Source organism: Christiangramia oceanisediminis (assembly GCF_022570735.2).
Lineage (GTDB): Bacteria > Bacteroidota > Bacteroidia > Flavobacteriales > Flavobacteriaceae > Christiangramia > Christiangramia oceanisediminis.
The window spans coordinates 748,818-979,503 of record NZ_JANCNS010000001.1; the positions used below are offsets into that span (position 1 = coordinate 748,818).

Here is a 230,686-nt window from a genome sequence, read left to right on the forward strand (position 1 = left end):
CCATAGAGTGCATGAAATCATCACCGTATTTTATAATTCCAGATTCCAACATCTCTCTAAGAAGGTCATTCCCTTCACGAGTACGTTCACCAACTCCAGCAAATACTGAAAGTCCACCGTGACCTTTTGCAATGTTGTTAATCAATTCCTGGATAAGTACTGTTTTTCCAACTCCGGCACCTCCAAAAAGACCAATCTTACCCCCTTTTGCATAAGGTTCGATAAGGTCGATCACTTTAATACCGGTAAAAAGTACTTCTGTAGACACAGATAGATCCTCAAATTTTGGTGCTTCACGGTGAATTGGAAGTCCGTCTTTCCCTTTTTTAGGAAGGTTTCCTAATCCATCAATTGCATCTCCAACAACGTTGAACAATCTCCCGTATACATCTTTACCTACTGGCATCTGTATAGGGTTTCCGGTAGCTACAACTTCAACCCCACGGCTAAGACCGTCGGTAGAATCCATAGAGATCGTTCTAACGACATCTTCTCCAATGTGAGACTGAACCTCAAGCACTAAAGTAGAACCATCTTTTCTGGTAATTTCCAATGAATCATAAATCTTTGGAAGTTCAGCGTTTTCTGAGTCGAACACAACGTCAACTACAGGACCAATAATCTGGGCAACTTTACCTGTGACTTTAGACATTTATCTAATTCTTTAATTTTTAATAGTAAAATTCAAAGACCTATTTTCCTGATTTAAAATATGCTAATTAAGAAACAGGTCATTTTCAGGCTGCAAAGATAAATTTTTCTTGCAAAAAACATATTGAATTTTTCAGAAGTTTTTAATGTTTGACGAATGCTTTAAAATACTGATTTAAAACACCCAATATTGCCTGAGACTGAAAAACAAAAAGGCCTTTCCGATTAATTCGAAAAGGCCTTTAATTATGCTAATTGATTAAAATTTTATTCTACCGTAACCGATTTTGCCAGATTACGAGGCTGATCTACATTCTTACCAAGCATCACTGCTATATGATAAGAAAGCAATTGCAACGGAATGGTAGTAAGAAGCGGTGTTAGCGATTCGATGGTTTCTGGAACCTCGATCACATAATCTGCCAGCTCTCTAACTTCCTGGTCACCTTCGGTCACTACCGCGATGATCTTTCCTTTTCTGGATTTGATCTCCTGGATATTGCTCACCACCTTCTCGTAATGACCTTTTTTGGTAGCGATTACCACTACCGGCATTTGCTCATCGATCAATGCGATAGGCCCGTGCTTCATTTCAGCAGCAGGATAGCCTTCAGCATGTATATAAGATATCTCCTTTAATTTCAAGGCACCTTCCAAGGCAACAGGGAAATTATAACCCCTACCTAGATAAAGGCAGTTTGGAGCATACCTGTATTTATATGCGATCTCCTGGATCAAAGTATCGGTTTTCAAGGCCTTTTTTACCTTATCAGGGATTCTCTCCATTTCCTGAAGGTGAAACTGGAAATCACTATGGGAAATAGTTCCCTTGAATTTTCCAAGTTTCAAAGCCATTAAGGTAAGAACCGTGATCTGAGTAGTAAAAGCCTTGGTTGAAGCCACCCCGATCTCGGGACCAGCATGCGTATAGGCTCCGGCATGTGTTTCACGTGAAATGGAAGAACCAACCACATTACAAACCCCAAATGCAAAAGCACCCTTTTCCTTAGCAAGCTTGATAGCGGCCATGGTATCGGCAGTTTCACCACTCTGAGAAATAGCGATCACCACGTCATTTTCGGTAATAATCGGGTTTCTATACCTGAATTCTGAAGCGTATTCAACTTCAACAGGGATTCGGGCAATATCTTCAAATATATATTCGGCAACAAGTCCTGCGTGCCATGAAGTACCACAGGCCACAATAACGATACGTTTCGCATTCGCGATACGCTCCATATTATCATCTACCCCGGCCATTCTAATGATACCTTTATCGGCAAGCATCCTACCTCTATAGGTATCACTAATCGCGCTAGGCTGCTCATGGATCTCTTTCAGCATGAAATGATCATAGCCTCCTTTTTCGATCTGCTCAAGGTTAAGCTGAAGTTCAGTTACATAAGGATCAACCAGGGAGTCATCCTTGATCTTTCTTACCTTCACTTCTTTGTGTCTTCTAACCACAGCCATCTCCCCATCTTCGAGGTAGATCGCGTTATTGGTAAATTCGATGAACGGAGAGGCATCTGAAGCGACGAAAAACTCATCGTCACCTACACCAATCGCCAATGGGCTACCCAATCTGGCAACCACGATCTCATCTGGCTTTTTCTTATCAAAAACTGCAATAGCGTATGCACCTACGGTTTGGTTCAAAGCTATCTGCACAGCTTTTCCCAGCTTTACCCCTTCCTGCTGAATAACATCTTCAATAAGATTTACGAGTACTTCTGTATCGGTATCACTTTTAAATGTATATCCTCTTTTCTTTAATTCCTTTTTAAGGGAGTCGTAATTTTCGATGATCCCATTGTGAATGATCACCAGGTCACCAGAATTTGAGTAATGAGGATGTGAATTCACATCATTTGGCTCCCCGTGGGTGGCCCATCTTGTATGCCCGATCCCAACCGTACCATTGGTGGTTATCTCGCTCTCCAGCTTCTCCTTTAGATCGGCAACCTTTCCCTTGGTTTTGCTCATTTTGAGCTCTTCACCATCGTAAATGGCAATTCCAGCACTGTCATATCCACGATATTCCAGTCTTTTTAAACCTTTCAATACAATGGGATAGGCTTCTCTATGCCCAATATATCCAACAATTCCACACATAGTTCTTAGTCAATTTAATAGTCTGTGTAATAGATCCTCAATTTAAGCCTTTTTTCCTCATCTGCAGATTCATCTCCGTGGAGAACCGTTCCGTAGGGAATAGAAAGAGTGGAGAGTGGTACTCTTTCAACCTCTTCGATTCCTCTAACGGCAGAGAAGTTAGGAGTATTAATATTACCCGGGATCACTACACCAAGTTTTACATTTTCGGTATCACCTCGCAAAATGCTTGCCACGTGTGAGGTGACCCTTAATTTATAAAGGATCCCGTTTTCATCTTCATCCCTTTCCAGTGGAACTGAAAATGTAGTTTTGGATTGCGATGGATCTGATTCATTGAGAGAAGGATCCAACTGATAATCGGCAATCACGGTATTATTTTCAACATTATATAGATAAAGTCTCTCTGGCTCTTCAGCACCGTTTAGCTCGTCCCGAGCTACATAAAAAGTAAGATTAGCCTCGTTAATCAGCCAGTTGTTACCCCTTAACTGCTCAAGAACCGTTTCGTCTGGAAAAATATCAACAATAACCATACTACCTTCCTGGGATTTGAGATAGAGATTTTCGGAACCTGATCCCGGATCCTGGTCTTCAATTTCAGCAAGTAAATCACCAGGAAATTCCCCTGTATAGGTATTAAACCTATTGGCATTGAATAAGTTCAGATCATATTTCCCCCTTAAGCTTACTGTTTCCATATTGCCTTCATCATTTTCCCTTTCTTCCTCATATGTATAATAAAGACTGATCATGGAATTTTCATTGGCATAGTCCAGCAGTATTTGTTGACCCTCTGTTGAATTTTGCTCTGCCTTAATAAAGAAGCTTCGCAGGTACTGGGTAAAGTTGCCGTTATTCAATAAAACATCGGTTCCTTGCTGGTCTATGATCTTTTGTTGAAAATAATCAGTTGGAAGCTTCAGCCTAAAGGCTGGTTCATAAGCTACAGTATCATTTACCTCACCATCGCCTGGCTCAAAATTAACATACCTGGCCGCAGAAGCCTTGAAATTTTCATTTACAAAAATGGGGCTACCCAAGATATTCTGCTCAATTTGAGGCTGCTGGTCTGAATAATATCTCTGGGCATTCTCGAAATTAGAGTCAGGATCTAAAGTATTCAGAAAAAATCCGGTTTCGTAGATGGATAACCTGAATGATCCCTCACCAAAAACAGAATCCAGTTTATATTCGATCTCACCCTCTTCGGAGGTAGATTCAATTTCGGTAGAAAAATAAGGGATGGTCATCACCACACTGTCCAGCACTGGGTTATCACCAAAATCAGGATCTGCTTGACTCAAAACCAGCTGGGTAACTATACTGGCAGTATTACTTCCGTAGATCGGGTGTTGATTTACACCAAGAAAGTAATTATTAAGATTATTGGTTTGAATGGAATTTATTTTCTGGGAGTAAGCATTCACCTCTACTTCGGTTAACTCTACATCTGTTGGGTTATTTATGATTTCTCCTCCAATATCTGTGTAATCCTCATCACATCCCACAAAAGCGAAAACAGCAACCAGGGCGGTTGCCATCTGTAACAATCTGTTTAATTTCATCTAATACGTTTACTTCTAATCAGTAATCACTTTGGTTTCGTAAAATTCCTGATATGCCTGAGAGAAAGCTTCTTTTTCGGTATAGGGAAGCACGGGTTTATCCAGTTTGTCTATATACTTTTTAAGATCTTCCGGCACATCATCACCACCAATCACAACAGCATCCGAATTGTCTACCGCCGTTTTCAGCAGGTTGACAAAAGTAGGCTTTTTCAGGTGTTTTACATTTTCATTTTCCAATCCGTCGAACAAAACTTTATCTCGCATCTCTTCATCTAACGTCCCATCGAAACTTTGATTGTAAACCGAGGTGATAATTTTAGATTCACGGAATAAAGGTTCGTTCCCGTAATAATTTCGAAGATATAATGGAAGCAGGGAAGAAAGCCAGCCGTGAACATGAATGATATCTGGAGACCAGTTCAATTTTTTAACGGTTTCGATCACTCCTTTTGCAAAGAAAATGGCGCGCTCGTCGTTATCTGGAAAAAGATTCCCGTCTTCATCGGTGAGAGTAGCCTTTCGTTTGAAGTAGTCCTCATTATCTATAAAATAAACCTGCATCCGCTCCTTTGGGATCGAGGCTACTTTTATGATTAATGGCATATCCAGGTCGTTGATCACAAGATTCATACCTGATAGCCTGATCACCTCATGCAACTGATGCCTTCTTTCATTGATATTCCCAAATCTAGGCATGAAAATCCGAATTTGGCCACCAAGATTATTGACCATTTTCGCGGCTTCAAATGATGTTGAGGAAATGTCGGTTTCAGGTAAGTAGGGTATAACTTCAGACGAGACGTATAACACTCTCTTATCTTTCATAAACTATATGCTTTAGTTGCGTTTCCGAATAAAAAACACGCAAAATTACAAAAATTTATGCAGATTGCCAGAGAAATATTAAGTTTGCACGCTGTTAATTTTCTAATAAAATGCAGGTTTTTAGGGAGAAGGATGCGCTAAAACAGGCCATTCGAAAGGTGAAATCAGAAGGAAAGACGCTTGGATTAGTTCCTACCATGGGAGCCCTGCATGAGGGACATATTTCTCTTGTAAGAAATGCCCTTAAGGAAACCGACCAGGTGGTAGTGAGCATATTCGTAAATCCCACCCAGTTCGACAATCCGGAAGATCTTAAGAAATATCCACGCACACCCGAAAAGGATCTTGACCTTTTGGTAAAGGAGGCAAAAGATCTCTGGGTTTTTATTCCTTCAGCCTACGATTTGTATGGGGACAAAATACTTTCAGAAAGATTCGATTTCGAAGGCCTGGAACAGGTCATGGAAGGAAAGTTCAGAAACGGCCATTTTGACGGGGTAGGTACGGTTGTGAAACGACTTTTCGAAACAATCGAACCCAATAAGGCATTTTTTGGCGAGAAGGATTACCAGCAATTGCAGATAATAAGAAAACTTACCCGCATAAAAGGCCTGGATGTGGAGATTATTGGCTGCCCTATTTTACGGGAAGACTCGGGCCTTGCAAGGTCTTCAAGGAATGAACGTCTAAGCAAAGAAAATCGAAAGGAAGCAGCTTTTATCTATCATACCCTCCTGAAAGCCAGGGATCTATTTGGCACGAAAAGTGTTAAAGAAATAACCGATTGGGTCAAAAAAAGCTTTGAAAACCATCCAACTCTGGAATTGGAATATTTTGAGATCGCCGATTCCGAAACTTTAAAGAAAACAGATCAAAAAATTAATGGGAATCAATACAGAGCATTTATAGCCGCCTATATCGATGGTATTCGGCTAATAGATAATATTGCTCTTGATAACTAAAACAAATGATGCAGGTTCACGTAGTAAAGTCTAAAATTCACAGGGTTAAAGTAACAGGTGCCGACCTTAACTATATTGGAAGTATTACCATAGACGAAGATCTTATGGAAGCAGCCAATATTATTGAAGGGGAAAAGGTACAGATCGTAAACAATAATAATGGGGAACGCCTTGAAACTTACGTGATCCCCGGGCCTAGAAATTCCGGAGAGATCACCCTCAACGGGGCCGCAGCAAGAAAGGTTGCCAAAGGTGACATTCTTATCATCATCTCCTACGGAATTATGGAGATCGAGGAGGCCAAAAAATTCAAACCTTCACTGGTATTCCCGAACGAGAAAACCAATCTTCTTAATTAAATAAAGTTTGAAGCGGAAACTAACCCGTATTCTTAAAATAGGAATACCCCTTTTTCTGGGAGTATTCCTGGTTTGGTATTCGCTTGGAAATTCGAGTCCGGAAGAACGGCAACGACTATGGGAAAGCATTGTTGAAGCTAAAACTTTCTGGATCGCCGTTTCATTTATTTTAGGCACCCTGTCTCACCTATCCCGGGCACACCGCTGGAAATATATGCTGGAACCAATGGGCTACCAGTCGTCTTTACCCAACAGGTTTATGGCCGTTATGGCCGCCTATCTTGCAAATTTCGGCATCCCGAGATCTGGAGAAGTGCTTCGTGCTGTTACCATGAGCACTTATGAAGAGGTTCCTTTTGAAAAAGGTTTCGGGACGATTATATCCGAAAGAGTTGCAGATCTTCTAATACTTATGCTCATTATTGGAGGTGTTATTTTATTGCAAACCGATGAACTCCTGCTATACCTGGACCAACAGAACATCAATCCCTTCTATACCTTCCTTTTTGCAATAGGAATAGTTGCCTGTATCCTGCTAGGGATCAGTATCGTAAGGCGCTCTTCATGGCTTCCGTTCAGGAAGATCAGGGAAATCGCCAAAGGCCTGCTTGAGGGTATGAAAAGTATACTGAGAATGGAGCAGAAATGGGCCTTTATCTTTCATACGATACTCATCTGGACCCTCTATGTCCTTATGTTTTACGTGATTAAACTAAGCCTTCCCGAAACTTCAGATACCGCTTTTAATATCATTATGGCCGGGTTCGTGGTAGGTTCGTTCGCCGTCTCTGCCACAAATGGCGGAATTGGCGTTTATCCCCTTGCAGTGGGCGGGATTCTTATCTTTTTCGGGGTTGAAAAGAATGGAGCAGAAGCTTTCGGCTGGATCTCCTGGGCGACACAAACCGCTGTAGTTCTGCTTTTTGGAGGTCTTTCCTTTATTTTATTACCACTTTTAAACAATAAGAAATAATAAGTACCTTGTAGGTCCGAATCAATACTAGACCTATGAAACCTTTATTAATTGTGCTTATGGCATTTCTAATGCCAATAAGCCACTTCGCGCAGATCAAATATGAGAGTCTGCCTTCCCAGAAATTAGGGGAAACCAGGCAGATCAAAATTCAACTGCCCAGGAATTACGAAAAGAATACTGAAAAAAGATATCCCGTCATGGTAGTACTCGATGGTGACTATCTCTTCGAACCCGTAGCCGGGATGGTTGATTATTATTCCTACTGGGAAGACGCTCCAGAAATGATCGTTGTTGGCATCAACCAGGATGGATTGAGAACTGAGGACACCCAGTACAGCGAAACCAATTTTCTTCCAGTAGACAAAGGCGCCAAATTTTTCGAATTCATCGGAATGGAGTTACTGGCACAATTAGACCAGAAATACCGAACTGCCAATTTCAGGATCATAGTAGGCCATGATTTTACGGCTAATTTCATCAATTATTACCTGATGAAATCCAATCCTATCTTCCAGGGCTATATCAACCTTAGCCCAGACCTGGCACCTGAAATGGCCGACCGGATAAGCCAGTCACTTAATAAAGCTGAAACCGGAAAATGGTATTACCTGGCAACATCGAGCGAGGACATCCCGGCCTTAAAGGATGAAATCAAAGAACTGGATAACCTTCTTAAGAACGTTGATAATAAGCAGATAAACTATAAGTTCGACAATTTTGAGGGCGCCAGTCATTATTCGCTTGTTGGAAAGGCAATCCCATCGGCTATCGAAAGTATGTTCGAGATCTACCGGCCTATTTCCAGAAAGGACTATAACGAGATTCTCTTACAAACTTCGGTTTCACCTTCAGAATACCTGGAGGAGAAATATAATACCATTACCGAGCTCTACGGAATTCAAAAACAAATTAGTGTAAACGACTTTATGGCGGTATATAATGCCATAGAAAAGACCCGAAACTGGGAGGAATATAAAGATCTTTATAAAATGGCCCATGAGCATTATCCCGGTACCATGCTGGGTACTTTTTTCGAAGCCCGCTATGAAGAAGAGACTGGGAATCCTAAAAAGGCCATGAGGATCTATCAGAATGCATACGGGCAGGAGAATATCGCCTTCCTGGATGCCGATTTTATGCTGGAAAAAGCCGAGGCAATAAAAAAAGATTTCGGTTATTAGCATAAATTTAATCGATTAATGGCGAAAGTAAAGACCACTTTTTATTGTCAGAAATGCGGCGCGCAACATGCCAAATGGCAGGGAAAATGCAATTCCTGCGGCGACTGGAATACCATCGTTGAAGAACTGGTAGAAAAACCAGATCCTAAGGACTGGAAGACTTCGGCCAAGAAAGAGGCAAAAAAAGCTTCAAAGCCATTGCTCATCGCAGAGATCGAGAATGCGCCTCAAAACCGTATGGATACGGGAAATAACGAGTTAGACCGGGTGCTCGGTGGTGGCCTCGTTCCTGGTTCTCTCACTTTACTTGGCGGTGAACCCGGAATTGGGAAAAGCACCCTGCTACTTCAGATCTCCTTAGGTCTTAAATATCGGGTTCTGTATGTTTCCGGAGAAGAAAGTCAGCAGCAAATTAAAATGCGGGCTGAACGCATAGACCCCAATCCCGCCAATTGTTATATCCTAACCGAAACCAAAACCCAGAACATATTCCGGCAGGTAGAAGAGATCCAGCCGGAAGTGCTGATCATAGATTCGATTCAAACCCTGCACAGCGACTATATTGAAAGTTCCCCCGGGAGTATCTCCCAGATTCGGGAATGCACGGCAGAACTCATCAAATTTGCCAAAGAAAGCAATACGCCTGTTCTTCTTATCGGCCATATTACCAAGGAAGGCAGTATCGCCGGGCCCAAAGTACTTGAACATATGGTAGATACGGTCCTTCAATTTGAAGGAGACCGCAATCATGTCTATCGTATTCTTCGAGCCCACAAGAACCGGTTTGGTTCTACCCATGAACTGGGAATCTATGAAATGCATGGCAGCGGACTAAGGGAAGTCATCAATCCATCAGAGATCCTGATCTCCAAGAACGATCAAGACCTAAGCGGTACGGCCATCGCCTCCACTCTCGAGGGCATGCGGCCATTGATGATCGAGATACAGGCACTGGTGAGCACAGCTGTTTATGGCACCCCGCAGCGCTCCACCACAGGTTACAATTCCAAAAGGCTGAACATGTTGCTGGCAGTTTTAGAAAAAAGAGCTGGGTTCAGGCTGGGTGCAAAAGATGTATTTCTAAACGTAACCGGAGGGATAAGTGTAGACGATCCGGCCATAGATCTCGCGGTAATCGCCGCCATCCTGTCTTCAAATGAAGATATCGCCCTCGAAAAAGACACCTGCTTTGCGGCCGAAGTTGGCCTCGCAGGTGAGATAAGACCCGTAACAAAGATAGAACAGCGTATCCTGGAAGCAGAAAAACTGGGGTTCGCCTCTATTATGATATCAAAGCAAAGCAAGATCCCAAAGGCGAGTTTCCAGATCAGGATCATTAAAGTGTCTAAGATCGAAGACGTGGTAAGTCATCTATTTGGCTAATACTGGCATAATTGCTGCATAAAAATACCCGGTATGAAAAAGTTGCTACACCTACGAATTTCCGGGATTATTCTGTTAGTCTTACTTTCTTCCTGTTCACAGCTGGAGAAAGCTGAAAAACTGATTTCAGGACTTTCTGAAAAGGAGCGCTATCAAAAGGAAAACGATATACCTGATGAGATCTTTCAGTTATGGGAAAACAGGACAGAGCAGGCTTTAAATGACAGCCTGGAGATCGAAATCCCCTATACCGAAACCGGTTCTTTCAAACCCAGGAATTTTGCGATCTATTCCTACCAGGCCGTAATGATGCCGGGAGAAGTTCTTAATGTTGAAACAAAAACAGACAGCACATCTACCCTGGTTTTTTCGGAATTATACCGAAAAGTGAATCCAGGCGGAAAATTTGAAAAGATCGCATCGGGAAAGGCCAGTATGAAAAGCCTGAACTTTGAAATTCAGGAAAGTGGTATTTATAAGATCGTCATTCAGCCAGAGATCGAAGCCAACTCCCCATTCAGAATACAGGTTGAAAAATCACCGGCCTATCTTTTTCCGGTTATGGATGGAGAAAACCAGGATATTGGTAGCTACTGGGGTGACATTCGTGATGGTGGCAAACGAAACCATGAGGGGATCGATATTTTCGCCAGCCGCGGAACGCCAGTGCTGGCAGCAACCCAGGGCCGTATTGGCTTCTCCGGAGAAAAGGGATTAGGAGGAAAACAGGTTTGGCTCAGGGATCAGCAACGAAACCAGTCTTTATATTATGCTCACCTGGATAGTATAGTTCCCGGTTTAAGCAGGGTACAGCAAGGTGACACGTTAGGATTCGTTGGAAATACGGGAAACGCCAGGACCACACCTCCTCATTTACATTTTGGAATTTACAAATCTGGACGGGGTGCGCTCAATCCTTTAGGATTCGTGTACAGAACAGAGAATCCTGAACCTAATTTAGATTTTCAGCAAGACATTGCCACCCGATTAAAGATAAGCTCCAGCCTTGCCAACCTTAGGGACAGGCCTGCCGCCTACAACTCCCAGGTACTTAAAAAAGGAAAATTAGGAGATACCTTATTCGTCCAGGGAAAAGCTGAGGACTGGTTCCATGTGAGGGACATCCAGGATCGCTCGATGTATATTCACGAAAGCCTGGTTGAACCTGCGTTCTAAGGCGCCGGATTCGGAATCTCCCGGTGAATCTCTTCGATGCCTTCCAGGATCTCTTTTGTTAACTCCACATTTATACTATCGATATTCTCCTTAAGCTGTTCCAGGCTGGTCGCACCAATGATGTTGCTGGTCACGAAAGGCTGCTGATTAACAAAAGCCAGTGCCAGTTGAGTCAGGCTCATATTATACTCGTCGGCAAGTTCCTTATATTTCCTGGTCGCTGCCACTGCCCGGTCGTTAGAATATCTTGAATACTGCGGAAAAAGACTCAGCCTGGTATTTTCCTTAATTCCATCCAGGTGCTTTCCGCTTAGTGTTCCCATACCCAGTGGCGAATAAGGGAATAAACCAACATTTTCGCGGTGCAGGATTTCAGTCAAACCTATCTCGTCCTTACGATTGAGAAGGTTATACGGGTTCTGAACGGTTGCAATCTTTGGAAGTTCACTTTTTCTACTTTCTTCCAGGAATCGCATCAATCCGTAAGGCGTTTCATTAGAAAGGCCAATATGCCTGATCTTTCCCTGTTTGATAAAATGGTTTAGGTTTTCCAGAACTTCCCTGAAGTTATCTTCCCATTCCTCATCGCTGTCATGATCATAACCCAGCTTACCAAAGAAATTGGCATTCCGTTCCGGCCAGTGCAACTGGTAGAGATCGATATAATCGGTTTGGAGTCGTTTCAGGCTTTTGTATAGGGCGTCTTCCATCGCCTCTTTATGAAAACCAAGATTTGGGCGAATGTGAGAAACCATCTCACCGGGCCCTGCAACCTTAGATGCGATCACAACATCATCCCTTCTACCTGTCTTTTTGATCCAGCTGCCGATAATTTCCTCGGTACTACCCTGGGTTTCGGGTCGTGCCGGCACCGAATACATCTCGGCAGTGTCGATGAAATTAACACCCTGGTCCAGGGCATAATCGATCTGTGCATGCCCTTCAGCTTCGGTATTTTGCTGGCCCCAGGTCATGGAGCCCAGGCAGATCTTACTAACTTTTAAATCGGTATTCGGAAGTTTGGTATACTTCATTTACTATTCTATTTCATTAAGCATTTTAGTGATCTCATCCAGTTTAGGAGTAAGGATCACCTCGATTCTCCTGTTTTTTGAACGCCCGGCTTCGGTATCGTTAGAAGCTACCGGGGCATATTCTCCCCTACCAGCTGCGGTAAGGTTTTCAGGATCTATATTTTTATTTTCTCTCAGGATCTGAACTATCGAAGTCGCTCGTTTTGTGGAAAGGTCCCAGTTATCTTTAAGCTGACCGCTTCCTCCATAAGGCACATTATCGGTATGCCCCTCTATTAGAACTGCGATATCAGGATTATTCGCGAGAACCGCTCCTAATTGCTGAACGGCCTTTCTTCCTTCTGAATTCACCGCCCAGCTTCCGGAGTCAAAAAGCAGTTTATTTTCCATAGAAACATATACCTTCCCATCTCTTTGTTCCACGCTAAGGCCCTTACCTTCAAAATTGGTAAGCGCATTAGAAACGGCCTCTTTAAGAGCGTTCATTTTCGCATCCTTTGCAGCGATAACCGCTTCCAGTTCATCAATGCGCTGCGACCTTAGAGCCAGGTCCCGTTCCAGTTTCTCCAGCCTCGCCTTTTCCTGGATCAAAACCGATTCCTTTTCATCCAGTTCGGCTAGCAGCGCCCTGTTTTGTCTTGAATTCTCAGCAATGGCTGCAGAACTGTTCTTCTCAAGGGCGTCGTAGGAGGCTTCCAGGCTTTCGTAGTTCTTTCTTACCGCGTTGAGTTCTTCCATGAGTTCATTACGCTCGATGCTAAGATTATCATAGTCACTTCGAAGTGCCGCGAAATCCTCTTTCATAGCTTTTTCAGATCTTCTGAAGTTCTCAAGATCTTCATTCATGCTCCTGTTTTCGCGCTGAAGTGCTGCTGTCCTGCTCTCCAGGTCACCATACTTTTTCTTAGAAACACAGGAATTCAGGCTTAAAAGTATAGCCAGAAATAATAGGGGGTAAATTTTCATAATTTAAGTTTATTCGATTTCTACTAGAACGGGGCAATGATCGCTATGGTATGCTTCTGGCAAAATAACCGCTCGTTTTAAACGGTCTTTTAAAGGTTCTGCCACCAGGTTATAGTCGATCCTCCATCCTTTATTATTGTTTCGGGCATTCGCCCGGTAACTCCACCATGAATACTGATGGGGTTCATCGTTGAAATGACGGAAAGAGTCAATGAATCCGCTTTTCATGAACGAGTCTATCCATGCTCTTTCTTCAGGTAAAAAGCCTGAAACGGTCTTAAGTCTCACAGGATCATGAATATCGATTGCTTCATGACAAATATTGTAATCTCCGCAAATGATAAGGTTAGGGATGTCTTCCTTCAGCTCATCAATATATTCCTGGAAATCATCCATAAACCTGAATTTATGGTCGAGTCGGGCCGAATTGGTTCCTGAAGGCAGGTAGAGGCTCATTACCGAAAAATCATCGAAATCGGCCCGCAGGTTCCTTCCTTCAAAATCCATATGCTCGATACCGGTCCCGTAAGCCACATTTTTAGGTTCGGTCTTACTCAGGATCGCAACCCCTGAATATCCCTTTTTTTGTGCAGAATGCCAGTAATGATAAGGGTATCCGGCCTTTTCAAATTCTTCCAGGTCCAGTTGATCTGGATGGGCCTTTGTTTCCTGGATACAAACTATATCGGGATCTGCCTGTTGCAACCATTCCAGAAAACCTTTACGGATGGCCGCTCTAATACCATTAACATTATAGGAAATTATCGTCATTTATTTCAAATTTCCTCAAAAATAAGGCTATCTGGCCTAAAAGCAAATATGGCGGAAGTTAGATTGACCTCTTTAGATCAAAAAGTTTAGCGCACTATAAACCGAGTGACCTTTCCTACGTTTCGGGTTCCAACCCTAACGAGGTAAACTCCTTTAGCTGCATAAGACATATCCAATTCGTATACATAGCCATCGCCCTGGTTAACCATTTGGTTCTCCACCATTTTCTGGCCAAGCACATTATGAACGGTGATCCTTAGTGGCTCGTTAAAACTGGTCTCCATGATCACCCTGTAAACACCATTTTCTTCGGTAACCACTGCAAGTTCGGCTTCGTTCAGGATAAAATCTTCAATATCCAGGCTGCTGTCTAAAATATTCACCGAGTAGTCATGAGTAGTTCCATATTGCATCACATCACAGGGATCGTTCAGGTCTCCGTCATACCTGGTATCACCGGCACGTATCCTTAAAAGATGCTGCCCAAGTGCGGCATTGGCTGGCAGGCTGAAATCGTATTCGAACCAGGTGTTGGCTTCAGGGATCACTTCTGAAGTGATCAGGCGTTCGCTATCTTCAAAAACTGCATTATCATTAAGGTCGATCCACATCGAAAATTGCTCAAAATCTTCCTGTGCAAAATAAGATTGAACGCGCAGGGTAAAATCACCTTCGTTTCGATCCAGTTCAGTAGAAGAACTTATAAAATCGATATACCCATCACCACAGGGAATACGTTCGTTCAGGATATCTCCCAGTTCAAAATAGGAGATCCCGTCGCCAAAGCTACAATCGGCTCCTTCAGGAATACAATCCAGGTTCGCAACCGATTTGGTTTCGGAGTCATTGGTTGGGTCAAAATCGTCTTCCAGTCGGGTCCTGGCGGTTATATTATACCTGCCTGAAGATCCCAGGTTTGCGTCCTGGCTAAAAGTATAGATCAGGTTTTCGCCTACCGGAAGCAACTCGGTTACGGTCTCGTTAACCGGCGAATTATTCCCAACCTGGTATTGTACCGGAAAACCCTGTTGCGACTCTCCTCCAAAATTCTCAATGGTCACGGTAACCTGCTCACTGCTCCCTAGCCCTTCACCGGTTATGGGCGCATCTATGGAGGTTACCCCAATATCGTTAGGAGGAAGGTTGCTTACCTCGACTTCGATCCCGTCATTTTCTAGATCAGAATCATTGGTAAGACTCGTAAATATATTGAGGGTATAGGTTTCCCCAATTTCAGAAAGGTCTGCTGTTTCTTCAAATGTGAACTGAGCTGCAGTAGCAGAAGGCAGGGTTTCCTCAAAGATCTCGGTAACCTCAGGCCCACCGTTAAGGCTATAGGTGACTTCAAAACCAGACTGTGCATTAGTCCCGAAATTTCGAATATTCACCGTAATTTCTTCCGAAGTGCCAAGGGTAGCATCAACAGGTCTTACCAGTGAAGTAACCCCGATATCATTTGGCTCACTGGCCGCTATCCTGAAAACTCCAACCCTGTTCACTCTTTCCACTCCCCTGAAAACCTCTCCATTATGCCAGAAGGTAATGCCATCTGCCGCATCAACACTCAGGTGCGCATAATCTCCATATCGCGTATTGGGATTAGGACTTTCACCTTCGATAATAGACTGCTCTTCAATGGTCATCACTCCCCGTTCATCATTTACAAATCTTCCCGTATATCTCAAGGAAGGGAAAACAGGATTTGAAGGATTATCATCCAGGACGGTATAGGCCAGGCCGATATTCCCTCTTACATCAATACCAATACTTCCGCTAAAACGATCCCGACTATCTGGTGCAAAGGTACCTTCCTGGTAAACGCTCCAGGCGCCACCATCAGACTGCTGTCGCAATTCATACCATCTAATCCCGGCATGTTCAGCAGCAGTAGGATCTATATCCACTACAAAATTCAGCACCACCGAATTATGAGAATCAAATCTTCGGTACTGGGTCATATACATCATCGTCGCCTGCAGGGCATCGACATCTGGTGCATCACCAGGTTGAGCAAGATTGCTGAAAGATCCACCATCAAAACTGGCACTAAATGGCGACACGCCGGCGGCTGAATTCAATTCCTGGCTTTCAGAAATCGTGGAAGCCGAAAGATTATTCCAGTCAACATTCACCAGCCAGATCTTTAAATGATCTTCTGAAACGCCTGCCCAGGCATCATCCTGCATATATATGATTGGTGAATTTCCTCGCGGTGCCAATTCATTCCCTATAGAATTGAAACCAGCAGGACTATAGAATCCATTGGTCTCAATACCAGGCAGCGGAAATGCGACCACTCGTGCCGATTCCCCTTCCAGCATTCGGTCTCTTTCCATCACGTAGATAACCGGGCTTTCGTCTGCAGTTCTTGAATTTTTATTGGTGGTAAAATAATAGCCATCGCCCCAAACCGACATTTTTGGATAATCGGGCAAAACCCCGTCTGTTGGAAAACGATAGGTAAACCAGCCATCATTCACAGGGTCTGGACCTCTGGATACGGCGATCAAAAAACTTTCGGGAGTATCGCTGAACTGGCTTATGATATACCTGTTCGCAGCTTCATCATAGACCACGATAGGATCTCCAAGAGTTTCATTAGAGAATTCTCCGCCTATACTGGCAAGGGAAGCAGGCGGAACGATCTGGTTCCCTTCTTTATCCCAGATCGAGAATGCCGAATTCCAGGCATTTAGATAATGATCGGGTCCTGCGACTCCTGTTGGATCGGTTGGAGTAGCCCTTGATACAACCGCATCAAAATTTAGAATAGGACTCCTTCCCTGTATGTCTCCCATCTTTTTCTGAAGTGCAGGATCTTCGGTTTTTGGCAGGCCTTTTCCCGGAACGATCCTGTTGATTCCCCTGTTTCGCGGATTATATAGCTTAAATGCGGTAGAAGGTGGAACCAGCTTGCTTTTAGAAAGGGAATTCGATGGTACGGCCATAGCCGAATCTATAAAAACAGGGCCTGCTTTCTCCTTGTTCTGTGCGAAAACATTCAGATGAAAAATTAAGCTGAAAATATAGAGAAGTAAAATTCTTTTCATCAAATCAAGGTCTTTCGATAATTCTTTAAAAATAGACAATATGCAGGTAACCTGAATAAAAAAAGGCAATGAATACTTCAATTGCCTTTCTTAAATAATTCTTAACAGGTTTGGTTTTTTTGCTACACATAATCCTTCATCCAGGTTCTAAAATCGGTTTCCTTTTTGATAAGACCGGCAAGTTCATCTACATGCACTCTTTTCTGTTCCATGGTATCGCGGAATCTAACGGTAACCGACTGGTCTTCCAGTGAATCATGATCTACCGTGATACATAATGGGGTTCCTGCGGCATCCTGCCTTCTGTAGCGTCTTCCAATAGCATCCTTTTCGTCATACTGCACCCTGAAATCCCATTTAAGATCGTCAACGATCTTTTGGGCCATTTCCGGCAGGCCATCTTTTTTCACCAGCGGAAGTATCGCCGCTTTGGTTGGTGCGAGCACGGCTGGTAATTTCAATACGGTTCTTGAGCTGCCATCTTCCAATTGTTCATCTTTCAGGGAAGCCGAAAGTACGGCCAGGAACATACGATCCAGACCAATAGAGGTTTCGATCACATAAGGCACGTAATTTTCCTTCATTTCAGGATCATAGAACCTCAGCTTTTTACCTGAATGTTCTTCGTGAGCCTTCAGGTCAAAATCGGTTCTGGAATGAATACCTTCCAGTTCCTTGAATCCGAATGGAAAATCGAATTCGATATCGGCTGCTGCGTTGGCATAATGGGCCAGTTTTTCATGGTCATGGAAACGATAATTTTCTTCTCCAAGCCCTAAAGAACGATGCCAGTTAAGCCTGGCTTCCTTCCATTTCTCATACCATTCGAGCTCCTGCCCTGGTCTAACGAAGAATTGCATTTCCATCTGCTCAAATTCACGCATCCTGAAAATGAACTGTCTCGCCACGATCTCATTTCTGAAGGCTTTCCCAATTTGGGCAATTCCGAATGGAATTTTCATCCTTCCGGTTTTCTGAACGTTCAGGAAATTTACGAAGATTCCCTGGGCTGTTTCCGGACGCAGGTATAATTGCTGGGCAGATTCGGCTGAAGCTCCCAGTTTGGTTCCAAACATCAGGTTGAATTGCCTTACCTCGGTCCAGTTCTTTGAACCGGTTTCAGGATCTGCGATCTCCAACTCTTCGATCAAAGCCTTTACATCGGCCAGGTTTTCTTCAGTAAGCGACTTGGCCAGTCTTTCGAGGATCTCTTTTCGTTCTCCCAGGTATCTCTTAACCCGCGGATTCGTCTCCTTGTACATTTCCTCGTCAAAGTCATCTCCAAAGCGTTTTTTAGCCTTGGCGATCTCCTTTTCGGCTTTTTGCAAAAGCTTTTCGGCATGATCTTCAACCAGCACATCAGCACGATAGCGCTTCTTGGAATCCTTGTTATCTATCAACGGATCGTTGAAAGCATCAACGTGTCCTGAAGCTTTCCAGGTGGTTGGATGCATCAGGATGGCTGCATCGATTCCCACTATGTTCTGGTGTAACTGAGTCATGCTCCTCCACCAGTATTCCTTGATATTGTTCTTTAATTCGGCTCCATTCTGTCCATAATCATAAACGGCGCTTAATCCGTCATAGATTTCACTGGATGCGAAAATATACCCATACTCCTTAGCATGGGAGATTACGTTCTTAAAAAGATCTTCTTGTTTTGCCATGGCGCAAAAATAAAAAAACCGCCCTGAATTATCCCCAGGGCGGTGCTTAAATTAAATTTTTCGAATTTATTTTAAACTAAAACTTGCAGTTCCCAGTAACAAGGCATCGTTATACACATAAACCTTATAATTACCTTCTAACAATTTCGCTTCCTCTGCATTGGAAAGGATACACACATCAAGTTCCTCGTTCTCATAATAAACTTTCGAGCTGGAACTGTAAACCATGGTCCCACCCTCATGCTGCACAACGATCTGGTCTCCTACCAGTTCATTATCCGGGTTATAAACCTGGACATACATATTCTTTTCTCCAGCTTCAGCCAGATCGTTCGCGGTTAACGTAAAGCAGGTACGAATCTGGTCTACCCTTCTATTGTTATCATTCTCCACGATCTTACCGCTATTTCTTACGATCACTCCTTCACCTGAAAGACTGGTCACCTTTAACCGGGCAGCCTTATCTACCTTGGTAGCCAGGTTCTGGTTAGTATTCCTTAAAGAATCTGAAACCCTGGTTCTTTCTTCCAGAGCAACACTGGTGCTGTCTAAAGAAGTTACCAAACGCTCATTCTGGGCGCTAAGGCTATCCACTACTCTAAAAAGCCTGTCTTTTTCCTGTTTCAGGTCACCAATTTCACGACGGTATCTTGAAATCAATACAAGGTTAGCTTCATTATCCTTAACTGAATCCAGGAGTCTCGCAATTCGGTCACGGGCATTTACCAGATCCTGGTCCATGACCTCATTTTCCTCAATTGCTTCATCATATTTGATGATCAGGTCGTTAAGCTCGTCTTCGATCACGGCTTTCTCCTTTTGAAGTATTTCCTTGTTTTCCTTCTCTTCGTTATAGAATTTAATGGTATATATACTAAGCGCAACAAGGGCTACAGCAAGAATACCTGTAAGAACTTTCAATGCAGTATTGTTTTTCTTTTCTGTCATCATAAGTATAATTTAGTTTGTAAATTTATAAGAATTAAAAAAGTATGCCAGAGTTACTTAACAAATGTTTCACGATTTCCTTAATTTATTATATCCTCCCGCCTGTCATATTTGTGAAGCAGAGCTATTAAAGAACGAGCACATCCTGTGTACCACCTGTTTGCATGACCTTCCGGTAACTAAATATCACCTTGATAACGAGAACCCTGTGAAAAAAGTATTTTACGGCAGGGTTAAGATCCAAAATGCCACTGCCCTTTTACATTTTCGGAAAAAGGCTGGCGTTCAGCAGCTTATTCATGACCTCAAATACAGGGGCCACCGTGAGATAGGTATTTACCTGGGAAAATGGCTTGGCGAAGAACTTAAGGAAGCCAGTACATTTCGAGGTATCGACGCGGTGATCCCGGTTCCGCTTCATAGAAAAAAACTAAAGCAGAGAGGTTTTAACCAGGTTGAGGATTTTGGAAAAGAGATCGCCGGGGCGTTAAATGCCGAATATCTGGATACAATTCTGTTAAAAGTTAGCGCCTCTCAAACACAAACATTGAAAGGCCGAATCTCTCGCTGGGGTAAACTTGAAGAAACCCTGAGCATCGAAAATGCTGAAAACATCCAAAATAAACACCTGCTGCTGGTCGATGATCTTGTAACTACCGGCGCCACGCTGGAAGCCTGCTCCCACAAGTTACTCGAGGTCCCCGGAGTAAAATTGAGCATCGCCACAATGGCAATTACCGATTAGGCTTATGTACTAATTTAAAATAATCGTTTCTTTGCTAAAAGATTTTAATTTTCATGGCCAGGAAGATACCCGGATATATTTTAGTTCTAATCAGCCTATTTAGCCTAATCCAGTGTGCCAAAAGAGGAATGCCCGAAGGAGGACCAATAGACGAGGAACCGCCGAAGTTCATCAAGGCAAACCCAGAAAATTACACCACTAATTTCGATAAAAAGGAAATCAGGATCTTTTTTGATGAATATATCAAGCTGGACAAACCCCAGCAGCAGATCATCATTTCCCCTCCCATGGATCCAAAGCCGAATATCATGCCTTTAGGTCTGGCCAGGAAAGACATCAAGATCGAAATTTTCGACACCCTGGAAGAGAACACTACTTACGCCATTAACTTCGGAAAAAGCATTGTAGACAATAACGAGGGCAACCCGTATGATTATTTCAAATATGTATTTTCTACAGGCAGTTATATAGATTCCCTGATAGTTACGGGTACGGTCAAGGATGCAAGTTTGAAGGAACCTTCAGGAGCCATTTCGATCATGCTTTACGAGGTCGATTCAACTTATACCGATTCGATCGTATTTAAAGACACACCAAGATATATCACCTACTCCCAGGACAGCACCTTTACTTTTTCCCTCGAAAACCTGAAAGAAGGAAGCTACAAGATGGTGGGATTGCTGGATAAAAATTCCAATTATCTCTACAATCCAAAAAGTGAAAAGATCGGGTTTGTGGAAAGAACCATCACTTTGCCTACAGATAGCGTCTTCCAAATTACGGTTTTTAAGGAGGAACTGGAATTCGCACCAAAAAGACCGTCCATTCTAAAAGGTAACCAGATCCTGTTTGGCTACGAGGGTAGTCCAGACCTGGACAGCCTTTCCATCAATTTGCTGAATCCAAAACCGGAAGGATATATTTCCCGGGTTGTTAAGGATGCTGAAAAGGATAGCTTGTATTACTGGTATAATATAAGGCCGGAATCAGACAGCCTTACTTTTGAAGTGGTTACTCCTACAACAAGAGATACCCTGCTTGCCAGGCTTGGTAAGCTGGAACGCGATTCTCTTAAAGTCACTACCCAAACCGGTAGCCTGACTGACGATTTCAAATTCAAGGCAAATACTCCTATTATTGAATATAACGAGGAACTGGTTAGTATCATGGACCAGGATTCTGTACAGGTTCCTTTTAATACCGCATTTGATCCGCTGAAAAATGAGCTGGTTCTGAAATTCGAAAAAGCACCGGCTAGTAATTACCAGGTTTCGGCGCTGCCTGGTGCGATAACCGATCTTTTTATGGCTACCAACGATACCATCGTTCAGAGCATGAGAACCAAAGCCTTAACCGATTACGGTACCGTTATTCTGAATTTCCAGGATCTTGACAGCTTCCCGGTGATCGTTCAGCTTACAGACACCCGGGGAAAAGTGCTCGCCGAGCAGTATTCAGAATCTACCAGCAATTTTACATTCAGGTATTTGAACCCAGGCGATTACCTGGTTAAGGTGATCTTTGATTCCAATGAGAATCGAAAATGGGACACCGGGAATTACCTGAAAAAGGTACAGCCTGAAGTGATCAAGTATTTTACCGATACGCTCGAGGTTCGTGCAAACTGGGACACCAATCAGCCTATAGATCTAAACTAAAACGGTCCCTGTCCTGGAGAAATTTCAGGTTTTTTCGAGTATCCAGCATGTCCGTTTTATCCAGGCTTAGTTCAAGCACATACTCATCTTCGCGATTGGTTTGGTTCATTTCATTACCCAGCACATCGTAAACCCCCGAATGTCCATTATAGACATAGCCGTCTCCATCTGTTCCCGTGCGGTTCAATCCAACACAGTAACACATATTTTCAATCGCTCTTGCTTTTAAAAGTGCATCCCATGCGTTGATGCGCTTTTCGGGCCAGTTGGCTACATAGATCAGGAGATCATAATCTACCGTATTCCTTGCCCAAACCGGGAACCGCAGATCGTAACAGATAAGCGGGCAGATCTTCCAGCCCTTGAAATCAACTATAAGTCGTTCTTTCCCGCCGGTATAGGTTTGATCTTCCTTCGCCAGGGTGAACGTGTGTCGTTTATCGTAAAGTTTATAGGTACCGTCTGGAAAGACGAAAAAGAGTCGGTTATAATAATTGGAGTTTTCGGTAATGATCACACTGCCGGTGATTGCAGCGTCCTTTCTTTTAGCCTGCGAGCGCATCCATTCGAGCGTCTCGGCTTCGGTCTCTTCGGCCAAGTTTTCGGCATTCATACTAAACCCAGTAGTGAACATTTCAGGTAAAATGATCAGGTCTACCTGGTTTGAAACTTCACCGATGCGTTCCTCGAATAATTTACGGTTCGCTTCAGCATTTTCCCATTGTAAATTGGCCTGTATATAGGCTATGTTTAGTTTCTCACTCATACTCAAAAATATTAATTTTTAAAGATCCTATGTCAAATCCTTGTTAAATGATTGGAGAAAAACACCTGATTGGATAGTTTTAGTTCTGAAACGAAAAAGCATATGAGTATGAGCAACTTTCTAACCAGTGACAGTTATATGTCTAAAACTAGCCGCAGTTTGATCACCGGATTTGTTGGTGGACTCGCCGGTACCGCTGTGAAATCTCTTATCGAGCAATTTCTACCCGTTAGGAAAGTTGAACAACGCTCTGCCCAGATCAAGATCGTTGATGATCTTTCAACCAAAATTACCGGAACACCCATCAGTACCCAGAATGAAGCCATGGCTGAACAACTGGTAAACCTTCCTGTGGGAGGATCACTTGGTGCTGCTTACGGCTACGGAAAAAAGGATCGCTTAGGCCTTCGACCAATGGACGGGGTCATATTTGGAGCAACCACCTGGGCTTCCACCCATGAAACTTCTTTACCTATATTAGGCCTGGAACCCAAACCAACCGATGTACCTATCAGGATGCAAATGAACGAGCTTTTTGCTCATGTGGCATTTGGTGTAACTACTGAACTGGTGCGGCACTACCTGGAAAAGCAATTCAGAGATTAATCATTTTTCCAGTGATTTAAGCATTCTTCGAATTCGGTCTTCCAGCTTTTCTGAAGACAATTTTTCCCGAAGCCTGTCGGTAATGATCGGGAATGAAAATGGAGTAGGTTTTTCGCATTGCTTCCAAACGATCTTTTGATTACCAATACGCTCCAGGGACATTCGCAACCTGCCTTCTTCCAGTTGATGTTCAAAGGTTTCCCGAAAGGCCTGTTGATACAATAAATTATCTTTTTCATAATCCCTGAATACACTGAACAGCAACTGAGAATTAGACTGCAGGTGTTTGCTTTTAACCAGTTTATTAGGGTAGCCGGTAAAGACCAGTCCAGTGATAACCGCAATATCCCGGAACTTCCTTCGGGCCATTTCGGTAGCGTTCAAACTTTTATAGAGATCGTCCATTAAAAAATCGGCGCTAAAGAGATTATTATCGATCACCTGCTGCATATCGATCTCCTGGTCTGAAAGCAATTCAAAACCATAATCGTTAAAAGCGATGGAAAAGCTGATGGGGCTTAAAAGACTTATGCGGTAAGCCAGTAAACTTCCCAGGGCCTCATGAACAAAACGCCCCTCAAAGGGATAGAAAATTGCATGATAACCCTCCCTGGTTTTAAAGGTTTCGATAAGGAACTCATCATTGCCGGGGATAATCGATTCTCTTTTCTGTCTTTTGAAGATCCCGGCCAGCGCATCCAGTTCCCTGGTTCGCCCCTGACCGTTATTTAAAGCTGAAGCCGTATACATTTCTTCGCGCAGCAATTCACTCATTTGTGCTGAAAAAGTCATTCTTCCGCCCATCCAGCTGGGGATCTTGGAAGTTTTCTTTTTCGATTTTCGAACCAGCACCTGCATATTCTTTATACGCACCAGCTCCAGGTTTCTTCCGGCGAAAGTAAATACATCTCCAGGTTTCAGTTTGGAAATAAACCATTCCTCGATGGTCCCAATATACCCGCCTTTCATATATTTCACGCTCAGCATCGCATCGCTTACGATAGTGCCAATTTGTAAACGGTGCCTCATCGCCACTCCGCGATTAGTGATCTTGAATTTACCGTCCTCCAGGATTTCCACCTTCTTGTACTCATCATAGGCTTGAAGGCTTTGACTGCCTTTGGTGATGAAATTGAGGATCCACAGCCATTCCTCTTCTGTAATTCCCTGGAAACAGAAGGTTGAGGATATTTCAGGAAAAATATCCTTCGGATAAAAACCATCTGAAACCGCAAGTGTATTCAGGTATTGAACCAACACATCAAAGCTCATCAGGTAAGGAATACGGTCTTCAACAGCCTTTTTCTCAACCGCCTTCTGAAGTGCTGAAGCCTCAATAAGCTCGATCGCATGAGTAGGAAGAAAATATATGACACTGGTCTTACCTGGCTGGTGACCGCTTCGCCCTGCTCTTTGAAGAAATCTTGCCACTCCCTTTGGCCCACCTATCTGTATTATCGTTTCAACCGGGGCGAAATCCACACCCAGGTCGAGGCTGGATGTGCAAACCACAGCTTTTAGACTCTCATTCCTGATGGCTTCCTCTACCCATAGCCTGGTTTCCTTATTAATACTGCCATGATGCATGGCCACCTCACCGGCAAATTCAGGATGTTTGCTCAATAACTTCTGAAACCAGATCTCGCACTGGGAGCGAGTATTGGTAAAAAGCAGGGTAGTTCTTGAATTATTGATAATGGGCACCACCTCCTCTAAAAGGTGAATTCCGAGATGACCACGCCAGGGAAAATTTTCCATTTTCTGCGGAATGATGGATCTCACCTCGATCTTCTTCGCGATATCAGCCCGAATCATCACCGAATTTTCCAGGGCTTGCGATTCCGGTCCCAACAATACTTCCCGAGCCTGTTGCAGGTTCCCAATGGTCGCGGAAATTCCCCAGATACGCAGATTTTTTGATATAGTTTTTAATCTTGACAGGGCTAATTCTACCTGAACACCTCTTTTACTTCCCAGCAGTTCGTGCCATTCGTCGATCACGATCGCATCCAGGTTTTTGAACATTTTACCATAGTTCTTAGACGATAACAGTAAATGCAAGCTCTCCGGGGTAGTGATCAGCAGGTCTGGCATCGATCTTTTCTGGGCAGAACGTTCTTTCTGTGGTGTATCTCCCGTCCTGATGCCTACTGTAAAACCTGTTCCCATTTCCTCAGCAAATCGGGAAGCGGCTTGTTGAATTTCTACGGAAAGTGCTCTGAGCGGCGTGATCCAGATGGCTTTTAAACCTTTTTTATGCTTCTCCTTATAATCGGGATTTTTCCTGATATACTCGAGCACAATGGGCACCCAAAGCGCATAGGTTTTCCCGCTTCCGGTAGGGGCGTTCAATAAGCCATTCTTTTTTTGCAGGTAGGCCTTCCAGGTATCTTTCTGAAATTTAAATGGCTTCCAGTCCTGGTTGGCGAACCAATCATCAGCCAGTTTAATAAGTTCTTTTCTTTGCATACCTGTAAGCCTGTTTCGTATAAAAAAACAACCTTCGGAAGATCGCCCGAAGGTTGAAGGTCTCTCTGGTCTTTTTAATTAAATCGTTCCATTTTCAGTTGTTGTCTTTTCTCTGGGAATGATCTTTTTTTGATCTTCAAAATAGATTCCCGGATAATGCTGTTTCAAAAACTGGTTCCTGATGGAATCCATCATTCTTACCTGTTCCCGAAAATGTTCAGACATCATTCGGTCACTAAAAAAATCCTTTTCAAAAAAATCCCTGTTCCCACGGATACTGTCATTTAAAAATGATCCCATAAAAGCCGAAGGTCCCATCTGGTATTCATTTTTAAAGAACCTGCTGAAATCCTTAAAGATCTCATCCATATCCTGCGGCTGAACAGTGTCACCATTGATCGTGCTATAGGAATACACATAGGTGGAATCATAACTGATCAGGTTCCCGTTTTCGTCATATTCCCTGTTCACTTTCCAGTTCCCTTTAGGGATATTTTCTTTTTCTACCTGGTCCTGAACAGCTGCAGTTCCTTTCGTTTCCTGGGCATCACATCCCGTAATCCCCATCATGATAAGCATCAAAACTAGAATGTTCGTTCTCATGATAATACCTATTTAAATTTCGACAGAAATTAGAAATACACTCAAAAAAAATTACAATTCAGATACCAAATTTATTCATCAGAATCTTAAATTTTTCTAAAAATCAGAGCCCTTGTTCTAGACCTCAAATGTTTTAAAAACCTGTGAGGTCTACAGCTCACGGAATAAGAGCTTTCAGATCATCCAGCGTGTTTGCTTCGTCTATCTTCTTATCAGTACGCCAGCGCATGATCCTGGGGAACCGGGTTGCCACCCCGCTCTTATGCCTTTTTGATTCGGCTATCCCTTCAAAGGCGATCTCAAAAACATGGTGTGGCGTCACACTTCTTACCGGACCAAAACGTTCCAGGGTATTCTTTTTGATCCAGGCATCAAGCTTTCTGAATTCCTTATCGGTTAAACCCGAATAGGCCTTGGCAAAAGTCACCAGCTCCTCCTTCTCTTCATCCCAAAGTCCGAAGGTATAATCGGTAAACAAATTACTTCGGCGTCCATGCCCTCGCATAGCGTAAGTAAGCACCGCATCTATGGTTAGCGGATCTACCTTCCACTTCCACCAGTCTCCTTTTTTCCTGCCAACAAGATAGGGTGAATCCAGCCTCTTTAGCATTAAGCCTTCCGATTTTACTTCCCTCGAATTCCCCCTTTCTTTGGCAGCTTCTTCCCAGTTCTCAAATCGAATGCTATGCGACAAATGCAGCGGAATTTCTTCGGTCTTTAAATCATCGTATAATTGCTCCAAGATCTGCCTTCTATCTTGAAAGGCCCTGTTCCGGATATCTTCTCCTTCCCATTCCAGGATATCATAAGCCTTTAAAATGACAGGTGTTTTAGCCAGAAGTTTTTTGGTGATATTCTTTCTTCCAATACGTGTTTGCAGGTCTTTAAAAGTTCCTATTTCACCTTTCGGAAAAGGCAAAATTTCGCCATCTATCACAGTCCCGTTTGGAACGGATTCAACAAATGCCTGGAATTCGGGATATTTATCGGTTACCAGTTCTTCACCGCGACTCCAAACGAACAGCTCATCATTCCTGATGATCACCTGGGAGCGAATTCCATCCCATTTATGCTCGGCGCTCCAATCGCTCACATCACCCAGTTCTTCCGGTTCATCTTCAATAGCATAGGCAAGATAGAACGGGTAAGGTTTCGAAAGATAATCTTCTTCATTTTCCTGCAGGATCAGCTTTTCAAAACTGATGCTGGCCGGGTCCCAGTTCCCCATCAGTTTATAAGCCAGGATATCCTCATCGATCTCGGTAGCTTTAGACAGGGCCCGGGTCATTAATTTCTGACTGACTCCAATTCGGAAGCTTCCGGTGATAAGTTTAGTGAAAACAAAGCGCTCGTAATAATTAAGATTTTGCCAGTTTTCGACCAGGTATTCCTTCTTTTTTTCTTCAGATTTAGCCTTTAATTCAATGATCTCATCAAGAAATTGGTTCAGGCTTTTTTCACTGGAGTCTTCAGAAGCCGGAATAATTAAAGCAATGGTCTCTGCCAGGTCGCCAACGATATGATAGGATTCCTCGAAAAGCCATAAGGGAATATTTGCCAGTTCTGAAGCCCATTCCCTCATCAGAGTCGTGTTCACCGGCCGCGGTGGTCTTCTATGGCTGAGAATGGCGATCGTCCATACCTTATCTTTAGGAGTAGCTTCCCTGAAATACCCGGTAAGCGCCTCCACTTTTAAGGTGGTCTTATTGGTACTGTCCAGTGTCCTAATTAATTCTGCAAAACGCTTCATGCCGATTCCTTTTCGTTTTCAGATTCCAGCTGACCGGTTTCGCCTTCGTATTGTGTTTCCTCAGTTCTTGCATCATAGCCTTGTTCCCTGAGATACCTGGAAAAAATATCGGTGTAGCCATGGGTGCAGATCACCTTCTCGCAACCCGTTTCTTTGATCGAAGTTAGCAGCCCCTGCCAGTCGCAATGATCACTCAATACGAATCCTTTATCGATCGCCCTTCTTCTACGGGCACCTCTAAAGGTCATCCATCCACTTGCCGAAGCTGTCACATAAGGCACCATTTTCCTGATCCAGGGGGATCCATGCGCACTTGGAGGCGCCAGAACTATATTCCCTCTTATCTCCTCTTTTTTGGTTTCGCGGGTGATCAGGGTGGTTTCAGGAAAATCTATAAGCTGCCTGGTAACAGCCGTCATATTTTCAATAGCACCATGAGTGTATATTTTTCCGATACTGCTATCAAGATGCTTTAAAAGACGCTGTGCTTTCCCGAGGGAATACCCGAATAAGATCGAGGTTCTATCATCTTCTCTATTTTGTTGCCACCAGGAATTGATATCATCAAAAACCTGGTTTTGCGGCATCCACTTAAAAGCGGGCAATCCAAATGTACATTCGGTAATAAACGTATCGCATTTTACCGGTTCATAAGGTACCGCCACGCCATCATCCTCGGTTTTATAATCCCCCGTAAAGACCCACACCTCTCCTTTATATTCGGCCCTTATCTGTGAGGAACCAAGAATATGACCTGCCGGGTGGAGACTGAATTTCACGCCGTTCACCAGGAAAGTTTCGTTCCACTCCTTTCCAGTAGCATTAATTTCGCCAAGCCTGTGTTTGATGATAGGAATATTGGAATGATGAGTGATATATTTTGAGTGTCCCCAGCGGGAATGATCGGCATGTCCATGGGAAATAATTGCCTTTTTTACCGGCTTCCATGGATCGAGATATACATCGGCCTGGGCACAGTAGATCCCTTTGTCATTAAATGCTAACAGCGGTTGTTCCATAATTCATTCAGAAGAATTCTGAATTTAAAGAATTGCGTTGGCCGGAAGAAAGGATTAAGAAAAGATTAGCGAATGCCTAAGCTTAATTATTTTAGAGATGCTTTGGCAGAAAAAACCTGCCTGTTTCTTTATATTTGTATAACAAACCAAATTATTAGAATGTCTTTTTCAGATTTATTCGGCTCGGGAGAGCATGTTAGAAACCTTAGTCATTTTGCTTCCATCGTGAATCTAGCCGCTGTGGATGGTGAAATAAACGAACATGAAGAAAAATTACTGAACCGCTTTGCCAGAAAACTGGATATTAGCGAAGAAGAGTATGAAAAGGTGATCGAGAACCCAAAGCTGTTCCCGCTTTCTTCCTACAACAGCATTGAAAGAAGACTGGAACGCCTTCATGACCTGTTCAGGATCATTTTCGCCGATCATGAAATCGATGATGAAGAGACCGAGCTCATTAAGCGCTACGCCATTGGCCTTGGATTTTCCAGCCAGGCTTCTGAAGGCATCATCAATAGATCTATCCAGATCTTTACCGGACAGATCAATTTTGAGGACTATCGTTATTTACTGGAAAAAGACTCTGATAAGGTCTGAGAGGTCTTCTCATTGGCATTTTTCATAAACTCTTCAGCTTTTTCAACCATTTTTCGGCTTCCGCAGAAGAATGGCACTCGCTGGTGGAGTTCAGTGGGCTTGATATCCAGAATACGGGTAAAACCATCACTGGCCTTTCCTCCCGCCTGTTCGGTCAAATAAGCCATAGGATTGCATTCATATAGCAGCCTTAATTTACCGCTATTGTTCCTGGATGATTTTGGGTAAATAAAGATACCTCCCTTGATCATATTTCGGTGAATGTCTGACACCATCGAGCCTATATATCGTGAAGTATAGGGTCTGTCACCTTCCTCTTCCTGGCAGTATTTGATATAATCCTTCACGCCCTGCGGAAAATGGATATAATTCCCTTCGTTGATCGAGTAAATTCTGCCTTCCTCAGGAAACTTCATATCTGGATGTGATAAATACCAGGAACCCAGAGCAGGGTTGAGCGTAAAACCGTTAACACCATAGCCAGTGGTGTACACAAGCATGGTAGAGGTACCGTAAATAATATACCCCGCCGCTACCTGGTTATTTCCCGGTTGCAGAAAATCTTCCAGTTGCACCGGAGTTCCAATTGGCGTTACCCTTTTATAAACCGAAAATATGGTTCCTACCGATACATTCACGTCGATATTTGAACTTCCATCCAACGGATCCATCAACACCACATATTTATTCTGGTGATCGCCTTTATGCCCCTTGATTTGTATGAAATCATCGTTTTCTTCTGAAGCAATTCCGCAAACGATCTCCCTGTTGGTTAGGGTTTGAATGAATTTGTTGTTGGCATATACATCCAGCTTCTGCTGATCTTCCCCCTGAACGTTGGTTTCGCCATAGGCCCCAATGATATCTACGAGACCCGCCTTGTTCACTTCGTGATTTACCACTTTCGCGGCAAGTCTAATAGAATTGATCAATCTTGACAGCTCTCCTGAAGATCCTGGAAAGTGGGCCTGGTTTTCGATAATGAATTCTCCAAGAGTTTGGTTTGGCTTAGGCATGGGTAAAATTTGTTTTTAGGCTGGCTAAAATATTAAAATTCTCACTTACTACAACGTTTTCGTATATAAAGTAAATCATTGTTTAGATTTGTGAAGGTAAATCAACAGCCTCAGAGAGCTTATGAACTGGATCTTACTCATCATCGCAGGATTATTCGAAGTAGCCTTTGCGGCCTGCCTGGGAAAAGCAAAAAGCGCGACAGGAAATGAAGCGATCCTGTGGTATGCAGGCTTCCTTGTTTGCCTGGCCATAAGCATGATCCTGCTCGTAAAAGTAACCAGGGAATTGCCCATTGGCACAGCCTATGCAGTTTGGACCGGGATAGGTGCGGTAGGAACTGCTTTGATAGGCATCCTGGTTTTCAATGAACCAACAGGTTTCTGGAGGTTGTTCTTTATAGGCACTTTGATCGCCTCGATCGTTGGCCTTAAATTCGTATCAAACTAGATTAATTAAAAAGCATACATGAAGATCTCAATTAGAAAAGCCCACAAAGATGATATGGGTGAAGTCCTGGAGCTTATTAATGAGCTGGCAGTTTTTGAAAAAGAACCGGATGCGGTGATCATCGATGAAAATGATCTAATTCGCGACGGATTTGGTGAGCATCCTTCTTTCCAGTGTTTTGTTGGTGAGATCGATGGAAAAATTGAAGGAATGGCGCTGGTCTATTTCAGGTATTCTACCTGGAAAGGAAAGACCGTTCACCTGGAAGACCTCATCGTTCGGGAGGCATATAGAGGCAAAGGTCTGGGTTCAGCACTATATACCGAGGTCATCAAATATGCTCACGAGGAACAGGTCAAACGCGTGGAATGGGTTGTTCTTAACTGGAATAAGGATGCCGCCGATTTTTACAGGCGCAGCGGGGCCGATGTGATGGAAGTCTGGGATACCGTACAAATGGACGAACAGGCCATGCAGCATTATCTTAAGAATAAAGGAATCCTTTAAGACCGAATTAATAGCCTTAAAAAAAGCAATCCGTATTTTTGTTAAAAATCTGAATTATGGAATATACGATCCGAGAAGCCAGAAGAGAAGACATGAGCGAGGTACTTGAGCTCATAAAAGAACTCGCTGAACACGAAAACCACCTGGAGGATGTTGAAGTTAGCATCGCCGATCTCGAAAAGGAGGGTTTCGACCATGGAAATTTTAAGTGTTTCGTTGCTGATGTGGATGGGAAGATCGAAGGTATGGCTCTGGTATATTTCCGATTCTCTACCTGGAAAGGACGAACCGTTCACCTGGAAGACCTAATTGTACGCGAAAGCATGCGCGGAACCGGATTAGGTGGAGCATTATACAAACAGGTGGTGAAATATGGTCATGATCATGGTGTTAAACGAATAGAATGGGTGGTTTCTGAAGGGAATCGAAATGCGATCGAATTCTATGAAAATACCGGTGCCGAAATAAAAGAAAGCTGGAAAACCGTTCACATGGAAGAAAGTGGCATTCAGAAAAATGTAAAGAAAAAGTGATCAAGGTATATAAGTTCGGGGGAGCATCGGTCAAAGATGCCAATGGCGTAAAAAATCTTATTAAGGTACTGAAGGAAACCGGTAGCGATAACAAACTTATCGTGGTTTCTGCCATGGGGAAAACCACCAATGCACTGGAAGTGGTCGTAAAGGATTACCTTAATTTTTCCCAGATCCCGCAAAGCCTGAACGAGGTGCGCGATTTTCACCTGGCCATCACCAGGGAACTTTTTCCTGACTCCAGTGCACCTGTTTTCAATAAACTAAACGCTCTTTTTACCGAACTGGAGAACTTCCTCGATCATAATAAATCCAACCAGTACGATTTCGTATACGACCAGATCGTTAGCTACGGCGAATTGATCTCCACCACGATCGTTAGTGAATACCTTAATTCTCTCCATTTCAATTCTACCTGGCTGGATGCGCGGGAACTTATCAAAACCGATAGCACTTATCGCGATGCCCAGGTGAACTGGCCCAAAACCCTGGACTTGATACAGGAAAAAACAGATCCGAAAAAGCTTAATATCACACAGGGATTCATCGCTTCAGACCCTAATAATTTCACCACCACACTTGGCAGGGAAGGTTCAGATTATTCGGCGGCTATACTTGCGTATTGCCTGAATGCCGAAAGTGTTACTATTTGGAAAGATGTGCCCGGTGTCCTGAACGCTGATCCGCGTTACTTCAGCAAAACCGAACTACTGAACCAGATCTCTTATGAGGAAGCGATTGAACTGGCATTTTACGGAGCTTCGGTAATTCATCCAAAAACATTACAACCGCTACAGCGAAAGGAAATTCCGTTATTCGTTCGGTCTTTTATAGACCTGGAAGGAAATGGTACCGCGGTAAGCAAGGGAAAAACCATAATTCCCGAGGTACCCTGTTTTATTGTCAAAAAAGACCAGGTTTTGATTTCCCTTTCATCCCTGGATTTCTCCTTTATGGTTGAGGAAAACATTTCAGAAATATTCAAATTGTTCCACCAGTATCAGATGAAAGTAGATCTTATTCAGAATTCTGCGATCAGCTTCCGGGTTTGTGTGGACAATAAGTTCAACCAGCTTGAAAAGCTCATTCAGCATCTAAAGGCCAGGTTCAAAGTATCCTACAAAACAGGCGTATCGCTATACACGATTCGGCACTTTAACGAACAGGCAATTAACGAACTGGAGAGAGATAAAAAGGTGCTTTTAAAACAGCTCACCCAAAATACTGTACAGCTGGTTACCGAAAACTAATTTTTGATTTCTTATTTTTGATTGAACCAAACCAATCAAAATCATGGGAATCGTTAGTGCCAGGGAAGTTGCCAATGTGATGAATCTGAAGAAATTTGGCTTCCTGGGTACCGGGATTGGATGGCTCATCCTCAAAACAACCAAGCTTTCCAGGATCAACAAGGAATACGATAAACGAAAAAACCTGAAAGGGACCGAATTTATCGAATCTATTCTCGAGGAATTCGAGATCGATTACGAGATCCCGGAAAAAGATCTCAAGAGAATCCCAAAAGAAGGACCATTTATAACGATCTCCAATCATCCGCTTGGTGGAATTGACGGGATGATCCTGATGAAAACGGTGCTTGAAAAAAGACCCGATTACAAGGTGATCGCGAACTTTCTTCTACATCGCCTGGAACCATTGAAACCCTTTATTTTACCGGTCAACCCGTTTGAAGAACACAAAGAGGCCCAATCCAGCCTTGGCGGAATGAAAAAGGCCATTGCACATCTTAAGGAAGGGAATGCCCTTGGGATCTTTCCGGCAGGCGAAGTCTCTACTTACCGTGAGCATAACCAGATCGTGGATAAACCCTGGGAAGCTTCTGCCATGAAACTGATCCAAAAATCGAAGGTTCCCGTGGTGCCAATTTATTTTCACGCCAAGAACAGCCTGTTCTTTTACCGGCTTGCCTCGATGAGCGATGTGCTTAGAACGGCAAAATTACCCAGTGAAATGCTGTCTCAAAAAAGACGCAAGATTATGGTGAGAATTGGTCATCCTATTACGGTAGAAGATCAGCAGGAACACACCAACCTGGAGGCGTATACCGCATTCTTACGTAGAAAAACCTATATGCTGGCGAACGTTTTCGAGAAGAAGAACCTGCTCGCCAAACTTCCGAGGAGGATCAAGATACCAAGGTCGCCAAAAGAGATCGCAGAAGAGACTAACCTGGAGCTTATGAAGATCGAGGTAGATAATTGCCGAAAAATGGATAAAAGGCTTCTTTTCAGTAAAAATTACGAAGTATTCCTGGCTAAAAGAGAAGTGATCCCTAACATCCTGAACGAAATTGGACGACTCCGGGAGATCACTTTTCGCGAGGTAGGTGAAGGCACGAACAAAAGCGTTGACCTGGATGCTTTTGACGAATATTACCATCACCTGTTCCTTTGGGACAGCGAAGCAGAAAAAATCGCCGGTGCCTATAGAATGGGAATGGGCAATGAGATCTTCGCCAACCATGGGATTGATGGCTTCTACCTCCAGGATCTTTTCAGGTTTGAACCGGAACTCCACAAAATGATGAGCCAGTCCATTGAGATGGGCCGGGCATTTATCATAAAGGAATACCAGCAAAAACCAATGCCACTTTTCCTTCTCTGGAAGGGAATCGTGCATTGTACGCTCAGGTTCCCAGAACATAAATTCCTTATTGGCGGGGTGACCATCAGCGATAAGTTCAGTGATTTTTCAAAATCCCTGATGATCGAATTCATGAAATCCAATTATTACGATCCATACGTCGCGCAATATGTAAGGCCGAAAAAAGAGTTCAAGGTCAAACTGGAAGATGCCGATAAGGACCTGGTTTTCGACGAAAGCGAAGCCGACCTCAACAAGTTTGATAGGATCATAGATGAACTGGAAACCGAAAATCTCCGGCTTCCCGTACTGATCAAAAAATACATCAAACAAAACGCGAAAGTGGTAGCCTTTAATGTGGACCCGCTCTTCAACGATGCGGTGGATGGATTGATGTACATCAGAATTGCAGACCTACCGGAAAGTACGGTAAAACCAGTGATGGAGGAGTTTCAAAAAGAGCTTGAAGAAAGAGCCGCTGCCAACGGAAAATAGTTTGGAGTCAGAAAGATTCAAAATTCCAGGTTTAAAATTTACGATTGTAATTATCATCCAAAGCGAGGCCATCATAATAATTCAATATTCGATGTGTCACCCTATTTGACTTCGAAGCACGACTATAACCTAGTCATGTTTTCGACATTTCAACCTCTCAGAGAACCTCAATAAGTGAATTGATTTCTCAGTCCTTCCAAAACCGAGCGTCTACCTGCCATAATTGTCTGGTCGAGCGGAGTCGAGACCTATTGAATTATGGAAGAATAATACTTAAAAGATTTCTCAGTCGTCCCGAAACTTCGGCCCTCCTTCGAAATGACATCATTTAGATCGGAGTCAGAAAATTCAAAATTCCAGATTCAATGTTCAGGATTTCAATTATCATCCAAAGCGAGGCCATCATAATAATTCGATATTCGATGTGTCACCCTATATGACTTCGAAGAACAGTTATAACCTAGTCATGTTTTCGTATTTTCGACCTCTGGGAGAAATCTCCATAAGTGAATTGATTTCTCAGTCCTTCCAAAACCGAGCATCTGCCTGCCATAATTGTCTGGTCGAGCGGAGTCGAGACCTATTAAATTACGGAAGAATAAAAGATTTCTCAATCGTCCCCTAACTTTGGCCCTCCTTCGAAATGACATGGAACAATCATTTAGATCGGAGTCGAAAAAATTCAAAATTCCAGGTTTAAAATTCAAGACTGCAATTATCATCCTGAGCGGAGTCGAAGGCTATCATTGAATCTTCATACAACCTCGTGTTAACTTATTGTTATTACACAGATCTTTCTGGAAATTCTTTTAAATCCTTTTTATCTTGTTCGGTATTAAATTTTAAAAGTATTATGGAAAATATATTGATAGCCGGTGCTACCGGACATACAGGGAAACGAGTAATCGAGATCCTGAACAACTCAGAAAGTTTTAATCCATTGGCGCTGATCAGAAAAGAAGAGCAAAGACAGCAATTTGAAGATATGGAGGTTGAGGCCGTCATGGGTGACCTGGAAGGTGATGTAAGCCATACCATGAAGGGAATAGACAAAGTGATCTTCGCGGCAGGATCTGGCAGCAGCACCGGAAAGGATAAAACCGATGCGGTAGACAGGGAAGGCGCCAAAAAACTGATAGACGCTGCCAAAAAAGCAAAGGTCAAAAAATTTGTAATGCTAAGCTCCATGGGTGCCGATGATCCTTCTAAACATGAAGACCTTCAACATTACCTTGAGGCTAAAAAAGATGCCGACGAATACCTAAGGGAGAGCGGTTTGAACTATACCATCGTTCGTCCTGGGGCGCTTACAGACGATCTTGGCCTTGCCAAGGTGAAGGTCGCCAAAGGAAGTCTGAATGAAAGAGGAGAGATCTCCAGGGATGATGTTGCCTTTATTTTGGTCATGTCACTGGCAGATCCACTGGTTAAGAATGTGACTTTTGAGGCCATTGAAGGGGAAGAATCCATTAAATCTGCCCTTATCGAAATTAGCGGATTAGGATAAAACCAAACGGAAATAATTATAAAAAAAGCCATGCAGTTCGCATGGCTTTTTTAATATTTCATCATCCTTAAAAATTTCAACTTCTAAATTTAAGATCAATAAACAAGTTCAGAATGACATTTATTGTGATCTGATTAAATTGACCTATTTATTTTGATCCAGGAATACCTGGTCCACCGGCTCCCAAAGTTCGATCTTATTGCCTTCCGGATCCATGATCCAGCCAAATTTGCCATAATCGTAGGTTTCCATTTCTCCAACAACCTGAACCCCTTCTTCCTTTAGAGTTTTCAGCAATTCTTCCAGGTTTTCAACCCTGAAGTTCATCATGAACGGCTTTTCTGAAGGTTTATAATAATCGGTATCCTCGCTCATAGGGCTCCATTGGGTGGAACAGTCGTTTCCTTCTTTATCTTTCCACCAGAAGGTACAACCATACTGATCTGTATTCAATCCTAAATGTTTATTGTACCAGTTTTTCACCTGGTCAGGATTCTTTGCCTTAAAGAAAAATCCGCCTAAACCCGTAACCCTTTTTTTCATGATCTTTTATTTTTGGTCGCCCTTGCCAAATTCGGCGATGATCTTATCGGCGATCACCGTGGCAAGGCCTCTATGGGATTCCACCGTCCATCCTGCCACGTGCGGACTTAACAGCGTATGCGGCATAAACATCAACTCTCTCAAAGCTTCCGGGATAGTATCGGCTGCGCTGATAGAGACATTCTTTTTATTCGAAAACAGGCTTTCAAACGAAGCTTTTTCGTATTCCAGTACATCCAGTCCGGCTCCAAGGATCTTTTCTTCCTTAAGTGCCTGAACCAGGTCTGCTGTTACCACGATCTTCCCTCGAGCAGTATTGATCAACCAGAATGGCTTTTTGAATTTTGAAATGAATTCGGCATTCACCATCTGGTTGGTTTCTTCGGTCCACGGAGTATGCAGGCTTACTACATCTGCCTTTTCAAAGAATTCGTCATAATCTACCTGGCGTGCATTTTCATCTCCAATTCCTTCCTGGATATCATAGAAGATCACATCTACATCAAATCCACGTAGTTTTTTTGCGAAGGCCTTACCCATATTTCCGTAGCCAATGATCCCAACGGTTTTTCCGTCAAGTTCCACTCCTCGATTCTCTTCGCGATGCCAGAGGCCTTCGCGAACTTCCTTGTCGGCCTTATTTAAGCGGTTAAACAGCGAAAGCAGCATTCCAAGGGAATGTTCACCTACGGCATTCCGGTTTCCTTCCGGGGCTGAAAAAAGCTTGATTCCCCTTTCCCGGGCATAATCCACATCAATGCTTTCTAGACCTGCTCCAACGCGGGCGATAAATTTAAGGTTGGGAGCGGCATCGATGAACTCGCGATCTATCTTATACCTGCTTCTTATGACGATCCCATCATAGAGATGCTGGTTTTGCAGGGTTTCTTCCCTGCTTTGTTCAAATCCTTCAATATTATGATGCCCTGCCTCATTCAGTTTTCTCATCAGGTCTGGATGATTCGTATCGGCATGCAGAATGATCATTTCTTTAATTTTTTGGAATTAGTATTCTATTAGTCGCTCAAATGCTTTTCATAAATCAAAAAGCAGGACCTACAAATTTAAAGAATGATTTGCAGCGAGCGAAGGAATACGGCCAGCTTTCTAAAAACCGAGGATGGTTTTGGAGAGATAAAAGAAGATGAAAATTCCACAAATATCGTTGCTGGTCGTGATAAACGGGCCTGTTGCGATCGCAGGATCAATGCCCTGTTTATCGAGAATTATCGGAACAAAAGTTCCGATAAGCGCAGCAATGATAATTACCAGCATCAGGGAAAGTGCGATGGTAAAACTTACCAATTGAGGCATCCCCACGATCAATCCGAAGATGACGACCAAAGCCCCCAAAGCAAGACCATTGATAAGGGTTAATCCAATTTCTTTAAGTAACCTGTTGAACAAACTGCCTCTCAGGTTATCGTTGGCAAGTCCCTGTACGATGATCGCACTGGACTGTACGCCCACATTTCCGGCCATCGCGGCAATAAGTGGTGTAAAAAAGAACAATTCCACATATTCTGAAAGGGCCTCATCAAAACCTTTCATCACGTAAACGGCACCAAGCCCACCAAAAAGCCCCAAAATGAGCCAGGGTAAACGGGCACGGGTAAGTTTCCAGATGCTGGCATCGGCCTCTACATCTTCAGAAATACCGGCTGCCATCTGGTAATCTTTTTCAGCCTCTTCCTTAATGAAATCTACGATATCATCAATGGTAATTCTTCCAACCAAACGGTTCATTTCGTCAACCACGGGAATGGCTTCCAGGTCATATTTCTGCATGATACGGGCGACTTCCTCCCCATCGGTATGCACGTTCACATAATCCACGCTGGGAATATAGATATCACTGATATTTGCATGACTGGGAGCCGTCAAAAGGTCTTTTAGAGAAAGTCTCCCTTTAAGTTTGTTCTTATCGTCTACCACGTAAATGGAATGAACACGAGTCACGTTTTCGGCCTGTTTGCGCATCTCGGTCATACAACCGGTTACGCTCCAGTTCTCTTTCACCCTAACCAGCTCCTTCGCCATCAAACCACCGGCAGAGTTCTCATCGTACCTGAGCAGTTCCACGATATCGTCAGCGTGCTGCTCGTCGGTCATTTCAGAGATCACATCCTGCTGAAGCTCCAGGGAAAGTTCCGAAATGATATCTGCCGCGTCATCGGTATCCATTTCGTTAAGCTCCTCGGCGATCTCCTTTGGCGAAAGGTTTTCAAGAATGCGTTCCCGCCTGTCGGCTTCCAACTCCATAAGGGCCTCGGCCGTTTGCTGACTATTCAGCAGCTTTACGATATAGGTGGCATCGTCGAGATCGAGTTCGGTTAGGATTTCGGCAATATCAGCGTGGTGCACCTCTTCAAGGTGCAGCAAAAGCTCCTCGTCGTTGCGTTGCTCAACGAGGTACTTTATTTTTTCGATTAATTCTTCACTTATCTGAAACTGCATACGGCTCAATTTTTTGTGTCAGTTCTATGAACTGCTGGAAACTGAGTTGTTCCGGCCGACTGCCAAAGATAGCATCTTCCCTCAAATTATCGGGAAGATTAAGATTTTTTAAACTATTCCGAAGGGTTTTACGTCGCTGATTAAAGCCCATTTTTACTATTCGGAAGAAAAGCTTTTCATCACAGGGAAGGCTATAATTTTCCTTCCGCGTAAGCTTAAGCACTCCCGAATCTACCTTTGGCGGCGGATTAAACACCGAAGGTGGAACGGTAAACAGGTATTCAGCTTCATAGAAGGCCTGAACCAAAACGCTTAGAATTCCGTAGGTTTTGCTACCTTCCTTTTCGCAGATTCGTTTGGCTACTTCTTTCTGGAACATCCCCGAAAATTCAGGAATTTGATCTCTTAATTCCAGAACCTTGAATACGATCTGGCTGGAAATATTATATGGAAAATTCCCGATGATGGCATATTGCTCATCACCAAAGACCTGGCTGAGATCGTATTTTAGAAAGTCCTTTTCGTGAATTCGTCCCCTTAAATGCAGGTAATTGTTTTCGAGATATGCCACGCTTTCGGTATCGATCTCGATCACATGCACTTCGGTATCCTTTTCCAGCAGGTATTTGGTAAGCACGCCCATCCCGGGGCCAATTTCAAGCACTTTATCATATCCCTGGTAAGAAAGCGTATCGGCGATCTTTTTAGCGACATTCTCATCTTTCAGGAAATGCTGACCAAGATGTTTTTTAGCCCTAACCTGTGATGGATCCTGAGCCGGATCGCTTTTTTTCTTTTTCATATACTGAAATTTTGAAGGCTTATTGTTCGGTGATCACCTCTAGCTCGGTCCTGAAGGCTACGAATTTACCCTCAAAGGATTTTGATTTAGACCTCATCTCGCCGGCATTCTCCTCGTAATAATTCTCCAGAATCTTTTTATTTTTCGCGGTATACTGAACCGAATAGGTAATCCCACCCATTGGCTCCTGGACGAGCACTTTGGTCATTAGCGCCTTGGTGAATTTCCCAGTATCCAGCATATCCGGGATATGCTCCTCCTTCATCCACTTCAGCCAGTCATCGTGAATATCTTCCTGTACGTTTATGGTAACGTTATATATGATCATGCTAAGATTTTAGATTTTTAACTATTCGATACTATCCCCGCGGAGCATCCTGTATTTTTTACGGGCTTCCACGAAATAGATACTGTCTGCAAAGTTAAAGATAATTTGCTCGTAGTAGTTTTTAGCCTTTTCAGGATCCTGAAGCTGGTTGGCATAGAGTTCAGCAAGAAAGTAAGTAGCATTATCGGCAAGGATGTCATCTCCGTAAACATTGATGATCTCCAGGTAATTTCCCTCGGCTTTTTTGAAATTCTGCTCTTCTTCATACAATTTCGCCTGGCTTAAGAGGGCTTCATCCTCGATCTTTTCGCCCTTATGATCGACCAGGATAGAGTCCAGCGCACTTATGGCTTCTGAATTTTTCTTCTGAAAGGCCAGCAGATCGGCTCTGGCATATTTCTTCAGCGCTGTTTGCGTGGAATCCTCCAGCGAATTATCGCTGATGAGCAGGCTCAGTTCCAGCGCATCGTTGGCGATTAACTGGGAAGTGGATTTTTTCAAAATATCGAGCTGGGTTTTCGCCCAATCGAAATCACCTTTAAAATAGCTCGTCTTGGCAACCTTAAAGCGGGCGTCCTGTGCGATCTCGTCGTTCTTGACCAGGTTCTGCACCTGTGAATAATAAATAAGTGCTTCATTGAATTTTTCTTCAACCACCAGCACGTCGGCCAATGCCATTTTAACCTTTGCCAGCTCGAACTGGGAAGAAGTTATTTCGGTTACTTTTTTCAACATTTCAATAGCTCCCTCGCGGTTCCCGAGTTCAAAAGCCATAAAATTAGCATAGTCGATCTGTAGCTGAAGGGTTTCAGGAGTATATCCAAACTCCTGGAGCAGATTCCTGAATTCGGTTTCGATCTCGGCATACGAATCGGGAGTACTGGTTTCCAGCTTCAGATTCAGCAAAAAATGCCTTGCCTGTAGATTGAAGGTCCGGGATGGAGATTCCTCGATCGCGTAGTCCATGATCTCCCTGGCCGCATCATAAGCCTTAGCTTCACGGGCCATCACCGCAAGGTTAAGCAAACCCTGCAGGGAGGAATTATCCCCTCTCCTGTAAATGGCGCGCTCCTGGGCGAAAGCCTTGTCATATTCATTCTGTTGAACGAACAACCAGCTAAGCATCTCGTTATATAATAAAACGGGATTTTCCTGCAGTCGCTTCAGTAACAATTTTCGGAAAATGATATTGGCTTCGGCCTGTGGATCATCGGTGATATAACGATTAAATTCCCGGTTGGCCAATCCATAAAATTTCATATCGCCTTCAATAAGATCAAGATAATTACTAAACATCTCCTCGATCTTTCCCTGTTCTCCATAGATCCTTGCAAGCTGAAGATTATAATTCCTGTCGGTATTCAGATCCATAGCCCTTTCATAAGCCTTCACAGCGTAATCCAGCAGGTTATATTGTTCAAAACTTCGGGCGATGATATAGGCATAATTTGGCCTACCTTCAATGGAGAGCAGGGCCTCATCGTATAATTGGTTAGCCCTTTCTTCATTATCCTGAAGTTCATAATTATGACCAAGTTCAACCAGCAAAGACGGGTTATTAGCTGAAGAATTCAGCCTTGAAACGATCATTTCATGGGCTTTTTCAAACTCTTCCATTTGCTGGTAAGAAGCGACCACACCATTAAAATATGCAGTATTCGAAGGATTCTCTTTATAAAGCCTTTCGTAGACCTTCAGTGCCTTCTCAAATTCGCCCTGGTCAAAGAAATTACGCGCCAGTTGCTCGGATTGAGCAAACAGCCCGCAAGTAGCTCCAATAAAGAGGATTATAAAAAGAAAACAGCGCATATGTAAATATAAACATTTGCGCTGTTTAAAATAATGATTGGCACTAAATATAGACCTCACAGGTTTGATGTAAACCTCACAGGTTAAATATAGACCTCACAGGTTTTCAAAACCTGTGAGGTCTTTTTATTAGTTTATCATGTCGAAGCCACAGTAAGGCACTAATACCTCAGGTACTTTGATCCCTTCGGGAGTCTGGTAATTTTCAAGGATCCCAGCTAATACTCTTGGTAATGCCAGCGCACTTCCGTTAAGGGTATGAACTAGGGTTTTCTTTTTATCCTTATCCTTATATCTCAGCTTAAGCCTGTTCGCCTGGAAATCTTCAAAATTCGAAACCGAACTGATCTCCAGCCAGCGATCCTGGGCTGTTGAAAACACTTCAAAATCATAGGTAAGCGCCGAAGTGAATCCGAGATCCCCGCCGCAAAGTCTTAAGATCCGGTAAGGAAGTTTAAGCTCTTTCAGCAGGCCTTTAATATGTTCCACCATATCATCCAGTGCCGCATAGGATTTATCAGGTGTCTCCAACCTTACGATCTCAACTTTATCAAACTGGTGCAAACGGTTGAGCCCGCGAACGTGGGCGCCATAAGAACCTGCTTCCCTTCTGAAACAAGGTGTATAGCCCGTACAAAGCACCGGGAAGTCCTTTTCGTTCATCAGGTTGTCACGGAACATGTTGGTAATTGGCACTTCAGCCGTAGGTATCATATAAAGATCATCTTCAGTAATATGATACATCTGGCCTTCTTTATCGGGTAACTGCCCGGTTCCAAAACCTGAAGCTTCATTCACCATCAAAGGCATCTGGAATTCGGTATATCCAGCCTCAACGGCTTTATCTAAGAACCAGGTAATAAGGGCTCTCTGAAGTCGTGCTCCCTTACCTTTATAGACAGGAAATCCTGCGCCAGTGATCTTATTCCCGAGATCAAAATCTATGATATCATATTTTTTTGCAAGTTCCCAGTGGGGCATTGAACCTTCCTCCAGAGTTGGAACATCGCCCTCCTTGTAAACTTCCTCGTTATCTTCCTCACTAACACCGGCTGGAACCGATTCATGTGGAATATTTGGGATGGTATACAATATCTTCTGAAGCTCGGCGATAGTCTCGCTTAGTTTTTCTGAAAGTTCCTTGGATTCTTCCTTTAGACGGCTGGTCTTTTCCTTAAGCATATTCGCCTTCTGGTGCTCGCCATTTTTGAAAAGCAGGCCTATCTCTTTAGACATCTTGTTGGAACTGGCCAGCACATCATCCAGCTTTGCCTGGGTTGCTCTCCTGGTCTCATCCAGATTCAAGACCTCCTCAAAGATCTCTTCAGCATCAAAATTCCTTTTTTTAAGGGCTTTTATATACGCTTCCTTATGTTCTGCGATATTGGAAACCTGTAACATAATCTAATTTTGCCGTTAAGTTTAATAAGCAGCAAATGTAACAAAAGCAGGGAAGAAAATTAGTCTGATTGAGAAGGTAAAATCCAGTCGTGGTGCTTAAAATGCTGCCATTTTTCAGCGGCGAGGTCTACATTAGGATCAATAAGTGCTTTATAGGGACCTCCATTCACGCTAACCTTGCCTTCCACATAAACTTCCACCTGTTTTCCTTTTTCTGCATAATCTTGCTCAAGGCGCTGCGCAAATTGCCAGATCATATCAGGCTTTGAAACGATGGCCCGGCGTTGCTTGGGAGAAAGGTATTCGTCATTCTCGATATAAATGGTATCCTGGGTGCCTTTTTCAACCACTTTGAATGCCACCCTTCCGGTTTTGCCTCTTAACATCATTCGCCAGCTTAGCCTATGACCTTCTTCGGTCCATAGTACATCATCCTTATAGAACCAGTGCCTGAGCGGCAGGGCGATCTGAATACTAAACCAAACAGCCATACTTATAAGTAATACATTTCGCCAGGAGGGCACGATGATTTCTCCGCCAGTATAAATAGGCTTTTTGCCACGCAGGAAAATGCGATTGACGGTTTCCGCAGAAAAGAAGAAAATACAAAAGGCCAGCGACATATACGGGAAAATACCAATATGAAAAATAAAGCTATTGAACAGGTGGAAAAAGATGGCGGCGATAAAAATGAACAACCTGGTTCTTTTCCAGAGCAGCAAAGGAATGATCAAAAGGTCAAAAATCAATCCGAAATAAGCGATCGCATAGCGTATCCATCCCTGCTGAAGAAATTCACCTACCAGCCAGTAATCTTTCTTACCTCTCATTAACAGGGCCGGGAAACTCCCATCCAGCCAGTCTGGATAAAGCTTGGCAACAGAAGCATAGGTATAAACTATCCAGAGTTGCAGCACTATCACAACCCAAACCCAGCGTGGCATAGAAATGCTCCTTATTTCCGGATTCATCCTGGCATCGATAGACAGCCACCGGTGGGCCGGCAAAAAGCACATGATAAAACAAATTAACATGAGCAGGTAATAATGATTATTATAGGATGACTTTTGCATTAAGTAAACACTGCTCCACATAATGGTATAGGCGATCATGCTAAGCCGATATTTAAAACCAAGCATCACGAACATCCCAAAAATCCCCATGATCGCATAATACCACAACATTCCGTTGCCGGGTAAAGGCTGGAGAAATTCAAAACCTATAAAGTTAAAGGTGAATTCTGGCTCGATAAGCGTTCTGCGTACCCAGCCCGTGAAGATTCCACCAATGGCTTCAATAGCGATCAACAAACCGAACATCACTCTCCAGACCACCAGGGCCGAATTATCGATTTGTTTAAAAAGCCACCGGTTAAGCATAATTGTCCTTGATGTACTGTGTAGAAAAGGCCTGGTCCTGCTTCATGGCGATCTTAAGATCCTCAACCGACTCAAATTTCTTTTCATCTCGGATCCTAACCAGTAATTCAATTTGAAGATATTTACCATAGAGGTCCTCATCGAGATCAAAAAAATGGGCCTCGATGGTCTTTTCCTTACCTCCAACGGTTGGATTGGTGCCAATATTCATCATTCCAAAGACTTTATTCCCATTGATCCTGGTTTGCACCACATATACCCCGTTCTTGGGAATTAATTTATAATCTTCCTTTACATCAAGGTTCGCAGTTGGATAGCCAAGGTCTTTACCTATTCCACGACCTTTGACGATCTCCCCAGATAAGGTGAAGGGATGCTGAAGGTACATATTGGCTCTTTCTACCCTTCCTTCCTGAAGGGCTTTCCTGATCTTGGTAGAACTCACCGCGACCTGTTCCACATCCTGCTGACTGATCTCCTCTACTTCAAAACCAAATTCCTCCCCGAATTTTCTGAGATCGTTGATATCTGCGGTTCGGTTTCGGCCAAAGCGGTGATCATAACCAATAATGATCTTTTTTGCCTTAAGCCTGTTCACCAGGATATCGCGCACGAACTCAAGAGCGGTAAGCCTTGAAAAATTATGGGTGAATGGATGAATTACCAGGTGGTCTATCCCGGTTTGCTCCAGCAACTGTTTTCTTTCTTCAATAGTATTGATGAGCTCGATACCGCTTTCTTTTTGCAACACCATTCTTGGGTGCGGAAAAAAGGTGAGGACTACCGAGTCCAGGTTGTTGGCACTGGCAGAATTTACAAGGCGTTCGATGATCGTTCGGTGACCGGCGTGAACCCCGTCAAAAGTTCCAATGGTCACAACGGTTTGACGATCACTAATAAATGAGTTGGCTCCTTTATGCTGTTTCAAATTCTGCTATTTTCCGTTAAATGCGTTCATGGTATTGGATACTCCGGCGGTTCCGAAAGACAGGATCAATTCGGCAGATTTCTTTAAACGTTCCGGCAGTTTTTCCTGTTCGCGTTCGTCCCATTCTCCCAGGACATAATCTACCTGCTGCCCTTTGGAAAACTCATCGCTGATGCCAAACCTGAATCGGTTATATTTCGTGGTATTCAATTGTGCCTGCACGTCCTTCAGCCCGTTATGACCACCATCGCTACCCTTGGTTTTCAACCTCAGGGTTCCGAAAGGCAGGTTAAGGTCATCGGTAACGACCAGAAGATTGTCGTGCTGAATCTTTTCCTTCTGCATCCAGTAATTCACGGCCTTGCCGCTAAGATTCATATAGGTGCTGGGCTTCAGAAGAATAAATGTTCGGCCTTTGTGTTTAAAACTAGCGACATCGCCCAGTTTCTGGGTTTCGAAGTTTACCTCTTTTTCAGCAGCCAGTTCATCGAGGATCTTAAACCCGATATTGTGCCTGGTATTTTCATATTTCGGCCCGATATTCCCAAGGCCTACGATCAAAAATTTCTTCATGGGATCTATTTTCTCCCCGGTCTCTTTTTTTCCTAAAATCCTTCCAAAGAAAGAAAGCATCCAAATTCGTTTTGGTAAAGATAAAATTAATCAGATACTTTAAATGAGAAAAATATTACGGGATTCATAAATCGATACAAACAAAAAAGCATTCCCAAAAGGAATGCTTTTCTTTATTTATCAAAGATGGATACTAGTTATCTTCTCCTTCTTTTACTGCAGCCTGGTCATCAACCTCGGTTGCTGGTACCTCATCTGCTGCTACTTCATCTTCATCCTCATCGTCTTCTAGATCTTCAACGATATTACGTGAAGTTCTAACCTGACAAATTACAGTGTTATCTGGATGCTGAATTTTGTAATCTTCGCTAGCTACTGCAGTTACGTATAACTTCTGACCAATTTTAAGCTTGGTTACATTAGCTACGATATAATCTGGAAGATCTCCTGGTAAACCTCTTACCTTAAGACGACGAAGGTTGTAACGAAGTACACCACCGTTCTTAACCCCTCTTGCAACACCTTCAGTGTGGATTGGGATTTCCATGGTAATTGGTCTGTCCTCGAAGATCTGGTAGAAGTCTATGTGCATGATCGCATCACTTACAGGATGGAACTGGATATCCTGAAGGATCGCGTCGTAAGACTCACCACTACCTAATTTGATTTTTACAGTATGTACGTCTGCTGTGTACACAAGATTCTGGAATGCGATTTCCTCAGCTGCAAAGTGTAGTGGATCACCTTCTACCCCGTACAATACGCAAGGAACCTGTCCAGCATTACGTAGAGCCTTCGTTGCCTTCTTGCCTACGCTTTCTCTTTTAGATCCGTTGATCGTAATTGATTTCATTTGTAATAGATATTAAATTGAACAAATGTCGTCAAGTTCTTCGTGAACCGCCTTCATTTGCTTAAAAATTTTGTGGCTGCAAAAGTAAGCCTTTTTATTAATCTTTAAAACACTGAAGTTGAAAAAGTTCGGTGATTTCCAGGATTTAGCTGAAAGTAAAGCCGTTTTTGTATTTTGATGACTTCTGAAGCAGAAAAATAAACCAAAAGCCTGTTCCGAAAAAAAGCTATAAATCACTATTTAGCAGTTGATTAAAATATTTTGACCTGAAAAATGCGTAAATTGAAAAGAAATGAAAGGGGGAACATCAGGAACCAACTAAAATGACTAACTATCCAGACAACACCACTCCAACCAAACGAATTGCTGCCATAGACCTTGGTACTAATTCTTTCCATGCGGTTCTCGTAGACATCTATGCCGATGGCAGTTTTCGCACCATAGACAAACTCAAGGAAATGGTGATACTTGCTGAAAAAGGCATGGATCATCAACTTAGCGAAGATGCTATGCAACGGGGAATAGATGCCCTAAAACGCATTAAATTCCTATGTGACAGCCAGGGAGTTGAGGAAATTCTTGCTTATGCCACCAGTGCCATCAGGGAAGCAAAAAATGGGGGTGATTTCATTCAGCGGGCCATTGATGAAACCGGGATCAAGGCCAGGGCGATACCGGGTAAAAAGGAAGCCGAATTGATTGGTTATGCTGTAAGACATTCGGTTCACTTGGAAGATGAACGTGTTTTAATGGTTGATATTGGTGGGGGAAGCGTGGAATTCATCCTGGGAAACAAAACGAAATTCGATTTTCTCGATAGCTTTAAAATAGGAGTGGCCAGGATGGCGGCCCAGTTCGTAGATAACGACCCGATCACGAAAACCGAAATTCAGGAACTGGAAGAGCACTTCGGCAAAACTCTTAGAGACCTGAGCAAACTAATGAAGGATCACTCAGTAAAAACCATTATAGGCTCATCTGGAACCATGGAAAATATCGCGGCAATGATCGCCAACCGGAATTCGATTAGTTCTTCTCTTACCCTCAACGAACTCGTATTCCATGATGATGAATTCATGCCCTTTTATGAATATTTCATAAAGCTCGACAGCAAAAAACGTTTAAAGGAAAAAGGCCTGGAGGAAAAACGGGTAGATATCATCAACCCGGGGATGGTTCTGTTGAAATTCCTGATAGATAATTATAATATCCAGAACGTGAAGATCTCTGAAGGTGCTTTAAGAGATGGGATGATCCTGGATTATATAAACAAACAAAAATCAAATCTTTCTTCGGCGGCCAGTTTCCCGGAACCACGGAAACGAAGCATTTATGAATTGCTGAGAAAATGCAACTGGCTCGAAGATCATTCCAGGCATGTGGCACAACTGGCGCTTCAGATCTTCGACGAATTTAAAAAAGACCTGAAATTGCTGAACGAAGACCGGGAATTGCTGGAATACGCCACGCTTTTACACGATATTGGCTATTATATCTCCCATCGAAAACACCATAAACATGCCCTTTACCTCATCAGGCATGCCGACCTAAAAGGCTTTAATGGAGATGAGATCGATATCATGGCAAATGTTGCCAGGTATCACCGCAGATCGACCCCGAAAAAAAGACATAAGCGATATCGAAAACTCAGCAAGGCTTTAAAGAACCGGGTAAAAAAACTATCAGCCATTTTAAGAGTGGCAGACGGATTGGATCGCAGTCATTACCAAAATGTTCGCGAGCTTGAGATCGAAAAGAGTTCAGAAAACATCAATTTTTATATTACCTGCATAGGAGAACCAGAACTTGAAATTTGGGGTGCCATGCGAAAAAAGGAACTTTTTGAGGAAGTTACAGGCAAAAAACTTGAGGTTTATGCCGTTGCCCAAAATGAACCAGTTGAACCGAATTCCGAATAAAAAAATCCCGCCGGTTGGCGGGATTATAATTTTTTACATGATGAATTTTGAACTGATCGAACGATTTTCATGAACGCTTTTCATAACGTCTGAAAAAAGCTCGGCACAGCTAACCACTCTTATCTTTCTGCTTTCCTGTTTCAATGGAATCGAATCGGTTACGATCAATTCCTGAAGTTTGGAATTATTGATTCGGTCGTAAGCAGCTCCAGAAAGCACCGGATGTGTACAAATTGCTCGAACGCTTATAGCTCCGCGATCCATCATAACATCGGCTGCCTTGGTTAAGGTTCCGGCAGTATCTACCATATCGTCTACCAGCACCACATTTTTCCCGGTAACATCTCCAATTAGTTCCATATGTGAGATCACATTAGCTTTCGCACGCTGCTTGTAACAGATCACCACATCGCTTTCCAGTGCCTTGGAATATGCATAGGCTCTTTTAGATCCACCCATATCTGGAGAGGCAACGGTAAGGTTATCCAGCCCAAGACTTTTCAAATAAGGAAGAAAAACCGTACTGGCATACAGATGATCTACTGGTTTCTCAAAGAATCCCTGGATCTGGTCTGCATGCAGGTCCATCGTAATGATCCTGGTTGCACCGGCAGTTTCGAGGATACTGGCGATCATTTTTGCGGCGATAGGCACACGAGGCTTGTCTTTTCTATCCTGTCTTGCCCAGCCAAAATATGGCATTACCGCGGTAATATGTCTTGCAGAAGCTCGTTTAGCCGCATCAAGCATGAGCAACATCTCCATAAGGTGATCGCTTCCAGGATGGGTAGAACCAATGATAAATACCCGTGAACCACGAACCGATTCTTCAAATGATGGTTGAAATTCTCCATCGCTATAGGTCGAGGTGATCACGTTACCGAGTTTGGTTCCAAATTTTTCGGCGATCTTTTCGGCTAGCTCCCTGCTTTGAGTACAGGTAAAGATCTTTGCTTCTGTAGTAGCGGACATGTTGTGTTGTGTTGTTTATTGTTGTGCTGCAAATTTAGGAATTTATTGATGGTAAAAAAGTATTTCAATTTGGTACTGGAAAATAATTATAGCCTCTGCACAGGATGCTGGCAAAGTATTGAATCATTTCCTAGAAATCGAGGCAAAGAAATACGCTATTTCATATTTCCCTTGAAACTGAAGAATTACTACAAGGTTGAACCGGAAACAAAAACTATTATTTGCTTAGCAGCACCTCTTTTTCACCCGCCAGAACTGCAAAATCCAGCCAGTTTTCTTCCGAAGGATAGGCACAGGTGGTGAATCCGCTATAACTGCAGGGCGGATTGTAAGCCTTATTGAAATCCAGGATGGCATATCCATTTTCATCTGTTTCAAATTCAAGATACCGGCCGGCTCCATAGGTTTCAGTTTTCGATGTCTCGTCACCGAACATGATGAAATTACCTTCCATAAAATCCAGGGTATAGATCTGGCCTTTATGTTCAAAAATAAGCTCGCCAATAAATTCGGCATTCATGCTTTGGTTCCCAACCATTCTCACATTAACGATCTTTGGGGTCTCATACCGGTTGATCCTGGCTTTAAAAATAAATTGAGGATCGAGATCATAGGTTTGGAAACCAGGAAATTTTTCAATCTCGGGATTTAACGAATCAAGGATTCGCAAAAGTTTTACTTTTTCGTGCGAGTTTATGTACCAGCTATAGTTCTGATAAGACAACACTTCTGAATGTCCGCGGTCATTAAGGGAAGCGAGCCTGAAGCGATCTATAACAGAATCGTTCTTAAGTTTTACCTCCAGTCCAGGTGAAGCAACAAACACCAATGAATCTTTTTCAAATTGCAGCTGGCCTATATGGGAAGGTGCCAGGCTGTCCCTAAGCTGAAAAACATTTTCAGCCGAAGACCCGAAACTATTGATGCCAAGCGGATCTAATTCAAATACGTCTGATATGCTCAAATAATAATCCTGTTCTTCCCTGTGTGCCTTCTGAAACTCCTGATGCTTTTCCAGGTATTCTTTGGTTATTATCAATTGTCTTTCCTGCTGGCACGAGCTCAGAAACAGCAAGGATACTATCAAAAGAATGTTGTTTTTCATTCCCGGGAATCATTTTAAACCTTAAAATTAATGTTTTCAGCTCTAAAATAAATCAAACAGCTTATTTATGAACGAACCAGAAACAAAAAAGAGGTGGCTTAAAAAAACCACCTCCCGCATTCAAATTATATAGCTATAATCATTAAAGATCGAAACGGTCGCTATTCATTACTTTGGTCCATGCCTTTACAAAGTCTTTTACAAACTTTTCCTGCGCATCGCTGGTAGCATAAACCTCAGACAAAGCCCTGAGTTCTGAATTCGAACCGAAAATGAGATCCACTCTTGTACCGGTCCATTTCACGTCCCCGGTTTTTCGATCATGACCTTCAAATACTCGCTGGTCATCAGATTTTGCTTTCCAGGTGGTATTCATGTCGAGGATATTCTTAAAGAAATCATTGCTCAGGGTTCCCGGGCGATCGGTGAAAATACCGTGTTTGGAACCATCGTGATTAGCATTCAAGGCTCTCATTCCACCAACGAGAACGGTCATTTCTGGAGCGGTAAGACCCATAAGTTGCGCACGATCTACCAGCATTTCCTCTGCAGAGGTTGAAATACTGTCCTGCCTTTTAGCGAAATTTCGGAATCCGTCGGCCTGTGGCTCAAGTGGTTCAAAAGCCTCCACATCGGTTTGTTCCTGGCTGGCATCGGTACGCCCCGGAGTAAAAGGCACGCTGATATCCATCCCAGCACTTCTCGCCGCTTTTTCAACACCAGCAGCTCCTCCAAGCACGATAAGATCGGCCATGGAAACTTTTTTGTTTCCAGACTGTGAATCATTGAAATCGTTTTTGATCTCTTCCAGCTTTTGAAGCACTTTCTGCAATTGCGGGGGATTGTTCACTTCCCAGTGTCTCTGAGGTTCCAGCCTGATACGTGCTCCGTTGGCACCCCCACGTTTGTCGGAATTTCTAAAAGTAGAAGCCGAAGCCCATGCAGTGGTCACCAGTTCCGAAACGTTTAGACCGGAATCCAGGATCTTTCCTTTTAAAGTGGAAATATCGTCCTCGTTGATGAGTTCATGATCTACTGCCGGAACAGGATCCTGCCAGATCAGTTCTTCCTCCGGAACTTCAGGACCTAAATATCTTGAAATTGGCCCCATATCACGGTGAGTTAATTTATACCATGCCCTGGCAAAGGCATCGGCAAACTCATCGGGATTCTCATAAAAATGTCTCGAGATCTTTTCATATTCAGGATCCATTTTCAGAGAAAGATCGGTTGTAAGCATAAATGGAGCATGTTTCTTGTTCGAGTCGAATGCATCAGGAATACTTCCCGCACCGGCTCCGTCTTTAGGCTGCCACTGATAAGCACCACCCGGACCTTTTATACATTCCCAATCGTATTTGAACAGATTGTCGAAAAAATGATTGCTCCATTTAGTTGGAGATTGTGTCCAGGCACCTTCGATACCACTGGTAATGGTATTTTCGGCATTACCGCTATTAAAGGTATTTTTCCAACCCAGTCCCATTTCCTCGATGCCTGCACCTGCTGGCTCCACATCTACATATTTTTCAGGATCGGCGGCGCCATGGGTTTTTCCGAAGGTATGCCCGCCGGCGATAAGCGCTACGGTTTCGTAATCGTTCATGGCCATTCTTCCAAAGGTTTCGCGAATATGATCGGCAGCTGCAACGGGATCAGGATTTCCGTTAGGACCTTCAGGGTTCACATAGATCAGTCCCATATGAGTTGCACCCAGCGGATTTTCCAGTTTATCTCCTGCAAAACGTTCCTTGTTCCCAAGCCATTCGCCTTCAGAACCCCAGTAGATATCTTCTTCCGGTTCCCAGATATCCTCACGGCCGCCACCAAATCCGAAGGTTTGAAGACCCATCGATTCCAGCGCACAGTTTCCGGCCAGTATCATAAGATCAGCCCAGGATATTTTGTTTCCATATTTTTGTTTAACAGGCCATAACAGAAGTCTGGCTTTATCAAGGTTTGCATTATCTGGCCAGCTGTTTAAGGGTGCGAAACGCTGGGAGCCAGACCCACCTCCACCTCGTCCATCGGCAATACGGTAAGTACCCGCACTATGCCAGGCCATCCGGATGAAAAAAGGACCATAATGTCCATAATCGGCTGGCCACCATTCCTGTGAATCTTCCATTAGCTCGAATAGATCCTGTTTTACGGCTTTCAGGTCCAGTTTTTTAAATTCTTCGGCATAATTAAAATCTTCTCCCATTGGATCTGAAAGGGAAGAATGCTGACGTAAAATTTTTAAGTTCAGTGAATTCGGCCACCAGTCCCGGTTCGAAGTTCCGCTACCTGCGGTGAATTTAGTCGCACCACCCATAAACGGGCACTTGCTCGATTCGTTCACTTCCCAGACTTTGTGGTTATCGGAATTGTTCGAATGATTGTTGTTTGACATTTTTGGAAAGTTTTAATTAATAACATTTTAAAGTTATAATAATTTAATCTTATAACATTTAAATTTTCATCATTAAAAACTATGGATTTTAGGAAAAACTTATAGCTAAAGGAAACTTAAAATTCAGCGGTTATTTCAAATTAAAATAGAAGAATCCCTCTCATGATTTCCAGGAGGTCTTTTTCGAGCAGGATGTTTTTTCAGTAAGGATCAACTTTCCTTTTCGCTGCTCCCATCATCCTCACTTGGGTCAAGCTCTGTTTTGGTTTTGGTTTCGGCCGGCTTATCCCTGTGTTCTATTGGCACCTTAACCTCGGGTACGCTGGTATCCCTCATATCTGGTCCCCGGGAATCTTCAGGCTCTTCCTTGTCCTTAACACCAGGCATACTTTTGATATAGATATCGCGCTGTGGGAATGGAATATGAATATTAGCCTCTTTGAATGCATTATAAATATCTATAGAAACATCGCTTCTCGCCTGTAACCAGTTTTCATAATGCACCCAAAACCGAAGTGTGAAATTCAGGGAGCTTTCCCCAAAATTAAGAAAAAGTGCCTGCGGTGGAGGATCTGGCAGTGTGTTTTTATGATCTTTGGCAACTGTATAAAGGATCTTCAATACCTTATTAGGATCTGAACCATAAGTAGTCCCCACAAATACCTCCACACGTTTAGTATTGTTGGAAAGGGTCCAGTTGATAAGATCGTTTGAAATAAGATTATTATTGGGAACGATCACTTCGGCCCCGTCAAAAGTGGTGATATTGGACGAGCGGATTCCTATTCGATTAACGGTTCCCAGCAAATTATCAACTTCAACCGTATCTCCCTTTAGAATAGGTCTTTCAAATACGAGTATCAATCCCGAAATAAAATTTGAAATTACAGTTTGAAGCCCAAATCCAATACCAAGGCCCAGGGCACCGGCCATCAAATTAAATTCACTAAGGTTGATTCCCAGGGATGACAATGCAAAGACAATCCCAAAAGCGATCACCAGATACCTGATCACTATCGAAACCGCCGTAGGAACTCCTTTGGGTAATTTCAAAAATCTTAAAAAACCATCTTCATCGTTAAAAATAAAAGCGATGATCCTGGTGATTAAAAAAGAGGAAACCAGGATCAGTAAGAAGGAGAAAACATCATTCAGGGTAAAGCTTATCTGACCTATTACATAAGGTTCGCTGAGCAACTCCCTGATAAAACCTACAATTGGTGCTAACTGGTCTATTAACCTAAGAAAGATGAGTACCCCTAAAAAGACAAGCACCACTTTTATTATTCTCAGCACTTTCTTTTCGGTCTGGTACTTTTCCTGGGGAGAATAGATGGTCTTGACCTTGTAATGCCTGTGAATGATACTTAAAAAGACCGAATTCAAGGTCATTAAAAGTGCTAATAACCATATAAGGAGGGGCCCGCTGCGCGTAAAGATCTTAAGTATAAAATCGGCCAGGTTCACATATCCTGCCAAAACAGCTATCATGGCGATGAACACGAACGCATAAATCACAGGCACCAACTTCAAAAGGATACTGGTGAATTTATTCCTGGCTTCTTTAAAAGTCTGAAAATAAGGCCTGGTGTAAAAGTAAATCACCATAATAACGAAGACCGATTCCAACAAAAGAAAGATCCTGTACTGCTCGGCATTGAACCAGACATGACTTTTTAGTGAATTCAGCACAAAGATTATTATGGCAAAATATACCAGGCTCTTATAGCGTTCGCCCATCAATATCCATACGATAGGAATCGAACAAACCAGCAACAACAAACTGGAAATATCCAGAAACAGCTTGGGTACCGGTACAAAGAAATACCTTGCCAGCAGCAGAGACAGCAGGCAGATCACTACTACATGATGCCTTGTTAGGACCTTTCGTGAATCTATAAGATCCAAATCCTCCTCTACATCGGGATATTTCTTAAAGGCTCTTTTACAGTAGTAGACAAAACCAATGATCAAACCAACCAGGAGCAGGAATAAAGGAAGTGAATTTTTGCTTCGGTTCAGGAACCTAAGGACCTCCACCCTGGTAATCTCCAGGGAGTTCATGTTCTCATTTCGCGAGGGCGTTGCCAGACCGCGAAATCCTGTTTCCCATACCGGTGGAATTCGCTGGTGAAATAACCCGTACATCTCAGACCTTTTCAGCGCCATAAGGTCTTCTATAACTTCACTTGCCTGGTTGATTTCCTGGTTGATGTTGGTTTCGAGGATCAACAGCTCATTATTTCTTTTTTCAATAGCTATTCTAAGCTCTACGATTTGGTTAAGGGTTTCCCGGATATTGTCTACCAGTTCAATTGGTAACTCTTCTGCCAATGCATTTTCATAATTGAGTTCCCATGTTTTTTCCCTAAGCCTAAGCCTGTCAAGAATTATGGAATTCCTTCTTTCCAGCTCGTTGGTGCTGGTTTCCCATTCACCGAGGTACTTTTTGAATCCCTGCCATTTGATAATGACATTATCCACCTTTTCCCGATTTGGGTTAGCGGTAAAAAATCGATCTACCTCAATTTTTTGCTGGTCCAGGAATCGTTCATAAAAAGGGAACAAAGAATCGATATTGCTAATATTGAGGTCTAATCTTTTTTCAATAGAACGAACCTCTTCTTTCGTGGTTTCAATCTCACGAACTATTTGGTCTAGTGGAGTTGCCTGCACTTCTTCAACAGGAATACTGTCCTGCTCAACTTCTTCAACTTCTGGCTCCAGTATCTGAACCTGGGCATGGGTTAGTAGAGGTAATACCATCAATACCAGGCTCAACAAGAAATAATTTGAGGAAGGAAGGCTTCTGAACATAAAATAGTAGCTACAGTCTTTCCTAGCTAATATACTATTTTTAGATTTCTGATTAAGAGTGAGTTGAAGGCAAAATTCAGCAGAAAGCAAACAATGCTGCCCTGGCAGAACCTGATAAGTATAAATTCCTAATTTGCAGGAACAATATTATAATTAAAGCGAAGATGACAATAGAGGAGAAAATCATTGAAAAACTGGGATTGCAATTACATCCCGAAGCTGGATATTTTAAGGAAACTTACCGGAGTAAGGGTGAAATTAATCCAGGTTCCGCCTACAATGGAACCCGGAATTACAGCACCTGTATCTATTTCCTGCTCACCTCGGGTATGTTTTCGGCATTTCACCGTATCAAACAGGATGAGATCTGGCATTTTTATGAGGGTTCTAACATCGATCTGCATATAATTTCTGAAACCGGCCAGCACAGTTCCAAACTTATAGGCAGGGACCTTTTTAAGGGAGAATCGCCGCAGGTGGTCGTGCCAGGTGGCAGCTGGTTCGCTGCAGAAGTAACTACACCTAACTCATTCGCCCTGGTAGGTTGCACTGTGGCTCCCGGCTTCGACTTTTCAGATTTTGAACTGGCCCAGAGAAACGAACTAACCTCAGCATTTCCACAACACCGGGACCTGATAGCAAGATTTACGCGCTAATTCAGTCGTTCTCATCCTGAAAAATATCTTCGATCTTCCGGTTAAAAAGCCGCGCTAATTTGAAGGCAAGTGGCAAACTGGGATCAAATTTCCCTTTTTCAATCGCATTGATAGTTTGCCTCGAAACCCCTGTCTCATCGGCTAGCTGAGCCTGGGTCATATCATTTTCTGCGCGCAGTACCTTGAGTTTGTTTTTCATTTGTACCTGGCATTAATGATTAATATAGAAACCAGATAGGTTAGACCCATCAAAATTATTAGATGAGATATTTCTGCGTTAAAAGCGATAATATTGGTCACGTCCATGGTAGAGTACGTGATACCCGCGACCAAAGCAACTCCAAGGCAAATTCCCATGGCTTCCAGGTGAATTTTGCGCTGCAATTCATCCAGGCCGTTCAAATATCTCACATTGGCCAGGATCATTCCAATACCTATAAGGGTGTTAACAATAAGAAGCACCAGGCTAATTGTTGTATTCTCGTTCCAGATCAAAGCATGGCCAAAAGTAACGAGAGCCAGACTAAAAACCCACAATAAGGTCCATGCGCCAAGGTTGCGGGTATTTTTTTTATTCTTGTTTTTGAAAAATTGTTCTTCTTTCATTTATGTAAAGTTTATCCGATTTAAAGTAAAGTTAACTTTACACAAAGATAGCTAAAAAATGTAAATGTCAAGTTTTATTTACATTTTATTGTTTCCCATTTAAATAAATAGAATAAATATCCCGGAGATTTTATTGATCATCCAGCTGAACAGCCTGGGTAGAAGCGCCCAGTTCCCTGAGGGTTTTGCCTATTTGTTCGGTCATTTCAGGTGGGCCGCAAACATAAAACTGAGCATCAAAATCCTCTACATGATCAAGAAGAAAATCCTTATCGATATACGAATTTACATGGTTGGTATCTTCCTGGTCTGTGATCACGTAAGTCACCCTGTCACCCAACATGGCATCCAGCTCATCTTTCAGGATGATATCCTTATCGGTCTTGTTCGAGAAAAAGAGTGTGCTCTTGATATCCTGCCCATCCATTTTAAGATCTCTCAGGATGGCAAGGTATGGGGTGATACCAGCACCACCGGCAATTATATATCCGGGTCCCTTGTATTCAATCGCTCCCCAGGTATCTCTGATGATCAATTCATCACCTGGTTTTAACTTGGCCATTTGCTCCGTAACCCCATCATGATCTGGATAGATTTTTATGGTGAATTCAAGGAATGGATCCTGCCCCAGACTTGTAAAGCTAAATGGCCTTTTTTCATCCTTCCACTTCTCACTATTAATGGAAACCTCGGTGGCCTGCCCGGGAGTGAAAGTGTAATTATCAGGTTTTTCGGTTCGGAATCTCTTTACATTGTGAGTAATATCCCCCACCGACTGAATTTTGACTATATGTTCCATTTTTTTATTTTGAATTTAATTTTTTTCTGCTGAAGCGATCCTGACAAAAAGCCTGAATTTCAAAACTTTAACCTTCTCTAAACATTTAGATTTGAATTTTAAGGAAGCCTTATTAAATGTTGGGGCTGTTTGGTTTAAAACCGAAAGATCCAGCTTCAGTAAAATCAGGCAATTTTCAATCCCGGTTGGCAAATCCCATAATCCTTGTAGTTCCCGGGTTTGTATGTCTCTCTATTTCAGAATTCACCTCAGCTCCCAGCAGCACCATAAATGAGAACAGGAAGAACCATAACAAAAGAATGATCACTGCCGCAAAACTTCCGTAGGCTTCACCATAGGTTCCGAAGTTTTCTACATACCAGCTGAATAGTAAGGATCCAGCCAGCCAAAGAATAGTAGCCAGGATCGTTCCGAATGAGAACCATCTAAATTTCGGGCTTTTACGGCAGGGAGCCAGGCGGTAGATCGCAGCCATAAAGAAAGTAAGCAACATTCCCATGATCACCCATCTTAAAAAACCGATCAATTCCTTCCAAAAGCCGGGCAATTCCAGTTTGTCTATAAGTCCTGGAAAAACGATCACAAGTGCCACACCAATGATTCCCAGTATCACCGTGCCCAGCGTAAAAGCAAGAGTGAGGATGGTCTTTTTTAAAAATCCACGAGTATTTTTGAGGTTATAAGCTATATTCACACCTTCAAATATGGCCGAAGTACCTTTATTGGCGCTCCAGATACTAAGAAGTATACTTATAACAAGGCTCCAGCCCAGCGTTTCCTGGGATTGCTGTAAGGAAGAATTGATCACCTGTTTGATGATCCCATATACCTCGGCTGGCATTGCCGCCGAAATTCCTGAGAGATGTTCCTGTATACTGGCCGGGTCAAAGGCAAGACTATAGATGGCAAGAAGGGCGGCTATGGCTGGAAAAATTGCCAGAAAGAAATAGAATGCTACCCCTGCCGATACGATCTGGACATGATCTGTCTTCAATTGTTTTAAAACACCCTTCCCAATTTGCTTCCAGGGTTTGGCAGAAAAACCAGGGGCTTTTGATCGCTTTTTATAACTGAATGTCTTTTGAATTTGCTCTTCCATCTTCCCGCTCAGTTGCAATTGCAGTTTCCTTTAATTTACTGAGATTATGGGGTATACCGAAGCCTTTTGCGATAAATTAACAATAAGATCTGCCCTGAAACGGTCTTTATTTAGCCGTTTCCTGATCTTTTAAAAGTTCTTCAATCTTATTCATGAGATCCTCGATCTCAAAAGGTTTTGAGATGAAATCATTAGCCCCGGCCTGGTTACAGATCTCCCTTGCCTTGTGCAGGGCAGACATCATTAACACCGGCATTTGCCGCATGATCTTTTCATCACTATTTCTTAAATCCACACACACATCGCTACCGTTGATACCTGAAATCAACAGGTCTAACAACACCAGGTCTATCTTTTCTTTACGGATGATCTTATGCACCATTTCCGGTTTCTCGGTCACAAAAACTTTATAACCATTAAACTCGAGCAAAACCTTCAACATTTCTCCAATTCCAGAGTCATCATCAACAACCAGAATCTTTCTCTCGTTACTCATCAAACTAATTATTTTCTGAAGCTATTTTTAATGTAAATGTAAATTCTGAACCTTCTCCTTTTTCACTTTTAACTGCAATTGAGCCATTATGCCTTTTGATGATCTCCTTGGCAAGATACAGTCCAATCCCGAAGCCCGAATAAGTTTCTTCATTTTTTCCGTCCACGCGGTAAAAACGTTTAAAGATCTTTTTTTGATTCTTCTTTGAAATCCCAATCCCATGGTCCTTCACACTTACCGAAACCTGGTCCTCGCCCGATTTGTAAACCCTGATATCGACTTCCTGGCTGTTAGGCGAATATTTAATCGCATTGGTCACCAAATTGATAAGAACCTGGCCAATCCTGTCCTTATCGCCATAAACCTCAAAGTCCACTTCTTCCTGGATGGAAATCTTATACTGGGTATTAGTATACCTGATGTCCTGAACAGTCTCTTTTACCAGGTTATTAAGCCGGAACCTTTCCTTTTGAAGTTCAAGTTTGTTCTTTTCGATCCTGGAAAGATCAAGCATTTCAGAAATGAGCCTGGTAAGGCGAACGATCTGGTGATCTATTCGCTCCAGGGAAGTTTGAAGCGGAATCCCTAAGTTGTCGACTCCTTCATTTCGTTTTAAAAGGCTCAACAGCAGCTGCACATATCCCTTAATAGAGGTTACTGGTGTCTTTAACTCATGACTTACCATTTTAAGGAAATCTTCCTTCCGCTTTTCTTCAGCTTTTAATTTCTGAATCTCGGTGGCGGTGAATATCCACATTTGAATCTGGCCCTTTTCATCGGCGATCGCCTCGGCACGGCTTAGATGCCAGTTATATTTCTTCTTATTGTTCAGGAAACGAAATTCCATCTCGAAATCTTCACCCGTGCGGTGAGAAGTATTCCATTTCTCTGCAAATTCCTCCTTATCTGAAGGATGAATAAAATCAAACCAACCCTTACTGATTAGGTCATCACTGGAAAGACCTGTGTATTCCAGCCACCCCTGGTTAAAATAAGTGAAATTCCCTGCGGCATCGGTACTTGCGATCTTTTCAGGCATCATATCGGCCATCAAACGGAAGCGGGCTTCGCTTTCTTTTATCTTTTCCTTGGATTTTTTCATTTCGGTGACATCTACGGCCATGTTTAAAATTCCGTAAATCTCTCCGCTTTCGTTCCGAAGGGCTTTATATGTATAATTAAAATAATTGGTCTGTAATTTCCCGTCTATCATCAGGCTGGCGGGATCTTCCTTCCCCCAGTACATTTTACCGGTTGAATACACCTGCTGTAACAAATCATGAAATGGCTGTCCTTCCAGTTCAGGAAGCGCCTCATGTAAAGTAGTACCGATTACCGAATGATCTTTTCCCCAAAGCTGGATCATAGCATCGTTTGCCATAGAGATCCTCATTTCCTCACCCGTATAAAGGGCGGTCGCGACGGTAGCTTCCTCGATAATCGATCTAATTCGATGTTCCTTTTCGTTTACGAGCTGTTCCTTCAGCTTTTCTTCATGAATATCGATCACGGTTCCCACCATGCCTTCATATTCGCCTTCTGAACTGAACTTTAAACTTCCGCTATCGCGAACCCATCGATAATCTCCATTTTTGTTCCGTAACCTGAAATTGGCCTGAAATTCCTTTTTTTCAGCATTGGCTGTTTTAAAACTCTGTTCTACCTCGCTCCGGTCTTCAGGGTGAACCGCATCGAGCCATCCCAAATTCTTTATATCATTCAAAGTTTGGCCCGTATATTCAAACCATTTTTTATTCAGGTAATAATTTTCACCATCAGCCTTGGAAATCCATAGGATGGCAGGGACGGCATCAACTAGATCCTGAAGTTCCTGTTCGCTCTTTTCGAGCTTATGCCTGGATTCAACTTTTTCGGTTACATCGAGGGCATGCACAAAAATACCGGTGACAGAACCTTGAGAGTTCTTAATAGGTTGGTATACAAAGTCAATATAAGCCTGTTTTGAACCCTGTTCAGGATCCTGTAGAGTGACCAGCATTTCATTTCCTCTGGAGGCTTCACCAGACTGGTAAACATTATCCAGCATTTCATAAAAACCCTGCCCTTCAATATCAGGTAAGGCCTGCCGAACTGTTTTGCCTATAATATCCCGGTGACCTATTAAGCGATAATAATTGTCATTGGCCATTTCAAAGACATGCTCAGGGCCGGTAAGGAGACAGATCATTGCCGGAGCCTGGGAAAAGATGTCATCAAACCTCTCTACATGTTCATTCTTTTCCTCCTGGGTCCTGGAATCGATTCCGCGTTTAAATGAAATAAGAATAAGACCAGATTGGGCTTTTTCCAGTTCCAGGTAATTTGCATTCACCAGGTAGTTGCCACTCGAATCCCCGGAATCGCTCAATTTAAGCGGAAGATCTTCTAAAGCTTTTGTTGGCAGGTTGTTGGAGATCGCCTTTCGCAAGGCCACAAAATCTCTTGACTTCGAATTCCAGTTTTCAATAAATTCCGCAGTAGAATTCAGGCTGAAAACGTCTAAAAATGCGGGATTGGAATTAACATAATTAAGATCTGAATCCAAAATAAGCAAAGGCTCTCTAATCGTCTTAGTTATATTCGAAGCAGTATTTATCAAAGTATCTTCTGTAATATTTTGATGGGAAGAATGGCCAGGTATTTTGCTCATAATTTTAGATCTCCGGTGAAAAATTTTCAATCCCAGATGGCCTGCTAAAATACATTAAATATTAACATTCTAAAACTATACGTAGCAATGTAAAGAACTCAATACCTGTTTTTTTGAACACAATTACAGATCGAGAATCACCAGTAAAACCAGCAGTCTTCGCCCGCCTAATTATTGATCTCTTTCATGATCTCAGAAAATATCTCAAAGGACCTGATCCTGGCCTCCTGATCGTAAATATGGGAAGCAACGATCACCTCATCGACTCCGGTTTGTTTCAGAAAGTGGGCCGTTCTGGTTTTCACCGTCTCATGATCGCCAACAAAGGCATATTTCAGCATTCGCTGTAAGCTAGGGTTATCCCTGAGCTCCCTTAGTTCGTCATTCATTTCAACCGGTTTCTGGAGATAATCAAGGTTGCCGGTAAGAACTCCTACCATCATTTTAAGCGAACTGGTTGAAAGGCGTTCAGCTTCCTCGATCGTATCGGCCGCAGTGACATTAATTCCCGCTATACTGTATGGTTCCTGAAGAAATTCTGAAGGCTGAAATTTACGGTAATAGATCTCCATGGCATCAAACAGCTGAGCAGGCGCAAAGTGGCTGGCAAAAACATAAGGCAGGCCTTTCTCTGCAGCTACATGGGCACTGTCTGTACTGGAACCTAATACATAAATGGGAACTTCCACCCCTTCGGCTACGGTCGCCCTAACTTTGGTGGAATTAAGCTTGTTGCTGAAGTACTTTTGAATTTCATCGATTTCATGCGGAAATTTAAAAACCGAGTTCATCCGGTCACTTCGAATAGCATGGGCGGTCACCTGGTCGGTTCCCGGGGCTCTTCCAAGACCCATATCTATTCTCCCGGGATACAGTGAACCCAGAGTTCCAAACTGTTCGGCAACGATAAGTGGTGAATGGTTAGGCAGCATGATTCCGCCAGAACCAATCCTAATATGATTTGTTTTTGACGCAACATGGCTCATGAGAACGGTGGTGGCCGAACTGGCAATGCTTACCATATTGTGGTGTTCAGCCAGCCAAAAGCGTTTATAACCCAAATCTTCAGCCTTCCGGGCTAGTTCAACCGTATTTTCAAAAACCTGGGTGTGGGGAATATCCTGTCCTACCACAGCCAGTTCGAGTACAGAATAGTCTATTTGTTTAGTATGAGGCATCTTTTCAAAAATTAAAAAGCCGGCATTGCTGCTGGCCGGGAATTGGTCTATTAGGTATCTAATTCCTTACTGCTGATTGAAAACTTCCTGTAAAAATAAAAAAGCCTGAATTTCTTTAGCCTTATAAGTATACTGTACTCGAGAAGAAAGCATCTGAAATTCGTATTGTCGCTGATCAACCGGCAAAACTGGAGTGCGGCTGAATGTTTTAAATCGAACATAGGTTTAAAAATGGAACTACACCTTATATTTTACAAATCCTTTAATACAGTAAACCTTAACGTTTTAGTATATTGAATCAAAACTATAAACGAAATGAAAAAACTGATCAATCTTTTCGCGCTACTAATCTTAATTGCAGGATGCGGAAACGGTAACGACAAAGAACTCTCTGAACAATTTGATAAACTGGACCGTCAACACGACAGTTTAACCCAGGTTCATTCAAATTTTAAAGCAACTCATAATGAGATGTCAAAAAAGTTTGGGGATCTCAATCAAAAACTGGAATCCATGGAAGTCCAGGATTCCACGATATTTGAAGATATAGCAAAACACAGTACTATACTGGAACAACATGATGCTATCATTAAAAGTCATGATGAAATCATCGAAGGCCACGAAGAAATGAAAGCAAGCTTTAATGAGAAGTCAGAGGCCGAAAAAAAAGCTCAAATTGATGAAATGATCCAAACTCACAACATGCTGATGCAGGAACATCAAAGCATGGAAGAAGATCATAACATGATGGAAAAAGAGCATGAAGCGATCATAGCAAAACTGGATAGTACCGGCACAACGGAGTAGTTTCTGGTATTTTAAAAATAATAAAGCCGCTGATCACATGGACTAGCGGCTTTTTTTATGTCCTGGTTAAGAGTTTAGAACAGCCGGTGTCTTTTTCCAAAAGCAAAATAAAAAATCGGAAATCAATTGGTGAAATTTTAAATAATCAAACCTCTTCAAAATATTTTCCTACCCGTTCTCCCGTAAAATTTTAGAGACCTGGATCTATGCTTTGGAAGTTACGGGAAATACCAAATAAAAAACCTGTAAAAGTCCATTTTAGGAAATTTACAGGTTTTTAAAGTACTCGAGGTGGGAATCGAACCCAGCAACTTATAAAAAACTAAAATAGCTAAAAGCAACTGTATTTAGGGATTTCAAGATATATCTAATTATTAATTTGCTTTAAGTTTATATATTTTATTGTTACTTTGTTACTCCTTTGTTACTAAAAACTATGGCAGTACAATTAAGAGAGAAGAAACTTAAAAACGGTAAGAGTTTTTACCTGGACATTTATCACAATGGATCAAGATCATATAAGTTTCTTGGTATAAAGGTAATAACAAAAGGACCAAAAAAAGATTCTCCTATCCAGAGAAAGGAGAAAATTAGAATTGCCGAGGAAAGAGCTGCACAGGAGCAGATCAGATTGATAAGTAAAGGCACCACCTACACCCCTGAACATTTACGAGATATTACCTTTTCCGATTTTGCTGAACATTTTATTAATAACTATTCAAAAAGAGATATACGAATCTTAGAAGGTTCAATTAAAAAATTTAAGGAGTTTACTTCATCTAGTACACTTAGAATGTCAGATATCACACCTGATTTAATGGAGCAGTTCAAGGAGTATCTACTATCTTGTGAAAGTCTCTCAGGAGAAACACCCCATAATTATTTCACTCGATTCAAAAAGGTGTTGAGAAGTGCTAAAATCAAAGGAGTAATCCAGGAACTACCTACGAAGGATATTGTTTTCAAAAACCCGAATAAAGAAGAAAACCTTCGAAAAGAAATTCTCGATATAGATGAATTGAGAATTCTAGCCAATACTCGGTGCGGTAATGATGAAGTTAAAAAAGCATATTTATTCGCTTCATTTACAGGGCTTGGCCTAGCCGAGATCAGAGTTCTTAAATGGAAGAACATTAGAAAAGGTCGCTTAATAACAAAAAGAAATAAGACTGGTTCTCCTATTAATAATCACCTGAGTAAGTCCACTTTAAATATTTTAGGAGAACCCGGTGAAAAAGATAAATTTGTTTTCAATCTTCAAAATATTAGTGATACAGCTGTAAATAAGAATTTAAAAAACTGGGTTAAAAGAGCTGAGATTGATAAAAAGATTACTTTCTATTGTGCCAGGCATAGCTTTGCCTGCCTGCTTTTATTGAATGGGGCCAATCTGAAAAGCGTTGCGGACGCTATGGGCCACTCGACAACTAAAACCACCCTCAAGTATCTTAATCATGTAGAGCGTCTGAAAGATGAAGCCATTAATAACCTACCAAGTCTCGAAATATGAAATATAATCGATCAAAACATGAAAATTTTCCTGGAAAAAGTATAGGTTTTTCTCCGGACGCTCTATTTCCTATTAAATCAGAAATTAAGCATGAAGCAATAGAAATAATATTTAAATATTCAGATTTTTTGACCTTCAATTACTATACTGAAGTTTATTTTCCAGGACTTTTATTTGAAAAAAATCTAAACACCCCAGAAGATAACTATTCAAAAACTACTCAAACTTTAATAGAAAATGAAATCTTATTTATAAATACCTATTTGGAGATTATTAGGAAAATATTTAGACAATTTAATTTTAGTGAGGATTATCGAGATTTAACCACTTATGTAAACCAAGGAAAATTAAGTTCTGAAGATAATTTATTCCTTGAAGTTTTAAAAGAAGAGGATCTTGAATTAGAAGATTTAAGACCAATTATTTCTCATTGGCTTTCAGGCAAATTCAATTTCGAATTACTATATGTTTGCTCCGTAATTTATTTAGAGATAACAAAGATTTTTAATTTCCTAATATCGAAAGTTCCATCTTCTACTACTAATGGAAAAAAAGTTCAAACTTTTTCCAACTTGAAAGAGAAAGTTCATGAAAATGAAAATCAACCTCATACTAATGATTCTCTAAAATGGAATGATAAGGAATTCTCGAGGTTAACTCCAATCTATAGAGATCTGGAATATAATGGATTCCTTGATTGTGGTTTAGTGAACTTTAAGAAGCTATTTAGCGAGACCGTTGATTTTACTCCAGTTGAATGGTTAAAAGAGAAAAGAGCCCTCGCTTATTTTTATGGCTTGATAGTACACACTGGATTGATACGCAAACCACGACCAATGTGGGACAAGTTACCTGAACTATTTACTTCTGCGATAGAAATAAAACCAAAATCTGCTAAAACAGAATGGAGCAGACGGAATAAAGGGGAAGGAAATTCCGAATTATTTAGTCTGATGGAATCCATTGTTAATAAGCCCTAGACAGCTATTAATGTTAACTCTCGTGTTTACTGGTAAACGTCAGTAAACAAATCTCCTACTTGCTATAAGATACTTTTGATATATCGTTAAAAGCTAGCGATACCTCGCGCAAGGATATTTTAAAAACAATATCAACAGTTATGTCAAAAGATATTTATTTACCGCAAAATGTTTCCGATCAACTTTACTTTCTGAAACCTATTTTAACCTTTGAAGAGGCCTGCAAATATGCAGGTTTATCAAAATCATACATGTATCAGCATACTTCAGCTGGCAATATACCTTTCTATAAACCTGAAGGCAGAAAAATTTACTTCAAAAGAATTGAGCTGGAGGAATGGATGCTTAGAAATCGACAATCATCGAATGCTGAAATAAAAAGCAAAGCTGCTAAACACTCCTTAACATAAAAAAACCCGGGAGGCTGCAACCTTCCGGGTTTATTATTTATAAACTCTTTCATAAGTTTTAAAGACATGATAAATATACAAAAAACTCATGGGCAAATTCCATTTGCCAAGCTTTTTCCTATACCTGGAAATGACTATAAGCCATTAAGTAAACTATCCTTTTCAAATACTTCGGTAGAGACCAAATTCAAAACTCTAATGGAACTCAGGTTTCCAACTCATTTAAATTCTGAAAATTCAACAAACGGAAATTTCAAATTTCAACCATTTACAACTAAAAACTTGAGGAATGGAAAGAGATAGAAATAACCCTAGGATAGATTTTGCAAACTTAACAGTTACATGGATTGCAAATTGTAAATCAAAAAATTCCGAACCTATCAAACTAATGGATTCCTTAACCAGAATTAGAGATGGTGCGAGTAAAAAATTAATTTCTAAAATTAGATTGGAACAGTCAGAAAAATCCAAGACAGCATTAAAACAAAAATTACCCGCTATTTGTTTTTCTGGAGTATTAGAGCAAAGGACAAAACTAAAATACTGCACAGGCTTTGCCTGTTTAGACTTTGATAAAGTGAATGACCTTTCAGAAACCTTGAAGATCTTAAAATCTTCAGTTTTCATATTTGCATGCTGGTTATCTCCTTCCGGAAACGGGATTAAAGCTCTTGTTAGAATTCCAGTAGTCAATTCAAAAAAAACCTACAAAGAATATTATAAAGCAATAATTCAATATTTCGAGCATCTGAATCCCGACAAATCGACTAGCGATATTAATAGACTTTGTTTTGAAAGTTATGATCCTAACTTATTTATGAATTTAAATGCTTCCCTTTTCACTGAAAAAATACACATAGCTGATAAAAAGTATGATCAAAATAGAAACTGGCACCAAAACCTACCGGAAAAAGTAATTATAGAAAGACTTTTTAAATGGTGGGAAAAAAAATATGAATTTACTCCAGGAAACAGAAACCGAAGTCTATTTGCACTTGCATGTGTTCTATCAAAATATGGAGTTAACAAAACAACAACTGAGGATCTATTTACACCATTCGAAGAAGTTGATTTTGACTGGAAGGAAATTCAAAATCTAATCGATTCAGCTTATAAGAGAACGGCTTTTAACAGTAAAAACTTTAGCATATGAATAGGGATTTAAGAGATAAAGTTCAAGCTAAGGTTTTCGATATTAAATACGGGGAAGCAGAACTTTTCTGGTATGAAGTTGAAAAGATAAAAAACGGAAGGCCTACAACGGAGTATATCGTTGAGCCTACAAAACTGAAACAGTTTATCGTTAATTCCGGATTTCGCCTTCATGAAGATAAGCTTGTTTATTTAAAAAACAATATTGTAGAAATTACGACCCCAGAAAAGATTTATAAGTTTTGCTACAACTACATTAGCCAATTTCAGGAAACCAACATCGAATCAGCTTTTATTAAACAGGGAACATCTTATTTAATAAAGAATAAAGGCATTGTAACTCTATTACCAGAATTAGGAATTCCCTTGGTAAGAGATTCAATTAACATCAGTTATAAATTTTATAAAAATGGTATTGTGAAAATTGAACTAAATAAACCCCTAGAATTAATAGAATATAAAGATGCCCCTGGATTTGTTTGGAAGGATTCAATTCAGAAAAGAAACATTCATCTGCATATAGCATCCAAGAAATTAGGAGATAAAGCAATGTTTGAAAAGTTCATCGAAAATTTATCAAATGATAGCAATCATTTTAATTCTATTTGTTCGGCATTAGGCTATGCCATACACACTTTTAAAGATGCCCGTAAACCAATATGCCTGATATTCAATGATGAAGTCCAAACTGATACTTCAAAACCGCAAGGTGGGACAGGGAAAGGTCTTATTGTAAAAGGAATTTCAGAAATTGTAGGCAAAGCCGCTTATAATGGTAAAAATTCTGATTTTACCAATAACAAATTTGCTTTCCAACATGTCTGTGATTCAACTGGAATAATATTGATCGATGATGCTCCCAGAAATTTCGCTTTTGAATCACTTTTTAGTGTGCTATCTGATGATCTTCCGGTAGAAGTAAAACATCAACCAGTTAGAATAGTTCCTTTTAAAAACAGTCCAAAATTCGTAATTACAACTAATTATACGATTAAAGGTGATTCGCCAAGTTATAAGCGAAGAAGGTTCGATATATTTTTAAGAAATCACTACAGCGATACTTTTCAGCCCAACGACGAATTTGATTGCGAGTTTTTTCATGGTTGGGATGAAGAGGAATGGAATTTATTTGATCACTTTATGTTTGAATGTCTAAAAACCTACCTGGATCAAGGATTAATCCCTTATAACAGCGAATCCTTACGTCTCAAAATGTTATGCAATGAAACTTCTGTGGATTTTTATGAATTGATGGAAGAACATTTTAACCATTTGGAAGTGAAGATGCTATATCAAACTGTTAGAAATAAATTAATTAAGGAATATGGGAGCGATTATAAATATATCGATAATAATAAAAACCTAATAATAGATTGGATAAGCAGATATGCAGAATTCAAAGGTTATCAGATAGCAAAAAAACGAGCAAATAAAGGCAACACATTCATTTTCTCTAAATAATTTTCCATAAGTGCAGGAAAAAAACATTTAGTGTATCAAAATTTCGCCTATGATAGCAGTAATAACAGGGATCGTGTAGATAGTGTAGTCTTTTATGAAAAAGTAGCTATCATTTAATTATTTATTATATAGTAAATAAAAGTTCGATTTACCTACATTACCTACACTCCTAATTCAAATTCATTGGTTCTAGTTCTGATCATATTAACCATCAATTTGATCAAATAGACTTCATCTCTTTTTTCTTTGGCAAAACTAGCCAGGTCATTTCAACAAGCGGCATAAATCACGAGGTTTTTTATACGCTTTTAATGAAATGAACTGGCTTTTCTGTTATGCACGAAAAAAGAAATTTTGAAAGTCTAATTAATTCAAAACTTAAATTTTATGAAAGATCAGAATTCTACAAAACAATTGACCAATCAAGAAATCATGGAGCTAATTATGAATGACATAGAGCGAATTGATATCGGGAGATTTGACTTCATTTTTATCCCTAATAAATCCGATTTCACTAAAGCAATGACAGCTTCAATTATAGAAACCTGTAAGAAACTCAACTTAAGAGTTGTACAAGAAGTTGAAATCGAAATGCCAGACTATTTACAAAAAATGCATAAAAGAAAATCCCGATTTGGAGTAGTAGACTTCATTATCATTAATCCAAACGGAAAAGATATAACCATCGAATTAGATAGTTCCAACAAGTTATATAGTTACAAAAAATTAGAGGTTGCACAAGATCTTGGCAACGAAGCTTTCTGGATAGTATGGAAAAGAAATACTTCTGGTAAGCCTTATCGTTCTTCTTATAAGGATGATCATAGTGCCAAGAATATTAAATTAGGATTTGTAAATAAAGGTGTAAATATCATTAGACATACCTTCCATCCTACTATTAAATAATAAATAGGTATGATGCTCTTTCATTATAGAAGGAGCTTTTCCTTCACTACCGTCTAATTTATAATTATTTCATCCCATGAAACAAAAAGAAATTTATATCGATCCAAGTCTCAATTTAGAAACTCAAAAGATGGTTGAAATGTATTTTTCAATTAAAACCGTTAGTAGCATTGAAGGTTTTATTTATTCAGAAGAAGAATTTCTGAATAAGTATAAAAACACCTATTCGTTTAATGAGTTCAGAAATGCAGAATTCTATGCTGTTTATGAAGTAAATGAATGTAGGACCTGCCGACATTCATTTCAAATAATGGTACGTAATAGGAAAGAACTCTACGATTTCCTACAGACTGGTAACCTGCTATGTAATTGCTGTAAAATCTATCAATTCAATATTGCAAATACCCTAGGATTCAATTTTAGTTAATAAAACTAAGTAAATGTTGAGAAATTAAGCCCCTCTTTTATAGAGCCTTTGGAAAAATCCACTAATTTTAGGCAATACATATCTCAATTTTCTAAACACTAAAATTATGGGAATAAAGCCAGGTCCTAAAAGGATTGCTAAATCAACTGGGAAACCAGACAGGCGTCAACGTGATAATAAGAAAGTTCCAGGCAATACACCATCTTTAAAACCTCATAAGCATAAGAAAGGGGACTAAATACAATAATAAGTGTAAGTCTAAAATCGGTCAAAGCACCTCCATAATTCAGCATGTTAACTCAATCGTAAGTATTGAGTAAATGAATTATATCAATCAGCAATATTTCTGAAAACTTACCAATCTTCGATTTTTCTCTATGAAATACAAAAACAATCAGATTATTTACAGCCCTACGGATCTATCCTCTCATAGCAGTTGTAATCACCTCTCCAATTTAAACATATTGAATGTAAGAGGTGAAATTGCAGACCCGGAAGTATACACAAACCGTGTAATGTTAATGCTTAGAGAAAAGGGTGAGGAGTTTGAAGAGAATCACCTGCGAGAAATGAAGGAGCAAGGAAAGACTGTTTCTGAAATTAAAACTGATGATCCACATGCAGAACAGCATACAATTGATGCTATGAAAGCAGGTATTGAGGTTATTTACCAGGCAAGACTGAAAGAAGATGGTAAATGGAGTGGATGGGCAGATTTTTTAAAGAAGGTTAATAAACCAAGTAATTTAGGAAATTGGTCCTACGAAGTTTGGGACACCAAGCTGGCGAATGAAACAAAGGCAGGCACTATACTCCAAATTGGTCTATATTCAGAACGTTTAGCTCACATACAAGGATTATCTCCCGAATTTATGGGGGTTATAAAGCCAGAAGGCGAAGAACGCTACCGCTATGATGAACATGCTGCATATATTAGGCTTGTCAAAAGGAATCTGGAAGAAGCTATTGCTAATAATCAAGCTACCTACCCCGAACCGACCAGTCATTGTGATGTCTGTAGATGGTGGAAGCATTGCAATGCTATTAGACGAAGAGATGACCATTTGACCTTCGTTGCTGGAATTAGTAAATCCCAAATAAAGGAACTCAGTCTGCATGATGTTTCCACCTTAGAAAAATTAGCAGCTCTTGATCTACCTATTCCTTTTGATCCTTCTAAAGGTGTTAAGGAGACTTACAACAAACTTCGTGAACAGGCTCGTTTACAAAATACAAGCAGAAAAAATAATTATGAGCCTATTTATGAAACTTTAGAGATTGAGGATGACAAAGGATTGAACAAATTGCCAGAACCTTCACCAAATGATATCTATTTAGATTTTGAAGGTGACAGGATGGTTGAACCTGATGGTCTCGAGTATATGATTGGTTATGTGCATAATGGTAAATACCGCGCCTTATGGGCTAAAAATGAAAAGGAAGAAAAAAAGATTTTTGAGCAGTTCATTGACTTTGCCTCTAAGCTGAAGAAAGAAGATCCCTCACTACACATATATCATTATGCACCTTATGAGGTCACAGCTTTGAAACGATTGATGGGTAAATATGCTTCTCGCGAAAATGAAATCGACACCTTTTTAAGGTCAAATACATTTATAGATCTTTATAATATTGTGAGGCAATCTTTAATAGCAAGTGTAGAAAAATACTCGATTAAAGATTTGGAAGTTTTTTTTGGCTACGAGCGCCAAATGGATTTGCGGGAGCTCTCCTCTCAAAAATCACAACTGGAGTTACTTTTACAAACTGGTAATTTTGAGAAAATAACAATGCCTACAAAGAACGCAGTCCAACTGTATAATCAAGATGACTGCGAATCATTGGTTCGCCTTCAGGCATGGTTAGAGATTATTCGCACAAGGCTGATTGAAGAAGGTGAGAACATTACGAGACCTGAAGAAGTCAATGGTGAAGCCAGTGATAAAATCACTGAACATCAAGAGCGAATTAAGCCAATTATGGACGCTTTACTTGAAAATGTGCCTCCAATTAAGGCTGAACGAAGTGAAGTTGAGCAGGCTAATTATATTTTGGCGCATATGCTTGATTGGTATCGCAGAGAGAATAAGTCTTTCTGGTGGGAGTTTTTCCGTTTAAAAGAACTTCCTGAAGATGAACTTCTTGAAGAACGGAAAGCAATTTCTTTCCTCGAATATACAGGTAATCGAGTACCCGAAAAAAGAAGTTTTGTGGATACGTACAAATTTCCACCTCAAGAATGTGATTTGCGTGCAGGTAATAATTTAGAGGATCAAGAAAACAATAAGTTAGGTACCATTCATGAGATTGACCTTGATGAAAACATTCTTACAATTAAAAAAGGACCATCTAAACTGGACCTGCCACACCCAACTTCAGTTATGAGTTTGGAAAATGTCAATTCCAAAACCAAAGAAGAAGCTATTATTAGGTTAGCGGAATGGGTAGTAGCTAATGGTATGGATAGCGATAATGAAACATACAAAGCAGCAAGACAATTACTCATGAATGCTGCTCCGAGTTTATCAGAGGAAAGGGTTAAAAAAGGAGATACTTTGCAGCAGACCCTTGACTTTGCATCCAAACTAAATAAAAGCTATTTACCAGTTCAAGGCCCACCTGGTGCGGGCAAAAGTTTTACCGGCAGTCACCTTATCGTTCGTTTGGTTAAGCAAGGAAAGAAAATAGGCATTACCGCCCTTAGCCATAAGGTTATTACCAATTTGCTAAATAAAATTTGGGAAGTAGCTCAGGAGGAAGGTTTAAAAATTTCAATATTACAAAAAACTGAGCCAGATCCAGAAAACGATTCTCCCTGGACAATTAGTAGAGATGAAAATACGATTCAAGCGGCCATAGGCAAGGTTGACATTATTGCAGGAACATCATTTATGTGGAGTAAACAACCTTACGAAGGTATCGTAGATTATCTTTTTGTAGATGAAGCCGGACAGTTATCCTTAATTGATACTCTTTCAGTTTCTCACTGCTGTTCAAACCTAGTACTTTTGGGTGATCCACAACAATTGAAGCAACCACAGCAAGGCGTACATCCAGATGGCACTGAAATCTCGGCTTTGGAACACGTATTACAGGATGACAAAACCATTTCTGATGATCGAGGCATTTTTCTGGCAGAAACTTGGCGCATGCATTCTTCCATCAATAATTTCGTTTCTGAACTTTTCTATGAAAATAAATTACGATCAAAGGATCATCTTGAACAGCAGCAGATAATTAATTCAAAATATGCTGGAGCTGGATTGTATCTCGAAGAGATCGAACATACCGGAAATACCAACTCTTCTGTCGAAGAGGTTGATATAGTAGTGAAGATCGTAAAACATCTTACATCTGACAATGTAGAATTCATAGATGAAAAGGGTAAAAAAGCAATTTTAACGGCCAATGAGATTAAAATTATCACCCCCTACAACGCCCAAGTTCAAGCTATTAAGCAACATTTACCGAATTTAGAGGTTGGTACCGTTGATAAGTTCCAGGGCCAAGAAGCTCCTGTAATAATATATTCAGTGGCAACCTCTAGCCTGGAAGAAGCTCCAAGAGGTATGGACTTTCTATTTAGTCCAAACCGATTCAATGTTGCCGTGTCTAGAGCTCGTACATGTTTTATTATGGTGGCAAGCCCGGCAATTTTTAAAGCAGAATGCAAAAGCCCACTACAGATAAAATTGGCGAATGCTTTTTGTAGGTATAAGGAAATTGCGCATACACCCTAATCATATAATTATAATAAAAAAAGGGTTACGATTTTGACTGGATAAAATAGAAACGAAATACTTCTGAAGACCTTAATTTTTTCAAATCAGTTGCAATTTAAAATACTAATAGTCACTACCATACTCTCCCTCAAATAAAATCTTTACGCTTTCTGTATTTTTTACTGCTGTCTGTATTTCAGGATTCATGATGTCTAAATATCTAAGTTTATCATCGATTTTGGTAATAGCCTCTATTCTACGAAAGTTCTTCCCATATTTCTTTGCGAAAGAGACAAGTCCCAACAACTTGGGTAAAGCATCACTTAAGTGGTGGCTATGAGGGTCTATAATATCAGCTACCACTGAATTATCATTATTCCTAGCAAAGAAAATGAAATCTGGACGCATTATGCTGAATTTTTCATCCTGTATATAACTTATTCCCAAGGAGTCCTGAGTAGCATTGCTAGGATTACGGTACCATCCTAAATTCCCTGGCCGACTCAATTCTTTATTTAAGACGTCTTGTTCCCAACTATTGAGATGACAAGGAAAGAAACCGCTATTATCACTCATCAGATGCTTTTGAAATGTTGTGAGCTTTATTTCCTTTTCATTTTCCAATAAAATTGTTGGTACCATCCACTCAATTGGTTTTTCAAGATTAAAGTCCATAGGTTCTTTACTCCAGCTCTTTAATATTCTATATGCATCTCGCCTTTCATCTTTTAGATTCTTAATTTCTACCCTATAATCATTCAACCATTTTTTTGAAATTTTATCAGCCTCCGACTCCAAATACTCTTGAATTTCATTTACTAAACCCAAGGAAGCAATCTCAATTCGAGCCTCAAATAATGCTTCTTCAAAATCTTCTTCATCTTTATTTAAATGCGCTAAATACTCGGCATATGTTTTGGCAAGATCTGGGCTAATTATTCTTGCTGTATTTCTATACGCATTATTTATAACTTCGAAATCTGCGTTTTCTATATAATCATTAAAGGATTTTTCCTGCTCATTTAAATCCGTAACTAATGAATTTACCTTTACTTCCAAAACTTGTTTTTTGGAAGTTTCTAATTCCTTCGAAAATCTTGTTCTAGCAGCATCTAAAATAATATGCAATTCTGAATGTGCCTTTTTTCCTGCATCTTCTAGTATTTTGTCTGTAGCAAGCTCTTGAGCTAAGGCAGTCAGCCTCTTTACAGGTTTAGAATGTGTTTTAGGTAGTTCTTGTGATGGAAGATTTTCAAATAACTCCCAAATTTCTTGAGGAATAAGATCATTTGGATTAACTTCAATAGGTTTAATTAATACTCTCCTTCCAGGGATTCCTCCCGAACCATCATCCGTTCCACCATTCATAAGGGTGTCTGCTACGATCTCAACCGTTTTTCTGTCAAATGCAGGAAGCAAACATTCTACAGCATTTAATCTATCATTGCCAGGTATTCTTCTTGCGAGAGGGGTCCTAACCATTCTTCCCAATAATTGAGTAATATGAGTTTTATCCTTTGCGGGTCTAAATGACACCATAACCTCTGCTCTAGGACAGTCCCAACCCGTACTTATAGCATCTTTTGCTATCAATATTCTTATGTTTGAGGTTTCTTGAACTCTTTGAGGAGCAATGTACTCAACTTTATGGGCACCAAAAGTCTGAACAGTATGTTCACCAAAAACATGCGCTACTGACTTGACATCAATCTCCTCCCACTCCTTAAAAACTGTATCCAACGCCCTGCCAACGTCATCTTTATTAGGATTATTAGGTACTTGTATTACCATTAACGGAACTACTAAATTATCCTCTCCTTGATTCCTTGAATATTCCTGCCATGCTTCAGTAATTTCCTTTAACTTTTTAGCCCCCCTTCTTACTAATACGTTATCTACTTGTCCAGTATTATCAGGAAAATCTAAAATTATAGTATCTTTCAAAAGACCAGAATTCTGAACCTTTTCAGAATCTACAATTACATTTGGTAATGTGGATCGATTTTTTGCATCTTCTACTGCATTATTGAATCGCTCCACTGTTGCAGAAATACCCCAAACAATTGGAATAGGAGGTACGTCTCCAGATCCATTAATTAAATTTTTAACTATTGTAGATTTTTCTTTTTTAACCGCATCTGACCTCTTTCCCATTCCTCTATGCGCTTCATCTAAAAGAAGATATAGAGTACGTTTTTCATCTTGAATAGTATTTTTTATTGTATCCCAAATTGTAAAAGCCCTATTATCAGGACGAATATCTGGATAAAGAGGAAGCTGATCAGAATCAGTATTTTCTGAATCAACATGCCCTCTAGTAAGTAAACTTGTTTTACTTAGTTTTTGAGTATTAAGAAAATATATTTTTCCTGGTTGAAATTTTTCTTGATTAAATGAATTTTCAACTACTACCAGATCGGAATAATCTAATTTGTCAGAAGCTTCTAATAAGCGAAATCTAGATTGCTCATTTAAGGATGGATCATCACTAAACCATATTACTGTGGCCGTGGGGTCCAATTCAAAATTAAAATTGTCATCCCCGTAAAATAAAGCCTCAAAAACAGCAGCTGCCATGACTGTTTTACCTGCTCCTGTGGTTGCTGTAAGGGAAAAAGCATGAATATCGCCATCTTCCTTCCATCTTTTCGATGCTTTCCAAAGTCGCTCTAAACTATTCCCAACAGCTTCTTCTTGATAATCTTTTAAAGTAAATTTCATATATTTTTATTCACTCGTAAATTGAAAATTTTTCAAATAAGATTCATAAAGTCTAATAGCTTCAACCCCATCTGGTAATTGTCGAACAATCGCTTGAAATCGCCTATCATCATTTGTAACGATAAATACCATTTTGATTTTTGGTCGATTTTTTAGGGATAGAATAAAATCGGCGTTTTTATCAAGGTCCACCAGTAAAGCATAATTACCGAGTATTTCCCAACCTTTCTCAGGAAGTTTATCTATTCTCATGCCTTGGCTACCAGCTCGCATCCATAATAATGGTGCAATTTGCTGATAAGCCAAATTGTGATGAATTGCAATTGGTGTATGATATGTCAATGTAAAGAACTCTACATTTTCGGAAAACCCTTTTGAAAAAGGAAATTCATCATAAAATTTATATTCGCCACTTATTTTTTTCCCTTCTGGAGTTTTTCCAGTAAGAGCAGCCTTAATTCTTGGTTTAGTTATATATTCACATATTCCCAGATCCTCCCATTCCTTATCGCCAGGCCTTAAACCTTTATTTTTAAGAATAATTTGTTCTTCAGCGGAAACCTCATTATTGGTTATAGAAATACATTGGCGAGCTCCGTCATCCAGACGGTTAAGACGCATAACAGCGTGAGCCGTGGTACCAGAACCTGCAAAAAAGTCTAGAATTATTGCATTAGGATTATCTCTAACAAAAAATTTTAGAGTATCCTCAACAGCATATAATGATTTTGGGTAGGGAAATGTTCTTCCAGGAATAAATTTTTTTATTAGTGAAGACCCGTGTTCAGTCGCACTATGAGCTTTAGTCATCCATAAGGTTCTTGGTCTACCAACAACTGAATCTTTATCGGAATATTCAACTATTATACCACCATACTTATCTTTTCCTGATATAATCAATCCGCCTTCTTTCAGTTGTTTCCTTTGTCCTTCCATTAAATAATTAAAGGTAATCTTGCCTGATTTTTTATTTATCGAACTGATTTTTAAATGACCATTACTTAGCAATTTTCTAAATGAATTCTGATTTAATTGCCAACGGCCATCTGAGCCATCACTTCTAATCGGCCAAACGGCATCTAAACCTTTAGGAATATCCACCTCTGATTTATCTATCCCTAATGGAACAGGGTCTCCAGCATCGATTATAGTTTTTGTTCCTCTATCTACCAATACTGGATAAAATTTCAAATGAGAATCTTCTCTTTGTGCTTCACTTCCACTTCTTAGTAATGAAGCCCATCTTACCTTTTTTATTTTTTTGCTCTCTCCCTCAGCTTCGTTTTCATCGTTATCTTTCGAGTTTGAAACACAAAGTCCGGGAATTAAAACATCATTAACAGTTTGTTTTCCGAAATAAACAAAATATATATATTCATCAACCCGATAAAATTCTTTACCTCGAGCAGAACCTTTTGGATTGATCATAGAACTTACCATCTGAATTCTTTGTCCTGGAAATAGTTGTTCTAAAAGCATCCCTAACCTAAGATATTCTTTTTCATCGATTGTAACAATTAAAACACTTTTATCTGGGTTTAGTAAGTCCTTTGCTTGTTCTAACCTTCTCTCCATGAAGGCGAGCCACTTACTATGCCTATAATTATCATCGGCTTCAACATAATTATTATTATACTTCCAATCCCTTGATCCTGTATTATAAGGAGGATCGATATAAATTACATCTATCTTACCCTTATGGGTGAAATTTAAAGCTTTAAGAGCGTGAAAATTTTCACCATTAATAACCGTATGATATGGTTTATCTTTATTCCTTTCTAATCTACCGGTTGAAACTAATCCAGGATAAATATAATCCTGAAACTCTGCAACAACAATTAAATTGTCTATATCCTTTTCTAATGTTTTCGCTTCTAAATCATCTAATAATTTAATAGAAGCTACTTTTTTCTTACCCGTTTTAAAGATTTCTTTTACCAACCATAAACGTTGATCACCTTTTTTTAGGCTTTTACGCTCAGGAAGTATTCTTACCTTATCACCCTTTTTAATTTTTCGATTTGGCAATTCAACGTTTTCTGGTTTATGCCTCTCGAAATTTAATCCGAATTGCCTTCTTGCGGAAATGACTTTAAACTCCTCCATCAACTCCTTCCCAAGCTTAGGATCCTTAAATTTTATTCTATCGATTAATTCTGTTAACCTTGACATTCTATAGTAATTTCAAACATTTATAAAACCGACCAACGGTCTAGCTTAAAATAGCTTAATTGTGATAAAAGATAGAACCATTTTTATCTCTATTATTTTATAATTGCTATATCTTTCCATTTTATAATTAAATCTCCACTCACTAAGTTTTCGTTTTCCCCCTACGAGATGGAAAAACTGAGACCTGAGAAAATAAATCTTGAGTATGAAGTTCAAAAGTGTCGGGAATTTGGTTTTCAAAGTAATTTTCTATTACTTTTTCGAACTTTAAATATGTTTTATTCCAACCCTTATACGTAACGATTAATCCGCAAAAGACCAATATTGGTTGTTGAATATGAGTTAAATCCCTACCATTACATCTTGTTTCATCGATGAAAAAAAAATGCATAAATTAAATTTATTTTAATAAAAATAAGGTCAAATAATAAGATCTTTTATCTCCAGCCTAACCAAAATTAAAATTAACTAATACTTTTAGATATTTTTTCTAATAGAAATAGAGTTATCAACAATGAATTAGTTTATTCGAAAATAAAATTTGAAGATTCTAACAGAATTTTTATCGTTAGGTGGAGTGAAAATCTCTATCGAAAAATGCGCGGCTAATAATATGAATTATTCCTGATACTTAAATCACTATATTTCAACAATATAAATTGAAATAAAATGGTTACTCAGGGAAAAATAAAGGATAGGTATAGCGATGAGAATTGGCAAGTTTATGTTGCTAAATTAGAAGAAGAAAAATTTTATGTAGGTATTGCTATTGACCCAAACATACGTATGCTTAGCCATATTAAACAAGGTAAAAATGCCTCTTCTTGGTGCAAAAAATATAAGCCAATTGAAATAGTTGAGACATTCGATACAGGTTATAAATGGATGAAAGATGCTATGCTTCTTGAGGATTTAACAACCCTAAAATATTTAAAGAAGTATGGTCCGGAAAATGTTCGAGGTGGAAAATACCTGGGTAGTCTAGAACAGGTAAAAAGATCCTTTAGAGTCCACTCGAAAAAAAAATATATTTCATTCTCCCATCAACTTCTGGAAGATTACAACCTTCCATTTAGCGAACTAAGAGATCTAGATCTCTATGATTTTATCTGTGATTCAAAGAGACGACCTTACATATCAAATTTATTAATGCTTAGTAATATAGCAGGAGTTTCAAAAGAACAAATGATTAAAAGGTTACAAGAGGCGAAGGAAAAGTTTGAATCTTTTAAAAAAAACTCCTGAACCTTCTATAGCCATAAATAGGATAACATCCTATTTTTTGGAAAATTTCCATTTTCATACTTTTGAAATATGGGAGTTATATTAAATTTGGTCATTCCGGGAAGATTACAATTACCTTTCGTAGGAGCAATTACCGCAGGTTTTCCTTCCCCTGCAGATGACCACCTGGATAAATCCATAGATCTTAACTCTGAAATTATTAAAGATCGAGACGCGACCTTCTTTGGGAGAGTTGAAGGTGATTCAATGACCGGAGCGGGGATAGAACATGGAGATCTTTTAGTTATCAATAAAGGATTGGAACCGAGGAATGGTAAAATAGCTGTTTGCTTTATTGATGGGGAATTTACTGTAAAGCGCATCAAAATTGAGAAGGATGTAATCTGGTTAATTGCTGAGAATCAGAAATACCAACCTATAAAGGTTACGGCAGAAAATGACTTCCTGATCTGGGGAATAGTTACTAACGTAATCAAGTATGTGTAATGTACGCACTGGTAGACTGCAATAATTTTTATGCTTCCTGTGAAAGGGTTTTCAATCCCTCTCTGGAAAATAAACCGGTCGTGGTTCTTTCTAATAACGATGGATGTGTCATTGCTCGAAGTAACGAAGCTAAAGCTCTGGATATACCCATGGGTGCTCCGGCATTTCAGTTTGAAAAGCTATTTCAAAAGAATAATGTTTATGTCTTTAGCTCAAACTATGCTCTCTATGGTGATATGAGTAGAAGAGTGATGAACATACTTTCCAGGTTCACCCCGGATATTGAGATCTATTCTATCGACGAAGCCTTTCTGTTGCTTAAAGGCTTTGAGGAGCATTTTGATCTTTATTCTTATGGCAAAGGAATGATCAAAGCTGTTCGTATTAAAACTGGTATTCCAATTAGTATTGGAATCGCACCCACTAAAGCCCTGGCAAAAGTTGCCAATAAAATTGCCAAGAAATTTGCGGATCGAACAGGTGGAGTTCATATTATCGATGATCCAGAAAAAACAAGGAAAGCTTTATTGTGGACGAAGATTGGTGATGTTTGGGGTATCGGGCGACAGTACGAAAAAAGATTATTAGCTCTCAATATCAAAAATGCTCAGCAGTTTGTAGAATTACAGGATGAATATGTGCGAAAGGAATTTTCAGTTGTCGGCCTTCGATTGAAGAGAGATTTATCAGGACTAACCACTTTGTCATTAGAGGCAACTCCTGTTAAAAAGAATATTGCTGTCACCAGGGCTTTTGAAAAAATGTACAGCGATTATGCAGAATTGAAAGAACGCGTTTCGACTTACGCCATTAAAATTGGGGAGAAACTCAGACGGCAGGATAGCAATTGTTCTCTACTCCAAGTATTCTTGCTTACAAATCCATTTAGGAATGATCTTAAGCAGTATCGAGCAAGTATATCAGTATATACACCTTTTCCGACTAATTCGAGTATTACATTAGTTAAAACAGCCTTAACAGGTCTTGAAATGATCTATAAAGAAGGTTTCCAATATAAGAAGGCTGGGATCATCGCCATGAAACTTACCCCGGCAACACAAAAACAGTTCAAATTATTCTCAGAAGAAAATCCCAAGCACGAACAATTGATGAAAATTGTTGATCAATTAAACTTTAGGGAAAATGGGAAAGTGAAATTTGGAGGTCAGGATCTTGGACGAACGTGGAAGATTAGGCAGGAAAAACTTTCCAATAGATATAGTACTCGCTTAAACGAACTAATTATTGTAAAGACATAGAGAACTTATTAGCTGTTATTTTTCACTAATCCGATTATATACACCAAATATTTCTTTAGACTCTAAATCAATATAAATTTGAGCCCCGTTATCACCAAGGGTAGAATCTATGATTGAAACATCATTTCCATCGAGATCAATGAACCTCGTTGTATCGTAAGACCAATTTGGAACCCAAATTAAGAAATACTTTTTCATATTTTTATCGAAACCATATAGATTACCTTTAAACACATTATATAAAATAAAATTATCATTTTCAGCAACCTTCTCTTCGGAATCTAGAGGAATATCTTTTTTATATTTGAAGATGACTTTTATCTCGTCTTTGAATATTTCCTCATAGATATTCTTATTATCTATTTTCCAATGATCCTGTAAGCTTAATTCCCCACTAGGTTTATAAACATAGTCTGATATTTCTACGTTCTTCTCTAAAATATTTAAAATTTCTATATTAGTTATTTCTTCAAGATTAGAAAAACCATAGTTGGAATACTTAAAATCAGACCACCAATATTCAAGAGAATAGAATTTATTTTCGTCTAAACTATATGCGTTAAAGTAATAAGATCCATTCCCACTAGAGCCGCCTGCAGATAAGGAACCAAAGTAAATAACCTGATTATCGTAGGAAAGGTTCTCTATTTGTCCCTGAAAATTCGGGATAGTAAGTGTATCCTTCAAAATCCAGCTTCCTCCAAATTGTTTATAAGCAAATGCAGTACATTCACCCCAGGTTTCCTGGTTACAAGATAAACCAAAAAGTACTCTGCCAGAATCTGATTGTGCATTGATTGAATAACTTATATCTTCCAAAGTTAACTTTTTCAGCAATTCGATGTCTACATTATTATTTGTCTGAGAAAATCCAATTATCCAACTTAAAGAGAAAACAAAAATTGATAGTATTCTAAACATTCTGCAGATTTTAAAATAATTTAGTCCCTAAATTTAATGGGAAACACTCATGTAATATTCGTTTCCATTTTTATCTCGACCTATTAGTTCCCCTTTATCAACCCATTCAGTTTCTATCTCAATTTCGTTTCCATAGGAATCAGTTATTATACCCTCTCCATATTTACCTGAAGTTTCAACTGTTCCATGAACATCGTCATCATTAGCATCAGATCCCTCCACATCATAAGTATAAACTTTTCGGCTATTGTATCTTTGGATAGGTTCATAATATTCTACGAATTTATCTGTAGCTTTTCTCTTTAGTTTCCGGTCTTTATATTCATCTAAGTCTAAAGACTCCTTTTTTTGAGCTATGTATTCTGGTTCGGCTACATAATAATTATAAGCATTCCACCCACTAAAAATTATGACAAGCAGAAATACAAACTTCTTTAAGTCTTTTAACTTGGTAAAGAGTAAAATCACGAAAAGAACTCCTAGTCCAATTGTAAAATAAAATAGAGTTTCAGGATTAGACAGATCAAATCCGGAATTATACACATAGGAAAAAGGATCCGCATACAATGGCCTGTTATTTAAAACTGAAGATTTTCCAAAGTTCTCTATTGCTAAAGCTGTATTTTTAAATGAATCAAAGTACTCTTGGGAATTGTCCAATAAGCTTATTTGGTAATATAGTCCTTCCTTACTATTTACGTTTGACAAAAAATGATCAACTTGATTATCAATTATTTCTTTGTCATTTGAGTACTGCTCTTGAAGATTATTTAATTCTTCAATTCTGAAAAAGACTTTTGGGTGTCCCATTATTAAATATTATAGCCCGTTTGATTTCCTGGAGCAATATAACTGTTTCATCTATAATTCCCACTAATAACTAAATCATCAATTTCAAATTCCATTTTTTAGTGATCCAAAAAAACTGAAAATCTTCTTAGTGTTATGGAAGTTGCAAGTTGTATTTTCGTGGGACGAAAATGAAGGTAAATTACAAATTGCAAGATGTGTTTTCGTGGGACGAAACTTATCTTTTCATTTCAGTGTTATGGAAATTGCAAGATGTTCTTTAGTCGGACTAAAGCAATCTTTTAACTGAGTAAAATGAGAACTGCAAGTTGTATTTTAGTAATACTAAAATGAAAACTTGCTTCTCCAGATACTCCATAATCTGAAAAATTTTCGCAACTCAATTTTATAATAATAATGTATTCCTACAATATTATAAAGCAATATTATTTCAATACAATAATATTATAAAGTTATAATGTAATATTCTATTATTACTACATTAAAATAATATAGTATTAATTTATCGAATAAGGTTTTCTTATATATGAATATATTTGGTTGGATCTAACCTGTCATCCACAAGCTAATGAAACTTATAAATAGCCCTAAACAACTTGAAGAAAATCTAGAAACAATTGAATTCTATTTAACCGAAGGATCTAATTTTGAAAATGACACCACAATAGATCTTCTTCGTGCTGGTGTTTGTTTTGTAGCTTACGAAATTGAAAAAGAATTAAGGTTCGCACCAAGCAGATTTGTCGGCTATAAAAACAATAATTTAGACAAACATTTGAATTCAGATAAAGATGGACGAGATACAAATGTCGTCATTGAAAAAATACTAGAACAGAAGCTCAGTTCGAATGAAAACCTCGAAAAAGCATTTCTAAACTATTGCCAAGATCTCGGGGTTGAACCATATAAAAAGAAAAGAAAATATTGGAAATTCCATTTATCCAGGGAATTTAAAGTAAATGCTGAATTGGGTGGTGAATTTCCTGAAGGAAAAATTGTTGAAAGAAGACATAAATTTCGTGAACGCAATTCAAAAGTAATTCAAGTCGCTAAACAGAACTTTAAGGCCAAACATGGTCGCTTATTTTGTCAAGTTTGTGAATTTGATTTTGAAAAGGAATACGGAGATGTCGGAGTGGACTTTATAGAAGCTCACCACACAATTCCAGTTAGAGCAATGAAAGCTGGCCACAAAACAAAAACTGAGGATATTGCAATGCTTTGCGCTAATTGTCATAGAATGGTGCATAAGAAAAGACCTTGGCTAAGAATGGAGGATCTCAATAAATTGATAAAAAAAACTTGAGAATGATGGTAATTCGTAATAAATAGCCAATACCGTTAGAAAGAAAATAATTAACTTGGCCAATAATCCAGGTCTAAAGTAACAATTCAGCATACCCTACTCCGCTAATTTCCATTTGACTAGGTCGTATCTAAAAGTATTCAAAATTTAAAAACATCATATATGGGATTCATTTGAGCCGTTTCAAAATTGAAACCCCCTTTACTAACTAAATAAGTTCATAGTATGACAATTAAAGAAGAAATGTTATCTGTTTTATTTGATGAAAAAACTTTAAAGAAAGTCAAATCACAATTCAAATCAGGAAATGAGAAGTCTCCTGTAGACAACCCAGATATGACATTTAGATTATTTAAAACGGAATTTGGGACGATTAATTTAGAGCTACTTTGTAGTGATAAAACTGGCATGTATTTTAAACCAATAGGTTTTTATAGCTTTATTAAAAGAGGCTTTTTAAACCCTGATAAATTTACTATAACAGTTTTAAATGAATTTAAAGAAGAGTATAAATCTTTAAACTTGAAAACACCGAATAAATTCGAAGTCGAATTTATGGATTTGAAGGAAAGTGCAGTAATAGCAGCCTTCTCAAGAGAAACAGTGGAGAAAGTTGAGGAAATGTATCAATTAAAAGCTAAAGGGCTCCCTCAATCAATAATTGACCAAATTGGACCTTATCCACACTTACATGCTATGCAATTCGATAAGTCTTTAAATTCGAATGGACTTGACATCGATTTATTATTTTCCATGGATAGTGTTCCCCAATGCTTTTTGGATGATAAATATAATGTTCAAGGAGCTTTTGGAGTTTACCTACGAGATAATAATGGTTATGATTTAAGACCAACTGTAGAGCACAAAAATAATTTCGATAAATTTTATAAAATGGGATTGTTATCCGTCTTTAATGGATTTTAATATGAAAAAACAAACATTTAACTCCAGCGAATTAGGTATGCTTTCTAATGCCTATTTGAAAGAACTTTTTCCCTTACCTAAAAGAGGTGAACTTCTTTCTAAATGTGAAAATTCTGATTGTACATTGCTATTTGAGATAAATTACCATAAAAAACTATATTCAGTAATTGTAGAAAAATTTAATGAAGGTCAATTTGCAAGAAGCAATGCTGAAATCGAATGGAATAATCTAATGACTAAAATTGGTTCTGCACAAATAACAGAAGCTCAAGGTGAAGATTATGATATTTATTGGTTATCAAAAAATTGATTCAGATAGATAATTTAAAACTTGAATAATTAACGTTGGACATTGCCACCCAAGCGATTGATTTATTAAATAATTGGATTAAAAAGGATAAGGTACTATTAATAGCCAAAATAGAATTTTGGCTATTGAAGTATTATCATCCCTATCGAGAAATCATAATGCTTAAATCCATAGAAAATGGTGAAGAGTGTTTCAAATTGCCTGATGAAATAAAGCCTAAGCCAGAAGAAAGATTCCTGGATTTATATCTTGAATTCGAAAAATTATGTTCTCTGCATAGATTCGAAAATTATTTTGAGCAAGAATTATCACATTATAGAGAAATCGTACAATCACGTGAAGAATTAAAGAAATGGTTGTTAAAAAATGAAAAATATGGCGAGGATATTTTAGGTTCATTTAATCTTGACTATTTAGATTACGATAAACAAGTAAATCATTTAAACATATTTGTTCCTTCATCTAAAAAGTTAGAAATCTTTGTGAAAAGATCAGAATTTGCTAATACAGTTAAATTCTTAGAAATATTTGAATATTTATATTGGGAAAAGGAATTACACAAAAATTAGAACTAAGAATTACTTCAGTTTACTACGGAAATATCTCATTCAAAGTATGATGCTAGATTTCATAGTTTTAAAAAATAATCTCAGCCTAGAATGGATTTAATAAAATGATGAAAAATTATTCTGCTAATTATTCTTACACAAACCATAATTTTGTTATTCAAAATCTAGATGGCCCGAGAAAAGAATCGCAATTTCTACCTGCGATTCTCATCATAAAAAACTTAATTCAAAGAGGAAAGCCCACCTTAATGAGCCAATACTTACAGAGTATATATGGTTCAATACACAAAGACAAAAACCAATTTAAAAAACCATTTGTTTTAATTAATAATTCAAGCTTAAAATGGAATAATACCATTAAAGGAGATGAAAAGAATAATTACTTTCCTGCAAGAACATTTTTAGAACAAAGAATTAATGAAGACCTATCAGATTATGAGTTTATTAAACAACTTATAATTCCGGAAATTGAAATTAATCAAATCACTCAAAAGAATGATGAGAATTTCAAACATCAATGCGTAGATTTTTTCCTACCACAGGCGAATTTGGTAATTGAAATAGATGGGCAGCAGCATAAGGAGGAAGTGGGTAGAGTTGTAGATACTATAAGAGACGATCATCTTTCACTTTCAAAAATTGAAACGGTCAGAATCAACACAATAGATCTGGAGGAAAGAAATGAAATCTATTTTGAAAAAATAGCTCAGATAAAACACCAACTCGAAAAATACTCTAGGTTTTTAAATCTCTACAAGACAAATTTTAATCTCCATTACTCCGAGATTCCAGAGAGAATTAAAAAGACGAAATTATTTCCCACAGCTATTATTCGTTTCCAGGTTTTCATCCTTGAATTACTCGAAAACGGCAGAATAAGTCTCGATGATGAGAAATGGATATTTGAAATTAAAAACCGAGATATTAATGGCTATGAAAACCATTCAATAGAAGATCTTTTTGAATGGTTTCATCACTTATTGAAACTCCAAAAAATCAAATTCGAAGAACCCAAATTTGAAATTAAGAATGTTCAAAGCTTCAGTAGTGAAGATTGTGTAAAATTAGATTTTAGTCTTCTGCAGCGTTGGACGGACGAAAATTCGCTGAATGAAGATATTATTTATGTAAGAACTGATTATTTAGACCTATATCATAATCGAAATAAAAACAAACTAGATAGGGTAAATTATTTTAGACTCAGTACTTCTACTAAGTTCAATTACAAACTCGTTTTTAATGAAGAATCCGATGATTTAGAAAATTTGGAGTTTTTTCTTAAAAATATATTTGAATATGATAAATTCAATAATGGTCAGATTTCAATAATTCAAAACATATTAGAAAACAATACAACAATTGGTTTGCTACCAACGGGTGGAGGAAAGTCATTGACTTATCAGCTTGCTTGTTTTTTACAACCATGCATAAGCTTCGTAGTGTGCCCAATTAAATCTCTAATGTATGACCAAATCAAAGATCTTGATCAAGCCTATATCCAAAATATTGAATCAATAAATAGTGATGTTACGGGTCCTGAAAGGACAGAAATACTAGATAACTATAGTAACGGAAAATACTTTTTCGTTTTCATCTCACCAGAACGATTTCAAACCAAAGATTTCAGAGAAAGATTAACATCAATAAATTCCCAGTTAAATTTTTCATATGCTGTAATTGATGAAGTTCATTGTTTATCAGAATGGGGACACGACTTCAGAACTTCTTATCTAAATTTATCAAATACGATAAAAAAATATTGCCCTACCATAAACTTTTTAGGATTAACTGCTACTGCTTCGGTTAATGTACTTAAAGACATTCAATTAGAATTTAATACAGATCAAAAAAATATAAAAACCTTAACTGATTATACTCGACCAGAATTAGAGTTTATAGTAATCAATGATAATGGTAATAAATATAATGAGGTTCTATCTATAATAGATTACCACGACCAAAATGACCAAATTTTTGACTCAGATTCCGAAAACCCTAAAAGTGGCTTAATATTCACACCATTTGTAAATGGCTTAAATGGCTGTTTTGATCTATCGCAAAAGCTTACTACTAATTTTAATAGACCAATTAAGTTCTATTCTGGCTCTAAACCAAAAAATTATAAGAGCGACTTAGATTTTGAAAATTATAAAGTAAAGGTCCAGGACGAATTCAAACAAAATAAATTCCCTTTACTGGCAGCTACCAAAGCATTTGGTATGGGAATCAATAAAAAAAATATATGCTTTACTGTACATTATGGGATGCCCGCTTCGATGGAGTCTCTTTACCAAGAAGCAGGAAGAGCTGGAAGAGATAGAAATGATGCAAAATGCTATGTTTTGCTAACTGAGGAAAACCCAGAAACGGACGTTGAAACCATTTTTAATCCAGACTCGACCTATGAAGATATTCAAAAATTAACAGATAAAGTAAAGTGGGATGGTCAAGATGTTTTTCGCCAAATTTTTTTATATCAAAACGGGTTAGAATCGATTTCAAAAGAATTAAAACTTATAACACTCCTACATAATACATATTCAGAGCCAGGAAACACCAAAGTTGTTTATGCTCGAAAATTAGCATCAAATAAAGCGAAAGTTGAAAAGGCTATTTATCGTCTATCTAATTTAGGCATCATATCAGATTGGACTGTTGATGATTTTTTTAATGGGGTTTTACAGTGACGTATCGAAATTTCACGGAAGAAGGTATAAAATTAACCCTACTCAAATTTATTAAAAAATACGTCGATGATTTTGAATTTGACTACCATCCTGACAGAGTAAAATACACCAGTATTTTGAACGATGTCGATCTTTCTAAATTCGAGCGTCTAGCAAAAATATTACTACAATGGTCTTATGATAAGTTTGGAACAAACAGAAGAGAGTCATTGAAAAATGTCTATGAAAATTGTTTAAAATATGATGATACGATTGAAGGAAAAGAGTCCTTCAAGAAATCTTTGGAAGCATATTTCAAGTTCACAGACTCAACATATATTTTACAACATATTGCCGAAAACAATAATAAGGATATTTCAAAATGGTTTGAGGTTTTCTATGATGAACACAACAACTTTATAAACAATGATTCTTTAATTGACTTAAAAGGTAACTTACAACGGTTTATTGAGAGTTTTCAATCTAACACAGGTTTAAATCTGATAAAAGGATTAACCAGTTTACTATTAAAAGAATCATTGAATCAAATTGAAGAACAAAGGTTTTCAAAAGCATTCGAGGTTATTTCAAAATATGAGGTATCACAATTTGATTATGTTATCGATCAAATACTAGAATTATCAAAAAAGATTAACAATAACGGGAAATCTATTTTATTGAATCTCTTGTATAAGTATAGTAAAACAGAAGAAGAAAAAATAAGATTTGCAAAAGAATTAGGAGACACAGAAACTATACTCATTCATTATAATAAGAGACTTAAAATAATTAATAAAAATATGGAATATGGATTTAGAAAAATTGGATAACGTGGTAACCGAATTGGAGCATAACTCCAACCAGTTAAAAGATTTTACAACCGTTTATTCTGAAATAAGCGCACTTCAATCCAATATTAGTCAAAATCTTGAGCTAATAGAAGAGAATAATAATAATTTAAACTCTGTAAGTGAAGTTATAAAAAAGCAAACCGCAAAAAACACTGAACAGCTGGAGGTTACCAATAACTTTCTTAAAGAGAAAATTGCAGAGATTTATAAAGACAATAAATCTTTTCAAAAGGATCTTGATTCAACAATTATTACCAGACTTGAGAAACATAAATCTGATATTCAAGTTGAAATAAGAAATGAGGGAACTCAAATACAAAGAGCATTTCAAAATAGTCTTGATTCCAATTTTAACTTAATGGAAAATAAAATCAAAGAACGTTTTGAAATACAATCTAAAGAATTGAAAACATTGAGAATTCTAAACATTGTTTTAGTCTTAATCGGTATAGGTTTAGTAATTGGTTTGTTTGTTAAATAGCAAATTTGAATTTAGAATATTAAAGCGGATAAAGCTTTAAAAGCGAAATAAACCAGTCTATAAAAAATAGTTTTCGTTACTATTTTGTTACTCTAAAAACAGAAAACCCTTACAAACATTGAGCTTATAAGGGTTTTTAAGTACTCGAGGTGGGAATCGAACCCACACTCCCGAAAGAACTGGATTTTGAATCCAGCGCGTCTACCAATTCCGCCACTCGAGCTTATGGACGGCAAAAATATAAAAAATTTGGTTCAGAAAAATGAAAAGAAAAGTTTTTCTCATAACTACAGATAATGCCTGGATTCTTAGCGCCGATCTAACCTACCCGTTTTTCAATCTTTGACCCTCAAAATTACGTTCCCGATCTTCTGGCCGGTCATCACATATGAAAATGCCTCCTTCACATCTTGGAGGTCAAAACTTCTATCGATTAAAGGACGGAAATCTCCACTTTTTAAAAGCCCGCAGATCAATTTTAAACTAGCTGTTGTGTTCTGTGGCAACGGAAACCTAACCTTTTTTCCTTCAGAAAATGTTGTGGTAATAGCGAGGAAAGGATTCTGGGAGTAAGGGCCCAATTCAGAAGAAATATAGATCCCGTCGTCAACCAGTAGCCGTTTACATTTTCCGAAGTCACTCTTCCCAACTGCGTCAAACACATAATCGAACTTCTCGTTGTCCTGAACAAAATCATCGATTTTATAATCTATTAGTCTTTCTACACCAAGATCCTTTAATTTATCCAGCTGCCCGGTGGGCCCTGTTGCAACCACTTTAAGCCCGAAGAATTTGAGCAATTGTATCAAAGCCGACCCAATTGCACCGGTACCGCCATTGACCAGGGCCTTTTCACCGGCTCTTAATTTCACCTTGTTGATAAAGTTTATGGCATAATGAGCTCCTTCGGCCGAAGCCACAGCTTCCTCAAATGAAATACCTTCAGGTATCTTGGTGATGGCCTTTTTAACCGGAATACTTGTGAATTCGGCCATACTTGAAAGCCCATTATCATCAAAACCAAACACCCGGTCACCTGACCTGAAATCACTAACATTCTTTCCTACCTCAACAATCTCACCCGCAAAATCGGTACCTGGAATTCTTTTAACAGGAGCCGTTATACCCGTAAAGATTCGTACCACATAAGGTTTCCCGGTAAGATTAGCACAATCCGTTCGGTTGACGGTAGTAGCAAAAACTTTTACAAGAATCTCGTTGTCCCCGGCAACAGGCCTTTCAATCTCTTCAATAGTAAGAACTTCGGGAAGACCATATTGGGAGCGAACCGCTGCTTTCATAAAGCATTTAATTAATAGAACCAAGTACCAGAACAGGCAATGCCCTAAATATCACCCTATGAATGTAATCAAATTAACTGAATATAAGCCACTTACCACCAATGTTTGCCCGGATAATTTATTCTTCTGGCATGATCCAGATGGTTAATAATTATTTTACAAAAACTACCCCGATTTGGACTGCAACAATTACAAGCTTCAATTTTAAAACGGACTCCTAAATAACTTGGGCTCAGTTTTTTATAGCGAAATCGTTATCGTAAATAATTTTATATCTGTTTGATTTTGGTATTTCTTTTTGACATATATTCGCTCGTTTTTAATACTATCATAAAAATGAAAAAACTAATTTTTGGTGCTCTTGCACTTGCTATGTTCACTGTAACTTCATGTCGTAACGACCAAGCTGAAACTACTGAAGAAACAGTTGAAGAAACAGCTACAATCGAAGAAGCTAACCTTGAAATGACTACTGAGGCCGAGGAGATCGAGGAAGTAGAAATGACAGAGGAAGTAGACTCTTCTGCTGTTGAAGTTGAGCAGGAGACTCCAGCTATTCAATAAAAAAGAAGATTATTTTCGATTTTCGTCAGGTCCTGCCAGTGGCAGGACCTTTTTTTTTGCTCATAATCACAGGTTAATCGAAATCATATTTACGCTCCACTGCGTACCTCAGCAGTTCACCTGCTCCCTGTAAATTGAGCTTCCTGATCATATTCTTTCGATGGGTCGCTACTGTCATTTTTCCAATGAACAGGGCATCGGCTATTTCCTGGTTTGTTTTCCCTTCTCCAACCAACTTCAAAATTTCTCGCTGCCGGTTTGTGAGGATAGGTTTCTTTTCTGCGGCGTTTTTAGTGGAATCGGTGTTGATATTAGGATCATAATAAGCTTCTCCCTTATAAACTTTCCGGATGGCGAACAACAATTCCTTTAAACTCGCATTTTTAAGTATATATCCATCGGCGCCAGCCTTTAGCATTTGCTCAACAGCATTATCCTGGTCAAACATGGTAAATGCGATGACCCTTATTTCGGGATCCAGCCTTTTGATCTGCTCGGTAGCCTGGATTCCGTCCATAACAGGCATCCTGATATCGGTGATCACCACATTAGGCCTGGTATTTTCCACCAGTTCCAGCAGCTCCTTCCCATTTCCAGCCGAACCGAGAAATTTCACATCTTCCTCGTACTCAAGGAAGACTCTTATCCCGTCTATAAGCGCCGTATGATCTTCGGCAATTGCGAGTTTTATCATGACACTGGCATATTTATGATTACAGAGGTTCCTTTTCCAGGAATACTTTCAACGTCTACTGTACCCCCACGATGTTCCACTCTTTTTTGAATGGAATAGATACCCATTCCTTCCTTTGGTTTTAGGTTAGCAGGCTCAAAGCCCTTCCCGTTATCCTCGATCATAATGCTGATCTCATCCCCGTGATGGGTAATAGAAATACTGGCTTCAGAAGCTTCGGCATGTTTGATCACGTTGGTGATAAGTTCCTGGATGATCCTGAAAATAAGAATTTCCAGGGAATTTTCCAGTCGTTCATCCATCCCATTGTCTTCCACCTCGATTATGAGTTTATTGGAAGCTGAAACCTTGCTGGCGAAATTCTTGACGGCCGGCAGCAAGCCCTCCTGGGCATGAACCCCTGCATTCTTTGTATGTGCAATATTTCTCACTTCCTGGTAAGCCTCTTCCAGCAACATATCGGTTTGATGAATTAGCCGGTCTTCCTCTTCTTTTAAACGGTCTTTTCGAACTTTCATATTCTGAAAATGTAGTTTTAAGGTAGCCAGCAGACTTCCCAGATTGTCATGAAGATCGTTCGCGATTCGTTGTCTTTCCTTTTCCTGGCCTTCGATCATCGCATCGATGCCTGCAAGCTCCTGCTGCTTTAATAAATTCTCAAGCTTTTGCTTTTGTACCTCGACCTCTTTTTCAATGATTTTCTTTTTTGACCTGATATTTTTATAGGCAAGTAATGCCACCAGCAGAATGAGCAGCAGAGTGGCTAGGGCACCAAGCAGCCAGATTCGATTCTGCTTAAGGCGCAGATTCTCATTTTCTTTTTTCTCAACCTCGTATTTGGTTTGAATATCCAGCATGGCCTTATTCTGCTCGCTTTGCTGAATACTGTCCTGGTACTTTTTTTCCAGGTCAAGATACTTATAGGCATTTTCAAAATCACCTTTCAGCTCATAGGCATTTGCCATATGATTATAAAGCAGTCTTTTATTCTCCTTTTCGAATTCCTTCGAAGCAATCGCTTCGGCCTTTTTATAATAGGCGATTGCCGAATCGTATTCCCTGATCTGTTTAAAAATGGATGCCTTGTTGTTATAGATATAAGAAATGAAATCGGTTAAACCGCGTTTTTTATATTCTTTCAATGCGATCTCATAGTGGTACATCGCAGAATCTTTCTCTGGTGTCATTTCCCCAAAAGCTACACCAAGGTTATGATGGATCTTTGCATTCATCAGCGAATCGCCGGTCTTTAAATTCTCCCGTTTCGCCTGTTTGTAATACTGAATGGTTCTTTGAACATCGGTATTGATAAAGATGGTCCCCAGCTGCATATAGGCCTTTGCGAGCATGGCAGGATCATTTTTTTCCCTGGCATATTCCAGGTACTCATCCATATATGGCTGGGGATCCAGGTCCTTATTCCTACTTGACGTGAGCAGCGGGATGATCTGCAAATTTATTTTCGCAGCCTGTTCCAGGCTATCCAGTGCCGTATACTTCTTTTTAGCGATCAGGAAATTCTGGTAACTATCGTCGGCGTTGTTCTTCAGACTATGTAATTGGGCAGTCAGCAAATAATAACGTGCATTTTCTGAAGCATCCAGCTGCGTGGTATCGACCTGGTTCAAAATCTGGGTAGCCTCTTCGGTTTCCCGGGCCTTAATAAGACTATCAATAGCCTTGAATTCAGAATCCTGGGAAAAAGAGGAAGTAGCAGTCCAAAGGAGCCCGAATAGGGCTACCAATATTTTAAAAGAGATCTTCAATTTAACCTCCGGTTCCAACTAAAATCCCTCCACCAGCAGTTTCAGGCTGATAAATAATTTCTTTTTGAGTTTCAGATCTCCCAAATACCACGTCTGTATTATAACCATGATTTTTCACAAAATCCCTGGCGTTTTGCACAACAGCTTCATTCCCTTTCAAAGTGAAGTTATTGCTATGAAATATGATCACATGGCTTTTCTCTACAGAAGCCTCGAATTCTTCAATTGGCAAGTCAAATTTAACCTCATTGACGACCGGATATTTTCCATTGGACAAATCTCCTACTTCCTGTTTTTCTTTATTCTCAATTCTAATAGCCAAGAACATTCCATTATGGCCACCATTGGATATATCAATAGCGTCAAGAATCATTACCCTGTATTTTTTTTCTTCGGAATCAAATTCTGAAGGAAGGATAATTCCGAGGTCTACTTTGAGTTTTTTGGCATCCTCTTTTTTGGCCTTATAAACGCCAATAGGATCATAGATTTGCATAATAATTGGTTTGGTTAGTAAATTTTCGATGACCTAAGGTCGAAAAATAAATCAAGCAACACAACATCAATTTGTGGATAGTAGCCTGCCTTTCAGCAAAAAGAGCCACAATTCAAGCCCTAAAGTAAGCTATTCTAAGATTCTATTAAATACCCTTTTAAGGGGATAATCAAGGATGCTTTGAAGTTGTCTTAATTCTGCCTAACGGTTATATATACTTACGAAAGGCAAGTTTAAAGATTGATAATCGGCACAGACTAATTAAGGCTAATCGAAAGCACTCCTCCGGTCACACATTTCGCTACCAGTTCCGCGGTATTGGAGCAGTTGCTCTTGTTCAGGATATTTCTTCGGTGGGTTTTTATGGTGTGTTCTGAAAGGTTGAATTCCTTTGCTATTTCGGCAGCGCTCTTTCCATTTGCCAGCAATTTGATGATCTGAACTTCTCTTTCCGAAAGGCGATCCAGCAGGTCTTTATTTTCATACTCACAAAAGGAAGGGTCAAAATAACCATTATCGGTATTCACATTAAAATAGCTCTTTTCTCCCTTTAAACTAACAAAAGATACGTCATTGCAGCTGCTAATCCTTAAATGGGAAATATCGGTGTGGACTGAAAAAACATGTTCTGGCATTCCGTTTTCGGCTGTGCTCATAACAGTGGTCTGGTGCAGCATAGACCTGATCTTTCCCGAAGCGTCTTTCATTTTATAGGAATATATCAACTTATATTCGCGTAATTTATCCCTGTCCAGGAAACGGGTAAAGAAATCGTTCACCACCTTTTCCTTTAATTCAATACGCCCTAATTCCTCACGAATTGCCAGTTTAAGCAAATCTTCGAGCTGGACCTTTTCTTTGGGCTTACCAGCAAACTCGATAACCGAATCTGAAATATGTTCTAGCTGAAAATCATGGAAATTGATCACATAATAATATGAATTTCCAGGGGCGAACATAGCCGCCATTTGCTTAAAATCTTCGGTAACCTGGTATGATCTATATTTACTAATCTCATCTGAATACTTAGTTTTCCAGTATTCAGACAACTTGTTGTAATCATTACTCATCGCCGGAAAGCTTGTATTGGATGGGTAAATATAAAATTTAAGATCGACTTTTATAAGCTTTGGCCAGCAAAGCTTTTTTGAATTAACATTTTCAGAATAAAAAACCTCCGGCATAACCGGAGGTTCAAAAGTTTACTATTGGTAAGTTCTGGAACTTATTATCTAGAAATTGATTAAACCCTACAAATAGAAATATACCCTACACATATTCCTATTAACCAAAGCTTACCATCCTTGAATTAAAAGGATGAGCAAATTACTCTATTGAATAGATTCCTGAAATACCCTTTTGGAGGTATTTTTCACTATCGCTACGGTATAAATAATTCCTGAAAACCTAAAAATCATCTACCTAAATGCCCAATTTCAGGGTTTTGTCATAATCTTATTATGTTGTATTTTCGGCTCTTTTCAGACAAATACTGAACTATGTCCCAATTTTGGCTCTATTTTAGACTCGGCCTGGACCACGTACTGGACTGGCAGGCATACGATCACGTGCTATTTTTGATTGTTCTGGTAGCAGCTTATGGATTTTCTACCTGGAAACGCGTTTTATGGTTAGTGACGCTTTTTACCATTGGGCATACCTTGGCGCTTTTCCTTTCGGTTTATGAAATAGTTCGGGTCGCAAGTGATTATGTGGAATTCCTGATCCCGGTTACCATAATAGCCACGGCGATATTCGACATTTTTACTGCCGGGAAAAAGGTTCAGAACACCAACTTTAACATGCTATACATCACGACCGTTTTCTTTGGGTTGATTCATGGACTCGGTTTTTCTTCTTATTTCAAAATGATCGCATCGGCCTCAGAATCCAAATTCCTGCCATTGGTTGAATTTGCACTGGGAATCGAGATTGCCCAGGTCATTGTGGTGCTGGCCGTAATGATCATAGGCTTTATTTGCCAGAATATATTCAATGTCTCCAAAAGAGACTGGATCCTGGTCACTGCTTCCTTAGTTATAGGAATTGTCCTGCCTATTCTCCAGGAAACTTACCTGGCACTTTAAATTAGGGAGCTGTTAGCAGTTTTTTTCCAATAATCTTTTAATTTGCAGCTTATTGATAAATTCTGCAGCAATACACTTTTATGTCTCATGAATAAAAAAAAACAGCTAAAATTTGATAAAGCCTATTTGAGAATTGCACGAGAATGGAGTAAATTATCACATTGTAATAGAAAACAGGTTGGCGCGTTAATTGTAAAGGATAGAATGATAATTTCTGACGGGTACAATGGGACACCTACAGGATTTGAGAATTTTTGTGAAGATGAGGAAGGCTACACCAAATGGTATGTACTGCATGCCGAAGCCAATGCGATCCTGAAAGTCGCCGGTTCTACACAGTCCTGTAAAGATGCAACCCTATATATTACCATGTCACCCTGTAAGGAATGTAGTAAGTTGATACACCAATCTGGTATAAAAAGACTGGTTTATCACATTGACTATAAAGATAATTCCGGGCTTGAATTTTTAAGAAAGGCCGGGGTTGAATTGGAACAAATAACAGAACTGGAAGATTGAAAGGCAGAAATAAAATATTCACACCCTTATTAATTAGCATTGCATGCGCCGCAGGGCTTATCCTTGGTGCACGGATGAATTTTGATACGTCTGATGAATTATTTTCTGCCAATCCCAAAAAACAGAAATTAAACAGGCTCATCGATTATATCGATTATGAGTATGTAGACGATGTGAACACCGATAGCATCGTGGATATCACCGTTAACAAGATCCTGGAGAATCTCGACCCGCATTCCGTTTATATCCCAAAAGAGGAATATGCGGCTGTCACCGATAATATGAAAGGTGATTTCGTAGGAATTGGCGTTAGTTTTTACAATGTTGGAGACACCATTGTGGTCATAAAGGCTCTGGAGGGAGGTCCCAGCGAAAAAATTGGTATTCGAGGTGGAGACCGTATTCTGTATGCCAATGGCAACAGGCTCTTCAATACCGGCATCAGCAATGATTCCATCACCAACCAGTTAAAAGGAAAAGAAAATACCAAAGTAACCTTGAAAGTGCTTCGCAAAGGTCTTAAAGACATGCTAACCTTTAACGTAAAGCGGGGCAAAGTGCCCTTAAAAAGCGTGGATGCTGCCTATATGCTTACCGATGATCTTGGTTACATCAAGGTGAACCGTTTTTCGGAAACCACTTACGCCGAATTCAAAACATCCATATCAGAACTCAAAAAGATGGGAGCCAAACAAATCGCTCTTGACCTGCGGGATAATCCCGGGGGATATCTTTCTGAAGCTATTAATATCGCCGATGAGTTTATAGGCGGAGAGAAACTGATACTTTTTACCAAAAACAAAAGCGGAGCCATCGAAGAAACCTATGCTCAAAGGAAAGGTGAATTCGAGAATGGAAAGGTCTTCGTGCTGATCAATGAAAATTCGGCCTCTGCCAGTGAGGTCGTGGCAGGAGCGCTTCAGGATAATGATGTTGGAACCATTGTTGGTCGCCGATCTTATGGAAAAGGCCTGGTTCAGCGGGAAATGGAGTTAGGCGACGGCAGCGCAGTGAGACTAACCATTGCCAGGTATTATACGCCTACCGGAAGATCCATTCAAAAACCATATGATCTCGGCAATGAGTCTTATTTTAACGACTATATGCGGCGTTATAAGAATGGAGAACTGAGCAACGAAGACAATATCGAGGTTAACGATTCGCTAAGATTCACCACTCCTGAGGGAAAAACCGTATACGGAGGCGGCGGAATCATTCCTGATGTGTTTGTTCCAAAGTATACCGATTCTGAAAAGGAGAAGATCAATTTCCTCCTTAGAAGCGGCTATATGAGTCGTTTTGTATTCGACATCCTGGAAAGGGACCGGCAGTATTATAATTCGGTTTCCCGGGAAGATTTTGTGGAGGAAATAGAGATAACAGAAGAAATGATCGATGGTTTTGAAACATATATTCTCCTTGAAAGAGACCTTAGAATCAACCTGAACGTTAAAAAACACAAACCGCTACTAAAGAAGTATCTAAAGGCCGAAATGGCTCAGCAACTTTTCGGAACTAATGCATTTCAACGATATTTAAATGAAGATGACCGAATAATTGAAAAAGTAATCGAGTTGTCTGAGGAAATTGAATAATTTAAATTTTTGTTTAATTAAATATTGAATTTCCTGTCTTCCTACTGGCTTTTCATACCCTTGTTTCTGTTCATCATAGCAGTGATATTCCGACTTCTGGATAACAGCACTCTTTTATTCCTGAAAAAGGACATATTAGTGCAATCTTCCAACGTTTCCAGGAAAGTATTAAAAAGGCATATCGTACTTAACGAAGATCCGGAATTTACCAGGCAACTTAAAAGAGCCCTGCTTTACAGAAACTTCCAGCAAAGCTTCCTGATAATCGCAGCTATTAGCGTTCCACCAAGCCTGTATCTTTTCCTAAGCTAGCTTATCGTGAACCTTGGTATGTTCACCTTTGTTCCAATCGGTAAGTATATCTGTAGCCACTGAGGCGCCACTACCACTGGCAATTACAACCTGGCTCCTCCAGCCCGCCAATGTACCGGCCACATAAAGCCCCGGTTTTACCAGGTGATCATCATTCTTTAACTGAACCCTGTTCTTAGTGGGTTTCGCCTTTTTATGGGGAATAAGGTATGCTTCCAAACCCTTTATCCTGAAAGGGCTGTTATAGCCAATCGTTAAAACGACCTTTGCTGCCGAGTACTCTTTTTTATTGGTGATAACCCGGTAACCGCCCTCAATTTCCTGGATTTCCTTTACCTTTTCCTTCTCGATCCTTTGAAGTTTTGGATAGAGCTCCTCCAGCTGAGAAACAGCGCTGGATAATACATCCATGCCACTGGTGCCGGGGGCTATTCCGAAGGCATTGTTCAGCAGAGCCGAATTGAGATGAGAAGCTTTTTGGTGAAGGATAATTCCTGCCTTCTTATTTTCGGCGTAAGGATTTTCCATAGCAGAGCCAATGACGAGGGCGCAGGATAATCCCGCAGCACCTCCACCTATGATCAAAACATCAAAATCCATAATTTACTGACGCTTTTTTTCGATCCCACGGGAAACCAATAGAATAAGCATAAGTACAATTACGCATAGACTCGCAAGGATAACGATCATGGCCTGACCGCTTTCGTCTACCAGCAGGTTACTAAAATCAAGCACGCTTACACTGATACCTATGAAGACAAGGGCCAGGAAAATAATGGTATATATAAAATATTTCATGAAAATAAACTCTGAATATTCTCGGCGAAGAGCTTAACGGCGATTGCCAGTAAGATCACTCCGAAAATCTTTCTAATTACACTAATACCCTGGCTTCCCAGTACCTTCTCGATTTTTGCGGAAGATTTCAGGACCAGGTATACAAATATAATATTGATAAAGATAGCAACAATGATATTTGCCATTTCATATTCGGCTTGCAAAGAGACCAGCGATGTTAAGGTACCGGCACCGGCGATCAATGGAAATGCCAGGGGCACGATCGACGCGGTTTCAGGAGCATCGTCTTTATACAAACTAATGCCCAGGATCATTTCGAGCGCCAGGAAGAACAGAATGAAAGATCCGGCCACGGCAAACGAATTCACATCGATCCCGATAAGATTCAGGATCTCCTTACCTACGAACAAAAAGACCACCATGATGATTCCGGCCACCACCGAAGCCTTTTCGCTTTGTATATGCCCTAACTTTTTTCTTAGATCAATAATGATAGGAATACTGCCTATAATATCGATCACTGCAAACAAAACCATACCTGCTGTAAATATCTGCCTGACATCAAATACCTTTAACATAGCATTCTTCTTTTTAAAATAGCCGGCAAAAGTAATTTTTCCCATCTGATTACCAATACCTAAGCCACGTTAAATTTGTGTAAATTTTATTCTCAAGTTACTTCCTTCTCCGCCCTATAAAATTATCTTTGCAGCATGTTTCAATTAGGTAAAACTCTGGTCTCAGAAGAGATCATCAAGAATGATTTTGTGTGCAACCTTTCGGCTTGCAAAGGAGCCTGTTGTATAGATGGTGAAGCCGGTGCCCCGGTGGAACCCGAAGAAAGGGAAATACTCGAAAAGATCTATCCCAAGGTAGAGCCTTTCCTGAGAAAGGAAGGTATTGACGCCATCAACCAACAGGGAGTATATATCACCAGGGAAAATGGTGAAATAGAGACTCCGCTTATCAACGGTGCAGATTGTGCCTATGTGAACTTCGATGATAAGGGAACTGCTCTTTGCGCCATCGAAGAGGCCTACAACGCCGGAGAGATCGATTGGAAAAAACCGGTTTCCTGCCATCTTTATCCGGTAAGGATCCAGGAATACAGTTCATTCTCAGCCATCAATTATCATAGATGGGAGATTTGTGATGATGCCTGCAGCCTTGGAAAGGAATTACAGGTACCTATTTACAAATTCGTAAAGGATGCCCTTATCAGGAAATATGGTACGGAATGGTATAACGAATTGGAACAGATCGCGACCGAATTCAATAAAAAATAGAAACCGGCTGTATTTCAATAGCTTATATTATTTAATCAACCGGAAATTCCGTACTTTTATAATCTTCTTAATTTGAAGAATTTTCACCAGTTCAGGTCATCACCTGGATTCCCCCCGTTAAAAAATTTGAAAATCAAAAGTTGATCCATATTTCAATAATTTGAAGTATGAGCAATGTTAAAAATAAACACTCAATAATTTTAGTTAACCAACCAAAAGATTGGGTAATTCTGTTTTCTGAAAACCGGCAAAAAATGCCGGTTTTCTTCTTTTCAGACCAAAAATATCAACATATTTAGAATAACAAATTCGCAATTGTGAACAGCTCATTTTAGGGAAGGCCTTATTTCTCTTCATAAAATTATTAACAACTTATAATAGGTTGTTATTCAGTGTTTTAAATACACTTTTTAACAAAGTTAAATGAAAACATTGAGTTTGAGCTGTTGAAAACTTTGTTGAAAACGTTTAACCGGCTACCTTTCAATTTAAACAAGTATTTTAAATATTTGTTAAACCATTAATTACCAAAGCACTAAAAGTCTTAAAAATTTAAAAATATCATGGCCCAGACGGAACCAATTTTGCAGGAAAATAAGGATCGTTTTGTAATCTTTCCAATCAAGCATAATGACATCTGGGACTGGTATAAAAAAATGGAAGCCTGCTTCTGGACTGCGGAGGAAATCGACCTTCACCAGGACCTGAACGACTGGAGCCATAAACTGAATAGCGACGAAAGATATTTTATCAAGCATATACTCGCATTCTTTGCAGCTTCAGATGGGATCGTAAACGAAAACCTCGCAGAGAATTTCGTAAACGAAGTGCAGTATTCTGAAGCCAAGTTCTTCTATGGCTTTCAGATCATGATGGAAAACATTCATTCCGAAACATATTCGCTTCTTATCGACACTTATGTAAAAGACGATAAGGAAAAGAATAACCTGTTCAAAGCCATTGAAGTTTTCCCGGCTATCAAGAAAAAAGCCGACTGGGCTCTGAAATGGATCGAATCAGATTCATTTGCTGAAAGGCTCATCGCCTTTGCCGCGGTAGAAGGAATTTTCTTCTCGGGAGCATTTTGCTCGATCTTCTGGCTGAAGAAGCGCGGATTAATGCCCGGGCTTACCTTCTCAAATGAGTTGATATCAAGAGACGAAGGCATGCATTGTGATTTCGCAGTTCACCTGCATAACAATCACCTTGTCAATAAAGTGCCAAAGGCCAAGATCAGGGAGATCATCATCGATGCCTTAAACATCGAACGTGAGTTCATCACCGAATCTCTACCAGTGAGTCTGATTGGAATGAACGCGAAACTAATGACCCAGTACCTGGAATTTGTAACAGACAGATTGCTGGTAGAGCTGGAGTGTGAAAAAGAATTCAACGTATCCAATCCATTCGATTTTATGGATATGATCAACCTGCAGGGTAAAACCAATTTCTTTGAGAAAAGAGTAAGCGAATACCAAAAGGCAGGGGTGATGAATAAAGATAAAGAATCAGATGAGATCAGTTTCGACGCTGATTTCTAAAGAGCAACTGCGCCGTGACCCCCAACGCGGCGCTGGTTGACCTTTATATATAGAATCCGAATTAATCCTATTTTTCCAATAACGGGTTTTGCCCGCAGGATCCCTTTTTGCCTGATTCCAAGGCGAACTGGCTCCTGAATCAACTGAAAGACTTAGTATGTATGTAGTAAAAAGAGACGGCAGGAAAGAACCCGTCATGTTCGACAAGATCACGGCACGGGTTAAAAAGCTATGTTATGGCCTTAATGAACTGGTAGACCCGGTCAAGGTCGCCATGAGGGTCATTGAAGGGCTTTATGACAATGTTAGCACCAGCGAGCTGGATAACCTGGCCGCCGAGATCGCCGCGACCATGACCACTGCTCATCCCGATTACGCTAAGCTGGCCGCGAGGATTTCGGTCTCTAACCTGCATAAGAATACCAAAAAGACATTTTCTGAGGTGATGACCGACCTGTATGAGTACATCAACCCGCGCACAGGTGAATCTGCCCCCCTCATCTCAGATGAAATATACGAGGTAATTAAGGAAAACAGTGAAAAACTGGACTCCACGATCATCTACAACCGCGATTTTGGCTATGATTATTTCGGCTTTAAAACCCTCGAACGATCTTACCTTCTAAAGCTGAATGGCAAGATAGCCGAAAGACCTCAGCACATGCTCATGCGGGTTTCCATTGGGATCCATCCAGATGACCTCGACGCAGCCATAGAGACCTATGAGCTGATGTCTAAAAAATATTTCACACACGCTACTCCTACACTTTTTAATTCGGGTACCCCGAAACCCCAGATGTCTTCATGTTTCCTTCTTACCATGAAGGACGATAGTATCGACGGAATTTACGACACCCTGAAACAAACCGCGAAGATCTCTCAGTCAGCAGGAGGTATTGGCCTGTCTATTCACAATGTGAGGGCGACCGGCTCCTACATCTCCGGGACGAATGGTACTTCCAACGGTATCGTTCCGATGCTGAGGGTCTTTAATGACACCGCGCGGTATGTTGACCAGGGAGGCGGAAAACGCAAAGGTTCCTTTGCGATCTATGTTGAACCGTGGCATGCAGACATCTTTGATTTCCTGGATCTTAAAAAGAACCACGGAAAGGAAGAAATGCGAGCAAGAGACCTGTTTTATGCTATGTGGATGCCAGACCTGTTTATGAAAAGGGTTCAGGCAGACGCAACCTGGACATTGATGTGCCCTCATGAATGTCCGGGCCTTTATGACACCTACGGCGAAGAGTTTGAAGCTTTATATGAAAAATATGAAGCTGAAGACAAAGGCCGTAGGACCATCAAGGCCAGAGAACTTTGGGAAAAAATCCTTGAATCCCAGATAGAGACAGGTACCCCTTATATGCTATACAAGGACGCAGCCAACAGGAAATCCAACCAGAAAAACCTGGGCACCATCAGGTCTTCGAACTTGTGTACAGAGATTCTGGAATATACCAGTGAAGATGAAGTCGCTGTATGTAACCTGGCTTCCATCGCGCTGCCCATGTTCATCAAAGGAAACGAATTCGATCACAAAGAACTGTTCCGAATTACCAAACGAGTAACCAGGAACCTTAATAAGGTCATAGATAGAAATTACTACCCCGTAAAGGAAGCAGAGAATTCCAATTTACGACACCGCCCGGTTGGTCTTGGAGTGCAGGGGCTGGCAGATACCTTTATCAAACTGCGCATGCCCTTCACTTCAGATGAAGCCAAAAAACTGAACCAGGAAATATTTGAAACCATTTATTTCGCGGCTGTTTCTTCTTCGATGGAACTGGCTAAAGAAGAAGGTCCGTATTCCAGCTTCGAAGGCTCTCCGATCAGTAAAGGAGAATTTCAGTATAACTTATGGGGAATAAAGGATGAAGATTTAAGCGGAAGATGGGATTGGGCAAAACTCCGAAAACAGGTCATGAAAAATGGAGTTAGAAACAGCCTGTTGCTTGCTCCCATGCCTACAGCTTCTACCTCGCAGATCCTTGGAAATAATGAAGCATTCGAGCCCTATACTTCGAATATCTACACCAGACGGGTACTTTCAGGAGAATTCATCGTGGTGAACAAACACCTGCTGGAAGATCTTGTGGAAAGAAACCTCTGGAACGATGAAGTAAAGAACGCCATCATGAGAAACAATGGCTCGGTGCAGGATATTGATGTAATTCCGGCCGACCTTAAGGAACTCTACAAAACTGTCTGGGAAATGAGCATGAAAGATATCATAGACATGTCCAGGCATCGAGGATATTTTATAGACCAGTCTCAATCACTGAACCTGTTCATGGAAAATGCGAATTACAGCAAGTTGACCTCCATGCATTTCTACGCCTGGAAAAGCGGCCTGAAGACCGGAATGTATTATCTTCGCACGAAAGCAGCGGTGGATGCTATTAAGTTCACCCTGGAAAAAGAAACTAAAAAAGATCCTGTAGACAAAGAAACCTCGGTTCCTGAAAGAGCTGCGGAAATCGTAAAAAAGGAAAGTACAATTTCTCCGCAATCTGAAGGAGAAGCAGCCTTGAGCCCTGAGGAGTTGAGAGCGATCATCGCTCAGTCAAAAGACGCAGAAGGAGACGATTGCCTGATGTGCGGATCTTAAAATTTTGGCTAATTCAAATTTGAATTAAGAGAGGGAAGTGGTTTTTACTTCCCTTTTTTAATACTTTTGAGCCACACCAAACCAAACCTATGAACTGGGAGCAACTCTTATCATTAAAAAGATTCGGAGACACGCATAAAAGGTTGCGAAAGGAACAAAACGAAACGCGACTTGGATTTGAAGTAGATTATGACAGGATCATTTTCTCATCGGCCTTTCGAAGCCTCCAGGATAAGACCCAGGTAATTCCACTTTCCAAAACCGATTTTGTTCATACCCGGCTCACTCATAGCCTGGAAGTTTCAGTAGTTGGAAGATCGCTGGGTAGACTCACCGGCCAGAAATTGCTGGAAAAACATCCTCACCTTCGAGACACCTATGGCTACCAGATGAATGATTTTGGAGCTATAGTGGCGGCTGCCGCGCTGGCTCATGATATCGGGAATCCTCCTTTTGGACATTCCGGGGAAAAGGCGATCGGGGAATATTTCAGCCATGGTAATGGGAAGCGCTTTAAGGATAAGCTTACTGAAACCGAGTACCAGGACCTGGTTAAATTCGAAGGTAACGCTAACGGTTTCAAAATTCTTACTGAAAACCGGCCTGGAATTGAAGGTGGAATCAGGCTTTCTTATGCCACACTGGGAGCTTTTACAAAATACCCAAAAGAATCCCTTCCGCATAAGCCCACTCGAAAGATCGAAGACAAAAAGTTCGGGTTTTTCCAGAGCGAGCGAGAATTCTTTAAGGAAGTAGCCGAAGAATTAGGATTGAAAAAAAACCGGGAAAGCAATAATATAGGTTACTGCAGGCATCCGCTGGCATTTTTGGTTGAAGCGGCAGATGATATCTGTTACACCATCATTGATTTTGAAGACGGGATCAACCTGGGCCTGATCGATGAGGAATATGCGCTGGAATTCCTTATCAAACTGGTGAAGAATAATATCAATACCGCCAAATATTCGGGGCTTCAAAACACAGCCGACAGGCTAGCTTATTTGCGATCCCTTGCCATTAATACACTTATTGGTGAAGCGGCAGAAATCTTTTTGGCTAATGAGGAAGCCATTCTGGCTGGGGAATTTCACGAATCTTTGTTCGATAAAAGCAGTTATGAGGCACAGATAAAAGATATCATCAAAATAAGTATCGAAAAGATTTATCAAAGCGAGGAAGTGATCACGAAGGAGATCGCAGGTTACCGAATGCTTTCATATTTATTAGATATCTACACCAAAGCCCTGTTGCCCGAAACCGAAGACCAGGATTCCAATTTTACCAGCCTGGTGTTGAAATCGGTACCTAAATTACAGCATTTGCAGGAGGTGGATTCGGTTTACGAAAAACTCATCGGGATCTGTTCGTTTACAGCTTCTCTTACAGACGGCCTAACCGTAGCTTCCTTTGAAAAATATTCGGGACTAAAAATCTAATTTTAATCACAATTTGTGAACAAACTCACAGAAGTAGCCGGAGTATTCTTTAAGCTGGGTCTTATAGCCTTCGGAGGGCCGGCTGCCCATATTGCCATGATGGAAGAAGAGGTGGTTTCCAAACGCAAATGGATGAGTCGCCAGCATTTTCTGGACCTGGTAGGCGCCACCAATCTCATCCCAGGCCCCAATTCAACCGAAATGACCATGCACTGCGGTTATGAACGTGCGGGCTGGAAAGGTCTTTTCGTTGCCGGAGCCTGTTTTATTTTTCCGGCCGTTGTCCTTACCGGGATCCTTGCCTGGTTATATGTCACTTATGGCGAAGTTCCAGCTGTCGAACCTTTCCTTTATGGTATTAAACCCGCTGTGCTCGCAATAATCATCAGTGCGATCTACAAATTAGGCCAAAAAGCTTTAAAGAACTGGCAACTGGGGGTCATTGGAGCAATGGTAATAGGGGTCTCTTTTCTAGGAGTCAATGAAATTACGGCCATCCTGGGAGCAGGATTGCTAGGCCTTGTTTGGTTTGGGCTCGAAAATAAATTTCAGCATACAAAAAGCCTGATCCCACTTAGCCTTCTTGGTTTTAGCCAGGCTGCAGTCGCGGGTGTAAGTAGTACAAAACTGTTCCTTGTTTTCCTCAAAATAGGAGCGGTACTATTTGGAAGTGGTTATGTGCTGGTAGCCTACCTGGACGGAGAACTGGTGGAAAAATTAGGCTGGCTTAGCAAACCGGAATTGCTGGATGCCATCGCTATCGGGCAGTTCACTCCAGGGCCGGTCCTGTCTACCGCAACTTTCATAGGTTACCAGATCAACGGAATTACAGGCGCCATGGCAGCAACGGCAGGTATCTTTCTACCCTCCTTCCTGTTTGTACTTATTCTAAACCCAATAGTTCCAAAACTCAGGAAATCGCCATTGGCAAAAGGCTTTTTGGATGCTGTTAATATCGCTGCAGTTGGGATCATGATCGCGGTAACCATAAGATTAGGCCAGAACATTTTAACCGACTGGAGAGCCTGGCTTATCGCGTTGATCAGCATTGGGATTAGCTTCGGAATCAAGAAAGTTAATGCGGTGTACCTGGTGATAGGTGGAGCTCTCCTGGGATACCTGCTCCTTCAATTCGAATTTTAACTAAAAGTCATAGACCAGCCCTACTCCAAGCATTTGCTTAAGCTGAATACGGGGGCCTGAAGTTTCCAGTTTTCCGTCGCCGTTGGAATCTTCCTTGAACTTTACATCATCATCATATCTAATGTGCGTACCAACATTCGCCTTTACGAATTCGTTCACTTTCATGTTCACATTTAGCTGCCAGTCCACATCCACGTTTCCAAATTTATTCAGGTAATCTGAATACAGGCTCAGCTGGTTGTCCAGGTCTATATTGTCGAAAACCTCCTTGCTAAAACCACTGGTAACCAGGAAACCAAATTCCGTTCGAACATTCTGCCCATCTTCGAGAATATTTCCCAATTCATCGGTAACTGCCGGTTCTACCCCAAACATACCCTCGTTGGCCAGTCGCTGATCTAAAACAAAAGTCGACTTTAAGGTTATGGGCGATAGATAAACGGTCAACTCTTCTTCGGGATGCGAAAATTCGGTTCCGGCACCCAAAAAGGTATATCCGGGGGCCATGAACTTGGAAATTGGAACCCGGGTATCTGGGTATTTATATCCGTTGGTGAACTGAGTATTGAAACTGAACTTCCCAGAATAGAACCAGTTGGAAGTACTGTCTTTTCGAAAGCCAAAAGAAGAATTCACACGAATCTCATCTTCAGTTTTCCTGATCTCTCTTCCTTCCTGGGCATTTATACCATAGCGAAGTGTTGCAGAATTCTTCCACATGGTAAGATCTTTCTCAAAATTTCGCTGAAAATTAGAGAAGAAAAGTGCCGAAACTGAATTGTTACCACCGGCATTCCAGTTCACGAAAGCAACCTCACTTAGATTGATCCCCACGCTATTTTTTTCGGTCCAGTAGATCAAAAGATCATCGGTTTGGGTACTATCATTCTCAGTTTTGGTAGAATCTGTTGTAGTGGTATCTGCTAAGGCCTTCGAAAACTTATATTCATACAGGTTATTAGCCTGGGTTTTTGTAAAGAAAAGGCACAAAAATATAAGTAGAAATTGGGGCTTCATTAATCAACAGAATTTTCGGAATCGCAAAAATAAAAAAATCAGAGCATAGATTTAAACTTCAGCTGTATTCCTTCAACGTTAATTCCGGCAATTTCTTGTAATTGAACCACATTTCCTTGTTCAATAAATTCATCTGGAATTCCTAAAATTTCGATCTCGCCTTTATAACGGGCTTTAGCAGCATATTCCAGGATGGCACTTCCAAATCCTCCTTTTTCCACCCCATCTTCAACTGTAAGAATTTTCGAGAATTTTTTAAAAACGCCCTGCAACAATTTCTCATCCAGGGGTTTTACAAATTTCATATCAAAATGGGCAATTTTAGATCCGTCCTGAAATTTCTCTATGGCTTCGGATACCTTTTCAGCCATATTACCTATACTCAACACTGCGATTTCTGATCCTTCCTTCAAACATTCAGCCTTTCCAATTTCAATTTCACTGAACTCCTGTTTCCACTCTTTAAGAACTCCCCTGCCACGCGGATATCTAATGATAATTGGATTATCAAGACCTAGTTGGGCAGTATAGAGTAAATTACGAAGTTCCACTTCGTTCCGTGGTGCTACAATGATAAGGTTAGGAATACAACGTGCGTAGGCGATATCAAAAACACCGTGATGGGTCGCTCCGTCTTCTCCAACCAGCCCGGCTCTATCCAGGCAAAAAATGACCGGAAGATTCTGCAAGGCCACATCATGAATCAGCTGGTCATAAGCACGTTGAAGAAAAGTAGAATAAATAGCACAAAAGACCACAGAGCCCTGCGTGGCCATCCCGGCAGACAGGGTTACGGCATGTTGCTCTGCAATTCCCACGTCGAAGGCCCTTTCTGGAAAGGCTTCCATCATATATTTAAGCGAACTACCGGTGGGCATGGCCGGCGTGATCCCAATGATCTTTTCATTCTTTTCAGCCAGTTCCACCAGGCTAAACCCGAACACATCCTGGTATTTTAACGGAAGCCCATCGGTATCATACTTCAGCAATTCGCCCGTAGCGGGCTCGAATTTCCCCGGGGCATGGTATTTAACCTGGTCTTCTTCGGCTTTTTTAAGGCCTTTGCCTTTTTTGGTGATGACATGAAGAAATTTGGGTCCTTCGATCTGTTTCATTTCTCCGAGAACCTTTAGCAAACTATCCAGATCATGCCCATCCACCGGGCCGAAATAGTTGAAATTAAGCGCCTCTATAATATTATCCCTGGTGGGCTTATAACCTACCCTGGCTTTAGTAAGGTACTCCTTTAAAGCTCCAACGCTTGGATCGATCCCTATCGCGTTATCATTTAGGATCACCAGTAGATTCGCCTTTGAAACTCCCGCATGGTTTAAGCCTTCGAAGGCCATTCCGCTGGCGATGGAGGCGTCGCCGATAACCGCTATATGCTGGCGTTCGATATTTCCCTGGAGCCTGGAAGCGATTGCCATGCCCAAGGCGGCCGAGATGGAGGTGGAAGAATGGCCAGTTCCAAAGGTATCATAGATACTCTCTGATCTTTTTGGAAAACCACTAATCCCATTTAACTGCCGATTGGTGTGAAAAATATCCTTTCTTCCGGTGAGGATCTTATGCCCGTAGGCCTGGTGACCCACATCCCAGACCAGTTTATCTTCCGGCGTATTGAAGATGTAATGTAGCGCAATACTAAGTTCTACCACGCCAAGACTAGCCCCAAGGTGACCTTCTTTGGTCGCTACGATATCGATAATGAACTGCCTTAACTCAGCCGCCAATTCTTGTAGCTGCTCGAAGCTAAGTTTTCGAAGATCTTGTGGATCGTTGATTTGGTCAAGGATTTTCCCGGTCATACCAGCAAAGTTACATTTTCAATTCTGAATTATATGAATCGGAACGGTGGCTGATATTCAAAATTTATATCTTTCGGAAAAAATCAGGAATGATCTCTCCATTTGACGATACCTATTTTATGAAAAAGGCTCTGGAAGAAGCCGAAGTTGCTTATGACAAAGGAGAGATCCCGGTTGGCGTTGTGGTGGTTATCAATGATCGTATCATCGCACGCGGACATAACCTCACCGAAACCCTGAACGATGTGACCGCTCATGCCGAAATGCAGGCGATCACGGCTGCAGCCAGTTTCCTGGGTGGAAAATATCTTCAGAATTGTACAATGTATATCACCCTGGAACCCTGCCAGATGTGTGCAGGAGCTCTTTACTGGAGTCAGATCTCAAAAATTGTCTTTGGAGCTTCAGATCCACAAAGGGGATATCGCAAAAATGGAGTTCAGCTTCATCCAAAAACCAAAGTGGTATCAGGAATCATGGAAGAAGATTGCGGGGATCTTTTAAAACGCTTCTTTATTGAGAAAAGAAATTTAAACTAAAGCGAAATCTTCAAGAAGTAAAAAGTATATACCTTCACTTCACCCAACAAATGAAGATTCCGCAATTAGTTAATTCTATTTAAATCTGGGTAACCTTTATGTAATCGATATAATATTTGACCGGGAATATTGAGTCATCCACTTCAGGACCTCCAAAATTACCTCCTATGGCCATATTCACCAGTAAATAAAAATCCTTTCTGAAAGGATAATGCTCCTCATCATATTCCTGAGGTGTGAATTTGTAAACCTGCTTTCCATCCACAAAAAATTCTATAAAATCTTCGGTCCACACGGCTCTATAAGTATGGTAACCGTCTTCAATTCCTTCGATCCTGGTTTTTTTGGTATTCATGGTTTCTCCATGACTGGCAGGAGTATGCAAGGAGGTAAAGACCATTCCAGGTTCACGTCCTACATATTCTAAAATGTCGATTTCTCCGGAGGCCGGCCAGCTTACCTTTTCAACATCGGCACCCAGCATCCAGAAAGCAGGCCAAACACCTTTTCCGGTGCCTAGCTTCGCCCTGATCTCTATTTCACCATACTTGAACTCTACCTTGTCTTTGGTATTGATCTTTCCTGAATAATACTTTCCATCTTCCTTAACCGCAGTGATCACAAGTTTTCCGTCCCTGACTTCCACATAATTCCGGTCGTAGATCTGGCGTTCGTTATTACCCCAGCCACAAAGATTGGGACAGCCGTCCCCTTCTTCATAGTTCCATGAGCTCATATCAAGGCTATCCCCGTTAAAATCATCCTCGAAGATCAGCTTTTCCTGTGCGATAGCACTGGTGCTCATTCCAAGGAAAAGAAGCATGATAGCCGTCGCGAATCCTTTTTTTATCATTTTGAATACTTTAGGTTAATGCGCTGCAGGTCTTCAGAATTTGGTCCAACCATCAATTCGAATTCACCTTCTTCAGTTTCCCATTTTCCTTCGGCCGTGTAAAACTTCAAGGTTTCACGATCTATGGTAAATTCGGCAGATTTGGTCTCACCCGGCTTTATTTCCAGCAATTCAAAACCCTTTAATTCTTTTACAGGTCTGGCAGCACTGGCAACCATATCTCTTAAATAAAACTGAACGATCTCCTTACCCGCAACATCTCCGGTATTGGTCACCGCAACCCTAAGAGTTACACTTCCGTTGGCATTAAATTCAGAAGCCGAAAGTTCAGGCTTAGCATACTCAAAAGTGGTATAGCTTAACCCAAACCCGAAAGGATAGAGCGGACCATTTTCGATATCGGTATAGTGGGAAAAGGTTACATGCTCTGGGCTATAAGGCCTTCCCGTGTTCTTATGATTATAATACAGCGGCTCCTGGCCAACTGCTCTAGGGAAAGAAACCGGAAGCTTTGCTGAAGGGTTGTATTTTCCCAGGAGAACGTCGGCTATGGCGTTCCCGCTTTCGGTTCCCAGTTGCCATGCTTCCACGATGGCAGGAAGATTTTCAGCAGCCCAGGTAATTTCCAGTGGTCTACCGTTGATCAATACCAACGCGATATTCTGGTTCACTTTGTGAACTTCTTTCAGCAATTCCATCTGCAAACCCGCCAGGCCTATATTCGCCTGGCTCCGGCCCTCTCCACTCTGGAAAGCATCCTCTCCAAGTACCATTATGACCATTTCTGCATCGCTGGCTTTTTCAACCGCATCAGGAATACCGGAACGATCGGTTTCATTAATATCAAGCGGAAAAAGGAAACTGCGTTCACCCTGTCCAAGAGTCACTCCTTTGGCATAGGTAATCTCGGTTGAAGCACCTACTGCATTCTTTAAACCTTCCAAAACCGAAACTGCCGAATTTTTCTCGCCCTGGGCTCTCCAGTTTCCAATTGGCGTATCCTTATCATCAGCCAAAGGACCAATAACCGCGATCTTTTTTACGGAATTGGCAACAGGTAAAATATCATTTTCATTCTTTAAAAGAACGATGGATTTCCTGGCGATCTCACGGGCTTTTTGCCTGTGTTCATCATAAGGAACCTGGTTTTTTAATTTTGAATTGCTATATCGATAAGGATCGTCAAAAAGACCCATTTTGAACTTTACTCGAAGGATACGTCTTACCGCATCGTCTATAAGTTTCTCATCTACCTGGCCTTCTTCAACCAGTTTTTCGAGGCCAGCCTCGTAGGCACCACCTTCCATATCCATATCACTTCCAGCCTTTACAGCGATCTCTGCAGCGTGAACCTTGTCACGCGCAAATCCGTGAGGGATCATTTCGGTAATCGAACCCCAGTCTGAAACTATAAAGCCGTTCCAATTCCAGTCCTTCTTCAGGGTTTCCCGCTGAAGGCTTTCACTCCCCGTAGCCGGGATATTATCAATGGTATTGAATGCATTCATAAAAGTAGCTACTCCGGCTTCAGCAGCAGCCTGAAACGGAGGTAACACCACGTTATGAAGTTCATTCTGGCCAATGTTCACCGCATTGTAATCCTTACCGCCTTCAGCCAGACCATATCCGGCGAAATGTTTGGCTGTTGCTGCGATGGTCTTGGGATCTGAAAGATCATTTCCCTGGTAGCCATTTACCTTAGCTACAGCTACCTTTGAAGTAAGATATGGATCTTCTCCGGAACCTTCCATGATCCTTCCCCAACGCGCATCGCGGGAAATATCGATCATTGGCGAAAAGGTCCAGTTCACCCCTTCAGCAACCGACTCCAATGCGGCAATTCTTGCCGATTCTTCCATAGCTTCGAGATCCCAGCTGGCAGTCTCACCAAGCGGCACCGGGAAAATGGTCTTATATCCATGTATCACATCATAGCCGAACATCAAAGGGATCTTCAGCCTTGAGTTTTCCATATTCAGCCTTTGCGCTTTTTCAACCGCTTCTACTGAAAGGACATTGAGCATGGATCCAACCAGTCCTTTCTTCAAACGTTCTTCCTTTTGCTTGTTATCACCACCGGAGGCAGGGCCAGTAAGATCCCAACTACCGTTGTACTGGATCATTTGTCCTACTTTCTCCTCGAGCGTCATCATACTTAGAACAGAATCTACTTTTTGCTCTACATTTTTGACAGAACTTTTAATCTCAGAATTTTGAGAATATGTGAAGAAACTAACGCCAAGAAGAAGGACGGTAAGTTTAAATTTTTTCATGATCTTAATATTAGATTTTGGAGAAACTATTTTCTCTATAGTTAATATTGAGAGATTTCTATCTATTTATAATTTTCATTTGGATGAACTTTAACTCCATCCAGTTATAAAAGCTTAAAAATGGAAGGTTTATGAAGTGCCTTCTACTTCCGGCACAATTAATTTCTTATTAAAACCCAGTCTATCAATACTTCAGCTTTTCCTTCTTTTATAAGTTGTACGGTTGATTCGGGTAGCCCATTATAAGGTTTTTCAACTCCGTTAGTTTTATATGGATAGGCTCCACCCAGAGCAAGATTAAGAATAAGGTATTTTGGATTATCAAAAGCCCATTCTCCGTAATGCTCTACCATAGGTTTTGTAACCCTATAGATCAACCTGCCATCTACTTTAAAATAGATTCCATCTTTGGTCCAATCAACAGAATAAACATGCCAGTCGGTTACATCTTCACCTTCCGGAAAGAAATATTTATTGACAAGCGGTGTCTCGCCGGAATATTCCGGGCCGTGAAGGGCCACACCAATCCAATCTGTCTCTCCCACATATTCCATGATATCGATCTCCCCGGTATCGGGCCAGTCTCCACCACCAAGTGCCCAGAAAGCAGGCCAAAATCCGGAACCTGCAGGAAGTTTCATCCTGGCTGAAGCAGTACCATAGGTGAACATAACTTTATCACGTGTATTGATCCTTCCCGAAATAAAATCGAAATCATTTCCGCGATAGGTTATATAATCCGGACTGTAATGAGCTTTTAGCATCAATGCGCTTTCGGCTCCCTGTGCATCGTCACCTTTTACTGTAAAAACAGTTGCGGTGGAATCCACATAGATCTGTTGTTCGTTATTCACCCAGAAGTCGGTCCCAACAACATTCCATTTTTCCCTATCTAGAGAACTTTGGGAAAAATCGTCAAAGAAAAGGGTGTCTGTAGCCGTTTCTACAGAGATATCCTGAGCATGAGAACTTCCGCTGAAAATAAAAACGAAAAGCAGGAAAGATTTTAAAAAGAAGTGCTTCATTTTATTAAAATTTAAACAGAATATTTCAGCTTAAATAAGGGCCAGGAAGGGCTGCTCAAAAAAGCGATCAATAATTCTCTTTCTTATATCTTATTATGAGCCATGTAAATAAAACCCGGAGCCGAAGCCCCGGGAATTACAATTCAAACAAACGAGCCTATTGATAAACTCTTATGTAATCTACTTCCATAGATGACTCCTGAAAGGCTGGATCAATATCTCCACCAAAAGTTCCTCCCATAGCCACGTTCATGATCAGGAAGAAATCTTTATTAAATGGAGAATCAGGAGTATTAACGTATGTATGATAAACTTCACCATCTACAAGAAATACGATTCGTTCAGGAGACCACTCCATTGTATAGATATGGAATTCTGAAGAAGGGTTCTCAATAGTGGTTGTATTACCATCGGCATTACCACCAGAAGCTCCCGGGTAATGTAGGGTACCATGAACTACGCCAGGCTCATTACCTTTATGCTCCATGATATCGATCTCGCCGGTAGCCGGCCAGCCAATTTCATCAAAATTATTTCCAAGCATCCAGATCGCTGGCCAGGTTCCTCCACCTTCAGGTAATTTAGCTCTTGCTTCAACCCTTCCGTAAGTGAATTCAAAGTTATTCTGGGTAGTGATCCTGGAAGAGGTAAAATCGAATCCGCTTTCAGACTCTCTTCTTGCAGTGATCAACAGGTTTCCATCAACGATAGAAGTATTTTGCTCTGTATAATACTGAGCTTCCTGGTTACCCCAACCGTTGTCTCCATTGCCTATTTCATAATTCCAAACACTGGTATCAAGAGATTCATCATCATCGAAAGTAGCTTCCCACAGAAGTTCATCGAATTCGGTTTCAAATTCGTCTCCACCGCCTCCGGTATCTCCTCCTTCTCCAGTGGTCAAAATGAACCACCAGTCGAATTCGTTATTACCATCAGTAGTTTTCAGCAGTAATTCATTGGGCACAGAACGATCAAAGATCTGGTAGCGATGGTCTCCCCCGGTATAATAACCAATAAAGGCCAATCCGGTAAGATTAATCGTTTCGTTACCACCCGGAGCGGTAATCGCCCAGTTAGCGGTATAATCTGAATACGGCACATTAAGTACGTCTGCTCCATCAACGGTTCCTCCACTTGAGCCTAACTGGTCGACAAGTCCAACTCTTCCAAAAACAGTTCCTGAATCATCTTCTGTATTGATATTGGTGATATGAACAAATGTTCCATCTTCCTGGAATACATATCTATCATCATACATTCCAACTCCGGCTTTTTCGTTAGGTCCGGCAGCATACCACTCTGGTCCGTTAGTTCCGCCTACAGGTCCCAATCCAAAATGGCCAGGAGCTTCGGCTTTAATCCTCCATTCTCTGTTTCCGTCTCCTACCAATTTATCGATAAGATCCTGAGGTGGTGAATAGGTCACAAGAACTTCCACGTTGGTAACCATGGAAGAAGAAGTTCCCCCCGGACCGTAAGCGATCACGGTTACCGGGTAATTTCTGGTTCCGGTTTCTGAAAACTGGTGAGTGTACTCACCGCTCCCTGAAGTTACCGAGCTTCCGTTAGGGAAAACGAACTTATAGGTCATTGCGTTATTTGCCGAAGCATTGAATGTTACCATTCCGCTTCCGTCGCCATTAGGCATATCACCGGATTGTCCCATGATAGCCGTTTCTACGCTAAGATTTGATGGCGCACTGATCTCGCCAATATCATAATCCTCCTCGCAGGAATAGAATCCCAGCGAGAGAGCGATTACGAATAAAAGTCTAACAAATATATTTTTCATCTTCTGTCTTTTTATTCTAATTATGGAAATAAATATTGTCCAGATATACATTTACTCCACCTGCTGGTAGTCCTGAGTAAATCAACTGTGCGATATTCCTGCGGTTAGCAAGATTTTCGAACTGTGATAATGGAATATCCAAACTTACCCACTCACCGGTTGGCAGATCATCAAAAACCACCTCATGTTCGGTTGTGTCGCCACCGTCAAAGCTTCCGTCAGGTCCTACATCCACAAGCTTAACTCTGAAGGTAGTTCCGTTCTCGATATAAACATCTGTATGGAAGTGAGTCATCCCGGTTATATCCAGTTGTTCGGCAACTGTTTCGATCCCAACAAAATCAAGATTGAAATAATGCTTGGTCAACCTTCCGTCGAACTCAACTTCTTCATAGTCTGAAATCGACCAGCTGGTTCTCCAGGTATCTACCGTAACATCCTCGTCCAAATCGCTGAACAGGGAAATATAAGCGGTGTCACCAATCCTGATATCATCGAAATAGAAATCCTCTCCCTGACCTGCAGTATTGAAATCGTAGAAGACGATCACGCGGTCATAGTCGATTGAAGGATCAAAGGCTCCGAAAGTGGAAAGATCAAAGCTTAATTCTTCCCATTCTCCAGCTACTGTGGTGCTCTGCTGAACCTCAACAAATACACTTGGGTTTCCATTAGCATCTGGTGGAGAATCTGATTTTTCCATTTTCAACAGAATTGGAGTTCCGGCTCTTGGAGACCAGACTTTCATTTTAGCAGTGGTTCCATTAGAAAAATCCACCGGCTCCTCAAGATTAAGGGAAATACCTGCCCAAACTTCAGATCCTGAAGTTTTGTTAAGCGTGCTTACCCTTGAAGAGGTGTTTATTCCAGACATATCAGGATTATCGATCACAGCTCCTGTAGCTCCACCAAATCCATTCCACTGGTAATTCAGGTTTTCAGATTCAAAGGTCAAAGGAAGCTTGATCGGATCTAAGGTAGTGGTCTGGATATTATCGAAATAATAGGTTTCTCCAGTACCAGATGTGTTGAAATTGAAGAACAACACGATTCTGCCATAATCGATTGAAGTATCAACTGCCGTCATATCGAAGGTCAGGGTTTCCCACTGGTTGCTCACCGTAGTCTGCACCTGGTCTTCCACGAAGATGGTCGCGTCTGCAAGGTTCTCGATCTTAAAGATCACCGGAATCCCGGCCTGTGGAGACCATACATCAACGCTGATATACTTTTGAGTAGAGAAATCTATTGGCTGATCCAGCGCGGTAGTGGTCCCTGCCCAAACTTCAGAACCTGCAGGCTTGGTATAGGCAGCTACTTTTGCACTGGTATTGATACCCGTTGGGTCTGGATTATCGATCACCGGATCTACCACCTGGTCTGGACCAAAGTTAATAAATGTGTAGTCCTTTGTAGGTGATTCAAAGTCGATAGGCAGGAATAACGGATCCCTGATCTCTACGGTTTGAGTAACTTCAGTAGAAGCAGCACCTCCACTAAGAGCAACAACCCGAACGTCGTAATCTCCAACGGCATCATAAGTATGAGAAACGGTCTCCCCGATCATCATCGCGATAGGTTCCTCATCATCCACATCGCCAAAATATACATTGAACATGGCTGCGTAATCTGCAGTAGCAGAAACATTGATGGTATAGTTATCATCTGCTGCCTTCTCAATGTTCACCTCAAGGTTTTCAGGAGCCCTGAAAGAAACCGTTAATGCCTGGCTTCCTTCTGCGGTCACCCCATTAAGATTCTTACCGGTAACTACCACATCGTAATCACCTTCGGCATAAATATGATCTACGCTTTCTCCCGGTTTGATCTCTGAAGAAGGTTCAGAGCCATCACCAAAATCAACGGTAAATGTGTTCGCACTTTGCCCGGTTGGGGTAATAGTGACTAAACCGGTATTATCCTGAGTGATCGTAAAACTAGCACCCAAATTAGAAGGCGAAGCCAGACCGCTCAGATCTACCATCTGATCATCATCGCTCTCGCAACCTAAGATGAAGGCGCTGAGCGTGATAAAAAAGAAATATTTTAAATATTTATTCATAATGCTGTTTTTTTAGTATCCAGGATTTTGTTCCCAGTTTCCGTTAGAAAATTCGATCTCTTCAAGCGGAATTGGGAATAGTTCGTTCTTACCAGTTTGGAATCCGTCGATGTTATCAGCGGCACGACCTGTTCTAACCAGGTCAAAGAAACGATGACCTTCACCTACCATTTCCAATCTTCTGTCAAGGAAGATCTGCTCGGTAAGGGCTGAACCAGTACCCACGAAATCACCAAGCCCGGCACGATTTCTAACCATGTTCAGGTATTGCTGAGCAAGCTGGTCGTTAATTCCACCGCGGTTAAGCGCTTCAGCAGCCATTAAAAGAACATCGGCATAACGAATTGCCCTGTAATTGTTTGGCTGGGTAAGGTTTGCATCACCCGCGTTATCGTTTTGTCTTGGAAGGTACTTACGGTTGAAGTAACCGGTGTGTTTATATCCCTCGGTATAGGTTGCCCCGGTTTCCTCTGCCCAGGCCTCGATATCAAGGATCGAATAATCTCTCCTGATGTCGTTTTCTGAAAACAGGTTATAAACCTCTTCAACCGGAACATTGAAACTGAATCCAGACTCAAAAAGCGGCCCGGTATAGTTCCTGATCCCCTGGAAACCTACAGCCACATTACCTTCACTACATTGTAAACATCCAAATCCGGCACCTTCTTCACCTGTATACTGGATCTCGAAAACCGACTCGGCGCTGTTCTCACCTACCTGGTTGAAAAGATTGGTATAATCTTCATCTCCAACTGTTCCATATAAATGATACTGGCCGCTATTGATAAGTTCATTCAGCACATCTGCAGCTTCCTGGAATTTATCCTGATACAGATAAGCTTTTCCTAATAAGGCCTGTGCAGATCCCCTGGTAGCGCGTCCTACCTGTGGAGCCGAATAATCCATATTATCGATCGCATACTGAAGATCTGATTCGATCTGGGCATAAACCTCGCTTACCGGTGCTCTTGGAATACTGTTCTCATCACCAAGTACGAATCTTTCATCTCCCTTGATAGGGATAGGACCAAACCATTTTACCAGTTCAAAAGTAAAGTAAGCTCTTAGAAATCTGGTTTCAGCAATGATTCGATCTCTTCCTTCAAAATCGGTTTTTTCTTCATTCTCCAGGATATAGTTCGCTCTTTGAACTCCGGCGAAGTTCCAGTCCCAAACATCATCCAGATTGTCATTCACAGGGGTATGGGTCATTTCATCTACCTGCTGAAAACCGATCACATCAGTAGCGCTTTCTCCACCACTCAGCGTATTATCTGAAGCGATCTCCCCAAGAAGCACGTTCACATAAGTAGACTGAAGCACGTCGTACGCACCAACCAGTGCGTTATAATATTCCTGTTCAGAATTAAAGTAATTCTCAGAGTCTATGGTATACTCCTCTGTTTCGTCAAGAAAGTCCTGGGTACATCCTACCAGCATCACCAGGCCGAGAAACAGGTATATCTTTTTGATAATTGACATTTTTATTTTCATAAAACAATAATTTTAGAAGTTAAGGTTTACACCAAACATATAGGTTCTTGGTACCGGGTAGAATCCATAATCAATTCCACCACCAATCGCCTGTCCCGTAGAGGCTGAAGGATCAAAACCTTTATAATCTGTGAACGTAACAAGGTTGTTCGCCGCAACATAAAGTCTTAGCCTCTGGATATTGATCCTTTCAGTAAGGCTTGCTGGCAGTGAATAACCAATTTGTGCGTTCTGTATCCTGGCGTAAGAAGCATCTTCTACATAGAAATCAGAAAAAACGGAATTAGAGGTCGCACCTGTAGAAAGTCTTGGCACCGAATTACTGGTTCCAGGTCCTCTCCAACGATCCAGGTAATAAGCATGCCTGTTCACGTTAGGCTGATTTCTTTCGTAGTTTCTAACCATATCGTTACCTATAGAAGCATAGGTATAGGCTGTGAAATCAAAATTCTTAAAGTTAAGATTGATATTGAGTCCCATAATAAAATCTGGAATTGGATCACCAATATTGGTTCTGTCGTCAGTATCGATCACTCCATCCCCATTGATATCTACATACCTGATATCTCCAGGGGCGGCTGGTGCACCAAGTGCAGCCTGCGATGGATGAGCAGCTACTTCAGCCTGGTTCTGGAAGATCCCATTGGTTCTATACCCGTAGAAATATCCAATTGGGAATCCTTCCTGCATTCTGGCTGGAGCAGGTTGTCCAACTCCAAAAGCCCCGCCCGGAAGGAAATCGGTTCCATTAACCTCGATCACTTCGTTTTCCAGGTAGGTAAAGTTGTAAGATAGCCCCAGTCTAAAGTCATCAGAAAAGTTCTCCTTATAATTTATCGCGAATTCCACACCCTGGTTCCTGGTAGTTCCTGCATTAATGGTAGGAGTTCCTGCTCCCGGAGCAGCTCCACCAAAAATCCCTGATACTGGAATCCCAGCAATTAATAGATTGTTTCTATCCTCTCTAAATACATCAAAGGTCATATCGATCTTATTTCTAAACATTCTAAGATCCAGACCCAGGTTTATCTTCTCAGCTTCCTCCCAATTCGCATTCTGGTTAGGGATCTGACCTGTGGCCACACCGTTTACCAGTTGGTTATCGAATACATAGGTTGCTTCACCATTTAATAGTGATCTCCAGAACTGAGACTGACCAACCTCGTCATTTCCAAGAATACCATAACTTCCTCTTAATTTCAGAAAAGAAAGTACGTCTGAAGATTCTAACCAGCTTTCTTCGGTCAGGATCCAACCACCCATTACAGATGAAAAGTATCCTACCCTGTTTTCCGGGCTAAATCTGGAAGAAGCATCACTTCTAACCATTCCCTGTATAAAATATTTTTCCCTGAAGTTATACTGAAGTCTTCCGAAGAAAGAAAGTTTACGGATATCGTATACATAACTCGAGTTATTGATCCCGTCACGGGTTCCTGTGGTCAGGCTGATATCTGCAAATTCCCATGAGTTATTAGGAACCTCAAAACCAGTAGCAAAAAGACCATCTCCCCATTCCCTTATCACGGTCATACCTCCAGTTAGGTTCACATTATGATCATCTGAATAAGTATCGGTATAAGACCCGAAAAGGTCATAGGTATAGGAATTGTCATTAATTCGGTTCTGGTCTACCTGGCTAATCGGGTTATTGAAAACCTTCCCGGGCCCATAAATTTCCGGTCCAATTTGAGGAGAAAAGGTTTTTCCATCACTCTTTGAAAGGTTATAACCAATTCGAGAGGTGAATACCAGTTCTTCTATTGGCGTGAAGTTCAGACTGAAATTTCCATTAAGCTTATCCAGGTTATAAGAATTGAAGGTATTCTCTATCTGGGTAAGAGGGTTGATGATCTCGTTTCCAAGACTACCAGTTAAATCCTGTTCATCCAAACCAAAAGTTGGTGAATAGTTCAACGCATTAAACAGAACAGATCCAAGACCATTTTCGTTAATAGACCTTCTGGATATATTGGTATAAATCGAGTTAAGGTCTATCTTAAAATATTCTCCAAGATCCACACCAAGGCTAACCCTTGCTGTTCCCCTTTCAAAGCCGGATTTATCACCTCCAACGATACCGTCCTGGTCTAAGTAAGAACCACCTATGGCGTAGGTAACATTTTCCCCACCACCGGTCACACTTAGATTATGATTACTAACAGGTGCAACCTCGAAGACCGCGTCCTGGAAGTCGGTTCCTTCTCCCAATCCGCTAACGTCGGGAAATGGGATCTGCTGTCCACCGTTGGCATAGCTTTCATTTAATAGCAGAGCATACTCGGTAGCATTTAGAAGTGGCAACTGCCTTGAAGCTTCCTGGAATCCAAAATAGGTTTGGTAGGACACACTAGGCGCGGTGTTCTTCTTACCGGTTTTAGTAGTGATAAGAACCACACCGTTCGCACCAGCAACACCATAAATAGCGGCCTGGGCATCCTTTAGAATGGATATCGATTCGATATCGTTAGGGTTTAGGGTGTTAAGGTCTCCCTGGTAACCATCTATCAGTACCAGTGGCCCGTTCACACTGTTAGATGCGATACCCCTGATATTGATGTTGATACCTGCTCCAGGAGCTCCAGATGAAGGAGTTACATTAACCCCGGCGGCGGTACCCTGAAGGGCCTGCTCTACCTGGAATGGCTGCAGATCTTCTAATGTTTCATTTGAAACCGTAGAAACCGCTCCGGTTACATCTTTTCTCTGCTGAGTACCGTAACCAATTACCACGACCTCATCGAGTGCTTCCTGGTCTGATTGCAGTACTACATTAATAGTTTGTTGATCATTAACTGTGATTTCACGGGATACGAAGCCCAGGTAACTAAACTGGAGCACGTCCTCTGGAGAAACATTTTCAATAGTATAATTACCATCAAAATCGGTGGTGGTCCCCCGAGATTCTCCTAATACGATAACATTAACCCCCAGTAAAGGCATACCGTTCTCATCGGTTACATTCCCGCTAACCGAAAACGTTTGCGAGTAACCTGCGAATAACCCGCTTAGAAATACAATTAAAAGACAGGTGAAATTCCTCATGTGTTTGTTTATTAAAATTGCTTTTTCAATATATTAACAAGTTGTTAAGTGAATAGAAAAAGCACCTTTACAAAAAATCTACACTTGCTTAGTTCGCAAAAATGAGCCCGATAAATTCGATTTTTCTTACTACAAGGTCCTGATACCGAAGATTTGCCAAGTTTATGCTTAATACGTAGCAATTAGGGGATTAGTGGCCATGTAGAGGTTGTGTAGAGTTTTTTAAAGCCTTTGTATAGGTTTAAAGGCTTAAAATATATTCGGTAAGATTGGTGTCACGGTCTAATTCCATCTTTTTACGCAAACGATATCGTTTAATTTCTACACTTTTTACAGAAATATTAAGTAATGGAGCGATCTCTTTTGATGATAAATTAAGCCGCAGGTAAGCACAAAGTTTAAGATCATTTGAGGTAAGTTCAGGGTGACGGGCCTTAACCTTTTTAAAGAAATCCTTATCGGCATTACTGAACGCCCTTTTAAAGAATTTCCAGTTATCCTCTTCACTGATATCCCGGTCGATAGTTTGAATAACCGATTTTACCCTGGCCTCTTCTCCGCTTTTTTTAAGCTTATCCTTGATACTGGACAAAAATTCGTTCTTTTTGATAAGGCTCATGGTAGATACAGCTAATTCCCTGTTCTTATTAGCCATATCCTGCTCCAGTTTTTCATTGCGAAGCCTAATGATCTCTTTTTCAGCTTCCAGGTTCTTCATCCTCAATACCCGTTCATTCTCAACAATCATCTTTTTATGATATCTCCTGTAAAGAAAATGGATGCCTAGCAAAATAAGTACAAGTCCTAATCCATAAAGAAAGATTGCGGTATTGCTTAGGTAAAATGGCCTTTCTACCCTAAACTCGTACCGAACAGGTTCAGTAATCCTATCACCGATCTTCGCTTTAACTTCAAAGGTATAATCTCCCGGATTCAAATTCTTGAAACTCGCATTGGATTCTTTGGCCCAGGAGCTCCAGTTAGGGCTAAACCCCAGCAACCTGTGACTATAAAGGGCGCCCATATACTTTTGATGCACAGGAACGCTATAGAAAAAACTGATATTATTTCTATTATATGCAAACTTACCAGTCTCTTCAAGTGATACAGGTTTTGGAACAGAATCCCTTATACTGGCCTGTATGTTATCGATATTAATAGAAGCCGGTACATCCTGCTTTACCGGAAATTCGAACCTAATATAACCATTGGCAACTCCTAACAAATATTCTGATTTACCAAAAGAACTAAGGTTTTCGTAGCCTATGGCAATATTCCGAAAATCCTGGTCCAGGTAAATGAAATCAAGTTTATAATCCCGGTTAAGTACTGCTGGCTCTATATAAAATATTCCCTCCTGTGAAAACCCCCATAATTGTGTGCCTTCACCAAAGCTGATCATTTTACCGGAAACCCTGTCGATTCCAGAGACGATCGAATCCAAAAGATTGTCTTTAGTAAAATCATCTTTCTCATCCTGATATTCATAAATATGACTGGTAGTACTGTAATAGAGACTATTATCATACTTAAAAATACTGGAGGTAATTCCAGACTCTGATCCGATCCTGTAATTCTGAATCTCTTTAGGTGGCAGACTTAAGGAATCCTGAAGCCGCATTTTGAAGATCCCCTTGTGTTCGTTGCTAACCCAAACATTCCGGGCTTCATCTACTTCGATAAATTTTGAAGAATGCGCAAATTCTTCCAGCATTGGTAAGACGGTGATTTTGCCATTTTCAATCTTCAGAAAACTTATTCCGTTATAATGACCCTGGATGAGGATATTTTCAGCATATGGCTTAACAAGCCAGGTTCCTAAACGGTCCACGATCTTTTTTGCACTCTCTCCTTCTATAAGGAAAGTACCCTGATTATGCCCGCAATAGACCCTGCCGTCTATCTCCCCGATAAACCAAACCTGTCCTTTGGTTTCTTCAATAAGTTTAAATTGTTGCGAATTCTGCTTTTTCACATAGAGGCCCTGGTTCGTTCCCAGGTAAAGGTTACCCCCATATTCGAGTGAAGAATAAACCGAACCAATTTCTCCCCTGTTATCCTGAAATGATCTAAAACCCGAGTCGAGGTCTATCATGGCGAGCCCGTAGTCAAGTCCGGCCCATATATTACCCGACTCATCCTGGAAGATATCCAGGATCGTATTATTTATCATGATATTGGCCTGGTTAAACGAATTGACCAGGCGACCATCCGGACCAACCTGTAAAACGCCATTCCCAACGGTTCCAAGGATCACACTGCCATCAGGAAGACTAATGGCAGAAAGTATATTAGGGTTACCGATCTCGCGATTGAGATCTGGAAAAATTTGATTAAGCTCTGTACCATTCCAGGAATAAAATTCAGAATTCCCCGTGACCAGATTCAATTCACCCTCCTTTTCGAAAATGTGAATAATGGCCCGGTCACCCAACACCTGGTATGGAATCACATTCGACTGCTCCCCGTTTCTGATCCTGAACAATCCAGCTTCAGATTGCTGAAAATAAAGCTCATTGTTCAGTTTGAATAATCCAGTATAGATCTTTTGAGGTGGATTATCCATCTGGGTGATGGTATTAGCTCCCGGATCGTAGAAATAAATTCCATTAAAACTCCTGAACACGACCATTTCATCAAGGAATTCGATTTCCCAGAACTGTTCGCCATCCATTATGGGTTGAGGGAATTCGGGAATCAAGCTTTTATAAACAAGATCACCAAAATCATCCCTGCTCCAGTAACCTGCCTCCATATAAGCACCGGTGTAAATTCGGTTTCCCACGGCTTTTGCCGCCCTTACGATCGTGCGATTGGGTACAGGATAAACTTTCCAGGCTTCCCCGTTATACTCCAGCAACCCGGTACTATTGGCAAAATACAGGTTTCCTTCAGACTGGGAAATCATCCAGTTCTGGTTTCCGCCAGAATAATCATTAGGGCCAAAATTTAGCACGGGTGGTAATTCCTGTGCAAATAGCGATAAGGTGAATATATATGCTAATATGGGAAGTAGATTCCTCAAGAAAAGCTTCAATTTTTAGGATATTAGTGATAGCCGGCAAAGATTCAAAATCCTGCGTTGAAAATACGCCATTTTTATTAGTAAAACTTTTAGGCTTGGATGTTAAAGTATTATAAAGACTTATTCTATCCTAAGAATAATAAATTTTTTTGACAATTATTCTATCTTAGAACGGGACCTAACTACAATCAAACAATCTGATCATATATGAGCAGACCTATAAATTTACTGCAACATTTTCTGAAACATGCGAAATCCAGACCTTTAAAATATTTATTACTTCTATTTACTATTTCGCTCAATGCGCAGGAAACCAACAGTTCCAAAGAAACCGTGCATTCTTTTTATATAACCAGCAATACCGGTTTGCGCAGCAATGAAACTAACCTGAAAATATTTCAAAGCATCGTAGAAGACTCCAAGAAAGGCGATTCTGCCAGCTTTTTAATGATAGGGAATATAGTGCCGGAAAGTGGTTATCCCGATAAGGACGACGGCAGGGATGCCATGCAGCAACATCTAACTGAACATCTATTAGAGCCATTAAAGGAATTTAAAGGCCGTATGATCTTTACGCCAGGTGTAAATGAATGGCAATATGATGCTCCAGATAATATTGACGACCTGGAATCCTTTCTTCAGGATAATAGCAATTCAGAGTTATGGCCCAATGATGGATGCCCCATTGAGAGTGAGGAGATAGCAGAAGGAGTTCAGCTTATCATGATCGATTCACAATGGTTCATTGAAGACTGGGATGACCACCCGCTGATGAATACTAAGTGTGAGATTAAGACAAGGGCACAGTTTGTAGAAGAATTTGAAGACGAATTAGAAGACAATCAACGAAAAACCATTCTGGTTGCCGTACATCATCCTGTATTAACTCAAACGAAACTGGGCTTTTTCGAAAAGATAGTAGGGGCCAATGAACAAACCATCCGCAATCCCCAGCTGGAGGAATTGATGGGAATACTGGAAACCAATGCGAGCCAGTACGCCGATGTTATTTTCCTCTCTGGACATGATCGCAACCAGCAGTACATTGAAGATGACGGAATCGAGCAAATCATTAGTGGTGTTACCGAAAAACCCGAAAAGGCAAAGCCCGACCTGGAAGATGGCCATTTCGCTTCCTATGAAATGGGATATGCCAAAATGAACATCTACAAAAACGGAAGCGCAAATGTAGAATTCTACAGACTAACAAATTCGGGTGCCGAATTAATCGAAACCAGGCAGATTGCCAGGGAAAGGCCAACACTTGCCGATGTTTCCTGGCCAGAAGAAAAAATAGGTGAAACTTTCACCACCTCGGTTTATACCGAGGAAGAAACCGATAAAGACTGGTTATACAAGGCCATTTGGGGAGAACATTATAGACCTCTTTACAGCAGGAAATTTGAATTCCCGGTACTTTACCTGGACACGATCCCCGGAAACCTTGAAGTGATGGGAGCCGGCGGAGGACATCAATCCAGGTCTCTCGGATTCATAGACGAAGATGACCATGAATATACGCTTAGAGCAATAAAAAAATCTGCGCTTAGATTCATACAAACTTCTGTTGCCCCTACTCACTATGTCGAAGAATTACTGAATAATACAGTGGCTGAACGTTATGTGCAGGATTTTTATACCACTGCATTCCCCTATGGAACCTTTCCGGCCAGTTACCTGATGGATGAATTGAATATCTATCATCCTCAATCAAACCTGTATTATGTCCCAAAACAGGAAGCGCTCGGGATCTTTAACCAGGAATACGGAAATGAGCTCTACATGTGGGAGTATCATATAGGCGACGAAAACACTAAATTCTACGATAATGCCGAGGACATTTTAAACAGTTCAGATCTTTACGAAGAAATGAGAGAAAGCAAGGAAGGCTATGTGGATGAAGAAATGTTCATCAGGGTTAGGTTGCTGGACATGTTGATGGGTGACTGGGACAGGCATGAAGGCCAGTACGAATGGGCAGAATTCGAAGACGAAAATGGAAGAAAAAAATATGTTCCTATCGCAAAAGACAGGGACCAGGTTTTTCCTAAAAACGATGGTCTGGCACTGGCACTTTTAAAACTTGGATTCCCGTCATTCCGATCTATGGAAAATTATGATGACATGATAGATAATCCAAAATGGTTTAACATTGCCGGTTATCCACTGGACATTGCCTTCATAAGAAATTCAGATTGGGAAGTATGGAAAGAACAGGCTAATTATATTCAAGAGAATATTACCGATGAAGTGATCGAAGAGGCTTTCGCCGTTCTGCCTGAAGACCTGGCTAACGACCCATATGTAGACGAGATCAAAAGTAACCTAAGGGCCAGGCGCGGAAACATGGAAAAGATTGCCAGGGAATATTACGAACACCTGGAACAGTTTGATATGTTCACAGGAACCGAAGATGATGATAAATTCATAATCACCAGAAAACCTAACGGCCTCACCACGATCGTACTGGAGAACGAGGACGGAAAACAGGTGGCAGAAAGAACTTATGATTCAAACATGACACGGGAGGTTTGGGTTTATGGATTGGATGGTGATGATGAGTTCATAATAAAAGGAAAAGGAAATAATCTGCTTCCGCTCAAGATTCTTGGTGGTGAAGAACACGACGTCTATGATTTTAAAAACAAGAGGAAAGCAAAGGTTTACGATTTTAAAAGCAAGGACAATACGATAAAGAATCCCGGAACCCGAAAAATGCTTGTTGATTCCTATGACATCAATACTTACGATCCCAAAAAGAAAAAGATAAGACAGTTCACTTTTATGCCAAGTGCTGACTTTAACTCAGATCAGGGTTTTAGTCTGGGTGTAAGTAATACCTACACGACCAAAGGGCTTATTAGCAATCCTTTCAGCGCACAGCATAATATTACATCTAATTATTTTTTCGCTACACAGGGATTCGATCTTAGCTATTCCGGAGAATTTGCACATATTTTCTATAACTGGAATCTAGGGATAGATGCATATTATTCCAGTCCTAATTTCGTGATCAACTTTTTTGGGATAGGAAATGATACTGAATATGACGACGACGCGGTAAGCCGGGATTTTAACAGGGTACGCATAAAGCAAATGAGATTCAGCCCATCGCTGATCTATAGGAAAAATGAACGGGTATCCTTCAATTTCAGACCATTGATCGAGTCTCTTAATGTTGCTTACGACGAAGATAGATTCATCGCCAACAGTTTCGATGAAGACAATGACATATTTGGCAGACAGATATATGCAGGTGGGGAAGTGAATTATAATTACTACAATAAGGATAGTCGTGCATTTCCCAGCATGGGAATGGAATTCGACCTTACCACGGGATATAAGACCAATATTGACGGGGGTGACAATGAATTTGTTTACGTTAACCCGATTTTGAGCGTCAATTATCCCCTGCATTCAAGCGGACTGGCCGCCATCGCGACGAAAATAGGTGGTACGGCCATCCTAGGTGACAACTATGAGTTCTACCATGCGGCGACCTTAGGTGGCGGAGATCAAAATAGTCTTCGTGCTTATAGAAATGAACGCTTCAACGGGAAATATGCCTTCTTTCAGAACATAGATGTGCGTACAGCAGCGGCAAGGTTTAAAACTAATTTCATCCCATTGGCTATTGGGTTTAGCGCAGGATTTGATTACGGACGGGTCTGGACTGAAAACGATAATTCCAGCCAGTGGCATACCAACTATGGCGGTTCCTTTTTTGTAAATATGTTCAGGGCATTTACTGGAAACCTTGGCTATTATGTTGGGGACGAAGGCGGACGTTTAAACTTCAGCTTTAATTTCGAATTCTAGGAATCCCGCTTAATAACCGGAACCAGCTCATCAATACCCTTAACCTGGTGATCTGGTTCTGGAGCAAGTGGATAGTTGACCTTTCCTGGCCTATTAACGAAACATGTATTCAACCCGGCCGACTTTGCTCCGGCTATATCCCAGCCATGAGCCGCTACCATCAGCACCTTGTTGGCAGGCAGGTCCACTTTCTCCAGGATATATTTATACGAATGCGGATGTGGTTTGTATTTTTTACAGGCGTCAACACTATGGATCTCATCAAATAGAGTCGCTATTCCTGCATTTTTAAGCTGGGCATTCAATACATCGGGTTTCCCGTTGCTAAAGGCAATTAGCTTTACTCCATATTCCTTCAATTTCTGAAGACCGGGTAATACATCGGGATAGGGATCTAAATCTTTAACCACTGCCAGCGTATCTTTAATGTGATCTTCCGAAAGTTTTTTGGAATCTTTTTCAGCCTGCATTTTAAGAACAGCTGCAGCTATTTCACTAAAATCATGGTATTCATCCCGTATGCTTTCCACTAGAGAATAATGAAGCAGGCTGGTGAACCAAACCTCAGCCGCACCTTTCTTCTCCAAAACCTGGTCTACGCTGTCTTTTAGCTTCTGCAGGTCCAGCAGGGTCTCGTTCACATCAAATACTATCGCTTTTATTTGCATTTTACCTGAATTGAATTAAAAAAAGCCGACCGAAGTCGGCTTTAGAAATATTATTTAATTTACTGATTATTTATTTTTCCAGTCGTCGGCATACTCAAATTTTTGTCCGCCTACAGATAGTTCTACCATCGCACCAGCTTTAGGCATAGTCGCAACGGCAATTCCATCCTGGAATCTGATACTTCTGGCTTCGCCCTGTTCAATGACTACCGCGGAAATGTTTCCGCCAATTTCAAAGTCACCACTCTTAAAGTCGTTCAAGGCAGCCTGGTTCTTGAAAAGGATCACCTGGCGAAAGGCCTGACCTCCAATTTGAAGGCCAATATCAATTTGCCTGAGTTCGGCAAAACCTACCAGTTCTCCCTGTTCATATACAACTCCGTTTCCGGCTGCTCCCCCAAGAATATAGGCACCTGAGCCCACATTTGGAAAAATGGCATAAGCGTAAGCCGATTGGAAAAGGTCCTCCAGTTCATCGTTCTTATCTTTGAAGATACTACGGGATTCCTTGGCATCTTCAATCAGCTCCGCTCTTTTATTGGAGTTATCATACGTCTCTTTCTCATCCCAGTCTTCATCATTCTGAGCCAGTACGCCCAAACCTGAAAACAGGAATACGATTACAAATACTGATACTAATCTGTTTTTGATCTTCATAACTACTGTTTTATTGGTTTATCCTTAATATAGCCAAAGACAGGGGCCTATTTTGTTAATCGCCTGTTATTTCACTACTTCTTAGCATTTTCATTAATGAATGTTAAAACCCGCAGACCAGACCTGGGATCATGAAATAATTCCACACTTTCTTTGGGTTTATCCACAAATAACACCTGCTTAGCAATCTCTGCAATTAGACTGTAAAATCAGTAAGCATAGGGCCTTAGAGTTACATCCAGGTTGGTAAGATCAGTCACGGAAGGGAAATTGCATAATGAAACGCGATGAATTGGATAAGCCCTGAAATCGACGTTTTAAATATCCTGGAGGCATTATGCCTGCTTCCGTTTATGTATATTATCAACCAGTACTTATTTAAGAAACTGAAAGAAAAGCATGATTTCTTTTCAACCAGATCAATGAACCTGCTTTTTATATACCACCTGGTATTCGCAGGGGTATATTACAGCTATGCATTGTTCAATCCTTCAGACTCCAAAAGATATTTTAGGGTTGTGAACAATACCGAAGAACCCTGGTTTCATTTTTTTAAGACCGAAACCTCGTTCATCGATTTCCTGTCCTATCCGTTCATTAAGTACTTCAACTTTTCTTATGAAATGATGATGCTGGGTTTTGCATGGCTTGGTTTTTTAGGCTTTGTATTCGCATACCTCTTCTTCAAGGAACATATTTCACTTAAAATAAAAATCTTTAAAAAGATCGATTTTTTATGGCTGATCCTTTTTCTACCCAATATGCACTTCTGGACGGCCTCGATAGGAAAGGGAGCACCTATATTTCTGGCGCTAATGTTATTCGCTTATTCGCTCCATAAACCAGGAAAAAGATGGAAAACCTTATTGGCAGGCGCCTTGCTGGTATTTGCCATAAGGCCTCATATGCTGCTTTTGATCATAATGGGTGCGGTGGCTGGCATCATGCTTTGTAAGCAAAGCCTGGATTGGAAAAAGAAGTCATTGGTAATTGCCTCGATAGGAAGCATTCTATTGATCTTTCATCAGCCAATATTAAAGGTGGTTGATCTTCATAATTCTACGAACCTGGTAAGTGATTTTCTTAGCTTTAGTGAACAAAGAGCTGAAAGCCTTTCTGATTCCGGTTCAGGTGTGAATATGGCCGAATACAGCCTGCCTGAAAAATTCTTTACCTTTTGGTTCAGGCCATTGTTCTTTGATGCGCCAGGATTGTTTGGAATTATCGTTTCGATCGAAAATTTTATCTACCTGCTTATTTTTGGAAAGATCTTAAGGCTGAAGTTCTTCCGGTTCCTGAAGTCGGCTCCTTTGCATGTAAAATCAAGCCTGGCATTGTTCCTTATTTCATCATTTGCCATGACCTTTATAATGTCTAACCTGGGGATCATTATCAGGCAGAAATCCATGATCATGTATTTTATGTTCTTCGTGGTATATTATTACCTGGGTCAGCAAAAGAGCATTTCCCAAAAACCCGAAGGGACAGGGAACATACATTCGCTTCCGAAAGCTGCCTAATTCATCTTAAGAGCTAAAATGGATTGGGTGGAGCTGAATCCACCACCTCAATACTGTTAATTCCAGGGCTTACCTCAAGAGGCAGCACATAGGTTTTGGAAGTAATTATGAACACCAGGAATGCAATTCCGGCTACGAAAAAAAGTTTCAGCAAAAAATGCAGAATAGCATATTTGAAATCTCTTTCAATGCTTCTGGCTGGGGCAGTAGCAAGTCTCATAAAGCATGGTTTTACGGCGGTCTTGGGGGATGCCGGGGGTTAAAAAAACCAGCATAAGCAGGTAAATTAATGTGATTTGGGCACTTGCAAATTACTCAAAATCAGCACCCTGAAACGGATTGGTTATAAATACTTATTAACCAAAATATTAACAATAGTTTCGTCTTTCAATAAAAAAACCTTCCACCCCAGGAAGGCAGAAGGCTTTTTAAATACACTTAAAACTATTTTTCTATAATCTTAATCTGGTTATTCCCAGTCGTCGGTCCTGAAAGGTGAAGCGGGTAAACCTTCCTTGTTATACAGGTTCGCCTCATCCGGATTATCGGCCCAGGCATATCTTACCGCAACAGGATTTTCGACCTCAGAACTATGTACGATTATTTTATCCCCAACAATTTGAGCGTCAGCCCAAACAAAATTTTTATCGGCACCGGCAATTGCAAATTCTTTAAGAATACTTCCATTCCTAATCTGCAGCCCCGAGCCTATATTTTTAAAGTTGATCACCACAGAGTCTCCTTTAATTTGATAGGATTCCATAATTGGTCCGCCAGGGATCACGTCTTCCCCATAAGCAACCTTATAGGCTGCCAGCGCCAGGCGCTCACCAACATCTTTTTTATTTAAGGGATGTATATCATTCCATTCCCCAATATCAATGGCAACGGCCATCCCGGTAGCCGGTACTTCCAGACTTTTCATTTGAGCCTCCCTCAGGCGGGCCCAGTTACTATCTGTAGGTTCATCTTGGGACTCCATGAAATTAGCCAGCTGAACAAATAAAAACGGAAAATTTTCAGGCTCCTGATCCCATTTCTCCCGCCAGTCGTTTATCATATCACTGAACATAGCCTTATACTTTCCAGGTTCGCCTGTATTGGATTCTCCCTGATACCAGATAACACCTTTAATTGAATAATTCAAAAGAGGATGAATCATTGCATTATAAAGTCCTTGCGGCTTCCACCTGTAAAAGGTTTGCGGCTGCAGGGTTTCAGCTTTCGCACCCAGCCTGTATTTCCATTTTCCCTTGAGATCCAGGCTTGAATCATCTCCAAACCGAAGTTCGTAAGGCTTGTCTGTGATAAATCCTCCAGGACCTCTTTCGTTCAGGATCTTAATACTTATGGTGTTTTCTCCCGCCTTTAGAATTCCCCGCGGAATGGTATATCTTCGTGGTGGATACTTATAAGTGGTATTTCCAACGAATTCTCCATTTACGAATACTGAATCTGCATCAACGATATTGCCCAAGAGCAAACCTGCCTCTTTTTGACTGTAACTCTCGTCTAACTCGAAACTTTTCCGAAACCAAACGATCCCATTAATATCACCCAGAACAGATTCGTTCCAGAATGAAGGGACCTGCATGCTCTGCCAACTGGAATCATCGATTTCTTTCGACTTCCAGTTCGATTTGAGTCCGAGATCACGGGAATTTACATCGGCATACCAGTTCCTGATCCGTTCCTGGTCCAGGTTTTCAAGGCTGTCTATCACTCCTTCCGGACTTAGTCTTTCAACTTCAGCCAGATACTCCGGGTACTTCGCCAGGGCATCTTCACTCAGCCAGGATTGAACCGGGGAACCTCCCAGGGCAGAATTAATAAGACCTATAGGAATATCATATTTTTGATGGATCTCCTTTCCGAAGAAATAAGAAACGGCCGAAAAATCACTTATGTTTTCCCTGTTAACAGCCTTCCAGCTACCTCCGGAAAGCATAGTTCTCTCACCGGTAAGATCGTATTCTTTCGGAACTTCGAAATATCGGATTTCCGGATTGTTTGCTGAATCAATTTCATCTGGATAAAGAGGTGACACGCGGGACATGGTAGTTTCCATGTTTGACTGTCCGGAACAAATCCAAACATCTCCAACATAGACTTCTTTTAGCTCGATGGAATTTTCCCCATCCAGATTCATGGTAAACGGGCCGCCTGGCTTCAGGTTTTTAAACTGAAATTTCCAATCTCCTTCTTCAGTGGTCACAGTTCCCATTTCCTGGCCCTGGAAAGAGATCTGAATCTTTTCACCGGGCGAGGCCCAACCCCAGATGGTTACTTCCGCATCCCGTTGAAGAACCATACCGTCGCTTACCAGTTTTGGCAGGCTTATCTGGCATGATCCTTCTACACTGAATACTAAAAAAAGCAGTATTCCTAAAAAATACTTCATTCGATTATTGCAGACTATCGTTCTCTACCATGGCATTCATTGTCTTAATGCTTCCGTCCTCATTGAACTCAAGCGGAGCCATTTTTATGCTTCTTAAATAGGTTTTTCCGCCTGAAAGAGAACTATCGTGGAAAAATAAATACCACTTTCCTTCAAATTCAACGATAGAATGATGGTTGGTCCAGCCAAGAACGGGCTCAAGGATCACTCCCTGATACGTGAACGGGCCATAAGGACTATCGCCGGTAGCATATACAATATTATGAGTATCGCCGGTAGAATAGGAAAGATAATACTTGTCATTCATTTTATGTATCCATGCCGCCTCGAAGAACCTGCGGTCATTATCACCAACAGTAAGTTCCTCGCCGTTCTCATCCAGTATTTTGATGTCTCTTGGTGCTTCGGCCAGGCTGGTCATATCATCACCAAGCTTCGCAACTTTTGGTCGAACCGCAGCAGCAGTATCAGCCGGATAGGTGTCTTCTTCGCGATATTCTCCATCCTGCCAGCGTTGAAGCTGGCCACCCCAGATCCCTCCGAAATAAAGGTAATACTCATTATCTGAGTCTTTAAAGACTGCCGGATCTATACTAAATGTATTTTCAATTGGCTCTGGCATTGCTTTAAAAGGTCCAGCCGGATTATCTGCCACGGCAACCCCAATTCTAAATACATCTTCCTTATCCTTGGCTGGAAAATATAAATAATACTTTCCGTCTTTTTCAGCCGCATCAGGTGCCCACATTTGCCTTTCCGCCCAGGGCACATCTTCGACATCCAGCACTACCCCATGATCTGTAACCTCTCCGCCTACACTATCCATTGAATAAACATGATAATCCTTCATGTTAAAATGATTCCCTAGATCATCTTCAGGTACTCCCGAATCAAAATCGTGACTAGGATAAATATAAATTTTACCATTGAATACATGAGCAGAAGGGTCGGCCGTAAAATTATCGGTCACCAATGGCTCTGCATCAATCTTAACTGGAGCATTACTTGTATCCTTAGTACTAATTTCTTCGTTTTCCTGTTTATTTTTTTTGTCGCCATTACATGCGATTAAAAGGATGGCCATTGTGAGTGGTGCCATCTTCCCAAGTAAATTTTTCATAAAATTTTAGGTTTAACTACTGGTTAGAAAAGCTAAAAATAGAAAAAAGTTTAATCAATCGTATTCGTTAAAAAATAAATATCTCAAACCCCTCAATAATAAAAGATTAAAAAAGGAGATTATGTTAAATTTAAAAAAATATTAATATTTCTTACGCAACCGATTGCGTCATATTAGATTTTAACTATATTTATCATATGTAAAAATTAATAATGCTTTTTTTAATTATTCCATAATTAGATCAAGTTTTAATTATTAACTAACTAATTCACTTTAATATGAAACAAACACGAACACTAAAATTACAGTGGAGAAATTTATTATTTCTGTTAACAATTTTTAGTGGCTTTATTGCAAACGCACAAAATGAAACAACAGTTTCCGGTATTGTACGTGACAACACCGGTCCTTTGCCTGGAGTTACTGTAATCGTGCAAGGTACGAGTAACGGAACTACTACGAATTTCGACGGAGAATACACTTTAAATAATGTTCCTTCCAATGCTACTCTTGAATTTAGTTTCATGGGTTTCGAAACTCAGGAAATTCAAGTTAATGGTCGTAACGAAATCGATATAGTGATGAGCGAAGATGCCCAGGCGCTAGATGAAGTTGTGGTAATTGGGTATGGTACACAAAACAGGGAGGCTGTTACAGGTTCTGTTGTTTCAGTAGACGGTGAAGACTTAAATGAGGTGAAAACAGCAAACTTCCAGGAAGCTCTTATCGGTAGAGCAGCCGGGGTTAATATATCAACAAACAGTACCAGGCCTGGAGCATCCCCTCAGGTTCGTATTCGTGGTACAAGATCGCTTTCCGGTAACAATGATCCTTTAGTGGTACTTAATGGTATTCCTTTTTCCGGTGGTTTAAGCGATATAAGCCCTAATGACATTGAAAGTATTGACATCCTTAAAGATGCATCGGCAACTGCCATTTATGGATCGAGAGGTGCGAACGGTGTAATTCTTATCACAACCAAAACAGGAAGGGAAGGGCAAAAAGCTACTTTTTCATATAATACTTACTATGCTATAAAGGAGGTTTTTAACAAATATCCTTTAATGAATGCCGCGCAATTGATTCAATTACGTGCCGATGTAGCGGCCCATCCAAACCAGGGAGGAACTCCTATTTATGGTTTAGGTGGAGATGAGGCTCTTTCAAATGATACTGACTGGCAGGACCTTCTATATGGTCCGGGTCTTCAAACCACACACGATTTTAGCGTTCAGGGTGGTTCTGAGCAAGGTTCCTATAATATGGGGCTTGGATATTTCAAAGAAACCTCTGTTGTACCAGAGGATACCTTCGAGAGATATTCTCTACGTGCTCAAATCGACCAGGAAGTGGGTTCTCTTTTCCGTTTTGGTTTAAATTCGGTAACCAACTTCAATAAAGCGAGCAGTATTGTAGGAATTGGCGGGGTATTAACCGCTTCCCCATTATTGAGTCCTTATGATGAAAATGGGAATTTCCTGGAGTCTGTACGTCGTCAAACACAAGCCGATAACCTTTGGATCCCTACACGTAACGAAATTGAGCGCGTAGGCGATGGCAGAAAAAACCAGCAGCTGGATTTTGGTTCTTATAACAACATTTACGGGGAAGTGAAGATTCCATGGGTTGAAGGATTAAAATATCGAATGAACCTTGGTTTAAACTTTAGAAATAGCAGAGACGGTAATTTCACAGGTCAGGGTGTATTTAACTACAATGAATCTAACCCCTCAAATGCTAGCTACAACAGCTCTATAACCAGAGATTATGTAGTTGAAAATCAAATCCTATATGATAGAACTTTTGCAGATAAGCATAAGGTCAATTTTGTAGGACTATTTTCAGCTCAACATACCGAATTTGACAATGTAGGTATATCAGCGCAGAATATTCCAGATGAAACCTCTTTATGGTATAACATTGATTCTGCTCTTTTAGAGGATATTACAGGTTATGGAACTGGATATTCTGCTACAGGTTTACTATCTTATATGGGTAGGGTATTGTACCAGTATGACAATCGCTATTTGATGACGGCAACATTGCGTGCCGATGGTTCGTCAAGATTGGCACCAGGTAATAAATGGGTAACTTATCCTGCGGTGTCTTTAGGTTGGAATATTGCTAATGAAGCCTTCATGGAAAATTCAGATTGGGTAAACTTACTAAAATTACGTGCGGGTTACGGTGAAACCTCTAACCAGGCGATAGCACCTTATTCTGTACAGGGTAGATTAGGAACTATTAACTACAACTTTGGAAATACCTTTGCTACTGGTTATTTCGTGAACCAGCTACCTAACCCTAACCTGGGCTGGGAATTTTCAGAAACCTATAACTATGGTCTTGACTTTGGATTCTTCAATAATCGCCTTTCCGGTACGTTTGAATATTATATTACCCAAACCAATGATATCCTTTATACGCTGGGACTTCCTTCTACCTCAGGAGTTGGTAACGTAACCAGCAATATTGGCGCCACAGAAAACAAGGGATTTGAAGTATCTCTTAACGGTGTTATCCTTGAAAATCCAGATGGATTCACATGGACTGCAGGCTTTAACGTTTATAGCAATCAAAACGAGATCACCTCTCTTGCATCAGGACAGTTAAGAGATGAAGGAAACCTATGGTTTGTGGGCTCACCTATCAATGTGATCTTTGATTATGATAATATAGGTCTGTGGAATGAATCTGATGAAGGTTTTGAGTACTTACAACAATACGAACCTGGAGGAAGTGCACCTGGGATGATACGAGTAAGATATACCGGTGAATTTAACGAAGATGGGTCTCCGGTAAGAGCTATAGGTGCTGATGACAGAATCATCATAGACCCTACACCTGATTTCCAGGGTGGTTTTAATACCAGATTGTCGTACAAGAATTTAGATTTAAATGTAGTTGGTTCCTTCCAGAAAGGCGGTACCCTGGTTAGTACACTGTACTCTTCAAGCGGTTACCTGAACTTATTAACCGGTAGACAGAACAACGTTGATGTGGATTACTGGACACCAGAAAATACAGGTGCAAGGTATCCTGCTCCCGGAGGAATCCAGAGTGGTGACAACCAAAAATACGCGAGTACGCTTGGTTACTTCGATGCCTCTTATTTAAAGGTACGATCCCTGACTTTAGGGTATAATTTAGATAGAGATCTAACCAGATCTATAGGATTGGAAAGATTGAGAGTCTATGCATCTGCACAGAATCCATTCGTATTCTTTTCACCTTTCCATGATGAATCAGGTCTGGATCCAGAAATCACAAACTCTGGCGTGGATGGAAATGGAAATCGTCAAAACACAGCGGTAAATACAACCAATGTTTCTAGGGGTATACCAACCATTGGAACCAATGTACCCTCAACACGAAATTATTTGCTAGGACTAAACGTTTCTTTTTAAAAAAAAAATTATGAGAAAAAATAAATTTAAAATTATACCAATAGCAGTTTTCTCAATGATATTGGTATTCGGACTAAAATCATGTTCGGAGGACATTTTACAGGAAAAACCAAGGGGCGTTTTTACCCCTGAGTTTTTCACTACAGAACTCGGTGTGCAGGGAGGATTGACTTACCTGTACCAGAATATGAGAAACCTATTTGGTTTCGCATATTATCTAAACCTTACGGAAACAGGTACTGACGAATACGTGGCTGCGCAAAGTGCCGATAACAACTTCTATGATTTCGATCTGGCTGGACAGGGAAATTTAAGTTCAGAAAGTGGTTTTTCTGTGGGAGTTGTTTGGGGGAACGCCTTCCCGGCAATCAACACCGCCAACGGAATTATAGAGAATGCCGAGGCTGTAGGTCTTGACAACTCGCTCATTGCTGAGGCAAGGTTTTTCAGAGCTTTCAATTATTTCTTATTAGTTCAAACTTATGGTGGTGTACCACTGGATTTAGGTTCAGGTGAACTGGCATTTAACAATTCTGCTGTAAGAACATCAGTACGAAATACAGTTCCTGAGGTTTATACCAAGGCAATAATTCCAGATCTGGAACAGGCCGTAAGCGATTTACCTGATAATCCAAGGTTAACTGGTGCCGTAACCAAGAATGTGGCCAGGCTGTTCTTATCAAAGGCATACTTAACCTATGCCTGGTGGTTAGAGAATCCAAATAACATCCCTACCTACCCTGAAGCTCCACGAACCGATCCTGCCGGAAATGATTCACAATATTACTTCCAGCAAGCTTATAATATGGCGATTGATGGAATTGAGAATCCTGGACCATACAGGTTACTGGACTGCTTTTATGATGTACATGTAGCCACTAATGACCGTCACGCAGAAATGTTGTTGTATTCTGACCGTACTGAAGAAAGCCAGCTATACAATGGAGCCGATCTGGGATGGAGCGGTACAGATGGTAGTGCGAACACTGCCGTTTGGATGGTTACCCCTAATTACACCACCATTAGTGTAGACGGTGTTGCAGCCGTACAAAGAGAGGCTGCTCAAAGTTACGGTAGACCCTGGACTCGTATGGCCCCTCCTATTGGTGTATTAACAGAGACCTTTGAGGAAAAAGAACTTGACTCCCGTTACGATGCTACCTTTGTTACCAGCTATAGAGGAAACTGGGATAAGGGAGGTGATACAACACCAACTCTTACAGCAGCGAACGGAATGGAAATAGCACCAGGAGATAAGGTAGTCTCATTCCTGGATGAACATAGTGATGCAGTTGTTTATGTGAACGGAGGAAATATTGGAGGTGGAGAAATTCCTGGCAGATCAGACTATGTAATTAACCCAGATGAGATCAACAGGAGATTCTACCCGGGTCTATGGAAATTAGGAACTTATCGTACAGATAATGCGGGTGGTTTAGGCTCTCCAAATGGTGCGCTTACAAGACCTTTCCCAATTGCCAAATTTTCTGAATTCTACTTCGTAGCTGCTGAAGCTGCTGTAAAAGGAGCCTCAGGAAGTTATTCGGCCTATGACCTGATCAATGTTATTCGTGCACGTGCTGGTAAGTGGTGTTACGATAACGGTGAGCAGGAAGTACGTATAGAGGATAACAGTGCGGCGATGATCGCAGCAACTCCAACTGAAATTGATATCGACTATATCCTTGCGGAACGCTCGCGTGAATACTTTGGTGAAGGTTATCGCTGGTATGACCTGGTGCGTACCCAGAAATGGGAAGAACTGGCAGGTTCTTACTTAATTGGTGGTAATGATGCAACTGATCATAGCCCAACAGTAACCACCAGAACCATCGAACCTTACCATTATTTAAGACCAATACCACGAGGACAAATAGACGATCTGGATATGTCTGAAGCTGAAAAAGCAGCTTATCAGAACCCCGGATATCAATAGGATCTGAGAAGAAATTGAATAGATTTGATTTGAATTAGTTTAAAATCGGATTCGTATTAAGAGGCTGTTAGGCAACTATTCAGCCTCTTTTTTTTGGTCATGAATAAAGATAAGACCCAGCGTGACGTTTCAATTTCAATTCATTAATCTTAATTGAATACCTTTATTTGAATGAAAGTACTTGGCATTTCTGCATATTACCATGATTCGGCAGCTGCTGTTATCATGGACGGAAAGGTTTTATACGCCGCTCAGGAGGAACGCTTCACAAGAATCAAGAATGATGCTTCGTTTCCTGAACAGGCTATCAAATTCTGCCTGCTTGAATCGGGTTTTGATATTGCTGAAATAGAGGTCATCGCATTTTATGACAAACCCTTTCTAAAATTTGAAAGACTCCTGGAAACCTATTATGCATTTGCGCCAAAAGGTTTTAAATCATTCGTAAAAGCCATGCCTGTATGGCTTAAGGAAAAGCTTTTTATCAAACAGTTTATAAGAAAGCGGTTAAAACAACTGTACGACAATTCGGATATCTCCAAAATCGAAATAGTTTTTCCCGAACATCATTTATCTCATATCGCCAGCGCTTTCTATACCTCAGCCTTTAGCAAAAGTGCTTTCCTGACCGTTGATGGCGTAGGTGAATGGACCACCACCTCCTACGGAATGGCTTGTGGTGAAAAGGGAATTGAGATCATGGGGGAGCTCCAGTTTCCTGATTCAATAGGCTTACTTTATTCTTCGTTCACCTATTTCCTGGGATTCGAGGTAAATAAAGGGGAATATAAAATGATGGGACTCGCGCCCTATAGTCATATCGGGTCCAGTAGAGTTCAGCAATTTATAGACCTGATAAAGGAAAAACTGGTAGATATCAGGGAGGACGGATCGATTAAATTAAATTCCGCTTTTTTTGAATTTCCCGTTGGTTTGAGAATGGTAGATCCAAAAAAATGGGAAAGCTTATTCGAAATTAAAAAGAGAGAGAACGATGACAGCCTGGAGCAGGTTCATGCAGACCTGGCCCTTGCCGCTCAGAAGGTCCTGGAAGAAATATTGATCAGGATGATAAAACACGTGAAACATCAAACCAATGCCGAATTTCTTTGCCTGGCCGGCGGTGTGGCCCTTAACTGCGTGGCCAACTCAGCCATCTTTGATCAAAACATTTTCAGGGATATCCATATACAACCGGCTGCCGGAGATGCTGGCGGGGCGATAGGTTCTGCACTTATCGCGAATTACCTAAAAACTGGCCAGAGGTTTAAAGGCCTTGAACAGCCTTTCGATAATTATTTAGGTCCGGAATATTCAAATCAGGAGATCGAGAGGATGTTAAGAAAGCACCAATGTGAGTATGAGTATTTCGAATCTTCAGAAGACCTGTATCAAACAACCGCCCGGTACATTTCCAACAAAAAAGTAGTGGGATGGTTCAGCGGCAGAACCGAGTTTGGACCAAGAGCCCTTGGCAACAGAAGTATCCTGGCAGATGCAGGCGACCCAGAAATGCAGTCTAAACTGAACCTGAAAATCAAATTCAGGGAGAGCTTCAGACCTTTTGCACCAGCGGTTTGTGAAGAAGATTACAGCAGCTATTTTGAACCTGGAAAGCAATCATATTATATGTTGTTTACCAATCAGCTTAAACAATCATTAAGAAACGAGCTGCCAGATGATTTTGAAACGCTTAGTATAGAAGAGAAACGAAATTTTGTTAAGTCGTCGCTCCCGGCGGTTACTCATACCGATTTTTCAGCACGAGTACAGGTCGTAAAAAAGACCATTAATCCCCGATTCTGGAATTTAATACAGGCCTATAAAAAACTTACTGGCAGGGCTGTGATCATCAATACCAGTTTCAACGTAAAAGATGAACCAATAGTTAACACTCCGGAAAATGCCTATCTTTGTTTTATGAATTCAGGAATGGATATACTGGTGATAGAAAACTATTTAATCAAAAAGTAGATGGAGTTTATAAGAGAGTTTTTCCTGTTTTTAAAAGAACGAAAGAAGTGGTGGTTAATACCGCTTATTTTGATCTTTGTTATCTTTGGAGGTCTTATCTTCTTAACTAATGGTTCTGCATTAGCACCCTTTATCTATAGTCTTTTCTAGTGAAGAAGGAAAAAGCTTTCGAAACCATAATTATCCTGGCCCTTGCAGGGCTTATTGGCTTTCTCATCTATGAAAGCACCTGGCTAATCTACCTATCTATTGCATTGCTGGCAATTCCGGTACTTTCAGTAAAGCTTTGCCTATTCATTGCCAAAATCTGGTTTGGCTTTTCAGATTATTTAGGTTTGATAATGAACTATATTATCATGTTCATTTGCTTTTATCTTTTCCTGGTTCCCTTAGCTTCCCTGCAAAAGCTCTTTGGAAAGAACCAGATTTTAAAAAAGCAGGAAGGCGATTCCTATTTCATTAAAAGAGATCATCTATTTACAAGTGAAGATATTGATAAGCCCTGGTAAAGCAGTGTACTTTTACTTAAGCTGGTCCCTTTTTCTATAATAGAATCGGGCACACTCGGGATCATTCATTTCCTTACACATATTCCCGGCCATCTCGTAAACCCTGTGTTGTTCTGGAAATTCTGAAATAAGGGATTGTGCGACACGAAGGGCATTTTCAAAATCACCTCTGTTCTTATAGGTATGATAGGCCTGCCTCATCACATCTTCCCATTGTTCCTTTCCAGAATATAGCCCGATTGCCTTTTTTTCCTCAAAAGTAGGATTCTGAAGCTGATGATAACCTCTTACCACATTCTTACCAGACATGTCCAGAACATAAGGCCAGGATCGTTTAAGATCCTCTACGATCATTTTCCCGCGTATGGAATCTATCTGCGTTATTGGGATATTACTGAAGGCCTCTTCATAGGAAATAAAATTTTTCCAATCGTCTAAAAGGTCCAATTCCCTGGTTTTATTATACAGAGCATCAGCAATGATAAAATTACCCTTCACATTGGGATGAACATGTTCCGTCAACAATTCATTGTCAAGGAATCCACTTTGTGATCTGGATTCAAAGATATTTGCGGCATCCACTAAATACACGTTTTCATTTTCAGCCAATTCGATAATGATCTCGTTAATTCTCTCTGGTGCTCTAAACCTCAGCAGATCTAATTCTTTCGCGATATGGAAATATTTCCTTGCTGAATCCTTTTGCACTTCCAGATAATATTGCCCCAGTTGATAGGCGGCTTTCGCATTTTTCCTGGCAATTCCTGAAGCAGCATTCACATCCTTTTCCAGGAGTGACTCAAATTCGGCTTCATCTAACTCATCACTTACAAATGGTGGGATATCTTTTTTATTAGATACAAGCGTGGATATAACAACCGGAATATCATGATCCTGATATTTGGAGAGGAGTTTTTGCAGATTGCTCTCAAATTGATCGATCCCGGCCTGGTAAACTTTTGAATTATAAGGGATCTGTTGTTCCCTGGCCATTACCTCCATCAGGGTAGTCTCACCCACTTTATAACCTACGTCATTCGTAGGCCCAAATAAATCGGCGGCTGTATTTTCTAATAACTGGAAAACACGCAGGTCTTTCAGTTTTAAATAGCTTCGAACCAGGAAGGGATGATTTCCTATAAAAACCGCGGAACCCGCTCCCAGGGCACCGTAATATTCATTATGCCCGGCATATATTACCACAAGATCTGGATCCTGTTCAATTATTTCATCTGCCAGGTCCCAAAGGGTATAGGAGTTTACCGCCGTGATGCCGGTATTTATTACTTCGATGTTTTTATCGGGAAAAGTAAGGGCAAGTCTGTGTTTCAATAACCTCGGAAAGGATCCGTTTTTATAAAAAGGAAAACCAACCACGGTAGAGGCGCCCTGGACAAAAACCCTGAAAGTACTATCTGTTTTGTGTTTAAGGAACAGATCTGATTGATTATCGGCCCGAAATCCCGTATCCCGAAAGTATTTTTTTGAAATACCTGAATTCATCACGTAATATTCGGTTTGATTTTCAGAGACCACCTTGTGAAAAAGCTCATATCGTTCCCCATAGCCAAAAATCCTGAGCATTACTTCAAGCAACAGAATTATAATAAACGGGAAACTAATCGCAATAAGCTTAAAGGCTGTTTTCTTGTTCAAAAGCAATAACTATTTAAAAGGTCAATTCTTACGACCAGATATTCAGGTAAGACAAAAATAAAAATTACATCCATTGCGGAGCGGTATTAATCAGGTTTAATAAATACTTTCATTTCATCACCTTCGGTTGTACTTTTTAAAATAAACCAGACCTTTTTCAGAATAAATAACGAATGGAGATCAGATTCTTAAATCCATGTTTATAGAGATTAAAAGCAACAGGATTTTTTAGAATATAACCCGCCTCTTACCTATCCTAAATTCAGGGAATAAAAATTTACGCAATCGATTGAGTAATAAAATATATTACATATATTTACTATGCTAACTAATGAATTAAAGTTATGTTAAAATCAATGAGAATTGTAAGCTTATTTTTGGCGTTTTTCGCTCTTATTTTCGCAACAAGTTGTTCTACAGATGATTCCGATATTCCGGAAGTAGTAATTAATAGTGTAGCTCCTGATGTGATTTATCCTGGTGACCAGGTACAATTACAGGGAGAAAATTTTAATGAAGTCCTGTTCGTGTTCCTGGATAGAGATCAAATTCCTTTCCAGTTAGATAATGATATCATAACGGTGACAATCCCTACTTCAGGAGGAAGTATTGGGGAAAAAACCCTTACCCTGGTTATGCCCGACGGTTATACCGTTACCAGGCAAATGACCATAGTTCCGAGACCTGTTCCAATCATCGAAGCACTGTCACCCAGTGCAGCGCAGGAAGGTGAAGAAGTGAGGATCATAGGAACCTCTCTGGATAATCTACAGGCAGCATATATAGGTGACATAGAAGCAAGTGTTGTTTCATCTACTTCTACAGAATTGGTATTGACCGTTCCTTCGGGTCTTCAGGCAAATGTTCCGGCCCAAATTAGAATAGTTACAAATGGCGGGGAAGCGACTTCCTCTGGAAACTTTTATGTTGGTGATAATTTGCTTGTCAATGGAGATTTAGAATCCGGTGATGGAGACGAGTTTTCCAATTGGGGCAAATGGAATGGTGGTGAAGGATTAACTGCTACCACTGCTCAGGGTGAGGCCTATTTTGGCAGGTCCCTACGTGCGGTAGCTGTTGGTGGAGATGCCTGGAGAACTCAATTTGTGAGTGATCCTGTTGCTACTGAAATAGGTATGGAATACACCCTGTCTATTTGGATAAAGGCTGCACCGGGTCCAGGTAACGGCGGAAACATAAGATTCTCAACAAATCCAAATGCACTTTATAGCGGCAATTACAACATTACTAACGAGTGGCAGCAAATTGAATGGACATTTACGGCAAATTCTGAACAAACTAGGGCTGTACTGGATTTAGGCGCAGTTGCCAATGCTACTTATTATGTTGATAATATTACCCTGGTTGCTACCGAATTAGGCGGACCTCAACCTACAGATCTGTTACTTAATGGCGGATTTGAAGAAGGAGACGGGGATGATTTTACTAACTGGAGCAAACTAAATGGAGCTGACCTATTAACCGCCAGTACTGATGAAGTGCGTAGTGGCAGTAGAGCCTTAAGAGCTGAAGCTGCCGGAGGCAATCCCTGGAACACGCAAATAGCAAGTGACCCTGTCCCAACCCAAAATGGTGTAGAATATACTGCAAGCTTATGGATTAAGGCCGGGAATGGCGTGGCTAATGGAGGTATTATAAGAATGTCTACAAATGGAAATGGAGACGCTCAATACCAGGCAGATGTTACTGTGACCAATGAGTGGCAAAAAGTTGAATGGCAAATAACAGCAAATAGTTCAGAGACTGGTATTGTCCTTGATCTGGGAACCACTGAAGGGGCGGTTTATTTCATAGATGATGTAAGTTTTATCGAGCCGCCACAGGAATAAGAGTATTCAAATATATCTTTATAAAGGCCATCATTTGATGGCCTTTTTTTATGCTGGTAAGCCCGGTTCTTTGATTCACATAATAGTTCTTAGGTATTGTCACTGGGAGCGCGGGTTTAAGTAGAAATATCAGGTATTCCCCGTTATTCTGAGCTAGTGGGAACTTCATATTTAATTAAAGAATTGGATCATATCTTCTTTGAAAGGAAGGGGTTTTTAAATAAAACAGGGTTTTATGCAGAGTCAAGGAAAGACCTGGCAATTCCTGCGTAGACAGGACTTAAATCAATTTGCTTCAAGACTGTTCTCTTTAAGGAAACATAAAAGACCTTAGGATATTCACGAATTTAGTCTTACTCAAAATTCTTATGTATAAAAAATCCCACTCGAAGAGCGGGATTTTTAAATAATGTGAATCTCGGGATTTAGTTAAGGTGCTGTACCCTGTAAACCCTGTACCAACCCCCGGTGAGCGATTTTAGTTTCAAAATCATTATTGTATAACAACGGCCAGTCATTCCCATTATCATACAGCCAGCTATCATTGTCTCTAAACCCCCAAATGGTTAATCCATATTGCTGATCTTCGGGAACTTTTGTGACATAATGATAGGCGGCACGTTGATATTGCTCTTCCTGGGTCTGTGCACGTTCTACAGTGAATTCCGAAATATCATCGTTATAATTCACTTTAACGTCCAATTCTGATATATGCACTAATAGACCTGTTGCCGCGACCTGTTCAATAGCTGTGGGAAGATCATCAACCGGCCAGTTGTGATTCAGGTGCATCTGCATTCCTATACCATCAATGGGTACATCATTATTTATGAAATTATTCACCATACCGAGAATCAAATTCCTTTTAGAGGTATCCCCAGCTATATTGTAATCGTTATAAAAGAGCTTAACATCTGGATCGGCCTCACGAGCCCAGGTAAAAAGTTTGGCAGCATAATCGTCACCCATTCTTTCACGGAAAAGCGTATTCCTGAGAGATGAACCGTCCCAGACTTCGTTCACAACATCCCAGCCTGCAACAACAGAGACTTCCTCCCCATCATAGGTCATGGTCTCCTGGGCAAAATGAGAAACCGTTGCTTTAACATAATCCTCGATTAGAGTTTCAAATTCTTCATCTGTACCATCAAAATTTTCGAGCCAGGAGGGAATTGATGCATGCCATACAAGTGTATGCCCGTGAACCCTAAGGCCATTTGCTTTTGCATAGTCTATGATGGCATCACCGTCACTGAAATCATAATTTCCCGGTCCCCTATAAATATTAGCCATCTTCATATCGTTTTCTGCCGTGATACTATTGTATTCCCGGTTTAAAACTTCCCTGAAGGTTTGATTTGCGGCACTTCCTGAAGCCAGTTTCGATGCTGAAACGATGTTTCCAATTGGAAAATCAACAACTTCCTTTAGATCTGAAGCAGCAGTATAGGTAAAGGGGTCTTCAGCGTCGCCATCACCACCATCATCACCATTACCGCCATCTACAGGGTCTGTGGGACCGCCTACTTTGGGGCCTCCGTCATCATCGGTACTGCATCCTGTTACTACCAACAGAATAATAAGCATTCTAAAAACCTTTTTCATGGCTAATAAATTTTGAATCTAAGATTAGTATGAATTAGCTATGATCTGTTCAAACAATTCCTGTTTGCCGCTTACCTGTTTAGGTTCTCCATTCTTACGTGCGATTTCGCTAAGTTGCTCCAGGGAAAGGTCTCCATTTTCGAATTTGGCCCCATTCCCACTATCATAAGAAGCATAGCGTTCTTTTCTTAATTTGCGATAATCTGTATTTTCAAGGATCTCATTGGCACAAATAAGTCCTCTGGCAAATACGTCCATTCCGGCGATATGAGCGATGAACTTGTCTTCAAGATCGGTTGAATTCCTTCTAACCTTGGCGTCAAAATTGATTCCACCACCCTGGATTCCTCCTCCTTCTAAAATAACCAGCATGGCTTCGGTTATTTCAAAAAGATCGATAGGAAACTGGTCTGTATCCCAGCCATTCTGGTAATCTCCACGGTTAGCATCAATACTTCCCAGCATTCCGGAATCTACCGCTACTTGTAATTCATGCTGGAAAGTGTGTCCTGCAAGCGTAGCGTGATTTACCTCGATATTCAGTTTAAAGTCGTCCTGAAGTCCATATTTTTCAATAAATGCAAGTGAAGTCGCAGCATCGTAATCGTATTGATGTTTCATAGGCTCCATAGGCTTAGGCTCGATCAAGAAATTACCCTTGAAACCATTTTTACGCGCATAATCCTTACAGGTGTGCAGAAAACGAGCCAGGTGCTCCTGCTCTCTTTTCATATCGGTATTCAAAAGGCTCATATAACCTTCTCTACCTCCCCAGAAAACATAATTTTCGCCTCCAAGGGCTATGGTTGCATCCAGAGCGATCTTAGCCTGACCACCTGCATAAGCAAGAACATCAAAATTAGGATTGGTGGCAGCACCATTCATATACCTTTTATTGCTGAAAAGGTTAGAAGTTCCCCATAAAAGTTTAATGCCGCTTTCCTGCTGTTTCTTTTTGGCATATTCTACCATGGTTTGGATACGCTGTTCGAATTCTGCAAGCGTAGGAGCTTCATCAACCACATCTACATCATGAAAACAATAATATGGCATTCCAAGTTTAGTCATGAATTCAAAGGCGGCATCCATTTTATCCTTTGCTCTTTCTATAGGATCTTCTTTTTTATCCCATTCAAAAACCTCGGTTCCAGGACCAAACGGATCTGCTCCGGTATTGTTAAAAGTATGCCAGTAGGCAGTTGCAAACCGAAGATGTTCCTTCAGCGTTTTACCAGCAACCTTCCTGTTTTCGTCATACCATTTAAACGCCAAGGGATTTTTACTATCTCTTCCCTCATACTTGATCGTGTCGATACTCTTAAAAAATTTAGAATCCATAATTTAATCTTTTTCAATTTTAATATTCTCTTTCCATTTTTCGTAAATCTCCTGGTACTGTGCCGTCATATTTTTTTCAGGCTCCAGGTTCTCGAGGATTTCCAGTTCCCCAAAAGCCTCGTCAAGACTGTTATAATAGCCATATCCATACGCTGCTCCCCTGGCTGCTCCTTCAGCCCCTGAAGTTTCATATAGCTGAAGCTGTGCCTGGGTTGTATTGCAAAAAATTTCCCTGAAGACAGGGCTAAGGAAAAGATTTCCTTTTCCGGCACGAACCATATCTCCTGAAGTACCCAGGGTTTTAATTACGTCGAAGCCGTAATTCATCGCGAAAACGATTCCCTCACAGGCTGAACGTATAAGGTGAGCCGGGCTATGTATATTGAAATTGAGGTTTTCAATACCCGAATTCACACCTCTGTTATTAAAAATTCTTTCCGCTCCATTCCCAAAAGGATAGAATCTAAGCCCTTCACTTCCCGGATTCACCTTTGCTGCCTCTTCATTAAGAACGTCGTATGAAAGCAGTTCTTTTCTTCCCAGGGAGATCGTTTTTCTGAGCCATTGGTATAGGATCCCGGAGCCGTTGATGATTCCAAGAATTCCATTTCTCTTGGCTTCTTCAGAATCGTTTACATGCAGAAAGGTATTCACACGACTTTGTTCATCGTACATATCCTTATCGGTCACCGCATAGATCACGGCAGAAGTTCCGGCTGTGGTGGCAATTTCTCCTGGTTTCAGAACATTGAGCGAAAGGGCATTATTTGGTTGGTCTCCCGCTCTGTAGGTGACCAAAGCTTCCGGATAAAGGCCCAGTTCTGAAGCTACCTTAGGATCCAATTTGGCCTGTTTGGCAAAACTTGGGACGATCTCTGGAATAAGGTCTTCTGAAAGTTCCATTTTTTCCAGCACTTCACTAGCTATTTTTCCTTTCGGAAAATCCCACAAAGCAGCTTCTGAAAGACCAGATGCAGTCGTTTGTGCGATTCCTGTTAGTTTAGCAGCGATAAAGTCACCCGGCAGCATCATATACCTGGCTTTGGCATAGATCTCCGGCTCGTTCTCTTTCACCCATTTAAGTTTGGAAGCCGTAAAATTTCCAGGGCTACCGAGAATTTGCTTCTGACAGTTTTCTTTTCCTATTCTTTCAAAAGCCTGATTTCCTATCGAAACCGCCCGGCTGTCACACCAGATAATTGAAGGCCTAAGTGGAACCAGGTTCTCATCTGTTAGAACCAGGCCATGCATCTGGTAGGCGATCCCGATTCCGTTGATCTTTTTCAGGTCTATTTGATGAGCCGTTTTAAGTTTCCCGAGTCCTTTCTTTACATAGTCCCACCAAAGCCCGGGTGATTGTTCTGCCCAACCAAACTTTGGAGCCTCCATTTTCATTTCGGTCTCCGGTACAGTCACCCCAGCTATAACTTTTCCTTTTCCCGCATCCAGGACCGAAAGTTTAATTGAAGAGCTGCCTAAATCTATTCCTAAAAAATACATGCAGTTAATTATTGTAATTTATCTTTTGAACTCCATAGCAGTTCCATTTCCTCAAGGGTCTTTTCCTTGGTTTCAGGCACAAATTTCCAGATAAAGATCCCGGAAAGAATGGCCATAATTCCGTAGATCCAGTATGAAAAGCCGTGATTAAATGTCTCAATCAATGCCTCGTTGTTGTTCATCATAGGGAAGGTCCATGATACGGCAAGGTTGGCCAGCCATTGCACTGCAACTGCCACTGCCATTACCCCTTTTATCTTGTTAGGGAAAATTTCTGAAAGTAACACCCAGGTAACCGGCCCCCAGGACATTGCAAATGCAGCTATATACAATAACATCATTAGCAAAGAAGGCAACCCATCTACCTGCAGGTATAAGGTGAAGCCAAGGCCTATCATACTAATTGCCATCACAGCACTACCAATCATCATCAATTTCTTCCTTCCAAAATTATCCACTGTAAAGATGGCAAGGACAGTAAAGAGCATATTTATGGCTCCCACAATTATGGTTTGAAGCATGGAAGCATCGGTTTCCATACCCATTCCCTTAAAGATCTCCGGAGCGTAGTAAAGCACTACATTGATACCTACGAACTGTTGGAAAACTGAAAGTAAAATCCCGATGATCACTATGGTCCAGCCAAAAGATAACCATGGAGCTTTGGTCTTGTTAAAAGATGCCTTGATTTCAGCCAGGATCTCTGAAGCTTTTTGAGGTCCGTTGAGCTTTGATAAAACTTTTATAGCATCATCCTCTCTTCCCTTCATGGTTTGAAAACGTGGTGTCTTCGGAACGAAAAGAAGGAACAGAAGAAATAGCGAGGCTGGTATAGCTTCAGAAAGGAACATATACCTCCACCCGGTCTCATTGATCCAGATTTCAGTTTGACCTTTCACAATAAAATAATTTACAAAGTAAACGATGAGCATCCCGGTAACTATCGCAAACTGATTACAGGAGACCAGCATACCCCTGATCTTGGCCGGAGCCATTTCAGCGATATATAATGGCGCCAGCATACTGGCCAGTCCTACCCCAATCCCACCTATTATTCTGTAAATAATAAAAGAAGTAAGGGTGTTGGTTTGAAAGATGTTCATGAATTCGGGATAGGATGACCCACAGGCCGATACCAGGAAAAGAAAGGCGGCCAGGATCAGGCCATTTCGCCTACCAATTGAGTTAGCCGTCTTATCGCCTAATGATGCGCCGATAATACAGCCTACAAGGGCGCTACTTACCATAAATCCAAGAATTGAATTACGCAAATTCTCGGTTAGAACACCTGGTAGAGTTAAAAACTGGAAATAATAGATCACCCCACCTAAAAGCAGGATAATACCGATAATGGTATAGGCTTTAGAACGTTTGAAAAATTTAAGCACAAACGAGCCAAATAGTATTCCAACAGCCAGTATACACAAACTAATAATGAGCTTAAACTGGAAAATTGTACTGGAAGCCAGGGCGTCATTATTTTCCAGGGTGGTAATAAAATAAGTTTCCAAAGCACCCACAGCTCCGGAAATAACAGCGGTATCATACCCAAAAAGCAGCCCTCCAAGGCTGGCGACGGCGGTAATCAAATACACTGTCTTTCGATTAATTTTAGCTTTATACATTATTAAATTTTTAGGCTTATGGTTTTTATGACTACAAGTTTAATTATTAATTTTTAGATTAGCAATTTACTAGCAGAATATATACGAATATCATAAAGATAAACCTGAGTAATTTAGTATTTGATAAATTCTGCTTTTATTTATCTTTTGCAATTATGAAGAAAACCTTAATTAACGATGAAACCGGGGAGCGAAAAAAGGCTTCCGTCCTGAGTTCGGTCACCATAGATTGCGTGATCTTTGGTTTTCAGGATGGCAACCTGGAAGTTTTGCTGGTAAAGCATGCTATAGGGATTAGAAAGGGTAAATGGGGATTACCGGGAGGTTGGATCAAAAAGGAAGAAGGAATTGATGAGGCAGCCGAACGCCTGCTTCATGAACTCACAGGTATTAAGGATATTTTTCTTGAACAGTTGAAAGCCTTCGGAGAACCTGACCGATTCCCGATGGGCCGGATCATCACTATTGGTTATTATGCCTTGATCAACAAGGAAAAATATGACATTAAAGCCGGATACACTGCTTCTGAAGCCAAATGGTTCCAAATAAATAAACTACCCGAATTAATTTATGACCACGAAGAGATTCTTGAATATAGCCTTCAGCAATTAAGGCGAAGAGTAAGACAGGCACCCATAGGTTTCAACCTTTTACCAGAAAAGTTCACGCTGCTTCAGTTAATGAAACTTTATGAAGAAATACTTGGAACAGAGATGGATAAACCAAATTTCAGAAGAAAATTTCTTCGAATGAAGCTACTGGTTGACAGAAAGGAAAAACAAAAGGATGTATCCCACCGGGCTGCTAAATTGTATAGTTTTGATGATGAAATTTACAGGAAATTAACCGAAAAAGGCTTTAATTTCGAGTTTTAAAAAAGGGGAAATTGAAGGCTGTCCTTGGGCACCAAAACCAGGGTTTTTAAAAGTGTTATAAACACACTATTAACCCAGCATTAATAAGGCTTCAGCCACAAATTAAATTCTTATCTTTGATAAATACTCAAACCGTAAATCTTCGGTTTAGTACGATTTTAAGCCTGTTGATGAAAAAAAATAAAGAAGTTACTATCTACGATTTAGCTAAAAAGCTAAAATACTCACCCTCCACTGTTTCCAGAGCCCTGAACAATCATAAAAGCATAAGCGAGAAAGCTACCAGGGAAATTCAGGCCACGGCAAAAAAAATGGGGTATAGACCAAATTCTTTAGCTGCGAGCCTACGTAATAATAGAAGCAAAACCATAGGTATAATGATTGCCCGAATTAACCGTCCTTTTGTTTCTACATTGATTAGTGGTATTGAAAACGCCGCCAGGAAGGCCGGTCATAATGTTCTAATAAGTCAGTCTAATGACATTTATGAAAATGAAGTGAACAATGCGAAAGCACTTTACGACAGCCGAATTTGTGGTCTTATCGTCTCATTGGGTATGGAAACAAAGGATACCAAACATTTCCAGCAATTTGCAGATCAGAATATTCCTATAGTTTTTGTAGATCGTGCACCAGATGATTTCAACTCGTATAGGGTAATCATAGACAATTATGCCGCCGGATACAGGGCCACACAACATCTTATTGACCAGGGATGTAAGCGCATCGCCCACTTTGCCGGTGCCCAGCATTTAAATGTCTATAATCTCCGGAAGAAGGGCTACCTGGATGCCCTTAGGGAAAATAATATTCCTGTAGACGAAGAACTTATCATGGATCTCAAGACTATGAGTTTTGCTGAAGGAAAAGAAGCAACCAGAATACTTCTTGAAAGAGATAATCCCCCGGATGGAATATTTTCCTCCAATGACACCGCCGCTGTAAGTTCTATAATAACGGCCAAAGATAAAGGAATAAAAATCCCTGAAGAGCTGGCCGTCATTGGCTTTAACGACGATCCTATTTCCTCAATAGTAGATCCGGCCCTTTCTACTGTCTCTCATCCCGCTATGAAAATGGGAGAAATTTCAACCCAGCGCATCCTGGATCATTCTACCAGAAATATGGATGCCGATATTTCTGAAATCACCATGCTGGACACAGAGATTATCGTTCGAAACTCCAGTAAAAGAATTAAGGATTAAAATCCGAATACGCGTGGCAGCCATAAACTAAGCTCCGGAAAAAGCACTACCAGGATCAGGGCGATTAACATTCCAACAAATAATGGAAGCAGGGGTTTAATGACCTTTTTAATAGTGGTGTTCGCCACCCCTACCCCAATAAACAATACCGAGCCTACCGGCGGAGTACATAATCCTATACAAAGGTTCAGCACCATGATGATCCCGAAATGAACGGGGTCTATTCCCAGGGATACCGCAACCGGAAGAAATATTGGAGTAAAGATCAAAACAGCCGGTGTCATATCCATAAACACGCCTACCAGAAGCAGGATAAGGTTTATAAGGATCATGACAATTATAGGGTTATCACTAAAAGACAGTAAAGCGGCCGTAACCTCCTGGGGCATATTCTCATAAGACATCACCCAGGACATAGCTATAGACATCGCGATCAATATCATAACCAGCGATATGGTCCCAGCACTTTGAATGCATATCGCTTTCAAATCCTTTAACCCAATTTCACCATAGCAAAAAGCCAGTATCAGGCAATAAACTACCGCAACCGAAGAGGCTTCTGTTGCCGTAAAAATACCCGCTACAATTCCACCAATGATAACGAAAAGCAGGAACAAACTAGGTAAGGCTGAAATAAATGATCTAAATACTTCTCCAACCGAGCTTCTTTTCCCGGTAGGAAATCCTTTCTTCTTTGCCCATACCAAGGCGATGATCATCAGGATTAGTCCGGTTAAGATGCCGGGAATATATCCGGCAAGGAACAGGGCTCCTATACTCACTCCCCCACTTGCAAGGGAATAAATAATAAAGATGTTACTTGGAGGAATAAGTAGTCCTGTTGTAGCCGAAGTTACATTAACCGCAACCCCGTATTCCCTGGTATAACCTTCTTTTTCCATACGTTCAGACATAAAGCTACCAATTGCCGCTGCTGCTGCACCTGCCGAACCTGCAATAGCTCCAAATAACATAGCGGCCACAATATTTACATGAGCCAGGCCACCCGGCAATGAACCAACAAGGCTTTTGGCAAAATTGATAAGCCGTTTGGCGATCCCTCCATGATTCATGATATGCCCTGCCAGAATAAAAAATGGAATGGCCAGTAATGAAAAACTATCCAACCCGGTCACTACCCTTTGTGCGACCGTAGTAAAGGCCGGAACCGATTCAATACTTAATAAAATAGTGAGAAGAGAGGCTATACCTATACTCCAGGCAACAGGAACACGTATCCCTACCAGGACTATAAAGCTTATTATAAGTATAAAAACCTCCATTTAATTAATTGATTTTAGATTCTTCCTGGAAATGCGAATAGTATTTATCTTGAAGAAAGTTATGATGAGTCCGCAAATTGGAAGTATAGTATATACATACCCCATCGGGATTTCCATAGCTGCCGACCTCTGTCCAAGGTGAAAGGAGATATAGACATATCTAAGCCCGCCTACAACAAATACGGCAATTACAAATAGAATTATAATGGCCGATACCAGGATATCCAGTTTTAATTTATTCTTTTCGGCCATTTTCGCAGGTAAAAGGTCAATTGTGATATGCTCATTTCTTCCGGCTATATAAGTAGCTCCAACAATGCTAACCCAGATGAGCATGAACCTGGCCAGTTCATCGGTCCAGGAGCTCTGATCTTCCAAAAGGTACCGCGTTGCCACACCCCACAATACACTGAACAGCATAATACCTAGCAGAACCACTAGACTCCACTCCAGAAACTTATTAAGAATCTTATGCATGCTATTCCAGTTTTTTTATTTTCTGTGCCAGGTCGTAGAGACCGGGTTCTGTTTCCTTTAAATCGTTGATCACAGCCTGGCTTTTCTCTCTGAAACTATCCTTATCCGGATAATTTACCTGCACTCCTGCTTTCTTAATTTCCCTAAGCGCTTCTTCCTCGGCCGCTTCCCATAACTCCCTTTCTTTTACCGAAGCTTCCCGGGCTCCTTGTTGAATCCATTGTCTTTCTTCGGCACTCAATTTTTGATAAACATAGTCGCTAATCACCAGGATATCCGGGATTGCCGTATGCTGATCTACCGAGAAATATTTACAAATCTCGTAATGCTTGGAAGTATAGAAACTTGGAAGATTATTTTCTGCACCATCCACCACTCCCTGCTGAAGGGAGGTATATAATTCAGCCCACGACACAGGTGTTGGGGAACCTCCCAGTGCCTTGACCAGAGAAATGGCCATAGGACTCTGCATTACTCTTACTTTCTTTCCTTTTAAGTCTTCAGGTGTTTCCACCGGGCTGTCCTTGAAATAGAACGAACGGCTACCGGCATCAAAATAAGTAAGTCCGCGTAACCAGTACTTTTCCCCATCTAACAGCAATTCCTCACCTAACTGGCTATCATAGAATGCATACCTGTGCTCCTTGTCCCTGAAAAGGTAAGGGTAGCCAAAAACTTTAAGTTTGGGTGAAAAGTTTTCCATGACCGCAGAAGAAACCTTGGTCATAGCAAGACTTCCTATTTGGAGTAATTCCAGGGCCTGTCTTTCTGAACCTAATTGACTACCGGAATAAATTTCAATTTCAAGCTTACCTTCAGACTGGGCCTTCACCCTATCTGCGAAAAATTCCATGGCCAGGTGAACCGGGTGATCCACACTAAGGCTATGAGCAAGCTTGAGAGTTTTAACTTCTTCTTTCCGTTCCCCGCAGGAAATGAACGCCATAAGAAAGATGCAAATAAAAGAAGCTTTCTTTAGCATCATCTCAATTCTGAAATTACCTGTATTAGCCGGGATACTTTATTTTGAAGTTCATTAAAATCCTTCTCAGTAGAAATGTTCTTTTTAATTAACGAAGACCCCATACCTACACAGGTCACACCTGCATCGAACCATGCCTTTAAATTGTCCCGTTCGGTAGTTACGCCGCCGCTGGGCATTATAGCAGTCCAGGGCTGAGGACCCATAACTGCTTTTACGAATTCCGGCTCATAAACCGAAGCCGGAAAAAGCTTTACGATCTCGCATCCCCATTCCTCGGCTTTCCCTATCTCTTCCAATGTTCCGCAACCAGGTAAATACAATACTTTTCTTCGATTGCAAACCTTAACCACATCTTTCCTGAAGACCGGACTAACCACAAATTTTGCTCCCATTGCTATATACCTGGAAGCCTCGGCTCCATCGGTAACAGAACCTACTCCCAATAGCATTTCCGGACATTCCTTTTGAGAATATTTAACTACCTCTGAAAAGACCTCATGGGCAAAATCACCACGGCTGGTAAACTCAAATAACCTGGCCCCACCTTCATAAAGTGCTTTTACCACTTTTTTTACAGTTTCAGCTTCTTTATCATAGAATAAAGGCACTAATCCTGTTTCTTTAAAAAGTACAGCTATTTCAGCTCTGCTATAATTTTTCATTTTCTCTTTTTTTAAGCTGGCGTCATCGGTTAATTCTGCCTGTTCGATCTCCATCTACAAGTTTAAGCACCTCTTCCAAGGTTACCCGATTCACATCCCCGGAAATACTATGTTTTAAACAGGAGGCAGCTACGGCAAAGTCAAGAGCTTTTTGCAAATCGAATTGCTGAATTCCGTAAATCAAAGCTCCCATAAAACTGTCTCCGGTTCCTACCCGGTCAACAACGGGATAAATATCATATTGAACAGATTCATAGGCTTCCCCTTCAGAAAATAACTGGGCACTCCATTTATTGTGAGAAGCATTGATTTCTTCCCTGTTGGTGATCGCTACTGTTTTTAATTCAGGAAATTGATCTTTTAATTTTGATGATAAATCCTTCCCTGAACCAATTTCAGCCTCCAGGCCGAAAAACTGTTTACAGGCATAATGTCCGGCTAGTAGAACCTGAGTTTTGTTAACCAGGTCACTCATCACCTGTTTTCGGTCTACCTCGTATTGCCATAAATTTCCACGAAAGTTCAGATCTCCGGAAATGGTGATTCCCCTTTCATGAGCCTTATCCACAGCTATCTTACAGGCTTTTGCGGCATTTTCTGAAACTGCCGGGGTAATTCCAGACCAGTGAAACCAGTCGCAGTCTTTAAAAATTTCATCCCAGTCCAAGCTTTCTGGATCCATATTCGCGAAAGCAGAATGCTCCCGGTCATAAATAACCTTACTTCCCCTATTAATGGCTCCCTTTTCAAGGAAATACAAACCAAGCTTTTTTCCGGTAAACTGAATATTGCTAACTCCAACCTGGTTTATTTGTAATTCCCTGGCCGCTCTCCTTCCAAGATCAGTATCAGGAAGAACGCTCACAAATTCACATGGCTTCCCGAAGTTAGCTGCACTGATGAGGACATTTGCCTCACTCCCGCCATAAACCGCATCAAAAGAACTGGCCTGGGAAAAGCGCAGGTAATCTGGAGTTGAAAGTCTCAACAGTAATTCACCAAAACTTACAAGCTTCTTCATTTTTCAGGAAAATTAAAATACTCTTTGGCATTATGATAACAGATGTCTGAAACGATCTTTCCTATCCATTCCAGATCTGCTGGCAGTTCATTCTTCGCAACGTCATTCCCGAACAAGTTACACAGTATTCTTCTAAAATATTCATGTCTTGGGTAAGAAAGCAAACTCCTGCTATCTGTTAGCATACCAACAAAGCAACTTAGAAGCCCCATATTTGAAATTGCATTTAGTTGCTTTTCGATTCCATCTTTCTGATCCAAAAACCACCAGGCAGAACCATGCTGAATTTTTCCCTTTGGGGTGTCTGCCATGAAATTTCCGGCCATGGTGGCCATCACCTCATTATCTGCAGGGTTTACATTATACAAAATCGTTTTGGGCAGCAAACTTTTCTTTTCAATGCCATCAAGGTATTTTGCCAGTGGTTCAGCCTGATTGAAATCACCAATACTATCCACCCCGGCATCGGCTCCCAGCTCATTTTTGAGTCGGGAATTAGCATTTCTTACAGGTCCTAAATGTAGCTGCATCACCCAGCCCTTTTCGGCATAATAAGTACCCATATAATGCATTAAGCCAGATTTGAATTTAGAGACCTCCATAGCATCCAGGTCTTCTCCCTGTAATTTTTTGGCTACGATCTCATCCAGTTCCTCGTCAGAGAAATCTTCAGAACAGGCATATTCAAGACCGTGGTCTGACAAGCGACAGCCAACTTCATGAAAATAATCTATACGATTTCTGGTCGCCGCGAATAAGCTTTTAAAATCAGAAACTTCCAATCCACACACCTCTTTCAGCTTAGAAATATAAGCCTGAAAGTTTTCATTTTCAATATTCAGAAGTCCGTCAGGACGGAAGGTTGGTAAAACCTGAATTCCAAAATCATCCCTTGCGATCTGTTTGTGATAATCCAGTTCATCTAAAGGATCGTCTGTAGTACAAACGACCTCCACCTTCATTTTTTTCAGCAAATTTCTCGCTGAATAGGCTGGTGTTGCCAGCAAATCATTACACTTATTATAAATTCTTTTGGCACTTTTTTCGTTGAGCAGCTCCGTAAATCCAAAATATCGCTCCAGCTCCAAATGACTCCAGTGATACAGTGGATTTCTAAGAGCGTATGGAATTGTTTCGGCATACTTCATGAATTTTTCCTCATCACTCCGATCCCCGGTGATAAATTCTTCAGGAATTCCAAGGGCTCGCATAGCTCTCCACTTATAATGATCTCCCTGCAACCAAACTTCAGTAAGGTTTTTAAATTGCCTGTCTTTTGCTATATCTTCTACCGAAAGATGGCAATGAAAATCTATAATGGGAAGAGATTTCGCATAGTTTTCATATAGATCCTCAGCAAATTTTGTTTCCAGTAAAAAGTTCTGCTTTATAAAACTGTCCATATATGTGGTTTGGTTAGTTTAAAATGAAGGAAGCTTCCTGTACAGGATTTAATCCTAATTCGATATTTCTTTCGGATGGAGTGGAACCTCCAATATAAACTTTAAAAGAGCCTTTTTCGAGAATACGCTCCCCTTCGTCGTTCACCAATTCCATCATTTCAGGAGTAATTTCAAAGCTGATTTCTTCAGAAGCACCTGCTTCCAGGTTGACACGCTTAACTCCGAATAATTGATATTTTGGCGCATCAACCGATGTCTCCACATCGCTAAGGTAAAGCTGTACCACCTCTTCTGAAGCATTTTCCCCTGTATTTTCAACCTTTACAGTTGCCTTCAGGGAATTTCCCTTTTTCACTTTTTCCTGCGAAAGCTTAAGTCCCGAATATTCAAAATTGGTATAACTAAGTCCGTATCCAAACGGATACATTGGTTCAGCTTCCATATACTTATAGGTTCTGCCCTTCATGGAATAATCTTCATAAGGAGGCAGGTCATCCAGGGACTTCGGGAAAGTAATAGGCAGCCTTCCGGAAGGGGAAACCTTTCCAAAAACGATATCGGCTACTGCATTTCCTCCCTCTTCTCCAGGGTACCATACCAACAGAACTGCATCTGCCAGCTCATGCACCTTTTCCAGGTTCATCGGGCTACCGCCTGTAATTACTGCGATTACCGGGTTATCTCCAGCTGCATCGCTTAATTTCTGTAAATAATCTATTTGATTTTGCGGAATGTTATAATCCAGCCTGTCACCAAAGGTTTCAGAAGCTATAGACTCGCCTTCTTCGCCTTCCAGAACTCCTGAAATTCCCAGTACAGCGATAGTTGCATCACTATTCCCGGCATTAGGCGACGCCCAGTCCTGCGGGTTGGCATTTGGCCTGTCAAGCAATGTACCCTGGCGGTATTGCATCTGGCTCTGAGGTTCAATGGCTCCTGCAAGTCCCTCCATAATAGTCACCAGGTTAGGATTGATCCCGTGGTAATTCCCAAGTAAGACTTCGATGCTCGTGGCGTTCGGACCTGTTAAAAAATATTTTGATAGATCATTTCTAAGTGGAAGAACGCCATCATTCTTCAAAAGAACAATAGATTTTTGAGCTACTTCGCGAGCGAGCTGGCGGTGCTTCTCGGTATTCAGATCCTTTTCTGAAAGTTGAGAATACGGATTTCCTTCAGCCGGATCGAAAAGACCCAGTTTGAATTTCGTTTTTAAAAGGATGGCCAGCTGTTCATCTATTTCCTTCTCAGTAACAAGTCCTTTTGCAACGGCTTCCGGAAGTGCCGGGTAGGTGTCCCCACAATTCAAATTCACTCCGCTTTTTATTCCCAAAGCTGCAGCTTCTTCGGCAGTCTGCACCACATTATGCCCTTCATAGAAGTCTATCAACGCCCAGCAATCACTTACAATATGGCCATCAAAGTTCCATTTATCACGTAGTACGTCCTGCAATAAATACTTATTGGCACAGCACGGCTCACCATTAGTGCTATTATAAGCACACATAATAGTCTCCACATCGGCATCTACCAGAGCTTTGAAAGCTGGCAAATAGGTTTCCCAAAGATCCTTTTGAGAAGCCTCGGCATTAAATTCATGTCTCAACTTTTCTGGACCGCTATGCACGGCGTAGTGTTTTGCAGCTGCAGCGGTCTTAAGATATTTAGGGTGATTTCCCTGCAGACCTTCCACAAAAGCGGTACCCAGGATAGCTGTTAAAAAGGGATCTTCGCCATAGGTTTCCTGGCCTCTTCCCCAACGCGGATCCCTAAAAATATTGATATTCGGAGTCCAGAAGGTAAGACCGCTATACTGCCGGCGATATCCATTCTTAACGGCAGTGTTATGGGTGGCCCTTGCCTCATCTGAAATCGTAGAAGCAACTTCTTTTATAAGATTTTCATCAAAAGTGGCTCCCAGGCCAATTGCTTGTGGAAATACCGTAGCGACGCCAGACCTGCCAATCCCGTGCAATGCTTCGTTCCACCAGTTATATTCGGGAATTCCCAACCTTTCTACTGCAGGACTGTTATGAACCATTTGCATGGCCTTCTCCTCCAAAGTCAATCGATTGATTAAATCCTGTACTCTTTCGTCCAGGGAAAGCTCTGTATCCCTAAATGGATAATCATTTCCTGATGTACCATCCTGAGCATGCATAACCCCTGAAATCATGGTATACATTATCAATACAACCAAGTTTAAAGGCCTGATTCTCATAGTCTATTTAAATTTTAAAATTGTCATTATTTAAAAAATCCCTGTCAAAAATTGAAATAATATTAACAAATAAAGCATAAAATTAAATTAAACGCAACCGATTGCGTAAAAATTTTGTTTCCTATATTATTTTTGTATAATTTTCGCTCTGCAATTAAATCCTTCGATCTTTTGCATCAATCTTAGCTCAACCACATGAACTTAAAAAAGCATTTCGTATTATTCTTCCTGCTCACCTTAGTTGGAAATCTCAACGCACAAAATGGTTACGACCTTTGGCTGCAATATTCTTCAATTACTGATTCGCAGCTAAAACAACAATATACCAGTAAAATCACTGGAATCCAGGTTAAAGGATCATCTGCCACTCTTAATGCTTCAACAGAGGAGCTAAAGAATGCCTGGAAATCACTTTTTGATACCGATTTGGAAACAAGAGAGCAAGGTTCCAATCTATTAATGCTGGCCACGGAAGATCGGCTTTCATCAGAATTGCAAACAGAACTGAGCTCAGATCTTGAAAGTATAAATGATGAGGGGTATATCATCAAACAGCTTAGTATCGATGAGCAACCTACAATCCTGATTACGGCAAAGTCTGATATTGGCGTCTTATATGGAAGCTTCAGGCTTTTAAAGGAAATTCAACTCCACAAAGACATTTCAAACATTGATATCAGTGACAGCCCGAAAATTCAGAAGAGGGTTTTGAATCACTGGGATAACCTGGACAGAACGGTTGAAAGAGGTTACGCGGGTTTTTCGATCTGGGACTGGCATTTACTTCCGGAGCTTATAAAACCGGAATATATGGATTATGCAAGAGCCAATGCCTCAATAGGCATCAACGGTACCGTTCTTACCAATGTAAACGCCAATTCTCTTGTTTTAACTGAACATTATATAGAAAAAGTAAAAGCACTGGCAGAGGTTTTTCGTCCTTACGGAATTCAGGTTTACCTTACTGCCCGGTTCTCTGCACCCCTGGAAAGTGGCGACCTTGATACAGCAGATCCTTTAAACGAAGAGGTTCGACAGTGGTGGAAAGACAAAGCAGACGAAATCTATGCTGAAATCCCCGATTTTGGAGGTTTCCTGGTAAAGGCGAATTCTGAAGGGCAGCCTGGCCCCAACAACTATGGAAGATCTCATGTTGATGGTGCCAATATGCTGGCAGAAGCAGTTGCTCCTCATGGCGGAATTGTAATGTGGCGTGCCTTTGTGTATTCTGAAGACGATCCGGAAGACCGTGCAAAACAGGCCTATTCTGAATTTGTGCCTTTCGATGGCCAATTTCATGACAATGTATTGGTACAGGTTAAGAACGGAGCCATCGATTTTCAGCCCAGGGAACCTTTCCACCCTATTTTCGGGGCCATGCCAGATACTCCCCTAATGATGGAATTCCAGATCACCCAGGAATATCTTGGTTTTTCTTCTCACCTGGTTTTCCTTCCAAAGATGTTTGAAGAAACCTTACAAAGCGATACTTATGTCCAGGGTGAAAACTCAAGCGTTGCAAAGATCATAGACGGAACGCTTTCCAATAAAAAATTGACCGGAATAGCTGGAGTAGCAAATATTGGAACTGAAAAGAACTGGACCGGTCACCCATTTGGGCAGGCAAACTGGTATGGCTTTGGCCGTCTTGCCTGGGACCCTTATCTCGATTCAGAAAAGATTGCCGAAGACTGGATAAAAATGACCTTTACCAATAATCCTGAATTCGTTCAGCCCATTAAGGAAATGTTATTGGATTCTCGGGAATCTGTAGTAAAATATATGACGCCTCTTGGGTTACATCATATTATGGACACAGGCCACCATTACGGCCCGGGCCCCTGGGTTAGTGAGCTTTCCAGACCGGAATGGAATCCAGTCTATTATCATAAGGCAGATTCAGAAGGGGTAGGGTTTGACCGTACAAAATCTGGTAGTAATGCACTGGCTCAATATGCCGATCCAATTGCTGAAAAATACAGTTCTCCTGAAACAACCCCTGAAAAGTTTCTATTGTGGTTCCATCATTTGCCGTGGGATTACGAGATGGAAAATGGTAAAACTTTATGGTTCAATATTGCCACTACCTACCAGGAAGGGGTTGAGGAGGTTCAGGATATGATAGACACCTGGGAAAAAATGGAAGAATATGTAGACCAGGAACCTTATGAGAAGGTTTCCATGTTATTGCAGATTCAATTAAAAGAAGCTAAATGGTGGAGAGACGCCTGTCTTGCCTATTTTCAGAAATACTCGAATATGGAGCTTCCGGAGTCAGTTCCGGAACCAGAACACAGTTTAGAATATTATAAATCACTGGAATTTCCTTTTGCCCCTGGCATAAGGCCCTCCTGGAATTAAAATCTTATGGAAAAACAACTAACAGCTATCGTAACCGGTGGAAATGCCGGTCTGGGATATGCCACCGCTAAAAAACTATGTGATAATGGAATTATCACCTATGTAAACGGTAGAAACGGAGAAAAAACAAAGAATGCTTGCGAAGAACTTGGCGAAAATGCCAGGCCCTTTATCCTCGATCTAAATAATCTTAAGGAGATTCCTGCCGCCATAGAAAACATTGCGAAGGAAGCAGGCTCTGTAGATATCCTTGTAAATAATGCCGGGATCAATATGAAAAAGGAATTACTGGAGGTTACCGACGAGGAATTTCAGTCTATACTTCATACGAATGTGACCAGTGTTTTTGTAATGACCAGGGAAGTTTCAAAGTATATGAAAAAACAAAACTCTGGAAGTATCATCAACATCAGTTCCATGGCCGCTCAGTACGGAATCCCAAAAGTGATCGCCTATTCTGCCAGTAAAACAGCTGTAGAAGGGATGACCCGTGCCATGGCAGTAGATCTCGCCCAGTTCGGGATTCGGGTGAATTGTATCGCTCCTGGCTTTATTAAAACCAACATGAGTAGCAAGGCTCTGGACAGTGAGCCTGAAAGAAAGCAAAAAGTGTTATCCAGAACACCAATGGGAAAACTTGGAGAACCATCTGATGTTGCTGATGCTGTTTATTACTTTGCTACTTCAGAATCAAAATTCACCACGGGAACCATTCTGCCTATCGATGGCGGAAATTCAATAGGATTTTAGAGATGTACAGAATGACTCAAACCATGCGCTGGTATGGTCCCCAGGACCCTATTTCGCTGCCGGAACTAAGACAGGCAGGAATTACCGGGATCGTAACCGCATTGCACCAGATTCCCGTTGGAGAAATATGGGAAGTTAATGATATCCGGCAACGAGTGGATATGATCCAAAAAGCAGGCCTGGAATGGAAGGTGATCGAAAGCCTTCCCGTTCACGAGGATATTAAACGACAAACCGGCAATTATCAGCGATATATCGATAATTATAAACAGAGTTTGAGGAATGTCGCTGAATGTGGTCTCGAGGTAGTCACCTATAATTTTATGCCGATCCTGGACTGGCTCAGAACCGATCATCAATTTGAAAATGAATACGGATCTAAAGTTCTCCGGTACGACCCCGTGAAATTTGCCTATTTCGATCTGTTCTTACTGAAAAGAGATCAGGCTGAAAACGATTACTCTAAGGAAGAAATTGAAGAAGCCAGGCAGCTTGGAGAAAAGTTAAGCGCCGAAGAAAAGAACACCCTTTTCAATAACGTGCTTTTAGGACTCCCCGGAAGCGATGAGAATTTCACCCCGGAGATCATAAAAGAACAACTAAAGGCTTACGATCATATCGATGATAAAAAATTAAGGGAAAATCTTATCTATTTCCTTTCCGAGGTTGCCCCGGTAGCAGAAGAAGTTGGTTTAAAACTGGCAATTCATCCCGATGATCCACCATTTTCTGTCCTTGGACTGCCAAGAGTAGTTAGCACTCAGGAAGATATTGAGCAAATTTTTAAAGGAGTGGACATCCCTGCTAACGGCTTGTGTTACTGCACCGGTTCTCTTGGTGCACGACCCGAAAACGATCTCCTGGAGATCTTTGAAAAATCTAAAAACAGGGTTCATTTTTTACATCTTCGGAACGTGAAAAAAGAAACTTCCGGCGTGTTCCGGGAATCAGACCATCTTGATGGAGATGTGCCCATGGCAAAAGTGGTCGAACGTATCCTGAATCATATGAACGATCAAAAGATCAGCTTACCCATGAGGCCCGATCATGGTTACCTGCATTCCGCCGATGTTCATAGGAAATACTACGCCGGGTATTCATTGATTGGAAGACTGAAAGGGCTTGCAGAGTTGCGTGGCCTGGAACTCGGACTTCAGCAAAATTTAAATTAAAAGATTATGAAGCGTAAAATCATTCACGCAGGCTTCTGGCTTTTTGGAATCCTTGCTTTTATCGGTTGTAAGAACAATTCTGAATCAAATGAACAGGACTCAAGCCCATCTTCAGTTTCTGAAAGTAAACAGGAAAAAGGTTTGAAAGATTACTATTCAGATTATTTCCCGATGGGTGTCGCCGTGGCTCCCAACTCTTTTGAAGGTGAATCAAAAGACTTGATCCTGAAACATTTTAACAGCATGACCCCCGAAAACGTGATGAAAATGGGTGTCATTCATCCCGAAATGGATCGTTATAACTGGGAACCGGCAGATAAGATCGCAAATTTTGCCAGGGAGAATAACATGAAATTACGCGGACATGCCCTGGTATGGCATCAGCAAACAGGAGGATGGATCTTTGAAGCTGAAAATGGTAATGGAAAAGTTAGCAAAGAAGTTTTATTGCAGCGAATGAAATCTCATATCGATTCGGTGGTAAAGCGATATAAAGGAACCATCTATGCCTGGGATGTGGTGAATGAAGCCATCGCCGACGATTCCACGCAGTTCCTCAGGAAATCTGACTGGTACACGATTGCCGGCGAGGATTTTATCATCAAAGCTTTTGAATATGCCCGGGAGGCAGATCCTGAAGCTAAGCTTTACTATAATGATTATAATGCCATTATTCCGGAAAAACGCGATCGCATCTATAAACTCCTGAAAATGCTTGTAGACAGGAATGTTCCAATCGACGGAGTCGGGATACAGGGACACTGGTCTATTTATGGGCCTTCTGAAGAAGAATTGAGAAAAGCAATAGACATGTATTCCTCATTAGGCCTGGATGTTCAAATCACCGAACTTGACGTTTCCCTTTACCCATGGGAAAAGGAACAACGGGAATTGAAGCCTGGAGAAAGCGACGAGTTCACCCCCGAACTCGAGCAGAAACAGATCGAAAAATACGATATGTTCTTCGAGGTGTTCAGGGATTACAAAGATGTTCTTACAGGGGTGACCTTCTGGAATATTTCAGACCGGGCCACCTGGCTGGACCGGTATCCGGTGGCAGGAAGAAAGAATTATCCTCTTCTATTCGACGAGAACTTCGAGCCAAAAAAGGCCTACTGGGAGGTAGTTGAATTTGAGAAGGAGAATGATTAGAAAATTTTTTAAATTATAGGCTATGAGTCCGAAGAGAAAAAATTCGGAATAATATATCCTCAAAAATCAAGTACAATTATGAAACATCGGCAACTAGGCAAGAACGGATTTGAAGTAAGTGAAATTGGAATGGGTTGCTGGCAAATAGGCGCCGACTGGGGTAAGCAGATCGAGAAGGAAAAAGCGAAGAATATTCTTGAGGAGGCTGTAAAAAACGATATTTCATTTTTCGACACGGCCGATGTTTACGGAGCAGGAAGGAGCGAAGAGATAATCGGAGATTATTTCTCTAATAAAGGCAAGGAAGTACGGATCGCGACCAAATTTGGAAGAAATCCCGATGTGTACCCTGATTCTTATACCGAAGAAGCCTTGAGAGAATGCGTGGATGCTTCCAGGAAACGACTGGGAGTAGATCAACTGGACCTTCTTCAATTGCACTGTATCCCTGAAAAAGAACTCGAAAAAGGCGATGTTTTTGACTGGTTAAGGACCTTAAAGAAGGAAGGCAAAATTGCCCATTTTGGCGCCAGTGTGGAAAGTATAAAGGAAGGGCTAATATGCCTGGAACAGGAAGGGCTTCAGTCGCTACAGGTGATCTTTAATATATTCAGGCAAAAGTTGGAAGACGAATTGCTTCCTTCGGCCTATGAAAAAGGTGTTGGAATTATCGTTCGGCTACCTTTGGCCAGCGGGTTGCTTACCGGTAAGTTCGATAAGTCTACCCAATTCGACTCAGATGATCACCGGAATTTCAATAAAGATGGCGAGCAGTTCAATGTTGGTGAAACCTTTGCCGGACTTCCGTTCGAAAAAGGAGTTGAACTTACCAACCAACTCAAAGAGATTTGCCCGGATGAAATGAGTCTTACCGAAATGTCTTTACGGTGGATTCTGGACCATAAGGAAGTTAGTACGATTATCCCTGGAGCCAGTTCCACTAAGCATATTTCAGAAAATGCCCGTGTTTCAGAACTTGCTCCGCTGCCGGAAAGTCTGAAGAAAGAACTTGCAGCTTTCTATCGGGACAAGGTGCATCAGCATATCAGGGGAAAATATTAAAACTAGGGTTCTAAATTTAGCCTGGAAAGAGGCGGTAAATTCAGATTTACTATCTAATCTCCCTGATCAATTTTTCGGCTTCGGTTACTGAGCTAACCGGTCTTTTACAGCTTCGGTTTTCACAAACATAGATGTAGGTTTCCCCAGCCATATAGCGTTCCTCGAACAGAGGGATATCGCTTTCTGAAGTACTTGCCGCGATCAAACTGTTCGGAAAGTATTGCTGCTCCAATTCAAGGGACAGCTCTCCTGCCTTTTCACCAACCACGGCAATTTCCAGGAAGTTAAAAGTATGTTTCAAATAGGTATGATTCCATTTAGCATAGGCAGCAGGACTTTCCTGAATTGCGGGTTGCATGGTGGCGAGCATCGCTTCAGATTTTTGATTCCATTCGTCTTTATAGAACAGGTGACCCAGAAAAAACAGATTTTCGGCCATTACTGCATTTGGAGAAGGCAGGACTCCATCATCGATCTTTACGATCGGCGAAATCAATTCATCATTTTCGCTGTACCGATAAAAGACCTCATTGTCATCACTGAAGTTTTCTTCCACCTGGCCGAGCAGCCTTTTGGAAAAATCTAAATATTGCTGGTTTTGTGTTACACTGAAAAGCTCCAGGGAAGCGCTCATGAGATAGGCATAATCATCCAGGAAACCATTCACTTCCCTTCCTCCTTTTTTATAGGAATGAATCAATTTTCCATTTTTCATACCTTTTTCCTGAATGAAATCATAGATAGATACTGCAGTGTCCAGGTAGGTCTTATCTCCGAAGGCTTTGTAAGCCTCAATAAATCCACTGATCAGCAAGGCATTCCAGGAAATAATTATTTTGTCATCGATCGCCGGATGAACCCTTTTATCCCGCGATTCAAGTAGATCAGAATTCCAGTTTTTCTTTTTAACCTTCAAATCAGCCGCCGAAAGCGAATACTTTTTCAGGAATTCAGAATCTGAGCCTGAACTCAGGATAATATATTTCCCCTCAGTTCCCGGTTCAGGATACAGGTTATAATATTCAGAAAACAGTGAAAAATCGGAACCTAAAGCTTCCTCCAGTTCATCTCTTTTCCAGGTATAGAATTTACCTTCTTCGCCTTCGCTATCGGCATCTATAGCCGCATAAAAACCGCCTTCGGGGCTTTTCATCATGTCAAAAAGAAAATCGCTGACCCCCTTTGCAACTTCCCTGTATTCTTCATTATTAAATACTCTGTATGCTTTTGAATATAAGCCTAACAGCTGGGCGTTATCATAAAGCATCTTTTCGTAATGAGGCACATTCCATTCGGCATCGGTACTATACCTGAAAAAACCACCGCCAATATGATCGTAAACCCCTCTGTTTCCCATAAGATTTAATGAGTTTTTCACGTGGTCCAGGGCCTCCGGATCATCGTTCATCAACGCGTAATCCAGTAAAAAACCATAAGTAGATGGAAGCATAAACTTTTGCGGTCCAGTATCTCCACCCCATTCCTGATCCCAGTTGCGGGACCATTTATCTACAAAATCTGTAAGATCCTTTTTTTGAAGTTTGGCGGGTTCTTCCTCAACTGAAACAAAATTAGATTGCTTAATGCCTTCGGCCACCATACTGGCATATTCGCGTGCTCTTTCAGGGTTTTCCTTGTAGCTGGCACTTATTTTTGACAGCACATCCTTCCACTGCTCTTTGGTATGATAGGTACCAGTATAAATAGGCTTTCCGTCTGGCAGGGCAATCACGTTCAGTGGCCAGCCGCCACTACCTTTTATCAGGTTGATGGCGGTCATATACACCTCATCGATATCAGGTCTTTCTTCCCGGTCTACTTTAATATTTATGAATTCCTCGTTCATAATACCTGCAACCTCTACATCCTCGAATGTTTCCTCCTCCATTACATGGCACCAGTGACAGGAGGAATATCCAATACTGATAATCACAAGTTTATCCTGTGTTTTCGCTTTTTCAAATGCGCTTTCATCCCAGGGTTCCCAGTTCACCGGGTTGTGAGCATGATCCAGCAGATAAGGGCTGGTTTCATTGATGAGCTGATTGGTATATTTATAAGTTTCCCCATCCTCTTTTTCCTTTTTACCGGAATCGTTTCCACAGGAAATCAAGAAGCTTAGTGGCAGTAAGAATATGAGGATCTTCCAAATCTTTTTTTCCAAGACGAACTTTGATTTTAAATTCCTAAGGCGATGAAGATACCAATAATTAGATATAAAGTCTGATTAAAAAAAGATCTATTTTCAGACCGTTAAATTGTTATTCTGATGGGTGTATGATCTGATAATTACCGCTCAAATGCATGAGGCTGAAAAGGTAAAGCAATCCATCAAAATAAGGATCAAAATATCCATCTTCGTAAGGTTCAAGTTTGGCGTTCCAGACTTCGTCCACAAACTTCCAGCCTTTAGGATGGGTGGTCATCAATGACGCGGCTCCGGCTGTTGAGACCAGTCCCAGAGAATGTCTAAGTTTCTGGTAACCGCCGGCAGGAAGGATCCAATCGGGTGTGGAACCGTCTATATTATACTGGTCTACATAGGTATCGATGCCTTCGCAATAAAGGAAATTCTGAATACGCTCGGCATACTCCTGCTGCCACTTTTTATCCTTTGCAAACCAGCTGTAATCCATAGCTATGTTCATAGGCACCCTCCAGGAATCATATCTAAAGGCGTCACCCATTTTACCCCTGCTATGAGGTTCTCCACTAAATTCGGCATAATCTGGGTTTAACCCGGTTTTGGGGTGAGTCGCACGATGCAGAAAAACCCGCGCGGTATCGGCCACGTCACGATAGAAATCTTCATGGCCATCATTAGCATATTCGGCCCAAACTTCAAAAAAAGCAGGTACATGGTAAGAAGGATCGGTCCAGTCGTAACCACCTTCATGGGGAACAAAATTGATCTGTTTATGTTCTACATTTAGTACGTTTCGCACACCTTCTGTTCCGTCCTTGCTCCACATGGCATCCAGGATTCTTCTAGCTTCACCGTAATAGTCTATCCCGGTTTCGTTTCCCCACAAATTAGAGGCGAACAATAAAGCAGTCACAAAATACAATTCACCGTCTGAGGCAGAGCCAGGATAATTCTGCTTTCCGGTTTTGGGGTCGACGCTCCAGGCAAAATAAGCATCACGGGCACCTCCCTGGTGTTGCATATACTTTTTGGTCCATCGCCACAATTTGTCAAAAACCTCCTTTTTATCAAACTGAACGGCGACCATTAGACCGTAGGACAAACCTTCGGTCCTCGCATCTTTATTTTTAATATCAGAAACATAGGCCATATCATCGCCTACCTCGAAATACACCCGGTTTGGGCCTTCGAACAGATCGTAATAGGCTTTATCCAGTTTGGCATCGATCTCATCCTGGGGATAACCCGCTTCTGCAAAAAGGTTTCGGTATTCCCCGGTTTCCCAGGCACCTTTCTCCCAGGGGTCCATTTTCCCCCTGGGGTCATCAACTTTTTCATTACAATCCTGGGCAAAGGCTGTAAAACCGAAAATCCCCAGCAATAAAAATGTATAAAGGTTTTTCATGATATATGATATTTTGAAAGTCTGTTGTGTTTTATCCTTATGATTTCTAATCCCACTATTCAAACTGCAACCAGTCTACTTTCAGCTTGCCTTTCCGCAGAATTAAAAATAGATCGCGTACCCCGGGCTTTAACTTTTGAATACTAAATTTTTCATTTTTGAATCCTGAAGTCTCCGAAAATTCTATTTCGGCCAGAAGCTGACCATCTTCAGCACCCAAACGAACTTCCAGTGTACCTTCGGTCTCGGCGGCAAGTCTCAAATTGAGCATTCCCAGACCATCTTCCAACTCCACGGAATTAAACCGAACCCAGCTACCGGGTTCATTCAGAATGATGTGCCAGCCATCAAAAGTTTTTTCGGGATCGTTGAAAGCCATCGAAGCCTCTTTACTTTTTGAGCTAAAACGATCGATCTGAATTTTATCAGTGGCCTTAATAACCCCAACTCCCCTGAATGTCGGCTCCACTTTTCGAATACTTCCATCCGGTTCAAAAAATAAACTGTCTGCCCTAATCGAACGTAGTTTATCGAAGTCCGGTGAATAATCTGCATGATGATAGAACAGGTACCATTGATCTTTATATTCCACAATAGAATGGTGATTGGTCCAAACACCGGTTGGAGATTCATCCATGATCACACCCCTGTGTACAAAAGGTCCCATCGGGTTATCACTGGTAGCGTATTCCAGCCTTTCGGTATTATTGGCCACATGCGGATAGGTGAGATAATAGGTACCGTTTCTCTCAAACAACCATGGACCTTCGATATGTCCTTTTTTAGGCACTTCAAAAATCATAGGTTCTGAAGCAAGCTCTAACATATTATCCTTCAATTTCGCCCCGTAAATCTTATCACGTGACCAGTAAAGATAGGCCTGTCCATCAGCATCAATAAAGACATTCGGGTCTATTCCTCCTACTCCCTCTATAGATCGTTCCTGGGGAACAAAAGGGCCTTCCGGCTGATCGGCAATGCCCACTCCTATTGAAAAACCGGCTTCTCCATCCTTCGCTGTTTTTTGCCGGGTGGGAAAATAAAAGTAATATTTCCCATCCTTTTCTATGGCATCTGGCGCCCACATGCTATATGCCTTGGGGTCTGCCCATGGAACATCCTTTTGATCGAGGATAACGCCATGATCTGTCCAGTTGGTTAGATCTTCTGAAGAGAAAACATGGTAATCTTCCATATTGAACCAGTCTGCACGACCTTCTCCTTCGGGAGGTACGATATCGTGGGAAGGATATACATATATCTTACCGTTGAAAACCCTGGCCGAAGGATCTGCCGTAAATTGATCCGTAATAAGCGGATTCTGAGCCAAAACACTTATTCCTGAAAGCAAAAGTGTGTTAAGAACTAAGGTGTTGAAAATTAAATTTTTCATGATCTTTTCTGATTTATTTTAAGCCCTCCTGTATTCTGAAGTAATCAAAATCTGCATAGCCTCCAGGAGTTTGAGTAGCGTAATTGAATAAGGCATAACGGTAACCCATGAATTGACCAAGGGTATATTCCATTTTTAAAGCTTCGCCGATCTCTTTCCAGTTTTCTCCATTTTCAGAATAATAAAAACGTGCGATATCATTGCGGTCCTTAAAATCGCAGGTGATCTTAAGGTAGATTTCACCCAAATCATAAGGAACTTCTTCTACCACTTCTCCATCCCGACCTTTCACCATTCTAATCGTTTTTTTACCATTTCGGAGCTTTACCCCTACATAGCCATACTTATCCTGAAGTACTCCAAAACCGGCTATATCACCCTCCTTCATTCCTGAAAGATCCAGAGAGGTTTCCCCGGTACTTTCCGGACCAATGGTTCTCTGGGTAAGTGTATTTCTCGTAGTTACAAACGAGGTGTCTATTCTGCCGGTGGTAAGCCTTAGATAACCATCCCTGGCATCCAGGCTCCACAGATCGTTCTGCGGATTATGATTCCACTGCCATACCAGAGGCAATTTCTTTTCATTATCCCTTCTGCTGAAGTCGTCTGAATTCACAATATGCGGAATCAGGCTTTGGTTAGCAGGAAGATCAAGCTGCATAGGTACTTTGCCATCAACGCCCAGAACCGGCCAGCCTTTTTCCCATTTAACAGGCACGAGATAGGGAATTCTTCCCACGGCACCATTATCTCTAAACAGGTAGGCGTACCAGTCACCTTCCGGAGTATCAATCAATCCGCCCTGGGCAACTCCTTTGTCCTGCAAAACCAGTTTACCTTCATAAGGTCCCATAATATCGTCAGCACGGTGAACAAGAACGGTGCGCATCCCGCCTCGAGGCCAGGTAATATTGAACAGGTAATATTTTCCGTCTACTTTAAAAAGCTGGGAACCTTCCGCGTTAAGCATGATATTATCACCTGCAGGAGCGTTAGCATTTTGAATCAATACTTTATCGGTTCCAGGAATAATACCTGAGAGATCTTTTTTTAACTCCACTATTCTTATGGTCCCTCCGGCATAAACCATATAAACCTTACCATCATCATCAAAGAAAAGGCTGTTATCATGTAAACTCGGTTCAAAAGACTGCTTTTTCCACTCACCGTTTTCAATATCATCGGTAGAATAAATGTAGGTTTTCCCCGTAGTTCCCGAAAATGTAGAAACATAATAAATATCATTATGATATCTTAAACTACTCGCCCAGGAACCTCTTCCGTAGGCATTCTGGCCGTTTTCCATATTCAGGGCATCGGTATCATCCAGAATGTCATAGGCATAATTCACGATTTCCCAGTTGATAAGATCCTTTGACTTCATAATAGGAACTCCCGGACTCATGTGCATGGTGGTACTACTCGTATAATAATTGTTCCCCACCCGGATCATTGAAACATCCGGAACATCGGCATGTATAACAGGATTTATCGCCTTTTCCTGAGCATAAGACAGAAAGAAGCTGAAAAAAATGAATATGCTGAAACCTATTTTCCTGGATATCATTTTCCCACGTTTTTAATTATTCTTCAGATTGAAACAATTCCGGGTCAACGGCTTTTCCCATAATTTCATATCCGTATTCGTTTGGATGAAGGTAATCTCCGTCATGGGCGTTTTCCTGAATAACGCTGGGGTTATCGGGATTACGCACGGCTTTATCAAAATCGATCACCGCATCGAATTCGCCACTATTCCTGATCCAGCTGTTTACCTTTTGCCTGGCTGCTTCCCTGTAATCTTTGTAATAAAATGATTGGTCGATAGGCGTAATCGTCCCTCCATAAACTTTAATTCCTTCTTTATGCGCTTTTTCGATCATTTGCTGGTATGCTGAAATAAGCCCTTTAGCCACCTCGAACGCAGCAGTACTATCTGGCGTTCCACCAAGATCATTGACGCCTTCCATGATAATTAGCCATTTCACTCCATTTTGCTGAAGGATATCACGTTCAAATCTATCAAGGGCCGTAGGACCCAAACCTCCTCGTAGGACGGCGTTTCCACCTATTCCCATATTCAGAACACCAATATTCTCGGTTTCTGGATTTTTAAGTAATTCCTGGGAAAGGATATCGGGCCAGCGATTTTGCTTATTGGTACCTGATCCACGCCCATCGGTAATCGAATTCCCAATGATCGCTACGGCTGCTGCAGATTCATCTCTTTTCACTCCGATGGTATTGATCGTGTACCAGTGATCGGTTTTTACAGCCGTGGTGAAATCAGCATTTGATTGTGAATTTTGTCCTTCCAAAATATAGGAAGTCGTTCTCGAACCCGGATGACCAGTTAGATCGGCCGGCGTTTGACCGTAAGAGATGGTGATGGCCAGCCTCATCCTGTCTTCCAGGTTGAATTGGATAGGATCTGAATAAACCGCTTCACCTCCGGCAATAGTTACCGATTGGTTTCCGTCAAATTTGAGCATTTTTGCGGTAGACTCATCAATAGCGCTGCTATCTTTGGAAACAGCAATTTGGACTGCATTTATTTCCAGCTGACTCTTACTGAATTCGTTGGTCAATTTTAAACGTAATTCGTCACCACCGATGGATACTGCTACAACCTGTCGTAGCGTATTATTGGTCAGGCCTGGTTCCGGCGGCATATTTCTTGGCTCCACCAATTGCGGAGCTGTGCTCCAGGTACCCACCCATTTTTTTTCAGCCGAATCATTTTGATCTTTTTTTCCAGGTTTACAGGAAAAAACTCCCAGCAGAATGGAAAGACAAATTAGACTCAATCGAAGCTTAGACATATAAATTGACATTAGTAAGGTTTATTCGTTTTTAAATTATCTTGAGAACAACCAGTAATCGAAAAACATAAGTTGCGTGGGAGCCGGCCCCTTCACCACGAAGAACAGGTCACGAACACCGGTAATTTCTTCTACTTCAGATTTAACGAGCTTCCAGCGATCGTCTCCACCGGTTAAAGGAACGTCTAATGTGGCTAAAAGCTTACCATCCCTGGCATCTGCCCGCACCTCCAGTGAAACATTGTTGTTATGAACGCTCCCAACCCGGGCAGTGATAGAGACTGGAGAAGTTTCTCCAAAGTCAACAGCTTTCACCTTAATATAGGCCCCATCTTTCATCGCTGTGACGAAGTTGCCAACCACCTCATTTGATTTTGCTTTAAAGCCTTCAGACCAGGCTATGGTCTCAGCTTCGGTTTTGCGATACGGACTCAGGGTTTTCAGAGCTTCCCCTATTCCGCTGGTCATATTTACCTGGTCAATGCTTCCGTCTTCGTTAAACTCTATTTCCTGTACACACACCGAACGGTTGAATCCGCTACCTCCGGGCAAACCCGCATTATGATAAAAGAAATAGGTTTTGCCTTTATAATCTATGATCGCTGGATGGTTGGTAAAACTCCCTCCTTCCGTAGGCATTAATTTACCCTGATATTTCCAGGGGCCGTTAATGCTTTTACTGGTAGAATATCCAATATGTTCAGGTATTGGGCCGGCTGCGAAAAACAGGTAATAGATGTCATTCCGTTTATAAACCCAGGGACCTTCCTCGTAGGTAGTGGGTCGGCGTTCGTTCTTTTCGCCTTCCCGTTTTCCGAAAGCCTCAATAGTGTTTGGAATTTGCTGAATTTCACCTTCTGTAGTGATCATGTCTTCCCTGAGCTTCACGAAATAACACACCGGATTTCCCCAGAACATATAAGCCTGCCCGTCATCATCTATAAAAACCGCAGGGTCTATATCGGCATTACTATTTGAAACCATTGGCTTCCCTAGGGGATCGATAAACGGGCCATAGGGGTTATTAGCTACTGCCACTCCAATCCCATTCTGATTATTACGATCGGTTATAGGGACGTATAGATAGAATTTTCCGTCACGTTCTATAGCCGCAGGTGCCCAGGCATTTTTCAGCCCCCAGTCAAAATCACTATACTCGAGAACAGCACCATGATCGGTCCAGTTCACCATATCATCGGTAGTATATAACCGCCAGTCGTCCATGGTGAACCAGGTAGAATTATCCTCGTCGTGACTGGTATAGAGGTAAACTTTACCATCATGCACCATTGGCGCCGGATCTGCCGTATAAGCAGTTTGGATAATGGGATTTTGAGCCTTCAAAAATGAAGTCCCAAAGGAAATAAGCACGATCAATAAGCTGAATGTACGCCTCATAAATTGCTTAATTTTTTATTACAAATCCGCCGTTCGGCTGAATGTCTACGGAAAACTTTCCGCTGGCAGGGATTTTAATTTCCTCGGAATAGGTTTTCTTTTTCTTATTGTCGGAATAAATTGTGACGGTTTTTCCCGCAAGCATGGGAAGTTCGAGGTCCAGTTTTTTTAGGCTCATTTCAGCATTTACCCCAGCCACATACCAGGTTTGGTCATGCCTTCTCGCCAGAACCGAAAATTTTCCGGGGTACCCGTCAATGAATACCGTTTCATCCCAGGTAGTTGGTAAGCCTCTAATAAAATCCAGTCCAAATTTTGGAACATCTTCAAGGTTATTTGGAGTCAGGGCAAACATCTGCACCGGATTTTGAAACAAAACTCCCGTGGCAAGCTGAAAAGCATCGGTGGTAAGCCGCTCCTGGCCTTCCTTATTTCCTTTATTCAGGAATTTATTCAGCATAATGCCCCCAAATTCCATACTGGCGACTGTATTCCGAATAAAGGGATGTAAGCTCGCGTAAACAGCTTCCTTATTTCGAACATCCTGGACAAAAACAAGCATTTCTGAAGCAAGAACGGCCTCGCTTCCCACGAAGTTCGGATACATTCGTTCCCAACCGCGAGGAAGAGTGGCTCCATGGAAAATGACCATTAGTCCATAATCATTGGCATCAGAAAGCACATTTTCGTACAAGCGCATGGTTTCCTGCTTATCCCCGCCAAAAAAATCTACTTTAATCCCTTTTACTCCAACTTCCTTTAGCCATTTCATTTCCTTTTTACGGGCGATGGAAGTATTCATCTTATTCCTTGGAGTCATGAACGCGTCGTTAACGATCCCGTTGGAATTATACCAGAGAAACACATCTACATCTTTGGAGTCAGCATACTTAATGAGCTCTTCCATCTTTTCGTAACCGATTCGCTCATCCCACCAGGCATCGATGAGGATATATTCGAATCCCATCGCTGCAGCAAGGTCAATATATTTTACCTGGTCGTCATAATTCATACTGTCGTCCTGCCAAACGATCCAGCTCCAGGTTCCTTTTCCATATTCATAATCCTGGGAAGGCTCATAAAGCTGATCTACCACATCGTAAGATATAGTGGTTTCCACGATAGGTTTAAGGCTTTCGCCCACTGTTATCGTTCTCCAGGGTGTGTGGCCCGGAAGTCCAATTTGTGCACCTGTACTTCCAAATCCATTGTTTTGCGCAGGATCGGGATATTCCACGGTATAAATGCCATTCTTAAATCGGCTTAAATGAGAAGCATTGTAAAGGCTTCGAACACCGGTTTCAGAAAGCAGCACCCATCCATTTCCTCCAATTTTGAATAAACCGGGAAAAACATAACCGGTTTCAGAAGTATTGGTATCCATAGGCACATCTACCTCGTAACCGCTCTCATAACTAGGCGCAGTTCTTGCAAAACCTCCCATGGGTTGCATCATTGGCGACAGGAAACTGGTTGTCTCATCTGGAAAATCATATCCAGTAACCTCTTTTTCAACGAGGCATGCCCGGGTTTCGCCCCAGGCAGGAATTTCATATCTGAAAGCTATATCATTGTTGCTAACCTGGAAAACAATAGAGATCTCCTTATCTCCAGCATTAGCAAGATTTACTTTCAGTTTGTTAGCCTGGTAAGAGACCTGAGACTGCTTGATCCTGTCGATAGAATATTCATCGCTTACCTCGCCTTTTTCAGACTTCAAAAAACTTAAATCCTTCGTAAAATCGGCTTCGTTGGTAATAAGACCCAGGGGTGATTTCTCGAGCATCATTTTGTCTTTATAAAGCACTTCATAAAGAGCCCGTCCGTTTTCTACATAAAAATTGACTTTCAAATTAGCATCCGGACTGTTGATCATCGCCTCCTGCGAATAGCCGCTGATTCCCAGGAACAACCCGAAGAGAAATAAGAAAGTTTTAAGTTTTTTTATTGTACTCATCCTTATCTATAGGTTTAAGTGTCATTGCATCTCAAAATGCTCCGGAATTTGCTGTTATTCAGGTACGGCATCATTTGCAGTGGTGGCATATAGACCAATCATCGCCCCGGTGAATCCACCTGCGACATTGGTAGACAGGATGTCCCCAGAGACTTTTCCTCCCAGGTTCTCATATTTCTCTCCGTCAAGTGCATAGCTGAATTCATACTCATCTCCACGCGCCTGGACTTTCAGGGAAACAGGATTATCCAGATCGATCTTCTTGCTGGCAAGGATCCTGGATTCGCCTTTTTCGGTTCTTTCTAACAGAACGTAGTAATCTTTTCCTTTCCGGGTGATCCCAAAAGCGTAATTAAAACGCTCATTCTGGTAACAGGTGATCCCGGCCATATCTTCGGAAGATTTCGGTTTGTATTCCATCTTTGTGGTGAAGGTAAAATCCTTATGCATCTGCCGGTGGAACAAGGTGGAGGTTGGCGCCAGCTCATTGATATCAGCTTCAAAAGGTTCGATCTTCAGGCCTTTTTTGGTCTTTTCCATAAAGGCTTCCCGAGGTCCGCGCAAACCAATCCATCGGTAATCCAATGTATCAGACTGGAAGTCTTCAGAATAAGTAAAATTACCATTCGGAAAATAGCCTTCTTCGCCGGTTTTGTTTTCCACGCCTTCAGGCATCTTTAATTTTGGCTTCATAGGTACAAGGCCATTCTCAAAAACAGGAAATTTTCCAGACCAGTCAACGGGAAGGATAAAGGTTTCCCTACCGGTATTTACCTGCCCGGCTTCATTTGGACGAATGGCCAGAAAGACACCATAATATTTATCATCCGGCCCCTTAACCAGGTCGGCATGACCAGCCCAGTCAACCATGTTTTCACGGTCTTTAGGGAAGTATCGCTGAGTTAAAATTGGGTTACTGGGTGCAGGAGTATAAGGTCCCATTGGATCTTCGCTGCTAAAGATCACCTCACTGTGCCAGCCCCCGGTTCCACCTTCGGCACACATCAGGTAATAAAGTCCGTTTTTCTTGTAAATATGTGGGGCTTCGATCCAGATTGGTTCCTCTTCTATATCCACCCCTCCGTTTACGATCACTTTATCAGTTCCGGCGATCACCTGGTCTTTTTCCAAATCATATTCCCAGATCTTAATTACGCGGTGCCCCTGGTATAAGGCTTTTTCCGGGGCATCATTATGTACCACATAGGCCTTACCATCATCATCAAAAAATATAGATGGATCGATTCCCTGGAAATCCAGTTTATAAGGTTCGCTCCAGCCCTTGCGTGGATCCTTGGTTTTTACCACGATATTTCCCAGTCCGCCTGCAAAGGCAGTTGTTATCATATAAAAGGTATCGTTATATTCATTATAGGTAATTCCCGGTGCATAGACTCCCTGGCTAATTCCGGTATCATGAACATCAAGCTGAGAGGTTCGGTCTAATACGTGTCCAATTTGCGTCCAGTTTACCAGGTCGTTGGAGTGAAAAATCGGAACCCCGGGAAACATGGCAAAAGAAGAACAAACCATATAATAATCGTCACCTTTTCGAGTAATAGCGGGGTCTGGATAGGTTCCCTGAAGAATAGGATTATAGAATTCACCTTCTTCCAGTGGATAATTCTCATATACCTCATCTTCGCCTATATACGTGGCGCTTAAAAAAACAGGGGTCGCTTTTGCACCGGAATTCCCGGCTTCTTTCTTTTCTTTTCCTTCAGAATCGTTTTTCTGAAAAGCCATAAAAATCAGTGCGCAGGCTATTAACAGGTAGGTAAATTTATTTTTCATCATTGTTTATGTTAGTCTTTTATCTTGTTAAATTGATTAAGGAGTCTACAATTGGTTTGGGTTGATTTTGCCGGTCAAAAAGCAACGGATAGTCTGTTCTTCCTCTCACCGGCCAGTTGTTTTTCCAGGAATTACCATCATTAACTCCCCAAAGCGTCACGCGTTCAATTTTATCCTGGTACTTTATAAAAAGTTTGAAAAATTCCAGGTACCGTTCGGTAAATTGCCTGTTAACATCTTCCGGCAGGCCATCGGGAAAGGGATTCATCTTATCTTCGTATTCGTAGTTTTTAGAAATTTCGGCCCCTGCATCTCCCCATGGAGAGGGCAACACGCTCAGGTCCAGTTCGGTTATAGAGACCTCACCGAGCTCGCTGAAGGCCTGAATACTTTTTTCCATTTCAGATAATTCAGGATGTGACATCCCAATATGGCCCTGCATCCCTATCCCGTCTATATGGATACCTTCTTCTTTCAATTCCTTTACCATTCTTACCACGCCATCCCTCTTGCCGGGTTTAGACATGGAATAGTCATTATAATAGAGTTTGGCCTGAGGATCTGCCTCATGCGCAAATTGGAAAGCCAGTTTTATAAAATCTTTCCCCAGGATCTGGTAAAATTTGCTCTCCCTATAACTGCCATCATCCTCTATGGCTTCGTTCACGACATCCCAGCTGTCTATTCGGCCTTTATACCTGCCAACCACTGTTGAAATGTGATCTTTCATTCGGCGGGTTAGTTCTTCTTTAGAAATCTGGTTACCCTGTTCATCGGTAAAGAACCACCGGGGAGCCTGGGAATGCCAGATAAGGGTATGCCCATGAATATGCATCCCATTCTTTTCGCCGAATTCCACGAACTGGTCTGCCAGATCGAAATCGAACTTTCCCTGTTCTGCCTGAAGTCTGCCGCTCTTCATGATATTTTCAGCAACAATCGAATTGAAGTGTTTTTTCACAACCTGAATCTCTTCAGGTTTGCGACCGGAAACCTGCCAGGCATTCAAGGCAGTACCTATATAAAATTTGTCTTCAAAGGCGTTTTTTAAAGTTTCAGTATTTTCTGAATCCTCCCTATTTTGGGCGAAGCTACCTGTTGATATGAACAGCGTTAACATTCCCAGCCATACTATTGTTTTTACAGCCTTCATCTTATTTTAGATTTTTCAATTAATTTTTTTTGCAGAAGAGAAACTTAAGGTCGATTCCCTATGGATGATTTTGGTATCTATCTGTATATTCAAAGGTTCGGCTTCAAAGTTTTTTTCAATCCTGTCTACCAGTAATTTTATGGCACATTTACCCTGTTCAGCCCCCTTTTGATCTATAGCACTTAACGACGGCAGGTAATGTTTTCCAAGATTTCCTACTGAAAAGCCTATTACCGCCAGTTCATCAGGTATCTTATATCCTTGAATTTTACAGGCTCTTATGGTTTGAATTGCAGTTAACTCATCTGAAGCCAGGATCGCATCCACCCGTTCAGATTTAATGAACTTAACTATCTCAGCCTCATCAAAATTATCGTAGTTTACCTCTAAAATACAGGGCCTGTGCCTTGATCGAATAGCCTTTATATATCCATCTTTTCTATTCTCGTTCACGGAAGTGTTGGGGATTCCGGAGAGATATAGAATTTTTCGTCTATCATTATTTAAGAGCTCATAAATGGCCAGTTCTGCATTCAGACTGTCATTGATGGAAATTGTATCACAGGCTATCCCTGAGGTGATTCTGTCAAAAAGAACCAGCGGAATGTTACGATCTAATAAGGTCTTTAAATGTGTGGTTTCATTTTTTTGATGGGTCTCCTCTGAAAGTGAGATAGCTATCCCATCTACATGGTTCCTAATTAGATTATTGATGATATTTCTTTCACTTTCCAGGGATTCATTGCTTATGCATATAGTTAAATTATAACCATTTAATCTCGCTTCGGTAACGGCACCCTCAAGAACGTGGGTGAAAAACTGATGAGAAATCTCCGGTATTATGATCCCAAGTGTCTGGGATTTATTGCTTTTTAATTTTTGGGCGAACGAATTGGGAATGTAATTATGAAGCTCAGCCAATTCAACAACCCGTTTCTTGGTCTCCCTGCTGATTTCCGGACTATTACGAAGCGCTTTGGAAACAGTGCTTATTGAAATATTCAATAATTCTGCAAGCTTTTTTAAGTTCATCTCACCATCCATAAATACCTTTTATTAAATTTTACTTCTCTATTCCCATTGGTTTTAGGACTAAGCCGGAAACTTTGAAACGATTAGAATTATCAGCTTTAACTACCATTCTGGAACCTATTCCCAATTCCTGGATAACACATGATTTTACATCTTTCGAAATAATTAAATATACCGGACCTTCATTTTATGTGTAACCAGCCTATATAATGATACTATCAGTTGCAAGCCTTATCATTTTTAAACCTGCACGCAATCGATTGTGTTCAGTGATGCGAAAAAAGGCCATTCTATCCTGAAAAGATAAATCAAATTTTGAATTGTAACAAATACACTTAATAAAATAACCCAAATAAATTAAAGTATTTCAAATTTTACAAATATTAAATTGCATTTTATTTAATATATATCCTAATTTTTAAATAAAAACACTTAATCTCGAAATTTTATGTATTGAGGTTTACGCTTCCAGATAGGTACTAACCGGGCCGGGTTCGCATAGAACGCCCTCGCGTTTTTATCTAATTAGAATATTTCTGAGTTATTGAAAGGAAAATGATATACAGGAATAGGAAACCTGCTTAGCCTCGAATAGATCGATCTCGCAGCCTACTGAATTATTTCAGGTTCAGGATCGCCCTCGGTTATCTCATAAAACGAATTTAACTGTAATCCTTCAAATTCCTGGATGTTCCCGCTGCCTGCCCAGGTGATTATTAGCTTCTGAATTTCCGAAGCCTGGCCTAAGCCCATTTCAGCTCTTAAAGTAGAACCACCAAAACTGCCCCCTGAACTAACGGTATGAAAAAAAGATTGTTCCTTACCACCATCAAGCACAATAACCTCTATTTTACTTCCTATAGCTGCACGGTTAGCCCTGGTGCCTATTAATTTTATTGTAATCCAATTATTCACATCCTGATACGGATTCTCATATAATGAATTAAAAAAAATATCACCTTCATAAGCCCCGCCCATTACCACGTGAATATCCTGGTCGCCATCATTATCAATATCAGCAAATGAAACGGCATGACCTTTTTGTATATGGCCAAATCCTCCTGCAGTAGTAACATCCTGAAATTTTTCCCCATTGTTATTTCTGAACACCTTGTTCGGGATGATAGATTCAAAACTTACCTCTCCCGTACTAAGGTATATATCCGGGAAACCGTCATTATCCAGGTCGCCGTAATTGGCCCCCATCGCATAACCAATTCTATCCAGACCCACCTCTGCTGTAACATCGGTAAAGACGCCATTATTGTTTTGAAATAACCTCATGGTTTCTGCCTTATGAGGTTCTCCTAAATATTCCCTTACAATATCAGGAACTATAGTATAGAAGCCACTGCGTTTATAACCGGCAACAAATATATCAGGCCAGCCATCATTATTGTAGTCAAAAGACCAGGTAGGAAAACTCGAAAATTCCTCTCCCAGGCCTTTTAGCGAACTACTTTCCTTAAAACTTATATCCCCGTTTTCGTCCGGGCCCTCATTTATGAATAAAAGATTTTTCCTGGTATGCAACGTAGAAACATACAGGTCCATCCAGCCATCATTATTGTAATCTCCGCTTGTAACTCCCTTTACATAATAAGGTTGCTCCTCACTGCTTACAGAGAGACCCGCGCTTGAAGTTTGATTAGAGAAGGTACCGTCACCGTTATTCTTAAAGTATTCGCTGGGGTTAACATGACTTTCCTCAGCCTCATTACCAACAAAAAGATCAACCCATCCGTCGTTATCAAAATCGGCCCAAACCGCTGTTTGTGTAGGATAAAAAGACAACAGGCCTGCTTCTATGGTAACATCGGTAAAAGTATTGTCGCCATTATTGTGCAATAATGAGTTTGGGTGCCTGCCAAGTGGACCCATCCAGGCCCCTCTCAAAATAAAAACATCCAGAAAACCATCATTATCATAATCGGCCTGTATCATATTCAAGCCCCCTTTTACCAGATCAAGACCTGCCTCAACGGTTTTTTCCTCAAAGTTACCTTTCCCATCATTGATGAAATAATTTAATTTACCCGATGGGAACCAGCTGGAAACCAGTATATCTAAATGTCCATCATTATTAAAATCATCTACTATACCACCTCCCGATAGATCATTAACGTTCACTCCCAGTTTAGGAGCAATGTCTTCAAACTTCTTTAATGGGTATTCTGATTCAAAAACATGTTCCGGGATGAGCCACTTTTCGGGAACGGAATCGGGATATTCCCCAAGTGTCATATAAGCTACGTTCAAAAGCCAACGACTATTATAATCATGTGAATCCCGTTCCAGGAATTCCTGGTAAAGATCTATAGCTTTTCGGGAGCCTTCAGGTACCTGATGATAGCCTTCTGGCTCGATAGGAATAATACAGGAGGCTGAAGCCTTATGATGGTGTATACAGTTTTGTTGCTCTCCAAGTCGCATATAAGCCAATGCCAAAAGCCGACCAATCTCTTCTTCCTCCTGAAAGCTAAGTTTATAGCGCAAAAGACCATTCATGCTTTTCTGCCGCAATACCTTGAGAACTTCAATAGCTTCTTTTGTTCTTCCTGAGTAAAGCAGGTCATGAGCTTTTTTTAATACGAATTTTTCCTTTTGATTTTCAGGTGCTACCCTCGAGATACTGTCAAAATATTTAATCCTGAGAGAAGAGGCATAATGATTGGCGGGAATATAAAATTGCTCCCTGGAGGTCTCCCTTATTATTTCGCTCATAGACTTTTGCTTTTGTTCACATGAAACAAATAACAGGCAAAGCCCTAGCATATAAATAACCTTATTAAAGCAGAACACTATAAAATTCAATATTAGGTAAATGTAATGACTAAATATACTTCTTATAATAACTTAAAAATTTAAGCTCTGATAATTTAAATTCTAAAAAGCTGAAACTTATGTAAAATAAAAAATCAGATCTAAACAGGTAATCGAACAATCTACCATTATAAAAAATAAAGACCTAAGGAGCACATGAGACTTTCAGTTTAGTAACTTCTGCTGAATTCTATGAACAATTATAAATATATCCATGTAAAATAAATTCTTCATTTTAACATTTTTTTTTAATTTTCCTAATCTTAAAAATCAAGAGGAATTTAATTTCTATCAACCAGACTAAGCTTCCTATTATGAAAAAAATCTTTCTCCAGTTAATTATTTGTTGCCTTTTATTAAATAGTCAGTTTAACTATGCACAGTCGACCTCGGAAGCAAATGAACCTGCCGGAAAGAATAATATAGCCTATAAATGGGCGCAGATTGCCCTGGAAGCCACTGCGAATGATACTGAAAAGTTCAATCCACGACCCACTATCACCTCGAGATTTCTCGCCCTGATATTTGTCTCGGTATTTGATGCCTGGTCAAGGTACGACGAATTAGCAAGTCCCGTGTACCTTTCGGAAGTTGACCGGCGACCTGAACAGGAACGAACGCTTAGCAATAAGGAAATCGCCATTAGTTATGCGGCATATAGGGCTATGAACGAATATTATTTCTCCGATAAGGAACTTTTTACTAGTTTCATGGAAGAGCTTGGTTTAGATCCTGATAATACATCTCTTGATCCTACTACCCCGGAGGGAATAGGAAATCTTGCTGCAAAAGCCGTTATCGAGGCACGAAAAGGCGATGGCGCTAACCAGTATGCCGAAGAAAACGGGTCTAATGGCAAGGCATATTTCGATTATACCGGCTATAAACCTGTAAATCCGGTAGACAGTAATAATGATCCCAATAGATGGCAACCAAAATATTTTTCAGACGGTCAGGGAGGACGATTCGCTCCGGCCTGTCTTACTCCATTCTGGGACCGCGTAGAACCAATTTCACTGCAATCGGGTGATCAGTTCAGGCCGGGTCCACCGCCTATGATGGGATCAGAACAATTAAAACTTGAGGTTGAGGAGGTAGTGGAAATGCAGGCCAATTTAACCGATTATGAGAAAGCCCTGGTTGAGTTCATGCGAGATGGACCGCAATCGGTTCAGCAGGCCGGACACTGGTTAAAATTTGCTCAGGACGTTTCAGTTAGAGATAATCACACCTTAGACCAGGATGTTAAAATGTATTTTTATAACCAGGTTGTAGCGATGGATGCCTTTATCGCTTGCTGGGATTCGAAGATGCATTATGATTTTGCCAGGCCCTTTGCCCTTGTTCATGAACATTTTGCCGACAAAAAAATTAAAGGCTGGGGTGGAGCAGGTAAGGGTATGATAGAAATGGAAGGAATAGAGTGGAGACCCTACTCTCCTGATACATTCTTATGTCCGCCATTCCCAAGTTATGTTTCAGGTCATAGTACTATTAGCGGTGGTTGTGCTGAAGCATTAAGATTATGGACCGGAAGCGATGAATTTGGATCTGAAGCGACCATGGTGGCAGGTGCCCTAACCGAACCAGAAAATACCGGAGACACCATCACCCTTAAATTCCCAACCTTCACCGAAACAGGAGAAATGGCCGGAATTTCAAGAGTATTGGGAGGTTATCACATACAGGCTGATAATATCGAGGGATTAGAGTTAGGCAGAAAAGTGGCCCGCGAAGCCTGGAAATTCTATCTGAAACATACTGGTGAGGAAGACGGGGTACGACACACTTCAACTTTAAAAAATTAAGTATACATAAATATCTTTCTTATTACCCGATGGCATACTTGAGGTGGCCATCGGGTATTTTTTTCCGCTTTAATTTCAATTTGTCTATTGACTTGCTTCAAATTATTGAAAGCTAAACCTTATTATTTCTGAAATACAACCTATACTATTTCAACAAAGAATTCCTAAAATTTTCTGATCTAAATTATAAGATCCACATTTAGACAGGGGCTTATCTCAATTATTTACAATTATATTTAAAATATTGTATATTAGTCATATCGACCATAAGCCAACTAATTATGAAATTTCTACTTCGCTTAGGCGCCTTAGCCTGCTTGATGATTATTCCTGAAATCAGCTATTCCCAGGACTCCACCCAGGTTTTTAAGATCAATGATCTTGAATATTTAGAAATGCGTGGTGCCAATGTTATGCTGGCCCATGATTTTTACCCGGAAAGTCACCAGGGCGGCGTGGGAATTATACAAAATGGTATTCGCGTTGCCACCAACGGAGATCTAAGATTGGAACAGGCTCCGGGCCAGTGGCAGCCGGTTCCAAAAGTAAGTGAACGAAAGGTTGACCGGAAGAACCAGGTTATAAGTGTTCAAATGAGCTATCCTGATGAATCTAAAGATCGCAAAGGCTTTAACCCCATCATTTACCCAGACCTTGAATTCACCTATAATCTGAAAATAATACCCCAGGGAAAATCCTTCAAGATAGTTGTTGACCTGGATGAACCTCTACCAGAAGAATGGGTTGGAAGAGTGGGGATGAATATTGAACTGTTCCCCGGTATACTATTCGGCAAATCCTATTATATGGATGAGCAGTTCGGGATTTTTAACCGCCAGGCTAATGGCCCGGGTGGAGCTTCTGAACATGGCATCTATGAACTTGAGCCAATGGCTACCGGTAAAGAACTGGTGATCGCTCCTGAAGAACCATCCCAGACTCTCATCATCAAGAACCTTAAAAATAATGACCTGAAGCTTCTGGATGGCCGGGCCCAACATAGCAACGGCTGGTTTATAGTACATTCGTTAGTGCCGGGAGGAGAGACCGAGGCTGCTATAGAATGGCTGGTAACGCCAAATGTAATTGAAGATTTCACTTACAGTCCTGTGGTACAGGTATCCCAGGTAGGTTATCACCCAAAACAAAAGAAGATCGCCCATATCGAAACAGGAAAATATGATAATGACCTGCAAAAAGCAACTCTTTACAGGGTAGATACAAAAGGAGGATTAAGCGAAGTAAAATCTGAAATTCCTTCAGAATGGGGAAAGTTCTTAAGATACAACTACTATCAGCTGGATTTTTCTGAAATAGAGGAACCGGGAATGTACGTGGTCAAATACAAGGATTTTACTACCAGGCCGTTTCAAATTAGCCGCGATGTTTATAAAAGAAATGTCTGGCAGCCAACCCTTGAATATTTTCTGCCTGTACAGATGTGCCATATGCGGGTAAATGACCGATACAAAGTATGGCACGGCCTCTGCCACATGGATGATGCGCGAATGGCCCCGGTAGACCACAATCACTTTGACGGTTATATCCAGGGTTCTGAAACCTTAACCGATTTTGAACCGGGAGAACATGTACCGGGGATCAATATTGGAGGCTGGCATGACGCAGGAGACTATGACCTACGGGTAGAATCCCAGGCGGCCACCGTTCAGGGTCTGTCACAGATCTATGAGATCTTTGAGGTGAACTACGATAACACCAGCATTGACCAGGAAACCCGGATCGTGGAAATTCTCCAGCCCGATGGCAAGGAAGATATTCTTCAGCAAATTGAACACGGAGTATTATCCATTGCTGGAGGTTACCAGTCTTTAGGCCGATTTTACCGGGGAATTATTGTCCCTACCAAAAGGCAATATATTTTGTTGGGAGATGCTTCTACACATTCAGATAACGAGATCTTTTCCAACAAGGAGGAAGATGAGAACATACCTGTTGGCCTGGAAGGCGCTCCAGATGACCGTTGGGTTTTTACTGAAGAGAACACAAATAGAGAATTGAGTACGGCAGCAGCCCTGGCCACTGCAGCAAGAGTTCTGGCCGACTATAATCCAGAACTTTCTTCCGAATGCCTTCAGATCGCAAAAGAGGTTTGGGAGATTACCGAGGTGGATTCGCCAGGAGCTAAAACTGAACTGGCCGTTGAGTTATTCCTTACCACCCGAGACAGCAAATATTCAGACTTTCTGGTGGAGCATACCGAAGCTATCGCAGCTAATATCAGTAATACCGGGTGGATAGTAGGGCCGGCCCTTAAGTATATAGACAACCCGGAATTTAAAGGGCGAATCACACAGGCGGTAAAAGATTATTCGTCAGAAATTCAAAAACTTGGAGAAAAAACACCTTATGGTATCCCTTACGAGCCTAATATCTGGGGTGCTGGCTGGGGAATTCAGAATTTTGGGATGAAGCAGTACTTTTTGCATACCAGCTATCCTGAAATTTTCTCCTATGAATATTTACTTAACGCCTTAAATTTCATACTTGGAGCACATCCTGGTGTGAACACCTCCTCCTTTGCTTCTGGAGTGGGCTCCAGATCCCTTACCCAGGCCTACGGCATTAACCGGGGAGATTTCTCATTTATACCCGGGGGTATAGGTTCAGGAACAGCCCTCATACGACCTGATTTTCCTGAGCTCCTGGAATGGCCATTTCTCTGGCAACAAACCGAGTATGTCCTGGGAGGCGGAACAACCGATTATATCTTCCTGGTCCTGGCTGCAGATGAGCTTCTGAACAAAAACTAATATTGATTTTTCATACTATGAAACATAGATTAAAATTACTCCCGATAAGCCTGATCTTATTGCTTTTTACGCTTAATTTCCATGCCCAGGAAAACAATCTGGAACTGAATGAAGCTGAATATTTTGAAGCTCCGGGTGTCAATATTCTAGCTTTCAGCAACTGGTATAACGGCCTGTTTAGCGATTCCAAAATAAGCGGGATAGAGATCATTCAACAAGGGGTACGAACAGCAACCAACGGGGACGTTCGACTTCATTCCACTCCGGAACAATGGGATGATATTCCTACCTTTTCTGAAAGGAAAGTTGATGTTGAAAATAACAGTATTGATACTTACCAGCATTACCCCGAATTCGATTTTGAGTATATGATACGCGCCAGGGCCGAAGGCAGGAATCTTTACCTGAGCGTTCACCTTGAAAAACCCTTACCTGAAGAACTCAAGGGCCGTGCAGGCCTGAACCTGGAATTCTTACCTTCAGCCTACTGGGAAAAAACCTATTATATGGATGAAGAACCGGGCATTTTCCCTTTATATCCTGCCGATGAAATGCTGAAAAACGACCAGGCCGTAACAGCTCCAAAGGCCATCTCATCGGGTAACAGACTCGTTCTCGCTCCTGATGATAAGTCGAGAATGGTAGATATACAATCTATGGATCAAAACCTGATGCTATTCGACGGGCGCAATAAAGCTCAAAACGGTTGGTACGTGGTTCGAAGTTTATTACCAGGAAATAGAACGGGTAAGGTACTGGAATGGAAAGTCACGGTTAACAGCACAGTTGGTTGGACAAGGAAACCTGTCATTGCTCATTCCCAGGTAGGATACCACCCAAAACAGCAAAAAGTGGCCGTTATCGAATTAGATAGGAATGATAAAATAGCTTCAGAAATTGAATTGCAAAGAATAAACAGATCAGGTGAACGCGAGACCGTGATTTCTGGGAAACCTGAAAGATGGGGTGAATTCACCCGCTACCAGTATTATAAATTTGATTTTTCAGGTGCTACCGATTCAGGATTATATAGCATAAAATATGGAGATGTGGTTTCTGACCCATTCCCAATTGATACGGAAGTCTACAACGAAGCCTGGCATCCAACCAACGATATCTTCTTTCCTGTGCAAATGGATCATATGATTGTTAATGAAGCTTATAGGGTTTGGCATGGCGCCTCACACCTGGACGATGCACTCCAGGCTCCCGTTTCTACTGAACATTTTGACCTGTACGCACAGGGCCCAACTACAGATACTCCTTATAGCCCGGGGGAACACATTCCCGGCCTTAATGTTGGTGGCTGGTATGACGCTGGAGATTATGACATAAGAACCCAGACCCAGTATCACGTTGTTAACAATCTTGTTCATGCTTATGAAGATTTTAATCTCAACCGGGACCAGACCCTTGTAGACTATGAAGCTAAATATGTAGATATTCATAACCCTGACGGTAAACCTGATGTGCTTCAACAAATTCAGCATGGCACTCTTGCCCTGGTGGCTCAGTTCGATGCAGTAGGCCATGCCATCCCAGGTATCATTGTACCAGATATTTCCCAGTATACTCACCTTGGTGATGGCCTCACTATGACTGATAATTTAATTTACGATAAAGAACTGGGAGAGCTGGAGGTAAAAGGCAACCGAAGTGGCAAGTTTGACGATCGCTGGGCCTTCACCAGTAAATCCTCGGCACTGAATTACGGTTCTATCGCGGCCCTGGCTGCGGCCAGCAGGGTTCTGGGCTCCATCAACGACACGCTTGCTGAGAAAAGCCTGAAAATTGCCAGGAAGGTTTGGGAGGATGAACAGTCCAGCGAACCCTCATTATTCCGGCATGGCAATACTACGGGTGGAGATCTGAATCAGGAAGAATTTAAAGCTGCCGTAGAACTTCTAATAAGCACCCGGGAGAATACCTATGCCAGAAGAATAGAAGAACTCTGGCCAAAAATTGATTCAAATTTTGCAGCTTACGCCCAGGGTGCAATTCGAATTTATGATCTCATGAGTACGGATTTTCAGGATAAACTCAAAAACAGGGCCTTACAATACAAGGAGGAAATAAAAACGTTCAAGGAAGATAATCCATTTGGAGTCCCCATCGGTCGTGGTGGCTGGGCAGGTAATGGCCAGGTCATCAATTTTGGAATTACCAATTACCTGCTTCACAAAAAATTTCCAGAAATCATCGATGAGAATGAGGTATTCCAAAGCCTGAACTATATTTATGGAACGCATCCCGATTCTTCAATTTCATTCGTATCGGGAGTTGGTACAAGGTCTAAAAAGGTTGCCTATGGAATGAACAGGGCCGATTTTTCTTTTATTTCTGGTGGTATCGTTCCAGGTATTCTTATACTTAAACCAGATTTTCCTGAAAACAAGGAAGACTGGCCATTTCTATGGGGAGAGAATGAATATGTTGTGAATGTTGGCGCCAGCTATATTTACCTGGTGAATGCGGTGAACAGCCTTTTGGAAGAAGTTGAATAGTCACTAAAAAATAATAAGATGCGCAATAATAAAAAATACATCCTAATGGTCTTTAGTTTATTTTTCACATGGTTTCATTATTCCCAGGAACAGTTCAAAGCACTCTTATTTACTAAGACCGCTGGCTGGCATCACGAATCTATACATGAAGGAGTAACGGCAATTAGAGAATTATCTCAAAAGCATAATTTCGAGGTTCAGTGGCATGAAGACGCGTCCAGGATAAATGATAATTTCCTGAAACAATTCCAGGTGATCATTTTTCTGAACACCACCGGGGATATCCTGAATGAACAGCAACAACAAGCCTTTGAAAACTTTATACGATCTGGTAAGGGATTTGTAGGAATTCACAGTGCTTCAGATACCGAATACGGTTGGCCGTGGTATAAAAAACTGGTGGGAAGAATGTTCAAGATACATCCCATCCCCCAAACTGCCATGCTTGAGGTTGAAAACGGCAACTTCCCCGGAATGGAGTTTTTACCAGAAAGATTTTTATGGACCGATGAATGGTATGAATTTCAACCCGAAGTTTATTCAGAAGATCTAAATATTTTGCTGAGCCTTGATGAGACCACCTATGACGTGGAAGCACAATGGGGCGAAAATATTGGTAAAGGGATGGGCGAGCATCCAATTGCCTGGTACCAGGATTTTGACGGAGGAAGATCATTCTATACCGGTTTAGGACATATCCCTGCAGCTTATAAAGATCCTTTATTTCTGAAACACCTTTATGGAGGGATTTACTGGGCTGCAACCGGAAAAGGCATCAAGAAGCCCTAGTCCACTTCTTTTTTGGATTATTAATCCTGAAATACATAAAAGCCCTCATATACTGGCCACCTCCTGAAACGGGCAGCAAGAAGAAAATACCAATTCATTTAACACCATAAAAAAAGCCCTTTTATACAAAAGGGCTTTTTCTAATTAGCATTTATAGATTAAAATCCTGGGTTCTGATCTTCTTGTGAAATAGCCTCGTTAGCCCTGATCTCATCCAATGGAATTGGTAAGAGTTCATTTTTCCCAGCCTGGAAACCGTACTGAGATAAATAATCTGCGGCTAAGCCCCATCTTACAAGGTCATCGAAACGAACCTGCTCTCCGGCAAGCTCTACCATTCGTTCATGAACAATGGCGTCAAATACCTCAGCCTGAGAAAGGCCTGTATTTAGAAGTGGAACTTCTGCACGTTCTCTAACCTCATTGATATAATCAATGGCTTCTGACTGATTTCCAAGTTCATTTGCTGCTTCAGCCATCATAAGAAGAACATCTGCATAACGAATAACTTTAAAATTAATCCCAGAGGCCATATCTTCATTCACATCCTTATAATAGTTCTGATATTTTCTCCATGCCTGAGATCTGTCCAGTGGAAGATCCTCTATAACGCCACCGGCAAAAGTATCACCTTCGAAATAAAAAGACTCATCCAGTCTTATATCACCGTCCTCATATTCCGCAATAAGGGCATCAGACGGGTAAACATTGAACCAGTCATTAAATCCGTATTCCTGTGCACGGAAGGTGACTTCATTAGCACCTTCACCTGAGGAGTTGGAGTTCCAAACGGCAGAATTCCCAAGATCATCATCATAGTTAACCTCAAAAATAGATTCAGGACCAAATTCGGTTTCCTCCTTGAAGTTGTCATAATAATTTTCTTCAAGACTATATTCTCCGTAGATATTATTGAAGGCTTCCAATGCTTCAGCATATTCTTCCTGGAACAGGTGAGCCTTACCTAACAATGCATATGCAGCACCACTGGTAGCTCTTCCATTTTCTGTAGTTCCTCGATCGAACAGGGTTTGTGATGCGTCGCGTAAATCTGTTTCGATCTGAGCGTAAACCTCTGCTTTTGGAGCCCTCGGAAATCCGGTTCCATCTGTTGGCACACTGGTAATAAGCGGCACATCACCAAAACGGCTTACCAGCATGAAATAATATAAGGCTCTCATATATTTTGCTTCACCAACATACTTGGCCTTTAACTCATCGCTTAAACCTACGATTTCATTAATGCGTTCCTGGTTATCTATTACGAAGTTCGCTTTGTTGATTCCTCTATAACAGGAGTCCCAGTACCAGCTGATAGGTGGGTGACTGGCATCGAAAGAATACTCCAGAAAAGCTCTCTTATCTGCTTCCAATTGCGGATTCCCAGCATTCTCATGAGCCAAATTATCCATCATAAAGAACATGATCCTCGTATACAGGCCTATCGTCTGTAAATTCGCATAAACCGCATTTACTGCCGAGCGCACCTGAGCTTCATTCTTAAAGTATGTTTCTGGTGATAAACCGCTAGGATTGGTAAGCGCGAGTTCATCCTCATTACAACCATCTATAATGAAAATACTAAAGATTGCTAGAAATATATATTTTAATTTTTTCATGATTGTTTTTTTTAAAAGCCTAATTGTAATCCAAATGTGAACGATGTTGGCTGAGGATATAGTCCCCTGTCTATACCAATTCCTGCTGTCCCCTGGAATAATACGTTATCATTACCAATTTCGGGATCCAGACCAGAATAATCTGTTACCGTGATCAAATTTTGGCCACTTAAATAGATTCTGAAATTATTAATATTATCGCTTATAAATCCTTCTTCAAATGTATATCCAATTGTTAGGTTCTTTAACCTGGTGTAGTCACCGTCTTCAATGAATCTATCTGAAGAATTTAAATTAATAGGTGCTCCAAGGGCGCGAGGTATCGTGTTAGAAGTACCTTCTCCCGTCCATCTGTCTAATACTGCTACTCCACTATTAAACAAACGGGGCATACCTTCAAGGTCATACAGGTTGGTATTGTAGATCTGGTGCCCATAGGCTCCCTGTACAAATAAGTTCAGATCAAAGTTAGCAAAATATGCGCTAAAATTGAATCCCAAATTAACATCTGGATAAGGATTTCCAATTTTTACATAATCCAGGTTATTGATCTCACCATCATTATTTTGGTCTACGAACCTGATATCCCCTGGTTGAATTACATCCTGATCTGGATTGGCTGTGAAAACCTCATCGACTTCGGCCTGATTTTGATAGATCCCGTCAGTCTGCAATCCATAGAAATAGAATAATGGTTCTCCTACCGAAATCCTTTTAAGGTTTTCATTTTCAAAGAAAGCATCAGAAACTGCGGTTAGGTTACCAATTGAAAGCACTTCGTTCCTTGAAGTACCTAAATTAAGATTGGCAGACCAGGTGAAGTCTCCCTCGTAGTCATTAAATCCAAGATCCATTTCAAAACCTTTGGTCTCTACAGATCCAACATTAGAGGCAACAGTAGCCACGTTATATCCTAAACTTTGTGGTAAAGGCAGTTCATAAAGGAGGTCATCACTCCTGTTTTCATAATATTCGAAAGAAGCGGTAAAGGTATTATCCCATAGTCCTAGATCCAAACCTATGTTCTTCATGGTAACTTCCTCCCATTTAAGATTCTGATTTGGAAGACCTTCAGCAGTTGTACCATCTGCAGCAGCTCCACCTATGGGATAGATAAAAGTGGTAACCAGGCTTGAAGAATACCGGTAGTTACCAATAAGATCATTTCCAGTAGTACCCCAGCTTCCTCTCAGTTTTAAATTGTTGAAACTGGAATCCTCCATAAAGGCTTCCTTGGCAATATTCCATCCTGCTGCAACAGACCAGAAATTACCCCATCGATTATTAGCACCAAATCTTGAGGAGGCATCTCGACGGAAGGATCCGGCAAGAATATATTTTTGATCATAATTATAGTTAAGCCTTCCCAGGTAACCTATTCTTCTATATTCTGAAGAAGCCGAACTTAAATTGGACTGGGTGTTCGAAACCTGGTTAACCTCATCACTAATTGGGTTCTGGCTGAAAGCATTTAAACTTTCACTATCTATTCTTTGATCTTCTGCAAGTGCAAGTATTTCAAAATTATGCAACTCATTTATATCAAAGCTATAATTAAGACTGTTGGTAAAGGTTAGCGATTGATTGGTTCCGCTGTTCTTGGTGATCTGAGCAAAGCCAATAGAGTTAGTAGCTCCAATGCTATCGTCATTGTAGGAAGGAATAAAGATATTATTATTGAATTTAAAATAATCAAGACCTACCTGAGTCTTGAAAACCAGGTCTTCAATAATTTCATATTCCGCAAAAAGACTTCCTAAAATAGTGATGTTTTTATTAATGGCGTTGCCCAGGGTTTGTACCCTTACCGGGTTTGCGGCATCCTGTCCATCTACCGGTGAATTAGGCCCCTGGAATCCTCCCAGGTTATCAGGATTATAAACATCCAGATAAGGCGCAGATTTTATAGCATGTTCAATTAGCGAACGTCCTCCATCAGATCTTTCAGGGCTTTGAACACCAAAAGCCACGTTCATGGTCTCTCCGAATCTTAACTTACCATAATTAAAATTACTGTTAGCTCTAAAATTGAAACGTTCAAAACCTGTTTCAATAATGGCTCCTTCCTGATCCAGGTAACCTGCAGAAAATCTATAGTTGCTATTTTCATTACCTCCGGAAAACCCAAGGTTAATATTACGAATTAAGCCGGTTTGAAAAATTTCGTCCTGCCAGTCTGTTTCGTTATTCAGCATATCAGCATATTGAGGATCGGTAAAACGGGCTGGAACAGGATCGGTTATTTCAGTGGCATACTGAATATATTGTTCCGTATTCAGCAAATCATACCTGTTGCTAACAAACTGTACACCGGTGTACGCATCAAGGCTTAACTGAGCCTTTTGTGAAGCTCTACCCGATTTGGTTGTAACCAGCACCACCCCGTTGGCTCCCCTGGAACCATACACAGCAGTCGTTGAAGCATCCTTAAGCACCTGGATATTTTCGATATCATTCGGACTCAAACTTCCAAGACCACCAGCAATAATTCCGTCAATTACATATAAAGGATCATTATTGTTGGGCGTGGTTAAACCTCTAATTCGAACTACCGGGGAATTACCGGGAGCTCCAGAATTAATAACGGTTACACCTGATGCACGACCCTGTAGTGCCTGTTCGGCAGTAGCGACCGGTAAGGCATTGATCTCTTCGGTATCTATAGAAGAAATAGCACCCGTAACTTCAGCCCTGCTTTGTTTACCGTAACCAACCACGACAACATCATCAAGGGATTCAGCACTGGAAACCATATTAACATTAACAACTGAACGACCGTTAACGGCCACTTCCTGAGTCTCATAACTTATGAAACTAAATACCAGAATAGCATCATCGGGTACATTTGCTAATTCATAATTTCCATCAAAATCGGTTGTAGTACCATTAGAAGTCCCTTTCACAAGAACGTTAGCTCCGGGCAATGGTCCTGATTCATCGGTCACTTTTCCGGTAACCGTTTCCTGAGCTGAAGCAAAACCCAAACCTAGGAACAATCCAAAGAAAAGCAATCCTTTCGAAATGTAGTTTTTCATTTTAATAGGCGATAAATTAGTTAGTTAAGTGTAAATCTAACAAATATTATTAATTACGCAATCGATTGAGACTAAAAAAATTAAATATTCTTAATATTTTCAGTCAAAAAAAGTCTAAATAATAATTTTATTCCACCTTCGTTATCAAGTTCTCAGGTTTTGACGTTTTTACGGAAATGAATTGCAATTCATCATTGTTTCTTGCAACCACGATAACCTGCTCTTCTCCCACCTGGAGCCTGGCCATATTCTTGACATCGCCCTGGGCAAAAAATCCGCTTTTCAATGGATCTATTGCCTGAAAGCCTCCTTTTCCGTCCCCTTTCAAAAAGGATCCGTATCCGGAATCATTCCGCGGGGTTTCTACCTCAGACCAGAACAGGTTTCCGGCGACTATGGCATCCAGGTTGCCATCATTATCATAGTCTTCTATTAAAATATCATTGATACAGGAGATTTGCGCCTGCCTTGGTAATTCGTGTAAAACAAAACGGCCATCCCTATTCTCCATATATACACTTGCAAAGGATTTTACCTGATAGTGCAGGGCATTTTCCAGTTCTTTTTCGGTATATACATCTGCAAGGGTAGCGGTGGAAAATGATTCATAATCAGGGAATTTTTGTTTGATACCAGGCATTTGCTGCGAAGAACACTCTCTTCCCCTCACCGGATATTTTTCTCCGTCGTTATAATAACTCAGAACAATGTCACCCTGTTGGTTATCATCGAAGTCGTTAAAGTAAATATCGAAGGTTTGTTCTGGTGTGGCCTTATACTTATAATTGAGTCCAAGATTACCTACGATGTAATCCATGTCTCCATCGTTATCAAAATCGGCCTGTTCAATACTCCACCACCATCCGGTCGTATCCTGGCCAATCCCCATATCTTCAGAAACATTGGAAAGTTTCCCCTGCTTATTGTTGAAAACCGTAATAGGCATCCATTCTCCAACCACAATTAGATCATTCCAGCCATCATTATCAAAGTCGGTAACCAATGCATCTGTGGCCATACCCAATTTTTCAAATTCAGGAAGTACTTTTTTAGTAACATCAATATACTTTAGCTTACCCTGGTTCATTTGTCTTTTAAGTATATAAGAAGAGGCCGGCGAAGGATAATTGCCCGGAACCAATCTACCCAGAACAACTAATTCTTCGATACCATCCTTATCAAAATCAGCAGTAAGAACTTTTGATCCGGAGGTTCTCATTTCGGGTAAGACATTGCTGGATTTGTAGAAGTTTCCTTTTCCATCGTTGAGGTAAAGCCTGTCCTGCAACATTTCTGAGCCTGGATTGAATTCATTTCCGCCACTCACCACGTAAAGGTCATTAAACCCATCATCGTTGGCATCATAAATTAATGCACCCACATCTTCGAAGGATTTATCTTCCTCCAGGAAGGCATAATTGGCTTCCCTGAATTCACCCGTATCTGTTTGAAGATAGACTGCTCCTTTATTACCGGCAGATCCCCCCACGAAAAAATCTTCTCTTCCATCAGCATTGAAATCTCCAGTGGCAAGCGCAGGACCGAATGCCGAGGTACGGTGAGGCAGCAGGACCTCCTTTTCAAAGTCGTTATATTCGTTCTCCACATGCCTGTGCGAAGGAAAATTTTCAGATTTATCCTCCACAGTGGTGAAAAGAGTCTGTTTTGGAGGTATTATCTCATTTTGAGGTCTTGCTTCAGATTGTTGAAAGCTAAGAAGCTGATTGACTTGTACGTTTTCTCTTTTTTCTATAGTGCCATCTGGCCAAACCACTTTTACAGATTCGATAATTTCGTTCTTTCCAAGTCCAAAATGCATAATGGGAGAGACCGAAGACTGAAAGCCCCTTGAAAGAGTTAATTCCTGCATTTGCTCCCCGTCTTTGGTGGTAATATAGGCTCTACTTCCAAGGCCAAAGGAGTTATTACCAGCTCCATTTAATTTGATCTTTACAAAATTGTTCTTTTTTGAACTGTTATTTTTAAATAAAACCGCGGGATCATCTATATTATTCAGCAGAATTTCAAGATCTCCATCATTGTCCAGATCGGCATAGGCCACACCATTAGAAAAACCCTTGAACTCGATTCCCCATTTTTCATTCACCGCTTCAAAATTGAGATTACCTTTGTTTTCGAACATAAAATTGTCCAGCTTTTCCGTAGGAATATTTAAACTTCGCTGCAGCATGCTATCCTTAAAGTTCTTGTCTTTCTTAAGTTCATTGAAGTAATCATTGTTATTGATCTCTCTTCTGGAACCATTGGAGACATACAGGTCTTTCTTTCCATCATTGTTAAAATCGGCGAACAAAGGCCCCCAGCTCCAGTCTGTAGAAGAAGTTCCCGTGATCCTGGACATATCACTGAATTTTGGCACACCGTCTTCCATGACCCCGGTATTGGTTTGCATGGTATTCTGCATATATTGGTAATGGAATCCTGCATTAACCGTGCTCCAGAACAAATCGGGATTCATACTGGCCATATTGGCCTTTTTTCTACGGTTATTTTTGGCATCCATGTCTACCTGGTAAATATCCAGGAAGCCGTCATTGTTATAATCGGCAATATCCACTCCCATTCCATAAAAGGCGGTATGCGAGGTTGCTTCTTTCACAACTTCTCTAAAAGTGCCATCGCCATTATTCAGATATAAATAATCAGGCGTACTAAAGTCATTGCTGATATATAGATCTGGCCACCCATCATTGTTTAGATCGGCCACGGTAGCAGATAAGGTAAGCCCGAAACTACTCACTCCGGCTTCTTTGGTCACTTTAGTAAACTTACCTCCATCATTCCTGTACAGGTGGTCACTATCAATGTCCCGGGTATTATTCATCTGGTAGGAATAGTAGAAATTAGGTGCTTTAAAATTGGTAGGCGGGTAGTTGGCTACGTAAAGATCTAGGTCTCCATCCTTATCATAATCAAAGAATGTAGCCTGGACACTGTTTCCGGGGTCGTTGATGCCGTATTTTTCGGCTTCTTCTCTAAAGGTCCCATCACCATTATTGATATATAGTTCGTTATTCTTTGGTGAGAACTTTCCGCCTACCGAACAGTAGATATCCAGGTATCCATCTCCGTTCACATCGGCCATGGTTACCCCGGTATACCATCGATCGTCGCCACTTAAGCCTGCAGCTTCGGTAATATCTTCAAATTTGAGATCTCCTTTGTTCAGATACAGTTTATTGGGAACCATATTCCCGGTAAAAAAAACATCATCAAGACCATCGTTGTTTATATCGCCCACTGCAACTCCTCCTCCCATATAGATGTAGTTGTAAGTGAAATAGTTCAGGCTGTCGTTTTCGGTGAGCCTGTTTTCAAAATCTATTCCGCTTGCCTCTGCAGGAATGCGATCAAAGATTCTGGAATCAACATTTGCCTGGGCATTTCCGTCTACTGAATCCTTGTCGTTACAGGAAAGAAAAAGGATAATATTTAAAAAACTTAGATATTTTAAAAGTGATCTCATTAACTTGAATATTCAATAAAATTAAACGTGTAATTATGGGAGTGTTACCAAATATATTATTAAATGCTCACTTAATCAATCGATTGTGTTAAGGCTTTTAAGATTTTTTTCACAATTAAAACTCGCCATTTTATTAATCAAATAACAGCTGGGCATATTGATACAAACTTCTTCTCCAGGTATGCCATTCATGGGCGGTTCCAGGCGATTCGTAATAGGTGTATTCAATATCCTGTTTATCCAGCATATCCCTGAATTTTCCTACGGTTTTAAAGAAAACCTCAGCTTCTTTGGTTCCAAGACCCAGCCATAGAACCTTTATCTTTTCATTCACTTCTTCCGCATCACTAAAGGCTCCATTTAAAAATTCCTCAGGATCCAAGTCCTCGTTTCCGGGAAAGTTAGCCGTCCCGCTGAATCCACCGTAATAAGCAAAGTGATTCAGATTGTTCATAATAATGCTCATGGTCTGGCTGGCGCCCATTGAAAGGCCTGCAATTGCCCGATTCTCCCTGTTGGGTATGGTCCTGAATTTCTCGTCGATCTGGGGGATCACTTCCTGTATAAGGACTTCTTCAAATGAAGATCGCGGCCTGTTTTCACCTGCATTTTCAAGATCTTCGGGTTTGTAGGCATAGCCATTATCCATCACGATGATCATAGGTTCTGCGTCACCGGAAGCGATGAGATTATCAAGGATCAAATTAGTATGTCCCTGTGAAGACCAACCGGTTTCATCTTCGTAACTCCCATGCTGCAAATACAGAACAGGATAATTTTTATCTGCATTTTCGAAATATCCCGGCGGAGTATATACAAAGTTGCGTCTCCAGTTTTTGGTGATATTCGAATAGTATATGTTCTCTGAAACGCTTCCATGAGGCACATCCTTTAATTCAAAAAATTCATCATCGCTGGCGGGGATTTCGATCCCACTGCCCCATCTACCTGCACCGTAATAATATTTTGAACCTGGATCGGGAACTGAAGCTCCATCTATATTGAGTTGATAATAATGAAAACCTTCATCCTGAGGAGCAGATTCTCCTATCCATACGCCATCTTCGCTTTTTTCCAGGTCGTATTTTACTCCGCCAATATCTAATTGGACTTTATTTGCTTCAGGAGCTTCGATACGAACCCTTACCCGACCTTCGGAATTCACCTTAGGAAACTCTTTTCCCTGCTGATTGACACTGGAAGATTCAAAATCTTCGACTATTTTGTCCTGATTGGTTTGCGAGAAAATCGGGGCCGCAAGAAAGGCCGCAAGCATTAAAATTAATAATCGATTTTTCATAATTCATTTATTTACTGGTTATTGAATAATAATGGAGCAAACCTGTATAGATCCTGTCTCCAAACCGGCCAGGTATGCCCGCCAGGGTATTCGTTGTAGGTATAATCGATGTTCATTTCATCAAACCGGGACATCATTCTTTTGCCATTATCATAGGCAATATCTTCTTTCCCGCCCTGTGATATATAGAAATGATCAAGGTTCTGGTTTATTTTGTCAGCATTCCCTTTCATAAATTCATACTGAGCCTCAGCGATCTCATTTTCTTTCCCGATCCAGCCAGAACTAAAAACACCCAGAGATGAAAACAGATCGGTGTTCTGAATTCCTGTGTACAGGGTCTGGATTCCACCCATGGATAAACCAGCAAGCGCCCTGCTTCCTGAATCCTCGGAAACCCGGTATTCTTTTTGAACATGTGGGATCAGTCCGTTTATCAACTCATTCTGAAACATTTTGAGTCCATTCTCATTGAAGGCCGAAGCAGGCATATTCCCGTCTGGCATGATCACCAGCATGGGTTTTGCTTTTCCTTCAGCGATTAAATTATCAAGGATCAGATTCGTTTTTCCCTGTTGAGCCCAGCCGCGTTCATCTTCTCCGCCTCCATGGTATAAATAAAGCGCCGGATATTTCTTATCTGAATTTTCTTCGTAGCCTGGCGGGGTATAAACATAGAAAGTTCTCCAGCTATTTAATACCGGTGAAAAATACTGTTCCATTCGAATATCACCGTGAGGAACATCTTTTAGAGCATAATAATCATCACCCTTAAACGGAACTTCGATCCCGCTGGCCATTCTTCCCATTCCGTAGAAAGTTTCACTGTTGGGATCGGCCACTGCCACGTCATCGATCAAAATTGAATAATAATGAAAGCCTTCGCTCAATGAATCCGTGGCGACTTCCCAGACACCATCGCTGTTCTTATCCATGTCGTATTTACGAACCAGGTCTAGCTTAACATCCCTGGCTTCAGGAGCATTTATACGGAATACAGCACGGCCATTAGGTAAAATCTGTGGATATTTTGAGTTACGCACATTAGTAGAAGCTGGAGTTCCCAGCAGACTGTAATCATTGAATTCAGACTGATCTACCGGCTTGAATAACATCTTAGAAAACATGTACAAACCGTTCTTCCAAACCTTGAAGTCATGTCCTCCCGGTTCCAGGTAATAAATATGCGGAACATCATTTTTAACCAGATATTCATGGGTTCGCTGGCTAAATGGCAATAAACCATCCTCATCCCCACAGGAGATCCATAAGAGGTTAAGTTCTTCACGGGCCTTTTCAGGATTGGGAACCAGTTTTTCCGGAGATTTGGTATTTGGAGCTGCCGAAAAAGCACCGACCCAGGAAAAAGCATCCAGGTTTCCAAGTCCAAAATTCAGGGTTTGTCCACCTCCCATTGAAAGGCCTGCAATAGCGCGGTTTTCACTATTCTTAATTACAGGGTAGTTCTTTTCTATGTAAGGAATCAGATCCTTCAAAAGGTCCTTTTCAAAATTGGCAAATGCCGCAACCTTGGTGCTGTCAAAAATATTACCAACGGCACGGTCATCTTTCATCGCCCTTCCGTTAGGCATCACAATGATCATGGGCTCAGCCTTTCCATCGGCATATAGATTATCCATAATAACCTGCGGATTTCCTCCTTTAAGCCATTCCTTTTCGTCTCCACCAATCCCGTGTAACAAATAGAGGACAGGATATTTTTTGCTTTTGGAATAATTCGGCGGAGTATAGACAAGGGCTTTACGTGTAGTTCCCACCGTTTTCGATTGGTAACTGATGCTGTCCAGCTTTCCGCGGGCAATATTTTCCCTTTTCTGGTCAAATCCTTTTGGAGCCTCTCTTTCCAGACCTTCGATTCCTTTTACCTCCAGCATCTTTTCAGCATATCTTCTACCCAGTTTACGATAGCCTTCAGCCGTAAAATGCAGGCGATCGCTAACGGCCGTGCAGCCGTCCGAAGAAACCACATAGGAATTTGGAAGAACTTCCGGCAGCTTCGCGATAATGGCATTCATGCTGGCACAGGCTCCTCCCTCTTCCTCACTAACCATTTCACCGGCCAGAAATGGTGTTTCCTTAGGATCAAGATCCAGATCTTTAATTAGACTGTTATAAACCTCCTTCACTTTGGAAGGCCAATCTTCATCCCCGGTATTCGACTCTCCCTGATGAAGAAGTATCCCTTTGATCACCCCGCTCTTTTGAGCGATTTTGCCCATTTCGACCAGCCTTTTATACGGATTTTCATCATACTGCTTTACCGTATTCTGAAGCCAGCCCGGCGCCGAATCTACATAGGGCTGAAAATTATCTTTATCGAAAAGTTCGATTTTGCACCCTCCCACAGCTACGTTTACAACTCCGACTTTAAAGCTGTCCGGAAGGCTTTTCAGCATTTCCCTTCCAAAATAATCGGTAGGAGTCAAACCGGTATTGCACCTGCATAAAGGGGGTTTGGCTGTGTACCATTCGCCCTTTTTGCGATCAAGGTCTGGACAATCTACTGCAGACAACACTTTAAAACGTTCACTGATGGCCACCGTATCCTGGGGCTCGATCTTCGCATGTCCTTCCATATTGGACTGCCCGAATGCCAGGTAAACATGGAAATTGGGGTCCTGGGCATTGGCTTGTATGCCGAAGAGCAGCATGAAGAAAAGAAAGTATATCCTTGAATTCATATTATTGAATATTAAGTTCTGTTTTTTGAAGATTGGCTGTTGCGGAAGAATTTCCATAGAAAATCTCATATACACCTGGAGTTACCTGCATCTTCCGTGCTTCCCTGTTATAAAATTCAAATGCCTCTGCCGGAAGGTTAAATCTCACCTCCTTGGTTTCACCCGGTTTCAAATTCACCCGTTTAAAGCCTTTAAGGGTTTTGATGGGACCTTCTGAATCATTTTTTTTATGTACATAAACCTGTACAATTTCAGTTCCCTCGCGATCACCTGTGTTCGTTACCGGGATACTTAGAGTGACATTGGAATCTGTTTTCATATTGGATTTATCCAAAGTTCCCTTTCCGATCTCGAAGGTGGTATAGCTTAACCCGTAGCCAAAAGGAAAAAGCGCATCATCCATAAAACGGTAGGTGCGATTATCCATAGAATAATCTTCAAAATTGGGTAGCTGATCACTGTTCCTGTAAAAGGTAACCGGAAGTTTCCCTGAAGGATTCACGTCTCCAAAGAGTGTTTCGGCGACTGCCTGTCCACCCAGTTCTCCGCCATACCAGGCCTGCAGGATTGCATCGCTGGTTTCGGTTTCTGGGGTAAGTGCAATGGCAGAACCAGAGCAATTCACGAAAATCACCTTTTTCCCGGCGTCTTTCAAGGCTTTCAGGCAATTGCGCTGAACTGCGGGAAGTTCAATATTGGTGCGGTCGCCACCCTTAAAACCGGGATAGTTCACCGGCATTTCCTCGCCTTCGAGTTTGGTTGAAAGTCCGCCTACAAAAATCACGGTTTCCACATCTGCCAGTTTCTCCAGCAGCGCTGAGTAATCCACGGGAACCTCTTCTCCAAAATTGAACTCGATATTGGCCTGCCAGTCGTTCAGCTGGGCATATTTAATTTCAATATCATAGGTTTTCCCTTTTTCAACCTGAAGAACTTCACGGGTGGGAAGCGTGCGCCAGTTATCGTATTCTGCAACACTTTCGCCGTTCACCAACAGTTCAAAATGCCCGGTAGCGCCAAATTTGAATACCAGTTCTTCGGTTTTATCAGCTTTATAGACGGTTTCATATTTGGCTGAAAAGTCGGTTAAAGGCACACCAGAAGCAAATTCGTGATTTCCGGCAGTAGTAAGTTTCATAGGAGCGGTAATTTGTTTGCTGATTACCGGTTCTCCTTCGTAATTTGGATTGGCCCAGTAGGTCGCTTTCATTCCTTTTTTACCTTCCGCTGAAATCTTATCGAAATAACTAAGCGTGACCTTATTTTCCACCAGGTCACAGCCTTTGTCATAAACAATGTTTTCCTCCGGAATAATAGAGGCAATGCCTTCATAAATACTTACCGTTTCTATGGGCGTACCATTGTAATTCCCCCAAAGCATTTCCTTGTCTTTGGCGTTTGGCCCTATCACACCTATCTTCCCTATATTTTTCTGAAGCGGAAGTATATTGTTCTCATTCTGAAGCAGAGTCATGGATTGCCTGGCCGATTCCAGGGCAAGATCCTTATGTTTTTTGCTGGTGATGACCGATAACGGGATTTGTGCCCATTTCACCTCGGAAGGATCGTCCATCTCACCCAGCGAGAAACGTTCAGCAAGAACCCGCTGGACATGCTCGTCGATTTCGGCTTCGGTGATCAGTCCCTGCTCAACTGCTTCCGGAAGTTTTGAATAGGCATAATTGGCCCAGACACATTCCACATCGGTTCCGGCAAGAACCGCTTTGGCTGCAGCATGTTTTTCATCTGAGGATACATTATGGGTTGTATAGAAATCGGTTATAGCCCCGCAATCTGAAACCACAACCCCATCAAAGCCCCAGTCATCCCTTAGAATACGTTTGAGAAGTTGGGTGCTTCCACAGCAGGGCTCATCTTCGAACCTCTGGTAAGCGCACATTACCTGCCTCACATTAGCATCCTGAACCAGTGATTTAAAAGCCGGCAAATAAGTTTCCCAAAGATCCCGCTGGTCAACAGCAGTAACATTCAATTCATGCCTGCTCCACTCCGGGCCGGAGTGTACCGCGTAATGCTTGGCACAGGCCAGTAACTTTTTATACTTGGCATCTTCCGGGCCTTGGAGACCTTTAACAACGGCAACGCCCATTCGGGACATCAGGTAAGGATCTTCTCCATAGGTTTCCTGCCCTCGGCCCCACCGGGGATCCCTGAAAATATTGATATTAGGTGTCCATACCGAAAGACTTAAAAAACGCTTATTTCCTAGCCCCTGGCGGAGGGCATGGTGGTATTTCGCCCTTGCTTCATCTGAAACCGCAGAAAAGACCTCATGAACAAGTTCATCGTTAAAGGAAGCGGCCATCCCAATAGGTTCGGGAAAAACGGTCACACTATCATTATTAGCATATCCATGAAGCGCCTCGCTCCACCAGTTGAATTCATTGATCCCCAGCCTTGGAACGGGTTGGGAAACATCAAGCATCAGGGATGCTTTCTCTTCCAGAGTAAGTCTTCCAACCAGATCTTTGGCACGTTCTTCCGGGCTCAAATCTGAATTCTGATAAGGCAGTTCCTGAGCAGATCCATTAATTGCCAGCAGTAAAAAGGCCATCAGGCTTAAATATTTAGAAATCTTCTTACTCATTTCTAACAGGTTTAATCAGGTATTCCTCACCTGGTTCGGTAGCTAAATCGTATTCGTAAATTTTTTTTAATTGAGGTTTTTCAATGTTAGCTTCTGAAGATATAATTGGCTCCTGGGTTTTGGGAACTTTGAATAACGGATTTGAATTAGAACCTTCGGCTTCTTTCAGTCCTTTTCCTGTAAGCGGATAATAGGATCGTATCCTGCAATTACCTCCAATTTCCGAAGCTATTTTAATTTGTTCAGGCCTGTTGTTTTTCCAAGAAATATCCACTTCAAAACCGCCTCGCGCCTTCAGGCCTCGTATTTCACCTTCGCTCCATTCATCTGGCAAAGCAGGCAGAATATGTACGGCGCCGTCATGACTTTGCATAAGCATTTCGGCGATCCCGGCGGTGCAACCAAAATTCCCATCGATCTGGAAAGGAGGATGAGCATCGAATAGATTGGGATAGGTGCCACCAATCTGGTTTCCATCGGCCTGTATACTGGGGCTTAACTGGTCTTTGATCAGTTTAAAGGCATGATTACCATCAAGAAAGCGAGCCCAAAGATTTACCTTCCAGCCCATGGACCAGCCTGTTGATTCATCTCCTCGCGCAAGCAGAGAATTTTTTGCAGCACTGAATAATTCGGGAGTGCGATATGGAGAAATCAGATTAGAAGGATATAAGCCATAGAGGTGGGAAACATGGCGGTGATTATCGTCCTGCCGGTCCCAGTCCTTCATCCACTCCTGAAGTTGACCCCATTTGCCAATTTGCATAGGCACCAGTCTTGGAATGATTTGCTGCAGACTATCGGCAAGTTCCCGGTCTTCATTCAGAATCGCAGAAGCTTCAATCACATTGCTCAAAACATCGTGTACCAATTGATTGCCCATGGTGGTTCCCGCAGCCAGGCTGGTCCCGTAAGGATGTGCATTTTCGGGAGAATTTGATGGATTCACCACCAGCCAGTCGTTACTCGGCTCCTTTTCAAGTACATCTTTATAAAATAGACCGGCTCCTTTCAAAACAGGATAAACCTCCCGTAGAAAATCTTTATCGCCGGTGTACAGGTAATGTTGCCAGAGATGCTGACTCAGCCAGGCTCCGCCATGTGGCCATAGCCCGTAAAAAGGCGGATCCACGACTCCGGAGATCCTCCAGATATCGGTATTGTGATGGATGTTCCAGCCACGGGCATGATACATTTTTTGAGCCGACTCCTTCCCGGTTTCCGAAATATCCCTGATCAGGCTGAAAAGTGGTTCATGCATCTCTGAAAGATTTGTAACCTCAGCCGGCCAGTAATTCATTTCGGTATTGATATTAACCGTGTACTTGCTGTCCCATGGCGCGGTAAGTTCTTTATTCCAGATCCCCTGAAGGTTTGCCGGCTGGGTACCAGGCATCGAACTGGAAATGAGTAAATATCTGCCAAACTGGAAATACAGCGATACCAGTTGCGGATCATTTCCGGTTTTAAAATTTTTAAGCCGAACATCTGTGGTTTGATGAGCTGCTTCGGTAGTCCCCAGATCCAGGTGAACCCGGTTAAAGTACTCCTGGTAAGTTTTTATGTGTGCATTCAGAATTTCTTCAAACTCCTTTTCGTAAGCAGTATTAAGTAGTCTGGTTGCTTTTTCTTCAGCATCAATGCTTAGATCCTTATAATTCTTAAAATTGGAAGCGATAGAAACAAAAATAAGCGCACGGTTAGCATTGTTAACCCGAATTCCATCAGAGTTAGATTGAATTTGACCACCTTCAATTTTCGGCTTCGCGATAGCCAAAAATTTCACTTTCCCGGTCTTATTTTCCTGGTCGCCTGAAGTACCCGAAAGCCATACCGAGTTTTGCTCTATCTTTACTTCAGACTTTTTTTGGGGACTCTCCAGCCCCATTTCAAAAGAAATGCTGTTGGGCTTATCGGCGGTAAGTTCGATGACGATCACCTCATCATCAAAAGAGGAAATAATCCTGCGTTTGTAATTGGTCCCATTAGCCGTGTAACTAACGGAGCTAACAGCTTCGTTAAGATCCAGTTCCCGGTGATAATTTTCAATAGCTTCGGAATGAGGAAAATCAAGCTTTAAATTGCCAACGGGTTGATAGCTCATCCCGCTGTTGTTGTCCTCTTTAGACAGATAGGTTTCGGCCAGCTGCTGGGCTTCCTGGTAGTTCTCATTAAAAATGGCCGTACGAATTTCTTCTAGTCGTTCCTTGCTAAGCGAGACCACATTATTACCCGGTTCCCCGGCCCAAACCGTTTCTTCATTTAACTGAAGGATCTCCTGGTTGGTTTTACCAAAAATCATGGCTCCAAGTCTACCGTTGCCCACAGGAAGTGCTTCCTCCCAGATTTCGGCAGGTTCATCATACCATAATTTCACAGGTTTTTCCTGAAAAGCGAAAGACAGTGCAGACGTTTTCAGAAATAGGATCGGAATAATAATATGAAGCAGGTTTTTCAATAGCTTATCTTAAAATGTTAGAGCGTAATTCAATTATTTGATCAGTCATAAAAAAAGCCCTGTTACCTAAAATCAGGATTGATTCGAAAGTTTCGTTATTGCTTTTTTCGCTTCATTACGTTGCGAACTGCATTAATAATAGCATCAGAATTCAACCCATATTTCTCCATCAATTGCTCTGGTGTTCCGCTTTCCCCAAAAGTATCCTGGGTGGCCACGAATTCCTGAGGAGCGGGATGATTCAGCGCCAGTGTTCGCGCCACGCTTTCACCAAGACCTCCCAGGAAGTTATGCTCCTCGGCAGTAACCACGCAGCCTGTTTTCTTTACAGAATTCAGAATCGCTTCCTCATCAAGAGGTTTAATGGTGTGAATGTTTATCACTTCGGCACTGATGCCTTTTTCGTTCAATTCCACAGCTGCCTCGATGGCTTCCCAAACCAAATGACCGGTGGCGATAATGGTAACATCGGTACCCTCATAAAGTTTTACTGCCTTACCAATTTGGAATTCCTGGTCTTCAGGAGTAAAATTTGCCACTTTTGGTCTTCCGAATCTAAGATAAACAGGTCCGTCATGATCTGCTATGGCTAGCGTCGCCGCTTTGGTCTGATTATAATCGCAGGTACAGATCACCGTCATCCCCGGCAGCATTTTCATCAACCCGATATCTTCCAGTATCTGGTGAGTAGCCCCGTCTTCTCCAAGGGTAACTCCCGAATGCGAAGCGCAAATCTTCACATTTTTGCCTGAATAGGCTATGCTTTGACGTATCTGATCATAAACCCTTCCGGTAGCAAAATTGGCAAATGTCCCCGCGAACGGAATCTTCCCGCCAATGGTAAGACCTGCTGCCATACCCATCATATTGGCTTCGGCGATCCCTACCTGGAAGAATCTATCCGGGTTCTCATCGATAAAATCCTGCATTTTCAAGGAACCTACAAGGTCAGCACAAAGTGCAACGACATTTGGGTTTTTTCGGCCCAGTTCGGTTAAACCATCACCAAAGCCTGAACGTGTATCTTTATTTCCTGAGTCTGTATATTTCTTCATCACTAAATTTTAATAATCCCCTAAAGTTTCCGGGTTTTGAGAAAGTGCTTTTTCGAGTTGTTCATCGTTAGGGGCTTTTCCATGCCATGCATGGGTATGCATCATAAAATCCACGCCATGTCCCATCACTGTATGCATTAAAATACAAACTGGCTTCCCTTTTCCAGTTCTCGATTTGGCCTCCTTCAGCCCATCTATAACCTGCTGAAGATCGTTTCCGTCTTTTATCTCCAAAACATCCCAGCCAAATGCCTCGAATTTAGCCTGAAGGTTTCCCATGGGTAACACCTGGTCTGTACTACCATCGATCTGCTGACCGTTAAGGTCTATAGTAGAAATTATATTGTCAATTTTATTTCCAGCGGCATACATGATCGCCTCCCAGTTCTGGCCTTCCTGTAATTCCCCGTCACCATGCAGAGAATAAACAAGATGGGAATCCTTATTCAGTTTCTTAGCCTGCGCTGCTCCCAGAGCGACGCTCATCCCCTGCCCAAGTGAGCCGGAGGCTATTCTAACTCCAGGCAGGCCTTCATGGGTAGTTGGATGCCCCTGTAACCTGGAATCGATTAGCCTGAACGTATTCAATTCCTCTATCGGGAAATAACCCGAACGGGCAAGCACACTATAAAATACCGGTGAAATATGTCCGTTGGAAAGAAAGAACAGATCTTCACCAATCCCGTCCATATTGAAATTGTTGTCGTGTTCCATGATCTCCTGGTAGAGCACGGTAAAAAACTCGGTACATCCTAAAGAACCTCCCGGGTGACCCGAGTTCACCTTATGAACCATTCTTACGATATCCCTTCTTACCTGGCTGGTAAAATCCTTCATTTCCTGTATTTCCATAGCTTACAGATTAAAAGATTTTGCATCCTGAAGGAATTTCTCCAGGCCGATATCGGTTAAAGGATGTTTCAGAAGTCCGTCGATAGAAGATAACGGACCGGTCATCACATCGGCTCCCAGCTTGGCACAATTCACGACGTGCATGGTGTGCCTTATCGATGCGGCAAGGATCTCTGTCTCAAATCCGTAGTTATCATAAATAAGCCTGATATCTTCTATTAATTGAAGACCATCTGTTGAAATATCATCTAGCCTTCCTAAAAACGGAGAAACATAGGTTGCACCCGCCTTTGCAGCCAGCAACGCCTGGCCTGCTGAAAACACCAGCGTACAGTTGGTCTTTATTCCTTTATCACTGAAATATTTCAGTGCCTTAACTCCCTCTTTGATCATAGGGACCTTTACAATGATCTGCTTATGCAATTTCGCCAGTTCCTCTCCTTCCTTTACAATTCCGTCAAAGTCGGTAGCGACCACTTCAGCAGAAACGTCACCATCCACGATCTCGCAGATCTTTTTATAATGATTCAATATATTCTCTTTTCCGGTGATCCCTTCCTTAGCCATAAGGGAGGGATTAGTGGTCACACCATCCAGGACACCGAGTTCCTGTGCTTCATTAATCTGGTCAAGATTTGCTGTATCTATAAAAAATTTCATAATTCAGGTTTTATTCTCCGTTAAAAAATATCATTACTCCAGCCACGATGATCAGGATCACGATAGAAACCGCGATATCCTTCCAGTTGTAGCTTACTTTATTGTTTCGTTTTTCTTCTTCACTTATGGTCTGGTAGGTCATATTCTCAATTTTCTCTCTTGATGGCGCTTTAGAAAGCAAGCTTACCACCACGATCAGGAGAACACAGAACAGGAAGAACCACGAGGCAAAACTCAGAAAGTTCATATTCCCGAAATGGAACAGGAAGCTGTTTGGGTCCAGGGAATCCTTTATTAATTCCATAACGATTCGGAAGGCTGCCACAACCAAACCGGTTACCAGTGTCACAAAAGCTCCTTTCGCGTTGATCCGTTTTGAGAAAATACCCAGCAGGAAAACGGCGGTAATTGGAGGTGCGATATAAGACTGCACACTTTGCAGGTATTCATACAGCACACCAGAAATATTCGCCATGATCGGGATCCAGATAATACCAATGATCACGATGATCACCGTTGCGATCTGTCCTGTTCTTACCAGTTTTTTCTCCGGTGTATTCGGTCTCAGTTTTTTGTAAATATCAACCGTAAATAAGGTTGAACATGAATTGAACACCGAAGCCAGGGAACTCATTAGCGCAGCCAGTAATCCTGCTGCAACAAGTCCTCGAAGTCCCGAAGGAAGCAAGTTACTCATCAATACCGGGAAAGCTTCATCTGGGCTGTCCCAGTGTAGTTCTCCCCTCATTTTAAGGGTAAGTGCGATTATACCAGGAACCAGGAACAGGAATACAGGAAGTAATTTCAGCAATGCACCGAAAATGGTTCCCCTACGACCTTCCTTGATATTTCTGGCGGTCAATGCTCTTTGTACGATATACTGGTCGGTACACCAGTACCAGATACCGGTAATCGTACTCGCGATCAGCAATGGCGCCCATGGGAAATTAGGATCGCTCATCGGTCTCCACATATCCAGGTATTCAGGTCCTACCGTATCGGCCATGCTTTCCCAGCCTCCAACTTTATCAAGACCAATAAAGGTCAATGCTGCGGCACCCAAAACAAGAATGATCGCCTGGAGGGTTTCAGTATAAACTACGGCTCGCATCCCGCCTAAAACGGTGTATAGTCCTGTAAGAATAACGGTTCCCAAAGCACCGGTCCAGAAATCGATACCCAGTAAGGCTGCAACAACGATTCCCCCGGCATAAATGGTCACCGAAATTTTCGTTAATACATAAGCCGCAATCGAGAAAATAGAAAGTACCCACCTGGATCTCGCATCGAAACGCTTTTCAAGGAACTCAGGCATGGTGAATACACCGCTACGGGCATAAAACGGAAGGAATACCCAACCTAAGATCAATACCACCCATGCCTGGATCTCATAAATAAGCATGGGAAGCTTATCTCCCGCTCCCGCTCCGGCAAGTCCCACCACGTGTTCAGAACCTATATTGGAGGCAAAGATCGAAGCACCTACAACGAACCAACCAACATTTCTACCGGCCAGGAAATAATCTTCAGTATTGGAATTCTTTTTTCTGATCACCCAGATGGCAATCCCTATCAGGATAGCGAAGTAGATCGATATGGCGATCCAGTCTAAAGCATCTAATGTTTGCATATTATTTTACTGAAAATTTATAGGTTGTTTGTGAGGTGTAGGTTTCACCCGGCTCCAATACCGTGGAAGGAAATGCTTCCTGGTTAGGGGAATCCGGGTAATGCTGGGTTTCCATACAGAATCCTGTGCGTTTTCCGTAGCTTCCGCCTCCTTTTGCCGGCAGGGTTCCATCCAGGAAATTCCCGGTATAGAATTGCATGGCAGGCTCATTGGTCATCACTTCCATATACCTACCGCTTTCAGGATCATAGGCCGAAGCCGCGAAGCGCATTCCGCTATCCTGTTCATTCAACACCCAGCAGTGGTCAAATCCTGGCCCTCTTTTTAATTGCTCATTGGATTCTTCCAGTTTCATACCTTCAGAAACCGGAGTAGGCTCGGTAAAATCGAAAGGAGTTCCTTCCACAGATCTCAGCTCCCCGGTTGGGATAAGGGTTTTATCCACCGGCAAATATTGATCGGCATTAATTTCAACAACATGGTCCAGAATGGTTTTGCTGAAATCACCGGTTAAATTGAAATACGAATGCTGGGTAAGGTTGACAACCGTCTTTTTATCGGTAGTCGCTTCATACTCAATTTGCAGTTCGTTATCTGAAGTCAGTGTATAGGTCACCGTGGTTTCCAGGTTACCAGGGAATCCGCCTTCTCCATCCTTGCTGGTATAAGTAAACTTCAGGCTTGCTGAATCTTCTGAAGTGCCTGGTTCCACATCCCATACAACCTTGTCAAATCCTTTTTCACCACCATGCAGACTATTAGGACCATCATTTTTTTCCAGCTGGTATTCCTCACCATCCAGGGAAAATTTTGCATCAGCAATTCGGTTTCCGTATCGGCCTATGATAGCTCCGAAATACGGACTCCCATTCTCATAATCCTGGATGTTGTCAAAACCAAGTACTACATCCTCATACTTTCCGTCCTTATTTGGCACCTTAAGATGGGTAATGATCCCACCGTAACTTATAACGCTCATTTCGAGGCCTGCCTCATTAGAAATGGTGTATTGTTCCACCGCTTCGCCTGCCGCGGTTTTTCCGAAATCGTTCTTAATGATCTTCATTGTATTTTCACTGTTTTTTTCCTGGTTTTCTGATACATTTTCAGATTCATTATTTTTCTGTGCGTCCTTGCATTGAACAAATACCAACGCCAGGGCTAGAAGTAGTAAGCGGAAAGGTTTAAAATGATTTTTCATGGTTAGATTATTTGCGGTTTACATTCCGTGCTGGAACAAGTGATAATAGGCTTCGTTGGCATTCAGGGTATCTTTGAAGGTCCTTACTTTGGTGTCCTTATCGATAACAAGCAATTCTATCCCGGCGATATCTGCGAAATCTTCAAGGAATTCTGTGGTCAGAGCCTGGGTATAAACCGTATGATGTGCTCCTCCGGCAAGGATCCAGGCTGTTACCGCCGTGTCCATATCTGGTTTTGGATCCCACAAGACACGGGCTACTGGCAAATTGGGAAGATCTGCTTCCGGTTCAACCGCTTCCACTTCGTTCACTATAAGCCTGAAACGCGTACCCATATCCACCAGTGAAGCATTTAAAGCGGCGCCCTTTGGAGAGTTGAACACCAGTCTAACCGGGTCTTCTTTTCCTCCAATCCCAAGTGGATGCACTTCACACGAAGGCTTGGCATCAGCAATAGACGGACAAATTTCCAGCATATGTGATCCCAGAACATAGTCCTTATTTTCGGTAAAGTGGTTGGTATAATCTTCCATAAAGGAGGTTCCGCCTTCAAAACCCTGCGCCATAACCTTCATAGCTCTTAATAAAGCAGCCGTTTTCCAGTCCCCTTCAGCACCAAAACCATATCCGTCGGCCATCAACCTTTGCACGGCAAGACCTGGCAGTTGCTTAAGGTCTCCAAGATTTTCGAAGGTATCAGTAAAGGCCTTAAAGCCACCTTCTTCCAGGAAAGCACGCAATCCAAGTTCGATCTTTGCGGCATCAACTAAAGATTGTCTTTTATCGCCACCTTCCTTCAGTGAATCGGTGAGATTATAATCTTTTTCATATTCTTTCAATAGAGAATTCAGGTCTTTATCTGAAACCTGTTCGATATGCTTCACTACATCTGACGAATCATAGCCATTCACCTCTACGCCGAATTTGATCTGGGCGGCTACCTTATCACCTTCGGTAACGGCTACCTGGCGCATATTATCACCAATTCGGGCAACTTTTAGATTCTGAAGTTCGTTCCACCCAAGGGCAACTCGCTGCCAGTTCCCGATCTTGGTTTGAGTCGCTTCAGTTTTCCAATGACCCACGATCACCTTACGCTTTTTCCGCATTCTGGACATGATAAACCCGAATTCACGGTCACCATGAGCCGACTGGTTCAGGTTCATAAAGTCCATATCGATCTTGCTCCATGGAATTTCAGCATTGAACTGTGTATGCAAATGGCAGATCGGTTTTTTCAACAGGCTTAGGCCGTTGATCCACATTTTAGCAGGTGAAAAAGTATGCATCCAGGTGATCACCCCAATACAGGCGGTACTGTTATTGGCGTCAAGCATCACTTTGGTGATCTCATCTGAAGATTTCACCGTATCCTTGTGAACCAGTTTTATGGGCACCAGGCTGGAATCATTAAGACCGCTAACAATTTCCTTAGAGTTGGCCGCTACCTGTTTTAGTGTTTCGTCTCCGTAAAGGTGCTGGCTACCGGTTACAAACCAGATTTCTTTTGCTTCTATATTATTCATTATTTTTTGTATAGGTTAAAACCTCACAGGTTTCAAAAACCTGTGAGGTCTAGTAATATTAACTGTTATTTCTGACCGTAATAGGCATCCTTTCCATGCTTGCGCTCGTAATGTTTTTTTATTAAAGAATCCTTTAATCTCGGTGCATTAGGATTTATCTGAAGGGTCAGGTACGCCATTTCGGCAACTGCTTCCAGTACTTTACTATGATATACTGCCTTGGCAGCGTTCTTTCCCCACGTAAAGGGTCCGTGATTTCCAATCAGGACCATAGGTACCTCTTCATAGGAAATGTTCTTTTCCTTGAAACAATCAAGGATCTGGATACCGGTATTATGCTCATAATTGCCCTCTATCAGGTCATCTCTCATAGGAGGCGCACACGGAATATCTTCAGTTAGATGATCGGCATGCGTGGTACCGAAAATTGGAATATCTTTCTGACTTTGAGCCCAGGCAACCGAGTAGGTTGCATGTGTATGTGCGATCCCGCCGATGTTCTTCCAGTTCTTGTATAAATAGGCGTGTGTTTTGGTATCTGAAGACGGCCGCATTTCCCCTTCAATCACATTATTATCAAAATCGAGAATTACGATATCTTCAGGTTTTAGATCCTCGTAAGGCACACCACTTGGTTTGATAGCAAATACATCTTTTTCACGGTCTGCCGCGCTTACATTTCCGAAAGTATAGATTACAAGGCCGAGCTCATTCAACTGCATGTTGGCCTCGTAACATTCCTGTTTTAAATCTTTATACGCGCTCATTCTTTTTCATTTTATTGCTGATAGAATTCTCCACGAATGCAGCAAGTTCCTTGTATTCCTGCATGTGTTCTTTTATCTCTTCCACTTTTTCAGGCTGCGGATGGTATTCGGCTTCAAAGCGACTGCCCAGTTTCTTACTGGCTTCAATGACGTTGGGATAAAGACCTGCGGCTACCGAAGCGTAGATGGCAGCTCCCAGTGCCGGAGCTTCATCTGAGGAAGCTACCTTAATTGGCATATTCAAGGTATTTGCCAGGGTTTGCATGATGTAGGCCGACTTACGGGCTACTCCGCCAATCCCAATTACCGTATCTATCTTAACGCCTTCTTCCTGAAAACGTTCCACGATCATTTTTGATCCGAAACAGATCGAATTGATCAAAGCCTTAAAAATATGAGGAGCCTTGGAACCAAGAGATAGATTGGTAAAAGCACTTTTTAATTCCTGGTTCGCATCGGGAGTTCTTCGCCCGTTGATCCAGTCCAAAGCAATCGGAATACTTTCTGAAAATTCCAGCTCTTCAGCCTGGGCAGAAAGTTTAGGTATAAAATCCTTTCCAATTTCTTCTTTCAATCTTGCTTTCTGGTCTTCTGAAAGCACTTCAGAATTATATACAAGGTTATCCAATGGCCAGCTTAAAACATCCCTGAACCAGGCCAGCACATCTCCAAATGCCGACTGCCCTGCTTCCAGACCTATCATTCCTGGGACAACCGAACCATCAACCTGTCCGCAAATTCCTTTAACCGTGTTATCACCAATTTCATCATATTTTGAGACCATGATATCACAGGTGGAAGTTCCCATAACCCTTACCAGGGCGTTTTCATCTATCTGGGCACCAATGGCTCCGGCGTGGGCATCAAAGGTTCCAACGGCAATCACACAATCTGTGGAAAGTCCTAATTTAGTAGCCCATTCTTCACTCAGGTTACCGGCAACCTCATCTGAGGTATAGGTCTTATCGTACAGTTTATCTCTTAATTGGGCCAGATAAGGATGCAGTTTTTCAAGAAAATCTTCGGAAGGCAATCCGCCCCAGCTCTTGTGCCACATGGCCTTATGCCCTGCTGCACAACGGCTTCTTTTAAAACTTTCAAGGTCATTGCCTCCAATCAGGATATAGGTCATCAAATCGCAATGTTCCATCCATGACCAGGCGGCGTTCTTTACCTCTTCATCTTCACGAGCGATATGCAGAATTTTAGCCCAGAACCATTCGGAAGAATAGATCCCTCCTTCATATTTCGTATAATCTTCACCACCCCAGCTACGCGCCAGTTCGTTGATCTCGTTCGCCTCATTGATTGAAGTATGATCCTTCCACAACACCATCATGGCATTGGGGTTTTCTTCAAATCCTGGCTCCAAAGCAAGGGCTTTTCCTTCCTTAGTTACAGGAACCGGTGAAGAACCGGTGGTGTCTATACAAATTCCTTTTACATCCGAGCCATCTATACCGGTCTTCTGAAGCACTGCCTTTATGGTATTCTCCAAACCTTCAATATGATCCAGGGGATGCTGACGAAATCGATTGCGGGCCGGATCACAGAAAAGGTTTTGCTTCCATCGTTGATACCAGTGAACTGCAGAGGCCGATTCTTTACCGGTTTCTGCGTTAACCAGTACAGCTCTTACTGAGTCTGTTCCATAATCCAAACCGATTACATATTTATTCATCTAAATTTCTTTACTCTTTAAAGATATTATTTTCATTTTCAAGAGGTAAGCTCTTTTTAAAATTTGCTTACCAATCCTGTAATTTTAGTCTTCTTTTTTCAATAACCTGATTTCATATATGCCGGGAGTGCGCGAACCCTCCACCGCCTCAAAGCGTATTCTTCTTTCGGCTTTGTTATTTGCAAGCACCTCATCAGGAATAGAATATTCCTTACTGAAAAATCTATCGCCTTCCTCTCCCTCGAGCTGCTCTTCGGTTATTAGAATATCATCGATTAGGATTCTAAAATTCCTGTTTTTATCATTTCCATGATACGTAAGCCGAATTTTCCCTGCCTCATTTTTGTCGTCGCGTAACACATAGCTGAAATATCCTTCTGCATCCCTCCAGTGTCTATCATTATGAATCCCAGTGTCGGAATTTTTAAATTCTATTAAATGTTCTGCTTCCGGTTGCTGTTCACCGGGAGTTACTTTATCGATAGTATTAGCTTCAAGCTTTTCTATTTCCAGCTCCTGCTGTTTTCGCTGTTTCTCGATCTCGGCCAGACTTTCCGGAGTTTCTACGGGAAGATAGATCACATATCTGGAATCATGAATTTGATAAAAGGGGACAAATTCGATCGATTCATAAGATGAAGGATACATAATAGAGGAGGCTGAAAACTTTAATTCTGAAGATGCTTCCTTTTTAATATTATCGGTTAATCGTTCCGGTTGATCAGAAAGAAAAACCGGCATTTCTGAAAACGGAAGCTTTTTGCCATGAGCAATATGGGCATTTCTGCCTGAATCGGCATACAATCCTTCAAGATCCTCATCGCTGGTCTTGGCTCCTAAAACATAAGGCCCATACGTCAAAGCCTGATAATTTGAGTTATCAGGTAATTTTTCAGCCTTCAGATGCATAGGTAGTTTCATGACTACCTCATCTCCATTCTCCCAGGTTCGATCAACCGAAACATAACTGCCGGGCTCGCTGGTCACTTCCATCGCTTTTCCGTTGACCCTAATTTCCAATTCTCCCTCTTTAACCCAGGAAGGATACCGGAGCAAAAGGTTCAAATTCTGAGAGCTTGCTGTTTCAAATTTTAATCTCGTTGATTCCTCAGCTTCAAGATCGCTTTCCTGAATCACTTTTAGACCTCTCTCCTCCCAATCCAAAACCGAAGGAATAAAAAGATTGACGATCAAAGAGTCTTCAGAATGCGCATAAATGAATTTATTGTATTTGCCATGATTTTCTATACCTGAACCCACGCAACACCACATACTGGTTTCGGGCTGCGAATAGACCCGATAATGTCCCGGCCGCATTGGAGTAAAATAAACGAATCCGCCTGTCTCGGGATGCTGGGTGGAGAGAATATGGTTATACAGCGCCCGCTCATAAAAATCTATATATTTTTCATTCGGATCTACTTCAAAAAGCTTTTCACTTAGGCGAAGCATATTATAGGTATTGCAGGTTTCAGGGCCCTGTTCACTATTCATCATGGAAGAAAAGTCGTTTACAGGATTGAAATGCTCTCTAACGCTATTTCCTCCTATTGCCACGCTTCTTTCGTTGACCACGTTATCCCAGAAAAATTCAGCAGCTTTATGATACTCTGAATTCTGATCCAGCTGGGCAATGCTTTCAAAGCCAATCACTTTTGGAATTTGCGTATTAGCATGCATTCCGGTTAGAATATCTTTATTTGACTGAAGCGGGTTCAGAAGTTTTTTATGGGAGAATCTATAGGCCAGTTCCAGGTATTTTTCTTCTCCTGTAATTGATGCAACATCGGCGAAAGTTTCATTTAATCCTCCATGTTCCGAGATCAGCAATTCCTGTATTTGTTCATCGCTCAGATCTTCAGTTAGACCAATCATCCAGTCGGTAAAGTCAACCAGCATTTTCCTGGCCTTTTCAATACCTGCTACCTGGTAGGCATCCCTTAAGCCTGCATATACTTTATGAATGTTATACAACGGAACCCAGCGATCATTCAATCCAAAATTGTGAGCCTGTATATTCCCATTTTCAATCTCTTTCCAGATCTCCTTCCCATCTGGTACGCCACCTAGATATCCGTTACCGTTTGCCTGCTGAGCCTTTTCCAATTCATCAAGCATATAAGTAAGCCGTTGAAAGGCTTCTTCACTTCCCGTTGAAGCATACATCTGCGCCAGCGCGGTTAGGTAATGGCCGCCTATATGTCCATCCAGCCCCATACTTTCCCAGTTCGGATAATTCTCAGCTTTTGGTTGAAGGCCGGCCGCCTGGAGGTAGGGAGACAGCAGCCTATCTGGATCCAGATCAAGGATATAATCAAGATCTGTTAACATCGCCTGCCTGAAAGGACTGTCTGTAAGCCGAACATCTTTTAAATGAAATGTCCTAACTTTAGCAGACTGCCCAAAGGTGGAAACACCTGAGAGAACCAAGCAAGATAATATGATGAGAATTTTAGGCATATTAGATCACAGGGTTTATTCAGCCTCAAAGACAATTACAGAAAAGGGAGGAATTTCCAGTTCAAGGTTATCGTTGCGATTTTTAAATTTAGTGAATGCTTGCGGAAGTATTTTCTCCGGATTTTCAAATGTATTGTGATCCTGAAGATTATCAGAAGTCAGTATTTCAGCAGAAAGCTTTTTCAGATCAAGGCCGGACAGATCGATCTTAACGGTATTACTTTTCTTAGCATCGATATTTGTCAGGGAAATATGCACTTTCCCGTCTTCTGCTCGGGAAGCCGAAACAGATATTGCCGGCAAGGATTTACCGTTGAAGGAATAATCAGGGCTATTAAATTCAACCGGAATTAATTCGGCATCCTGATGTACCTTATACATTTTTAATACATAATAGGTTGGCGTAAGGATCATTTTCGAACCCTTTGTTAAGGCAACCGCCTGCAACACATTTACCGTTTGTGCAAGGTTGGCCATTTTCACCCTTCTGCTATGATTATTAAAAATATTAAGGGTTGCACCTGCGATCATCGCGTCCCGCATGGTATTTTGCTGATAAAGGAAACCTGGATTCGTACCTTCTTCCACATCATACCAGCCGCCCCATTCATCCACGATAAGACCAACCTCGTTTTCCGGATCATATTTATCCATGATCTCTGAATGTTTGGTGATATACTCGTCCATTTTCAATGCTTCGGTCATGGTAGAGAAATAATGATCCTCTGTAAAACCTGTAGCCGGCCCCTTGTTCTCCCAGTCGATCACCGAATAGGAATGCAATGCCACACCTTCCATTAAACTTTTAGGAATCTCGCTCATCAACACTTCCATCCAGTGGTAATCTCCGCCACTTGGACCTGAAGCGATCCTGTACAGGTCATTTTCATTAGACCAGGAAGTCATGAATGTTGCATATTGTTTGTAAACATCAGCATAATACTCAGCATCCATATTTCCGCCACAACCCCATGGCTCGTTACCAACTCCCCAAAACTTCACATCCCAGGGCTCTTCCCGTCCATTCTCCTTTCTAAGTTTAGCCATGGGACTGCCTTCGGCATGATTTACATACTGAAGCCAGTCTGTAAACTCCTGTACAGTTCCACTACCCACATTTCCTGCGAGGTAAGGTTCGCAATCCAATTCCTCACAAAGGTTCAGGAAATTATGAGTTCCAAAGCTATTATCCTCGGTAACTCCACCCCACCATTGATTTACAATGGTTGGCCTGTCTTCTTTTGGCCCTATTCCATCTTTCCAGTGATAGGTATCTGCAAAACAGCCGCCAGGCCAGCGAAGATTAGGTATATCGATATCCTTCAAAGCCTGAATGATATCATTTCGAACCCCATCGGTATTCGGAATTTTACTGGTATCTCCTACATACAAACCATCGTATATAGACCTCCCTAAATGTTCAGCGAAGTGACCATAAATGTGTTTACTTATGGTTTGTGGCTGATCGGCCGGTTTGAGTTTAATTTCAGTTTGAGCTTGAACACTCAGGAACGATACCCCCAGAAAAAAGAACACATGAACTAATAGAATTTTTTTTACCATCATATTTTAAATTAATTCCTGAAAAGAAGAATTTAAGTGTTAACTTTACACTTCAAATTAATTAAAGTATTTTCAAAAAAACAAATATATTTTTACGTTTTATTAACTTTCGCCTTCCAAATAATTTGATTAACCTATTATTTATACTAATATTTAAAAATTATT

At 41.3% G+C, this 230,686-nt stretch carries 171 protein-coding genes and 1 tRNA gene (1 of these 172 running past the window's edge); 66 read left to right on the plus strand and 106 right to left on the minus strand.

The window, feature by feature from the left end; genetic code table 11:
* The 4 genes from atpD to MKO06_RS03485 all read right to left on the minus strand — a co-directional run.
* Positions 1–652, minus strand: the start of a protein-coding gene (gene atpD / locus MKO06_RS03470; RefSeq protein WP_241550947.1) for a F0F1 ATP synthase subunit beta. The gene continues 860 nt to the left of window position 1, outside the view; 652 of the gene's 1,512 nt are visible here — the first part of the coding sequence; its start codon is at positions 650–652; the stop codon falls past the left edge of the window.
* A 266-nt stretch (positions 653–918) separates the two neighbouring features.
* The gene (glmS, locus tag MKO06_RS03475) at positions 919–2,766 is read right to left on the minus strand and encodes a glutamine--fructose-6-phosphate transaminase (isomerizing) (protein WP_241550948.1); all 1,848 of its coding nucleotides are present in this window, start codon (positions 2,764–2,766) and stop codon (positions 919–921) included.
* Positions 2,767–2,780: 14 nt separating this feature from the next.
* A complete protein-coding gene (gene bamH / locus MKO06_RS03480) occupies positions 2,781–4,334 on the minus strand; it encodes a BamH family beta-barrel-assembly machinery protein (protein ID WP_241550949.1) in 1,554 nt (517 codons plus the stop codon).
* Positions 4,335–4,349: 15 nt separating this feature from the next.
* The gene (locus tag MKO06_RS03485) at positions 4,350–5,162 is read right to left on the minus strand and encodes a glycogen/starch synthase (protein WP_241550950.1); all 813 of its coding nucleotides are present in this window, start codon (positions 5,160–5,162) and stop codon (positions 4,350–4,352) included.
* A 110-nt stretch (positions 5,163–5,272) separates the two neighbouring features.
* Between MKO06_RS03485 and panC the strand changes: the two genes are divergently transcribed.
* The 6 genes from panC to MKO06_RS03515 are packed head-to-tail and all read left to right on the plus strand — an operon-like array spanning position 5,273 to position 11,199.
* Positions 5,273–6,124 (plus strand): pantoate--beta-alanine ligase, encoded by an 852-nt coding sequence (panC, locus tag MKO06_RS03490; protein ID WP_241550951.1) that lies wholly within the window; start codon positions 5,273–5,275, stop codon positions 6,122–6,124.
* Positions 6,125–6,132: 8 nt separating this feature from the next.
* Positions 6,133–6,483, plus strand: a complete 351-nt coding sequence (panD, locus tag MKO06_RS03495) for an aspartate 1-decarboxylase (RefSeq protein WP_241551021.1) — start codon at positions 6,133–6,135, stop codon at positions 6,481–6,483.
* Between the two features lie 7 nt (positions 6,484–6,490).
* Positions 6,491–7,456 (plus strand): lysylphosphatidylglycerol synthase transmembrane domain-containing protein, encoded by a 966-nt coding sequence (locus MKO06_RS03500; RefSeq protein ID WP_241550952.1) that lies wholly within the window; start codon positions 6,491–6,493, stop codon positions 7,454–7,456.
* Between the two features lie 35 nt (positions 7,457–7,491).
* Complete coding sequence (locus MKO06_RS03505) at positions 7,492–8,640, plus strand: alpha/beta hydrolase (protein ID WP_241550953.1); 1,149 nt, start codon at positions 7,492–7,494, stop codon at positions 8,638–8,640.
* Positions 8,641–8,658: 18 nt separating this feature from the next.
* The gene (radA, locus tag MKO06_RS03510; protein ID WP_241550954.1) at positions 8,659–10,023 is read left to right on the plus strand and encodes a DNA repair protein RadA; all 1,365 of its coding nucleotides are present in this window, start codon (positions 8,659–8,661) and stop codon (positions 10,021–10,023) included.
* A gap of 33 nt (positions 10,024–10,056) precedes the next feature.
* Positions 10,057–11,199 carry a peptidoglycan DD-metalloendopeptidase family protein gene (locus tag MKO06_RS03515; protein WP_241550955.1) on the plus strand — a complete coding sequence of 381 codons (1,143 nt, stop codon included), beginning with the start codon at positions 10,057–10,059 and terminating at the stop codon, positions 11,197–11,199.
* Here MKO06_RS03515 and MKO06_RS03520 read toward each other — a convergent pair.
* From MKO06_RS03520 to MKO06_RS03545, 6 genes are all read right to left on the minus strand, one after another.
* Entirely contained in the window at positions 11,196–12,233 is a 1,038-nt protein-coding gene (locus tag MKO06_RS03520) for an NADP(H)-dependent aldo-keto reductase (protein WP_241550956.1), read from the minus strand. The two genes, MKO06_RS03515 and MKO06_RS03520, sit on opposite strands and share 4 nt — an antisense overlap.
* A gap of 3 nt (positions 12,234–12,236) precedes the next feature.
* Positions 12,237–13,199: an OmpA/MotB family protein gene (locus tag MKO06_RS03525; protein WP_241550957.1), complete on the minus strand. Its 963-nt coding sequence runs from the start codon at positions 13,197–13,199 to the stop codon at positions 12,237–12,239.
* Positions 13,200–13,208: 9 nt separating this feature from the next.
* Positions 13,209–13,970: an exodeoxyribonuclease III gene (locus MKO06_RS03530; protein WP_241550958.1), complete on the minus strand. Its 762-nt coding sequence runs from the start codon at positions 13,968–13,970 to the stop codon at positions 13,209–13,211.
* Positions 13,971–14,056: 86 nt separating this feature from the next.
* Positions 14,057–17,020, minus strand: coding sequence for a T9SS type A sorting domain-containing protein (locus MKO06_RS03535; protein ID WP_241550959.1), 2,964 nt, complete (start codon positions 17,018–17,020; stop codon positions 14,057–14,059).
* Positions 17,021–17,142: 122 nt separating this feature from the next.
* The gene (locus tag MKO06_RS03540; protein WP_241550960.1) at positions 17,143–18,687 is read right to left on the minus strand and encodes a glycine--tRNA ligase; all 1,545 of its coding nucleotides are present in this window, start codon (positions 18,685–18,687) and stop codon (positions 17,143–17,145) included.
* A 66-nt stretch (positions 18,688–18,753) separates the two neighbouring features.
* Positions 18,754–19,638 (minus strand): hypothetical protein, encoded by an 885-nt coding sequence (locus tag MKO06_RS03545; protein WP_241550961.1) that lies wholly within the window; start codon positions 19,636–19,638, stop codon positions 18,754–18,756.
* Between the two features lie 61 nt (positions 19,639–19,699).
* Here MKO06_RS03545 and MKO06_RS03550 point away from each other — a divergent pair, with 61 nt between their 5' ends.
* The gene (locus MKO06_RS03550) at positions 19,700–20,380 is read left to right on the plus strand and encodes a ComF family protein (protein WP_241550962.1); all 681 of its coding nucleotides are present in this window, start codon (positions 19,700–19,702) and stop codon (positions 20,378–20,380) included.
* Between the two features lie 53 nt (positions 20,381–20,433).
* Entirely contained in the window at positions 20,434–22,038 is a 1,605-nt protein-coding gene (locus tag MKO06_RS03555; RefSeq protein WP_241550963.1) for an Ig-like domain-containing domain, read from the plus strand.
* On the opposite strand, the gene MKO06_RS03560 is transcribed toward MKO06_RS03555, so the two are convergent.
* Entirely contained in the window at positions 22,022–22,804 is a 783-nt protein-coding gene (locus tag MKO06_RS03560) for an amidohydrolase (protein WP_241550964.1), read from the minus strand. The two genes, MKO06_RS03555 and MKO06_RS03560, sit on opposite strands and share 17 nt — an antisense overlap.
* Before the next feature lie 108 nt (positions 22,805–22,912).
* Between MKO06_RS03560 and MKO06_RS03565 the strand changes: the two genes are divergently transcribed.
* The gene (locus MKO06_RS03565; RefSeq protein WP_341849943.1) at positions 22,913–23,410 is read left to right on the plus strand and encodes a DUF1440 domain-containing protein; all 498 of its coding nucleotides are present in this window, start codon (positions 22,913–22,915) and stop codon (positions 23,408–23,410) included.
* Here MKO06_RS03565 and MKO06_RS03570 read toward each other — a convergent pair whose 3' ends face one another.
* From MKO06_RS03570 to MKO06_RS03585, 4 genes are all read right to left on the minus strand, one after another.
* Complete coding sequence (locus MKO06_RS03570) at positions 23,411–25,879, minus strand: ligase-associated DNA damage response DEXH box helicase (RefSeq protein ID WP_241550966.1); 2,469 nt, start codon at positions 25,877–25,879, stop codon at positions 23,411–23,413. It abuts the gene before it with no gap.
* A gap of 78 nt (positions 25,880–25,957) precedes the next feature.
* Complete coding sequence (locus MKO06_RS03575) at positions 25,958–26,482, minus strand: hypothetical protein (RefSeq protein WP_241550967.1); 525 nt, start codon at positions 26,480–26,482, stop codon at positions 25,958–25,960.
* Between the two features lie 157 nt (positions 26,483–26,639).
* Positions 26,640–28,232: an ATP-dependent DNA ligase gene (locus MKO06_RS03580; RefSeq protein ID WP_241550968.1), complete on the minus strand. Its 1,593-nt coding sequence runs from the start codon at positions 28,230–28,232 to the stop codon at positions 26,640–26,642.
* Entirely contained in the window at positions 28,229–29,251 is a 1,023-nt protein-coding gene (locus MKO06_RS03585) for a ligase-associated DNA damage response exonuclease (RefSeq protein WP_241550969.1), read from the minus strand. Before MKO06_RS03585 ends, MKO06_RS03580 begins: the two co-directional genes overlap by 4 nt.
* A 159-nt stretch (positions 29,252–29,410) precedes the next feature.
* Here MKO06_RS03585 and MKO06_RS03590 point away from each other — a divergent pair, with 159 nt between their 5' ends.
* Positions 29,411–29,848, plus strand: a complete 438-nt coding sequence (locus MKO06_RS03590; RefSeq protein ID WP_241550970.1) for a TerB family tellurite resistance protein — start codon at positions 29,411–29,413, stop codon at positions 29,846–29,848.
* On the opposite strand, the gene fbp is transcribed toward MKO06_RS03590, so the two are convergent.
* Positions 29,815–30,864, minus strand: a complete 1,050-nt coding sequence (gene fbp, locus MKO06_RS03595; protein ID WP_241550971.1) for a class 1 fructose-bisphosphatase — start codon at positions 30,862–30,864, stop codon at positions 29,815–29,817. The two genes, MKO06_RS03590 and fbp, sit on opposite strands and share 34 nt — an antisense overlap.
* 121 nt (positions 30,865–30,985) lie before the next feature.
* On the opposite strand from fbp, the gene MKO06_RS03600 reads away from it, so the two are divergent.
* The 6 genes from MKO06_RS03600 to MKO06_RS03625 all read left to right on the plus strand — a co-directional run bounded on the left by MKO06_RS03600 (position 30,986) and on the right by MKO06_RS03625 (position 36,958).
* Positions 30,986–31,312 (plus strand): DMT family transporter, encoded by a 327-nt coding sequence (locus MKO06_RS03600; RefSeq protein WP_241550972.1) that lies wholly within the window; start codon positions 30,986–30,988, stop codon positions 31,310–31,312.
* An 18-nt stretch (positions 31,313–31,330) separates the two neighbouring features.
* A complete protein-coding gene (locus MKO06_RS03605) occupies positions 31,331–31,819 on the plus strand; it encodes a GNAT family N-acetyltransferase (protein WP_241550973.1) in 489 nt (162 codons plus the stop codon).
* Positions 31,820–31,875: 56 nt separating this feature from the next.
* On the plus strand, positions 31,876–32,352 hold the full coding sequence (locus MKO06_RS03610; RefSeq protein WP_241550974.1) for a GNAT family N-acetyltransferase: 477 nt from the start codon (positions 31,876–31,878) through the stop codon (positions 32,350–32,352).
* Positions 32,352–33,602 (plus strand): aspartate kinase, encoded by a 1,251-nt coding sequence (locus tag MKO06_RS03615; protein WP_241551022.1) that lies wholly within the window; start codon positions 32,352–32,354, stop codon positions 33,600–33,602. Before MKO06_RS03610 ends, MKO06_RS03615 begins: the two co-directional genes overlap by 1 nt.
* 43 nt (positions 33,603–33,645) lie before the next feature.
* Positions 33,646–35,451 carry a GNAT family N-acyltransferase gene (locus MKO06_RS03620; RefSeq protein WP_241550975.1) on the plus strand — a complete coding sequence of 602 codons (1,806 nt, stop codon included), beginning with the start codon at positions 33,646–33,648 and terminating at the stop codon, positions 35,449–35,451.
* An 853-nt stretch (positions 35,452–36,304) separates the two neighbouring features.
* On the plus strand, positions 36,305–36,958 hold the full coding sequence (locus tag MKO06_RS03625) for an SDR family oxidoreductase (protein ID WP_241550976.1): 654 nt from the start codon (positions 36,305–36,307) through the stop codon (positions 36,956–36,958).
* 144 nt (positions 36,959–37,102) lie between these two features.
* Here MKO06_RS03625 and MKO06_RS03630 read toward each other — a convergent pair whose 3' ends face one another.
* The 11 genes from MKO06_RS03630 to MKO06_RS03680 form a co-directional block, all read right to left on the minus strand.
* Positions 37,103–37,501: a VOC family protein gene (locus tag MKO06_RS03630; protein WP_241550977.1), complete on the minus strand. Its 399-nt coding sequence runs from the start codon at positions 37,499–37,501 to the stop codon at positions 37,103–37,105.
* 6 nt (positions 37,502–37,507) lie between these two features.
* The gene (locus MKO06_RS03635) at positions 37,508–38,488 is read right to left on the minus strand and encodes a 2-hydroxyacid dehydrogenase (protein ID WP_241550978.1); all 981 of its coding nucleotides are present in this window, start codon (positions 38,486–38,488) and stop codon (positions 37,508–37,510) included.
* A 120-nt stretch (positions 38,489–38,608) separates the two neighbouring features.
* Positions 38,609–39,958 carry a magnesium transporter gene (gene mgtE / locus MKO06_RS03640; RefSeq protein ID WP_241550979.1) on the minus strand — a complete coding sequence of 450 codons (1,350 nt, stop codon included), beginning with the start codon at positions 39,956–39,958 and terminating at the stop codon, positions 38,609–38,611.
* A complete protein-coding gene (gene rsmA / locus MKO06_RS03645) occupies positions 39,939–40,760 on the minus strand; it encodes a 16S rRNA (adenine(1518)-N(6)/adenine(1519)-N(6))-dimethyltransferase RsmA (protein WP_241550980.1) in 822 nt (273 codons plus the stop codon). Before rsmA ends, mgtE begins: the two co-directional genes overlap by 20 nt.
* 19 nt (positions 40,761–40,779) lie before the next feature.
* Complete coding sequence (locus MKO06_RS03650) at positions 40,780–41,088, minus strand: DUF4286 family protein (protein ID WP_241550981.1); 309 nt, start codon at positions 41,086–41,088, stop codon at positions 40,780–40,782.
* Between the two features lie 21 nt (positions 41,089–41,109).
* Positions 41,110–42,897, minus strand: a complete 1,788-nt coding sequence (locus MKO06_RS03655; protein WP_241550982.1) for a tetratricopeptide repeat protein — start codon at positions 42,895–42,897, stop codon at positions 41,110–41,112.
* 129 nt (positions 42,898–43,026) lie between these two features.
* Positions 43,027–44,298: a serine--tRNA ligase gene (serS, locus tag MKO06_RS03660; protein ID WP_241550983.1), complete on the minus strand. Its 1,272-nt coding sequence runs from the start codon at positions 44,296–44,298 to the stop codon at positions 43,027–43,029.
* Between the two features lie 59 nt (positions 44,299–44,357).
* Positions 44,358–45,677: an HTTM domain-containing protein gene (locus tag MKO06_RS03665; RefSeq protein ID WP_241550984.1), complete on the minus strand. Its 1,320-nt coding sequence runs from the start codon at positions 45,675–45,677 to the stop codon at positions 44,358–44,360.
* Positions 45,670–46,605 carry a bifunctional riboflavin kinase/FAD synthetase gene (locus MKO06_RS03670; RefSeq protein ID WP_241550985.1) on the minus strand — a complete coding sequence of 312 codons (936 nt, stop codon included), beginning with the start codon at positions 46,603–46,605 and terminating at the stop codon, positions 45,670–45,672. The genes MKO06_RS03665 and MKO06_RS03670 overlap by 8 nt, the downstream gene beginning before the upstream one ends.
* Before the next feature lie 6 nt (positions 46,606–46,611).
* Positions 46,612–47,238 (minus strand): aminoacyl-tRNA hydrolase, encoded by a 627-nt coding sequence (gene pth / locus MKO06_RS03675; RefSeq protein WP_241550986.1) that lies wholly within the window; start codon positions 47,236–47,238, stop codon positions 46,612–46,614.
* A gap of 133 nt (positions 47,239–47,371) precedes the next feature.
* Positions 47,372–48,031, minus strand: coding sequence for a 50S ribosomal protein L25/general stress protein Ctc (locus MKO06_RS03680; RefSeq protein WP_241550987.1), 660 nt, complete (start codon positions 48,029–48,031; stop codon positions 47,372–47,374).
* A gap of 323 nt (positions 48,032–48,354) precedes the next feature.
* Here MKO06_RS03680 and MKO06_RS03685 point away from each other — a divergent pair, with 323 nt between their 5' ends.
* Positions 48,355–49,950 (plus strand): Ppx/GppA phosphatase family protein, encoded by a 1,596-nt coding sequence (locus MKO06_RS03685; RefSeq protein WP_241550988.1) that lies wholly within the window; start codon positions 48,355–48,357, stop codon positions 49,948–49,950.
* A 33-nt stretch (positions 49,951–49,983) separates the two neighbouring features.
* Here MKO06_RS03685 and MKO06_RS03690 read toward each other — a convergent pair whose 3' ends face one another.
* From MKO06_RS03690 to MKO06_RS03705, 4 genes are all read right to left on the minus strand, one after another.
* Positions 49,984–50,922 carry a ribose-phosphate pyrophosphokinase gene (locus tag MKO06_RS03690; protein WP_241550989.1) on the minus strand — a complete coding sequence of 313 codons (939 nt, stop codon included), beginning with the start codon at positions 50,920–50,922 and terminating at the stop codon, positions 49,984–49,986.
* Positions 50,923–51,139: 217 nt separating this feature from the next.
* Positions 51,140–52,027: a DUF1684 domain-containing protein gene (locus MKO06_RS03695; RefSeq protein ID WP_241550990.1), complete on the minus strand. Its 888-nt coding sequence runs from the start codon at positions 52,025–52,027 to the stop codon at positions 51,140–51,142.
* A gap of 142 nt (positions 52,028–52,169) precedes the next feature.
* On the minus strand, positions 52,170–54,422 hold the full coding sequence (gene katG, locus MKO06_RS03700; protein ID WP_241550991.1) for a catalase/peroxidase HPI: 2,253 nt from the start codon (positions 54,420–54,422) through the stop codon (positions 52,170–52,172).
* A gap of 210 nt (positions 54,423–54,632) precedes the next feature.
* Positions 54,633–57,239, minus strand: coding sequence for a mechanosensitive ion channel family protein (locus MKO06_RS03705; RefSeq protein ID WP_241550992.1), 2,607 nt, complete (start codon positions 57,237–57,239; stop codon positions 54,633–54,635).
* Between the two features lie 164 nt (positions 57,240–57,403).
* Between MKO06_RS03705 and MKO06_RS03710 the strand changes: the two genes are divergently transcribed.
* A complete protein-coding gene (locus tag MKO06_RS03710) occupies positions 57,404–57,895 on the plus strand; it encodes a cupin domain-containing protein (RefSeq protein WP_241550993.1) in 492 nt (163 codons plus the stop codon).
* 1 nt (position 57,896) lies between these two features.
* Here the strand turns inward: MKO06_RS03710 and MKO06_RS03715 are convergent, their stop codons facing one another.
* From MKO06_RS03715 to MKO06_RS03745, 7 genes are all read right to left on the minus strand, one after another.
* A complete protein-coding gene (locus tag MKO06_RS03715) occupies positions 57,897–58,094 on the minus strand; it encodes a helix-turn-helix transcriptional regulator (RefSeq protein ID WP_241550994.1) in 198 nt (65 codons plus the stop codon).
* Positions 58,091–58,501 carry a hypothetical protein gene (locus MKO06_RS03720; RefSeq protein ID WP_241550995.1) on the minus strand — a complete coding sequence of 137 codons (411 nt, stop codon included), beginning with the start codon at positions 58,499–58,501 and terminating at the stop codon, positions 58,091–58,093. Before MKO06_RS03720 ends, MKO06_RS03715 begins: the two co-directional genes overlap by 4 nt.
* A 130-nt stretch (positions 58,502–58,631) precedes the next feature.
* Positions 58,632–59,300, minus strand: coding sequence for an FAD-binding oxidoreductase (locus tag MKO06_RS03725; RefSeq protein ID WP_241550996.1), 669 nt, complete (start codon positions 59,298–59,300; stop codon positions 58,632–58,634).
* A 175-nt stretch (positions 59,301–59,475) separates the two neighbouring features.
* Positions 59,476–60,399, minus strand: a complete 924-nt coding sequence (locus MKO06_RS03730; protein ID WP_241550997.1) for a YihY/virulence factor BrkB family protein — start codon at positions 60,397–60,399, stop codon at positions 59,476–59,478.
* Positions 60,400–60,505: 106 nt separating this feature from the next.
* Positions 60,506–60,895: a response regulator gene (locus MKO06_RS03735; RefSeq protein WP_241550998.1), complete on the minus strand. Its 390-nt coding sequence runs from the start codon at positions 60,893–60,895 to the stop codon at positions 60,506–60,508.
* 4 nt (positions 60,896–60,899) lie between these two features.
* Entirely contained in the window at positions 60,900–63,545 is a 2,646-nt protein-coding gene (locus tag MKO06_RS03740) for a PAS domain-containing sensor histidine kinase (RefSeq protein WP_241550999.1), read from the minus strand.
* A 167-nt stretch (positions 63,546–63,712) separates the two neighbouring features.
* Positions 63,713–64,723 (minus strand): LLM class flavin-dependent oxidoreductase, encoded by a 1,011-nt coding sequence (locus MKO06_RS03745; RefSeq protein ID WP_241551000.1) that lies wholly within the window; start codon positions 64,721–64,723, stop codon positions 63,713–63,715.
* A 315-nt stretch (positions 64,724–65,038) separates the two neighbouring features.
* Between MKO06_RS03745 and MKO06_RS03750 the strand changes: the two genes are divergently transcribed.
* From MKO06_RS03750 to MKO06_RS03785, 8 genes are all read left to right on the plus strand, one after another.
* Positions 65,039–65,530 (plus strand): hypothetical protein, encoded by a 492-nt coding sequence (locus MKO06_RS03750; protein ID WP_241551001.1) that lies wholly within the window; start codon positions 65,039–65,041, stop codon positions 65,528–65,530.
* Positions 65,531–65,966: 436 nt separating this feature from the next.
* Positions 65,967–67,040: a site-specific integrase gene (locus tag MKO06_RS03755; protein ID WP_241551002.1), complete on the plus strand. Its 1,074-nt coding sequence runs from the start codon at positions 65,967–65,969 to the stop codon at positions 67,038–67,040.
* Positions 67,037–68,020, plus strand: a complete 984-nt coding sequence (locus MKO06_RS03760) for a hypothetical protein (protein WP_241551003.1) — start codon at positions 67,037–67,039, stop codon at positions 68,018–68,020. The genes MKO06_RS03755 and MKO06_RS03760 overlap by 4 nt, the downstream gene beginning before the upstream one ends.
* Before the next feature lie 140 nt (positions 68,021–68,160).
* Positions 68,161–68,430: a helix-turn-helix domain-containing protein gene (locus MKO06_RS03765; protein ID WP_241551004.1), complete on the plus strand. Its 270-nt coding sequence runs from the start codon at positions 68,161–68,163 to the stop codon at positions 68,428–68,430.
* A gap of 289 nt (positions 68,431–68,719) precedes the next feature.
* Positions 68,720–69,583 carry a BT4734/BF3469 family protein gene (locus tag MKO06_RS03770; RefSeq protein WP_241551005.1) on the plus strand — a complete coding sequence of 288 codons (864 nt, stop codon included), beginning with the start codon at positions 68,720–68,722 and terminating at the stop codon, positions 69,581–69,583.
* Positions 69,580–71,043: a DUF5906 domain-containing protein gene (locus MKO06_RS03775; protein WP_241551006.1), complete on the plus strand. Its 1,464-nt coding sequence runs from the start codon at positions 69,580–69,582 to the stop codon at positions 71,041–71,043. The genes MKO06_RS03770 and MKO06_RS03775 overlap by 4 nt, the downstream gene beginning before the upstream one ends.
* A 387-nt stretch (positions 71,044–71,430) precedes the next feature.
* Positions 71,431–71,949 carry a hypothetical protein gene (locus MKO06_RS03780; RefSeq protein WP_241551007.1) on the plus strand — a complete coding sequence of 173 codons (519 nt, stop codon included), beginning with the start codon at positions 71,431–71,433 and terminating at the stop codon, positions 71,947–71,949.
* A gap of 804 nt (positions 71,950–72,753) precedes the next feature.
* The gene (locus tag MKO06_RS03785) at positions 72,754–76,116 is read left to right on the plus strand and encodes a TM0106 family RecB-like putative nuclease (protein WP_241551008.1); all 3,363 of its coding nucleotides are present in this window, start codon (positions 72,754–72,756) and stop codon (positions 76,114–76,116) included.
* A 105-nt stretch (positions 76,117–76,221) separates the two neighbouring features.
* On the opposite strand, the gene MKO06_RS03790 is transcribed toward MKO06_RS03785, so the two are convergent.
* Together MKO06_RS03790 and MKO06_RS03795 are read right to left on the minus strand one after the other, a co-directional pair.
* Complete coding sequence (locus tag MKO06_RS03790; protein ID WP_241551009.1) at positions 76,222–78,819, minus strand: DEAD/DEAH box helicase; 2,598 nt, start codon at positions 78,817–78,819, stop codon at positions 76,222–76,224.
* A gap of 6 nt (positions 78,820–78,825) precedes the next feature.
* Positions 78,826–80,991 carry a site-specific DNA-methyltransferase gene (locus MKO06_RS03795; protein WP_241551010.1) on the minus strand — a complete coding sequence of 722 codons (2,166 nt, stop codon included), beginning with the start codon at positions 80,989–80,991 and terminating at the stop codon, positions 78,826–78,828.
* Between the two features lie 669 nt (positions 80,992–81,660).
* Here MKO06_RS03795 and MKO06_RS03800 point away from each other — a divergent pair.
* The 3 genes from MKO06_RS03800 (at position 81,661) to MKO06_RS03810 (ending at position 83,981) form a co-directional block, all read left to right on the plus strand.
* Positions 81,661–82,236: a GIY-YIG nuclease family protein gene (locus MKO06_RS03800; protein ID WP_241549331.1), complete on the plus strand. Its 576-nt coding sequence runs from the start codon at positions 81,661–81,663 to the stop codon at positions 82,234–82,236.
* 69 nt (positions 82,237–82,305) lie between these two features.
* Entirely contained in the window at positions 82,306–82,722 is a 417-nt protein-coding gene (locus tag MKO06_RS03805; RefSeq protein WP_241549332.1) for a LexA family protein, read from the plus strand.
* On the plus strand, positions 82,722–83,981 hold the full coding sequence (locus MKO06_RS03810) for a Y-family DNA polymerase (RefSeq protein WP_241549333.1): 1,260 nt from the start codon (positions 82,722–82,724) through the stop codon (positions 83,979–83,981). The genes MKO06_RS03805 and MKO06_RS03810 overlap by 1 nt, the downstream gene beginning before the upstream one ends.
* Before the next feature lie 15 nt (positions 83,982–83,996).
* Here the strand turns inward: MKO06_RS03810 and MKO06_RS03815 are convergent, their stop codons facing one another.
* Both MKO06_RS03815 and MKO06_RS03820 read right to left on the minus strand, forming a co-directional pair.
* Complete coding sequence (locus MKO06_RS03815; RefSeq protein WP_241549334.1) at positions 83,997–84,902, minus strand: hypothetical protein; 906 nt, start codon at positions 84,900–84,902, stop codon at positions 83,997–83,999.
* Positions 84,903–84,935: 33 nt separating this feature from the next.
* The gene (locus MKO06_RS03820; protein ID WP_241549335.1) at positions 84,936–85,712 is read right to left on the minus strand and encodes a hypothetical protein; all 777 of its coding nucleotides are present in this window, start codon (positions 85,710–85,712) and stop codon (positions 84,936–84,938) included.
* Positions 85,713–86,280: 568 nt separating this feature from the next.
* Between MKO06_RS03820 and MKO06_RS03825 the strand changes: the two genes are divergently transcribed.
* The 7 genes from MKO06_RS03825 to MKO06_RS03855 all read left to right on the plus strand — a co-directional run bounded on the left by MKO06_RS03825 (position 86,281) and on the right by MKO06_RS03855 (position 92,819).
* Positions 86,281–87,018, plus strand: a complete 738-nt coding sequence (locus MKO06_RS03825) for an HNH endonuclease (RefSeq protein ID WP_241549336.1) — start codon at positions 86,281–86,283, stop codon at positions 87,016–87,018.
* A gap of 225 nt (positions 87,019–87,243) precedes the next feature.
* The gene (locus tag MKO06_RS03830; RefSeq protein ID WP_241549337.1) at positions 87,244–87,942 is read left to right on the plus strand and encodes a hypothetical protein; all 699 of its coding nucleotides are present in this window, start codon (positions 87,244–87,246) and stop codon (positions 87,940–87,942) included.
* Between the two features lies 1 nt (position 87,943).
* The gene (locus tag MKO06_RS03835; RefSeq protein ID WP_241549338.1) at positions 87,944–88,252 is read left to right on the plus strand and encodes a hypothetical protein; all 309 of its coding nucleotides are present in this window, start codon (positions 87,944–87,946) and stop codon (positions 88,250–88,252) included.
* A gap of 35 nt (positions 88,253–88,287) precedes the next feature.
* Entirely contained in the window at positions 88,288–88,821 is a 534-nt protein-coding gene (locus MKO06_RS03840) for a hypothetical protein (RefSeq protein ID WP_241549339.1), read from the plus strand.
* Positions 88,822–88,925: 104 nt separating this feature from the next.
* Positions 88,926–91,508, plus strand: coding sequence for a RecQ family ATP-dependent DNA helicase (locus MKO06_RS03845; RefSeq protein ID WP_241549340.1), 2,583 nt, complete (start codon positions 88,926–88,928; stop codon positions 91,506–91,508).
* 116 nt (positions 91,509–91,624) lie between these two features.
* On the plus strand, positions 91,625–92,317 hold the full coding sequence (locus MKO06_RS03850) for a hypothetical protein (protein WP_241549341.1): 693 nt from the start codon (positions 91,625–91,627) through the stop codon (positions 92,315–92,317).
* Positions 92,295–92,819: a hypothetical protein gene (locus MKO06_RS03855; protein WP_241549342.1), complete on the plus strand. Its 525-nt coding sequence runs from the start codon at positions 92,295–92,297 to the stop codon at positions 92,817–92,819. Before MKO06_RS03850 ends, MKO06_RS03855 begins: the two co-directional genes overlap by 23 nt.
* Before the next feature lie 141 nt (positions 92,820–92,960).
* Here MKO06_RS03855 and MKO06_RS03860 read toward each other — a convergent pair.
* Positions 92,961–93,042: transfer RNA gene (locus tag MKO06_RS03860), tRNA-Leu, on the minus strand.
* A gap of 112 nt (positions 93,043–93,154) precedes the next feature.
* On the minus strand, positions 93,155–94,120 hold the full coding sequence (locus MKO06_RS03865) for an NAD(P)-dependent alcohol dehydrogenase (protein WP_241549343.1): 966 nt from the start codon (positions 94,118–94,120) through the stop codon (positions 93,155–93,157).
* Positions 94,121–94,456: 336 nt separating this feature from the next.
* Here MKO06_RS03865 and MKO06_RS03870 point away from each other — a divergent pair, with 336 nt between their 5' ends.
* Positions 94,457–94,684, plus strand: coding sequence for a hypothetical protein (locus MKO06_RS03870; RefSeq protein ID WP_241549344.1), 228 nt, complete (start codon positions 94,457–94,459; stop codon positions 94,682–94,684).
* 73 nt (positions 94,685–94,757) lie between these two features.
* Here the strand turns inward: MKO06_RS03870 and MKO06_RS03875 are convergent, their stop codons facing one another.
* From MKO06_RS03875 to MKO06_RS03890, 4 genes are all read right to left on the minus strand, one after another.
* A complete protein-coding gene (locus MKO06_RS03875) occupies positions 94,758–95,378 on the minus strand; it encodes a response regulator (protein ID WP_241549345.1) in 621 nt (206 codons plus the stop codon).
* A complete protein-coding gene (locus tag MKO06_RS03880; protein ID WP_241549346.1) occupies positions 95,375–97,123 on the minus strand; it encodes a tetratricopeptide repeat-containing sensor histidine kinase in 1,749 nt (582 codons plus the stop codon). The genes MKO06_RS03875 and MKO06_RS03880 overlap by 4 nt, the downstream gene beginning before the upstream one ends.
* Before the next feature lie 22 nt (positions 97,124–97,145).
* Entirely contained in the window at positions 97,146–97,640 is a 495-nt protein-coding gene (locus MKO06_RS03885) for a hypothetical protein (RefSeq protein ID WP_241549347.1), read from the minus strand.
* A gap of 257 nt (positions 97,641–97,897) precedes the next feature.
* On the minus strand, positions 97,898–98,710 hold the full coding sequence (locus tag MKO06_RS03890; protein WP_241549348.1) for a response regulator transcription factor: 813 nt from the start codon (positions 98,708–98,710) through the stop codon (positions 97,898–97,900).
* A 429-nt stretch (positions 98,711–99,139) separates the two neighbouring features.
* Here MKO06_RS03890 and MKO06_RS03895 point away from each other — a divergent pair, with 429 nt between their 5' ends.
* The 4 genes from MKO06_RS03895 (at position 99,140) to MKO06_RS03910 (ending at position 102,153) form a co-directional block, all read left to right on the plus strand.
* The gene (locus MKO06_RS03895) at positions 99,140–99,727 is read left to right on the plus strand and encodes a HupE/UreJ family protein (protein ID WP_241549349.1); all 588 of its coding nucleotides are present in this window, start codon (positions 99,140–99,142) and stop codon (positions 99,725–99,727) included.
* An 87-nt stretch (positions 99,728–99,814) separates the two neighbouring features.
* Positions 99,815–100,246, plus strand: coding sequence for a deoxycytidylate deaminase (locus tag MKO06_RS03900; RefSeq protein ID WP_241549350.1), 432 nt, complete (start codon positions 99,815–99,817; stop codon positions 100,244–100,246).
* Entirely contained in the window at positions 100,243–101,841 is a 1,599-nt protein-coding gene (locus MKO06_RS03905; RefSeq protein ID WP_241549351.1) for a S41 family peptidase, read from the plus strand. Before MKO06_RS03900 ends, MKO06_RS03905 begins: the two co-directional genes overlap by 4 nt.
* A gap of 24 nt (positions 101,842–101,865) precedes the next feature.
* Positions 101,866–102,153, plus strand: coding sequence for a hypothetical protein (locus tag MKO06_RS03910; RefSeq protein ID WP_241549352.1), 288 nt, complete (start codon positions 101,866–101,868; stop codon positions 102,151–102,153).
* Here the strand turns inward: MKO06_RS03910 and MKO06_RS03915 are convergent.
* The 3 genes from MKO06_RS03915 to MKO06_RS03925 are packed head-to-tail and all read right to left on the minus strand — an operon-like array spanning position 102,145 to position 103,529.
* The gene (locus tag MKO06_RS03915; RefSeq protein WP_241549353.1) at positions 102,145–102,753 is read right to left on the minus strand and encodes an NAD(P)/FAD-dependent oxidoreductase; all 609 of its coding nucleotides are present in this window, start codon (positions 102,751–102,753) and stop codon (positions 102,145–102,147) included. The genes MKO06_RS03910 and MKO06_RS03915 overlap by 9 nt on opposite strands.
* A 3-nt stretch (positions 102,754–102,756) precedes the next feature.
* Complete coding sequence (locus MKO06_RS03920) at positions 102,757–102,951, minus strand: hypothetical protein (RefSeq protein ID WP_241549354.1); 195 nt, start codon at positions 102,949–102,951, stop codon at positions 102,757–102,759.
* The gene (locus tag MKO06_RS03925) at positions 102,948–103,529 is read right to left on the minus strand and encodes a MarC family protein (RefSeq protein WP_241549355.1); all 582 of its coding nucleotides are present in this window, start codon (positions 103,527–103,529) and stop codon (positions 102,948–102,950) included. The genes MKO06_RS03920 and MKO06_RS03925 overlap by 4 nt, the downstream gene beginning before the upstream one ends.
* 135 nt (positions 103,530–103,664) lie before the next feature.
* Here MKO06_RS03925 and MKO06_RS03930 point away from each other — a divergent pair, with 135 nt between their 5' ends.
* The 5 genes from MKO06_RS03930 (at position 103,665) to chrA (ending at position 110,968) form a co-directional block, all read left to right on the plus strand.
* Entirely contained in the window at positions 103,665–104,237 is a 573-nt protein-coding gene (locus MKO06_RS03930; protein WP_241549356.1) for a DUF3109 family protein, read from the plus strand.
* 563 nt (positions 104,238–104,800) lie between these two features.
* Complete coding sequence (locus MKO06_RS03935; protein WP_241549357.1) at positions 104,801–105,778, plus strand: ribonucleotide-diphosphate reductase subunit beta; 978 nt, start codon at positions 104,801–104,803, stop codon at positions 105,776–105,778.
* 157 nt (positions 105,779–105,935) lie between these two features.
* Positions 105,936–108,389, plus strand: a complete 2,454-nt coding sequence (locus MKO06_RS03940; protein WP_241549358.1) for a ribonucleoside-diphosphate reductase subunit alpha — start codon at positions 105,936–105,938, stop codon at positions 108,387–108,389.
* Between the two features lie 89 nt (positions 108,390–108,478).
* The gene (gene dgt, locus MKO06_RS03945; protein ID WP_241549359.1) at positions 108,479–109,825 is read left to right on the plus strand and encodes a dGTP triphosphohydrolase; all 1,347 of its coding nucleotides are present in this window, start codon (positions 108,479–108,481) and stop codon (positions 109,823–109,825) included.
* Between the two features lie 15 nt (positions 109,826–109,840).
* Positions 109,841–110,968, plus strand: coding sequence for a chromate efflux transporter (chrA, locus tag MKO06_RS03950; RefSeq protein WP_241549360.1), 1,128 nt, complete (start codon positions 109,841–109,843; stop codon positions 110,966–110,968).
* On the opposite strand, the gene MKO06_RS03955 is transcribed toward chrA, so the two are convergent.
* Both MKO06_RS03955 and dxs read right to left on the minus strand, forming a co-directional pair.
* The gene (locus MKO06_RS03955; RefSeq protein ID WP_241549361.1) at positions 110,969–111,985 is read right to left on the minus strand and encodes a DUF3078 domain-containing protein; all 1,017 of its coding nucleotides are present in this window, start codon (positions 111,983–111,985) and stop codon (positions 110,969–110,971) included.
* Positions 111,986–112,023: 38 nt separating this feature from the next.
* Positions 112,024–113,796 (minus strand): 1-deoxy-D-xylulose-5-phosphate synthase, encoded by a 1,773-nt coding sequence (gene dxs, locus MKO06_RS03960; protein WP_241549362.1) that lies wholly within the window; start codon positions 113,794–113,796, stop codon positions 112,024–112,026.
* 89 nt (positions 113,797–113,885) lie between these two features.
* Between dxs and MKO06_RS03965 the strand changes: the two genes are divergently transcribed.
* Entirely contained in the window at positions 113,886–114,335 is a 450-nt protein-coding gene (locus tag MKO06_RS03965; protein WP_241549363.1) for a nucleoside deaminase, read from the plus strand.
* Between the two features lie 79 nt (positions 114,336–114,414).
* Here the strand turns inward: MKO06_RS03965 and MKO06_RS03970 are convergent, their stop codons facing one another.
* The 8 genes from MKO06_RS03970 to MKO06_RS04005 form a co-directional block, all read right to left on the minus strand.
* Complete coding sequence (locus tag MKO06_RS03970; RefSeq protein WP_241549364.1) at positions 114,415–115,188, minus strand: glycoside hydrolase family 16 protein; 774 nt, start codon at positions 115,186–115,188, stop codon at positions 114,415–114,417.
* Positions 115,185–117,461, minus strand: coding sequence for a beta-glucosidase BglX (gene bglX, locus MKO06_RS03975; protein WP_241549365.1), 2,277 nt, complete (start codon positions 117,459–117,461; stop codon positions 115,185–115,187). Before bglX ends, MKO06_RS03970 begins: the two co-directional genes overlap by 4 nt.
* Before the next feature lie 158 nt (positions 117,462–117,619).
* On the minus strand, positions 117,620–118,486 hold the full coding sequence (locus MKO06_RS03980) for a glycoside hydrolase family 16 protein (RefSeq protein WP_241549366.1): 867 nt from the start codon (positions 118,484–118,486) through the stop codon (positions 117,620–117,622).
* A gap of 157 nt (positions 118,487–118,643) precedes the next feature.
* Positions 118,644–120,281 (minus strand): family 16 glycosylhydrolase, encoded by a 1,638-nt coding sequence (locus MKO06_RS03985; RefSeq protein WP_241549367.1) that lies wholly within the window; start codon positions 120,279–120,281, stop codon positions 118,644–118,646.
* Between the two features lie 16 nt (positions 120,282–120,297).
* Positions 120,298–122,343: a hypothetical protein gene (locus MKO06_RS03990; RefSeq protein ID WP_241549368.1), complete on the minus strand. Its 2,046-nt coding sequence runs from the start codon at positions 122,341–122,343 to the stop codon at positions 120,298–120,300.
* A gap of 12 nt (positions 122,344–122,355) precedes the next feature.
* A complete protein-coding gene (locus tag MKO06_RS03995) occupies positions 122,356–123,837 on the minus strand; it encodes a RagB/SusD family nutrient uptake outer membrane protein (RefSeq protein ID WP_241549369.1) in 1,482 nt (493 codons plus the stop codon).
* Positions 123,838–123,849: 12 nt separating this feature from the next.
* Entirely contained in the window at positions 123,850–126,882 is a 3,033-nt protein-coding gene (locus MKO06_RS04000; protein WP_241549370.1) for a SusC/RagA family TonB-linked outer membrane protein, read from the minus strand.
* 241 nt (positions 126,883–127,123) lie between these two features.
* The gene (locus MKO06_RS04005) at positions 127,124–129,907 is read right to left on the minus strand and encodes a helix-turn-helix and ligand-binding sensor domain-containing protein (protein WP_241549371.1); all 2,784 of its coding nucleotides are present in this window, start codon (positions 129,905–129,907) and stop codon (positions 127,124–127,126) included.
* A 207-nt stretch (positions 129,908–130,114) separates the two neighbouring features.
* Between MKO06_RS04005 and MKO06_RS04010 the strand changes: the two genes are divergently transcribed.
* A complete protein-coding gene (locus tag MKO06_RS04010) occupies positions 130,115–133,726 on the plus strand; it encodes a bifunctional metallophosphoesterase/BamA family protein (RefSeq protein ID WP_241549372.1) in 3,612 nt (1,203 codons plus the stop codon).
* On the opposite strand, the gene MKO06_RS04015 is transcribed toward MKO06_RS04010, so the two are convergent.
* Positions 133,723–134,394, minus strand: coding sequence for a haloacid dehalogenase type II (locus MKO06_RS04015; protein ID WP_241549373.1), 672 nt, complete (start codon positions 134,392–134,394; stop codon positions 133,723–133,725). The two genes, MKO06_RS04010 and MKO06_RS04015, sit on opposite strands and share 4 nt — an antisense overlap.
* A gap of 66 nt (positions 134,395–134,460) precedes the next feature.
* Positions 134,461–135,051, minus strand: coding sequence for a lipid-binding SYLF domain-containing protein (locus MKO06_RS04020; protein ID WP_241549374.1), 591 nt, complete (start codon positions 135,049–135,051; stop codon positions 134,461–134,463).
* A 287-nt stretch (positions 135,052–135,338) separates the two neighbouring features.
* Between MKO06_RS04020 and MKO06_RS04025 the strand changes: the two genes are divergently transcribed.
* Positions 135,339–136,571, plus strand: coding sequence for a hypothetical protein (locus MKO06_RS04025; RefSeq protein ID WP_241549375.1), 1,233 nt, complete (start codon positions 135,339–135,341; stop codon positions 136,569–136,571).
* A 13-nt stretch (positions 136,572–136,584) separates the two neighbouring features.
* Here the strand turns inward: MKO06_RS04025 and MKO06_RS04030 are convergent, their stop codons facing one another.
* The 3 genes from MKO06_RS04030 to MKO06_RS04040 all read right to left on the minus strand — a co-directional run bounded on the left by MKO06_RS04030 (position 136,585) and on the right by MKO06_RS04040 (position 140,092).
* On the minus strand, positions 136,585–136,791 hold the full coding sequence (locus MKO06_RS04030; RefSeq protein ID WP_241549376.1) for a hypothetical protein: 207 nt from the start codon (positions 136,789–136,791) through the stop codon (positions 136,585–136,587).
* Positions 136,792–137,040: 249 nt separating this feature from the next.
* Positions 137,041–138,972 (minus strand): sialate O-acetylesterase, encoded by a 1,932-nt coding sequence (locus MKO06_RS04035; protein ID WP_241549377.1) that lies wholly within the window; start codon positions 138,970–138,972, stop codon positions 137,041–137,043.
* Positions 138,973–138,976: 4 nt separating this feature from the next.
* The gene (locus MKO06_RS04040; protein ID WP_241549378.1) at positions 138,977–140,092 is read right to left on the minus strand and encodes a glycoside hydrolase family 43 protein; all 1,116 of its coding nucleotides are present in this window, start codon (positions 140,090–140,092) and stop codon (positions 138,977–138,979) included.
* A gap of 278 nt (positions 140,093–140,370) precedes the next feature.
* On the opposite strand from MKO06_RS04040, the gene MKO06_RS04045 reads away from it, so the two are divergent.
* The 5 genes from MKO06_RS04045 to MKO06_RS04065 all read left to right on the plus strand — a co-directional run bounded on the left by MKO06_RS04045 (position 140,371) and on the right by MKO06_RS04065 (position 147,918).
* Positions 140,371–143,499, plus strand: coding sequence for a SusC/RagA family TonB-linked outer membrane protein (locus MKO06_RS04045; protein WP_241549379.1), 3,129 nt, complete (start codon positions 140,371–140,373; stop codon positions 143,497–143,499).
* A 10-nt stretch (positions 143,500–143,509) separates the two neighbouring features.
* On the plus strand, positions 143,510–145,435 hold the full coding sequence (locus MKO06_RS04050) for a RagB/SusD family nutrient uptake outer membrane protein (protein ID WP_241549380.1): 1,926 nt from the start codon (positions 143,510–143,512) through the stop codon (positions 145,433–145,435).
* A 171-nt stretch (positions 145,436–145,606) separates the two neighbouring features.
* A complete protein-coding gene (locus tag MKO06_RS04055) occupies positions 145,607–147,409 on the plus strand; it encodes a carbamoyltransferase family protein (protein WP_241549381.1) in 1,803 nt (600 codons plus the stop codon).
* On the plus strand, positions 147,410–147,559 hold the full coding sequence (locus MKO06_RS04060) for a DUF5989 family protein (RefSeq protein WP_241549382.1): 150 nt from the start codon (positions 147,410–147,412) through the stop codon (positions 147,557–147,559). It begins immediately after the preceding gene.
* Entirely contained in the window at positions 147,559–147,918 is a 360-nt protein-coding gene (locus tag MKO06_RS04065; protein WP_241549383.1) for a hypothetical protein, read from the plus strand. The genes MKO06_RS04060 and MKO06_RS04065 overlap by 1 nt, the downstream gene beginning before the upstream one ends.
* Positions 147,919–147,930: 12 nt before the next feature.
* Here MKO06_RS04065 and MKO06_RS04070 read toward each other — a convergent pair whose 3' ends face one another.
* Positions 147,931–149,574, minus strand: a complete 1,644-nt coding sequence (locus MKO06_RS04070) for an SGNH/GDSL hydrolase family protein (protein WP_241549384.1) — start codon at positions 149,572–149,574, stop codon at positions 147,931–147,933.
* A 356-nt stretch (positions 149,575–149,930) separates the two neighbouring features.
* Here MKO06_RS04070 and MKO06_RS04075 point away from each other — a divergent pair, with 356 nt between their 5' ends.
* The gene (locus tag MKO06_RS04075; RefSeq protein ID WP_241549385.1) at positions 149,931–151,424 is read left to right on the plus strand and encodes a carbohydrate binding domain-containing protein; all 1,494 of its coding nucleotides are present in this window, start codon (positions 149,931–149,933) and stop codon (positions 151,422–151,424) included.
* Positions 151,425–151,853: 429 nt separating this feature from the next.
* Here the strand turns inward: MKO06_RS04075 and MKO06_RS04080 are convergent, their stop codons facing one another.
* From MKO06_RS04080 to xylE, 4 genes are read right to left on the minus strand one after another with little or no spacing between them, the layout of a single operon-like run.
* Positions 151,854–153,029, minus strand: coding sequence for an endo-1,4-beta-xylanase (locus MKO06_RS04080; protein WP_241549386.1), 1,176 nt, complete (start codon positions 153,027–153,029; stop codon positions 151,854–151,856).
* A 24-nt stretch (positions 153,030–153,053) separates the two neighbouring features.
* Complete coding sequence (gene xylA / locus MKO06_RS04085) at positions 153,054–154,367, minus strand: xylose isomerase (protein WP_241549387.1); 1,314 nt, start codon at positions 154,365–154,367, stop codon at positions 153,054–153,056.
* A gap of 3 nt (positions 154,368–154,370) precedes the next feature.
* Positions 154,371–155,867 carry a xylulokinase gene (locus tag MKO06_RS04090; RefSeq protein WP_241549388.1) on the minus strand — a complete coding sequence of 499 codons (1,497 nt, stop codon included), beginning with the start codon at positions 155,865–155,867 and terminating at the stop codon, positions 154,371–154,373.
* An 8-nt stretch (positions 155,868–155,875) separates the two neighbouring features.
* Complete coding sequence (xylE, locus tag MKO06_RS04095; RefSeq protein ID WP_241549389.1) at positions 155,876–157,492, minus strand: D-xylose transporter XylE; 1,617 nt, start codon at positions 157,490–157,492, stop codon at positions 155,876–155,878.
* 155 nt (positions 157,493–157,647) lie between these two features.
* Here xylE and MKO06_RS04100 point away from each other — a divergent pair, with 155 nt between their 5' ends.
* A complete protein-coding gene (locus MKO06_RS04100) occupies positions 157,648–158,367 on the plus strand; it encodes an NrtR DNA-binding winged helix domain-containing protein (protein WP_241549390.1) in 720 nt (239 codons plus the stop codon).
* Positions 158,368–158,483: 116 nt separating this feature from the next.
* The gene (locus MKO06_RS04105) at positions 158,484–159,572 is read left to right on the plus strand and encodes a LacI family DNA-binding transcriptional regulator (protein WP_279346033.1); all 1,089 of its coding nucleotides are present in this window, start codon (positions 158,484–158,486) and stop codon (positions 159,570–159,572) included.
* Here MKO06_RS04105 and MKO06_RS04110 read toward each other — a convergent pair.
* Genes MKO06_RS04110 through MKO06_RS04140 form a run of 7 tightly spaced genes read right to left on the minus strand, consistent with a single transcriptional unit; the run spans position 159,569 to position 167,588 of the window.
* Complete coding sequence (locus tag MKO06_RS04110; protein ID WP_241549392.1) at positions 159,569–160,855, minus strand: TRAP transporter large permease; 1,287 nt, start codon at positions 160,853–160,855, stop codon at positions 159,569–159,571. The genes MKO06_RS04105 and MKO06_RS04110 overlap by 4 nt on opposite strands.
* Positions 160,856–161,332, minus strand: coding sequence for a TRAP transporter small permease (locus tag MKO06_RS04115; protein ID WP_241549393.1), 477 nt, complete (start codon positions 161,330–161,332; stop codon positions 160,856–160,858). It lies immediately after the preceding gene.
* 1 nt (position 161,333) lies between these two features.
* Positions 161,334–162,317 (minus strand): TRAP transporter substrate-binding protein, encoded by a 984-nt coding sequence (locus MKO06_RS04120; RefSeq protein WP_241549394.1) that lies wholly within the window; start codon positions 162,315–162,317, stop codon positions 161,334–161,336.
* Entirely contained in the window at positions 162,314–162,979 is a 666-nt protein-coding gene (locus MKO06_RS04125; RefSeq protein ID WP_241549395.1) for a bifunctional 4-hydroxy-2-oxoglutarate aldolase/2-dehydro-3-deoxy-phosphogluconate aldolase, read from the minus strand. The genes MKO06_RS04120 and MKO06_RS04125 overlap by 4 nt, the downstream gene beginning before the upstream one ends.
* A 22-nt stretch (positions 162,980–163,001) precedes the next feature.
* Positions 163,002–164,000, minus strand: coding sequence for a sugar kinase (locus tag MKO06_RS04130; RefSeq protein ID WP_241549396.1), 999 nt, complete (start codon positions 163,998–164,000; stop codon positions 163,002–163,004).
* Complete coding sequence (gene uxaC / locus MKO06_RS04135; protein ID WP_241549397.1) at positions 163,997–165,403, minus strand: glucuronate isomerase; 1,407 nt, start codon at positions 165,401–165,403, stop codon at positions 163,997–163,999. The genes MKO06_RS04130 and uxaC overlap by 4 nt, the downstream gene beginning before the upstream one ends.
* 13 nt (positions 165,404–165,416) lie before the next feature.
* Complete coding sequence (locus MKO06_RS04140) at positions 165,417–167,588, minus strand: glycoside hydrolase family 3 N-terminal domain-containing protein (protein WP_241549398.1); 2,172 nt, start codon at positions 167,586–167,588, stop codon at positions 165,417–165,419.
* Between the two features lie 231 nt (positions 167,589–167,819).
* Here MKO06_RS04140 and MKO06_RS04145 point away from each other — a divergent pair, with 231 nt between their 5' ends.
* The 5 genes from MKO06_RS04145 (at position 167,820) to MKO06_RS04165 (ending at position 174,121) form a co-directional block, all read left to right on the plus strand.
* Positions 167,820–169,985 carry an alpha-glucuronidase family glycosyl hydrolase gene (locus MKO06_RS04145; protein ID WP_241549399.1) on the plus strand — a complete coding sequence of 722 codons (2,166 nt, stop codon included), beginning with the start codon at positions 167,820–167,822 and terminating at the stop codon, positions 169,983–169,985.
* A 6-nt stretch (positions 169,986–169,991) separates the two neighbouring features.
* Positions 169,992–170,735 (plus strand): SDR family NAD(P)-dependent oxidoreductase, encoded by a 744-nt coding sequence (locus tag MKO06_RS04150; RefSeq protein ID WP_241549400.1) that lies wholly within the window; start codon positions 169,992–169,994, stop codon positions 170,733–170,735.
* 2 nt (positions 170,736–170,737) lie between these two features.
* On the plus strand, positions 170,738–171,907 hold the full coding sequence (uxuA, locus tag MKO06_RS04155; RefSeq protein WP_341849944.1) for a mannonate dehydratase: 1,170 nt from the start codon (positions 170,738–170,740) through the stop codon (positions 171,905–171,907).
* A 6-nt stretch (positions 171,908–171,913) separates the two neighbouring features.
* Positions 171,914–173,059 carry an endo-1,4-beta-xylanase gene (locus MKO06_RS04160; protein WP_241549401.1) on the plus strand — a complete coding sequence of 382 codons (1,146 nt, stop codon included), beginning with the start codon at positions 171,914–171,916 and terminating at the stop codon, positions 173,057–173,059.
* Positions 173,060–173,137: 78 nt separating this feature from the next.
* A complete protein-coding gene (locus MKO06_RS04165) occupies positions 173,138–174,121 on the plus strand; it encodes an aldo/keto reductase (RefSeq protein ID WP_241549402.1) in 984 nt (327 codons plus the stop codon).
* A 49-nt stretch (positions 174,122–174,170) separates the two neighbouring features.
* Here the strand turns inward: MKO06_RS04165 and MKO06_RS04170 are convergent, their stop codons facing one another.
* The 11 genes from MKO06_RS04170 to MKO06_RS04220 all read right to left on the minus strand — a co-directional run bounded on the left by MKO06_RS04170 (position 174,171) and on the right by MKO06_RS04220 (position 191,945).
* On the minus strand, positions 174,171–176,285 hold the full coding sequence (locus MKO06_RS04170) for a thioredoxin domain-containing protein (RefSeq protein ID WP_241549403.1): 2,115 nt from the start codon (positions 176,283–176,285) through the stop codon (positions 174,171–174,173).
* 97 nt (positions 176,286–176,382) lie between these two features.
* Positions 176,383–177,672, minus strand: a complete 1,290-nt coding sequence (locus tag MKO06_RS04175) for a family 8 glycosyl hydrolase (protein WP_241549404.1) — start codon at positions 177,670–177,672, stop codon at positions 176,383–176,385.
* Positions 177,673–177,727: 55 nt separating this feature from the next.
* On the minus strand, positions 177,728–179,065 hold the full coding sequence (locus MKO06_RS04180) for a family 43 glycosylhydrolase (protein WP_241549405.1): 1,338 nt from the start codon (positions 179,063–179,065) through the stop codon (positions 177,728–177,730).
* A 13-nt stretch (positions 179,066–179,078) separates the two neighbouring features.
* Entirely contained in the window at positions 179,079–180,632 is a 1,554-nt protein-coding gene (locus MKO06_RS04185) for a glycoside hydrolase family 43 protein (protein WP_241549406.1), read from the minus strand.
* A gap of 16 nt (positions 180,633–180,648) precedes the next feature.
* Complete coding sequence (locus MKO06_RS04190) at positions 180,649–181,887, minus strand: SGNH/GDSL hydrolase family protein (protein WP_241549407.1); 1,239 nt, start codon at positions 181,885–181,887, stop codon at positions 180,649–180,651.
* 36 nt (positions 181,888–181,923) lie between these two features.
* Complete coding sequence (locus MKO06_RS04195) at positions 181,924–183,285, minus strand: glycoside hydrolase family 43 protein (RefSeq protein ID WP_241549408.1); 1,362 nt, start codon at positions 183,283–183,285, stop codon at positions 181,924–181,926.
* A 7-nt stretch (positions 183,286–183,292) separates the two neighbouring features.
* The gene (locus tag MKO06_RS04200; protein WP_241549409.1) at positions 183,293–185,242 is read right to left on the minus strand and encodes a glycoside hydrolase family 97 protein; all 1,950 of its coding nucleotides are present in this window, start codon (positions 185,240–185,242) and stop codon (positions 183,293–183,295) included.
* 54 nt (positions 185,243–185,296) lie between these two features.
* The gene (locus MKO06_RS04205) at positions 185,297–187,036 is read right to left on the minus strand and encodes a glycoside hydrolase family 43 protein (RefSeq protein ID WP_241551024.1); all 1,740 of its coding nucleotides are present in this window, start codon (positions 187,034–187,036) and stop codon (positions 185,297–185,299) included.
* A 19-nt stretch (positions 187,037–187,055) separates the two neighbouring features.
* Positions 187,056–188,189, minus strand: a complete 1,134-nt coding sequence (locus MKO06_RS04210; RefSeq protein WP_241549410.1) for an endo-1,4-beta-xylanase — start codon at positions 188,187–188,189, stop codon at positions 187,056–187,058.
* A gap of 15 nt (positions 188,190–188,204) precedes the next feature.
* Positions 188,205–189,233, minus strand: coding sequence for a LacI family DNA-binding transcriptional regulator (locus MKO06_RS04215; RefSeq protein ID WP_241549411.1), 1,029 nt, complete (start codon positions 189,231–189,233; stop codon positions 188,205–188,207).
* Positions 189,234–189,830: 597 nt separating this feature from the next.
* Positions 189,831–191,945, minus strand: a complete 2,115-nt coding sequence (locus tag MKO06_RS04220; protein ID WP_241549412.1) for a CRTAC1 family protein — start codon at positions 191,943–191,945, stop codon at positions 189,831–189,833.
* Between the two features lie 413 nt (positions 191,946–192,358).
* On the opposite strand from MKO06_RS04220, the gene MKO06_RS04225 reads away from it, so the two are divergent.
* The 4 genes from MKO06_RS04225 (at position 192,359) to MKO06_RS04240 (ending at position 199,916) form a co-directional block, all read left to right on the plus strand.
* Entirely contained in the window at positions 192,359–193,852 is a 1,494-nt protein-coding gene (locus MKO06_RS04225) for a vanadium-dependent haloperoxidase (protein ID WP_241549413.1), read from the plus strand.
* A gap of 281 nt (positions 193,853–194,133) precedes the next feature.
* A complete protein-coding gene (locus tag MKO06_RS04230) occupies positions 194,134–196,623 on the plus strand; it encodes a glycoside hydrolase family 9 protein (RefSeq protein ID WP_241549414.1) in 2,490 nt (829 codons plus the stop codon).
* A gap of 17 nt (positions 196,624–196,640) precedes the next feature.
* Positions 196,641–199,127, plus strand: coding sequence for a glycoside hydrolase family 9 protein (locus MKO06_RS04235; protein WP_241549415.1), 2,487 nt, complete (start codon positions 196,641–196,643; stop codon positions 199,125–199,127).
* An 18-nt stretch (positions 199,128–199,145) separates the two neighbouring features.
* Positions 199,146–199,916: a ThuA domain-containing protein gene (locus MKO06_RS04240; protein WP_241549416.1), complete on the plus strand. Its 771-nt coding sequence runs from the start codon at positions 199,146–199,148 to the stop codon at positions 199,914–199,916.
* 158 nt (positions 199,917–200,074) lie between these two features.
* Here MKO06_RS04240 and MKO06_RS04245 read toward each other — a convergent pair whose 3' ends face one another.
* From MKO06_RS04245 to MKO06_RS04325, 17 genes are all read right to left on the minus strand, one after another.
* Positions 200,075–201,535 carry a RagB/SusD family nutrient uptake outer membrane protein gene (locus MKO06_RS04245; RefSeq protein ID WP_241549417.1) on the minus strand — a complete coding sequence of 487 codons (1,461 nt, stop codon included), beginning with the start codon at positions 201,533–201,535 and terminating at the stop codon, positions 200,075–200,077.
* An 11-nt stretch (positions 201,536–201,546) separates the two neighbouring features.
* Positions 201,547–204,570, minus strand: coding sequence for a SusC/RagA family TonB-linked outer membrane protein (locus MKO06_RS04250; RefSeq protein WP_241549418.1), 3,024 nt, complete (start codon positions 204,568–204,570; stop codon positions 201,547–201,549).
* Between the two features lie 127 nt (positions 204,571–204,697).
* Positions 204,698–208,057, minus strand: coding sequence for a CRTAC1 family protein (locus MKO06_RS04255; protein WP_241549419.1), 3,360 nt, complete (start codon positions 208,055–208,057; stop codon positions 204,698–204,700).
* A gap of 133 nt (positions 208,058–208,190) precedes the next feature.
* On the minus strand, positions 208,191–209,357 hold the full coding sequence (locus tag MKO06_RS04260) for an alpha/beta hydrolase-fold protein (protein WP_241549420.1): 1,167 nt from the start codon (positions 209,355–209,357) through the stop codon (positions 208,191–208,193).
* An 11-nt stretch (positions 209,358–209,368) separates the two neighbouring features.
* Positions 209,369–212,059: an alpha/beta hydrolase-fold protein gene (locus MKO06_RS04265; RefSeq protein WP_241549421.1), complete on the minus strand. Its 2,691-nt coding sequence runs from the start codon at positions 212,057–212,059 to the stop codon at positions 209,369–209,371.
* Position 212,060: 1 nt separating this feature from the next.
* The gene (gene xyl3A / locus MKO06_RS04270) at positions 212,061–214,667 is read right to left on the minus strand and encodes a xylan 1,4-beta-xylosidase (RefSeq protein WP_241549422.1); all 2,607 of its coding nucleotides are present in this window, start codon (positions 214,665–214,667) and stop codon (positions 212,061–212,063) included.
* Complete coding sequence (locus MKO06_RS04275; protein ID WP_241549423.1) at positions 214,660–217,125, minus strand: glycoside hydrolase family 95 protein; 2,466 nt, start codon at positions 217,123–217,125, stop codon at positions 214,660–214,662. Before MKO06_RS04275 ends, xyl3A begins: the two co-directional genes overlap by 8 nt.
* A gap of 95 nt (positions 217,126–217,220) precedes the next feature.
* The gene (locus tag MKO06_RS04280) at positions 217,221–218,180 is read right to left on the minus strand and encodes a transketolase family protein (RefSeq protein WP_241549424.1); all 960 of its coding nucleotides are present in this window, start codon (positions 218,178–218,180) and stop codon (positions 217,221–217,223) included.
* A 9-nt stretch (positions 218,181–218,189) separates the two neighbouring features.
* Positions 218,190–219,032 carry a transketolase gene (locus tag MKO06_RS04285; protein ID WP_241549425.1) on the minus strand — a complete coding sequence of 281 codons (843 nt, stop codon included), beginning with the start codon at positions 219,030–219,032 and terminating at the stop codon, positions 218,190–218,192.
* A 3-nt stretch (positions 219,033–219,035) separates the two neighbouring features.
* Positions 219,036–219,692 (minus strand): fructose-6-phosphate aldolase, encoded by a 657-nt coding sequence (gene fsa / locus MKO06_RS04290; RefSeq protein ID WP_241549426.1) that lies wholly within the window; start codon positions 219,690–219,692, stop codon positions 219,036–219,038.
* Between the two features lie 10 nt (positions 219,693–219,702).
* Positions 219,703–221,322, minus strand: a complete 1,620-nt coding sequence (locus MKO06_RS04295; protein WP_241549427.1) for a sodium:solute symporter — start codon at positions 221,320–221,322, stop codon at positions 219,703–219,705.
* A 1-nt stretch (position 221,323) separates the two neighbouring features.
* Positions 221,324–222,523: an aldose epimerase family protein gene (locus tag MKO06_RS04300; protein WP_241549428.1), complete on the minus strand. Its 1,200-nt coding sequence runs from the start codon at positions 222,521–222,523 to the stop codon at positions 221,324–221,326.
* Positions 222,524–222,541: 18 nt separating this feature from the next.
* Positions 222,542–224,050 (minus strand): L-arabinose isomerase, encoded by a 1,509-nt coding sequence (araA, locus tag MKO06_RS04305; protein WP_241549429.1) that lies wholly within the window; start codon positions 224,048–224,050, stop codon positions 222,542–222,544.
* Positions 224,051–224,115: 65 nt separating this feature from the next.
* The gene (locus MKO06_RS04310; RefSeq protein ID WP_241549430.1) at positions 224,116–224,817 is read right to left on the minus strand and encodes an L-ribulose-5-phosphate 4-epimerase; all 702 of its coding nucleotides are present in this window, start codon (positions 224,815–224,817) and stop codon (positions 224,116–224,118) included.
* Positions 224,804–226,498: a ribulokinase gene (locus tag MKO06_RS04315; RefSeq protein ID WP_241549431.1), complete on the minus strand. Its 1,695-nt coding sequence runs from the start codon at positions 226,496–226,498 to the stop codon at positions 224,804–224,806. The genes MKO06_RS04310 and MKO06_RS04315 overlap by 14 nt, the downstream gene beginning before the upstream one ends.
* Positions 226,499–226,582: 84 nt before the next feature.
* Positions 226,583–228,958, minus strand: coding sequence for a glycoside hydrolase family 127 protein (locus tag MKO06_RS04320; RefSeq protein WP_241549432.1), 2,376 nt, complete (start codon positions 228,956–228,958; stop codon positions 226,583–226,585).
* Between the two features lie 15 nt (positions 228,959–228,973).
* Entirely contained in the window at positions 228,974–230,521 is a 1,548-nt protein-coding gene (locus MKO06_RS04325; protein WP_241551025.1) for an alpha-N-arabinofuranosidase, read from the minus strand.
* Between the last annotated feature and the right edge of the window lie 165 nt (positions 230,522–230,686).

Coding starts and splice junctions, on each gene's coding strand:
- glmS (WP_241550948.1), bottom strand. CDS start 2,766: ATGTGTGGAATTGTTGGATATATTGGGCATAGAGAAGCCTATCCCATT.
- bamH (WP_241550949.1), bottom strand. CDS start 4,334: ATGAAATTAAACAGATTGTTACAGATGGCAACCGCCCTGGTTGCTGTT.
- MKO06_RS03485 (WP_241550950.1), bottom strand. CDS start 5,162: ATGAAAGATAAGAGAGTGTTATACGTCTCGTCTGAAGTTATACCCTAC.
- panC (WP_241550951.1), top strand. CDS start 5,273: ATGCAGGTTTTTAGGGAGAAGGATGCGCTAAAACAGGCCATTCGAAAG.
- panD (WP_241551021.1), top strand. CDS start 6,133: ATGCAGGTTCACGTAGTAAAGTCTAAAATTCACAGGGTTAAAGTAACA.
- MKO06_RS03505 (WP_241550953.1), top strand. CDS start 7,492: ATGAAACCTTTATTAATTGTGCTTATGGCATTTCTAATGCCAATAAGC.
- radA (WP_241550954.1), top strand. CDS start 8,659: ATGGCGAAAGTAAAGACCACTTTTTATTGTCAGAAATGCGGCGCGCAA.
- MKO06_RS03515 (WP_241550955.1), top strand. CDS start 10,057: ATGAAAAAGTTGCTACACCTACGAATTTCCGGGATTATTCTGTTAGTC.
- MKO06_RS03520 (WP_241550956.1), bottom strand. CDS start 12,233: ATGAAGTATACCAAACTTCCGAATACCGATTTAAAAGTTAGTAAGATC.
- MKO06_RS03525 (WP_241550957.1), bottom strand. CDS start 13,199: ATGAAAATTTACCCCCTATTATTTCTGGCTATACTTTTAAGCCTGAAT.
- MKO06_RS03530 (WP_241550958.1), bottom strand. CDS start 13,970: ATGACGATAATTTCCTATAATGTTAATGGTATTAGAGCGGCCATCCGT.
- MKO06_RS03535 (WP_241550959.1), bottom strand. CDS start 17,020: ATGAAAAGAATTTTACTTCTCTATATTTTCAGCTTAATTTTTCATCTG.
- MKO06_RS03540 (WP_241550960.1), bottom strand. CDS start 18,687: ATGGCAAAACAAGAAGATCTTTTTAAGAACGTAATCTCCCATGCTAAG.
- MKO06_RS03545 (WP_241550961.1), bottom strand. CDS start 19,638: ATGATGACAGAAAAGAAAAACAATACTGCATTGAAAGTTCTTACAGGT.
- MKO06_RS03550 (WP_241550962.1), top strand. CDS start 19,700: ATGTTTCACGATTTCCTTAATTTATTATATCCTCCCGCCTGTCATATT.
- MKO06_RS03555 (WP_241550963.1), top strand. CDS start 20,434: ATGGCCAGGAAGATACCCGGATATATTTTAGTTCTAATCAGCCTATTT.
- MKO06_RS03560 (WP_241550964.1), bottom strand. CDS start 22,804: ATGAGTGAGAAACTAAACATAGCCTATATACAGGCCAATTTACAATGG.
- MKO06_RS03565 (WP_341849943.1), top strand. CDS start 22,913: ATGAGCAACTTTCTAACCAGTGACAGTTATATGTCTAAAACTAGCCGC.
- MKO06_RS03570 (WP_241550966.1), bottom strand. CDS start 25,879: ATGCAAAGAAAAGAACTTATTAAACTGGCTGATGATTGGTTCGCCAAC.
- MKO06_RS03575 (WP_241550967.1), bottom strand. CDS start 26,482: ATGAGAACGAACATTCTAGTTTTGATGCTTATCATGATGGGGATTACG.
- MKO06_RS03580 (WP_241550968.1), bottom strand. CDS start 28,232: ATGAAGCGTTTTGCAGAATTAATTAGGACACTGGACAGTACCAATAAG.
- MKO06_RS03585 (WP_241550969.1), bottom strand. CDS start 29,251: ATGGAACAACCGCTGTTAGCATTTAATGACAAAGGGATCTACTGTGCC.
- MKO06_RS03590 (WP_241550970.1), top strand. CDS start 29,411: ATGTCTTTTTCAGATTTATTCGGCTCGGGAGAGCATGTTAGAAACCTT.
- fbp (WP_241550971.1), bottom strand. CDS start 30,864: ATGCCTAAGCCAAACCAAACTCTTGGAGAATTCATTATCGAAAACCAG.
- MKO06_RS03600 (WP_241550972.1), top strand. CDS start 30,986: ATGAACTGGATCTTACTCATCATCGCAGGATTATTCGAAGTAGCCTTT.
- MKO06_RS03605 (WP_241550973.1), top strand. CDS start 31,331: ATGAAGATCTCAATTAGAAAAGCCCACAAAGATGATATGGGTGAAGTC.
- MKO06_RS03610 (WP_241550974.1), top strand. CDS start 31,876: ATGGAATATACGATCCGAGAAGCCAGAAGAGAAGACATGAGCGAGGTA.
- MKO06_RS03620 (WP_241550975.1), top strand. CDS start 33,646: ATGGGAATCGTTAGTGCCAGGGAAGTTGCCAATGTGATGAATCTGAAG.
- MKO06_RS03625 (WP_241550976.1), top strand. CDS start 36,305: ATGGAAAATATATTGATAGCCGGTGCTACCGGACATACAGGGAAACGA.
- MKO06_RS03630 (WP_241550977.1), bottom strand. CDS start 37,501: ATGAAAAAAAGGGTTACGGGTTTAGGCGGATTTTTCTTTAAGGCAAAG.
- MKO06_RS03635 (WP_241550978.1), bottom strand. CDS start 38,488: ATGATCATTCTGCATGCCGATACGAATCATCCAGACCTGATGAGAAAA.
- mgtE (WP_241550979.1), bottom strand. CDS start 39,958: ATGCAGTTTCAGATAAGTGAAGAATTAATCGAAAAAATAAAGTACCTC.
- rsmA (WP_241550980.1), bottom strand. CDS start 40,760: ATGAAAAAGAAAAAAAGCGATCCGGCTCAGGATCCATCACAGGTTAGG.
- MKO06_RS03650 (WP_241550981.1), bottom strand. CDS start 41,088: ATGATCATATATAACGTTACCATAAACGTACAGGAAGATATTCACGAT.
- MKO06_RS03655 (WP_241550982.1), bottom strand. CDS start 42,897: ATGCGCTGTTTTCTTTTTATAATCCTCTTTATTGGAGCTACTTGCGGG.
- serS (WP_241550983.1), bottom strand. CDS start 44,298: ATGTTACAGGTTTCCAATATCGCAGAACATAAGGAAGCGTATATAAAA.
- MKO06_RS03665 (WP_241550984.1), bottom strand. CDS start 45,677: ATGCTTAACCGGTGGCTTTTTAAACAAATCGATAATTCGGCCCTGGTG.
- pth (WP_241550986.1), bottom strand. CDS start 47,238: ATGCTTTCTTTCTTTGGAAGGATTTTAGGAAAAAAAGAGACCGGGGAG.
- MKO06_RS03680 (WP_241550987.1), bottom strand. CDS start 48,031: ATGAAATCAATTACGATCAACGGATCTAAAAGAGAAAGCGTAGGCAAG.
- MKO06_RS03685 (WP_241550988.1), top strand. CDS start 48,355: ATGACTAACTATCCAGACAACACCACTCCAACCAAACGAATTGCTGCC.
- MKO06_RS03690 (WP_241550989.1), bottom strand. CDS start 50,922: ATGTCCGCTACTACAGAAGCAAAGATCTTTACCTGTACTCAAAGCAGG.
- MKO06_RS03695 (WP_241550990.1), bottom strand. CDS start 52,027: ATGAAAAACAACATTCTTTTGATAGTATCCTTGCTGTTTCTGAGCTCG.
- katG (WP_241550991.1), bottom strand. CDS start 54,422: ATGTCAAACAACAATCATTCGAACAATTCCGATAACCACAAAGTCTGG.
- MKO06_RS03705 (WP_241550992.1), bottom strand. CDS start 57,239: ATGTTCAGAAGCCTTCCTTCCTCAAATTATTTCTTGTTGAGCCTGGTA.
- MKO06_RS03710 (WP_241550993.1), top strand. CDS start 57,404: ATGACAATAGAGGAGAAAATCATTGAAAAACTGGGATTGCAATTACAT.
- MKO06_RS03715 (WP_241550994.1), bottom strand. CDS start 58,094: ATGAAAAACAAACTCAAGGTACTGCGCGCAGAAAATGATATGACCCAG.
- MKO06_RS03720 (WP_241550995.1), bottom strand. CDS start 58,501: ATGAAAGAAGAACAATTTTTCAAAAACAAGAATAAAAAAAATACCCGC.
- MKO06_RS03725 (WP_241550996.1), bottom strand. CDS start 59,300: ATGGAACATATAGTCAAAATTCAGTCGGTGGGGGATATTACTCACAAT.
- MKO06_RS03730 (WP_241550997.1), bottom strand. CDS start 60,399: ATGGAAGAGCAAATTCAAAAGACATTCAGTTATAAAAAGCGATCAAAA.
- MKO06_RS03735 (WP_241550998.1), bottom strand. CDS start 60,895: ATGAGTAACGAGAGAAAGATTCTGGTTGTTGATGATGACTCTGGAATT.
- MKO06_RS03740 (WP_241550999.1), bottom strand. CDS start 63,545: ATGAGCAAAATACCTGGCCATTCTTCCCATCAAAATATTACAGAAGAT.
- MKO06_RS03745 (WP_241551000.1), bottom strand. CDS start 64,723: ATGCCTCATACTAAACAAATAGACTATTCTGTACTCGAACTGGCTGTG.
- MKO06_RS03750 (WP_241551001.1), top strand. CDS start 65,039: ATGAAAAAACTGATCAATCTTTTCGCGCTACTAATCTTAATTGCAGGA.
- MKO06_RS03755 (WP_241551002.1), top strand. CDS start 65,967: ATGGCAGTACAATTAAGAGAGAAGAAACTTAAAAACGGTAAGAGTTTT.
- MKO06_RS03760 (WP_241551003.1), top strand. CDS start 67,037: ATGAAATATAATCGATCAAAACATGAAAATTTTCCTGGAAAAAGTATA.
- MKO06_RS03765 (WP_241551004.1), top strand. CDS start 68,161: ATGTCAAAAGATATTTATTTACCGCAAAATGTTTCCGATCAACTTTAC.
- MKO06_RS03770 (WP_241551005.1), top strand. CDS start 68,720: ATGGAAAGAGATAGAAATAACCCTAGGATAGATTTTGCAAACTTAACA.
- MKO06_RS03775 (WP_241551006.1), top strand. CDS start 69,580: ATGAATAGGGATTTAAGAGATAAAGTTCAAGCTAAGGTTTTCGATATT.
- MKO06_RS03780 (WP_241551007.1), top strand. CDS start 71,431: ATGAAAGATCAGAATTCTACAAAACAATTGACCAATCAAGAAATCATG.
- MKO06_RS03785 (WP_241551008.1), top strand. CDS start 72,754: ATGAAATACAAAAACAATCAGATTATTTACAGCCCTACGGATCTATCC.
- MKO06_RS03790 (WP_241551009.1), bottom strand. CDS start 78,819: ATGAAATTTACTTTAAAAGATTATCAAGAAGAAGCTGTTGGGAATAGT.
- MKO06_RS03795 (WP_241551010.1), bottom strand. CDS start 80,991: ATGTCAAGGTTAACAGAATTAATCGATAGAATAAAATTTAAGGATCCT.
- MKO06_RS03800 (WP_241549331.1), top strand. CDS start 81,661: ATGGTTACTCAGGGAAAAATAAAGGATAGGTATAGCGATGAGAATTGG.
- MKO06_RS03805 (WP_241549332.1), top strand. CDS start 82,306: ATGGGAGTTATATTAAATTTGGTCATTCCGGGAAGATTACAATTACCT.
- MKO06_RS03810 (WP_241549333.1), top strand. CDS start 82,722: ATGTACGCACTGGTAGACTGCAATAATTTTTATGCTTCCTGTGAAAGG.
- MKO06_RS03815 (WP_241549334.1), bottom strand. CDS start 84,902: ATGTTTAGAATACTATCAATTTTTGTTTTCTCTTTAAGTTGGATAATT.
- MKO06_RS03820 (WP_241549335.1), bottom strand. CDS start 85,712: ATGGGACACCCAAAAGTCTTTTTCAGAATTGAAGAATTAAATAATCTT.
- MKO06_RS03825 (WP_241549336.1), top strand. CDS start 86,281: ATGAAACTTATAAATAGCCCTAAACAACTTGAAGAAAATCTAGAAACA.
- MKO06_RS03830 (WP_241549337.1), top strand. CDS start 87,244: ATGACAATTAAAGAAGAAATGTTATCTGTTTTATTTGATGAAAAAACT.
- MKO06_RS03835 (WP_241549338.1), top strand. CDS start 87,944: ATGAAAAAACAAACATTTAACTCCAGCGAATTAGGTATGCTTTCTAAT.
- MKO06_RS03845 (WP_241549340.1), top strand. CDS start 88,926: ATGATGAAAAATTATTCTGCTAATTATTCTTACACAAACCATAATTTT.
- MKO06_RS03855 (WP_241549342.1), top strand. CDS start 92,295: ATGGATTTAGAAAAATTGGATAACGTGGTAACCGAATTGGAGCATAAC.
- MKO06_RS03865 (WP_241549343.1), bottom strand. CDS start 94,120: ATGAAAGCAGCGGTTCGCTCCCAATATGGTCTTCCCGAAGTTCTTACT.
- MKO06_RS03870 (WP_241549344.1), top strand. CDS start 94,457: ATGAAAAAACTAATTTTTGGTGCTCTTGCACTTGCTATGTTCACTGTA.
- MKO06_RS03875 (WP_241549345.1), bottom strand. CDS start 95,378: ATGATAAAACTCGCAATTGCCGAAGATCATACGGCGCTTATAGACGGG.
- MKO06_RS03885 (WP_241549347.1), bottom strand. CDS start 97,640: ATGCAAATCTATGATCCTATTGGCGTTTATAAGGCCAAAAAAGAGGAT.
- MKO06_RS03890 (WP_241549348.1), bottom strand. CDS start 98,710: ATGAGTAATGATTACAACAAGTTGTCTGAATACTGGAAAACTAAGTAT.
- MKO06_RS03895 (WP_241549349.1), top strand. CDS start 99,140: ATGTCCCAATTTTGGCTCTATTTTAGACTCGGCCTGGACCACGTACTG.
- MKO06_RS03900 (WP_241549350.1), top strand. CDS start 99,815: ATGAATAAAAAAAAACAGCTAAAATTTGATAAAGCCTATTTGAGAATT.
- MKO06_RS03915 (WP_241549353.1), bottom strand. CDS start 102,753: ATGGATTTTGATGTTTTGATCATAGGTGGAGGTGCTGCGGGATTATCC.
- MKO06_RS03920 (WP_241549354.1), bottom strand. CDS start 102,951: ATGAAATATTTTATATATACCATTATTTTCCTGGCCCTTGTCTTCATA.
- MKO06_RS03925 (WP_241549355.1), bottom strand. CDS start 103,529: ATGTTAAAGGTATTTGATGTCAGGCAGATATTTACAGCAGGTATGGTT.
- MKO06_RS03930 (WP_241549356.1), top strand. CDS start 103,665: ATGTTTCAATTAGGTAAAACTCTGGTCTCAGAAGAGATCATCAAGAAT.
- MKO06_RS03935 (WP_241549357.1), top strand. CDS start 104,801: ATGGCCCAGACGGAACCAATTTTGCAGGAAAATAAGGATCGTTTTGTA.
- MKO06_RS03940 (WP_241549358.1), top strand. CDS start 105,936: ATGTATGTAGTAAAAAGAGACGGCAGGAAAGAACCCGTCATGTTCGAC.
- dgt (WP_241549359.1), top strand. CDS start 108,479: ATGAACTGGGAGCAACTCTTATCATTAAAAAGATTCGGAGACACGCAT.
- MKO06_RS03955 (WP_241549361.1), bottom strand. CDS start 111,985: ATGAAGCCCCAATTTCTACTTATATTTTTGTGCCTTTTCTTTACAAAA.
- dxs (WP_241549362.1), bottom strand. CDS start 113,796: ATGACCGGGAAAATCCTTGACCAAATCAACGATCCACAAGATCTTCGA.
- MKO06_RS03965 (WP_241549363.1), top strand. CDS start 113,886: ATGATCTCTCCATTTGACGATACCTATTTTATGAAAAAGGCTCTGGAA.
- MKO06_RS03970 (WP_241549364.1), bottom strand. CDS start 115,188: ATGATAAAAAAAGGATTCGCGACGGCTATCATGCTTCTTTTCCTTGGA.
- bglX (WP_241549365.1), bottom strand. CDS start 117,461: ATGAAAAAATTTAAACTTACCGTCCTTCTTCTTGGCGTTAGTTTCTTC.
- MKO06_RS03980 (WP_241549366.1), bottom strand. CDS start 118,486: ATGAAGCACTTCTTTTTAAAATCTTTCCTGCTTTTCGTTTTTATTTTC.
- MKO06_RS03985 (WP_241549367.1), bottom strand. CDS start 120,281: ATGAAAAATATATTTGTTAGACTTTTATTCGTAATCGCTCTCTCGCTG.
- MKO06_RS03990 (WP_241549368.1), bottom strand. CDS start 122,343: ATGAATAAATATTTAAAATATTTCTTTTTTATCACGCTCAGCGCCTTC.
- MKO06_RS03995 (WP_241549369.1), bottom strand. CDS start 123,837: ATGAAAATAAAAATGTCAATTATCAAAAAGATATACCTGTTTCTCGGC.
- MKO06_RS04000 (WP_241549370.1), bottom strand. CDS start 126,882: ATGAGGAATTTCACCTGTCTTTTAATTGTATTTCTAAGCGGGTTATTC.
- MKO06_RS04010 (WP_241549372.1), top strand. CDS start 130,115: ATGAGCAGACCTATAAATTTACTGCAACATTTTCTGAAACATGCGAAA.
- MKO06_RS04015 (WP_241549373.1), bottom strand. CDS start 134,394: ATGCAAATAAAAGCGATAGTATTTGATGTGAACGAGACCCTGCTGGAC.
- MKO06_RS04020 (WP_241549374.1), bottom strand. CDS start 135,051: ATGAAGATCAAAAACAGATTAGTATCAGTATTTGTAATCGTATTCCTG.
- MKO06_RS04025 (WP_241549375.1), top strand. CDS start 135,339: ATGAATTGGATAAGCCCTGAAATCGACGTTTTAAATATCCTGGAGGCA.
- MKO06_RS04030 (WP_241549376.1), bottom strand. CDS start 136,791: ATGAGACTTGCTACTGCCCCAGCCAGAAGCATTGAAAGAGATTTCAAA.
- MKO06_RS04035 (WP_241549377.1), bottom strand. CDS start 138,972: ATGAAGTATTTTTTAGGAATACTGCTTTTTTTAGTATTCAGTGTAGAA.
- MKO06_RS04040 (WP_241549378.1), bottom strand. CDS start 140,092: ATGAAAAATTTACTTGGGAAGATGGCACCACTCACAATGGCCATCCTT.
- MKO06_RS04045 (WP_241549379.1), top strand. CDS start 140,371: ATGAAACAAACACGAACACTAAAATTACAGTGGAGAAATTTATTATTT.
- MKO06_RS04050 (WP_241549380.1), top strand. CDS start 143,510: ATGAGAAAAAATAAATTTAAAATTATACCAATAGCAGTTTTCTCAATG.
- MKO06_RS04055 (WP_241549381.1), top strand. CDS start 145,607: ATGAAAGTACTTGGCATTTCTGCATATTACCATGATTCGGCAGCTGCT.
- MKO06_RS04060 (WP_241549382.1), top strand. CDS start 147,410: ATGGAGTTTATAAGAGAGTTTTTCCTGTTTTTAAAAGAACGAAAGAAG.
- MKO06_RS04075 (WP_241549385.1), top strand. CDS start 149,931: ATGAGAATTGTAAGCTTATTTTTGGCGTTTTTCGCTCTTATTTTCGCA.
- MKO06_RS04080 (WP_241549386.1), bottom strand. CDS start 153,029: ATGAAAAAGGTTTTTAGAATGCTTATTATTCTGTTGGTAGTAACAGGA.
- xylA (WP_241549387.1), bottom strand. CDS start 154,367: ATGGATTCTAAATTTTTTAAGAGTATCGACACGATCAAGTATGAGGGA.
- MKO06_RS04090 (WP_241549388.1), bottom strand. CDS start 155,867: ATGTATTTTTTAGGAATAGATTTAGGCAGCTCTTCAATTAAACTTTCG.
- xylE (WP_241549389.1), bottom strand. CDS start 157,492: ATGTATAAAGCTAAAATTAATCGAAAGACAGTGTATTTGATTACCGCC.
- MKO06_RS04100 (WP_241549390.1), top strand. CDS start 157,648: ATGAAGAAAACCTTAATTAACGATGAAACCGGGGAGCGAAAAAAGGCT.
- MKO06_RS04110 (WP_241549392.1), bottom strand. CDS start 160,855: ATGGAGGTTTTTATACTTATAATAAGCTTTATAGTCCTGGTAGGGATA.
- MKO06_RS04115 (WP_241549393.1), bottom strand. CDS start 161,332: ATGCATAAGATTCTTAATAAGTTTCTGGAGTGGAGTCTAGTGGTTCTG.
- MKO06_RS04120 (WP_241549394.1), bottom strand. CDS start 162,317: ATGATGCTAAAGAAAGCTTCTTTTATTTGCATCTTTCTTATGGCGTTC.
- MKO06_RS04125 (WP_241549395.1), bottom strand. CDS start 162,979: ATGAAAAATTATAGCAGAGCTGAAATAGCTGTACTTTTTAAAGAAACA.
- MKO06_RS04130 (WP_241549396.1), bottom strand. CDS start 164,000: ATGAAGAAGCTTGTAAGTTTTGGTGAATTACTGTTGAGACTTTCAACT.
- uxaC (WP_241549397.1), bottom strand. CDS start 165,403: ATGGACAGTTTTATAAAGCAGAACTTTTTACTGGAAACAAAATTTGCT.
- MKO06_RS04140 (WP_241549398.1), bottom strand. CDS start 167,588: ATGTATACCATGATTTCAGGGGTTATGCATGCTCAGGATGGTACATCA.
- MKO06_RS04145 (WP_241549399.1), top strand. CDS start 167,820: ATGAACTTAAAAAAGCATTTCGTATTATTCTTCCTGCTCACCTTAGTT.
- MKO06_RS04150 (WP_241549400.1), top strand. CDS start 169,992: ATGGAAAAACAACTAACAGCTATCGTAACCGGTGGAAATGCCGGTCTG.
- uxuA (WP_341849944.1), top strand. CDS start 170,738: ATGTACAGAATGACTCAAACCATGCGCTGGTATGGTCCCCAGGACCCT.
- MKO06_RS04160 (WP_241549401.1), top strand. CDS start 171,914: ATGAAGCGTAAAATCATTCACGCAGGCTTCTGGCTTTTTGGAATCCTT.
- MKO06_RS04165 (WP_241549402.1), top strand. CDS start 173,138: ATGAAACATCGGCAACTAGGCAAGAACGGATTTGAAGTAAGTGAAATT.
- MKO06_RS04175 (WP_241549404.1), bottom strand. CDS start 177,672: ATGAAAAACCTTTATACATTTTTATTGCTGGGGATTTTCGGTTTTACA.
- MKO06_RS04180 (WP_241549405.1), bottom strand. CDS start 179,065: ATGAAAAATTTAATTTTCAACACCTTAGTTCTTAACACACTTTTGCTT.
- MKO06_RS04185 (WP_241549406.1), bottom strand. CDS start 180,632: ATGATATCCAGGAAAATAGGTTTCAGCATATTCATTTTTTTCAGCTTC.
- MKO06_RS04190 (WP_241549407.1), bottom strand. CDS start 181,887: ATGTCTAAGCTTCGATTGAGTCTAATTTGTCTTTCCATTCTGCTGGGA.
- MKO06_RS04195 (WP_241549408.1), bottom strand. CDS start 183,285: ATGAGGCGTACATTCAGCTTATTGATCGTGCTTATTTCCTTTGGGACT.
- MKO06_RS04200 (WP_241549409.1), bottom strand. CDS start 185,242: ATGAGTACAATAAAAAAACTTAAAACTTTCTTATTTCTCTTCGGGTTG.
- MKO06_RS04205 (WP_241551024.1), bottom strand. CDS start 187,036: ATGAAAAATAAATTTACCTACCTGTTAATAGCCTGCGCACTGATTTTT.
- MKO06_RS04210 (WP_241549410.1), bottom strand. CDS start 188,189: ATGAAGGCTGTAAAAACAATAGTATGGCTGGGAATGTTAACGCTGTTC.
- MKO06_RS04215 (WP_241549411.1), bottom strand. CDS start 189,233: ATGGATGGTGAGATGAACTTAAAAAAGCTTGCAGAATTATTGAATATT.
- MKO06_RS04220 (WP_241549412.1), bottom strand. CDS start 191,945: ATGAGCGAAATAATAAGGGAGACCTCCAGGGAGCAATTTTATATTCCC.
- MKO06_RS04225 (WP_241549413.1), top strand. CDS start 192,359: ATGAAAAAAATCTTTCTCCAGTTAATTATTTGTTGCCTTTTATTAAAT.
- MKO06_RS04230 (WP_241549414.1), top strand. CDS start 194,134: ATGAAATTTCTACTTCGCTTAGGCGCCTTAGCCTGCTTGATGATTATT.
- MKO06_RS04235 (WP_241549415.1), top strand. CDS start 196,641: ATGAAACATAGATTAAAATTACTCCCGATAAGCCTGATCTTATTGCTT.
- MKO06_RS04240 (WP_241549416.1), top strand. CDS start 199,146: ATGCGCAATAATAAAAAATACATCCTAATGGTCTTTAGTTTATTTTTC.
- MKO06_RS04245 (WP_241549417.1), bottom strand. CDS start 201,535: ATGAAAAAATTAAAATATATATTTCTAGCAATCTTTAGTATTTTCATT.
- MKO06_RS04250 (WP_241549418.1), bottom strand. CDS start 204,570: ATGAAAAACTACATTTCGAAAGGATTGCTTTTCTTTGGATTGTTCCTA.
- MKO06_RS04255 (WP_241549419.1), bottom strand. CDS start 208,057: ATGAGATCACTTTTAAAATATCTAAGTTTTTTAAATATTATCCTTTTT.
- MKO06_RS04260 (WP_241549420.1), bottom strand. CDS start 209,357: ATGAAAAATCGATTATTAATTTTAATGCTTGCGGCCTTTCTTGCGGCC.
- MKO06_RS04265 (WP_241549421.1), bottom strand. CDS start 212,059: ATGAATTCAAGGATATACTTTCTTTTCTTCATGCTGCTCTTCGGCATA.
- xyl3A (WP_241549422.1), bottom strand. CDS start 214,667: ATGAGTAAGAAGATTTCTAAATATTTAAGCCTGATGGCCTTTTTACTG.
- MKO06_RS04280 (WP_241549424.1), bottom strand. CDS start 218,180: ATGAAGAAATATACAGACTCAGGAAATAAAGATACACGTTCAGGCTTT.
- MKO06_RS04285 (WP_241549425.1), bottom strand. CDS start 219,032: ATGGAAATACAGGAAATGAAGGATTTTACCAGCCAGGTAAGAAGGGAT.
- fsa (WP_241549426.1), bottom strand. CDS start 219,692: ATGAAATTTTTTATAGATACAGCAAATCTTGACCAGATTAATGAAGCA.
- MKO06_RS04295 (WP_241549427.1), bottom strand. CDS start 221,322: ATGCAAACATTAGATGCTTTAGACTGGATCGCCATATCGATCTACTTC.
- MKO06_RS04300 (WP_241549428.1), bottom strand. CDS start 222,523: ATGAAAAATCATTTTAAACCTTTCCGCTTACTACTTCTAGCCCTGGCG.
- araA (WP_241549429.1), bottom strand. CDS start 224,050: ATGAATAATATAGAAGCAAAAGAAATCTGGTTTGTAACCGGTAGCCAG.
- MKO06_RS04310 (WP_241549430.1), bottom strand. CDS start 224,817: ATGAGCGCGTATAAAGATTTAAAACAGGAATGTTACGAGGCCAACATG.
- MKO06_RS04315 (WP_241549431.1), bottom strand. CDS start 226,498: ATGAATAAATATGTAATCGGTTTGGATTATGGAACAGACTCAGTAAGA.
- MKO06_RS04320 (WP_241549432.1), bottom strand. CDS start 228,958: ATGCCTAAAATTCTCATCATATTATCTTGCTTGGTTCTCTCAGGTGTT.
- MKO06_RS04325 (WP_241551025.1), bottom strand. CDS start 230,521: ATGGTAAAAAAAATTCTATTAGTTCATGTGTTCTTTTTTCTGGGGGTA.